We start from the raw sequence: 228,077 nt of genomic DNA, 5'->3' as shown, positions 1-228,077 counted from the left end.
TGGCTTATTACTATTGCGAGGAATGTTGCGATTGATTATATGCGAAAAATGAAACGACAATATGCTCTTGTCGATCATTTAAGAAGTATTTTCTTTGAAAAAAGTAAACTTCCACAAGATTGTCTGCTAGAGGACGAACGAAAACAAAACTTATATAAAGCGATCAATGAGCTGAAGACTTCTTATCGAGATGTTGTGATTCTAAGAGGGATTTTAGATTTTAGCCCTGAAGAAACTTCTCGGATTTTGAGTTGGAAAATAGACAAAGTGAATCTTACTTATTATCGCTCTGTTCAATCTTTAAAGAAAAAGATTACGTCTGAAAAGTGGAGTGATTATATTGACGCGATTAACCGATGAAGAAATAATTCTGGAACTTAAAAATTTTAAATCATATAAGATGGATAGCAATCAGAAACAATCGATAGAAAACGAGTTAAACCGGTTGTCTTCTGAAAAAAGATCATCTACTATTTTTCGTTTTTACAAACCACTCTTAAGCGTCATTGTTCTTTTTTTTCTTTTAGTAAGCGGAAGTTATTTCGCTATAAATCAAGCAGAAGAAAAAACTATGGAATATACAACTGGGTCCGGGATATTCTTGCATGGTGATGAATCTTTTCAAATGAAGAACAGTGATGATTTTATTATGAAAAAAAACAAAGATGGGTCTGTATTCTTTATGGCTGACGGAAAAAAAGTTGGAGGGATTGAGCCGTTAACAGAAGATGAAAAACTTAAAAGTATTCAGACTCAAAATACGTTTATCAGTCAAGATTTAGAAGGATTTCGGTACTCAGGAACATATGGTCTAGATCATCAAAAAACAATGGATGTTGTACAAATTCACCATTATTACTTTAAGTCACCACATAGTAAGTTGAATTATCATGTTTACTTTTACACACCATTCTTTAGTGAGGTTTCGGCTGCAGACTTTGCTCATTCATTTAAGATCTATCACGATGATAAATTGCTTCAAGGTAGTAACGAAGATTGGACATTATCAACCGAATTTGCAACCCCCACCTTCGAAGTTTTATTAGGTGAGAAAGATAAAATTGGAATAGCTGGCCCGCAGTTGATAGCAGGTAAAACAGATAAGTTTCTATGGCATTTTTTTGGAGGGACGAATGAAGTCAGCATCTTAACTAGCGGAGACTTCAAAGTTATAGCAACGAACAAGAAAAGCGGTGAACCTGAAAGAGCTCTTGTTCAAAATTCTGGGTTGGTTTGGTCGTATAAATTTCAAAAAAACAGTCCATTGAGTCCTGTAGAAGAGGTGGGATCCATTCATTCTATTCCGGTAAATATGAAGTTCAGTAAGTCTGGGATTTATCGACTTGACACTTTTTTTGGAGGAAAAAGGTTCGGAAGTATCGTGGTTGAAGTCAAATAAGTCAAACCTTTTAGTGAAAAAAGGTTGGTGTAACTCCTGAATCATTGTATACTGATATGAAAAACTAAAGGCAGGCGTTATCACAATCATGAAAGTTGCATACTTAGGTCCACAGGGAAGTTTCTCGGAAGAAGCTGCCTTTCGTTATTTTGCAGATCACGAAAATGAATGGCATAAATGTGATTCTATTGTTGATGTACTTGAAGCCGTAGAAGAGGGCATAGCTGATAAAGGGATCGTTCCAATCGAAAATTCGATTGAAGGCACGATCAATATTACGGCTGACGGATTGTTGAGACATGATCTTTTTGTAGAAGCTGAAATTATTTTCCCAGTCTCTCTGCACCTTCTTGCTCTAGAGGGAGCTCGTTTAGAAGAGATACAGGAAGTATGGTCAATCGTTCCTGCTTTGGCGCAGTGTCGAGATTTCATTCGAGAAGCAAGAGTAAAGAGTAAGCATTACGACAGCACTTCTGCGGCTGCACAAGCTGTTCACAATCAAGAAAGAAAAGATGTTGCAGCGATTGCATCCCGATATGCTGCCGAGGTCTTTGGTCTAGAGATCATAAAAAGTGGGATTCAAGATAACAACAATAATCATACGCGGTTTGTTGTGATCAGCAAGGAAAATACAGAAATGAATCCTAAAAATTCCAAAACGATGTTATTGATTTCTCCCACATCAGATTATTCAGGTGTTCTATCATCTATCTTGAACGTATTCACAGCGCTATCCATCAACTTAACGTGGATCGAATCAAGACCAACAAAAAAGCAGCTTGGGACATATCATTTTTTTGTAGAAGCTCAAAATGGCCTTCATGAAGAGAAAATGAACAAAGCCATTACGATTCTAGAAGCATTCGGACATGATATACGTGTGTTGGGGAGCTATCGAACGACAAAACTATAAAAGTAAAGAGCTCCGAAAAAAACGGAGCTCTTTTTATTTGGACTCTTATTTTGTTTTCAACAATAGTACGATGCAAAAAAGCATAGCAATGCCCACGATGAGCCAGGTGTATATCAACGAAAGACCGAGTCCTAGATGAGTGCCTATTTCCACTTGTTGATTATTCATTCCTGCAATTATAAGGGGCAGTGCGCCAATGAGATATAGGATTAGTGTCGTACAAACATTTTTTGAAGTGCGTTTTCTTAGAAAAAGAATAAGTACAAATGAGGTAAATAAAAACAGTTCGCTAACGATAACAACGCTTTCCATCTCGTATCCTCCTTTAACAAGTTAACGGTGCAAATATATGATGTTATACTTATTTGTAAATATATAGTATGACTGTTAGGGGGGATATTAGGTGTATCCATCACATCCTATTCTGAAAACGTGGAAGAAGTTCGATTCTTTTCCTATGGAAACCTTAACGAAGGCTTGGTACTTCCATAAAGGTACCTCAAAGAAACAAAGAGACGTCACGTTGATGAAAGAACATAGAATGGAATATGGGAATACGGGAAACTGTTTTGATCTTGCACTCTGGTTGTTGGACGAATTCAAAAATGATGGAATAACAGCCTTTCCAATCGGTTCTAAGTTTCATTCAGATGAAGCACATGTTGCAGTTGTGGCGTTAGATGAAAAGGGTAACCGGTATCTGTGTGATTTAGGTGATCAGTGGCTGCAACCCATCCTCGTTGAAGAAAATAATGAAGATTACACGAATGAAAAGGTAAAGGGATTCTTTCCTGCGGCTGAAATCCAAGTTCAAACAAGAGATCAAAATCATATTGAAATTCTGTACCATAGACCGAACGGCAAGGTTTCAAAACAGTTATTCGATCTAACCCCTATTGAGAGGGATGTTTTCCTACAAGGAGCCGAATACTCGCAGAATCACGTTTATCCAAAGCCGCTCTTTGAATGCAGAGTGCCATATAAGAATGAGATTGCACACTGGGAGTTCTTTCATTGGGAAAGCTTCTTAAGCACGAGTGAAGGCTTACATGAGGGTGATCAAACAGATTCAATCGAACATTGGGTGAACATGATCCATGAGAAAAGCGGCTACCAAAAAGAATTTATATATGAAGCTTTGAGCAAGTATAGATAAGTCGTTTTTCTGAAAGAAGTGAATATAAATGAAACTAAATTCATTATTCATAAATAAATCTGTTCTGTTCGTTTTAATTATCGTTACAGGGTTATATTGTGTCGCGGATATCCTATTTGATCTTTCTTTTAATTCCTTTATTGATCGTACGACTAACATCATAGAGGCTTTGTTTTTTCTTTTTTTATTGATCTACGTAACTGTTGATTCTAAGAAATGATAGAAAGTAGTTAATCTATCATCAACCTATCACCAATCGATCATGGGAATATCTTCTAATTCTTCTTATGATGGAGTAGGATATATTAACCTATTCAATCGGAGGTTTTAAAGATGATAATGCCAACTCATATTGTAGCAGTAGCAGGCTATGTGGAAGATGGAAATGGAAATGTATTATTAGTAAAAACGATACATAACGGCTGGGTCTTTCCTGGAGGTCAGGTGGAATCAGGAGAAAACTTAATTGACGCATTGGTTCGTGAAACAAAGGAAGAGAGCGGTATTGATATTACCGTTTCGCATCTATCTGGAGTATACTCGAACACTGCTCAATATAAGTGGCATGATGGAGTCACGAACGTTCCAACGAAAGTTATGTTTGATTTTGTTTGTAAGCCGATCGGTGGGGAACTAGCAGTGTCAGATGAAACGACAGATAGCCGCTGGGTGCCAAAAGAAGATGTATTAGGTATGTTAACGGGTGAAGCTTATCTGACTCGTTTTAGTGATTATTTAAAAAATGAAGGAAAAGTTATCTACAAGGAATATGTGACAAAACCAAGTTTTGAGTTAAAGGTAGAGAGAAGTGTTTAATTTCTTTCGTCCGGTTCAGCAGTAGAAAATTACAACTATTAAACGCAATTTAGGGTGATACATTAATGATAGGAATTAGTATAGCAACAAAGTGGGAATATGAAGCGACTTTAGAATTTTTCCGCATTAAAGAGAATGAACGCTTCGATTATCCGTTTGGCGAGTATTTCATAAGAAAAATGAACGATACCGAACTCGTTTTTTACAGTACAGGTGTAAGAAAAGTAAATGGTGTTGGTGGTAATCAGTATATGATTTCAAAATTTAACTTAACGAAGGTAATCGTAGCTGGAACATGTGCAGGAATAGATGATACGTTCAATAATTTAGATATCTTCGTACCCGATAAAGCCGTCCAATATGATTGTACAGTAAAAGAAGTCGAGCCTTTTATTAAACAATCTTTCATCGTTGATATGGATCTATCGAAATACGGAAATGATTATAATACTGGAACAATTGGCACCGCTGATAAAGCAGTCGTTATGTGGAAGGACTATTTAGAACTTAAAGAGAACGAGATAACAATAGCCGATACAGAAGCGAGTGCCATTGCTTATATCTGTAGAAAGAATGATGTCGAATGTATTATTATTAAAGGAATATCTGATTTTCCAACAGATGAGAGAAATTCTGATAAATTCGAATCAAACAAGGAACAAATGAATGTTTATTTAGAGAACACACCGAAAGTGATGAACAAAATATATGGCGAATATTTAATGAGGTTTATATAAAACAATTTTAAATTATTACTATAAAAAAACGCAGAGGATGATATGCCTCTGCGTTTTTTTTATATACGATCTGTTCCGTTATTTCTTAGGAATTTCACAGCCATCATCGTCACAGCTCATTCCATCTTCTTCATTATTTAGAAATGTGATTTTGTTTTCAGCTATAATCTTATTTAGTGCTTGAACAAAAACATCAGTCGGCTGTGCACCAGTAAGTGCATATTTTTGGTTGATGAGATAGAAGGGTACGCCTGTTACTCCATAAGCTTTAGCTGTTTCTTCATCAGATCTAACCTCATCTGCCATCTCATCACTTGAAAGCATCCGTAATACAGCTTCTCTATTTAAACCAACATCTTCGGCAAGATCTGCTAATGTTTCATGATTCCCAATATGTTTGGATTCTGTAAAGAAGGCGTATAAAATGCGCTCTGTCATCTCCTGCATTTTACCTTCTTTTTTAGCAAACATCGTTAAACGGTGAGCATCAAAGGTGTTGGTTAAAATCATCGTATCCATGTGATACTCTAGACCAGATTCCTTCGCCATTTGTATCACGTTTTGTGTGTTTGCTTTAGCAGCGTCTATACTCATGCCGTATTTTTTAGATAATTTTTCATAGATGTTTTCGTTAACGTCACGTTCCATTGTAGGATCCAGTTCAAAGCAGCGATACGTTACTTCAACAGGATGATTAATCTTTTTAATAGCGTCCTCCAGACGCTTTTTGCCAATATAGCAGAATGGTCAAGCAAAGTCTGTCCACATTTCAATGTGCAACATCGTAAATCCCTCCATTTGATTCATGTCTACCATAGTATAAAAGGAAACTGTATATTTTACACGTGGTTTGATTCGGTCTTGACAATATTTCCTTCAAAAACCCTAAACTCTTATTGAATCACTCATGATATTTTATATTTTGGTTATATAATAGGAGTGATATAAATTTATTTGTACTATTCGTTTATTGTTCAACAGGAGGAAGTCATGTCTATTAAGAAACGCCTTATCGCCTCTAATATTGCTATGATTGTTATTCCGATCGTTTTATTCCTATTGCTTGAAGTTGTAATCGCAACCCTTATTTTTTCGGGCGTGAATGGCGCACCTGTTAAAAAGGACTCACAATGGTTTATGAGCTTAAGATTTATTGGACTTCTTTTTATTCTAATCGTTACAAACGGAATTCTTACGTATATGGTTTCAAAAACGATACTAAAGCCGATTCGTATTCTTACAAAAGCGGCAGAAGAAATAAGCAATGGAAATTTAGATCATGAGATCTTATCTGTAAATAAAGATGAGTTGGGAAAACTATCTGAAACGTTTGAGAGCATGAGGATTCAGTTGAAAAAAGCAAGAGAGGAAAGAGAGCTGTACGAAAACAATCGAAAAGAATTTGTAGCAAGCATCTCACATGACTTGAAAACACCGCTCACATCGATAAAAGGTTACATACATGGGGTATTAGATGGAATCGCAGATAACCCAGAGACGAAACAAATGTATTTACAGACCGCGTATCAAAAAGCGGATGATATGGATCACCTGATCAATGAGCTTTTTCTGTATTCAAAGTTAGATTTGGAACAATTTCCATTCCAGTTTGAAACGGTTCAATTGGATAACTATTTAGAAGATTATCTCCAGGAGCTTCAATACGATGCTTCCTTTAAAGATGTAGCAATCACGTTTCGATCAGAGCCGAGTGAGAACTATTCCGTCATGGCTGATCGCTTAAGTTTAGGTCGGATCATCGATAATATTATTCAAAATAGCTTGAAGTATAGTGACAAAACAGAGAAAAAGATTTCCGTTTCCCTTCAGTCTAAATCCGATGCGGTCACTGTGAAATTTGCGGATAATGGGAAAGGGATACCTAAAGAATCTTTACCTCGCATTTTTGAAAGCTTTTACCGCGCGGATCCATCTCGGAACAAAACAACGGGTGGAAGTGGTTTAGGGCTGGCTATCGTGAAGAAAATCGTTGAGAGACATGGTGGAGAGATTTGGGCTGAAAGTGGAGAAGGAAAAGGTACTTCTATCTATTTCACCTTAAAAAAGCGAAAAGTAGGGGAAGGAAATGCCGAAGGTATTAATCATTGAAGACGAAACGAGCATCGCGAAGCTTGAACAGGATTACCTGAAGTTCAACGGAATCGATAGCGACATTGCCGAAACAAGTGATGAAGGATTACGAATGGCTCTTGAAGGCGTTTATGATCTAATCTTGCTTGATCTAATGCTGCCAGGTGTAGATGGGTTCGAACTCTGCAGCCAGTTACGTGAAAAGTTGGGGATTCCAATCTTAATGGTAACCGCAAGAAAAGCCGATATTGATAAAATGCGTGGCTTTGACCGAGGAGCAGATGACTATATCGTTAAGCCCTTTAACACCAATGAGCTGGTAGCAAGGGTAAAAGCTCACATCTCACGTTACAAGCGTCTCACCAAACTTGAAGTGAAACCGGACATCATCGTCATAAAGGGTCTGGAAATTCATTTGAATTCTCGACAGGTTTTTATTGATGGGATTGAGAAAAAATTAGCCGTTAAAGAATTCGACCTGCTAAAATTCCTAGCGACCAATCCAAACATCGTCTTTACTAAAGAGCACCTATTTGACCAAATATGGGGACTTGAATCGATGGGAGACACGTCGACGGTAACGGTTCATATAAGAAAGCTAAGAGAGAAAATTGAAGAAAATCCAGCCAAGCCACAATATATTGAGACGGTTTGGGGAGTGGGGTACCGATTTAAAAATAGCAAGTAGAAATGAAGGTATTTATGAACCTTCATTTTTTTTGCGAACTGATTTAAGAAATTCTTAAGAATTAGCTAAGAAATCCTTTAGTTTTCCTGATTATTATAACTCCAGTAAGAAGGTTGAAACACATATCATTTACTAAAAGGGGTTATCATTCATGAAGAAAAACATCACGTTTGTATCGATATTATCTCATCTTTGGGTGCAGTGGATCATGTTAGGAAGTATGCTCGTAAATACGTTCTTGTTATATCCTAATATCTTTTATGATGTACCAAAATCACTTAAAACGGCTATGGAATTTATGGAAGTAGCCAGTCCGCACACGTATTTTCCTCCAATCGGTATGGCAAGTATCTCAACAGGAATTCTGGCTTTGATTTTAGGATGGAAAGTGAAGTCTGCTCGGGTATGGATTTTTTGGAGCATGCTGATGATTGTGATTGAAGGTGCAATTTCGATTGTTTTTGAATGGCCACGTAACGAAATTATGTTTCTTGAAGGAACAGACGTTCATTCAATTGCTTTCCTAAAAGAAACGGCTAAAGAGTTTGTCATCATCCACAGTATTCGAGTTGGGACGAATATTCTAGGGTCTATATTAATATTTATTGGTTTTATGAAATATTATAAAAATTGTTTGATTCAGGAGAATAACAATTAAAAATAGAGCTCGGTTTTTTAGACCGAGCTCTTCAATAAAAGTATAAGTATGGGAGTTTCTTACTTATCCCTTAAGCTAAATAGTAAATTTTAGCTTTCATTACGATAGCTATATTTGGTCAGCCGGGTAAACCAAACCAACCTGTCTTCTAGCCTCATCCATTATTTTCATCACAGCGAGTGAGTTTGCATGTGAATTCACTCTAGACTCAAGTTCACCACGTTCGATCAACTCGATAAACTCCTTCGCTTCGTAATACATCTTCGGTTTATCTTGTTCAACCGTGATGTTCTCTGTACGACCATCTCGATATCGAATCTCGATGTTTGTCATGTCTTGTATATGATCGATTAGAATACTTCCGTTTTCACCTTGGATTTCTGATGGAACGAAAGAGTTAGAAATCTTAGAGTACATCACAACTGCTTCACTCTCTCCATAGTTTAAAAGGATGCTGCCTTCTCCATCGACACCAGACTCAAGTAAATAGGCGTTTGCTTTAATATCTTCAGGCTCACCAAAAAGAACGACCATTGGAAATAAACAATAGATGCCGATATCCATCAATGATCCGTTTGAAAACTCAGGTTTAAAAGCATTGAGAATCGTGCCTTCCTTATATTTATCATAACGAGATGAGTACTGACAGGAGTTCGCAAAATAACGGCGAACTTTACCGATCTTATGAAGGTTCTCTTGAATGCTTCTAAAGTTCGGCATCACGGTTGAACGCATGGCTTCCATGAGCAGTACCTTGTTTTCCTTAGCAACAGCTATCATTCTTTCTACTTCTCTAACATTAGATGCCATAGGCTTTTCACAGATTACATGCTTGCCATGGTTCATGAGTGTTATCGCATACTCTGCGTGAAATGAGTTTGGGCTAGCAATATACACAGCGTCAATTTCATTACTAGCAGCCATCATTTCTAAATCAGTAAACGTATGTATCGCACCATGCTTCTCAGCAAATTCTTTTGCTTTTTCTTCTGTACGTGAAAAGACAGCATTCAGTGTAAAACCATTTACTTCTCTTGCAGCAGCAATAAAGCTCTCTGTGATCCAATTCGTTCCAATAACTCCAAATTTCAAAATGATTCATCCTTTCACAATCGGTAGCATAGCCCGATGCTTTTCCTAGTATGTATTCTACTCCTATAGTCATGTTTTAGACAAATAATGAGGACTGTCGCACTATTTTTGTAAAAAAAGGTTTCTTGATATAACATCCAGGGTAAATAGAAGTTAAAACCTGGTAAGGAGGGATGAGTTATGCTTACTATGACCAATCATAACCAGCAAACGATAAAGCCTTTAGATATGCCAGTTTCACGATACGTGCTTAAAGAACAATCAATAGCAGATCAAGAGAAACGCAAGCCTGAATTTGAATTAACGTCGTTGAATCCAAAATAAAAGAAGTCATACATGAAGAAAGCGAAGATCTTAGGGAATCTTCGCTTTTTTGTGTTTAATTTTAAAATATTACGCTAAAACAGACAATGAGATTCCAATTCCGTTTACAATACCATGAATGATAATCGCTGGAATAATAGAGCCTGTCTTCTCATACACCCAGCAAAAAACCAGGCCAGAAGCAAAGTTTACAGGTAGCGTATTATACGTCGGGATATGAACGATCATGAAAATGAACGAGCTGAAAATCATTGCTTTTCTAACACCCCATCGTCTGAACCACGTATACAAAAAACCACGGTAAAAGATTTCTTCATAGATAGGGGAAACAACTGCTGCTGATAAAAAGCCGATCATAAATGTAAAAGGTGTAAGGTCAGATTTTAGACTCTCCGTCTTATTATTACTTGTTCCTATTGAGAGAACATCCATTACGACAACAATGGCGATACTTATGAAAATGAGAAATAGAGTCCATAGCATTATCGTTTTCCACATTTTTTTCCTAAGTGGAATAAGTCCAACTGCATGCCACCCTAACTGATTTGGTTGTAATGCGATCCAATACACACCTGTTGTAAATACGATCGCCATGAAAAAACCAGTTAATGTTCCCGCGTATAAGGTGTTATCAAACCATTGTATCAACTGATCATATAATACGTTCTCCAAAAGAATGGGTACACCAACTAAACAAAGAATTAATAATAATAGTAGTTCACGAATATTCCATTTTCTCTCTGTTGTAACGTTCATCGTATTGTTCCTCCTGATTAACTTGTTATAATATGTTAATTGTAAGTGGTGACGTAACGTAACCTGCAAGGGAAAAAGGAGAAATAAGAATGAGCTTATTTTCAACAGGAGAGGTTTCAAAGCAATATGGCGTTTCTGTAAGGACTCTGCGGTATTATGACCAAATTGGTCTATTATTACCGAGTATAAAGAGTGATAGCGGTACAAGAATGTATACGAAGGAAGATCTTCAATTATTAGAAAAGATTACACTCTTGAAATCTTTGTCTCTACCTTTAACAGAAATTAAAAAAATAATAGGTGAAGTAACGATAAAAGATATTCTTGTAGTTCAGAAGAAAGATGTTCAGACTCAGTTGGACCAACTTCAATCAGCGTCTGAAAAAATAAATACACTCCTACATATCCTAGAGCTTCAGGGAGAGTTGGATTGGGAGCATATCCTTTCTCTCGTTCAAGCAAATGAAGGCGCGAAGATTGCTGAGAAGAATCAAACCTGGGAGAAGCTTTTTTCTGATAACGAGAGAAAGACGTTACAAAATTCATTACCCAAGCTTGAGGATGCTAGTACTGCAAAATGGGTGAACATTATAAAACGAATTGAGATCTGTTTGAAAAACAAAAGTGAACCCTCATCCGAAGAAGGTCTTTTAATCGCTTCAGATGTATTACTCTTATCTCATGAAATGTTTCAAGGAGACGCCGAATTAGAGGAGAAATTCTGGAACGCTAGAAAATCTGAAACCTCCTCACGCTCAATGAATTTATATCCGGTTAGCAACGAAGTCTTAGAATTTTTGGATAGAGCGATTATCAGTTATCAGACAATCAACGCATGACCAAAGTTTTATAAAAATGTAAAACTTTGGTTTAGTACCTTGTGGATTTGGGGTATCAAGAAATAGACTCCAAAATTATTCATGAGGTGAAAAGAAGAAATGAAAAAGTTATTGGTATTTGTAGTAGCCATAAGTCTAATGGTTTTAGGTGGTTGTAACATGCTGATTGAAGATGATTTTAATGCGTATTTGGATGATCGCAATGATCTCATCGACAAAGAAACAAAGTTATTTGAACAAGCACAGACCGATTTTGCTAAGCTTATTGAAGATCCTAACGCAAAGGAACAAGTGCAAAAAACGATTGATAAGTATGAAGCATTAGTAAAGGAAGCTGAAGGAATTCGTTCCGAAAAGATAGATGACTTGAAAACGTCTCAAGATCATTTTGTAAAAGCGATTCAATCGAATGCAGAAGGAATGAAATTAAGTCTATCAGCTTTTGAAAAGCAAGATGTTGAGTTAGATCAAAAATCTCAAACAATGTTTGAAGAAGCACAAAAAGCCGGGAAAAAGAGTGAGAGTGAGTTAGAGAAGTTTGCAGAAGACAACGACTTTACATTAGAAGAAACAGAAAAAAAAGAATAATAGGATTGTAGAGGAGCTGAACATACTCAGCTCTTTTTTTATTGAAAAAAGTTTTGGAAATAAAAAGGGTATCACAGGTGGACTAGAGAAGTTGTAGGGTGGTCTTGATGGATTGTAAGGTGAGGAGCTGTAAAATGAACGTTCATCTAGTGTTTGGAGAATCTACGACTGGCGCTATGAAATGGTTGCTAAATAAAGAAAAACGCCAGGAACATGTAATTAGGTTTCCTTGCCAAAAAGGATCTTACATAAGAAACGGAGAGAATAGATGATGAATCAAAGTGTGGAAACGAATGTGAAATTAATAGGTGACAATATTTTTATCAGGTTAATAACTGTTGAGGATGCAGAGGATATGGTGAATCTTCAATTAGAGAACAGAAAATTCTTTAGTCAGTTTGCAATGGAACGCAGCGATGATTTTTACTCCCTTGAAAATCAGCAGAAACGAATTCAGATGTTAGTAGAGAATGCTAAACAAGATTTAGATTACTATTTTGGTATTTATACAAAAAATGAAGAGATTTTGATTGGAACAATCAATCTGTTCGCAGTCATGCGCGGATCGATTCAAAGTGCCTTTGTCGGTTACTTTTTAGATGAAAAGCACAATGGAAAAGGCTTTACGACAGAAGCTGTACGTTTGATCGTAAAATACGCATTTGATGAACTTAAACTTCATCGAGTAGAAGCGGGTGTGATGCCGCATAACATTGGTTCTATTCGAGTGTTAGAAAAAGCTGGTTTTGAGAAAGAAGGACTAGCACGTAAAAACGTGAAGATTAATGGAAAGTGGGAAGACCATCAACAAATGGCTATCATCAATCCTGCTGATTGATGAAGAGAATTCTAGCTGTGCTCCTTTTACTTATCATTCTAGTTGGATGTACTGAGGATGAAAAATTGGTTCGTGTTGATTATCAGCTGGCTGAGATGTCAGTGGATGATGATGGAATAGTAACGGATGAGGATCAAATACATTCACTTGGTGCGTTATTAGAAAAAATGCAATGGGAAAGCGGGAAAATGCAAGCATCGAGAAAAGAAGATATGATGTTAACCTTTTTCTATTTATATGATCCGAACATGCCTGAGAGATTAGAAGAATATAAAATTTGGTTTCATAACGATAGGTCAGCAGAGATTGCTGACTTAAATGAGCATAGGTACGGAAAGTTGAGTGGAGAAGATGTTAAACAGTTGAAAAAGCTGATTAAGTGATGAGAGAGTCTAGTTGATCAGATGTTATTATACAGAAAACCGGGAACGTCAGATTTGGACGTTCCCGTTCATATTCCGTCAATTAAAATACTACCAGTGCACTTGAAGTTTGTTACCATTTGGGTCATAAAAGTGGAAAAAGGCATGACCATTATCTTCTTTTATATCCTCGACCTTAACTTCATTATCCATTAAGTGTTGATGAAATTTAGATAACTCTGAACTTGTAAAGCCGATGCTAAATGCTTGTTCATTATTAATTGTAAAATGAGCAAATGTCTCATCTTGGGTAGGGACTAAGATCAGCAAGAAAGGTCCTTCATTTACTTTTAAAATGGCAAGTTCCTTCGTATGGTTCAGTAACTGAAGTCCTAATACATCTCTATACCAGTGTGCGGACAGTTCTAGATCTTTAACAGGGATTCTAATATAATGTACTTGTTCAATAAACGATTTACTCATAGCTCTCTCCTTTATTTAATTTGCTATATGGAATAGTTCCCTTTTTATATCCATTTCTCCTGTAGATTGTGAAAACTTTCCCTTTAACGAAATAAAACTTCTCATTTTGATATAGGGCTTAAAAACATCACATAATTTCATCTTCTCTCTATGTAACTATCCCCACCGCCGCTAATGTAGTATAATTCAAATTACTGCTTGAAATAAGCACAAGAACGGTCATGGAGTGATTAAAATGAGTAAAGCAAAAGGCAAGAAAAGCGGCGTAGGGCAAGGAACCGGGAAAAAGGGATGGAACCGTTGGAAATCCAGCAGTAAGAAAAAAGGTCCAAAGCCTTATGTGAGTAAAGGTAAGAATAAACCAGAGAACGAAAGTGGAACAGAAAACAATTAACAAAAATAGAACAGCCAAATGCTGTGAATGAGCCATCTACTACTAAAGCTAGATGGTTTTTATTTTGGAATAAATCGCTCAAATCTACCATAAGATGAATTATTCATTGGTAAATGGGAGGGACGAGCTTTGGCTACACAAAATACGAACTACGCCATTTCAGAAGACTTGATCATAAAATACAACAAGCTTAATGAGAAGAAGAAAGAGCTAGAAAAAGAATTAGACGAGCTAAAAAAAGTATTTCATATTTATTTTGATCAATTAGTCGGTCAAAACGAGAAAGGTGAAGTGACAGTAAACAACTACAAACTGCAGCGCCAGATCCGAAAATCTGAAAAGCTTCATGAAGAAAAGACTGTGGATCGACTTACTGAATTAAATATGACAGATCTCATTCTTCATGTGCCAAAACCGGATGAAGAAAAAGTAAAATCTGCCATCATGCTAGGCTTATTAAGTGAAAGTGATATGGAAGGGTGCTTGATTAAGAGTGCTTCTCAAGCAATTGTTGTTAAAACACTTAAAGCTTAAACTGTTAAAAAGCAGCTCCCAAAAGGGAACTGCTTTTCTTATTCTGCTTTCTGCAATACGCCTACAGCTTTTGAATTTTTGATTTTTTGTAGGATACCCTGAATAGAAGTGTACTCGTCATAAAGAAAGACGAGTGTATCACCAGGCTCTGAGCATTCCCATGCTTGAATCAAAGCTTCAGCTTCCTTAGGATAGACAGAAACGGATGTAATGCCTTCAGCTTCTTTTACACCCATATAGAGGTGATGAACCGTTTCACCTGGAATCCGTCCCCTTAGGTTCACATCTTCTTTAATGATAAAAATGTCAGAGTGAGATCCGAAGATTCGGCCCATCTCTTGTATCGTTTGGTCCTGTCTATCTCCAGCTGCTGATCCAACTGTAATTACTCGTCCACTCTTTAGATGATCTACAGTTTCAAATAGTGCCTTCAAGCCAGCAGGGTTATGCGCATAGTCCACTACAATCGTACGATCATGAATGTTTAATACATTAAAGCGTCCTCTGTTTTGATTTTCAGATGAAAGAAAAGTAATCACTTTGCTTCGTAACTCAGACAAAGGTCTTCCTAATGAATGAGCAGCTGCAAGAGCACCAAGGACATTCGCGATATTGTGTCGGGCAGCGCCATTAATCGTGATCGGAATATGAGATACAGGAAGGAACCTTTCTGCTTTACCGTTCTCGCTGAATACAACCCAATCATCTTCTAGATACCAAACTTTTAATCCTTGCTTCAACTGATCTTGAATGACAGGGTTCATTACCGATAAGGAGAAGAAGATTACTTCGCCATTGGTATGATTCGCCATATCCACACATCGTGAATCGTCAGCGTTCAATACACATGTACCTTCAGGAAGAACAACTTCAGCAACCGTTTGCTTTAACTTTTTTAAATCATCTAATGTTTCTACGCCATTCAACCCAAGGTGATCTTCACTAACGTTGGTTACGATTCCGACGTCACAATAGCGAAATGCAAGGCCTTCACGTAACATTCCCCCGCGAGCAGTCTCTAACACGGCGATATCAACTGAAGGATGAGCGAGTACTTTACGCGCACTTCTTGGTCCGCTGCAATCACCAGCGTCAAGTTGTTGATCTCCAACCCAAACACCATCGGAGCATGTAAATCCTACCGTTATGTTTTCCTTTTGCAAAAGGTGTGATACAAGACGAGTGGTTGTCGTTTTTCCGTTTGTTCCAGTTACTGCAACAACGGGAACGGCAGCTTCTTCACGAGAAGCAAACAGATAGTCGACGATAGCTCCACCTGCATCTCTGCTTTTCCCTTGTGAAGGATGGAGGTGCATACGTATGCCAGGAGCTGCATTTACTTCTAGAATGGCAGCTTCACCTTCAATAAAAGGAACCGTTACATCCGCTGACAAAATATCAATTCCTGCAATATCAAGACCCACTGCAGCTGCAGCTTCAATAGCCATGTTACGATAATCAGGGTGAACATCATCTGTCACATCGATCGCAGAACCGCCAGTAGACAGGTTTGCGTTTCCTAAAACTTCTACAGATTCTCCTTTGCTTAATACAGATTGGAGGGAGTAGCCACTCTTTTCAAGATGAACGACCGTACGTTCATCCAAAGGAATCTTGCTCATCGCTTTTTCATGACCATCACCGCGTAATGGATCTAAGTTTTCTTCTTCAATAAGTTCAGCAATTGTTTTATAGCCATCACCAATTACAAATGGCGGGAGACGAAGACTTGCTGCAACTAGCTCGTTATTCACGACGAATAAACGGTAATCATTTCCTGCATAATATCGCTCAAGAATATATGAAGTACCTTCACTGAACACACAGCGGAAAGCAGCAATTAAGTCTGTATCATTCTGAATATTCGTTATGATGTTCTGTCCTTGTCTTCCGTTTAATGGTTTAATGACAAGCGGGTAACCAATTTTCTCAGCAGACTGAAGCAGCTCATATTCATTGGAAACCACATCCCCATTAGGAACAGGGAGGCCAGCACCTCTTACTAATGTTTTAGTCATGTCTTTATCACAAGAATTTTCTACTGCTAAATAAGACGTTTGTGAAGAGATAGTCGCTTGGACGGATTTTTGCTTCTTACCCGTTCCGATTCTTAAGTAGCTGTTTGTTCCGATACGTTCTACGGGAATCTTCCGTTTTCGTGCAGCTTCATAAATGGCTTCCGTACTCGGACCTAGTTTATGTAGGTGGTAAAGGTCAGAGGTGTGCCTGATGTATGAATCAGCGCTAATTTCGTTTCCTTCTAAGATAGCGGTTACAATTTCGAGAGCTGCTTCAAATGCGTATAAGCCTGATTTTGGTTCTGCATAATCATAGGTTACAAAGTAAATTCCTTTTCGTTCGCTTGTAATCGTTTTGCCACGTTTTACCGAGATACCAGCGAGATGTTGAATCTCAAGGGCAATATGCTCTAAAATATGGCCGATCCACGTTCCTTCATGAAGGCGTTCTACGAATCCGCCTGCATAACCCCTTGAACATGTATGTGTGTGAAGGGAAGGGATGACTTTTAACAATGAATCTACAAATCCTGGTAAAGTGTTAGAGGGTTTCTCTTCAAATTCTTCTATATCAAGCTCAATCCATATAGTAGGTTTAAAGCTGTAAAGGTTCGGTCCCGTTAAGTAATTGACGCGGTTGATTTTCATTAAGACGCTCTCTCCTTAAGTGATGATTAATTCTCGTTTGTATAAGTCAAATACAGCACCCGCTCCAAGTGTGTGGAAACGGATATCGGAAATTGTCATATTTCCTTTATTCTCAGCAATATCTACATATGTCGATGTTTTGCCATCAAATATGCTCACGTTGTATTCACCGATCACCTCAAACTGCTTGCCGTCGTTATGAACCCATATTGCCGTGTTTTCATCGATACCGATGCCAATGATCTGAGGGTTTAACGCGATAGCACGCATGAGACGACTAAACCGATCACGCTGAGAAAAGTGCTGATCAATAATTACGTCTTCTAAAAATCCAAAGCCTGAACCTAACTCGAGTATGGAAACATCCTCTTTTTCAAACAGCTTTGATGAGATGATCATCAATCTGCTCATAACAGCAGCACCGGCACTCGTTCCACCGATGATTAAACCGTCTTGCCATTCTTGAAAGAGGTGTTTATAAAAGGATGTTCCACCTAAAATACTTGTTAGTCTTAATTGGTCGCCCCCTGTCATGAAAAGACCAGACAGAGAAGAAAGCTGTTCGGGTAATTCAGGGTCTTCCGCTTTTTCACGGGAATCTAAATGGAAAAGCAGTGGCTTAGTACCATGTAAGGTTTGAAACAGTTGATAATATTCACTGCCTACTTCTTCCGGAAAGCCGGATGCTGTTGTCAGGATTCCTATTGGACCTTGACGATTTTTACATAGTGCAGAGAATCTGGATAAGATTATTTTCTTTTCACTCTTGTCCTCATTGCCACCAATGATCAGCAGATCACCTTTTGCCATCTTTCATCAGCCTCTAATTCATTAAGTAGTAGGAAAAACAGGTCGAAATAATCGTCCATTTCGCCCTGTTATGTATTCCACGATTCGCTAGTATTCAAACCTTTTTGAGGAATTATTTTACTGTTTATTTAAATAGTTAAAATTTTTGTAAAATTTTATAGATTCTTGTCAAAACAATTAGTATAATTTACCTATTGGGAGTATTTTACTTTCTATTTTTCTAAGGGGAGGAGTTAAGGGTCATTTAACAATATAAAGGGAGGATGTATAAATGGAAAAAACATTACTTCTTCGATCCTACGAAATTAACACGAGCACAATGGCACTCTTACCGTTTTACAACGAATATGGAGAGGTTCAAACCGAAATTTTAGAAAGCGAAAAAAACGAAAGAGTTGCACTCAGCCCCATTAAGATTATTAATGAAAGCTGTTTGTTTTTTGGATCTAGCTATGAAGGCAGGCGTGAAGCAGTTCGTCGGTCTATGGGCTATGTGAGTTTATCCCCGATCATGATTAACCTCGAACTAGGCATTTTCTTTTTTCCTGTAGAATCTCCTAAGAATGAAACGTGCATCTGGTTATCCCAATCACATGTTCAACGAATAGATTCCATTGATTCTGACACGTGCAGTGTCCACTTTAAAAACACCGCTAATTTAATCTTACCCCAATCTAAATATGCATTAGAGGCCAAATTGTTCCGTACCGCACAATACAGATATATCCTGAGTGAGCGAGTTAATGAAAGAATGATGAGATATTGAAAATAATAGAATAATAGTACGAACACGCCCGATGCAAACTTGTACGGGCGTGTTTTGATTGGTTAAATGTTCCTTGAAAATTTGGAACTTTCCTCCTAATTATTCGTATAACATTTTGAGGAGGAGATATAATGAAACATTTTATTAGCTGTATCGTTACCGTTTTCTTATTATTAGTCATCAACTTTGTGGTGGCAAATCTATTAGGAGTGGCGTTTATTGATACTTCATTATTTGTTGGTTTGATATTTGCTCTCACGATTCGATTTTTCACTTCGAAAGGTGGACTTTCATCAAACATGGTTCGCATGCAGGCGCAAGCTATGACCGGAATCAAGGTTGAAGAAGAAAAAGCAACGTTCAAACCGAGTTATCCTTATTATACCGCAGTTATTTATACCCTCGTTTCATTCATCTCCATATTCGTTTATTACAAAGATTATTTTATTTAGTATATAGTTGATTTTTGAAGGTAAAATGGCAACAATGGATATTGAACTTCTTTTGAAAAATTTAAACAGGAGTGTGTCCATACATTGAACCTTCGTTTTGGTCGTTTATCATTATGGTTTTGTATTGCTGGAATACTACTTGCTGGCTGGCCGTTCATCGTTCGAGATGATGTAGCTCAACAAGTTGCTATCTTTCTTTTTAGTGGAATCATGTTGTATTTTATCGGTGTCATCTTTAGCGTTATAGCTATTGTGAAGAAAGAAGCTGGAAAAGCTAAGTTTTTTGGACTGTTTTTTATCTTGTTCATGGCTCTGATCTCTATATTCGGTCTGCTGTTGTTATCGTTTGGGATCGGTGGAAAATAAGTTTATGTATTTACTAAAAAAGCCTTTCCCAGGTGGGAGAGGCTTTTTTCCATTTATGCTTGTTTTCTTCCCTCTTCTTCAAGTACAACATCTTCATCGAACGGAGTATCAAATTCCGTAGAAATAGGTGCAGAGAATAAGGAGATTCCTATTATACTAACCAGTCCAGCTGACATTCCATAAAGAATAGGGTTCGTTGCTGTGAGGCCTTCGATAAAGAGTCCTGCTAGGACAACAACTGTAGAAATTAAAATGGCATAGAATCCTGAGTTAGGAGTCGCTCGTTTCCAAAAGAACGTCATAACGAGCGGGATGAAGATCGCTCCAGATAGAATCGCATAAGCTACATCAAGTGCAACGAGTACATCTTGAATCCATATGGAAAAAGTAATCGCGATTAAGCCGATCACAAGTGTTGTGAGTCTTGATGCTGTAATCATTTGTTTGTCAGTAGGAGACTTCATAAAATATTGTTTTAAGATGTCGTTCGTAATCAGAGTAGAAGACGCTAGTAAAGAACCAGATGCTGTTGACATAAGTGCTGAACACACACTTGCAAGCACAAGCCCTAAGATACCCGTTGGTAAAATGGTAAGAGCCATCTCAGCAAACGTATTCTGCGGGTTATCTAATGAAGGCAGCACGATGAATGCACACATACCGATAATGCTTCCTGCAATCGCGTATGCAAAACTATAAACTCCTGCAAAGATCGATCCATTTCTAGCTATCTTACTAGATTTTGCTGTGAAGACACGTTGCCAGATGTCTTGTGATACGACCATACCGAGTGCAAACAACAAAAAGTATTGGAAGATCTGCTGATAACCGATTCCTGTGAAATCTAGGTGAGATTCAGGAAGTTTTGTTAATAGATTTCCTAAACCATCTACCTTTGAAAGACTCATAGGAACCATAATGAAGAAGATACCAACCGTCATTACGATGAATTGAATAATATCCGTGACTGTAACACTCCACATTCCACCTAGTATTGTATAGAAGAGGACGATACCTCCTCCAACTAACATGGAAGTCGTTAAGCTCCACCCTAAGAGTACATTGATGATCGTTCCCATCCCGATCACTTGGGTAACTGCGATCATCAAAGTATATATAGAAGCCACGATGGCACTTAAAAGTCGTGTTTCCGATTTGTATCGTTTTCCTAAAAGTTCACTGATCGTTGTAACTTTTAATGAATCGATCTTTTTAATAAATATCGTACCTAAAAGAATAATACCTAAACCAATCATTGATACAAACCAGATGCCAGAGATTCCGAACTGATATCCTAGCTTTGTTGTTCCGATCGTCGCTGCTCCACCTAAAATAACGGCAGATAAACAACCAAGATACATAAACATGCCAAGGTTGCGTCCTGCTAATGTGAAATCTTCAGAAGTCTTTGCTTTAGTTGAGCCAATAATTCCTGCACCAATCAATACGGCAAAATATAAAAGAATAATAACTGTATCAAAAGTTTGCATAATAAAAAACCTCCTTTTTAGTGTAATGCTTTAACCGTGTCATTTAAGCGTTTTGATAGTTTTCCGACAGTTGAGCATGAACTTCATCCAAATATTCTTCAAGTGACTCTTGAAGGACAGCAAGACCTTGATCAATTTGTTCTTGATTAATAGTAAGAGGAGGAATCATTCTGATGACTTCACCATGATTTCCACAAAGATAAAAGAGAACGCCTTTCTCTAAACACTTGTCTAGAATATTCATCAGTGCTTGACCGTCTGGTTTACCTGTAAAAGGATCGATAATTTCAATTCCAATCATAAGTCCTACTGCACGAATACTCCCGATCAAAGGAGTCTTTTCTTGAAGTTCTTTCAATCTTGCAACTGCATAATTCCCCATGTTTTTTGAGTTTTCTATGAGATTTTCTTTTGTTAAAACATCTATTGTAGCGAGCGCTGCTTCACAAGCGATTGGGTTTCCACCAAATGTTGTCCCGTGACTGCCAAGTGGCCATTGCTGCATGAGTTCTTTAGAAGCAACTGTTGCACTTAGTGGCAATCCTGAAGCAATACCTTTTGCGATAGCCATGATGTCGGGCGTAACTCCGAACGTTTGAGCAGCGAACCATTCACCTGTTCTTCCGAATCCCGTCTGAACTTCATCGAAAATCAGCAAGATGCCATGTCTGTCACAAACTTCTCTAATTTTCTTCAGCCAGCCACTCGGTGGAACGATGTAGCCTCCTTCACCTAGAACAGGTTCTACAATCATACAGGCGACTTCTTCTGGTGTTACTTGATGGTTGAACAATGTTTCAAAATCTTTCTCAAGCTTCTCGATGACATACGTTTCTGGATCTTCACCAGCTGGAGCACTTTTTACATCGGCATAGGGAACTTGATAGGCAAGACCGTTCGGTTGTAGAAACTTGCGGTATTTACTTTTGGAAGTTGTCACGCTCAACGCACCTAGTGATCGACCATGAAAGCATCCGGTAAAAGAAATAACGTAAGGTCTTTTAGTCACGTGCTTAGCGAGTTTCAGAGCACCTTCTATGGCTTCGGTTCCACTGTTGGCAAAAAAGAAACAGTCCAAATCACCTGGTAGAACATGAGCTAGTTCTTTAGAAAGTTTCAGGATCGATTCATACATGATGACTCCAGATGGTCCGTGCATGAGGTGATCTGCTGCATCTTTGATCGCTTGGACCACTTTTGGATGACGATGGCCAGTATTTGCCGTTGCAATACCAGAAGTGAAATCAAGATACTGCTTTCCATCCAGCCCATAATAATAGCAGCCCTCTGCTTTTACGACAGGTAGGTTCGGATGATCTTTTGCCATACTTGGTGCTAGTAGGTTAGGCATTTCGTTTACAAGGTTGCTCCAGTTGTTCATTGACACGTATATTACCTCCTAGATATTCCATACTCATGTTGTATAAATAATTCCTATATAGAATATCCATGCAAGGATCATGCCAAAAAACTAAATTATCTGATATTTTTTCATTTTTCTTACGATTGATGGCTGGCTAGTGCCGAGTGCTTCTGCCATCCGTATGGTCGTTCTATATTTCTTTCTAGCTGCTAATAAGATCTGTTTCTCTCTATCATCCAACATCTGTTTAAGTGTTTGTTCGGTATGAATCGATGGAGAGGGGATTGATGCACCTTCTTTTACATGATCCGGAAGGTGCTCATCCGTAATAAGAGTGGTGGGAGAGAGTACCACCAATCGTTCCATGATGTTGATCAGTTCTCGTACATTTCCTCTCCATTCATAATGCAGAAGATGATGAATGACAGCTTCATCTAATCTTTTCTTCTTGTTATATTTTTCTTCGAATTGCTGTAAGAGCATATGTATAAGTGGTACGATATCTTCGGTTCTCTTCCTGAGTGGGGGAATCGTTACAGGTACAACGTTTAAACGAAAATAGAGATCTTCGCGAAACTGTTTCTCATGGATCGCCTTCTGCAGATCTTTGTTCGTAGCTGAGATCAAACGGAAATCTACTTTGATTGGTTTCGTTCCTCCAACACGATAAAACTGTTTTTCTTGTATGACTTTTAAAACTTTAACTTGGTGCTGAGGGGGAAGTTCACCGATCTCATCTAAGAAAAGTGTGCCTCCGTTCGATAGTTCAATAAGGCCGACTTTGCCTTTTTGATGCGCACCTGTAAAAGCCCCAGGTTCATAGCCGAATAGCTCTGCTTCAAATAAAGAATCTGGAATAGCGCCACAGTTAACCTCAATAAATGGACCTTTTGAACGATGACTTCGATTGTGGATAAATTTAGCTAACAATGATTTCCCGACACCAGATTCTCCTAAGATGAGTGCATTCACATCGACTTCAGACAACTGAAGTGCTGTTGAAACTGCTTTTTTCATATCTTCACTTTTAGCGATGATTCCAGCATCATGAAGCTGTTTGCTTCTTAATAGACCTAGCTCTGTTTTTACTCGCTGCATCTCTTCTTCCATAGCAAACAAAAACTCTTTATATTGAGCGAGTTCTGTAATGTCGTGTGAATAGCTCACAATTCTATATAGTTCCCCTTGTTCGTTATATACAGGAATCCCTGTCACAAGCAGTTTTTTTCCTTTATTTGTTGTTTGTACAAACGTGATTTTTTTATTTTCTTTTACAACCATTGGTGTGAGAATCGGTGTGAATAACCCTTGAGCTTCTAAATCATAGACAGATTTTCCGATCAAGCTGTCTGATTCAACTCCGTAAATCTTTCCGGTAGCCTCACTCACTTTAAGGATGATGCCATCCACATTCGTAACTAATATATCGTCTTTTAAAGAATGAAGAATCTGTTCATTTTCATTCCAATCTTTTGATTGACTCACGTTCATCAGTCCTTTGGCAACAGAATAAGCTATTCAATTCTGAATAATTATTTATTTATGAATAATTATACGACTACTTATTTTGATTAGATATAGGAACAAAGAATTTTTTTAAAAGAAATTAGGAGGGTAACACGCTCCTAAGAAGTGAAAAGGAGGAAGAAGGGAGGATACAAATAAAAAAAGGGCCAATACGAATGGCCCTTTTATTCTTTCATTATAAAAGTTCAGTTTTTAATTCAACGTCAATGTTGCCGCTTGTTGCTTTAGAATAAGGACAAACACCGTGAGCAGTCTTTACTAATTCCTCAGCTTCTTCTTGTGATACTCCATTAACCCCAACGTTTAGAACAACAGCAAGCTTAAACCCGCCATCGGTATCTTTCCCTATAGAAACTTCAGCTGTCACTTTTGATTCAATTCGTTTTTTGCTTTGACGTGCAACTAAGTTTAGTGCTGAATCAAAGCAAGCGGCATATCCTGCTGCAAATAGTTGCTCAGGGTTTGTAGCGTTCTCGCTTCCTGATCCACCAAGCGCTTTTGGCATAGCTAATTCATGATTTAAAACACCGTTATCACTCTTAACCGTACCTGCTCTTCCACCTTCAGCTGTTGCTTTTGCTGTGTATAATGCTTCCATTCCAAACACTCCTTTGTTTGTGTAAAATTAAATTGTGTACAACTTAATAACTCGTAATCATCATAACGTATCCTTTTTGTAGAGTCAAACAATTTAATTGTGTAAAACTAAATTGTGTTATAATGCAAGTACCCTTTACAAAAAGAAAGGAAACATCATGAAAAATGAAACCTTAAAATTAGAAAACCAAATATGTTTTAAAATTTATACAGCAGAACGTGAAATCACAAAGCTTTATAGAGAGTTGTTAAAAGAACTCAACGTGACTTATCCACAATATTTAGTATTGCTTCTTTTATGGGAAAAACATTCATTAACTGTAAAAGAATTAGGGCAAAGGTTATTTTTAGATTCAGGGACCCTTACTCCCATGTTAAAGCGTATGGAGATGAATGGTCTCGTTGAAAGAAAAAGATCAGAACAAGATGAGCGAAGTGTGATCGTGTCTGTAACGGAAAAAGGAAATGCCTTAAAAGAAAAAGCAGAGTGTATTCCAAATCAGCTTGTTGATAATATTCCGATGGGAAAAGAGGAACTCTCAACATTGAATGAAACGTTGACAAGTATGTTAGAGCAGTTGCAGAACCAAACGAAATGATAGAGAAAAAGACGCTAAGAACAAGTTCTCGGCGTCTTTTTGTTTTTTTTTATCCTAGCTCAAACCAAACCAAAACCCTAGTTCGACGTGTTGCGCACACGACATGTACAAATAAAAAAATACCTTGGCTAAATAAGCCAAGGTATTACGGTTTAATGATTGTTGTTCGCTTCATCATCACGCATCAGCCAGCCCTCAAAGTGGCGCTTGACGTAATTTTCAGCCTCTTGATAGCTTGAAAATGTTTCATCAACTGGATGAGTCTTATGTGTGATCAGCCATGTTTGATTATCTTCAGAATAAATCTTTGATACTTCACGATGGTTGTTCACATACAAGCTGCCATCAGGATTTTCCTTCACGTTGTGTTCGTTCTTCGGTGCATCGATTCGTCGAGGCTGTTCATGGAATGCAGCAACAACAAACTTTTCAAACGCTTCAGAAGTCATGTTTCCGCCAGAAGCTTTCGGATGTCCGCCTCCACCATATTGTTTCGCGTAGATCGAGCAATCCACTTCATCATGAATGGTGCGTAATCCAATACGCTTATTGGCAATGTTTAAAATCACAATCAAGTCTAAGTGAGGATTTTCACGATTGATCTCGTTCCCGAGCTCGGAATGATAGCGTTCCGCATGTAGGATTCCAATCTTATACGTTTTCTCTTCAGATCCTTCGCCTAAAGACCAAGTATCCCAGATCTCGACCATCTGACGCTGTTTCTTTTTGATGTAATCTGCAATATTTTCTTCTTCTAAATCGAGAATCGTTGTTTCTGTTTCTGAGAACTGAAAAGAATCACCTTTTAAACGATTCATGATCTGGTCCTCAAATTTATCAGGAGGTAGGATAAAGAATAAGTCGTTTAAACGCTTAGCTTCAACCTTCTGGTCAAACCATTCCCACGTATCATATAAACGTACAAGCTCTACATATTCGTCGAGTGCGCCGGTTCGTTTAAGTTTACCGTTATCGATCAAATATTCGTAGAAAAGGGAAGTGGCACATGTTAAACGTTCATCATCATAACGAACTTGAACGTGCCCCCAATCAAACCCATTGAAATGAAGCGCTGTTGCATGGTGATCGATCAGCTTCACTTTTCCTCCTGCATTCGAGCGTTCATCAAGTCGCATCATTAATTCTTCGTTGACCGCAATATCGGTAATAATAATTTCTGTTTTTCTCTCTTTCGGATTATCGAGCAGCATCTCAACTCGGTCGTTAATCGTTCCATGTGAACAATACGATATCTTACAATTGTCTCCAAATGCTAGTTGTGCTAAATAACCGCACGATTTTCCGTCTAAATCATTGTGTGAAAATAAATGAATCATGTCAGTATCCTCTCTATTATGCTCTCTGTCTAGAGTATCGTCATAAAGCATAAAGTTCAACCTTTAAAAAAATTTACTATATAGGCTTACTGCCTTTATGAATAGACCGAGCTGTTGCATTCTTATATATAGGAGAGAATATGCACAATTCTTCTTACGAGACACGAGAAAAATACATTTACAATGGATGGAATTAGGTGGAAAATGATTAGGTGGGTAATTATGTAAATTGGGGGTTTTGATGTGCAGGAATTTCTGAAAGTGTTTCAGAATAAAAACTTCAGAAAGTTGTTTTTTGCTGGTTTTACTTCAATGATGGGAAGTATTATCGGCGTTACAGCTTTTATGTTTTATTTGCTAGATAAGTTCGGTGAACAGCCTTTTTATGCAACCCTTGCCGAATTGATGTATTCTCTACCAACACTAGCTGTATTCTTTCTTGTAGGGGTGTTAGCTGATCGTATGGATCGTCAAAAGATCGCTCTCTATTGCGACTGGATCTGTGCAGGCCTATGCCTCCTATTAATGGGTGCAATTTGGCTAGATTGGATGCCTCTCATTTTTGTGATCCTGTTCTTAAGGAGTGCAGTGGGGAAATTCTTTCATCCAGCTGACCAAGCGATGGTACAAGGCGTACTATCGAAAGAGGAGTATGCCATTGCGGCTGGTTTAAATCAAATGGTAGGTAGTTTGTTTATGCTATTTGGAAATATGATCGCCATATTTATTTATTGGAGTGTAGGAATACAAGGAGCCATTGCATTTGATCTTCTTACATATGTTTTATCAGCCTTGTTCATTATGAGTATGAAAGTAAATGAAGATATTCGTCTACCGAACGGACAACAAAGGTTTAAAGATATCCGAGTAAAGATGGTATGGAAGGACTTTGTTTCAGGTTTTGTTTACATCAAACAATCTAAACTTCTGCTTTCTTTAATCTTTGGTTTTTTCTTGTTTGGTATAGTAAATGGTGGATTATCAGTTATGCCGGCATTTATCATGAAATACAAACTAGCACCTGACAATTATGAACAAATGATGATGTGGATGGGTATCCTATTCGGTGTATCCATACTCTCTGGCAGTGTATTATGTTCGATGCTCGCTAAAAAGATTAGACTCTCGTATGCCATTGTTCTCGGTCTGTTTGTTAGTGGCGTATCCCTTGGTTTGTGCGCGCTTGCGCCAAATGTATGGTCATTCTTTATTTTGACCGGATTGGCTGGGTTTAGCATACCATTAATCAATATTGGGATCGGAGGCTGGTTACCAAAAATCGTTGACCCGAAAATGATGGGGCGTGTCCAAGGGTGGATCTCACCGATCAATATGTTATCTCATACGATGACTCTCGGTTTAATCGCATTGTTTTTCCCGAAGATTTTAACAGTCGAGATGCTGTTTTGGGTGGTTGGAGGGTGTCTGATTGTTGTTGGACTCTTCTACATGTTAACTTTACCAAAGTATGATATCGATGATGAAGAAAACAAAAATGAGTTACATTTAGAAAAAGTACCAGTTTAAAGGTGGAGATTATGGCGAAGCCCTTTTATAATGAAGAGCGGAGGGGAAGTCATGGCATCATTTCAAAACATATTATTCTGGATCTTTTTAATCTTACCGATCATTCTTTTCTTTGTAGCAATCGCAAGAACTTCATGGGTTTTAATGCTTGTAAACATGTTTTTAGCTCTGCCGATCATTTGGTTTGTGAGCTGGGTTACAGAAAGTTATGGTGCTGTCTTTGTGATAATTGCAATCCATCTGTTCACAGGAGTATGGCTATGGACGAAAAGACAGAGATTGGATTTTAGATCTTTTTAAAAAAGCTGAGCAAAGTTTTATTTGCTCAGTTTTTTTATGAATTTTTTTCGATTTGGTATTAAAACTTTGCAAGTAACACTTTATTTAATTTTAATATTCTGACTATTATTTAATTTGAAAAACATCGTAAATAAAAGAAATTAATAGAAAATAGTTGATTTGTTTTGTTTACATGAAATAAAACAGCATATTTTGGTTATTTTCGTATGAATCCTTAAAATTTTGAAGTTTTTACTTCGTTTACAAGGAACAAAAGCAGGAGTAATATATTTCTTATCGTAAAACTTTAAAATTTTTCCATGACCGCTGAATCCAATTTTGGAACGGAGGAACCATCGGCAGTTCTTTACTGCCTGGGGTGAAACTTATTTAAGTCGGGCGACTTCTGCCGTCCGAACCCGTCAGCTAACTTCGTAAGCGTGGTAGGAGAGGGAAGGTGAACATAAAAAAAGCAATGACCAATTAAAAAATATGATATTTATATCATGCGTCTTTATCGCTTAATTCCTAAAACTTTAGGAAGCGGGGGAACCAACCGCAGTCCAACGTGACTGCATGGGGTGAATCTCGAGAGATCGAGTAGGGCTACTCTCAAGCCCGAATCCGTCAGCTAACTCCGTAAGCGTTCAGAGAGAGGCAACAAATTTCGTGTGTTTACACGCTTATTCAAGTATGTGTAGAAGCCGCGAGAAGAGTTCCTCTTCCGCAGGCTTCTTTTTTGTTGCCTTTTTTACCGAAATGGAGGATGTAACGATGGAGAAATCATCTAGGAACGTGCTCATAATGTTTCCTGATCAAGTTTCAGATGTGTTTATTTCAAAACTAAGATTATGTGACGACTATCAATCTATTGTTCTCTGTGTTCCTAACCGAGATGAAGCAGATAGACTCTCACAAGTTGGTTTTCAACATGTGTATGTCATGAATTATGGTGACAAGCGTAAATTCATCGGGATGGTAGGTCCTTTTGTTCAAAAGATCATTGTTGTTGAATCTGGATTTTTAGAATGCTGCCAAACGATTGAACTTATTCGCAGCATCTATAACATACCTGTTTATGTCATCAAATCAGACACACGGTATATTTCCAGAGTTTATAAGGAGTTAGGTGCCGATTACGTAATTTATAACAAAACCGGAAATATTCAATTCTTACTTTCTTCATAAAAAAAGAGCGGAGGAATTCATTTATGAGATTAAGTCCAAACGAAATTGAACAGATTTTGTTAAAAGCGAAAAGAGATCAGTTAAATGCTTATTATGCAAGTGTGATTCAACATAGTCTCTCCAAATGGGTCATTCAAGACACGCTTAGAAGCAAAGGATAAACCATTCTATAAGAGGGGACTCATCGTATGTGTTCCCTCTCTATTTCAGACCAATGATAGGCAGGGGAAAACATGGGAGCAGAGTCAGTTGTATTATTGCCAAAAAGATTGTCGATCGGACAGATCAATGAATTTGTCAATGCTGCTGGTTCTTTTGAAAGTGAGATTCTTTTCTTTTATCAAGGCATACAGATTAATGCGAAAGGCTTGCTCTCTGTTAATCTATTTTTTTTGTCGCATTATTCTAAAAATCTGGATGAACCGATCACCCTTAGAGTGGAAGGGTCTGACGCACAAGTTGCGCTTAAAGATTTGTCACACATGCTATCAAGTTTTTACGAGTAGTTTACTAGTTAGTTTAGGAGGAAATTGCATTGTTAGATCTATATATGGTTTTAACTCTAATCGTTTCATTTTTGGTGTATTTTAACTTTATTTACTGGTGTGATCGAGTTGTTGGAGGAGAGACGAAAAAATGATAATAACGATGGTTGCAACAGGTGGCGTGTTTTTGTACTTAGTATACGCATTGATTAATCCTGAAAAATTTTAACGTTAATGTTTAACATACACTTAAAGGTTCATATAGGAGGAACAAAGTAATGGGCGTTTTACAAATGGCAATCGTGATTCTTTTATTGCTTCTGATCGTTAAACCACTAGGAAGCTATATCTATCACGTATTTTCCAACAAATCTAACAAAACAGATAAAGTGTTTGCTGGAATTGAAAAGATCATTTATTCCATATCTGGAATAAAAGAAAGACCAGGCATGACATGGAAAAAGTATACGATGTCATTATTATTAACGAACATTGTTCTGGTCGCAGTCGGTTATGTCATTTTAAGACTTCAAAAGTGGCTTCCGTTAAACCCTAGCCAGATTGACAACATGGAATCGACATTATCCTTTAATACGATTGTCAGTTTTATGACGAATACAAACCTACAACACTACAGTGGAGAAACAGGACTCTCATACTTTTCTCAAATGTCGGTCATCATGATGATGATGTTTACATCTGCCGTGACAGGAATCATTGTAGCAATTGCATTTATTCGTGGTATTACAAGCAAAGGTGCAACGATTGGTAACTTCTTTGAAGACTTTATAAAAGGCCATACTCGGCTACTTATTCCAATGGCTGTTGTCGTCACCCTCGTCTTAGTTGGATTAAAAGTTCCACAAACGTTAGATGGTACGATTCAGATTACAACGTTAGAAGGAGAGAAGCAGGAAATCGCAACAGGGCCAGTCGCTTCACTCGTTTCTATTAAACACTTAGGTACGAACGGTGGGGGGTTCTTCGGAGTGAACTCAGCACATCCTTTTGAGAATCCTAGTCCGTTAACTAATGTGATCGAAATACTTTCAATGTGGTGTATACCTGCTGCATTAACATACACGTATGGACGTTTTGCTAAAAATCAAAAACAAGGCTGGGTTATTTTCGGTGCAATGGCCATTCTCTTTATTGCGTTCTTATCTTTAATCTATATTTCCGAAAGTAACGGAAATCCAGCAATGAATGCTATCGGTCTTAGTTCAGAACAAGGAAGCATGGAAGGAAAAGAAGTTCGTTTTGGAACGGCTCAATCTGCACTGTTTAGCACAGTAACGACAGCTGCTACAACAGGAACGGTCAATAACATGCATGATACCTTGACTCCGCTTGGTGGAATTACACCATTATCACTTATGATGTTAAATACAGTGTTTGGCGGAGATGGAGTAGGTTTAGTGAACATGCTCATGTATGCGATCATCGGAGTGTTCATCTGCGGTCTGATGGTTGGTCGTACACCAGAATTTTTAGGCCGTAAAATAGAGCCAAGAGAAATGAAACTTATAACGATAGCACTTCTTGCACACCCGTTGATTATATTGGGTCCGACTGCCTTAGCTTTTATGACAGAGCTTGGAAAAGGGGCGATAAGCAACCCGGGATTCCATGGTATTTCACAAGTTCTCTATGAGTATACTTCTGCTGCAGCAAATAACGGCTCAGGCTTTGAGGGTCTTGGAGACAATACGCCTTTTTGGAATATCTCAACTGGACTTGTCATGCTGCTTGGGAGGTACGTTTCCATCATCGCTTTGCTCGCTGTAGCAGGGTCTCTAGTAAAAAAACAACCTGTTCCTGAAACGATTGGTACGTTTAGAACAGACAACATCCTTTTTGTAGGTATTCTTGTTGGGGCAGTGCTTATTATTGGTGCGTTAACCTTCTTACCTGTAATGGCGCTTGGACCAATAGCTGAATACTTGTCGATCCGTTAATTTAGAGAGGTGCAGATAAAAATGAATCAATCCAAACAGAGTGTTCGTTCTGGCCTCATCAGCCGAGCGATGGTGGAAAGTATAGTGAAGTTAAATCCAATAACGATGATGAAAAATCCGGTTATGTTCGTAGTAGAGATCGGAACATTCCTTGTCTTGCTCATGATGATCATGCCTAAGCAGTTTGATGCTGAAGGTAGATTTGGTTATAACTTATCGGTTTTCTTAATCCTTTTATTCACCATTCTATTTGCAAACTTTGCAGAAGCCTTAGCAGAAGGTAGAGGAAAAGCGCAAGCCGATAGTTTAAAGAAAACGAAAAAAGGCACGATCGCAAAAAAAGTGGTTAAATCAGGAACGATCAAAGAAGTATCTTCAGAAGATCTTCGTAAAGGAGATATTGTTTTAATCGAGACAGGTGACATGGTTCCGGGTGACGGTGAGATTATCGAAGGGCTTGCGTCCATTGATGAATCTGCTATCACAGGAGAATCAGCACCAGTCATTAAAGAAGCAGGAGGAGATTTTAGTTCTGTAACAGGCGGCACAAAAGTGGTCAGTGACTTTATTAAAGTTAGGATTACAGCAGATCCAGGTGAGTCATTCTTAGATAAGATGATCTCCTTAGTAGAAGGAGCTAAACGTCAAAAGACACCGAACGAGATCGCACTTAACATTTTGCTTGTAACGTTGACGATCATCTTCTTGTTAGTAGTCGTAACGATTGTTCCAATAGCTGATTATGTAGGAGTAAATCTAGAAGTTTCAACACTAATAGCTCTACTCGTCTGTCTCATTCCAACAACGATTGGTGCGTTATTATCAGCGATTGGAATCGCTGGTATGGACCGTGTAACACGCTTTAACGTATTAGCGATGTCAGGAAAAGCAGTTGAAGCAGCAGGTGATATTAATACCATCATCCTAGATAAGACAGGGACGATTACATTTGGTAACCGTCTAGCTGCAGAATTTATTCCGGTAGGATGGTCTTCAAAGAAAGAGTTAACTGAAATGGCAGTGGTAACATCCTTATTTGATGAAACACCGGAAGGAAGATCAGTAGTAGAGTTGGCAAGGAAACAAGGGTTTACTTCGGATACCTCGAAGTATGAATCAGGCGACATTGTACCTTTTACAGCAGAAGAACGTATGAGTGGAATTAATTTGAATGGTTTTCATTATCGAAAGGGTGCTGTTGACTCCATCATTAAGTTTGTAGAGAAGCAAGCAGGAGAGATTCCAGAAGATCTGAAAAAGAAAAGTGATGAGATAGCGAAAAAAGGTGGCACTCCGCTTGCTGTTTGTATGAATGATAGAATCTATGGATTGATCTATTTAAAAGATACCGTTAAGCCGGGAATGCGTGAACGTTTTGATGAACTAAGAAAAATGGGGATCAAAACAATCATGTGTACAGGAGATAACCCCTTAACTGCTGCAACCATCGCAAAAGAAGCAGGGGTGGATGACTTTATTGCCGAATCAAAACCTGAAGATAAGATACGTGTGATCCGTGAAGAGCAGGAAAAAGGAAAACTAGTTGCTATGACAGGAGATGGAACGAACGACGCCCCAGCACTTGCTCAAGCAGATGTTGGACTCGCGATGAACTCGGGAACAATAGCAGCTAAGGAAGCGGCAAACATGGTTGATCTTGATTCAGACCCAACGAAAATCATTGAAGTGGTAGCGATTGGCAAACAGTTGCTCATGACTAGAGGATCTCTGACCACTTTTAGTATCGCGAATGATATTGCGAAGTATTTCGCCATTATACCTGCCATGTTTACAGCTGCTATACCAGAGATGCAGGCTCTCAATATTATGGGGTTACATTCTCCAACGAGTGCCATTATTTCAGCACTGATCTTTAACGCGATCATCATACCGCTCTTGATTCCACTTGCCATGAAGGGCGTTAAATACGTGCCGATGAGTGCAAACAAATTGTTGTATAAAAACATTGTTATCTATGGAGTGGGAGGAATTGTAGTCCCGTTTATAGGGATTAAGCTGATCGACATGATTGTAAAAGTATTCATGTAACAATGAACGGGAGGATTATGAGTGTGTTTAAAATAATTAGATTGTCACTATTATTGATCGTACTATGCGGTATCGTCTACCCGGTTGCTATGACAGGGCTAGCACACACGATCTTTCCGTCACAAGCAGATGGAAGTCTTGTGAAAAATAGCGATGGGAAGGTTGTTGGTTCAGAATTAATCGGTCAAAACTATAAGAGTCCACAATATTTCCAAGGTCGAGTTTCTTCTATAGAAAATAACGGAGCTGCTACAGGATCAAATAATTATGCTCCGTCTAATGAGGATATGCTGAAAAGAACAGAGGAATCTATTAAGGCATTGCAAAAAGAAAATCCAGAACTAGATAAAAAAGATATTCCATTAGACCTAATCACAAATTCAGGTTCAGGTCTTGATCCTCACATTTCTGTTCAAGCTGCTGAGTTTCAAGCAGAGCGTGTGAGTGAGGAAACTGGTATTAAAAAAGAAGAATTGCTAGCCATGATTAAAGATTCAACAACAAATAGAAGTTTAGGGATCTTCGGTGAACCGCATATAAACGTCTTGGAATTAAATATGAAAGTTCAAGATGTAATGGAATAGGTTGATAAACCTCGGTCTATAGAAGGCCGAGGTATTTACTCATGTAAGGGGGTATAAAGATTGTTTCCAGAATATAAACGAAAAACACCTGAAGAGATTTTACGAGAATTAGAGCAATTAAAAAGAGGTAAATTAAAAGTCTACATTGGTTCTGCTCCCGGAGTCGGGAAGACGTATCGGTTGCTTCAAGAAGCTCATGAACTGAAAGCGGAGGGGATTGATGTACTCGTTGGACTTGTTGAAACACATAATAGAAAAGAAACAAGTGATCTTATTCGAGATTTAGAGATTGTTCAAAAAAAGGAAGTTCAATATAAAGGAAGATTGCTAGAAGAGATGGATACACAAGCGATTATTGAACGAAACCCAGATGTAGTAATCGTGGACGAACTAGCACATACGAATGCTCCAACTTCACCGAACGAAAAAAGATACATGGATGTGGAGGAAATTCTACAAGCGGGTATTAATGTTATTTCCGCTGTAAACATTCAACACTTAGAAAGCTTGCATGATATTGTTGAGCAGATCACGGGTATAAAAGTAAGAGAACGAATTCCTGATCACGTTCTTCATGAAATGGCAAATGAAGTAATACTAGTAGACGTTACACCAGAGATTCTTCGTAAAAGATTATCTGAAGGTAAAATTTATGACAAAAGTAAAATTGAGCAGGCACTTACAAACTTTTTTACAGATAGCAATCTTGGCGCATTAAGAGAATTATCGTTGCGAGAGGTCGCTGATGATATTGATGAAAGAATCGGAAAAACAAGATTACAAAATGGCCTTCAGAGTCCTACCGGCGTACATGAAAAAATCATGGTCTGCGTTCAGTATGGTGGAAATGCCGAAAAATTAATTCGAAGAGGCTGGAGGATTGCGAGTAGGCTAAAGACTGATCTACTCATCCTACACGTTACAAACGAAGCATCTATGAACCGTTCACAGGAAGATCGAAAGAAAATTCAAAATTGGAAGAAGCTAGCTACTCAATTCAGTGCTACGTTTATTGTGGAACAAACCGATAAACGAACGATCTCAGAGACCATTCGTGATATTGCCGTTGAAAACGGTATAACTCAGATCATATTAGGTCAATCAGCAAGAAGTCGGTGGGAAGAGATTACAAAAGGATCAATTGTAAATAATATTATGAGGATTGCAACAGGTATTGATATTCATATTGTTGCTGATCAAAACGAGAATTAGAAAGGGAAGAAAATGAATATAGCATTTTTTCTTTTACCCAAAAGTGAAGTAGTTTGTATAAATGCTGCATCAACTGTCAGGCAAACTCTTGAAAAGATGGAACACCACCGATATACTGCAGTCCCTGTAATCGATGAAAATGGAAGATATATTAAAACGATCACAGAAGGTGATTTGTTATGGAGAATTAAGAATACAGAAGGTCTTACATTTCAAACGAGCAATCACCATTACATTAAAGATATGAAGGTAAATAGAGATTATCAGCCTGTACATATAGATGCTGAAATGGAAGATTTAATGACTCTGGTTGAAGTGCAAAACTTTGTGCCTGTTGTTGATGACAACGAGGTATTTATCGGCATTATTCGCAGAATGGATATTATTCAATACTTAAGAAAAATGACAACCTGATGATTAAAATAAGACCGGCAAGTCAGCCGGTCTCTAATAGGTGGGGAGGTTAGGCGTTGGAATATCTAACCTGAATTCATCATAACACGAACATTTGTTCTTGTAAATGTGTATTCCTTATTTTTTCCATTCTATTAAAAAAGTGCTTCCTTCAGAGGAGCTTTCTTTTAAAACTAGATCTGCACCTAAAGCTTTTGCCAGCATTTTGCTAAATGGAAGTCCGAGGCCAAGGCCGCGCGTATTTAACTTTTTCTCTTCACCGCGAAAAAACCGTTCAAAAATATAGGGCTGCTCATTTTCAGGAATACCAGTACCTGTATCTATCACTTCAATGGTGTTTTCGATTAAAACAACGCTGATCACTTTTTTATCTCCTAAAGATTGATAAGCATTGTTTAAGAGGTTAATGATGACCATATCCAAAGCCATTTCCTATTATCTCCCTTTTTTCTAAAGCAGGTTTTGAAGTTGAACTATTCTGATCTGCTGCAAGAGATGTAGTTGCATATCCTCCAACTAATAATGTGCCTGCGATTGTAAATCCGATTACTGTTTTTTCACCTGAAATCATCCTCCTAGGTTAAATGGTTGTTACGAATTAAATACATAAGGTTCGAACCTTGTACATTTAATGTAACCAGTGAAAATGTCAACATAACGTCAAGAGAAGCAGAGAATAAAAAAAATCCCAAAATCGTTTGCTACCACTCACAATGCTTACAACCCCCATTAATACAAGCCGTTTTATGACTAAATCTTACTCAATGAATGTGTCAGGAAGAAGTCAAAGGGGAAATATGGGACTAATACCTTGCCGGTTAATAGAGGAAAGACATACACTATAAACTAAACCATAGTGTTCTGATTTGTTAAGAAGGGATTGTCGTCGTGTGAATTATCTATATGAGACGTTTATTAAGACAAAAAAACAGCGAGAATGGTTCAATATAATTGATACGCTAGCAAGTGGATTTGCTAAAAGAGCGGACACATATGATCAAAAAAGTGAATTTCCATTTGAGAATGTAGAAGAATTAAAAAAAGCGGGTTACTTATCTTTAACTGTTCCCACTGAATTCGGAGGAGCAGGATTAAGTTTGTATGAATTTGTTCTATTACAAGAAAGAATTGCCACTGGCGATGCGGCTACAGCGTTGTGTCTCGGCTGGCACCTTGGATGTTTTTTAGAACTTGCAGAAGAACGAACTTGGGATGAAGAAACATTTAAGTTACTCTGTGAAAAAGTAGTGAATGATCAAGTGTTAGTAAATAGAGCAGCGACGGAGCCCGCAACAGGAAGTCCTACGCGTGGAGGAATGCCGCAAACAACAGCCATTAGAAAAGGTGACGAGTGGATCATCAATGGAAGGAAAACCTTCACTTCTATGGCACCTGCACTAGATTATGCGATTGTTTCAGCGCAGATTGGAGATACGGGTAAGAAAGGGAACTTCATGATCTCTATGAAATCCGAAGGTGTAACGATTGAAGAAACGTGGGATACAGTCGCAATGCGTGGAACCCGAAGTGATGATCTTATCATGAAGGATGCAGTAGTCGAGAACACTGCATTGGTCGAGCAAGATCGAGGCAAGAGCGAACTACCAAAAGCTTGGCTGCTTCACATACCAGCGTGTTACATCGGTGTTGCGGTCGCAGCTCGCAACGAAGCTGTTCAATTTGCAAAGACGTATAAACCAAATAGTCTGCCTGGACCGATCGGAGAAGTGCCGGAAGTGCAAAGAAAAGTTGGAGAGATGGAGCTAGAACTCTTACACGCAAGAGAAGTATTGTACAGTGTTGCACATAGATGGGTAAACGAACCGCATTCAAGAATGCAAATGGGTCCAGAATTAATGGCAGTAAAACACATCGTAACAAATGCAGCAGCCAGAGTGGTCGATCTAGCTATGAGGATTGTAGGAGCAAGAAGTTTAGCTATGTCGAACCCATTACAAAGGCATTATCGTGATGTTCGAGCAGGACTTCATAACCCACCGATGGATGATATGGTTATTAGTACGCTTGCAAAAAGAGCACTTGAATAAAGCATGAAAGACACCTGATGATTACCTACAGGTGTCTTTTTTGTATAGACTAAAGGGATTCGATCTTTTCTACAAAACAAAACTCGTTTCCGAACGGATCGCCTACTCTTACTTCTTTAAAGCCATGTGCCTCTTCTAGACCTGGTCTAGCAAACTTATATTTTTTTTCAGCTAAGAACTGATGGTAGGCTTCAATTCCTACAACATGAATCCTTAGTTTAATCCCAGGGGTCGAATCACCATGATGCTCGGACAGGTGTAATGAGCATTCCCCAAGTGAAACCTGCATATAGATTGGAAAATCTTCTTCATATCGATGTTCCCAATCTATCGAAAACCCAAGAAAATCTATGTAGAATTCCCTTGCCTTATTTTCATCAAATATTCGAAGAACAGGGATTGTATGTTTTAATTGATATTCATTCATGATGTATTCACTCTCCAGCGACTTTATTATTTTACTATTTCTCTTCCTTTAACTGAGTTTCCTTGTTTTTAAGGAGGATATTTCTTTTCCTAGAAGAAATTTTATATAAAATACTTCATTTTGATGAGGAGGGGTTTTCCTTGATTGAAACGTTAATTCGTGTGGGTACGACATACGTGCCTGTTAGGAATGTAGATCATTCTGCTAGATGGTACAGAGAAAAGCTCGGGGCAACGATCACTTATTGTGATGACGAAAAAGCCATACTTAATCTAGCAGACCAAAGTTTTTTTCTTGTTCGATCGTTAGTAGGTGAGACTTCAAACTTTACGGACTATAAAGGAAACATAAGGTTCTCATTAACGTTTGAAGTAGACGGAATGGAAGCATTGACCACCCTGCATGCTAAATTTAAACAGGAAGGTGTACAAACAGGAACTATTGAAGATCGTGGACATCCTGGTAGGAATTTTGTTTTTTCTGACCCGGATGGGAATGCATTTGATGTTTGGAGTATCTTGAGTCCTACGTATAAAGCTTTACGGAAAGAAGCTGTTTTAGAGAATGAAAGATGAGATGGACAGTAGGTATTTTATTTTCTTTGGTAGGTATCATCCTATTAACACATGGACTTAATCTAAGGGCAATAGCTGAAAATTCCGTTGACGGTGACGGCATCGGTGTGTACTTTTTAGGAATAGAAATAAATGAGAGTGTTCCTGCTGTAGATATACCATCCTACTCGAATGGGTTCATGGGATCCGGAATTATTTTTTTAATACTAGCTGTTTGTTTGTTCGTCATTCTATTAAGAGAACATAACACATTGTTGCCGATTGCGCAGGAAAAAAAGGCTTCAGAATGATAGAGTTTCGGGTAATGTTAATTGTGCACGAAACTGTGATGCTAGAGTGAAGGATAGGAGGTGAGAGTATGAAGAAAGTTAAGGTATTTGGCATCATCTTTTTATTTTTTGCTATTAGTCCTGCCGCTAAAGTGATGTCACCGACTACAACTGATTCTAATGTTCAACTTTCTCACTTTATCCCCGAACCCCAAATTCTAGTAGAATAAATATAAAAACAGAACCTGTTTCTTTAAAGAACAGGTTCTGTTTTTTCGTTATCGTTTTCCAGTAAGACCATACATGATAAACGATACGATCTGATCAATCTCTTTTTCGTCATTCCACTCTTTATCTGAAAAGAGAAGAAAACGTGGCAGGATGTAGCCGATGATACTAGATGCAGTCATGCGCATGATCGTTTCTGGAGGAAGAGAAACAATCTCTCCTTTTTCTTGGAAATGCTCGATGATCTTCTTGAATTTCTGATACACATGTTCAGTGAAAAGTTTTTGAAACGGTTCGCGCAATTCATCATGAAAAGCGATTTCTTGAATGAATATTTTTAAGACAGGAAACTGTTTGCGAACGAATTCCAGCCTGTTTTTAGCAATGACTCTAATAAAATCTTCATAGTGTTCATATTCGCTCTCGAAAACTTCTTTTGCAAAAGACTTGATGAAAAAGGGTGCCACGAATTTGGCGACTGTTGGTGTCACGATGGCGAGCAATAGTTCTTTCTTTGTTTTGAAATGACGAAAAATCGTGCCTTCCGCAACTCCAGCTTTTTTTGCGATCTCACTCGTAGAAGAAGCCGCAAATCCTTTTTCTGAGAAAGTATCGATGGCAGCTTCAAGAATCTTTCGCTGTTTATCGCTCATTGTGGGAGCATCGTGATCGTTAATAAGGTCATTGATCCACTCTGAATTGGACATGAAAGCTACTCCTTTTATAAACGTACATTTATTCCATTATAGTCATTATAGTCACTATTAATAGGCAGTACAAACGCTATAACTTATAGTTTGCGGTGTTTTTTTAATGCGAGTACGTTTAATAACATGAATAAAAGGGAGAAAACGAGGAGTACGAGTACATTCCCATAAACCATTCCTAAACCGTCGCCTTGAATCATAACATCCCGAATCGCTTTTCCTCCGTATGTTAATGGCATAATCATGCTTAAAGGCTGAAGCCAATCTGCCATCGTTTCAATAGAGAACAAACCTGAGAAAAACACTTGAGGCACAACGATAAGCGGAATGAACTGAATCATCTGCAATTCATTTTTTGCAAATGCAGAAAGCAGGGTTCCAAGTGAAAGTGCTGTAATCGCGAGCATCAGTGTAATTAAAGTAACTAACCAAATGGAACCGGCCATCTTGATATCAAGAACATAGATGGCAAACGAAACAATGATCGCCGATTGTAAAATGGTGAAAATGCCAAAACCTAAAACATATCCGACAACCATCTCCCATCGTCGCATCGGAGTAGCGAGCAGCCGCTCCAGTGTTCCACTCGTTCTTTCACGTAGAAAAGAAACACCTGAAATTAAGAAAACGAAAAAGAAAATGAAGAACCCTATTAAAAAAGGACCAATGTAATCAAAAGTCTCCATATCAGCAGAACCGTGCAAATAAATAATTTCTGAGTTGCCTTTTATTTTGTTCGTGTCTTGAGTCTGAATGGACTTTAATGCTTTTTCAATCGTTAAGATCGAAGCCTTATTTGCTGTTGGATTACTTCCTTCAAGTGTAATAGTAGTCGAAGGAAATGTAACTTCAATAACAGCATCAAGTTTTTCATCTGCTAAATCTTGATGAGCTTTCGATTTGTTTTGGTAAACGGTAAATGCTTGATCTGAGGATTTCAGCTGATCTACAACTTTTTGATCACTTATAACCCCGATCTTCGGTTCATAGTCATTGCTCGAAAAAACTAAGTTCACAAGGGTTAGGATAAAAAGAGGAGCAATAAACATCATGGCAAGTGTGCGTTTGTCACGTATGAACTGTCTGATGATCCGAATCACTAATGCTTTAATTCTCATGTTGAACACCTCCATAATAGAGAAATGCGTCTTCGATTGAAGCACTTGATGTAACATTCTTTAATTCTTGTGGTGTTCCAGAGGCGATGAGCTTTCCGTCCCGAAGCATTCCCAGTTGACCGCATTTTTCCGCTTCGTCCATTACATGAGTGGTAACTAAAATCGTTGTTCCGCTCTTGCTTAACTTATACAGTTCATCCCAAATAGATTGCCGGAGTACGGGGTCTATTCCTACAGTAGGTTCATCAAGAATGAGGATCTTTGGTTCATGTAAGAGTGCGGCTGCTAAAGATAATCTTCGCTTCATACCGCCTGAATACTGATTAACTGGTTTTTGTAGAAATTTTGAAAGGTTCACGAGTTCAGAAACCTGATGAATCCTTTCTTTTTGTTTTTGACCTTTTAAACCATAAATAGCTGAGAAGAATTCGAGATTTTCTCTCCCGCTTAGTTCTCCGTAAAGAGCATCAGATTGAGCCATAAATCCGATTTGCGACATGATATTAAGACTCGGCATCGATGAATGGAGAACGCTAATGCTGCCATTTGTGGGAGTTTCAATTCCTGCAATCATCTTAACCAATGTTGTTTTTCCTGCCCCTGAAGGACCCAACAATCCATAAATCTCATTGTTGTTCACTGTCAGATCAATGTTCTTTAGCACTTGATGTGATTGATAGTCCTTGGAAACATTCGTTACTTTTATGACAGGTTCCATAATACGCCTCCTTATTAAGTGAGTACTCACTCATTTATTATTATCATATGTAATGAAGTGATAAAGGTCAAGTGAGTACTCACTCATTTTTTGTGAAAAGCTGTGTTCGTATTTCGTGTTGCTTTTGTAAGTATTTGATTTCCGTTCTAGGGTATAAAATTCAAGAAATAAAATGGATATTGAAAAGATGTTGGGTTTTCTGAGGGTAAGGTCATCGCAGAATTTGAATGGGGTAAGGAACCTACGCATGCTAGACAAAGCTTTGTGATTAAAGCAATAAAAAAAGAAAGAACCATTCGCAATAAAAAGCGAATGGTCTTTTTGTTATTTTGAGTCTAAAGTTCTTTTATAACGATATTGCTGCCATCTGAACCTAATAAAGCAACCGATACAAAAGCCAAGTATAGCTACGATAGAAGCTGTTGCAACCATAATCGTAGCGATCCATGCGAGAGTTTCCCAACCAAGTACATAACTTAGAAAACCCACTGCTAGTAGCGATATAGCAATCAACTGATTAAACTGTTGCTGGTCTTTATCTTCTGGAATGTACGCAGAAGGATTCTTTTTTAAAAATAAGGTGGCAACTTTCATCACAGGATTGTAATCAAAAAACATTCCTAGAAGGCCGGCACCTAAAGGAAGTAATAAGAACCATGGTTGACCAAATAGCCAGGTAGCTAGTGTAGATAAAAAAATGAACCACTGATTTGTTCGAACTAAAGGTCTTGGAATGGAAATGGAAGAGTGAGACAAGTTAATCCGACCTTTCTTATATGTTTAGTTCCTTTATTGTAAATGTATTCGTACAGAATGTGAAGTGTTAATCCTTATATAGGTAAGAAGAGAAGGGGATAATCATTGAACCCAGAATGTCTTATAGTGAGGTGATAAATATGAAAACCATAAGAGATGATCGGGAAGTACATATTCAGTTTAGAGAGGAGATTAAGGAAAAGCTCCAAAATGACACTTTTGCAAAATGGTTAGGTATCGAATTATTAGAAGTCGGTCCCGGTACAGCAGAAGCACAGATGACAATCAATGAAAATATGTTAAATGCTCATGGAACAGCACATGGAGCTGCTTTATTTGCCATTGCAGATTTTGTCTTTGCTGTAGCATGTAATTCCTATGGAAAAACAGCAGTCGGACTTTCTGTTAATATTGGATATCTCGCTGCATGCCAAAATGGGGACAAGGTTACGGCAAGAGCTACAGAGATCAAACGGAATCATCGAACCTCTTGGTATGAGGTGAGAGTGGAAAACGATGAAGAACTTCTTGCTCATGTAAGTGCTCTATCTTATCGGAAGAACGAATATTTTGTAGGAACAGAGGATGATTAAGCGGAAGATTTCAACAAGCTAAATGTAAAAGACGACGAAATCAGGGCAACCCCTGACTTCGTCGTCTTTTTTATCTTAATGTTTTCTTAATATATTTGATTGTCTTTCTTAAATCTTCAGCAGTAGGCCTTCCAAATGGTCCAGTTTGAATATCAAAGTAGACAACTCGTTTTTGATCATCTACTAAAAATAATGCGGGTTCTCCATGCTCACCATGATCGTCATATAGTTTTCCGTTATGATATTGGACGCCGTACGGTTCTCCCGCAACACGGTCTACATCACTAAAAACCGGAAAAGAAAGGGAGTGTCTGTCCTTCATCTTCTTTAGGTTTTGCTCTTCATCAGTAGAAATCGCGATGATGTGGGTGTTCAATTCTTTGAACGTTTCACTATTTTGCTCTAACTCTTTCAGTTGATCGTTACATACGGGGCACCATTCTCCCCGGAAAAAGACGAGTAGGTGAAAACGGTCATCTTTTTCAAGGTGGCTGTGAAAGGAGAAAGATTCTCCACTTTCGGTTCTTAATGTAAAGTCAGGTGCTGTGTCTCCTGTTTGTAACATGAACATCCCTCCAATAATAAGTCTCTTCTCTAGCTATTCCTCTTGCAGAAAATTTTAAACTCTCTAGCTTTTAGATTCTAAAAAAATCACTCTTCATACTAGGTCATATCTACGTCTAGATGAGGAAAGAAGTAATAAAAAAAGAGGTGGATTGATGACTTTGTTCCTATTTTAAGTTAAAACTTTTAAAAATTAGTAGTTTATATTTGTTTTTGTTAGAATAGTAAAATTCTTCTTTATTTTCTGTAAAAAGGCCTCTATATTAGAAATTGTAGTTCAACACCAAATTAGAGGAGTGAAGTAAATGATTAAGAAGATTGCCACGATGGCAGCGGTTTTACCATTAGTAGTTTCTCTTGCAACTCCAGCGGCAGCTGCAAAAAGCACAGAGGTGAAAGCGAACGTTACACCTCAAGAAATTATCGTAAAATTTAAAGACAACGTGTCAGAGTCAAAAGTAAAGTCTTTAGCAGTAAAAGGGAAAGATGAAGTAAAAGAAAAAGGTCCTAAGTTTCATGTAATCAAAGTTAAAGATGGAAACGTAGATGCAGCCATTGCAGAATATGAAGCGAGTGGAGATGTAGAGTATGCAGAGCCAAACTATACATACCATGCGAGCTGGACTCCAAATGACACGTATTTCTCAAACGGAGTACAATATGCACCTCAAAAAGTAGGTGCTCAATCAGCTTGGGACATCACACGCGGTTCATCTACTACAAAAATTGCAATTATTGATACAGGGGTCGATTACAATCACCCTGATCTAGCTGGTAAAGTTATTAAAGGATATGATTATGTAAGTGATGATTGGGATCCAATGGATCAGAACGATCACGGGACACATGCTGCAGGTATCGCAGCAGCTGCAACAAATAACGCGAGAGGTATCGCAGGAATGGCACCAAACGTATCCATCTATGCTGTACGTGTATTAGATGCGAACGGAAGTGGATCTCTTGATGATGTTGCTAACGGAATCTATCATGCTGTAGATAACGGAGCAAAAGTAGTTTCACTTAGCCTTGGTGGACCTGGTTCTGCTACTTCATTACAAAACGCAGTAAACTATGCCGTTTCTAAAGGAGTAGTTGTAGTTGCCGCAGCTGGTAACGAAAACACTTCTGCACCGAGCTACCCAGCCTACTATTCTGGTGCGATCGCAGTAGCTGCAACTGACCGTAATGACGTTCGTGCTTCGTTCTCCAACTATGGATCTTGGGTTGATGTTGCTGCTCCTGGTGTAGACATCGCTTCTACTGTACGTAATGGAGGATATGCTTACATGTCTGGTACTTCAATGGCTTGTCCTCTAGTTGCGGGTGTAGCAGGGTTACTTGCTTCACAAGGAAGAAGTGCTGCTAACATCCGTGCTGCTATTGAGAACACGACTGATTATGTTTCTGGAACAGGATCATTGTATGCAAAAGGTCGTGTAAATGCATCTAAAGCTGTACGTTACTAATTCGTACACTTATTAATTTAAAAACTCCCAAGACGATCTCTAGTCTTGGGAGTTTTTATGGTCCATAGTTTAATAGGACTAACAAAAATTGTCGAGTGATGTTGGAATTTAAGGATAAGGACATATGTTCGTATTGCGTAAAATGTCGATGTAGACTTAATAGCTCATTTTTAAGACAGGACTTGTGGTAACTTTTAACAGTTTGGTAGAATAGTAATAAGTTCAACAACTAGAGTCTTCATTTCTTACAAGTCTTGCCACCTATTAGAAAGGAGGTTCACCATTTCTTTTGTCTTTTTCAAGAGTCACTTGTTTTACAAACATTCTTTTATAATTAAAGGAGGTAATGAAGATGAGTGAAGTCTGTTTGATCCCGTTCGTGTTAGAAGAAGTGATAGAAGAATCAAAAGAAGAGATTCCATACGGAGTCGAGATGATCAACGCTCCTGCGTTTTGGCGTGAAGGTGAAAGAGGACAGAGTGTAGTCGTTTCTGTACTAGATACTGGCTGTGATACTAGTCATCCCGAGCTAGCTGAACGAATCATCGATGGTCGGAATTTTGTTGATGGGAATGAAGATGATTATCAAGATGCGCATTATCATGGGACACATGTGGCAGGTACGATTGCAGCTACATTAAACAATGCGGGTGTAGCGGGTGTAGCGCCAGATGTGAAACTTTTAATCTGCAGAGTTCTTGGTAAAGATGGCGGTGGGTCGTACCAGGGAATCATCGATGCGATTGATTACTCGGTAAAATGGAGAGGAAAAAATGGCGAAAGAGTGCGTGTGATCTCTATGTCACTCGGTGGACCGACAGATGTACCTGAGTTACACGAAGCGATTCAACGAGCCGTATTGGAAGATGTGCTTGTTGTCTGTGCAGCAGGTAATGAAGGAGACAACAAAGAGGATACGAATGAGCATGCATATCCTGGGGCGTATAAAGAGGTAGTTCAAGTCGGGGCAGTCGATGCGAAAATGAAACTTGCTCCGTTTTCAAACACGAATGATGAGATTGATCTCGTTGCTCCTGGCGTTAATGTTGTTTCTACCTATCCAGGAAATAAATATGCTAAGCTGTCTGGAACTTCGATGGCGACACCTCATGTATCAGGAGCAGCAGCATTATTGATCGAACGAGAAGAAAAATTGTTTGGCCGTGAACTTTCTGAAGCTGAGGTTTACGCTCAATTAGTAAAAAATACGTTAAGTATCGGATTAACAAAGAAAGCAGAAGGAAATGGATTGCTAGTATTAAATGCACAAGAAAAGGCAGTTTGCGATCAGGAGAGTTTAAAGGTGATGAGAACTCCTATTGAAACGGCTGCAGCGAAAGAGTCAGAATCATAAAGTTTGCCCCGTTTCTTAGGAAGAAAGGGCGTGTATGGGGATGGCGTACAAGATTATGGCGTTGTTGATCAGCTTTGCAACTCTTTGTATTAGAATCTATGAAGAGATGAGCAGACGTGCAAAGAACCGAGCAAAAGAAGAAGAGCTACAAAAGAAAAAGAAAAGAAAGCGAAAGAAAGCTGTTCAGAAAAAGGAAAAGGATAGTGCTTAAATGAATAGATGGAATAAAAGCTGATTCTGTGAAATCTAGTATATTCACATGAATCAGCTTTTTTGTCGTTATTAGTACTAGTACTCTAAAAAAGCCCATCGATGCTCCTTAAAATAGTTGATTTCCACTCCAGGTCCCTCGCTGTTCATGGGGAACAAGTTTTCAATTCTTACTAGAAAGTTGCTTCTATGATTTGAAAAGGAGTAATATATGAGCATTACTGTAAAATAGAGAGGAACGTAACTATGCTTTTATTAGGCATTCTACTTGTAATCGTAATCGTTGTATTTTTATTTATGATGTTTCATCCGGTTTTTGGAAAAAAACCTTCAAAACATGATAGGAGCACCTATGAAGCATTTACACACTATCAAAAAGGTGTTTTTACTAATCAAATAGAAACAGTGATGACAACCGATCTACGCTCTATGCTCCCTGTATTAAAAGAGTTTTTAAAAGGAAATCCGAATCGTCAGCCTAAGAAAGCTATTCCTATAAATGCACTGCAATTAAATAAAAAAATAAGCGAAGAAACAAGGGTAACGTGGTTTGGGCATTCGGCTTTATTAATAGAAATGGACGGGAAACGCATCCTCATTGATCCGATGTTTGGTTCTGCACCATCACCCATTCCATGGTTCGGAAACAAACGTTACAGCAAAAAACTGCCGTTTAAAATTGAAAGCCTTCCCAAAGTGGATCTAGTGGTTCTATCACATGATCATTATGACCACCTTGATTATGGAACCATTAAACAACTAAAACAAAAAGTGAAACAATTTGCAGTTCCACTTGGTGTTGCTGGACATTTAAAGAGGTGGGGAGTGGAACCAGAACGTATAAAGGAATGTAACTGGTGGGATGAGATACAAACCGCAGGATTTTCATTAATCTGTACGCCAGCACGACATTTTTCAGGAAGAAGTTTAACGGATCGTAATACTACTCTTTGGAGTTCTTGGGTTATACGAGGAAAGAGTGACAAGATTTATTTTAGTGGTGATAGTGGGTATGGGCCACACTTTAAAGAGATTGGAGATCAATATGGACCGTTTGAACTTTCGTTGATGGAATGTGGGCAATATCATGAGAAGTGGGCTGCCATACATATGATGCCTGAAGAAACTGTACAAGCTCATATTGATGTAAGAGGCAAAGTCATGATTCCTATCCATTGGGGAGCATTTACACTATCCCTGCATGACTGGACAGATCCTGTTGAAAGAGCGGTAAATGCTGCAACAAAAATGAATGTTAAAATATGTACACCTCAGATTGGTGAGACAGTAACACTTGGCTCAGAGTTTTTATCGAGCTCGAAGTGGTGGAGGAAAAATACGAATATATAAAAAAGAGTGCTCTTCACTTTGGAGGGCACTCTCTGCATATATTCTTTAACTTTTCCACAGTTCCATCAGAGGACCATCACTTCCAAAAAGAGGATCTTTATCAGGTAAAGGTACGAGCATAATATCATCTAATACAGCTGGTCGATCATTAGGTTCCCCTTTTTTTAAGTTGTGCTCCATACCGTTCGGGTACGCTCCAGCTACTTTGAAATCCGTGCTGCTTCCGATGCATTTATGTCCAGTACCAGCAGGGAGAACGATGACATCACCTTTTGAAACAGTAACAGACACACCATCCTCTCCTCCAAGAAGAAGAACAGCCTCACCGCTTATAACACCGAGAACTTCATGTGTATTGCTATGATAATGATGATAATCAAAAACACCGTTCTTCCAACCATTTGTCCAGCCGTTTTGTTCAAAAACGTCTAATGCATCCTGTGGCTCTTTTAATTTACCTACGTAAAGCAAAACGGGCAAGGAAGGATGATTCGGAATCTTCCCATCGTCTGTGAAGAATAAAGTTTTGACATCTTCGCTAAGCATTTTCATACCATATAACCCCTCCCCTTGTTTTTGTATCCATTCCCTTATTTTTATGAAAAGAAACCCGTCTTCTTTCGAAAAAAATTATAGAAGAAAAAAGAAAATAAGAGCAATAATGCGAAATTCCTCAATAAATGACGAAAACTTATGTGTGAAAAAAAGTTTCTTTTTATGTGAAAAGAGGTATTAGTAAGATACGGTATGATAAATGTTAGTGAAAGGTGGAAATCAGTATGAAGTACAAAGCGAAGGACTGGCTCCGGTTAACGCCGAATGAGAGATACCTGCTTTTATTCGCTGTTTCCCAACTCCAGAAAAAGCTCAGAGCAGGTTAAAAGAACTAAAAAAATAAATGTAAGGCGTTTTCGTTGCCACAACTCCCCCTTGTTTGGTTAAAATAAGAATAGAAGATAAACAGGGAGGAACACAGGATGATGACTGACCTCAATACATGGTTTGATAAAGGCATGACGCGCTATGCATATATCCATTCAATGAAAACACACAAGGACAACTTGCTGACGATATATAATTCATTCGTGCTACCTGAACCTATGAAAGATGCGTTGCAAGGCATCCAAAAAAACCGGTTGAGAGCAATCGTGATTACCGAAGATTGGTGTGGCGATGCAATGTTGAATCTTCCTGTTTTTATGCGCATGGCAGATGAAGCACTTATTGATATTCGCTTTATCTTACGCGACCAGCATCCGGAATTAATGGATCGGTACTTAACAGCAAAAGCAAAATCAATTCCTATCATCATCTTCATTGATGAGAAGGGAAAAGAAGTTGTAAAGTGGGGACCGCGTGCGCCGAAATTGCAACAAATAGTCGAAGAGCGCAAAAAGAAGATACCTTCAAAAGAGGATCCACGTTACGAAAAAGCCTTCAAGTTATTTGCTGATCGAATCTCTAGTTTGTTTACGACTGACCATGCACTTTGGGAAGAAGTAAGCCTTGATATCATAAAAAAATTATTAGCTAAACTAAATGTTAACAGCCTGTAAAACGGCTGTTTTTTTGTTTGTGTTAAAATAGAGAAATTGATGAAATCTATAGAAATGAAGTTCGAGGTGTACGATGAAAAAGAAAGCGAATGTTATCATTCTAGCTGGGTTTTTAGGAAGCGGAAAAACAACGTTGCTCAAACAGCTGTTAGCCTATGAAAAAGAGCAGAATCATAAAACAGCTGTGTTAATGAATGAAATCGGGAAGGTTTCAATCGATTCTGATTCTGTTCCAGAAGATGTCCCACTTAAAGAACTTCTCAACGGCTGTATTTGCTGTTCATTATCTGATCAGCTTGAAAAACAGCTTTTTGGACTTTGTAAGGAAAATGAACTTGACACTTTGATCATTGAAGCAACAGGTGTAGCTCATCCGGTCGATGTTCTTGATGCTTGTTTGTCACCGTATCTAATCGACGACTTACAGGTATCAGGAATCATTTCAATCATGGACGCACCAAGGTGGCTGGACCGAGAAAGTATGAATGTTCAGGCTAGAATGCTCATGCTTGAGCAGGTTAAGCACGCAGATTATATCGTGTGGAATAAAACAAGCGGTTTGACGGAGAAAGAGAAGATGCTGCTTACGAATGACGCAATAAGATTGAACGAAGGAACTCCATTTGCGTTAACAGATTTTGCGAAGGTAGAACTGTCTCAACTTTTTACACTTTCTTTAAAAAAACGATCAGAACATCAATCTGTATCCACTGATAAACTTAAAGTGAAAACATTTATCTTTTCATTTAAAGGATCTATCAATAAAGAGTTGTTTGAAAGCTGGCTACGAAACGTACCTTCATCGATCTACAGAATTAAAGGGTACATTCAATTTGTAAATCAAATTTATCTTTTTCAATACTCATATGGTTTGCCTACTTATGAGAAAGAATTGATGAAGATGCCGCTAAGACTTGTATTTATTGGTGAAGATCTTGATCCTGATCAGTTAACAAGAGGGCTGAGTGAAGTTGAAACAAAAAGTAAAGAGAGAAAACACTTGTGACTTTTGGGTTGCAAGTGTTTTTTTGCTTCGTTTAAATGGTTTTGTGAGTAAAGAGAGGATGATCGCGACTCACTGTTTTGGACAAATTTGCTCTATGAATACATGTTGGTCCATCATTTTTACAATTCCAGGATCGCTTTCAGACATACGAATAAAGCTATCAACTATATGCTTTTCATGCGTTAATAGGACAGCTTCAAGATGATGGTTCCTACAGTTCCCTTTTAGCCGATATATATATTGTTCAAGAGTACCCTGTTCTAGATTATGAAAATAACATCCGCAAGTTGGTATGTATGCAGCGACTCAGAGTGAGTAGGAATCACAAATTCTTGCTTACGTGGAAAATAAAAGTCTGTTTTCCAGCCGTATTTTTCTATCCTTTCAATGTGTTTTTTCGGTGTCAGAGCCAACGAGTAAGTATTTAAAAGTATGAAGATAATCACAAAAGAAAGAAAAAACATTCCTAATCCTATAAACCTCTTTTTGTTCAATGTAATCTCTCCTTTGTAAAGAAAATTAGTTTATTTTATGCTATTCTTTAATTATCATTATTTTCCAATTCTTATAATGAAGGAGGTATCATGATGACAATAAAGTTAAGGACTCATGACCATCGAAACATTCATTCTGAGATCTATAAAATGAAACCGGGGCCTGTTGCAGTCCTTGAAATACCAGCTATGAAGTTTGTTTCGCAAGAGATGAACACTGCCTATCATATGGATTGGGCAGGAAGGCCTGAGCCAATTGATCAGCAATGGGTTGTTTGGAAAGTGGTAAATCAGCTTAAACATTTAACAAAAAATCAGTTGAGTTATAAATTTACTTTAATGCCACATGAGATTCTTTGGCACGATAAAAATGATAGTAAATCCATTGCAACACAAATGATGCAAGTCCCCGATTGTATAACCGACGAATTATTCAATGAAGCATGTTTTAATGTTGAAAAGAGACTAGGAAAGAAACTGCCATCATTGAAACTCATTTCTAATGAGTCGATTACTTGTGTGCAAAAGTTACATATTGGTCATTATCAAAACTCGATTGAGGCATTAAAGGAAATAATGAGTTTTGCTGATCAAGAGAGTCTTTCCCTGAAAACAAGTTATAAAGAAATCTATTTAACTCCTGCGATGAAGTGTCATAAACCTGAAACATGGCAAACAGTTGTGAGTGTGGAGACTAGGAATTCAGGAGCAAGAGATGCATCAAGACAGAATAGAATTTAAGTTAAATGTAAAAGAAGATAATAAGACAACTAGTTTTACAATACGTATGTTATTTGCGTTGTTGATCGTTAGTTCTATTATCTTTGTTTTTGTAGACGTCGATGATCATAACGTTGAAACCCAAGGGATTGCAAGGCAATGGGGAAAGGCTGAATTGGCTAATAATGAATCCATGAAATACATATTACTCACCGATTCAGAAAAAAAGAAATACGTGGATATTATTTCAGAAACGAATAAAGAAGAACAACCTACATACTCATTTAAAGAGTTAGATCAGTTTGAATATCGTATAAACAGTAAGGAATATATTTACAAACTTCACTACTACAAAATGGAATCCTGTGCAGATTGTCAAAAAGATGTATGGGTTCGTATACAGAAAGAGGATAAAGGCTGGTTTGTAACTCACATCAACTTTTCTGAATCCAAAGCAGAACCAAAAATTCGTAATGAGGAAAAAGAGCAAATTCCTACTTCAGAAAAACAAGAAAAAGAGTTGGAAGAAAAAAAGCCATTCATTATGAAATGGATAAATTAACTTTTTAAAACAAGGAGTGCTTATATTGAAATATCGATATTGGGGTATTACATTCGTAATGATAGGTGCACTAATCATGTTAAGTTCTTTTATGATAGATACTGAACATGATAGGCTTATTCGCATAGGTGGGGGTAGTTTATTCTTCATCGGTACTCTGTTAATACCGGATTATATAGTCAATCCTAGAAGCCATACGAAAGATAGCTAAGAGCTGCCTCATTTTGAGCGCAGCTCTCTTTCGTTCAACAGATCAAGAAGGGATGAAAATATATAATGAGGTGTAATCCCGAGAACATCTAACGGTAGATTTCCTCGATTGATCCATGCAGTCTTAAAACCATATGTTGCTGCACCCGTTATGTCCCAAAAGTTAGAGCTCATAAATAGAATTTCATCACGGTTTATACCAAGTGTATGATGAGCATACTGATATGCAGCGGGTGCAGGTTTATATTGTTTAACATCCTCAATGGATAATAAATCTAGAACATCAGTCAGTTCTCTCTTTTTAACTAGTGGCTCAAGCATCTGATATGTTCCGTTCGAAAAAATAACTTGTTTTACATTTTTCTTATGGATCTCATGAAGAGTGTTGTGAACTTCTTCATAGACTTGCAACTCTAAATAAGCTTCCAATAAGGAACCAAGTGCATCTTCTTTGCATTGCAGAGAGAATTTTTTTAAAGTATACAAAAGAGCATTGCGGGTGATTTCGGAAAAAGGAATGTATTGGCCAGTTAGCTGGTGAAGCATAAAGTACTCTACTTGTTTTTTTCGCCATTCTTCACTAATTGTTTTACCATGCCCTTTAAAATGACGCTCGGCTTTTTCAGTTACCGAATGTACATCGAAAAGTGTTCCGTATGCGTCATAAACAAAAGCTTTAATCGTCAATGAAGCACCTCCTCATAGTATAAGGATACCCGAAATCATAACTGCTTAACTTTCAGAAAAATTTCCGTAAAAATTTAGGTGGAATTCCCTTTCAATGAGGGAATAGATAAGAATGAGGTGATAATAATGAAAATGCAATTGTATCTGTTATTTGGTTTTATCTTCGCACTAATCATTGCAACATTCGCCGTTATTAACGTCGGTGACGTAGAGATCAACTACCTCTTTGGAACTGCCAACTGGCCATTAGTACTCGTCATTTTAGGATCAGCCGTAATCGGCGGCCTATCCGTCGGACTGTTTGGATTGATTAAAGTGATTCAGCTGCAGCGACAAGTGAAAAAGCTGCACCAGATTCATAATGAAAAAGAATCTTGGAAAGAAGAGCCTGTTGCTGAACGTACTTCTGAACCCGTAACTCCAACAGAAGAAGTTCCTCATGAAAAAGTAGAAGAAAACAAGTAGATGCAAAAGAAACCCTGAAAGTAGTCTTGAAAGATTACACGCAGGGTTTTTTGCATGCTATAAAACGAATACTGGAAAGCGATACCAAAAAGCGTTAAGATAACAACTAATCAGTTCCAAAACGTTTTGGAGGATAATGTATGGCCACAATAAGAGATGTTGCAAAAAAAGCAGGTGTATCCGTAACAACGGTTTCCAGAGCGTTGAACGGCTACTCGGATGTGAGCGAAAAAACAAGAGAAAAAATAAAGATGATCGCTAAGGAACTTAATTATAGTCCTAGTTTACTAGCACGAAGCCTTGTAATGAAAAAAACAAAAACCATTGGATTGCTCGTATCTGGCCTTCGGATTGAAGGAAGTAAAGATAATTTTACCTTTGAGGTACTTTGCGGAGTAAATGACTGTGCTGGTGAATTAGGATATGAACTGGTTTTGATCAGTACTGATTCTAAGAAACAGCAGGAAAAAACGTATAACCAGTTGTGCAAGGAAAGAAAAGTAGAAGGGGTGATCCTACAAGGAATCAAGACGGATGATCCGTATTTAGACGAAGTATTAAAAAGTGATATTCCTTGTATTCTTATAGATATTCCGATAGAGAGTGATTCGGTTGGCTATGTAACAACCGACAATAAAGGAGGCGCAGAAACAGCGGTAGAACATCTCCTGAATTTAGGTCATAAACATATTGCGATGATTAATGGGCATAGTCAAGCTTTTGTCAGCAGAGAACGGTTAGCTGGTTACCAAGCGGCTTTGAATTGTATTTCTTTCAATGAAAGTTATGTTGTAAACGGAGCTTTTTTGGAGGATACAGCAGAACGGGAAACCACCAAACTATTAAAAGCATATCCTGAGATTTCTGCATTATTTTGTGCAAGTGATCTTATGGCAATGGGGCAATAAGAGCAGCGAAAAAGATGGGTAAAACACTTCCTAAAGATCTATCTGTTGTCGGATTTGACAACATTATCTTATCTGCTTATTCAACTCCATCATTATCTACAATTGCACAAGATCGATATCAACTAGGGTTTGAAGCGACAAAACTTCTTACAAATCTGTTGGAAGGGAAAGAAGTAGAAAAGATAAAAGTACTGCAAACGACATTTATAAAGTGAGAATCAACAATTGAAAACCACAAATAGTGGTTTTTACTTAGAATAAGACCGAAAACGTTTTGGATTCATATTATACTAATAATATCAGGAGGATTGAACTCGTTCAAAGGCCAGTTTATCTCTTTTTGGAACTATATTATGGCCGCATCGATGGTCTTTACCTTACCGATTATCGTCCTGTACGCATTCTTTAATCGATATTTTGTTAAAGGAATCAAGTTTACGGGAGATAAATAAGATTATTGAAGTCAAACTGCTTGAGGACGTTGAATTCAGCATACCGATAGCCAGTTGTGTAATTGTAAAAAGGAGTAAACCATTCTAACCATTTAGAATGGTTTACTTTTTTGAATATATGTTAACTTTAAATTATTTTAAGTTGACGTATTTGCCATCCTTCGCTATTCTAAAAGCGTATACAGAACTTATATGTGGAGGTTTGTGAAGATGACAGCACAAAGAAATGGCTTGAAAACGATTGATATTACGTTAGTCGGTATGTTTGTAGCGTTAATGGCGATTGGTGCGAACATCACGACCATGTTTCCGTTCATGGTGGTTGGGGGAGTACCGATCACGCTGCAGACCTTTTTTTGTATTCTAGCAGGAGCATTGTTAGGAAGCAGATTAGGTGCAATCTCGATGAGTGTATACGTACTAGTCGGATTAGTTGGAGCACCTGTCTTCGCTCAATTTAAAGGTGGCTTTGCAACCGTGATCAGTCCGACCTTCGGGTTTTTATTATCGTATATTCTTGTTGCTTTTCTAACGGGATTAATCATTGAAAAGAATGGTGGAAAAGCTTCATATATCGTAGCGACCCTTGTTGGAACAGCGGTTAACTATATTGTAGGGACAAACCTCATGTTCATGGCGTATAAAATGTGGGCAGATGCACCAGAAGGTTTCACGTACTCTATGGCATGGGCGTGGATGATGGTTCCTCTACCTAAAGATATCATTCTAGCAATTTGTGCAGGTATGCTAGCTCCGAGAATAAATTTTGCGCGTAAAAAGGCAATTCCTCAACGAACAAAACATGCATCATAAAGGAGTGTAGTTCATAATGATTTGGAATGCTCTTGCAAAAAAAGTTTTGAGTGGAGAAAAGATTACGAATGAAGAAGCTTTTGATATCTTAAATTGTCCTGATGACGACCTATTATTATTGCTGCATGGCGCTTATCAGATCAGAAAGCATTATTATGGCAATCTTGTCAAACTCAATATGATTATAAATACAAAGTCAGGCGCGTGCCCAGAGAACTGTGGCTATTGCTCACAATCTATCGTTTCGACTGCACCCATCGAGACTTATCGAATGATGGATAGTGATGAGATCGTAAAAGGAGCCGAAGCAGCGTATAACTTAAACGTTGGAACGTATTGCATTGTTGCTAGTGGTCGTGGTCCGACTAATCGTGATGTGGATAAAGTGGTTGATGCTGTCAAAGAAATAAAGAATACATATGGCATAAAGGTGTGTGCTTGCTTAGGGATATTAAAACCAGAACAAGCAGAGCGTTTAAAGGAAGCGGGTGTTGATCGATACAACCATAATCTCAACACTTCCGCTCGAAATCACGAAAATATTACAACATCTCATTCATACGATGATCGAGTGAATACGGTCAACATCGTTAAGGGAAGCGGTATCTCTCCATGCTCAGGAGTGATTATAGGTATGAAAGAGACGAAACAAGATGTTATTGATATGGCAAGAAGCCTTAACGTACTTGACGCAGATTCTATACCAGTTAATTTCTTGCATGCCATTGATGGTACACCGTTAGAAGGTACAGATGAGCTAGATCCACGCTACTGTTTAAAAGTACTTGCATTATTTCGTTATATTAATCCTACGAAGGAGATTAGAATATCAGGTGGGCGTGAGGTGAATTTAAGAAGTCTTCAGCCACTCGGTCTGTATGCCGCGAACTCCATATTTGTAGGTGACTATCTAACGACGAGAGGACAAGAGTCAACAGCAGATTATAAGATGTTAGAAGATATGGGCTTCAAGATTGATCGTACGCCTGTTATGGCACCATAGTTTTTTGTAAATGATTGAAAAGCCACTCGAAGCTTTGTACAATAAGGAGTATTCTATTGTACATCGTGGGAGTGGTTTTTTTGGAAAAATGGCAAAAGTGGCTGGAAAAAATAAACTGGGCTGAGATTATGCTTGCGGCTGGTTTATGGGCAGTGAAGTTTCTATTGATCATCGTCATGTTCTTGGTGATTCGTTCGATCGGTAGACGTGTGATCAACCGAATGTTTGATAAGGCAGCAACACATAGAAAGATGTCTTCAGGAAGAATTATTACGTTGCAAAAGCTTGTGGTCAACCTGTTTTCATACGTATTGATCTTTGTTTTTGCTGGTATTATATTTAAGCAGTTCGGACTTGAAATAGGTACTCTTATAGCAGGGGCAGGGGTAGTTGGATTAGCTATAGGCTTTGGAGCGCAGGGACTCGTAAGTGATGTTGTAACAGGTTTCTTCATTCTTCTTGAAAAGCAGATGGAGGTCGGAGACTATGTTACGATTGGCGGGGTCGATGGTATTGTAGAAGAAGTGGGTCTGAGAACGACTCACATACGAGCATTTGATGGCACATTGAACTATATGCCGAACCGTGAGATCAGTACGATTGCGAACCATACACGGGGTAATATGCGTGCACTTGTTGATATAGGTATTGCCTATGAAGAAAATATAGACAAGGCCCTCGTCATACTACAAGATGCTTGTGACAAAGTAAAAGAAAAGAATCCGAGTATAATGGAAGGTCCAAATGTGTTGGGTGTTCAAATGTTAGGATCGTCTGATGTGGTGATTCGAATCATTTCTAAGACGATTAACGGAGAACAGTGGGCGGTCGAAAGAGAGTTGCGTAAAGCTTTAAAAGAAGCTTTGGATGCTAATGGCATCGAGATTCCATACCCTCATCAAGTACAGGTAGAAAAAGGTGCATAAGAAAAGCCGGGGAAGAGCTTCCCGGCTTTTTCTTTAGTTCTTTTCAATGTTTTGTTTGGATAAATAATCCGTTACACTCTTCAGTTTTGTTTTATGTGCCATGATGTAAAGAATATCGTGAGCGTGAATCTCTGTTCTCCCTGTTGGTGTGATCAATTCATCGCCTCGAATCATTGCACTTACAATAGATTCTTTTGGTAAGGAAATTTCCTCAAGTGTCTGTCCGATGATTTTTGCATGATCGGGTACAAAGAATTCTACGATTTCTGCATTGGCTTTACCCATTGAAACAAGTTCTAAAACATGTGGGGATGTCGGTCTTTCTTTTTCCGTTAATTTTAATTTCTGAGCTACCCAAGGAATGGTTGATCCTTGGATGAGTGCTGATGTAAGAACAACGAAGAAAACCAGATTAAAGAGCAACTGGCTGTTCTCAACACCTTCAATGAGTGGGAACGTAGCGAGAACAATAGGAACAGCACCACGAAGACCAGACCACGAGATAAATATTTTTTCGTTTATTGAGAAAGCAGAAGTTGGCATACTTAGGAAAACACCAATTGGACGTGCGATAACAATAAGCACGAAAGAGATCATCAAGCCTTTCAGCATAATATCGATATGAAACAGCTCACTCGGAAAAACAAGTAAACCTAAGATCGCAAACATTAAAATCTGCATCATCCAAGCGAAACCCTCGTTAAACCTTACGATTGAATTTCTGTATGTAAGATGACTATTCCCCATAAACACAGCTGCAACATATACAGCAAGCAGTCCACTTGCTCCAGCAAGCATCGTAATCCCATATGTTAGGATAGCAAAAGAAAGAGCGAAAACCGGATAGAGTCCACTGGATTCAAGCCTAATACGGTTGATCGCATAAACGGTAAGCTTACCAAATATATAGCCAAATACAGCTCCCATACCCATCTGCCAAAAGAATGAGAAGACAAGTCCTATAATGGAAGTTGAGTCTTTTGTAAGCAGTTCAATAAAGGTAATCGTTAAAAATACTGCCATTGGATCATTGGAACCAGATTCTGCTTCTAATGTTGAAGAAAGCTTCTCTTTCACATTTTTTCCGGCCAAAACCGAGAAAACTGCAGCTGCATCTGTAGAGCCAACAATCGAACCGAACAAAAATGCTTCTAGCCAATTAACATCCAATAATAACTTAACAGACACCGCAACAACAGCTGTTGTAAGGAATACACCAAATGTTGCGAGTGACAGTGAAGTGGGTAGGACAGGTTTTACGCTCGTCCATTTTGTCTGAAGACCACCCTCAAATAAAATAATAATAAGAGCAATTACACCGACCAGCTGACTTAAGTGTGGATCATCAAAATATATAAAATTAAGTCCATCACTTCCTACAAGCATCCCTATTCCAATAAAAAGCACAAGGGCAGGTACACCAAAGCGTGAAGAGAACTTCGTAGTAATTACGCCTAGTAAGAGTAGAATGGCAAGTAAAAGTATAAAATAATCTATGTTTAAACCACCTTCAAACATAACAACTCTCCTTTTTCTATATAGGTCTGATGAGAAATTTAGCACACCATTTTCTTAGCAAATTTTTTACAGTATCGACGCCAAATATTGTCTTGAAACAATTGACAATTTAACCAAAAGCGGGTAACCTTGACGGAAGATAATGGTTAAAAAATACAACACCTTCGTCGTTTTTTTTACATAAACTATGAATGGAAGTTTTTTCTCCATCATTTCAGGGTAAGTAAAATGTTGAAGAGATTTACAGGAGGGATTGAACGTGTCAGCGGACCATCTAAAAAGAGAGAATTTAATTGCTGATCTATTGTTACATAATATCTATAAGACAGCAGATGGACGTCATTTATACGAACTTTCTTTGCAGGATCTTGAACAACAATTGAAGAATTTACTTTCCCCGCCTGCAGAGGAAAATGCAACTTAAAATAGGTTGAGTGATAAATGGTAATTATAAATGGGCTAACCATTGCCAGTTTATTGATTTGCTAGCAAATCTTCGTCAATTTTAAACTAACATAAATGAAAGAAGACTTCACTCCGGAAGTCTTCTTTCATTTTTTATTTATTTCTCTGTAGAAACTTCATCCCAAGCTTCTGTGTTTTTTAGTCCGATACTAGACGGTCGGAAAACGGGATCTTTACCTTCTTTCTTTTGTTTCAGGTAGTCCCCAAGTGCATCAAAAGCAATTTTCCCAAGCAATGCAATAGCGATTAAGTTGATGATCGCCATAAGTCCCATGAACATGTCAGCTAAACTCCAAACAAAATCAAGCGATGCAATTGCACCGTATCCAACCATAGCTACAACGGCTAAACGGTAGATAAACAACCACGTTTTGTTCGTACTGATAAACTCAATGTTAGATTCACCGTAATAATAATTTCCTACTACTGAACTAAATGCGAACAACATGACGATAATGGCTAAGAATGGGCCACCCCAAGATCCAAGTAAAGTGTTTAAAGCTTCCTGCGTTAAGATTATTCCATCCGCTTCCTTGGAGTCGTACATCCCTGATAATAGAATGATAAAAGCGGTAGATGAACAAATCAAAAGTGTGTCTACAAAAACACCTAGAGACTGAATCAATCCTTGTTTAACTGGATGACTCACATCTGCTGTAGCTGCTGCGTTCGGTGCACTACCCATACCTGCTTCATTGGAGAATAGACCACGCTTGATACCATTCATCATCGCTGCGCCCAATGCTCCTCCCGCTACTTCTTCTACACCAAAAGCTCCTTCAAAGATCATGCTAAAAACGGCAGGAAGTTCTGTAAGATTTGTAACCATCACAAACAGAGCTACAAGAATATAAAGTCCAGCCATGATCGGAACGATGATCTCTGATACTTTAGCGATTCGTTTGATTCCACCAAAAATGATAATTGCAGTTACAACCGCTAAGAAAATACTTACATAAACAGGTTTTATATCAAAAGATTGTCCAAATGCACTTGCAATCGTATTCGATTGAACAGAGTTAAAGGCAAGTCCGAACGTAATAGAAATTAAAATGGCAAAAATGACACCCATCCAACGAGCATTCAATGCTTTTTCCATGTAGTATGCAGGTCCACCACGGAAAGCGACTCCATCTCGAACTTTGTAGATTTGAGCCAACGTACTCTCTACGAATGCAGATGCAGAACCGATTAATGCGATGAGCCACATCCAGAAAACAGCTCCAGGTCCACCTGCCGTAATGGCAAGTGCTACACCAGCTAAGTTACCTGTACCTACGCGTGAAGCGGTACTGATACAGAAAGCTTGAAACGAAGAAACGCCTTTCTTATCAGCTTTTGCACCTTCACCCAAAAGCCTGATCATCTCTCCAAACATGCGGAACTGAACAAACTTTGTTCGAACCGTAAAATAAAGTCCTAACCCAATTAACATAACAATTAGGATATACGACCATAAATATGTGTTAACACTTCCTATGAAATTGTTGATCCAATCCATACATACACCTCATTTAATCTTTTGTCTATCTCAGCTGTACAACATTTTTTAATGTAACAAAACCTTACATAATAATCAATTATAATTTTTACCACTTTTGAATTACAGAAAAAAAGTGAAAAACTGCCGAGTTGTCGAATGTGCTACACATAAATATTCCCTGAAGTATGACTGAACAAACGAAATAAGTGGAAAAAGATTTCAAGCATTCCTTATTTTCTCACCAACAAAAGTTTACTGAATATACTAGATAAAATTGATTGTAATAATCGGAATTAGAGTAGGTGTTGAGGGTGGAAGGTGGAACCCCATTATTTATACAAAAGTTTTTTCAATCACCAAAACAAGTCGGGAGTCTTTTTCCAAGCTCTCTCAGCTTAGCTAAGAAGATGACCACTCAACTTTGCTGGGATCATATTGACATCGCTGCTGAATTAGGAGCAGGTACAGGAGTTATAACAAAACAAATTTTACGCAATATGAAGTCTAACTCAGAGCTTTATATATTTGAAAAAGATGATGAGATGAGAAAAAAACTTAAACTCTATTTTCCTGAAAGTACTGTCTGTGAAGATGCCCGTCACATTCTAACAAGCAGTGGAAAAGAGGAAGAATCATTGGATGCGATTTTCTCAGGACTTCCTTTTGCTAATTTCACTCGTGACTTGCAAAGAGAAATCGTTGAAGAAGTATATCGCGCGCTTCGACCAGGAGGAGTTTTCGTAGCATTTCAGTATTCTACTCAGATGAAAAGAACGTTTCTAGAGGTTTTTCGTACCGTTGAAATTGCGTTTGTACCCAAAAACTTCCCTCCTGCATTCGTATATACATGTGAAAAATAGCTAAAAACAGTAAAAGTGATTCGTTCGAATAAGAACGAATCACTTTTTTGTTTTATCGATATGAGTGATCCATGTGGTCAGAGATCAAATGCTTGTGAACCATTGCCTCCATGCATGTTACCAAGATGGCTACAAGGAACGATCCCCACAATGAGATGGTTACTCCAGGCAATACTAGCCCTAGTAGATAGACGAGTACAAAACTTGTAGCAAAATCAACGGTTAATTGTTTGCTATAAGTGATACGAGGAACCATTATATACTCTAGTAGTACACCAAGAGGAGCTAGTATAACAGTAATCCAAATGAATGGTTGAACAAACTCGAAATCAACACTTTTAAATAAAAAATTGGCTAATACAAGGGCGAGTGGAATACCTAAAATTTTTATCATCAAACTTTGCATGTTCATTTACTCCTTATCCTACTATATTTGAATAGTGAGGTAGTTCTTTTCTAATATGACTCAATCTTGCTAAGAGAACGTTTAAAACAATCTATAACAGAATGAACGTTCCAGCGAGGTTTTATACCTTGTTTAAAAAGTTATAAATGGGAGTGTCATAAAATAGCAAGAGAGTGGGTATTACTTCTGTAAGAAAGTAATGAACAAGGAGGCTAAGAGAAGTGGAATATTCACTCTATAAGAAGGACGGAAAGTTCCCATGTGATGTAACCGTTGATTATGACAATATGGTCTTTACAGTAAGAGATAGTGATACAACAGGTGAAGTATTTAACAGTGCGAGTGAAGTTGCTCAATGGATCAAACAGCATTGGTCTGTGGATCAGTTCCAAAGACCAGATGACTATTTTGATCTAATGAAGCATCTTGAAAGTTCGTTAGAGGATGAAACGAAATAAATACATTCAATAAGACCGAGGTTTGTTAACTTGGTCTTTTTTTGTAGCTGTATTTAGAAAATAATGTAAGAATGATAGAAATGATAAGTGTGGGGGATACCATGATGAAAACGAGTGATTTCGAAAAATTAATGCCAGAACTATTTGGAAGTTGGCTGCAGGAATTTGAAAACGAGGGAGAATATAGTTTTACACATAAACTCGAGAAAAAGATTAACGTAATCGCATATGCAACAAATTTAACACCAGAGACTGTAGAGAAAGCTCATAGAAGCGGGGCGGACCTCTTGATCACCCATCATGACGCTTGGGATTTTGTGTATGGAATGAAAGATGTTTGCGTAGATAGATTAAGAAAATATCACATTTCTCATTATTTCACTCATTATCCTCTTGATTTTGTAGAATTTGGAACGAGTACAGCACTATTCGAGCGCATTCATATTGATGAGATTACGACTGTATCCACATTTAAGGATAACCAAGAGTTTCCGGGTATCGGTGTTTTTCATACACCACTCTCTTTTATTGAACTAAAAGAACGTCTCGAACGTGTGATGGATGAGCCCATTAAAGCATGGGAGAATCATGATCGGTCCATAAAAAAGGTTGGTATTCTTACTGGGGCAGGAAACCAAACTTCACTCATAAAATATGCAAAGAATCACAATTGCGATGCATATATTACAGGAGAACAATCATTATATTCTGTACAATATGCGAAATTTGCAGGCATCCACTTTTATGTGGGAAGTCACACGTTTACCGAAATTTTTGGAGTAGAGAACTTAGTGGTTCGAATTCAGGAATTCTTTCCAGATGTAAAAGCGGTAAAGATTCAAGAAGATCATATGGAATCCTGCTAAGTTGAAAACCTTCTCTTTTAGGAGGTTTTTTCTTTTGGAAAAAGTAAAGATTAATAAAGGCTGAAAGTTGAGCATATGTTTTTAATGTTACATAACCCTTTGATATAATAGTATTAAGTAACATCATATAAGGTGGATATTCAGATGGAATATGTTGAAGCTTTAAGAGATATTAAAGAGATCAATGCGATTAAACGTTATTTAAAGAAAAACTCTGTACGTGATTATGTACTATTTGTTCTAGGCATCAACACGGGTTTGAAAATTACTGAACTGCTATGCATGCAAGTAAAAGATTTATTATCGGAAGATTTTATCGTTCATGATTTTTATTCTGTTCCTAATAAAGAAGGGAATAAAGAAGTTTTCTTAAACGAAACAGTGAAGAAGATTATTACTCAGTACGTTGAATGTGCAGATCTAAAGCGAGATGATTTTTTATTTTTATCTAAAAAAACAAAGTTGCCGATCACTCGACAGCAAGCATATCGAGTTATTCACCAAGCTGCAGAACATGCAGGGATAAAAGGTAAAATCGGTACAAACTCACTTCGGAAAACATTTGGCTACCATGCCTATAAAAGAGGAGTAGCCATATCTCTATTGCAAAGGCATTTCAACCATTCTAGTCCTTCTGAAACACTAAAATATTTAGGGATCTCTAGGGAAGATCTCATTAAAACACAGATTGACGTAAGATTATAAGGGAAAGCGTGGAGGTACACTTATGACAGGAGAAGCGATTACAAATACGCAAGCCATGGAACAGATTAAGAAACAACACCGAAAGCTAACGAAAGGGAAACTAGCGACAAGGGCCATCCTCATTACTTTCGGAGCCATCTTGATGGCAGTCGGACTAGAGATTTTTCTAGTACCCAACAATGTTATTGATGGGGGGATAGCGGGTATCTCAATCATGCTATCACACATTACAGGGTTGAAATTAGGTATCTTTCTATTCGCCTTAAACTTACCATTTATTTTTATTGGTTATAAGCAGATCGGAAAAACATTTGCTTTCTCAACATTATATGGAATTATCGTTCTTTCAATCGCCACAACACTATTGCATCCAGTTCCACCATTTACAGACGATTTACTTTTAGCAACTGTTTTTGGAGGTATCTTTATCGGAGTCGGGATCGGAATGGTAATACGAAGTGGTGGATCATTAGATGGTACAGAAATCTTAGCTATACTTTCAAATAACAAACTGCCTTTTTCTGTTGGTGAAATTATTATGTTCTTTAATATCTTTATTCTCGGTGCGGCAGGTTTTGTTTTCACATGGGATAGAGCTATGTATTCTTTGATTGCTTACTTTATCGCTTTTAAAACGATTGACTTAACGATTACAGGTCTTGAGGAATCAAAGTCGGCTTGGATCATCAGTGATAACCATAAAGAAATCGGAGACGCTATTCTTCATCGCTTAGGACGTGGGGTTACATACCTGAAAGGGGAAGGCGCGTATACGGGTGACGAAAAAGGTGTTGTCTTCTGTGTGATCACTCGTTTAGAAGAGGCAAAGCTCAAAGATATTGTCGATGAGTTTGATACAAGTGCCTTTTTAGCGATTGCAGATATCGCTGAAGTAAAAGGTGGTAGATTTAAGAAAAAAGGAATTCACTAAAGTACGAGGAGAGGTTTATATGTTTCGCAAGTTGAAAATTGCTATTTCTGCAGTCGTCTTATTACTTGCGGCCTATAGCATAACTACAGGAAATCTTGATATTACTCCTTTTACTTCTCTAGCACTAGCTTTATTATTACTTGTTATGGGATTTGAAGAACGGCATAAAAAGAAAAAGTGGATCAGCTATCTCTGTTTTTTTGCATTTGCAGTCAACTTTTATGTTTTTGTACAATCCTTTCTTATTTAATAGTAAAACGCCTCGATTTTTTCGAGGCGTTTTTTTTACTTATTTTACCTGCTGATTGCATTCGTATGCTCAAACAGCCATGTCATTCCTTCTTTTAAAGTTGCAGAGACATGATCAGGTTGAAAAATAGAAGAGGTGTGATTTTGATCCCATGATGCTTTGCCAGAACCAGTTAGTACTAATATGGCCTTGCATCCAGCAGTTTTGGCAGCTACAATGTCTGTCCATCGGTCACCAAACACGACACACTTTGACAGATTCAGATGATGTTCTCTTGCCGCCTTTTTTAACATACCAGTAGAAGGTTTCCTGCATTCGCAACCTTCTGAATGGTGGTGCGGACATAAGTACACATCATCAAATCCAAACGCTTTTAATTCAATGAAAAAATCTGTTTCGGCTGCAACACCACGACTGATTCCAGGTTGATTCGTGAATGAAAAAACAGGAATATTTCTGGATTTAAAGATTTGAATCACTTCTTTTGTATAATGAAAAAGTTTAAAATCCCCAGGATATTCAATATGATCTGAACCGCCGATCGTTCCATCACGATCTAAAAAAACAGCTTGATAGGTTTCATTCATCAATAGCAGCTCCTAATCATATTTGATTGTTGCATTTGGACATCTCTCACTTAATTTTTGTAAAAATTCATCTCGATTTTTTGGAGAGATAAGAGCCAATCCAAACTGGTACGTAATATTGATTCGTTTTAAAGAGAGTGCGGGACTAGATATGGGATTCAGCGTCTTATGTGCAGATGAGATTTCACGATATGGAATTCTTTTTTTGATCGGACCACTTCTAATAATTAGTTCATTTTCATCTAAGACATAATAGGTTGTAAACCAAAGCCAACTGATGAAGCCGATTAAGGCAAGATTAATGATGACCGTAATCAATATTCCTAGAAGGTTTGTCTTTTCTGTTATTAAGGCAAATGTACTGATGTAAGCGCCATAAGCAACAGCGCCCCAGAGGATCAATCCAAGCCACCAATCTTTTTTTGATGAGTATTTCATCGTGTAACAACTCCTATAAAGTGAATAATGGACATCGTTAAAAGATAAAGAATCTACAAGAATAGCAACGTAATGATCGCTGCATTTTTCTCTTGCAACTTTAAAAAATGAATCACTATAAGAAGCATAAGGATATCAAGAAGAAGTTGGATAGGAGCTCTTGTCCCTTCAGGTAGGTAGTTAGTAATTAAAACTTTACGAGGTTAGGGGACGCTATAACGACTATTAAAGAATAGCTTTACAACCTAAACCTAAAGGACAAATCCCTCACATCCTTTTTATTCCATTATAAAGTAAAAATAAAACAGAAGGTCGTTTATTTCTAAGTTTTTCTCATCAAAAAATTTGTTATGGAACTTTTTACATATTTAATCGTATTGGTTAATAGGGTTAAGAAGTAAATGTTAAAAAAGGGGATAGTTTATGAACATCTTGTTATTTTCCATCATTGTTGGGCTTGCTGCAGCATTGGTAATCTTTCCGATCTCTCGCAACAAAAAGCCTGTAAAAAAAGAAAAGAAAAACAATCTTACAGGTGCCATGATTGGTATGGTTATATGTACCATTCCTGTTATATTTGTTTTTTATTATATAACGAATCTTGATCGTAATTTTTCTTCCATTTGGATATTAGCAATCATCGTGACTGCGATTGGTGCGTTTTTTGCTACAGGTAAAGAAAGAATGATCAAGTTAGTCTTATTTCTTATCAGCTTGATTGTAGGTATCTATTTTCTGTCTGCCGGATTGTTTAACGCTGACGAAAAATATCAATCATCCAAAATGACTGAAAAGACAGAGATTGAGTCTTTTGATGAGGCGGAAACTCCGGCAAGTGTGCCCCCTAAGTTTGCAAGAAATAAAATGAGGAAGTCATTTGGTCAAGTACCAAACACGAGCTTTTATGAATTAGGAAATCTACAGATACAAAAAGTGGATGGTAAATATGTATATATTGCACCCGTAGAGTTCTCTGGACTTTTTAAGTGGTGGAACGGTGATGTGACACCAGGGTACTTTACATTAAGCGCGACTGATTCATCAGCCAATCCAAAGTTTATTAAATCTGAGATGAGCTATACACCATCTTCGTATTTTAATAAGAACGTTGAACGTCACATGCGTTCAAGTTTTCCAGAATACATTTTCTACGGAGATCCACAACTAGAGATCAATGATGATGGAAAGCCGTTCTACATTCGGTCCTATGGAGAGTTCATCTCAGCTCGTAACGGCTTTAAAGTAGAGGGTATTGTTGTAACAGATCCTGAGAATGGAAATACAAAGAACTATTTGATCAAGGATATTCCAGCCTTTATCGATGGGGCTGTATCTCCAGAAACAGTCAGCCTTCAAAACAGCTATTTTGGTAACTATGTACATGGATTTTGGAACAGCAAATTTGGTAAAAAGGATGTAAAACTACCATCTGATGAAGGAACGGAGGCTAATGTAAGTCCAATCTTTGATGAGAATGGAGATATGTTTTACTTTACCGACTTCACAAGTCCGAAAGAGGGAGTCGACTCTATGCTCGGTTATTCTTTAACAGATGCAAGAACGGGGAAGGCAACCTATTACACTGGTAATCTTGAAGAATCTTATATGGATTCTGAAGGAGCTTTAGAGATCATTGAAAAGAAATTTATCGAGAAAAAATGGGACGGTGAGATGCCTGTACTCTACAACTTTTATGGAGAAGCAAGTTGGCTGACCCCAGTTCTAGATTCGAATGGATTCTTACAAAACTATTTTATCGTTTCTGCTGCAAATCCAGAGATCTCTGTATATGCCAATACACCGAATGCTGCAATAAAACAATATAAAACAGCATTACAACGAGGCGGAGGATCTGTGGACGGAACTTCGAATGCTGAAGAAAAACAAATATCAGGAAACGTCCTGCGTGTTTATAAAGAAAAAGTTGGAGATTATACGATCGTATCCTTCTTATTAAATAACCGTAAGAGCTATATCGTATCTTCAGAAAACAATCCTCTAGCTATCTATTTAAAAGAACAAGATAAAGTTAACGTTACTTATCAAGATACGGGTGAAGCATTTTTACCTGTAACGGATATAGAAATAGATGGTTTAGAATAATAGGAGATAACGAGAAAAAAGGCAGGGCACATTTGATTGTGCCCTGCCTTTTGTTATGGTTGTGGAATATATCGTCTTGCGCCTGAGAACTCTACTGCATATGCAGGTGTTGAGATCGGGTCGAGTCTTACAGTAGAAGCAGTGTTTGGAGAGTGAATCATCATACCGTTTCCTGCGTACATGGCAACATGATGAACGCGTCCTTTTCCTTCATTATAAGCAAAGAACATTAAATCACCAGGCTGTAGTTGATCTTTATCAACGGTCAGCCCTTCTTTAGACTGTGGTCCAGAGTCTCGTGGAATGGTAATGCCGTTTGCTTTATGAAGGGTGTGAGTAAATCCAGAGCAATCAAATCCAAATCCTGATGCACCAGCCCATAAATAGGGAAGACCGAGAAATTTCTTAGCTTCTTCTACAAGAGCTTCTCCAGTTGGTACAGGAATGTCACGTTCACTTTTGTATACTTTTGCGTCTTTGGCATCAAGCCAGCGCACTTTTCCTTCAGGTGTTAGAACAGCAATTGTTTTTGATAATTTTTTAATGACAGGTAACTTTGTGTTATAGCTTATTTCAAGATCTTTTTTGTGTCCGAATGGTCCTTTAGAAAGCCACGCCGTAGGACTCGTAATCAATGCAAAATGTTTTCCTTCGGATTTTTTGAAATGGTCAGAATAGGTTAATTGTGCAAGGGGCATCCATCCTGGATAGCCGAGCTCGTTTCTCGGAGTAGGCTGGCCGTATACCGCTACTTTTACCCAATCATCTTGTTGCTCTAAAATATGTACTTTTTGACCGTATAATGCTTGTGTTTCAAGTTCACCAACTAACCAAAGCTTTTCTTCATAGGTCATACTTGTTGTCCAGCTTCGTAAGTCAACAGGTTGGGAAACGGATGCCTGATCTACAGGTCTTGCTGCATCTGGTCCTACCCAAAGGGTGGCTGCAGCAACATTCACATACATGTCACTTCCTACAATATCTTGGGCTGATGTTCCTTTTTCAGCTGAAGCTGTGTTTGAAAATATACCAAAAATAACAGCGAGTGAAAATAGGACTTTAAGAAATTTTTGCATCGTGATCTTCGCTCCTTTTTCTCTTTTTCTACACCATTCGTGTTATGGGTTAGACATTCCTTTTATCTATCAGAAAGATAAGTCGAAAAGCCCTCTGTATGTTTTGGATATCTAAAGCCAATGTACTATAAATAAAATCGTGCAGGTAAAAAGAAGGGTATAAAAAAACACCTCTATATAAGAGGTGCAAAGTAATCTAGCTGATTAAGAAGCGGTTTGCATCCATAAGTTGATTTCCATAAACAACAAATGCGGATAACACTCCTGCTAATAGCAGATACATGATCAATACGATGACTTTTGTTTTTGTGTTTGATACGTAATAGTTTTTCGTTTGTTCAAATTGTTTTTCCGTTTTAGCTTTTTCAGCTAACAAACTTTGTTCATATGCTTCAAATAGGTTGCTGTGGCTAAAGTTTGGAAGCTCTGGTATGGTTGCCATCTCTTGTGGATCAGCTTCTTGATACATGTTATGAATATACTCTCTCTGACGTTGATTGCTCTCATATTCTTTTAAGAGTGTTTGTAAGAAACGTTCACGATTGTTTAAAATTTCGATCTCCACTAATGTACGATGTTTACGAATCTTCTTCTTATCCTGAAGAACGGGGAACGAATACCCAGTTGGCATATTGCGTTTCAGTCTATCTTTAGCAACGCGCACATCTTCTAAGTACGTACCGATGATATAACCAAAGTTCGGCATGTCCTTATACTCATCCATCTCTTGATTGATCACTGTGAGTTTGTCTTGTTCGGATTGAAATAACGTAAGTGTTTCTTTTAGTTTGTTTTGTTCAAAGTCTTCACGAACTCGTTTCCACCAAGTCAAGATACCAAAGATAAAGATTAAGAAAATAATTGGGTCTGGTGAGATGAACAAATACGGGATCACTAGCAATAAACCGATGAACCAGATCTTGGTAGATAGAACTCCAACGATTCTTCCACCATCGAGTGGTGAGACAGGAAACAAGTTAAATAGATTGATCATCGCTCCTAAGAAGATGACCAAGCCCCAAAATGGTTCTTTAGTCGTTTCATACAAAAACACAGCAGGTAAGAAAGACAATAAACCGAATAACGGCCCTGCGTAAGCAATATAGGCTTCATCTTTAGCATTTTTAGGCATCTCTTTCATACCAATTGCTGCACCCATAAAAGGGATAAAAATCGCCGGAGATGTTTTAATCCCTTTTTGTTTAGCAGCAACTAAATGGCCCATCTCATGCACAAAAATTAAATAAACGATGGCTACAGCGAATTTCCAGCCATAAAAAGCCGCGTATGCTCCAAGGGATATAAACATGGAGATGAGTGTAGCGAATTTTCCTAATTTCAGCAGGCTGAATACCCACTTTAACTTACTTAGTAAAAACAAACCGATGCCCGCAATGATGGTCCATATACGGGATTGGTTTTGTTTTTCAGCTTTTTGAGCCATAAATGAATCCCCCAACTCTAGTTTCTTATTTCTATCTTAAAGGAAATACGTAGAAAGGGGAAATAAGTTTCTTCTTTAAGAATTTCCTTAATAGACGGTTTTTTGACTGAAAAATCGGGGTATACGACAATTAAGTACCCCTCTATTAATAGGAAAGTGTTGCGAATGCTGTTATAGATGAGAAGGAGTGATGAGTTTGGCTTTGCATGACCATCCATATATTAATGAAGCATTTATTCTGAACAAAGATGAAGTGATCAAAGCAGTGGAAGCCTATTTATTACGTGAAGGTTATGAAACGGGAGATAGCATGAAGGCAGATGGTATAGATCTGATGGCAACGAATGAATATCATACTCTTCTGATCGCAGCTCAAGGAAATGTGTCAGAACTGACTGCTTATCAGAAACAAGATGATTTTTCCATGCAACTTGTGAATCTACTAAAAAGTCATGAAAAGAACCCTGCTAAAACCCTTGTGCTCGCTCATCCAGACACCCCCAGTTATCGAGAAAAAGCGAATACGATCAAGCATGCGTTGGATGATCTAGGCATGGTAAGATTATGGGTCAAAGGAGACGGGACGATCGAGTGGGAATAAACGAAAGAAAAAGGCACCGGAGAAGAATTCCGGTGCTATTTTACTTTTTCAATTGTGTCATGGCTTGCCTCATACAATTCAGGTAGAACCTTCATCTCTTCGATTTCGCGCTTCGTCTTTTCGGTTCCTAATAGGTAGAGATATCTGAATAGTTCGTAAACCAATTTGCTGTCTTTTCCTCGATGATATTCAGCGTGTGATTCAGAAAAATGTCTTTTCGGTGAAAAAATATCCAAGCCTTCTTGTTTATTGTTAGCGTGCATTTGGGCAAATAGATGCTCTAATTGTTGCTTTTCATCATAAGACGCTTGAATCTCAAAATAATGAAGGTGATCGTCAGTAGGAAGAGGCTCCAAATCACCTTTAGCGGTTACATAAAACGTTCCTTTTTGTTCCATTCTCAAATACCTCCTTTTCCCTTTTCATTCCTCTAGTAAGTTAGTTTGAAACATATTATGAATAAAATAAAAAACAAGAAGCTAGATGCTCTTAGCTTCTTGTTCGTATAGATCGGCATTCTTTTTTAGTAGGGAATAGATATACATATCATAATAATGATCACCAACTCTTTGATGTTCGCGTAATAATGCTTCTTCATGAAACCCAAGCTTAGTTACTAATGAACGGGAAGACTTGTTTTCTGGTCGAATCACAGCTGCTATTCGGTTAAATTCCATCCCGTTAAATCCATAATGAAGAATGGCTCGCAGCGCTTCAGTCATGAATCCGTTATACCAATGAGCACGTTTTAGTTCATAGCCTAGCTCTGTTCTTCGATCTGATTTACTCCAATTGTGAAATCCACACGTTCCGATTAGCTTATCTTGTTCTTTTAAAATGATTCCCCAACGTATGGAGCTTCCTGCGGAGAAGCCTTTTTTAAATGCTTGAATGAGCTCATAAGCCTCTTCTTCCGTCTTTAAAGGCTCCATTCCATAAAATTGTAATGCATCAGCATCAGAGAACGCTTCATATATTTCTTTTACATCTGATTCAATTACAGGCCTTAATCTAAGCCTATCTGTTTCAATAACTGGAAAATGATCGTATGTATTCAAAAATGACCTCCTGGTTCAAGAAATAGATTTTAATGACATCTCTTCAATGAAAAGTTGTGCTAAATATGGATCCCATTGTGTACCTTTTCCTTCTTCTAATATCGCCAATGCTTTTTCGTGAGTCATTCCTTTTCGGTAAGGTCTATCAGAGGTCATCGCATCGTACGCATCGGCAACTGCGATGATCCTTCCGAAAATAGGGATATTTTCTCCAGCCAGTTGTTCAGGGTAGCCCTTACCATCATAACGTTCATGATGATAACGAACACCTGGAAGCAGCGGTTGCATAGCATCAAAAGGCTGCACTTGCGCAAGGATGTCTGCTCCTATAACTGGATGCTTTTTAATTTGTTCAAACTCCTCTGAAGTTAATTTGGCCTCTTTTAGTAAAACAACATCAGGGATTCCAATCTTTCCAATGTCGTGCAAAAGTGCTGCTTTTCGAAGTTGGACCAATTGTTGAAACGGCAATCCCGCCATTTGACCAATCTTCATCGCATAATCGGCAACTCGTAAGCTATGTCCAGCTGTATAAGGATCACGTGCATCTAGGGTAGCGGCCATCGTCGCAAAAAAACTTTCGAGCAGCTGTTTATTTTCATGCTCTCGAGATTGTATCGCTTGCGCCATATGGTTAAAACCTTTTATGAGTTTAGAAAATTCATCTGAATACAAATCATTGACTTTTGCGTTTGAATTACCGGTACGTACTTCATACATGCCTGCTTGAAGCTCGTTCATAGGCTGTTGAATATCTTTAAACAACAAATATGCTCCATAGATCGCAAAAGAAATCCCGATTAATAAGATGAAGAAAGCCCAGCTCCAATACGATCCATTTACAGGCGCTGATAAATGGTATAAACGCACTTGATTTGCAAGTGCGAACAAAAGAAGTGGAAACGTTCCAATAAATAAAGTACTCCACTGAATCTTTCGTTGAATAGATATATGTTTTGAGGTTGCTAAAGAAAGTATTTTTCCGTGGTCTTTCAGTGTTCGTTCTTGGATGGAACGAAGCACAGGCTGAACGGCTTTCGTCGTTAAAAAGAACTCAATAATGGCATGCATCCCTGCAACTAAGATCGCCCCAAGTGATGCAAGATACATGTAATAGTAGGGAAGTGATAAATAATCTAGTGAGATCGCTATAGCTGTCAAAGATAGTGCTGGTATGGATAGTCCTAACAGGTGCGGACCAAGAATTCGTTTTACCGTTCTGATCGGAAAGTGATGTGCGTGAAAATACGTTTTTTCAGCAAGTTGAATGGTAGGTTTTTGTTTGGAAAAGTAATTCTTAAATACTGCCGTATGCATACGAAAAAACACATATTCAAGTGAAAACATAACGAAGCAAGAAGTGAGAAGAATACCACACAATATCGAAAATTCCAACGTTGATAAGCGGAGTGTAGTAAAAACAAAAACCCCTCCTACTCCTAAAACAGCAGCGGTTGAACCAATAACATAATTTCTTAATAACCGTTTTTCAAAATTCTCATAGATTTTCAAGTTCCCCCGCCTTTCTTACTATTACTTTTTAGAAGATATTATTAGCATACCTTACAAAAAGTTGGAAAAAAAGCAATTTTTCAACACTTTAGAACATTTTTTGCTAAAAAATAGGTATTTCGATTTATAGGTTAGAAATAGAAAAAGAGAAATGGAGAGATTTGAAAATCGGAAGTGCTAACGAATTGTTGTTAAGTATAGCATGTATGATTATGGTGCAAAATACACAGGATGGATAATTATTCGGAATAAAGGGTATGAAATGGTATATCGAAGTAGGAAGGGAGATTGAATCATGGCATTATCTACACAAGAAATGGACCATTTTAAACAAATCTTATTATCACGAAAAGAAGAGATAAAAGGAATGAGAGAAAGAAACGACTCTTTTGGTAATGATTCAGAATTTCCGAAAGAATCAACGGGTGAACTATCTAATTATGATAATCATCCGGGTGATCTTGGCACAGAACTATTTGAAAAAGAAAAAGATATTGCTTTAAACGATTTACATGAAAAAGAGCTAGAAGATATTGAAACAGCTTTAAAAAGTATTGATAAAGGTGAATATGGAGTTTGTAAAACGTGCGGCGAGGACATTCTGAAAGAACGCTTAGAAGTTGTTCCTTTTACATTGTATTGTAAAGAGCATAGCCCTGCACAACATTCATCTGATGATCGTCCGATCGAAGAAGAGGTAATTGGTCCAGATTATAAGACCAGAAGCAATGACAATAAGGATGCGAATTTTTTTGATGGAGAAGATACATGGCAGTCCGTTGCCAAGTATGGGACGAGTGAAACTCCGTCTGACTTTACTGATCCTGATAAGAGAGACTATAACGAGATGTATGAAGATTCGGATGATGATGACGGCTTTGTAGAAGACTATGAAAGTTTTGTTGCAACTGACATTACAGGAAATGAGAGAAAAGTTGTCCCGAACAGAAACCATGAGGAATATGAAGAAGAGTTAGATAGGGAAGAAGAGAAGGAATCCAATCGAGAAAAATATGATAAGTAAAACAGAAGGCGCTGCGATTTTCATGCAGCGCCTTTGTTTATTAAATTAACGAATATAATCGATAAGCAAGGAAACTAGAAAAACAGATCAGACCGATTCCAGCTAATCTGGTTAGCCACCTTATTGTTAACTCATTGATCAGCGAACGAAAAAAATGAACGGTAAAGGCTACATTTAGGTTCCACAGGACAATTCCTGCAATTATACAAAGACTTAACCCTATTCTTATGAGTTCACTTGTTGCAGAAGGCAAGCTTTGAAGTGAACCACCATAAACTCCGAACCAGAACATAAAATTATAGGGGTTCATAAGAGCGATGACAAAACCTGTCCAAAAAGGTCTTTTCTGTTCAATATCTTTCTCTATTAATAACGGTAAGGGTGCAACTGTATTTTTTATGGTTGATATTCCTAAGTAACTTAGTAAAACTATGCCGATTAGCAGCATGCAGATTGTTATCCATTTCTCTTGTAAAAAAGGTGAAAGTCCTAGAAATATAAAAGACATAAACAAAAAATCTGCACAAACTGCCCCAAGCCCAACGAGCCAAGATGGCCAAAATCCCCCATATAATCCGTGTTTAATCATCTCAAGTTTAATAGGGCCGATTGGAATAGCTAAGCTGATACCAAGCATAACAAAATGAATACTCAATATCATGATCTCGTTCAAAACTGCTCCCCCTATTCATGTAACTTGTCTAAGTTACTTCCAAAATATGAAAGGTTAATCTGAAATAGTACGGAAGGAAAAATTAAATTCAAAGCGAAAAAGTTATGTAATGATTAAGATTTACATTCTGAATACAAGGAGATCGTAATGTGAAAAAAGCATGTTTGCTTATTATTGATGTCCAAAAAGGATTTGATGATACTAATTTCTGGGGAGAACGAAATAATGGAAATGCTGAAGAGAATATGTTTCTATTACTTGTTGCATTTCGAGAGGTTGGTTTACCGATCTTTCATGTGCAGCACCAATCAGAAAACGAGAACTCACCATTGCACCCTTCAAAATTAGGTTATCAGTTGAAAACAGGATTTGAACCTAAGACAGATGAACCTTTGTTTATTAAGAATGTTAATAGTGCTTTTATCGGAACCAATCTTAAGGAAACGTTAGAAAAAGAGATGATTAAACACATTGTGATTATTGGTCTAACGACGAACCATTGTGTCTCTACAACTACAAGAATGGCGGCTAATTATGGTTTTAGTGTATCATTAGTTCATGATGCTACTGCTGCATTTAAAATCAAATCTTATAATGGAACCGTGTTTTCGGCTCAAGATGTACATGAGTCTGCTCTTGCTCATCTTCATCAAGAATTTGCAGAAATAATAAGTACAGATGAAGCTTTGTCACGGTGGGGAAGTATTTCTTCATACATGCAATAGCAGACATAGACAATATTCCCCAGGAAATGTCGGATGTTGCTAATGGTTTAGAGGGTTTTATTTAGGGTAAAAATGTATATAAATAAATTTAAACTGAGAGTAATCTAGAGGTGTCTTACAGATGAATAGTGATCAAATCGAACAATTGATGAATAATCCTGAACAAGAATTAGAGTTTTGGAGAGAAGAAGATCAACAGCCTGAACTTGTGAGAATGAGATATGTTCCTCAGGGTGAAAGTGGTTATTTCCAAGTTACTTTTTTAGATGAGGAAGAAGGAATCATCGGATCACAAGTTTTAGATGAAGTAGAAGATGCTTTGCGTTTTTTAGAAAAGAATAAGAATGTTAATAAATAGATGAAACCAGAGGGGAATGTCCCTCTGGTTTTTTTAGAATCTATCGTTTATCTGAGAACCTTTTTTCTTGCGTCCATTCTGCAGCGTGCTCCATGCATGTTTCAAGTTGTTCGAACTTTCCTTGTTTATGCATCGAAATGATTTTCTTTGCTGTTTCATGAGCAAGATTCATTTGATCTTTATTAATATCTCCTTTTTTGAAAGCTTCCATCAACTCATTGTCATCTAGAAGAAAGAGCTCTTTGTCTGGAAGAATAACAATATCTAAATAGAGGTCATCAAACCAAGGAACTCCATTTTCATCCACGCCATGGTCGTTACACATATCAATGTAAAATTGAACTACGTTGCCTGTATGATCGAGTACCGTTGTGATCGTGTATTTTTCTCCCTCAGGAAAATGTTGCATCCACGTATAACCGGAATCGGCGATACATACCTCATGTTGTTTATAGGTAACAACTAACGGTTCAGATACTTGCTTTAAATGAATGACTGTAACATTCCCTTTGAAACAAGAAGTTACCTTATGCGTGACTTCAAAATGTTTGTCTGTTACTCTTTTCCAATTTGGTCGATCTGCCGTTTTATGTTCCATCATCAAACCTCCATATTATGGTAACTTTATATCCTTTCATTTTAGATTATAAAAAGGGATATGTAAAATTGTGGAGAAGTATGTAGAGGGATAGGTGTAGAATGGGAGGATTGTCAGATATGAAAAGAATACATAAAGAGTTAGAGGAATTTCAATTGCAAAAAGGTTGGGAGATCAGTCAAGAAAGTGCTGAAAAAAGCACCGAATCTCTCTTGCTCAATCATTTACTATTAACAACTGAAATAGCAGAGATTGCTGAAGAGTTAAGAAGAATGTTAAATAGAGCTTACGATATGAAAGAAGAAGGGGTGGAAGGAGAAAGGGCATTTCAACTCGCTAAGGAAGAAGTTGCTGAAGACATTGGAAAAGAAATTGCTGATAGTATCGCCTATCTCTTCAAATTTGCTACGTTCTTTCAAAGAGACATAGAAGGTGATATTAAAAATAAATTGAACGAGATCAACGCTCGTACAAAACCAAATCTTCAAAAGCGTATAAAAGAGGAGGTAAAGTAAATGGAGATTCTGTTTGAAGAACACAAGATACGTTCTCATGATGGCACTGAGCTTTCGGGTTATGATTATGGAGGTTCTGGAGATTCGTTGATATTAATTCATTACCTTAATGGAATAGCTAAAGCTTGGCATCCCGTCATTCCCTTTCTCAAAGATCATTATAGAATAGTAGCCTATGACCTACGTGGACATGGAAAATCTGATCAACCCGATTTCGGGTATACATTCGAAGACACGGCGAATGATTTAGAGTGTGTCATGAACCACTTTGGGATTAAAAAAGCTCATCTCGTAGGAAGCTCATACGGTTGTATGGTTGGGTTATATTTTACAGCGATGAGGCAGGATAGAGTTTTGTCACTTGCTAATATTGATGGTGCGATCATAAATGATTCTGGTGAGCACGGTCTTTATGATGAGACTTTAGAAGAGCATCTCGCTAAATTTGAAGGACAATTAGATCCCGATTACGAGTCTGTAGAAGAATATCAACAGATTTATCAAGAGCAATGGTTACCATGGAACAAGGAACGAGCAAATTATATCGCTGACTATGAACCGCGTTTGAAAGAAAACGGAAAAGTAGGTAGCATTACTACCGGTGAAACGATGATGAAGATCATTTCCGAAATCTATTATATTGATTTCTTAACTTGGTATAAAAAGGTTCGATCACCTGTCTTATTTCTACCTGCTGAAAAAGAAGATCATTTTCAAAAATCTTTAAAGTTTATTGATTTGGCAAAGAAAGGATTACCTTACAGTCAGACCGTCGTTATTCCAAGTTCGACACATTTAATGATGTTTGATCATGGAAAAGAATTAGCGGAAGCGATCGTAAAATTTCATTCAGAAATACCGATCTCACAAAAAAATTTATGATGATTCGAATAGAAGGGCTCCCTACATTGAGGGAGCCCTTCTGTGTTACACACTTTAGCCTTCTTTCTCGACATTAACGTGTGAATTTCTACGCTTATAAAACTGTTCAAGAATCATACATGTGAGCATACCCATGATCAGTCCATTACTTAAAAGAGTTACAATAATATTTGGCCATTCTTTTAATGCGGCAGCAGGAATAAAGAGACTTCCGAATCCAACCATTAAGGATGTACTAATAATAAAGAGATTATTTTCCGATTTCAACTCTGATTTATATTCTTTGAATGCTAGACCGATCATACTTGAAAAAGGAAGAAATATCGTTGCATATCCTACCGGAGCAGGAATACCTGCAAAGAAAAAAGTAAGTGGTGGAAGAAAACTAATCAAGATAATAAGAGCGTTACCAATGATGAATGCTAGTTTGCTGAACATTTTTGTCGTTAAGATGAACCCAGCGGCACCTGAGATCGGTACACTTGCAACCGCTGAAAATAGACCTGCTATCCATGTGTTTATCCCCATCATAATGGATGAACGATTGTAATTAATAGGCTCGTAATCTTTTTTTTCAGTTTCATAGGCTTTTTCAACGACGTTAATACTAGCTACCATATTAGTAAGTAAGAGCATCCCTACAAATAGGGAAGTTATGATCGTTCCGGAAGATAGTTCTGGCATTCCCCAAGCTAGCATTTCTGGAAAAGCAAAAGTTGTATGACTATGCATCGTTTCTTTTGTTAAATTAAAGAGTTTAAAAAGTCCCCAACCTAGCAACAAAGAGATCAAGATGGAATAGCTTCTTAACCATTTCACACGGGATTTGCCAAGCACGATGGACAAAACTAAGATGAAGAGTGATGTGAGAGCAACTTTGCTATCTGCACCTTCCTGTAGATAGCCAATACCGAGCATACCTTTAATAAAAGAACCGCTCAATTGTGAGACGAGAAGGATCAAGTACGTGCCGGTCACTAAAGGCGTAAAGAGAGCTCTTACTGAACTTATGATGCGAAACATGCCGAGCAGTAAAAAAAGAACGCCACTGATCAGCATTCCAGCTGTAAGTTGCTGTAGCCCATCAGCAACGGTTAGTGCCCCAGAAGCTACAATTCCTGCATATACGGTAAAAACACCCCACCATAAACCAGCAGGTCCTTCATTGATCGGAAGCTTATGACCGAACAATGCTTGCAAGATCGCAGACACACCAATGATTAGAAATGACCGCTGTAATAGATCGGCCGTTTCTGCTTGTGTCATTCCAAACGCATCACCGATAGCGATGGGAGCTACTAAACTACCAGCAAGGATGAACACCATCCATTGAAGAGAAGAAAACGTTAATTTCATGTAAACACCTTCTGTTATGTATTTCGTTACTTCTTATTATAGACCTTTCGTTTGTTTCGTAGAAAGGAAAGAGGTTTATACATGTAGATATAGCGGGTAAATTTCACTATACCAAGATCGTATAACGAGCGAACATTAAAAAAAATTGCTTCGTATACCCTCAAAAAAGAGAAAGTCGCCGAAACGTATAGATACAGGTTAAGACGACCACAAACAAAGGACGATTCTAATGATGCATAAACTTACACATGATGATGTCATTCAATGGTTAGAGAAACATCTATTAGACTTTGAACAGTTTACGCCTTACTTGTTTACTTCACAGTGGATTCATTCTTTTTGTAAGGATAAAGAGAACGGAAATGAGTTTGAAGTAAAATGGGATACATCAGGACAAGAATTGTTCTTCAGACTGTTGGACAACTTGGATTATGATGATCAATGGAAATGGCTAGGCACATTTCAATATACAGAAGAGGTGAAATCATGAGAATTGATGGACAACAACCCGTTCAGAGAAAATATGATGTGAATAAAGTGTATCAGCAGCCTTCTGTAAAGCCGCCATCATTTGCTAAAGACGAATTATACATATCTAACGAAGCAAAAGTGCTGCATGAAAATGCTCAATTAAATATAAGGGAACAAAAATTATTAGATATTAAAAAACGCATTGATGCTGGTGAATACCAGATCGATGCGCAAGCGATCGCAAAAAAGATCTCACAATTTTATTCGAATTAAAGATTACTTATTCTGATTGTCGTTTTTCTGTCTTAACAGAGAAACGGCATTTTTTATGAACTCAGGAATGGGAACGTTCATTCTTCCTGCATTCTCAATGATTGATAACAATTCATTAGATAAATAAAAAAAGATAGTAGCGGAATGAATGTAATTACCACCGAGCAATTGGTCGAGAGAATGCGCCGCTGCGACGATCGCGAATATAATCATTTTTTTAAGTATCCCTCTAAAACCTTCTTTGCTGTTCAATCTACCTTCGTAAGCTGAAGCTGCCATACCTGTTAAATAGTCTAATATCACAAATAAGATAAGCGTCTTAAACAACATCCCGGGTGTACCAAATAAGAAGCTAGCCACTGCTCCTAATGATACGACAGTCATATTGTATAGCATGGACCATTTTTCCACTTCTTTTTCCCCCTTAAAAAACTACAATTTCTATAGTATATGATTGTCCGAGATAACTCGTTTTGGCGATTACCTACTACTTGTCCCCTAATTTTTAGAAGCTTTATTTCAAATGTGTTAAATAGTCAAAAAATTTAAAAAATAAAGAGTCAGACATGCACTATATCTGTTACAATGAAACAAATCCGGAAAGGGAGGAAAGAAATGCAATGAATAAAATTACGTTAGGCTTGCCTCCACATTGCCACAAAGTAACTTGTGACGGAAGAATGATTAAAATCAAAGACTCTGGTAACAACAAATGGGCGTTCCCGCTCTCAGGGACTGAAAATGCAGTTGTTGATCAAGTGAACGATGAGACAGGATTATTAACTATCCATGGTAAGGATAAGATTCTTGCGACACTTGAGATGCCCATTCGTTTTTGTGAAGTAGGCAGAGGCTGGTTGCTTGATAAACTCCCAAAAAAGAAACGTGTGAAAATAAAAAAATAAACATTGAGAATAGGCGCACAGCAGGTCATCTTGCTGTGCGTTTTACATTTTATATGTGTTCCATCATTTATAAAAAGAGCCATGATAAAGAAATAATTAAGAAATCAAATGGGAAGAAGGGAAAAAATGTTATAATGATTTTTGATACGTGTAGATGAGGTGAATGTATTGGGGAAAAAACACCTGCCTGCACACTTAAATCACATCGCCTGGAATCGAAAAATATTAAATGTATTTTGGGTTGTCATCTTTGTGTCAGTGTGTGTAGAGGTCATTAATAGTTGTTTTACATCTAGACCATTAGAAGAATTTATTGAAATGTACATTGTTCTACCAACTATCCTTTTAATCTTTATGGTGAGTTTTGCTGAATGGAGTTTTAAAAAGAAAATAAAATACATTGATACCATCATTATTTGGACAGCAAGTATGTTCTCCGCTATCTTGATCAGTGTTCATTATGAAATGTATGTTTTGTATACGAGCCTGTTCTTTCCTATGTTAATTTCAACGATTTATTTTAAAAAGAAAAAAGTGTGGCTGTCTTTTGCTCTTAACACACTGACCTATCTCTTGCTTTCAACTTTCCATCCGGTCTTAAAGACGATGAATGATCTGATGGATCAGATCTCCATGATCTGCATTCTCTTAACCTCAACAGCGATCTGTATTGGAATCATGAGTAGAGGGTATGAGATGGTAAAAGAACTTAACAAAGCGCAGGCAGATCATCAAGATTTAATGGTTAAATCAACAATAATGGAGAAGCAAGTGAAAACAGATGCATTAACAGGTTTGTATAATCACATGGCCTTTTATGAATATATGGATGTGCTGTTGCTTCAAGCCGAAACGTACCATTATCCGGTTCATCTAGCGGTAATGGACATAGACAATTTTAAGAAAATTAATGATACTTATGGTCATGGTATTGGTGATATCGTTTTAAAACGAATCGCGAAGGCTATAAAAGATAATGTGACTACAGATGATTTCGTCGCACGATACGGAGGAGAAGAGTTTGTAGTGATCTTAAATGATATAAGTGAAGAAGAAGCATTTACGTTATTAGAGAAGGTACGATTGGTCATACAGAGGTTAGAACACCCGGAAGTGAAGGAAGAACACATAACGATCAGTACGGGGTTACAAACGTACAGAAGAGGCATGCATAAACAAGCATTCTTTGAGGGTGCCGATAATAGCTTGTACGTCGCAAAAAGGCAAGGAAAGAATAGGGTCATTACCGAAGGATACAGTGAAGCCATACATATTTAATAATTAATCTATCGCAGCAAGAGAAATCTTGCTGCTTTTTCTTTTTCTTCTAAAATCCTTGTCCATGCATATGTTTGTAAAAGATATGGCCATGGAGGTGAGGGCATGAGTAGTCGATTGAAACAAATATTGCAGATAGCCGCCACTTACATCGGCACTGTTGTAGGTGCTGGATTCGCTACCGGAAGAGAAATTGTTGAATTTTTTACTAGATACGGAACAGCTGGTTTTGTGGGAATCCTGATCAGTGGTTTTCTTTTTATCGTGATTGGTACAAAACTTATGATTATGGCAAAGCGGCTAGGTGCAACCTCATTTGATGAGATGAATCAATATTTGTTTGGAGGGATTGCATCAAGAATCGTCAACGTATTAATGTTGATCATGCTCTTCGGAGTAACTGGAGTGATGTTATCAGGAGCTGGAGCCTTGTTTTGGGAACAGCTGCATCTTCCTCTTCAATTAGGAATCCTATTAACGTTACTCGTAACCTATTTCGTTATGAAAAAAGGGATAGAGGGAATTCTTTGGACAAACTCCTTGATCGTACCCATCATGATACTCTTTTCTATTGTATTGTCGGTATCGATGTTCGATCCTTCTGCAGGAAGGCAGTTAATTGTCGAACGTGACTTTGTTGGTGATTGGAGATGGATCGTAAGTCCGTTTGCTTATGCAGCGTTTAATTTAACTTTGGCGCAAGCCGTTCTTGTTCCACTATCAAGAGAAGCTAAAGATGAATCCGTTATCAAATGGGGCGGTTTTTTAGGAGGGCTAGGATTGACTTTTATTCTATTAAATAGCCAGTATGTGCTCTATTCTGTTCCACGTGTGATGAGTTATGAGATTCCAATCGCTGAAATAGTTGGCGGTCTTGGTGTAGTGGTCCATTATATTTTTGTCTTCGTCATCTACGGTGAGATCTTCTCAACACTTATCGGAAATCTCTTTGGGCTTGCAGGAGCGTTGCAAAGGAATGTTAGATTATCCAATCAAGTCATTTTGATCGCTTTGATGACAGGGAGTTACTTGTTAAGTCAAGTAGGCTATTCTGAACTTCTTCATTACTTATATCCGGTATTTGGTTTGATCGCCATCATATTTTTAGGAGTTGTTTCTGCTAAAAAACTAACTTGATGCATATCGTTTTATATAAGAATGTTTTTTTTGAGGTGCTGTGAAATTGCTGGAAGGGAAAAAAGCCAATGGCGTATTACAATAAATTAGTGAGAGACAAGATACCAGAACTGCTCGAACAGGCGGGGAAGAAGGGAACTTTTCGAATTCTTGGAAATCAAGAGTTCGAAAGTGAACTTAAGAAAAAGCTTGCCGAAGGTGTAAAAGAGTATCGTGAAGCCAAAAGTGAGATACATGCAGCAGAAGAGCTGGCAGAGCTGTTTGAAATCTTAATAGCGTTAACGAAGGTGCATGAACTTACGCTCAGAGAACTGGATGAGATCAGGCAGGAAAAGGCTCGAAAACACGGCCGTTTCCACGAGCGCCTCTTCTTGATTAAAGTTGAAGACTAGGGAAGACTAGGGGTCTGACCCCTGACAAATACAAATTTTACGAATTTGTATTTGTCAGAAGTACAAACTCGAATACTTTTCTTTAGAAAATCTATTCACCTACAAATTCTGGCTAAAACAAGCTACAGTTATGCTTGTTTTAGCTTTTTTTATTTTAAAACAGGAAAAAACATGCAAAAAATGATTGACGAACTAGCATGAAACAGCATATGATTAGTGTACCACGTGGAAATAAGAGGTAACGGAGGAGATAATTATGTTTTCTGAAGAAAGAAGGGAAAAGATTTTAGAAGTGCTTAAGAACGAAGGAAGAGTACTTGCAAAAGAATTATCAGATGCCCTCCAAGTTTCGATTGATTCTATCCGCCGAGACTTATCATCTCTCGAGGATAACGGGCTGCTTAAACGAACTCATGGTGGTGCGATTCCTGTAACAGAAGTAAACAAAAGACCTTCATCAAACGAAGTTCGTTTTGGAGAAGGATCCAAGTATGAGAGAGCCATTGCGAAGGAAGCTGTAAAGTACATCAAAGAGAACGATACCATTTTTCTAAGTGGAGGAGGCATGCATCATGAAATTGTAAAGAACTTGCCTCAGTACCGTTTAACGGTTGTGACCAACTCACTCGTAACAGCAGATGCACTTCGCGAGAAAGAAAACATCGATCTTTATGTGGTCGGTGGAAAAGTAAAGAGATCAGGTAATATGACAGACGCTTTAGTAACCAATCTCATCAGTCAGTATTCTTTTGATGTTTCATTTGCTACAGGTGGTGGTATCTCTGAAAGAGGAATAAGTACGGCAACACCAGAAGTAGCTGCTTTTATGAGTGCTGTTGGAAAAGTCTCTCGAAAAGTCATTGGTGTATTTCCTCATTACAAAATAGGAGTTAACGCTTTTGCAAAAGTGGGTCCTGTTACGAATGTAGATGTTGTTATTACAGATGATGATGCATCGAGAGATCATCTGTCAGCCATTGAACAACAAGGAGTTTCTGTCGTTATTGCTCATTCAGATTTTAGCCATAAGCGGCCAGCTTCAAAAACAGAATAATTTCCTTAAACAATAAAAAGACCTCGGGTGTGGAGGTCTTTTTATCATTCGTTCATCTTTAGGGCGAGACTCTCCGACTTCTGAAGATAAAAACACGAGAGGTCCACCAGTTTCTATTGATCCATTCTTTAATCCTAGTAAGTTGAACTCAAGCTTAGATTTGGTGTTTTTTAAAAAAAGGCAAATACCTATAAAATAGTGTCAGATTATATGACACATCAAATGTTCTAGTGGTCAGATTATCTTATCCTTAAGACAGAGGGTGGTTCAGAGAATCAATTTCGAAATGAGGTGAACATGATGCTGCATTCTTCTCATTTTTCATCAGAAGAAAAGCTTATGATTCGTGAACTGAAGAAGAAGATAAGGAAAGAATCAAATGTAAAAGAAAAAAAGGAGCTTGAACGCCAGCTCAATCGTCTTATTGAAAAAGCTTTTATAAACAAACAGTTATTACGAAGAAAGGAACTATAAACTGTATCAATCTGTAGAAACACGTTTTAAAAAACTGGATTAACTGTCTTTTTTTCATAGGAGTGACATTCTATTTATGTATATGTCAAAGTGACAATAGTCTTTTCCAGATGGACGTATCTATTTGTTATTTTTGCGATCCTAGGCTCTTTGTATATTGTAGTCTTAACGATAATCAATGATCCTCTGGATTGTTTTACAGCAATTTTTATAACAATTGCGGGACTTCCCGTATATTATTGGCTAGAGCGTAATCATAGACAAGACTCCTTTTAGAGAGGGTCTTGTTTTTTATATAGAAAACCCACCTGAGGCAGCAGGCGGGTTAGTGGAAAAAACGTTTATACGCTTAATAATTCTTTCATCTCACGATATCGTGAGGATAGACTAGCAGGTGAAACACCATATTTTTTAGCTGTTTCTGCTTGAGTAGAAGCGATTCCTCTAATATCTTTTGACACGAGATAGTCAAGGGCAGCCGCGTAAATTTCTTCTTTACGAATTGCAGGTTTGCTTTCTGTTACGTACTCACTCCAAAGCTTTTCTGCTTCTTCTACAACTTCTGTCTCGGCATTCGCTTTAACAAGTTCAGTTACAGCATTGTATTTTTCGTCTTTTAAATCTGTTGCTTCTGCTGCTTTTTCTACTTTAGTAGAAGTAGTGTCTGTTGCCTTCTTCTCTGGTTGAGATTGAGGAACACCAGCACTAATATCAATCAAAGCGAGCTGAAGAACAGCAGGGAATTCGTTCTTGAACGTTTCTTTCGGATCTTGTTGAGGCTTGATCTTTTCTATCGCTGCTTTTAACGGCGGAAGTTCAGTCATCGGCATCTCTACGTATCCAACATAAAACTCATGGTTGATTCCGTTTGAAACGAGTGTTCCAAGTAAAGCACTTTCAGTTTTTGGCTTTTCAGCAGCATTGATCGTTACATCATACACGGCTTCAGTCCAAATATCCTGTACGGTAAAGATGAATCCAGTTTTTTGCTCTAAAACTTTATAAAGCGATGGTGCAGCTTTTGTCCAGCCAGCTAGAATTTCCGCTACTTCTGGTTTAACAGAATCCTTCACTTTTTCTACATAAAGTTGAACAGGCGTCTTATTATCCTTAATCTCTGAGCAGAAAATCTCCCAACAAACCGCAATGTTTGCGTATGTTTGTTCTTGCTCTTTAGCAACCGGGTGCTTTTTCACATACTTAGAAGTACGTGCAGCTAAATCCTGTTGATAGTTCTCTAGGGCATATTTGATGAGTCCTTCTTGATGAAAGGATACTTCACGTGTTTGCTCTTCTTTATGTAAGCAACATTTTTTATATTTTTTTCCGCTGCCACAATAGCACGGATCATTTCTTCCTATCATTGACATGCTATTCCTCCAGTAAACCACTTACTTATCCTGTACATACTAGCATAAATCGGTTTTTTTTCAAACTACAAATCATCAGACACTATTTTATCATAAAAATGTCGCAGAAAAAATCATTCAATAGGTTGGTTTTTTTTAGGAACTGAAACCTTTTACTTATAAAAAACGTCTAAGCGAAAAAAGGGGGAATTACGTTATGTGGAAGAGATGGAAATTATGGGTATTTATTGTTGTGCTTTTATTAAGTGCATGCAGCAGTGACAGCAGTTCAAAAAGTGATAAAGCTGTAGACCGAGATAGTGGCAGCAAGTCAGAAGAAAAAATGGACACCTCTACAGAAGAAAGTCAGAGTGCTGAATCAGAAAAAGGCAAAGAAGAGTTACAAATGAAGAACGAAAGAAAAGTGATCTATCACGCTGATATAGAGATTACAGTGGATACATTACAAACTTCGATGGAATCCGTTCGGAAAAAAGTAGAGACTTTGGGCGGATATCTGGTTGAATCGAATACCAGTACAGGAGAGAAAGATTATCAAACTGGTATGATGGTTGTTCGTGTTCCTATGAAAAGTTTTCGCCCTTTCTTAGCTGATATTAGAACCTTAAGTAAAGGTACTCCACAGGAAAATATTCGCGGGGAAGATGTTACAGAAGAATACGTAGATTTATCTTCACGTTTAAAAGCCAAACAACAAGTAAGAGAGCGGCTAGAAACTTTTATGAAGAATGCACAAAAAACAGAAGATTTGTTAAACATATCTGAAGACTTATCTACAGTGCAGGAAGACATTGAACAGGTAGAAGGACGTTTGAACTTTTTAAAAAACCAAAGTGACTATTCTACAATTACGATTCAATTTGGAGTAAAACGTTTAAAGGCAGAAGAACTTCAAACAGAAGGCTTAAATACATGGGCAAAAACGAAGGTCCTTTTTATGGATACGATGAACTTCTTAATGTCTGCTATATCTTTTGTTGTAGTGAGTTTATTGGGCCTCGCGCCAATCTGGGTGATCGTAGCCATTGTGATTTATGTGTGGTGGTTAAAGCGGAAAAAAGAGCAAAAGAAAAAGCCGGAATCACCGACAACTTTGACTTAAAAAGACGTTTTAACTTGTCAGTAGCGGGGACGTCAGAAACACCCTCTGCAGCACGGATGATTCCTCCGTTGGCTGAAAGGGTGTTTTGGCTTTTACGGCACCTTTTTAAGGACTGTGCCGCCTAAAAGCACTAACTGAGAAACGCTTTGTACTCTGCGCTTAATCTCATAAATCGTTCTTTATCTTTTGTATCCAAGGCAATGTCGATTTCTCTTTCGTAATACTCTTTGTAATAATTGTGAAGGGCCTCATCTAGTACCATTTGGGCAATAAGGCTGAAGGCAAATGGGTCTCTTTTTTGTTGTTTGTATTGCACCATCTCATTTTGGTTCTTGTTAAAAGAAGCGTTTTTGTCTTTCATCCTGTTTCCCTCCTTATATTATCTCCCTATCCAATTAACCTTTTATGTTTCTAGGTTTCTACTAGTATACTGAGCAAGATGCCTAATGACAACCATTTTGTTTGAAAATTCAGAAAAAATTTCTTTATTGCTTCTAAAGTACCTTTTTTTCACCACCTTATGGAAAAAATGTTAATGATTTGTAATTTCTATTTCTGGGTTACATCTTTTTGTTACAATTGTTTAATTTCTATGTTTTTTATGTTGTAATCGTGTGTTAGTTATTATTTCCCCGTATTTAAAGAGGATTAAACTTTTTGAAACCGACAACTCTAAAAAATATTGACATTCTTGTTTATGTATGAGTAGGATTGTGTTAACTCAATATTGTCATTTCGCTAGGGGTGCTTATTTTAAGCTGAGAGAAAGTTATGCTTTCGACCCTTTGAACCTGATCCAGTTCATACTGGCGTAGGGAAGCGGTGTGGATCTATTACAGTTTCCTATATGATATGAAATGTAAAGCCACCCGCTCATTAGCGGGTGGCTTTTTTTGCATAGGATCCTAGGAGGTACATGAATATGGGAAAACTGATTAAGGTAAGTAAAGCCCTTACGATCGCTGGGTCAGACAGTGGCGGTGGTGCTGGCATTCAGGCTGATTTAAAAACGTTTCAGGAATTAGGTGTGTACGGGATGTCGGTTCTTACGGCGGTCACTGCTCAGAATACGACAGGTGTCCAAGGAATATTTCCAGTCCCAATAGAAGGTTTAGAAGCTCAGTTAGCATCAATAGGGGCTGATCTAACACCTGATGCGATAAAGACTGGAATGCTTTTTTCAAGCGAGTATATCGAGAGAACCGCATATATGATAAAGAAGTTCCAATGGGAAAACGTCGTGGTCGATCCAGTGATGATTGCAAAAGGAGGGGCTACCCTGTTAGGTGAGGATGCACTTCAGGCGATGAAAACATATATGCTGCCACTCGCAAAGATTGTCACACCTAACATTCCTGAAGCCGAAGCGCTCACAGGAATAAAGATAGACAGCAGTGAAGCAAGAGAAGAAGCGGCGAGAGTTTTGTATGAAGCTGGTGCTGATCATGTGGTAGTTAAGGGTGGACACTTTGGAAATGGTGAATATGTATCAGACCTGGTCTTTAATGGAATCGAAATGGTTGAACTTACAGAAAAGCGAATTCAAACGAAAAATACACATGGTACGGGCTGTACCTTTTCAGCGGCTTTAGCGGCAGAGCTTGCTTCTGGTAAAAAAACAGAGAATACGATAGTGAGTGCAAAAAAATATATACAAACCGCTATCGAACACGGAATCGATGTTGGTTCAGGTCATGGACCGGTCAATCATTTTGCATATAGGAGAGTTCCACATGAACAATACTAGAATACAAGAATGGAAAACGTTCGTTTCACAGATTAGAGAAGAAAAGCCACTCATCCATCATATAACGAATAACGTGACAATGAACTTTCTAGCCAATGGTGTCCTCTCAGCCGGAGGAAGTCCGATGATGGTGCACGATGCACGAGAAGTGGAAGAAGCAGTAGGGGCTGCAGATGCGTTAGTGTTGAACATCGGTACATTGGATGGAGCTACAGCGGAATCTATGATACTCGCTCTTCGTAAAGCGATGCTTGCAGAAGTACCGGTAGTCCTCGATCCCGTAGGAGTAGGCTTAACAGCTTTCAGGCAAGAACTTGTAAAGAAACTATTATTAGAATATTCAGAATTTAAGGGGGTCAGACCCCAAACAATTCTGACAATTTGCGGAAACGCTGCTGAGATGCAGTTTTTGGCTGAGGGTGCATGGGAAGGAAAAGGGGCAGATGGTGAATTGGCTACCTCTGAAGACGATTTGATCAAGCTTGCATCTGCAGCAGCGAAGCAAACGGGTTGTCTTATTGCAATGACAGGAAGTAAGGACGTTATTTCAGATGGCGATAGGGCTATCGTGCTTTCTCATGGAGATCCTATGCTTTCCTATGTTACAGGTACTGGATGTTTTGCTACCTCAATGGTAGCTCTTTACCAAGCGAATCAGAAACAAGAACTCATAAGTGAAAAAGTTGACCTGCCAGTTTTAGAAAGAACGGCTCTCGCCATTTTGATGCTTACTAAAGCGGCTGAAGAGGCGGTGAAAACGGCCAAGGGACCTGGAAGCTTTCAACAAAATCTACTTGACCAGCTTTATTGTTTAGAATCTACTCATGAGATATTTCATGAATCCATTCAGTGGAAAGATCATGTGCTGAAAGAAGGAGTGAATCGATGAATACGCAAGAGATGTCACGCTTACAACAAGATTTATCGCTCTATTTTGTAGCAGGAACGATGAACTGCCATTCCCCAGAAGAATTTTACCGTATTCTGAAGCAAGCGGTTCAAGGAGGAATTACCGCCTTTCAGTTTCGTGAAAAAGGTGTTAACTCATTAAGTGGTCAGAAACAGTTAGAGATGGCAAAACGTGCAAAGGAAGTTTGCCACAAACATGATGTGCTATTTATCGTGAATGATGATCTAGATTTGATGAAAGCTGTTGGTGCAGATGGTCTTCATGTTGGCCAAACAGATGGTAATCTAAGAGATATTCGTAGAGAAACAGAAGGCAAACTTCTAGGTGTTTCCGCTCATACCCTTGCTGAGGCAAAGGATGCCATCGTACACGGGGCAGACTATATTGGTGTAGGACCAATCTATCAAACGCGTACAAAATCTGATGCGAAGAAACCTGTAGGTGTAGATTTAATCCTAGAACTTCGCAGCAATCATATAAACGTTCCACTTGTTGGAATCGGGGGGATTACGCTCCAAAACGCCGGTGAAGTGATTAAAGCGGGTGCAGATGGTGTGGCTATTATTTCTGCGATAAGTGGGGCAGTTGATCCTTCTTCCGCTTCAAGTAACCTGCTTCAAATTATTTATACGGCGAAAAGAGAATCGTAAATGAAGATTTCTGTACAAACACTTACTCTCATGGCTATGTTGGTCGCGATCGGGACAATCTGTTCCCATTTGTTTTATATTCCTGCTGGAGTAGCAAAAGCGTTTCCTGTTCAGCACGCGATTAACGTAATGGCTGGTGTGATGTTCGGCCCCATCCCCGCGGTAATTGTAGCATTTAGTATCGGCTTGCTGCGTAACTTATTTGGAATCGGCTCACTGCTGGCGTTTCCAGGAGGAATGATCGGTGCATTTTTAGCGGGTTACCTTTATCAAAAAGGAAGAAAATATACGTTCGCAATAATAGGAGAATGGGTTGGAACAGGAATCATAGGAGCGACTATAGCGGTGCCGATTGCTTCTATTTTCTTAGGATCAAAAACCGGTGCATTCTTTTTTATAACTCCTTTTTTAGTCAGTTCATTAGTGGGTGGAGTGATCGGATGGGTGGTTCTCCGTATTCTTCATAAAAATGCTGCAGCAAAAAACTGGCTAGGATCGAACGAAGAAAAATCTCTGTGAAAATATGCACCGGATAGGCTCTCACGCCGTACACTGTACGATCAACCAGTGAATTGGGGGGCCGATATGATGAAAAAACGTCCAAAACCCTGGGTGTATACAGAGATGGTGCTTATGTTTTTTGGATTACTTCTTGCTATTTATAACGGAAAGACATGGGAAAATCCCACCCTGTTATTTTCCATCTTAATGGTGATCTTTATCTTTCGTGCGGTTGAACGGAAAATTTTCAATCAAAAAACCGAGTTTTGGTTGAACACAGGGATGGCTATGGTCTTTTTTATTCTTGGAATCGTACCGTTCGTATAAACTGAATAATGAGCTAAAGCAGGCTGAACTGACAATCAGTCTGTTTTTTATTTTTAGGCAAACGTATATTTTTTTCAAATCTTTGACAAAATGATGTTTAACGTAATAAAATAATTTTACGTAAAGTTATATTTTTACGTGGAGGCCATACACTATCGTAAAGTGAGGTGATGAGAGTGAAGAGGGATCAAAGCATGCCAGAGACGTTTATTGTCACAGAACCAGAACAAGCAGCTGCACTTTTACATCCAGTAAGATCTGAACTCATAAGTCTGTTAAAAGAGCCGCGTTCTGCGACGGAGCTATCAAAAAGAATGAACGATTCCGCTCAAAAAATTAATTATCATCTTAAAGCACTGGAAAAAGTGGGGCTTGTGGTACGCGCAGGTACAAGGAATGTTCGAAACCTTGTAGAAGTTCTATATGTAAGTGCCGGCCGATCTTTTTTATTGTCAGATTCACTAGGTCTATCTGCTGACACCGTCAAAAAGCTTCAGGATCAAACCGCTCTTGCTCATGTATTATCCCTTACAGAGAAGATCAAGCGAGATGCGATTTCTTTAATGGAGCAATCGGAGGAAGAAGAGATACCCAGCGCTGTAATGGAAATGGAACTTGCCCTTTCTGACAGGGATCACCGCAATGCTTTTTTGCAGGAATATGCAGATATGCTCACCACTCTCATACAAAAACACCACAGACCGAACAAAGAGAATGCGAGAGTGTATCACGTTTCGATGGCGATGTACCCAAAACCTGAAGGAGGCGGCCAACGTGAATAAGAAGAGCAAAGGTACTGTTTTCCCAATCAATCCTGAATCGACAAATGAGGATACAAACATCATTCCTATGAAAACGGAAGTACAGGTTCAAGAAACAGAAACGGTGGAGGAGCCAGCTAAGATTATTTTTATCACATCAGGATTTGGAAAAATACATGTTTCACCAAAAACCAATACAAACCCAATGGCAATTGCAGCCTAACGAGGAGGAAAAACAGATGAATCTAATCCCTATGGTAGTAGAGTCTACAAACCGTGGAGAGCGTTCTTATGATATTTATTCACGTTTGTTAAAAGATCGAATCATCATGCTTGGAAGTGCGATCGATGATAACGTAGCGAATTCTATCGTTGCTCAGTTACTCTTCTTGGCAGCAGAAGATCCGGATAAAGATATCTCCATCTATATCAACTCACCAGGAGGTTCTGTTACGGCAGGGCTCGCGATCTACGACACGATGCAATTCATTAAACCAGATGTTTCAACGATCTGTATCGGCATGGCAGCGTCTATGGGAGCTGTCCTCATGGTAGCGGGTGCAAAAGGTAAACGATACGCGCTACCGAATGCAGAAGTGATGATCCACCAGCCTTTAGGAGGAACACAAGGGCAGGCATCAGATATGGCGATACACGCGAAACGCATCTTGCAAACTCGTGAGTTGCTGAATAAAATCATCTCTGACCGTTCGGGCCAGCCGATCGAGAAAGTTGAAAAAGACACAGATCGTGATTATTTCATGTCTGCAGAAGAAGCATTAAAATACGGGATCATTGATAAAGTGATCGAGAAGATCTAATAGAAGACAAGAGAGAAGTGCGAGGAGGCCAGCCGTTTTTTAACGGCTGGCTTTCTTATGTGCTTATGGTGTTTATAGGGGTCAGTCCCCAAACTATTTATTTCCCGTGTTGTTTTACGTTTTCTCCACGGGTGTTTGCGTCATTTTGAACACCGAACGAATGCCATCTCGTTTCTTTAAAGTGAAATATGGTAATCTATTGTAAGTTACATAGATGAAAAGTGTGTATGAGCTTGTAATGATAAACGAAAGAAGGAATGAGGCATGTCAGCTCCAACAGGTAAGATAACAGATACTTCTATCCAACAACAAAAAACGATCTATTCAATTCTTTTCGCCATAAGTTTTGTCCATTTATTAAATGACTCTATGCAGGCTGTTATTCCGGCTATCTTTCCGATATTAGAGAAATCAATGAATCTTTCTTTTACTCAACTTGGATGGATCGCCTTTACTTTAAACATTACATCTTCTATCATGCAGCCAGTGATCGGTTGGTATACGGATAGAACGACATCACCTTACATACTTCCGGTAGGTATGATGGCGAGTTTAATCGGTATGCTTGGGATTGCATTTGCAGATTCTTTTTACCTGATCATCCTTTCAGTTATCGGAATCGGTTTAGGCTCTGCTGTGTTCCATCCTGAGGGGTCTAGAGTCGCATATATGGCAGCTGGAAACCGTCGAGGGTTAGCTCAATCCATCTATCAAGTTGGAGGGAATACGGGCAGTTCTCTTGCTCCTGTGATGACGGCACTCGTCTTCGTGCCTCTCGGACAGTTTGGAGCTGTATGGTTTACTTCGCTAGCGGCTATCGCTATTTTTGTATTGTTTTATGTTTCAGGCTGGTATGCTAGACAACTCGTGCATTTTCCACGTGTTCAAAAGCAAACTGGGGAAAAGAAGAAGATCGATAGAAAACGAAAAAAACAAGTTGTTGGTGCGATGGCATTACTTGTCTTTTTAGTGTTTGCTCGTTCATGGTACTTTTCTGGAATCGGAAACTATTATCAATTTTATTTGATCGATGATTATGGGTTAACGATCAGACAAGCTCAAGTTTATTTATTTGTTTTTATGGCCTCCGGTGTACTTGGAACATTCTTTGGAGGACCGATCGCAGACCGGTTAGGAAAACGGAACATGATCTTTTGGTCGATGGTGGGTACAGCTCCACTCGCTCTCCTTCTTCCACACGTAGGACTGTGGGCGGTTATTCCTTTGTTCTTCTTGATCGGTTTCATCTTGAATACGAGTTTTTCGGTGACAGTCGTGTATGCTCAAGAACTAGTACCAGGCAGAATAGGCATGGTATCAGGTTTGATCGTAGGACTTGCCTTTGGTATGGGCGCGCTCGGATCGGTAGTGCTCGGTAAGGTGGCTGACGTTACAAGCATCTCAAACACGATGTTCTTGATCAGTTTCTTACCGTTAGTCGGACTGTTAACGGTCATGTTGCCAACAGATAAAACGCTTGAGAAATGGTCTTCTGGGGTCTGACCCGGGTCAGACCCCCAAAAAAGACATCATCACCATTATGTCTTTTCCACAAACACAAAGGCCCCGGTCTCTTTAGAGACCGGGGCCTTTGTTCAGTTATTCAATCGGCGATACCGGGCACTTGCGAACATGAATATCCCATACGCAATAAAGCCTAGCGATACGATGGCGAGTAGTAAGGGACCAAACGGCTGTGCTGCAAGTTCTAAGAGTGCACCATCCAATCCGCGTGTCTCTTTTGGATCAGCTAGTATCGCCGTGCGAACGAGAAAGAACGCAATAATCATAAAAACGATTCCCCTGGCTGCCATTCCGAATGTTCCAATATAACCGCTCCAACGCCACTCTTTTTTGTTCATTTCATTTTTCTTTAAATCGCGCTTAAAGCGGTGTGTGAACGCTCGGAACATGAAGACGATGCCTGTAATCGCAAAAATAATACCACCGATCGCGACCAATAGCTGACCGAATGGCTGTGAGAGCATCTGTGCGGAAAGCGTTTGGTACGTCTCATCAGAAGACTTTGCTCTGGCACGAAATAAGATGCGTAGGGAGCTTATACACATTGCGATATAGATTCCTGCTATGATTAAATAATTTAACCGATTAAACCACCTTTTCCAATGGTGGTTGACACATTCAGGATCGAATAGCGCTTTTACGATCTGCCAAAAAGCAAATGCACTCAAGCCTAAAGAAAGGGCTATTAAAAGGATAGGACCAAAAGGCTGTTGAGCGATTGTATAGAGTGCACCGTTTGAACTCGCTTCATTTGGGTGCTTACCTATCGACATGATTAGCGCGAGAATGCCGATGATGATGTACACGATACCTTTTGATAGATAACCGATACGAGCCGAACGGTGCACCCAAGGGCGATAGGATTCGAAATGACTTTTCATTTTATCTTTAAAAGTTGGTTCTTTTACAAAAGGCTGTTTCACGATAAGCACGTTTCTCCTTTCAGAGTAAATTACTTCTAGTCTCAGGTGGGTTATATAGCAAGTAAATTCGATAAACGTTACTGATAATCGTTTTTAAAACAGCATAAGTAGGAATAGCTAATAATAGACCTATGAATCCAAAAGCTGCGCCAGCCATGAGTACGACTAGAATGATGGTGAGCGGATGGATACGAAGCTGTTTTCCCATGATTTGAGGAGACAGTACATTTCCTTCTACTTGTTGTACAACGAGTGTGACGATGGCAACTTTTACTGCCATAAAAGGGTCTTGGATCAAAGCTACTAAAAGAGCAGGGAATACCCCGATGAACGGTCCTAAAAAAGGAATGACATTCGTTAGGACGGCAAACAGAGCAAGTACTAGAGCAAACTTTAATCCGATCAAGAGATAACCGGCATACATGAAGATACCGACAAAACATGCTACAAGAACTTGACCTTTTATGTAGGAGGACAAGGTAGAGTCTATATCTCGTAAAATCGCGGCAACTTCATACTCCATGTGATGAGGGGAAAACCTTAAGAAATATTTAAAAAATTTCTTATCATCAAGCAACAAATAAAAAAGAATAAAAGGGACCACTAACAATACAAGAGCAATATTCGTTAATGTTGCTACAAGGGCAATCACATCTTTTGAGACGGTACTTGTAAACTTTTCTAATCGTTGTGTGGCAAGTTTTGTTATCTGTGTGCTATCGATGAACGATTTTTTGCTGCCCGTAATCATCGTTCCTGTTTTTTCAGTAGCTTCACCTATCTTTTTCGGGAAATCGTCGGTGATATTCGTAAGCTGATCTGCTACAACGGGGACGGCTAACGTGGCAATACCTGAAACGGCTAGGATCAATCCGACCATCACCACCAGTATGGCTACAAATTTAGGAACTTTTTTCTCTATCAAAAAACGTATGACTGGTCTCAGCAAATAATAAAGCAGCCCTGAGATAAACAAAGGGAAAAAAACACTCGATATTACGAGATAGAGGAAGTCAAGCAGATAATCGATCTTTCCTAGTAGATAAAGGATCGTTAACAGTAAGACGGAACCTGCTGCGTATTTGAAGAATGAATGATGATACCACATTAAATCTGACCTCCATTTCATATTAGTAGTCTTTTCCCTTTTTAATAATCTGTAATCTTATTTTGATAATAAATTAATTGACATTTTCTAAGAGCGCTGATAGATTGTAAGTGTAAATGTAAACGTTTACGTAACAAGAAAGCAGGGAGATGTTTTGAATCCGACAATAAAAGATGTGGCCAAACATGCAAACGTTTCAATCGCTACTGTTTCTCGGATTGTGAACGGGTTGCCTGGTTATTCGGAGGAAACGAAGAAAAAAGTGCAGCAATCCATCGAAGCACTCGGCTATCAGCCTAACGCGATCGCACGTGGACTCATCAACAAGCGCACACAGACGATTGGGGTTCTGTTTCCCGACGTTTCCGGAATGCTTTCATCAGAAGTACTTGAAGGAGTAGAGAATGCAGCACATGACGGAGGATTCAGCGTTATCGTCTGCAACACCACTTCTAGTGGGAAGAGAACTGTGAAGTATTTGAGGCTTCTGCAAGAAAAACGAGTAGATGGCATCATCTTTGCTTCAGAAGATGTAAAAGAAGAGTATTATAAAATCTTTCAAGAGATGAAGGTCCCTGTTGTTCTCGTGTCTACCGCGTCAGCCAAGTACGATCTTCCATTTGTTCGAGTGAATGATTTTGATGGAGCGTTTCAAGCTACAGAGTACTTAATCCATAAAGGGCATAAAGTGATTGGCATGATTGGTGGCAGCGAGGAGGATCCTATAGCAGGAGTACCGAGGATGCAAGGGTTTCAAAAAGCTCTAGAAAGCAATGGTCTTACGTATACTAAGTATCACATTACAAAAAATGAAGGCTATCGTTTTCAAAACGGAAAAGAATCATTGCCACAACTGCTGAAAGAACTACCTAACATGACCGCGCTATTCGCAGCAAGTGATGAGATGGCTATTGGCGCTATGTCAGCAGCACATCAGTTAGGAATAAGGGTGCCGGAGGAATTATCGATCATCGGATATGATAATCTGAAGATTGCTGAGATGTGTTACCCACCATTAACGACCGTTTCTCAGCCGTTAAAGGACATGGGACAGACATCATGTGAAATGTTAGTCAGTATGATTAAAGGTGAAAAACAAGAAGCAAAAAGCCGTTATATGCCTTTTACAATCGTGGAGAGGCAATCAGTCAGTGATTTACATGACAAGTAAAAACGGGTTAAAACAAAGCTTCATTTTTATTTGAGAATTACGTAAACGTTTACGTAGAACGCTTACACCTATATAGGAGGATATTATCAATGATTAAAGTAATAGTATGGAATGAGAACCGCCATGAGCAAAAGAATCCGGTAGTTAAAGACATCTATCCAAAAGGCATTCATGGTGCCATTCAGGAATTCCTTGAAAAAGCAGGACATGATGTGAATACAGCAACACTTGATGAAGTTCAACATGGTCTTACTGAAGAAGTTTTAAACAACACGGATGTATTAGTGTGGTGGGGGCACTTAGCTCATGATGAAGTAGAAGATGAGATCGTAAATAAAGTATATCAACGCGTTCTTGATGGAATGGGTCTGCTCGTTCTTCACTCTGGTCATTTCTCTAAAATCTTTAAAAAATTGATGGGCACTTCATGTGACTTAAAGTGGCGTGAAGCTGATGAAAAAGAACGGATCTGGATCGTTAACCCAAGTCATCCAATAGCAAACGGACTTGGTGAATACATCGAGCTTGATAAAGAAGAGATGTATGGAGAGCATTTTGATATTCCTGCTCCAGATGACCTTGTATTCGTTAGCTGGTTTGAAGGAGGAGAAGTGTTCCGATCAGGTGCTGCTTACAATCGTGGCAAAGGAAAAGTTTTCTACTTCCGTCCGGGGCATGAGACGTATCCAACGTATTATAACGAAGATGTGCAAAAAGTGATCACGAATGCTGTATCATTCTTAGCTCCTTCAGGCAGTGAAGCTCCAAAATACGGAAATGCAAAACCACTTGAAGCAATCGGAGCAAAATAAAAATAAAAGCCTTTTTTTAAAAAACTATGAAGTTATTGAGTGGTTGATTTCCGCTGGGCAGGCGGTGAGCAACATTTGTACGTTTCACGTTAATAAGAGTTAAAAATAAAAGGAGGAACTAAATATGACAATCAAAGTTGGTATCATCGGTTGCGGCAGTATCGCACAACATCGTCATCTTCCAGAATATGCCGCGAATCAGGACGTGGAGATCGTTGCTGTTTGTGACATCGTAAAAGAACGTGCTGAATCAACACAAGCGGTTTATGGAGGAAAGATCTTTACGGATTATAATGAGCTTCTTGCGCTTAAAGAAGTAGATGCAGTGAGTGTTTGTACGCCTAACTATCTACATGCACCGATCTCCATCGCAGCACTAAACGCGGGAAAGCATGTACTATGTGAAAAACCGATGGCAACGTCGCTTCAAGAAGCAGAAGAAATGATCGCTGCAGCAGAAAAGAGTGGTAAGACGTTAATGATCGGACATAATCAGCGTTTTGTTCCTGCTCACCAAAAAGCGCGTGAGCTTATCGCATCTGGTGATATCGGAAAAGTTTACAGCTTCCGAACGGCTTTTGGGCACCCTGGACCAGAAGGATGGAGTGTGGATGGTGCAAGCAGTTGGTTCTTTAAAAAGGATGAAGCGTTTATCGGAGCTATGGGAGACCTCGGCGTTCATAAAACTGACTTGATTCGATATATCCTTGGAGAAGAGATCGCTGAAGTAGGTGCTTTTGTTGAGACGAGTGCGAAAGAGTTTGCTTCAGTTGATGATACGGCCGTTTGTGTGTTGAAAACGGAGAGCGGAACCATCGGAACATTGGCTGCTAGTTGGTCATACACGGCAAAAGAAGATAACTCTACGATCATCTATGGTGAAAAAGGTATCCTTCGCTTAGAAGATGATCCAAAGTATTCTTTAGTTGCACAATATACGAATGGAAATGTTGTGCGCTATGAGATGGGCGCGATCCAAACGAATGATAACCAGTCTAACTCAAATGTGGTAGATCATTTTATTGAATCGCTTGAAGCGGGTAAAGCTCCATTGATCACGGGCGAAGAAGGTAAGCGCTCATTGGCTGTTATCTTAGCTGCGTTAGAATCAAACGAGAAGAAGACGATTGAAAAAGTTAAAACAGGAGTTCACGCATGAAACTAAGAATTGGGATCATCGGGGCAGGCGGTATTGCACAAGGCCGTCATATCCCCGCTTTTCAAAGTTTAGGTGAAAAATCAGAAGTTACTGCCATCAGTGATGTAAACGTGGATGTTGCAAAAAGTGTTGCTGAAAAATTTCACGTACCGAACTATTTTACGAGTTATGTAGAGATGTGGCCACATGTAGATGCGGTTGTGATCTGTACGCCTAACAAGTTTCATAGAGAGATCACAGTTGCAGCATTGGATGCTGGTAAACATGTTCTATGTGAGAAACCGATGGCAATGACCGTTGAAGAATGTGCTGAAATGGTTGAAGCTGAAAAACGATCAGGAAAAGTTCTATCTATCGCTTATCACTATCGTTACATGAAAGAGTCGCAAGCTGCAAAACGAATCATGCAGTCAGGAGAAGTGGGTAATCCTCTTGTTGTTCGTGTTCAAGCGCTCAGAAGAAGAAAAGTTCCAGGCTGGGGCGTATTCACAAATAAAGAACTTCAAGGTGGAGGCAGCTTGATCGACTATGGCTGTCATCTGCTGGATCTAACACTTTGGCTTCTAGATAACCCGGTTGTAAGTGAAGTGTCTGGTCAAACGTATAACACGGTCAGTCGTGAAGCTGAACAAGTGAACCAATGGGGTTCGTTTGATGCAGAAACATTTGAAGTCGATGACCATGTGACAGCGTATATCCGCCTCGCGAACGGTGGTACGATTCTGTTTGAAACATCGTGGGCTGCAAATATTCCAGATGATGCCGAACTGCTTCGTATTTCGGGTGATAAAGGCGGACTAGATGTATTCCCGTTTGCAGTGAACAAAGCAGTAAACGGCATGATGACGACAACTAAAGCAGATTGGATCCTTGGAGAAGATGATCCTGGCCTTCCTCAAGCTGAGAACTTTGTGGACAGCTGTTTAGGTAAAGCTGAACCTCTTGTAAGAGCTGAGGAAGCTATGAATACTTCACGGGTGATTGAAGCGATCTATGCGAGCAGTCTTATGGGAAAAGGCATTCAATTTGGAAATGAAAAAGGAGTGAAATAGCATGAAATTAGGTGTGTTTACGGTTTTGTTCTCGCAAAAATCATTTACAGACATGCTTGACTATGTGAAAGAAGCAGGCGTACAAGCAGTAGAAATCGGAACAGGTAACTATCCAGGAAACGCTCACTGTCCGCTTGATGAACTACTTCAGAGTGAAGAGAAGCGTTCCAAGTACCTTCATGAAGTAGAAAAGCGCGGTTTAACGATCTCAGCCTTCAGTTGTCACGGGAACCCGTTATCTCCGGACGAAGCTTTTGCAAAAGAATCACATGATACTTTTGTCAAGACTGTTGAACTGGCTAACTTGATGAACGTACCTGTCGTAAACTGCTTCTCAGGTGTACCGGGTGACTCAGAGAATGCAAAATATCCGAACTGGCCTGTTTCACCATGGCCAAACGAATACAGCGATGTGTTGAAGTGGCAGTGGGAAGAAAAATTGATTCCATATTGGCGCACGTGGGGTCAATTTGCAAAAGAACATGGCGTGAAGATCGGCTTAGAGCTTCATGGTGGATTCTTAGTGCACACTCCATATACGTTACTGAAGCTGCGTGAAGAAACATGTGACGCGATCGGTGCAAACCTTGATCCATCACATCTATGGTGGCAAGGAATCGATCCTGTTGCAGCAATCAAGATACTTGGAAAAGCGGGAGCCATCCACCACTTCCATGCAAAAGACACATACTTAGATCAAGACAACATCAACATGTATGGATTGACAGACATGCAGCCATATGGTGCGGTTCAAAACCGCGCATGGAGCTTCCGCTCTGTAGGGTGTGGGCACTCTGTTCAAGATTGGTCCGACATGATGAGTGCACTTCGTACGTATGGTTATGACTACGTAGTAAGCATAGAGCATGAAGATCCGATCATGTCGATCGATGAAGGGTTCAATCGCGCGGTGAAGAACCTTCAGTCGATCCTCATCGCCGAGCAGCCAGCGGAGATGTGGTGGGTTTAGGGGTCTGACCCCAAACAAATACAAATCTACTAAATTTGTATTTGTGGAGCGAACACTTCTTTAGCGTCAATCAACTCGTGGCCTTATAGCTCGTAAAAAAACCTGATTTCCATTTAGAGGAAATCAGGTTTTTTTTGATCACAAATATCATTCACTTCATCCATTTGAAAAAAGATTTGACAGTTCATCCCAATATCACATATAATTTCAAAAACATATGAAGTAGAAAACGAATAAGAGGATTAGTAGATTGATTCTGTCTTTTTAGAGAGGGAGCTGTATGGCTGAAAGGCTTCTACTGACAAACGATTGAACCTGCCTCTGAGTTCTGTGTCTTATTTTGAGATATTCAGCGGTTAAATACCGTTATCATGAAAGAGTGTAAAGCGATGCTTTGAATTAGGGTGGTACCGCCAAGAAATTGGTCCCTAATGAGAAGTGTGGCTTTTTTTATTTTCTAATAAAAGCGTGGAGTGCAACCAATGGCAAAGGAATTTGTTAAGAATGTAACGAGTATGCAAGATGATTTTGCTCAATGGTATACAGATGTTGTAACAAAAGCGGAACTAATCGATTATTCAAGTGTTCGCGGCTCTATGATCCTTAGACCTTATGGGTACGCAATATGGGAAAACATTCAAAAGCAACTTGATAAGAAAATCAAAGCGACAGGTCATGAGAATGTGTATATGCCACTTTTTATTCCAGAAAGTTTGCTTCAAAAAGAGAAAGACCACATTGAAGGATTTGCACCTGAGGTAGCATGGGTCACACACGGTGGAGAAGAAAAGCTGACAGAACGCCTTTGTGTACGCCCAACATCAGAAGTTCTATTTGCCGAGCATTTTAAAAACATCATCCATTCTCATCGTGATCTTCCAAAACTTTATAACCAATGGTCGAACGTTGTGAGATGGGAAAAGACAACAAGGCCATTCCTTCGTACACTCGAGTTTCTTTGGCAAGAAGGACATACTTGCCATGAAACAGATGAAGAAGCTCATGACGAAACGGTAAGGATGCTTAACGTCTACGCTAATCTCTGTGAGGAATTCCTTGCAATACCAGTCGTGAAGGGGCAGAAAACAGAAAAAGAAAAATTTGCTGGAGCAAAATATACCTTTACGATAGAAAGTCTTATGCATGATGGAAAAGCGTTGCAGTCTGGAACTTCTCATCATTTAGGAGATGGATTCGCCAAAGCTTTCGGTATTGAATTTACGAACAGAGAAGGTAAACTACAAACTGTTCAGCAAACATCCTGGGGCTTTACGACTCGTATTATCGGGGCGATGATCATGGTACATGGTGATGACCGTGGGCTCGTTGTACCGCCAAAGATTGCACCAACTCAACTCATGATCGTTCCGATTGCTCAGCATAAAGAAGGGGTTCTCGACTTTGCATACGATTTAAAAGAGAAGCTATCACAGACCATTCGAACAGGAATTGATGCCAGTGATAAGAAGCCAGGATGGAAATTTAATGAGTATGAGATGAAAGGAATCCCGCTTCGTTTAGAGGTAGGGCCGCGTGACATCGAACAGGGTCAAGTGATAGTAGTACGACGTGATACAGGAGAAAAAGAAACAGTATCTCTTCAAGGTTTAGAAATACACATTCAACATATATTAAGTGATATTCAAAGTAACTTGTTCAAAAAAGCTAAGACTCATCGAGAAAATCAAACAACCACAGTCACCTCATTCGATGAATTCAAAGCTAAGCTTTCCGAAAAAGGTGGATTCATGAAAGCGATGTGGTGTGGGGATGAAGCCTGTGAAAGCTTTATAAAAGACGAAACAGGGGCAACTTCACGATGTATACCGTTTGAACAAGAGAGACTTGCAGAAAAGTGCATTTGCTGTGAACAAGAAGCCCAACACCTCGTCTACTGGGCGAAAGCATATTAAGGAAAAAGAAAAAGGGTCAGACCCGGGGTCTGACCCCTTTTCTTTTTTAAAAATATAATATTTCACACTATATTAGGAACTTTACATTACTGTACGTCATACACTATACGATAATCGAGGTGATTGCATGAGCGAATTAATTTTCTCTCTAAAGACAGAACTGCGAAGAGGAACGTTAACTTTAGCAGTCTTAAGCCAGCTCCAAACACCGCAATACGGGTATTCACTCGCGCAACGGTTAGAAGAGAACAACGTATCGATTGATCAAAGCACCCTGTATCCACTTCTTCGAAGGCTTGAAAAGCAAGAACTGCTTACGAGTGAATGGGATACAACAGAGAACCGACCTAGAAAATATTATCTTCTGAGCGAGTTTGGTCAAGAAGTGTTCAAGCAACTGAAAGAAGAATGGCATAACACGTCCATGCAATTAAATTCGATGTTATAAGGAGGAATTCCAAATGAATTTGATTGAAACATATATCAGTGAAGTGACACAAAGACTTCCCGAAAAAATACGGAATGACATCGCGATGGAGCTAAGGTCAACGATTGAAGATATGCTTCCAGACCAACATACAGACAAAGAGGTTGAAGACGTTCTAATGAAGCTCGGAGATCCTGTTAAACTTGCTAGCGAATACAACAACAAACCCCGCTATATAATAGGTCCAATGTTTTATGAAAGTTATATTAATGTGTTGATCGTGGCAGCTATCATTTCTGTAGTGGCCAGTAGCCTCATCCTCTTTGTGAACGGTATGATCACGTTTGAAGGTGATAAATCTCTATTTACTCTAATGGCTTTTATCGGTCAACTTTGTTTAAAGATGTTCTTATCTAGCTTGACTGTTTTGTTTCAAGTATTCTTCTGGGTAACGATTGTTTTTATCATGCTAGAACGATCAGGAGTTTCAAAGGGTGATATTTATACTCGAAAAAAGAAAACATGGTCTCCATCCGATCTATATCAACTTAAAAAACTAGTACCGAAAAGACAGATTCCAAAAGCAGAAGTTTTCTTTAGTTTATTCTGGACAGCAATTTGGGCCATAATCCTATTTAACTCGTCTGAAATGATTGGCTGGTATGAACAAAGTGGAAAAGGATTAGAAGGACTTACACTCAAAGCACCACTATTTAATGAAGAAGTTTTGTTCTCGTATGCTCCTTTTATCGTTCTTCTGATTCTCATTGAGGTGGGTTTGGCCATCTATAAATTCTTCATTGGAAGATGGACGTACCTACTTGCTTCATTGAACTTGATCTATCATTTTATCTCGGTAGGATTATTTTGTTTTATGCTAACGGACGAAACACTTTATAATAAGTTATTTCTTGAAAAGTTATATATCACAGTCCCGAACGTTCCCGCCTTTTGGTTTGTATCTACAATAGCCACAATCGTAGCTGTTTTTTCAATCATCGAAATCATTTCTGGTTTCAATAAAGCAAATAAGTCAAACACAGTAATGAATCAATGGATGAAGAATGGATAAGCAAAAGACTTCTATCATGAAGTCTTTTGTATTTTTTGGAATGGAGCAATATGTTACTTTTTAAAAAGTAGAAATGGAGAATACCTTGATTACACTCGTAAAAGCAGGTTCTTCAAAAGATAGGTTTTGTTATCCAAAAAGAACGAATCCATATAAAAATAGAACTTTCAATAGAAACAATGGTTAGAAAATAGTACTATTTTTGTTTCCCCTCTATGAAAAATATTTTTTCCGTATAAAATAGATAGAGTGTTTATGATTCTATTTAAGGGGAGAATGTTTTATGAAAAATACTTGGAAAGCATATCGCTCACCGATTATCTTGTTACTGGCGATCATTGCTGGTAGTATTATCGGTTCGACGATGGGTAAGGACGCTGCTGTTCTTAAACCGTTCGGCGATCTGTTTCTAAACGTAATGTTCATGATCGTTGTTCCACTCGTGTTCTTTTCGATTTCCTCGAGTGTAGCAAGCATGGCTGGCACAAAGCGTTTCGGTAAAATCATCAGCTCTATGTTAATCGTGTTTTTATTCACCGGAACAGTTGCAGCTATTATCAGTATGGCAGGAATTAAGATCTTTCCGCCTTCCGAAGGTGTGAAGATCGATTTAGTCAAACCTGATACAACAGGTGAAGAAGTATCGATTGGTGATCAGCTAGTAAGTACAGTTACGGTTCCTGATTTTGTCGATCTATTGAGTCGTGCCAATATGTTAGCACTTATTCTCTTTTCTGTGTTGTTAGGCCTTGCAACATCTAAAGTGGGAGAGAAAGCCAAGCCGCTCGCAAACTTCCTTTCAGCGGGAAGTGAAGTTACCCTTCAGATGGTAAAATACGTGATGTATTATGCTCCGATCGGTTTAGGAGCGTATTTTGCAGCACTTGTTGGTGAATTCGGTCCAACGTTGCTCGGTTCCTATTTTAAAGCGGTTTTATTCTACTATCCGTTTTCCATTCTTTATTTCTTTGGCTTCTTTACGCTTTACGCATTCATGGCTCATGGAAAACTGGGTATACGTGTGTTTTGGAAAAATATGCTCTCACCATCTGTAACAAGTCTTGCAACGTGTAGTTCTGCAGCAAGTATCCCAGTAAACTTAGAAGCTACTAAGAAAATGGGAGTGCCTGATGATATTAGTGAAACAACGATTCCTCTTGGTGCAACCCTGCATAAAGACGGGTCTGTTATTGGTGGGGTATTAAAGATCACGTTCCTTTTTGGAATATTTGGTATGGATTTCTCAGGCATCAACACGTATCTTTTAGTTGGTGGAGTAGCGCTTTTAGTGGGTATGGTGATGGGTGCGATCCCTCAAGGTGGACTGATAGCAGAAATGCTTATTCTATCATTGTTCGGTTTTCCTCCAGAGGCACTGCCGATCATCGCAGCGATCTCTGCCATTATTGATCCACCAGCTACACTGCTGAACGCGACTGGTGATAATGTTGCAAGTATGTTGACGGCGCGTTTAGTTGAAGGTAAGAACTGGCTCTTGAAAAAGACAGGTTCGTTAACAGAACAAAAAGGCGCATAAGCGTGACCATCTCTAACTCATCTTATCTTGAGTTAGAGATTTTTTTATAAAAATATAAAAGTTCCTCATCCTCAAATCATTTTGTACATGGTACTCTTAACGTAACAAGAATGAACAATGTGTGGTTGATAAAGGAAGTGTACAGATGAATTCTTCATTACAAGCTGACTGTTCTCGTTGTTTTGGCCTTTGCTGTGTGGCGCTACCATACGCAAAATCAGCAGATTTTGCTTTTGATAAAGACAGTGGAACGCCTTGTAGAAACTTACAAGACGATTTCCGTTGCGGGATTCACCAACATCTAAGAGATCAAGGGTTTAAAGGTTGTACGGTGTATGAATGTTTCGGTGCAGGACAAAAAGTCTCACAAAACACTTTTTCAGGAATGGATTGGGAGACAAATCCAGAGCTAGCGAAAGATATGTTTGATGTTTTTCCAATCATGCAACAACTTCACGAGATGTTGTATTACCTAACAGAAGCGTTGACCCTCAACGAAACAAAACCTATACATCATGAGATAGAAGTGGCGATAGGTGAAATAGAACATCTCACACAACGCAGAGCGTCGGAAATCATACTGTTTAACGTATCCAACATCCGTATGAAAATCAACGAGTTGCTGATTCGTACGAGTGAACGAGTAAGAGCAGAATTTATTCACAAAAAATATCAAATAAAAGGGAAGGTTAGTAATTTTATCGGTGCTAAGCTTCGAAAAGCAGATCTTCGTGGCGCAAATTTACGTGGCGCTCTGCTCATAGCGGCAGATTTAAAATATGCGGACTTAAGAAAATCAGATTTAATAGGAGCGGATTTACGTGATGCTGATTTAAGTGGTGCAGACTTAAGAGGGAGTATCTTTTTGACACAAGCTCAAGTAAATTCGGCTAAAGGAAATGCTGAAACAAAACTCCCTGATAGATTAACTCATCCGAATCACTGGCAAAAAGTAAAACAAAACAAAAAAGCCTTCCGTTAACGAATAACGGAAGGCTTAACTTTATCTAAAAGATTAAGTTTAATACGAGGTAAGATAGGGCCGCTAAAGTTGCAGAGATCGGAAGGGTGATGAACCAAGTGATGACCATCGTCTTAGCTGTTCCCCATTTGACCCCTTTTAATCGGTGAGACGCACCAACTCCTAAGATAGAAGAAGTGATAACGTGCGTTGTACTGACAGGAATACCTAAGAATGAAGCACCAAAGATAACAGATGCTCCTGTTAAATCAGCAGATACCCCGTTAACAGGGCGAATCTTCATGATCTTTCCGCCAACCGTCTTGATAATTTTCCAACCACCTACAGATGTACCAAGACCCATAGCAAGTGCACAGGAAATCTGTACCCATAGCTGAATGTCAGTGCTATCTGTGTAGCCGTTCGCGATTAATGCCATCGTGATGATCCCCATCGCTTTTTGCGCATCGTTCGTGCCGTGTGAATAAGCTTGAAGAGCGGCTGTAGCTACCTGCACTTTACGAAAACCGTTATTTGTTTTCGTTAGATTCGTATTCTTAAATATCATCTTGATAACATTATAAAATATAAAACCTACGATAAATGCTAGAATCGGAGAAAGAAGCAAACCGTAAATAATTTTTAGAAATCCAGAATAATGAAGGGCTTCAAATCCAGCAGCTGCAATGGCAGCACCCGCAATAGAACCAATAATCGCATGTGAAGATGAACTTGGAATACCATAGTACCAAGTGATCAAGTTCCAAGCGATAGCTGCAACAAGAGCAGCAAGAATAACGACTGACCCGTTAGGAAGTGTAAATGGGTCAACGATATCTTTTGTGATCGTTTTTGCAACACCAGTGAACGTCATGGCTCCGACAAAGTTCATGACTGCAGCTAAAATAATAGCTCTTCTTGGCGTTAAAGCTTTTGTTGAAACAGATGTTGCAATCGCGTTCGCTGTATCATGAAATCCATTAATAAAATCAAAGGCAAGCGCACCGATAACAACAAGAATGGTAATGAGTAATACTGTATCCATACCAGCCACCCGTTACGCGTTTTTCATAATGATAGATTCTAATGTGTTCGCAACGTTCTGGCAGCTGTCGGCAATGCCTTCAAGCACTTCGTACATCTCTTTATACTTGATAACTTTGATCGGATCTGCTTGGGTTGCGAACAATTCGCGTTGTGCTTCGCGGTAAAGATCGTCACATTTTGATTCATAATCTTTAATCTTGATTGCATGTTCACGCATATCAAGAAGTTTTTTCTCTGATAACAAGTTAACAGTAAGAAGAATTTCTTCCGCACTTAACTTGATGTATTCTACAAATTTAACCATGTATTGATCTGGGTTTGTGATTGCGTAAATGTCAAACAAAGCAGAAGATTGCTCGATACCATCTAAAATATCATCCATGCTCATAGCAAGTGATAAGATGTCTTCTCTTTCAATAGGTGTAATAAACACTTTGTTCAGTTCCATGATAACGGTATGAACATAAGAATCACCTTTAGATTCAAGTTCTTTTAAATGGTCTGCAAATTCGCGAAGATCATTTTCGTTATTAATTTTGAAATCGTGGAAATAACCAGCAGAGTCCTTCAAGTTGCTAGCAATATCCGTTAGCATGACCATGAACTTATCCTTTTTCTTTGTAAACATAGTACCCTCCAAAAGAAATGTCTTTTATCCTTTTTCTTTTACGTTTTTTGTGGTAGTTATTTTTTTTTCTTTTTTAACCACCCAACACATTATACAAAAAAATAAGAGTTTTTGTCGAAAAAGAATGAATTGTAATCAATAATTTACAAAAGCTTTACAAAGTTAAGCTTTCTTTTAACGTTCAACTAACATGGGATTAACAAATGTTTAGAAATGAAATATAAACTCTACATTTCTTTCATCATTCCCTAAACGAACTATTTGGAATCTTTGGGCAGTGAAAGCCCATAGAAAAACATTTGAAAAATATCTGTTGCGAGTTTTTGTCCATTCTCGCCTGTTATCATGGAAATGAGCGTATTGTTATTAAATAGCTGAATATATACCATGATCGACTCCATGGAAAGATCAGGATTGACCTCCCCGTTGTTTTGAGCATTCTTGATTAGGTCAACGATTAATGGAATGGCATACTTAGTTTGAAAGTCAGCTAGGAATAATTTTAACTCTTCATCGTTTAACATCATCTCTTCTATAACTTCAGGATGAATGTTTAGTACATTATTTGTTTTATGAAGAATGCTTGTAGTTATTTTTTCTCTAAAAGAGAGATCTTTTTGAAAGAGCTCTTTATGAAATTCGTACTCATCTGCAACGAACTCTTTAATCACTTCACGGAACAATGCTTCTTTGCTTCCAAAATGGTTATAGATGGTTACTTGAGATACCCCCGCATGTTTTGCTAGATCCTCTATCTTGATTTCTTTTATGCCCTGTTTTTGAAACAGAGAGAAAGCAGCTTGCTTAATATCTTTTTTCTTTTGTTCCTTTCGACGTTCGTATCCGTTCAAAAGTCTTCACCTCTTTACTAGGATAAAACACTTTTTGAAAAATAACAAATCACATATTTCAAAAAGTATTGCTTAGTGTGAGGAAAAGATTTATGATTATTTTGAAATATACATTGATTAATATTTCAATAAGGCTGGTGAGAACATGATACATGTAAAGGGACTATCAAAGCATTTTTCTAAAGGAAAAGGTTTATTCGATCTGAACTTTGAGGTGAAGAAGGGGGAAGTGTTTGGATATATTGGACCAAATGGAGCAGGCAAATCGACAACGATTCGTCACTTAATGGGTTTTATGAAACCAGATCGTGGTCATTCTTCCATTAATGGTATGGACTGTTGGAACAACGCCGCGCGTATTCAAGACCAAACAGGATACTTACCGGGAGAGATTGTTTTTTTAGAGGGAATGAGTGGGCTTGGATTTTTGTCACTACTTCAAAAAATGAGAAAGCAAGAAACTACAAAGCGGAGAGACGAGTTAATTGAAAGATTTCAGTTAGATGTAAAAACACCAATAAGAAAGATGTCTAAAGGTATGAAACAAAAAGTAGGAATCATTGCAGCGTTTATGCATGACCCACAAGTTCTTATCTTAGACGAACCTACATCTGGGCTAGATCCTCTCATGCAACGGGTCTTTATCGATCTTATCTTGGAAGAAAAACAAAATAACAAAACGATACTTATGTCATCTCACAGTTTTCAAGAGATTGAGCGAACGTGTGACTCGGCTGGTATCATAAAAGATGGAAAGCTAGTGGCCTTAGAAGATATGTATTTGTTGAGAAGCGTACAACGACGAGTATTTGAAGTGAAAGTGAAATCTGAGAATGATATGGAACACATCCTTCGATCATCACTCGATATAGAAGTGAAAGGCGCGAGAACTGTTCATGTTACGGTACAAGGGAACGATCAGGAATTTGTTCAGTTGTTAAGTCGTTGTGAAGTTCAGCATATTGATACACGGCCTCAGGATTTAGAAGATATATTCATGCATTATTATGACAGAAGGGAAGTGGAGAAATGAGCTTGCCTTTATATCTTGCGATGATGAAAAGTCACGGAAAGATGTTAGGGGGATTCATTTACGGTGCTTCAGCTTATATTGTACTGATCATTTGGATCTATCCCTCTATTGCTGATATGCAAGGATTTAATGATATGATTGGTGCACTGCCAGAAAGTATGCGGAAGCTTATCGGGATGGAAAACGGCATAAACTCCTTATCAGATTATGTAGCGGGTGAATTTTACGGCATGTTGTTTCTGATCATCTTGATGGTTTATGTGATTTTGACTTCGACACGAGTGATGGCACGGCTGGTCGATCAAGGATCTATGGCCTACTTGCTTGCCACACCCCATTCAAGAGTAAAGATAGCCATTACACAAGCAGCAGTCTTGCTTACCGGACTCGCCTTAATTGTAGGTTTTACAACATTTAGTGGTATTGCTGCAAGCGAGTGGCTGATCGAAGGTTATCAATTAGATGTTGCTTCTTTTATTGCATTGAACATACTCACTTTTTTAACCTTCTCTTCAATTGCCGGATATTGCTTCCTGATCTCTTCTATAAGTAATGATGAGAAGAAAGCACTCGGAATCTCTGCAGGAATTACGCTTTTATTTTATATTTTAAATATGGCGGGCAAATTAAGTGAGAAAACAGAGTGGATGTTAAACTTTTCAATCTTTAAATGGTATGATCCGATCAAGATGATAAATAATGAAACAGATGCGTTTTGGATCGGATGTTCACTAAGTATCTCAACTTTTTTATTATTTATGATTAGCTTGATCGTGTTCAAGAAAAGAAATCTTCCTTTATAAATATTCTAAATCTTTTGATTAACATGTATAATAAAATAAATAATGAAGTAACCAAAAGGATAATTCCACATACAATATTAGTGCTAGGAACCGAATATTGGAAAGTTTTCAGGCTGCTGTCGTAAAAGACGGCAGCATTTCTGCTTTTTAAGGGTACTTGAGGATGATAGTTATTATCAAATACGCAGGAGGGGAAGTCCATTGGAACTCTCTGCACGTACACAACTGTTGATGGCAACAACGTCTGGTCTTTTCATACTAACGGCTTGGATGATGGAAAAACATTCAGATTCTCCTTATTATGTTCTTTTTTATCTATTAGCTTTTATCGTAGGTGGCTATGCAAAAGCAATCGAAGGCATTCAGGAAAGCATAAAAGATCGACAATTGAACGTTGAACTTCTAATGATGTTTGCCGCGATCGGATCTGCCGCGATCGGTTATTGGGGTGAGGGAGCTGTATTGATTCTAATCTTTGCTTATTCTGGCGCTCTAGAAATGTATACCTTACAAAAAAGCGATAAAGAGATTAAAGCGCTAATTTCCTTGCAGCCTGAAGAAGCTTGGCTTTTATTGGAGAATAAGGAACTGAGAGTGGAAGCTTCCTCATTAGAACCTGGTAATCGTATAAAGGTTAGACCAGGAGAGCGAGTACCGGCAGACGGTATCATCGTAAAAGGAAACTCATTTATCAATGAATCCGCCTTAACAGGAGAACCTCTCGCTCGAGAAGTTCATACGTCATCAGAAGTATTAGCCGGAACTTTGAACCAATCTGGATTGTTAGAGATTTCTGTTACAAAACACATGAAAGACTCAGTATTTCAAAGAATGATAGATCTTGTGAACAACGCACAGAATGATGCTCCGCCTGTTCAAAGAAAGATAGAAGAGTTTGAAACCAAATATGTTCTTTTTGTTTTACTGGCAGCGGCATTAACCTTTTTAGTTCCTAGTTCGATAGGGATTTGGAGTTATTCAGAATCTCTATACCGCGCTTGCGTTCTGTTAGTTGTCGCTTCTCCTTGCGCACTCGTAGCCTCTACCATGCCTGCATTATTGGCTTCTTTATCTAACGCGGCTAAGCATGGAATTCTATTTAAAAGCGGTGTCTTTTTAGAAAAGCTGAGTTTAGTAAATGTGATCGCTTTTGATAAAACGGGTACTTTAACAAAAGGCCAGCCTTCAGTAAAACACGTAGAATTTCTGCATTCATCGTGGAATAAAGAAGAGTTAGCCTCGATCATCTATGAGATTGAAAAAAATAGCATACATCCACTTGCAAAGGCCATAAATGAACATCTTAAAGTTATTCCGGAGGAGTACACACCTATAGAACTGACCATGTTTGAAGATGTTCCTGGAAAAGGGGTTAAAGCGAACATTCAAAGTATCATCTGGAAAATAGGGAGCCGTGAGTGGGCGAACATCACTGAAAAGCAAGAGTTTGAACTTTTGGAGAAACTAGATGATTCTGCAAATACAGGACACACGGTTGTGTATGTTACAGCTGACGATGAACTAGTGGCTTACTTTCTTTTAGGAGATACAGTAAGGGAAGAGACCGTTAACGCGATAAAAGATTTGCAAACCAAACAAATCTTAACGATTATGCTTACTGGAGACTCTAAGCGTGGGGCAGAGATGATCGGAAGGATAGCAAAGGTCGACGAAATTGGTTACTCATGCATGCCGGAAGATAAAGTGAACACCGTGAAAAAATGGAGAGAAAAAGATGCGGTTGTAGCGATGATCGGAGATGGTGTGAATGATGCACCTGCACTCGCTATAGCAGATGTGGGTGTTGCGATGGGGATGGGAAGCGACGCTGCCATAGAAACAGCGGATGTCGTACTCGTTAAAAATGATTTGAGTAAGCTGCTTTATGGAATGAACCTCTCTGAAAGACTCTCAAAAGTGATTAAACAAAATATCATTTTTTCAATTAGTGTTATATTACTCTTATTATGTGCGAACTATTTACAGTTTCTCACCTTGCCATTTGGGGTGATCGGACATGAAGGAAGCACAATATTAGTCATTTTAAATGGGTTACGTTTGTTAAAATAACTAAAGAAAAAGCCGGACACATCGTCTCGGCTTTTTCTCATTGTTACGATTAATAAGATTTGTTATTTACATCACTTTACTTTTTCTCGTACGTGGAATCTGTTCCTGTTTTTTGTTGTGTGTCTGTTGAAGATAGGGTACGTGGTGTTACAACAGCTTTTGTCTGAGTGTTGGCATTTGATTGGTACTCGTCTTGTTTCGCCTCTTGTTTTGCTTCATCAATCGCAGTTTTTGTTTCACTTTTAACTTCGCTCGCTGTATTCTTAGCTTCTTGCAGCTTTTGACGAGCAGATAGAGAAAGGTTTCCTGATTTTTCTTTAATGGAAGCAACTGTATCTTTAGCATCCATTTTTCCAAGCTTCGCTTTTAGCATGGTTTCGTCTTTCATCTGTTGCGTGCGCTCTTTCAATTTAATTGACGAATCACGAAGATCGTTTCTAAATTCATTACCGTTTTTAGGTGCATATAATAGAGCTGCGGCAGCTCCCACAAGACCTCCCACTACTAATCCTGTAGCGAAACCAGAGGCATTACTTTTCTTGCTAACATTCGTATCAGCAGTATCTCGAGTTTGAAAATCAGAATGTGTAAAAACGGGTTCTGCAGTAGTCGTTGGTGTATTTGTATAGTTAGGCATAGTATTAAATCCTCCTTTTAGTCTGTATAAAACCCTACCCGGAACCCATTGATGATAAACATGAGGTAATAAAACGGGATTAGTGTAAGGACACAAACCTTTTTGAATGGCGGGAGAGATCGAATGTTTCAAGTAGTAACGAGGAAAAAAACAGAGGTTTTTAGAGAATAGAAAAAGCCGGGCAACGAGCACCCGGCCGATTTCTATTTATTTCATTAACTTTTCAGTTCTGGAAGCATACGAACTTCTTCATTCATTGCAGATTTGCAAATGGGGCATTGCGGTTCTTTTTGCAAAGAATAGTCAGCGCGCATCCAGCATGAGCATCCATCACTCGTACATGCCCAAACCTTCGTTTCTACGTCTGGAATCGGCTCTGCAGGTTGTTTTGAAAAAAAAGCCATAGATATCCCCCTTTTCTGTTCTACTTATAGTATACGCCTAAAAGAGGAAAAATATGTATCAATTTGATTACATATTTAAAATAACTTCATAATGAGTAGAGATTTCCCTCGCCCAACGTGCATGGAACTCTTTGATTTCTATAGGAGATTGTATAGAGATGCTCGTCTTGAGCGGCCACAAATACTCAGCCGTTTTCTCAACATAGGTTGCCAGAATGGTTCCAGAAAGGCCATGTAGACCATTCTCTTTCGCTCGTAAAAATTGTCGTAGAAAAGGATGAGACTCACAATAGTTCAATCCTTCTTGTGAAATATCTGCTTCAAGTCTAAAATAGTTTCTAGGTTTGATCTGGGATGCCCAATTATGAATAGTCACCTCAGTTAGATCTTTCACTTCTATCGGTTCGTAGTTTATAACAGCATGTTTAATATCTGAAAGCTTGAAAATATGATAATCCATAAGCGAATAACAATATGCGGGGCAGTACCATTCACCATTTTCGCTAAAAAGACCGATCAGTTGAATGTTGCAATACAATTTTTGTTCTTTCATCGTATAAAGAATGGTAACCATCTTTTGTTTGATTGCAGCCTCAAGGATGATTGGTGCTAATGAATTCTTCGGAGGCAGTGGAAGCTGAACAAAAAGTCGTTTTTGAATCTGAGTCCAATTATCTTTAGCATCTTCAGGCATAAATTGATGAAGTTTATTCACAATAGATTTACTTTGCGTTTGAAATGGAAAACTCGTTTCAGTATACGTTTGTAAACTAAAAAGAATAGAGGAAGCTTCCATTTCAGTAAATCCGATAGGAGGGAGGATCCGGTCATTTTCAATTCGATATCCACCGTGTGGACCGAATTCGGAAACGATAGGAAGACCCATCTCAATAAGATTTAGAAGATCTCGTTGAATCGTTCTAGTAGATACTCCGAATTCATCGGATAATTCCTTTAAAGTAAAATGCTTTTTTGAGTTTATGGAAAGCAGTAGCCGTTCCAGTCTTTTTATCTTTGACATGTTAGACCCCTAATTGACATATTCATGTATTAAAACTTTTGTACTAGTTTATGTATGTTATATCGTACAAATATGATGAAATGTTAGGGCTTATCCAAATAAAGTAAGAATAAATTTAAAAACACGTTATTCCTCTGGATAACGTGTTGATTCGTAGTATGAAAGGTAGGAAAACTAATCTGCGGTCATTGTTATAAGCAGTTTTTTAGAATCAGTTCTTTACTATTGAAGAAAGGTGCTCAATACATTGAACCATATCCGCAAGCTGTTTATCAGTGAGCTGTGACATGTACTTGATCAGTACACCGTTTCTTTTTTCTTGAATTGCATGAAAGGCTAATAAACCGGTTTCATTTAATTGCACGTATACAATTCTTCGATCGAGGTCAGAGCGATAACGATCTACTAGTCCTCTTTTAACGAGTCGGTCGATGATAACGGTAGTAGCACTTGCACGTACTTTCATTGCGTCCGCAATTTCAGAAACCGTCCATTTTTCACGTGATGATAAAGTCTTTAATATCTGGAATTGAGTAGAAGTTATCTCTTCTTCTTCCCAAATCTCAGGCTTTATCACGTCCATGATTTCGTTGAACGCTTTCTCTATACGCTCTACTTCCATTAATACATTTCTACTATCTGTCACCACTTTCACAGTACTGCCTCCTTAGCTTACATTACTCCTATTTTAATATAAATTTCCGATAAGTTCCATTAAAGAGTAGTATAAAGTATCTAGTTTTCAATGTGTATCTCTGTGCTAGTATTTAAACTATTGAAATATAGGTTTAATTTAGAAATAAAAATATATTCTTTGACAATAGAGGATTTCTCTTATCCTTATCTAATAAAAAATAGAGAGACAAAGGGGGATGTGCAACATGGCACGTATTGCATGGATTACAGATAGTACAAGCTGCATCACGCAGGAAGAAGCGAAGCAATTAGGCATTCATATCATTCCTGTTTCTATCATAATGGAAGATAAAATCTATAAAGATGGTGTAGATATTACACCGGATGAATTTTATACAAAACTTGAAAGTGTGTCTGAACTCCCAAAAACGAGCCAACCAACAGTGGGGGAATTCTCAGACTTCTATGAAGTTCTTAAGCATAGGTATGATTGTGGAATCGCGATCCATGTTTCTGAAAAATTCAGCGGTACGATTAACGGATCTAGACTTGGGGCAGACATGGCAGACTTTCCTGTCCATATTGTAGATTCAAAGATAACATCTGAATCCATGAAACAACTATTGTTAAAAGGAAAGAAGCTTGAAGAGGATGGCTTAGAAGCACAGGAAATAGCAGCGATGCTCCGTGAAACGGCAGACCATGTTAAAGGGTATGTATGCATCGGAAGTCTTGAACAGTTAAGAAAAGGTGGTCGATTATCTGGCGCAAGCTTCCTTGTTGGAAATCTTCTGCAGATCAAACCGATCCTTACCTTTGACGATGGATCACTCGTACCCTTTGAAAAGATCAGGACATTAAAAAAGGCAGAATCGCGCGTTCTCGCATTATTTGAGGAAGCTGCTCAGAATAAAGGTGCATACGGTGTGAGTGTCGTATACAGCGGCCCATCAGAGAAAGCGGAGGATTGGCTTCATCTTTTAAAAGAGAAGTATCCTCATATTTCATTTAATCTTGGGCAGTTGAGTCCAGCTATCGGTGTTCACGTCGGCGCAGGCACCCTCGGCATCCTCTGGTTCGAGGAATAGGGGTCTGACCCCGCACAATTACAAACAGCCAGAATGTCCATCCTGGATGGACATTCTGGCAGTTTTGCATTTAACGATCTATGCTAGTTTCTGTTTATTACACTCTCTTTCTAACGGCAAAGACGATCAAAACACCCCAAAGAATAAGGAAGGGCACCAAAGCGGACACTTCTGTAAACAAATCTACAGAAAAAAATTCGTTCAAAATGGTTCTTAAGTTCGTTATGATGATTAAGCCTCCAGCTAGGACACCTAATAGTGCTGGCTTTAGCTTTTGCACGAGCCATGCTGCAAAAGGAGCGGCAATGACCCCACCTAACATCATCGCGACAACGACCTGCCAAAGTAGAGTCTCCCAACCGATAAACAAAAAGAAACCGATAGAAGCTGATAATGAGACTGCAAATTCACTGAAGTTTACAGAGCCGATTGCCTTACTAGGAGTAAGGTTCTTTTGTGTAAGCAGAATTGGAGTTGTTATGGGTCCCCATCCGCCCCCTCCTGTTGCATCCATAAAACCAGCGATGAGCCCCAATGGTCGATACATCCTTTTTTTAGCACTGCTCTCAGTAGAATCAGTTTCTATATTTACGTTCACTTTGATCCATAAGAAACGAAACAATACGTAAAAGCCAAGTCCTAATAGAAATAAAGAGATATACGGTTTAATCAAGGTGGAAGGAATATAACTTAAAAAAGCAGCTCCTAAAAATGCGCCGATAGCCCCTGGAATGACAAGCTTCTTCACCGTTTTCTTATCGACGTTTCCGAATTTAAGATGCGAGTAGCCTGAGACAGCTGAAGTCACAACTTCAGATAAGTGAACGGAAGCAGAAGCTAATGCAGGTGAGAAACCAGCAACTAACAAAAGAGTCGTAGAAGTAACTCCATATGCCATACCAAGAGAGCCGTCGATGAGTTGCGCCATGAGTCCGATCAGAGCAAGCATTACAATTTTTTTCATAGAAGGTCCTCCAATTAAAGAGATTCTATAGATTATGTGGACAAATTGAGAATGCTACAGGTCAAATGGTCAAGATTAAAAATTTTTTCTTTGTTATTTCATACAAAAAGAACTGAAATAATTGTTTTTTTTCTCATTTTTAGATACTCTAATAGACAGTGTTGCAAGTAGAGGTTAATCCCCTTTATTTTGTGGAATAATACAAAACAGACTTAAATACATAAATTGGAGTGATATGTACAATGGAAATCGGTTTAATCGGCCTTGGAAAAATGGGCTTCAATATGGCACTGAATATGAATGATAAAGGAAATACGGTTTTCGCTACAGATGTAAACAAAGATACAGTGAAAGAGATCTCAGCAGAAGGTGTTAAAGGTGTTGACTCGATCGAAGAACTTGCTAATTCTTTTACAGGAAGAAAAGCGGTTATTCTTTTAGTTCCAGCTGGAGAAATTGTTGACCAAGTTATCGAACAACTGAAGCCACATCTAACAGAAGGCGATATCATCGTTGATGCTGGTAACTCCATGTACAAGCACACTCTTCGCCGCTATGAAGAACTAAAAGCAACAGGCATCCATCTTGTAGATGTTGGTACGAGTGGTGGAACTGATGGAGCTCGTTACGGTCTTTGTGCAATGATGGGTGGAGATGACGATGCTGTTAACTACCTTGCTCCTCTATACGAAAAAATCTGTGTAGAAAAAGGATTTATGATCACTGGCCGTGCAGGTTCTGGTCATTTCTTGAAAATGGTTCATAACGGAATCGAGTACGGGATGATGCAAGCGATCGGAGAAGGATTTGAGATCTTAGATAAAAGTGACTTCGATTACGACTATGAAGCGGTTTCTAGAGTATGGAACAATGGATCAGTTATTCGTAGCTGGCTGATCGAACTGATGGAGAACGCATTCAGCAAACAACCTAAACTTGAAGACATCCGCGGAGTGATGAATTCTTCAGGTGAAGGAATCTGGACAGTTGAAGCTGCACTTGACTACCAAGCGTCAGCTCCAGTTATTGCATTGTCCCAATTCATGCGTTTCCGTTCATTAGAAGATGACACGTTCCACGGTAAAGTCGTTGCAGCGCTTCGTAACGAATTTGGTGGACATGCAGTCGTAAAAAAATAAGCATACTTTGATGGAGACCTCTAAGCTTGCACGGACAAGCGGAGGTCTTTCATTATATTTTTACAAGTTAACATATACTATAGATGAAGAGACAAGAATAGGAGTTTTGATTATGGAAGAAAAGTTTGTGCGCGAATCTCGTACGGTTAAATCCTCTGTAGTCCTGCCGCCCGATACAAATAATCACGGTACACTGTTCGGAGGAAAATTGATGGCTTATATTGATGATGTTGCCGCTATCTCTGCAATCCGACACGCACGAAAAAATGTAGTCACGGCATCAACGGATTCGGTTGATTTTTTACAGCCGATTAAAGAAGGTCATTCCGTTTGTTTAGAATCATTTGTGACGTGGACAAAAACAACGTCAATGGAAGTTTTCGTAAAGGTGATCTCAGAGAATTTATTGTCTGGTGAACGAAAAGTTTGCGCAGTTTCCTTTCTCACGTTTGTCGCATTAGATGAAGAGGGTAAACCAACGCCAGTGCCAAAAGTCATACCAGAAACAGAAGAAGAAAAATGGCTCCACGAGCATGCTTCAGAACGAGCGGTAGCAAGGAAAAAACGTAGAGAAGAAAGTAAGAAATTAGCGAAAGAGTTCGGAGTAAAAAAACCGTGGGATCCCATGTGAGTATAAAGATATATTTTTAGCATTTTGCAGTTCATAAGATTCGCATTTTGAAAATAAGATGCTATAATTAAGTTACCTTTTTCCAGCCAGGGATACAGAACCCTGGCATTTATACTGTTAATTGTTAAAGCCCCAGACCGTTTGTGAATGAAAACGATCTGGGGCTTTTTTGTGTGCAATAAAAGCATGAACGTATGATACCTATCAAAAGGTTAGAGCGGCATGGGAATATTACATAACCAAAGCATGTTGTGCAAATGCTAAGAAAAGTTTGGTAAAAAAGGGGGATGGTTATGCGAAATAGAAGAAAACGTCCAATCATTAAAACTCATAAAAAGTTAACAGATATGTTGGCAGATAAAAAGCTTGATGATCCTTCTTCTCTTCGGTCAAAAATCATTTCTATGGAAACCTCAAGTAAGCAGGTAATAACAAAAAAGGTTGCCGGAGAGCTTAGTCCAGTTCTGCATGTAATGGTTGACAGGGTAAAGAACCTATTAGGTGAGCCTATGGATTTAATTGTTCGTGAGTTTGAGTTCGAGTTAGAACATAAGGTTACGGCAACCTTATTATTCTTAGAAGAAATGAACGATCCTCAAATTTTAAATGAGTTCATTCTAGCACCATTGATGTCTCTGTCATCACACAAGCAATCTTCTCCAGTGCCAGTTGACCATGCATTACACTACATTAAACAAAATGCATTAGCATTAGGAAGAGTTCTGGATGTTGAAACAGAAGATGAACTAGTTGAAGGTCTTCTTGCTGGGTTCAGTGTTCTATTGGTTGAAGGGAATACAAAGGGACTTAAACTAGGAACGACCGGTGGGAAGGTTAGGGGAATAGAAGAGCCTTCTTCTGAGGTCGTTATTCGTGGACCTAAAGATTCGTTCACAGAGTCAATTAAAACAAATATCTCTTTAATAAGACGTAGGGTACGCTCTAAAGATATTAGAGTGGAAAAATTTATAATAGGAGAGGTCACACATACGGATGTGGCGATTGTTTATCTAGAGAATATCGCAAATCCTCTATTGATTAATGAAATTAAAGAAAGAATAGAAGAAGTAAAGACAGACGGCTTGTTAGAATCCGGTCAACTTGAAGAGTTTATCCAAGATGAGACCGTTACGGTGTTTCCGCAATTTTTGAATACAGAACGGCCGGATGTGGTGATTGGAAATCTGCTCGAGGGCCGCGTAGGGATCATTATTAATGGAACACCGTTCGTACTCATCGCACCTGCACAATTTATACAGTTCTTTCAATCATCCGAAGACTATTATATGAGATATGACATCAGCACTTTTCTTCGTTTGTTGAGATTTTCAGTCTTTATTATTTCCTTGATCGCTCCATCCATCTATATTGCACTTACCACTTTTCATCAAGCAATGATTCCAACGACTCTCTTGTTTGGGATCGCTGCTCAGCGTGAAGGTGTCCCTTTTCCGGCAATAGCAGAAGCATTAGTAATGGAGATTACTTTTGAAATATTACGAGAAGCAGGCATTAGGATGCCACGTGCCGTAGGCGTAGCTGTTTCAATTGTGGGGGCTCTCGTTTTGGGACAAGCAGCAGTGCAAGCAGGTCTTGTATCCCCTGCTATGGTTATCGTTGTAGGAATTACAGCTGTGGCCAGCTTTGCGATTCCATCTTTCGCAGTTGCCACATCCGCTCGATTATTACGCTTTCCGTTGATGTTGATCTCTTCTATCTTTGGCTTCTATGGGCTTACACTTGCTTTAATCGTGATTATCGCGCATTTAACAAGTTTAAGATCTTTTGGATATCCTTATTTGAGTCCTTTTGCTCCTATTCAAACAGAAGACCTAAAGGATAGTTTGTTTCGATTTCCAATAAAGAAGTTATTCAAAAGACCAGAGAAGCTTTCGAAACGTAACCAAACACGCACTCGCCCTTATTCTGTGAAGAAGAAAAGGGAGGAGGAAACAACACGTTGAAACTGTTAAAAAGTTGCCTATCCTTCAGTATCTGTCTTCTATTTCTCACAGGATGCTGGGATCAGAATGAACTGGATGAGCTTTCAATCGTAATGGGAATCGGAATTAACATCGATAAAAAAGGAGATCTGATCGTGACTTATCAAGTGGTCAATCCCACCGAAGTCGCACCAGGGATAACAGGGGCAGGAGGAGGAAAACAACCTGTTTTCACGGTTTATGAAACAAAGGGAAGAAACTTGATGGAAGCGACGAGAAAAGCAAGTAAACAAACTTCACGACGTTTGTTTTTTGCTCATGCAAGAATGCTTGTTTTCAGTGAGAAAATTGCAAAAGACAGCATATATCAAGCGGTCGATATGATCTCACGTGACCCGGAAGTTCGTTCGACGATTCAAGTTGTTGTTGCGAGAGGTACTACGCCATCGAAACTGTTAAGAACGTTTACCGCCATCGATAAAGTTACGTCTGATGAAGTGGCTACGATATTAAAGATCTCAGAGAAAAATTGGGGAGAAAACATGCAACAAGATATTAATGAAGTGCTTCAATCCATTATTGATGAAGGCGGAGAACCGATTATCAATGGTATTAAAATTACGGGTGACAAAAAGTTGGCTGTAACAGCACAAAACTATGAAGTAGGTGACCCTGCGCGAGTACAGCTATCAGGTATGGGGGTTTTCAGAGATGGCAAGCTCAAAGGCTGGCTGGATGGTCCTGAAGCGAGAGGTGTTCTTTGGATAAAGGGGAAGCTTGTTAGTTCTGCGATCACCGTACCTTGTATGGGTAATGATAACGGCTATTCTATCGAGATTGTCCGTTCTAATACTGAGCTATCTGCAGATACTAAAGGGAAGATACCTTCTTTAGCGATTGAAGTATTTCCTGAAGCGAACATTGCTGAAGCGAACTGTGCAGTGAATCTAGAAAAACCTTCTGAGATTTTTAAAATCGAAAAGAAGTTAAACGGAGTCATTGAAAAAGAAATTGAAAATACGATAACAGCTGCACAAGATTTTAATAGCGATGTTCTTGGTTTTGGTGAATTGTTGTATCGAGAGAATCCGAAAAAATGGCGTAATGAATATAAACAGCACTACAAAGAAATCTTTCCACAGTTAAAAGTGGAGGTGAACGTTGATTCTCGTATTAGACGATCAGGTATTCGAACTTCACCGTTCTTATTTGAAGAAAAGAAAAAGAAAGAGGCTCCCTAATGAAGACCATCAAGATTGATGTTCAACAATACTTTATCATTATCGTTCTATTTGAACTTGGAAGTGCGATCCTTGTTGGTCTAGGAATGGATGCCGGCAGAGATGCATGGATCGCGATACTATTAGGGATGATTTGCGGTATGTTTCTTTTTCTAGGTTATTATTTTCTTTATAAGCAGTTTCCTGAGCAATCTTTAACACAATATGTAGAGATCTTGTTCGGCAAGTATGTTGGAAAGCTATTTGCTTTTTTATATCTCATGTACTTCATGTATCTAGCTGCTCGTGTTTTACGCGATTTTGGAAGCCTTCTGCTATCAGCTGTTTTTGTTCAAACACCGATTATTGTTGTAAATGCGCTTATGATTGCTACGATCGTCTATGTTCTCAAATTAGGTTTTGAAGTGCTAGTCCGAACAGGAGAGATCATATTCTCATTAGTCGTTCTATTAGGAGTTATTCTTGCTGTACTCGTACTATCAGCTGACTTAATGAAATACAATTACCTTCTTCCCGTATTAGGTCAGGGATTCTTACCGGTCTTGAAGGCAGCGTTCCCAGTAACGCCTACTTTTCCTTTTGGAGAGATGGTGGTTTTTACGATGCTGTTTCCTTATCTAAAAACAACAAAGCAAACGAAAGCACTCACAGTTGGTTTAATTGCGATATTACTGAGTGGTGTGATCTTAAGTGTAACAGTAGCGATGGACATTGCGATTTTAGGGGGACATGTTGCCACTCATGTCTACTTCCCATTACTTGCAGCAGTTGCGAAGATTAATTTAGGAGAATTTATACAACGATTAGATGCGCTAGTGGTGTTCACCTTAATTATAGGAGGATTCTTCAAAATCTCTGTATTGTTCTATGTTGCCGTTAAAGCTACACAAGACATCTTCGGAGTAAAAGACGAAAAAAAGCTTATCGGTCCGATCGGTATTGTATTAATCCTTTCATCCATTGTCATTGCAGCTAACTATGTAGAACATATTACGGAAGGTTTGAAGATCGTTCCACATTTTATCCATATTCCGTTTCAAGTTGTTTTACCGAGTCTGTTCATTATTGTATGCTTGATGAGAAGAAAGAAACTTAAACATTTTGTTTCTTCTCCATCCACATCGAGAGAATAAATGTCAGGATAGGTAACAGTATCAGAGCGATAACTAGGAAATATTCCACCTTGTCCACATAGTGAAAGAATGACATAAATGATCTTTTTAGCACGGTAGCAGGCGCAATTCCTAAGAACCAATCGATCGTGATGAGTATTGAGAACATACTGAATAATAAAATGAGATAAATAAGTACAGGATTTTTCATTGTGTACACCTCCTGTTATTAGTTTTAACACGATTGACTTCCTTATCCATTCCCTGAAGTTGAGGTGATGAGTTTTGTGTGGGCGATATATGCTTTACTACGACAAAGATGTGATCATTGATGCCTTTAATCTAGAAAATGATTTTGATTACGATGAACGCTTCAATATTGCACCGAGCCAGCAAGTCCTCTCTGTAATAAAAGCTAGTACTGGTAATAGGGCTGGATACATGAAATGGGGACTTGTCCCAGGTTGGGCGAAAGATCCGAAAATAGGAAATAAGTTAATGAATGCCAGAAGCGAGACCGTTTCTGATAAACCAAGCTTTAAAGATTCATTTCATCAAAAAAGGTGTTTGATTCCTGCAAGCGGGTTCTACGAATGGGTGGCAGAAGACGATAGCACTAAAAAGTATCCATTGCAATTTAGCTTGAAAGATAAAAAACCGTTTGCATTTGCAGGCATTTGGTCAAGGTGGATCGGGGAAGTCAACGGTCAACAAGAAGAAAGAATAACCTGTTCGATCTTGACGAAAGCGTCAAATGCATCGATGATAAAATATCATCATCGGATGCCGGTGATGTTAGAGCCGATGGCTGGAGAAGAATGGCTGAATCGCTCAGCAGGGAAGGATAAATTACTTGCTATCCTAAAAGACAACGATCCTGAACTATTTGCTGAGCAAGTGACTTTAAATTTAAGCGTTCATAGAACGAACTGACTGTTTTTTGATCAAAGTTTGATCGGAAGAACGGTCTTTTTTTATATGCGGCATAATCCATGAGTCCTATATTGTAAATTCTTTGTAAGTCTTTCTAACTGTTTTAATATAAAACTAACAATTGAATCGACAAAATTGTGTTATATTTTTCATGGATTTACTATGTTTTACATACTATTAGTGGGGCAGGTGGAACGATATGTTCATGAAAATGACGAAAAGGGTTACAAATATAAGTATCATGCTAGTAATGGTGCTTAGCATGGTTTTGCCACTGCAACAAACAGCTTCTGCAGCTGACGTTCTAACAGTTAGCGAAGCATTGATTAAGCAGGATAAATCAATACAGACAGTTGAAGGGTATATCGTAGGAACTGTTAAAGGAGGAAGTGGGTCTTCTATCTCATTCACACATGAAGGACCATTTACAGCGAATACAAATTTAGCTCTTGCCGATTCGCCAAGTGAAACAGATAAAACGAAGATTTTGACTGTTCAGTTGCCTAACACTCCTCTTAGAAGTGCATTGAATCTCGTTGAGCATCCTGAGAACTTAGGGAAGAAAGTTCAACTCAAAGGAACGCTTGAGGCGTATTTTAGTGTGCCCGGCCTTAAAAATGTAAACGAGTATCAATTTGTTGATGGAACTCCTTCTGAACCACAAGTCGAAGAAGTGAAATCATCCGTAGAGGGACAAGTTGTTTCTAAAGGGACTTCTGTCGTACTATCTACTGAAACAGCGGACGCTGCCATATATTACACGCTAGACGGACAAGACCCGACTACAGAGAGCACACGTTATAGTTCTCCTATAACAGTAAATGAAGATGTAACGATTAAAGCTGTTGCTGTTAAAGAAGGGTTAAAGAATAGTACCATTTCAGAGTTTAACTACCAAGTTGCTCTATCTGGACTTCGTATCCATGATGTTCAAGGAGCAGGTCATCAATCTCCTGTTGCAAACAAAGCGGTAGAAGGCGTAGAAGGTATTGTAACAAAAGTGGTGGATAACAATAATTTTTATATGCAAGACGTAAAGCCGGATGAAGACTACAGAACATCTGAAGGTATCTTGGTCTATCAAAAAAATCACGGACAAGCTAAAGGAAATCTAGTATCCGTTGATGGGGTAGTAAAAGAATGGGTACTTGAAGGGTATTCAGATAAATTAAAAACAGATCTAGCTGTTACAGAGATTAATGCAAGTCGCATCACAAAACTGCAAGAAGGACAAAAACTTCCAAAATCAACGATTATCGGCTTGTTTGGTCTTCAACAGCCTACAAAAGTAATCGATAATGATAACTTTGGAGTGTTTGATCCAAAAGAAGACGGCATTGATTTTTATGAAAGTTTAGAAGGGATGCTTGTAGAAGTGAAGAACCCTGGTGTTCTTGCACCTCAAAAGTATGGAGAACTCGTTGTAGTTCCTGATTTTTGGAAGCAAAAAGAATTTAATTCATCAGGTGGTCTGAACATCACAGAGATTGATTATAACCCTGAACGAATCTTTATTGATATGAACGATGAATCGTTTGTGGCAAAAACCGGAGATTTCTTCTTAGGCTCTATTACAGGTGTTGTGAGTTACGGATTTGGTAACTATAAAGTGTTAGCTGATCGCGAGGAACTTCCAACATTTGTTGAAGGAAAAACTAAACCGGAAGTTACAAAGATTCATGAAAAACATAAAGAGTTAACGATTGCCAGCTTTAATGTTGAGAACTTCTCTGCACTAAAAGAAGGACGTGACAGTACGAGTGATGAAAAAGTATCACGTATCGCAAAATCGATCGTACGTAACTTAAACGCACCAGATATCGTTGGACTTGTTGAGATGCAAGATGGAAATGGTCCAACAAATGATGGTACGACAGATGCAAAAGCAAGTGCTGACCGATTAATTGCAGAGATTACAGCGCAAGGCGGTCCAAGCTATGTGTATACAGATATCGCTCCAGTTGATGGAAAAGATGGTGGGATTCCTGGTGGTAACATTCGTGTAGGATTCATCTACAATCCTGAACGTGTTTCCCTTGCAAAAGGAACAAAAGGAACAGCAACAGAAGCAGTAGGTTACAAAGATGGAAAGCTTACAATAAACCCTGGACGAATCGATCCAACAAACCCAGCATTTGCTAACAGTCGTAAGCCTGTCGCAGCACAGTTCATGTTTAATGGTGAAAGCGTAATTGTAGTTGCCAATCATTTTAACTCAAAGGGTGGAGATCAGCCGCTGTTTGGGAAAAATCAGCCTCCTTTCTTAGGAAGTGAAGCGCAACGTTTAGAGATCGCAGGGATTGTGAATCAGTTTGTTAAAGATGTAACGAATGAAGATAAGGATGCAAAGGTAGTCTTGTTGGGAGATTTCAATGATTTCGAGTTTACGAAAACTCTGAAGAAAGTAAAAGGCAATGAGTTGACGAACATGATTGAAGAAGTTCCATTCAAAGAAAGATACACGTATTCTTATCAAGGAAACGCTCAAGTTCTAGATCATATTTTAGTAACGAATAATATGGCGAAGAAAACAAAAGTGGACATCGTTCATATCAATTCGCAGTTTATGGAAGAACACGGTCGAGCAAGTGATCATGATCCTGTATTGATTCAGGTCAAACTAGATAAAGTCAGATAAATAAACAGGCTGTTTTCTAAAGGATTTTTACTTTTAAATCTTTGTATTACTTCTTTGACAGTTGATTGGAGCGGAAGGTGCGAGACTCCTACGGGACAGGCGGGCAGTCCTCAAAATGTAAGTGGCTCGTTTAGCCCCGACAAGCAAAAGGTGAATGGACTATGAAGGCGCACTTTGCCTTCTTGGCCGTTTAACTTTTGACCTCGAGGGGCTAGCCACTGCAACTAGACAGGTGAGACACTTAAAAGTGAAACGTACGAATGTGGCTCACCGCCTGCCCCGTGGAAAGCGAGCAACCTGGAACGGAAATCAACACGGCCAAAAGCAACTAAGTTTAAGAAAACAGTCAATAAACAAAAGTCATCCGCATGATGTGGATGACTTTTTCAAATTGAAATCGGTCTAGCGACGGTATCCGCCACCTAGCTGTTGTTCTGCCATTTGAACAAGACGTTTAGTGATTTCACCACCAACAGATCCATTCGCACGGGATGTTGTGTCTGGTCCGAGTTGAACACCAAACTCAGAAGCGATTTCATACTTCATTTGATCCAAAGCTGCTTGTGCACCAGCTACTACTAATTCGTTAGAGTTATTGTTACGTGCCATATGTATCACCTCCTTGTACTACTAGTTTGTATATATTTAACAAATTTATACAACGTGTGAATATGCTCAATAGGTATTCGCATATTTTTGCTTTAACCGACACCAAACTCTGTAAATTTCGTATGATACATCATCCCCCTATTTTATTTTCTAGATAAGCGCTGAGCTGGTTTTTTGCTCAGTGCTTTCTATTTTCGTGGCCTTTGATAAAAAAATAAACTACGTTTTAAATTTCAGCTGTTTGATACATAACAAACTAAACTTGTAGAAATTAGAATAAAGAAAATGTATTTGAATTTAACGGATTCGTTCTATAATAAATGAAGGATGTACAATTATGTGTGATATAAATAAGCATTGAACGAAAATTGAACGTTGCAATGGGAAGTGGGTGTAAGATGGGGAATCAAATAAAAAATTCTCGGTGGAAAGGGATAGGACTAGCATTAGCGGGAGCTTCACTTTGGGGATTCTCAGGAAATGCGGCAGAGTGGATCTTTTCACATTCAGCAATGACTGCCACTTGGTTAGTATCTGTCCGTATGGTGATGGCTGGAGTGCTGCTTTTATTTCTTATCTCTTTTCAGCAGAATATATTTGGAGTTTGGAGAAATAAAAAAGACCGATTTGATTTGGTAGTATTTTCTTTAACGGGTATGCTTGGCGCACAGCTCACGTTCTTTTTGAGTATAGAGGCGGGGAATGCTCCAACAGCTACATTGCTTCAGTTTTTAGGACCGGTCTTTATTACAATTTACTTTGCGTTAAAATTATTAAAATGGCCAAAAAGAAAAGAATGGATTGCGGTTCTAATGGCGCTTTCGGGTACCTTTTTGCTATTAACGAATGGAAGTTTACAAGAGATCACGGTTTCTGAAAAAGCTATCTTCTGGGGAGTTTTGTCAGGTGTTTCTGTTGCGGTATATACCGTCTATCCTGTAAGACTCTTAAAGCAATATGCATCTGCTACGATTGTTGGCTGGGCGATGTTGCTTGGAGGATCTGCTGTTTCCATTTTTACTCAGCCATGGCAGCCGAATGAGATCAATTGGTCATTCTCCCTATTCGGGATGCTATCATTTGTTGTTATATTCGGTACCTTATTACCTTTTTATCTTTACTTAGATAGTTTGAAGTATATAAGTTCGACTGAAACGAGTTTACTTGGAAGTGCTGAACCTTTAGTAGCGACGATCGTATCCGTTATTTGGTTAGGTACTGCGTTTGGAAGTTTTCAAACAGCGGGTGGCATGCTTATTATTTTGACAGTATTCTTGTTGTCTATGCCAGAAAAGGGATGGATTCAAGTAAATCAATCTCTAAAAAAGTAATGAGAAGCGCTTGATTTGACATTTATACGGAATCGTACCACTATTGTAAGATAGAACATTCAACAGGAGACGATACGAGATGAACGACAAGATAGTATTTTTTGATATAGATGGAACGTTAGTAAACGATGAGAAAAAAATTCCTGACAGCACGAAAGAGAGTATTGCACAATTAAAAAAGAATGGTGTACATGTTGCGATTGCAACTGGACGAGGTCCGTTTATGTTTGAACCGATTCGAGAAGAACTAGAGGTTGATTCGTTTGTAAGCTATAACGGCTCTTATGTTGTTTTTAAAGATGAAGTAATCCACAAAACACCGTTATCGAGAGAAGCAATACTGAAAATAGAAGAAGAAGCAGATAAGGCTGGTCATCCTCTTGTATACCTTGATCATGAGAGAGCAACTAGCAACGCAGATAATCACGAAATCATTAAGAATTGTACGTTTAATCTCATGCCAAGTTATCCCGTTTTCCACCCAGGATTTTATAAGGAGAACGAGGTTTATCAAGTATTATTATTCTGCCAAGAACAGCACGAACATGTCTATCGAGATGGATACAAAGGTACGTTCGATTTTATCCGCTGGCATGAAAATGCATTAGACATATTACCTACTGGTGGTTCAAAAGCAAAAGGAATTCAAGCGTTTATGAACCAGATGAACATGAAGCCGGAGAACGTATACGCTTTTGGTGATGCATTAAACGATATCGAGATGCTGACAGCAGCAGGAACAGGAATTGCGATGGGTAACGGATTAAAAGAAGCAAAAGACGCCGCAGACTACGTAACTAAATCAGTAGATGAAGATGGTATCTATCACGGACTTAAGCATTTTGGATTGATCTAATAAGTAACACCCTAGTTAACCACAACTAGGGTGTTTTTTGTTCGCAAAAATGCAGTGAGAAAGGTCAAGAAAGCCTCTTAATTGACGATATAACTCGTACAGCAAGTATAGAACTTTTTGAATAGGAGTTGTATCGTGTGAGATCGAATGTAAAGATGATGTATTTCTTTCTAATCACTGTCTTATTAATCGCAAACTTTCCATGTATACCTGTTTCTGCAGCAACTAAAACGGCTACAGTAAACGCTACAAGCTTAAATGTACGCACTGAACCTTCCTCTTCATCTAAACAGATCGGTTCATTAAAAAAAGGATCAATCGTTACCGTGTTCAACGTGGAAAAAGGATGGGCTAACATTTCTTTTAAAGATAGAAAAGCTTGGGTTAGTTCCGCATACATTAAAGTGAATGCAACCAATAGTCCCACTACATCATCTCAAAAAGAAGTAAAACCTACGAAAACAGCAAAAGTAACAGCAACATCGCTAAACGTGCGAGATGGTGCAGGAGCACAGTATAAAGCGATAGGATCGCTTAAGAATGGAACTGTCGTTTCTATCGTTAAAGAAGAAGGCAGTTGGACTTCTATTTCCTATGGATCCATGAAGGGATGGGTAAGTAGTGCATATCTTTTGAACCAAACAGGTACCGCTCCGACTACTCCTAAGCCTTCTGCGACTAATCCTGTAAATAGTGGAAAGTGGGGAAGGGTAACAGCAACGTTTTTAAACTTTCGATCTGCTGGTAATCTATCTTCACCTATTCTTGGTTCACTCAAATATGACACTTCGGTTCAGATTGTGTCAGAATCAGGAAGTTGGCTTTACATTCAAACTTTGGATGGAAAGAAGGGTTGGGTATCTAGTCAATACATATCCATACAAACGGGAGGATCTCCAATCGTAACAAATCCTAAGCCTGCAACGAAGCCTCCAGTTGTCCCACCTTCTTCTGTTTCTAAAAAAGTTGTCATCATGTCAGATGGTGTAAATGTTAGGCAAGGTCCTTCTACAAGCTATTTAATCGTAGGAAATGCAAATCAAGGGGACGAATTTGCTTATCTACAATCGAAGAACGACTGGGTACAAATCAAGATGCCAAATGGTAAAAGTGCTTGGGTGGCAGGATGGCTTGTGGTTGTACAACAATCCCCTTCTTCTAACAATCCATCAAGTCCTAAACCATCCTACTCAGGATTAAAAGGAAAAAGAATTGTGATAGATCCTGGTCATGGTGGAAATGATCCAGGTGCATCTGGTAAATCATCCGGTACACAAGAAGCTAGTATGACGTTGATGAGTGCGAGATTATTAGCTACACAGCTTAGTAATGCAGGAGCTAAAGTGATCTTAACCCGAAGTGATAATACGTATATTTCTCTTAATAAACGAGTGGAGATCAGTCATTATCATTTTGCTGATGCGTTCGTAAGCTTGCACTATAATTCAGCTACAGATAAAAGTGCTACAGGACTCTTAACCTTTTACTACGGTCAAAAGGATCTGAATTTGGCAAACTCGGTAAACGCGGGATTGGTTCAAGCCAATACGGGATTAAAAAGTGGTAATGTGAGGTATGGAAATTTTCACGTTCTACGTGAGAACAAACAACCAGCTGTTCTAGTAGAACTTGGCTTTTTATCGAATCCATTTGATGAATTAACAGTTAAGAGTAATTCGTTTCAAAATAAAGCCGCATCGGGTATTACAGCAGGTTTGGCTCAATATTTTCAATAAAGATTATTAGCGGCATCTCAAGTGGTTAAACCCTAGGAGATGCCGTTTTTTTGAACAAAAAAATTCATTGGAATAATAGTCATGCCGTTACATTGAACGTTACATAAGCTCTTTTCTATCTTTATAAACCGATTTACTGGATTTGAGGCGTCGTTTATTCATATAATTAAAAGCATAAATAATAAATGTAGTTAACAATAGGTGGTGCCAAACTTGGAGAACTCTGGACTTATTCTTGAAGGTGGCGGAATGCGCGGTGTTTATACGGCAGGAGTACTTGATGTTTTTATGGAGAACGATCTTTATTTTCCTTATGTGATCGGGGCATCTGCTGGTGCGTGTAATGCTGTATCATACCTTTCACGTCAGCACGGAAGGAATCGCACGGTGAATCTAGAATACAGCTCTCATCCTGAATATATTTCATATAAGAACTGGTTGTTTAAGAAAAAGGGATTGTTCGGCATGGACTTCATATTTGACGAACTTCCAAATCGATTAGTTCCCTTCGATTATGCCGCATTTAAAGAATCGAAAGAAAGATTTGTTGTTGTTGTAACAGACGTAAGAACGGGCCAACCCGTTTACTTAAATAAAGAAGATTACGAAGAGATGGAGATCTCAAATGTCTTACGCGCATCGTCATCCATTCCATTTATCGCACCAGTTGTAGAGCTTGCAGGAGGACAGATGATGGATGGGGGAATTGCAGATCCTATTCCTGTTCATAAAGCTTTAAAAGATGGTGTTCGAAAAGGAGTTGTTGTACTGACTCAGAACGAGGGGTACCGCAAGAAAAAGCCTAAAATGACATGGGTAACAAAAAGATTCTATCCTGAGTACACAGGACTCGACGAAAGTTTGCGTGGACGCTATATCAAGTATAATGAAACACTCGATTTTATAGAGAAAGAAGAAAAAAATGGTAATCTATTCGTACTCCGTCCCGTAGAGAAGATGCAGGTGAAACGAATAGAACGCGATCCAAAACGACTCGGAGTTCTTTATGAACAAGGAAGAGTTGATGCTCTGAACCAATTGGATAACTTAAGAAGTTGGCTCGCAGACTAAATGTTTTATACGAAATAAATAGGAAAAGCTTGCTATACAAGTCACAAAAGATCTCTATAGCAAGCTTTTTCTGGTTAATATATCTTTTGAATCACTTGCTCAATATCCGGTTCTTTCATTTGAATATCGACCGGTTCACCCCATTGTGTGACTTTTTGAAGTAAAAGAGGTGAAGAGAGAAGAGAGCGATCATAATCTATGATTAACTTCTCGCCTTCCCATGTCATCCTTTCAATGCCTTCTACTTGAATGTCAGGGGTGTTTGGTTTTATTCGATACTGAATCTCCATGACGCTTGGTAATCCAATATTCTTCCTTAAATCTGCGAGCGTCCCATCTAATACAATTTGTCCATGATTAATCACAATCACGCGACTACATAACAGTTCGATATCATCCATATCATGTGTGGTTAACAGGATAGTTTTCTTCTCATTTTGGTTCAGTTCCTTTAAGAAGGCTCGTATACTCGTTTTTGCATTCACATCTAATCCGATTGTAGGTTCATCTAAAAAAAGGATGTCAGGATCATGAATCATAGCTGCAGCTAGATCTCCACGCATACGTTGTCCTAAAGAAAGTTTTCGGACTGGAGTGTCCATAAACTTTCCGATCTGAAGCATATCATCATATAACCTCAAAAACTGTCGATACTTTTCGTCAGATACTTTATACATCTCTTTTAAGATATCAAAAGAATCACGTAACGGGAGATCCCACCATAGTTGTGTACGTTGTCCAAATACAATGCCGATCTTTTTGGCTACTTCTTTTCTTTTTTTCTGAGGGCTCAATCCTCCCACTTTGATTTCGCCGCTTGTCGGATGCAGAATACCTGATAACATTTTAATCGTAGTGGATTTTCCAGCTCCGTTCGGGCCGATATAACCAACGAATTCACCCTCTTCAACAGAAAAAGATAGATCATCTACTGCCTTTACCACATGATGCTTTGTAGAAAGAAGAGAAGTAAACGAACCGATAAAGCCTTTCTTTGTTTCATAGATCTTAAAGTGTTTATTTAATTGTTGAGCTTGAATCATATATAGCCCTCCTCAACTTCCTGTACTATGATAATGTCGGATTCCAAACTTCCAAAATCGTAACGCTATGAAAAGAAAAATGATTGATACGAGTGGTGGTAATGCTAGGTTCCAAGTGTCACCACCTTTATTTAATAGAAACAGAACAGGTGTATAGTTCATAAATCCTACAGGGATGACTGTGAAAAAAATGATTTTGAGCCAGCCGGGATAGATATTCATCGGATAGTTGGCTGCATTAAAAGGAGCATAAAGAGTAAAGGTTTGGAAATCTTTTATCCTCTGTGTCCAAAAGGCAATGGTAGCTGTGATCAACCCTAGAGAAAAACAAATAAGCACTCCCGAAAAAATAGTTACAGGTAAATAAATTAACAAAAGAAATAATTCAACGTTATTAAGTTTTAAACCGATAATAGAAATAACAAGGATTAAAATACCTTGTATCGTTCCACCTATTCGGGATAGGTCTAAGTTCTTAGTTAAAAGCAAAGATAACGGAGAGACAGGTCGAATTAAAAGACTATCGAATTCACCTTCGATCATGTATCGTTCAAAATTATGTACCTCTACACAAAATACTCTGTACAGAGTTATAGCGACAGAAGAGATTCCATAGAGCAATCCCACTTCATAAAGATTCCAGCCCTTTACATCATCAAAACGTTGCAGTATGGCTGCGAGCAGTACAAAGTCCACTGCCATGATCAAACCGTATGATAAGGAGGATACAAGGAAGTTCATCTTATACTGCATACGCGAACGTAAACTACCTGATAATAGTTTCAGATAAAGGTTCATTATTTTATCCTCCTTGAATTTCTAACTTATGACGAGCTTTCTCAGTTATCCATAGATTGAAGCTTGTTAACACCATGACCCAAACTAGCTGAATAAGAATAACATCACTTGAAGCTTTCTCAAGAAATATCATGACAGGATAATAGATGGCCCCAGCAAAAGGTAAATAAGGTGTGATAGAAGACAGGGGAGCTGGGAGCAGGTCGATAGGTACGAGTTGTCCACCTAGACCAACTAATAAAGTAAAGTTCACAAAATGTGCCCAGTTGATCTCAGTCGTCCAGCAAGCACTTACTCCAACTAGATAGTGCAGATTGATTGAAATAATCATGGCAAACAAAATGGAAATACATAAGAAAAAATAGGTCGGTATGTGTTGAGGTATATAAAAGCCTACCGTAAAGAAAAAAACAAGCCCGATAGGAAGAGAGCGAAAGAACAAATTATACAATAATCGTCCAGCTTCTTGAGAGGTAACATAGAGAAAAAAGTTTGTTGGTCTTGCGAGTTCCAAAGAGATTGCACCGTTTCGTACTCCGTTTTGAATGTTGAGTCCTGCCGTTAGAAATCCGGATAACCAGAGGATGCATTGTACAGCCGCAATATAATAGGTCATATCTAGGGCACTGTAGGGACTTTCATTTTCTTTTCCTTGGAGTACACCGATCCAAATAGCGATAAAAACAAATCCGAAGATTGCGCTTGCTGCATTGTTAATCAGATGTGCCACCTTGTATTGCATGTTACGCATAAAGCTCTTTTGTAATAGAATCCAATAAACCATAAGTCCCCCTTTATGAAGTTTTCATTTTTTAGCGCAGAATTATAAAATAGCAAATTTTACAAAAGTTTGCAATTCTTTTTTGGAGGTTATTCTATGTCATGTTCACAGTGTCGCCCAACAGGAGATTTTCCGGAGAGTGGCTTTATTCATATCCGTACCGATCATCCCGTACTTGTGCAAAGCTTGATGAGTTTATTCAAAGAAAACGGGCTGGAAGGCATCCTTTCTGGAAATATTGCATCAGCAAAATACAGCAATCTAATAGAATTGCAAGACGTGATGACAAAGTCACTTGAAACATTCAACAACATTGCTGTGGAATCGTATTATTGTTCAGTTACATCTACAATGGAAGCAGTGAGTGTCTTCACTCCATGGATTCCATTTCAACACTTTTTTGAAAGAATGAAGCAAATTGATTTGTATGAAATTATTCAACAGCAGCTTTTTACTACACATTCTCAGCCAATAATTTCTTTACAGAGCAAAGATATTTATGGATATGAATTCTTACTTCGACCATCATCTGAGGAATATGAATTTAAACCATATGAACTTTTTCAGTATGCTGAACGAACGGGTCTACAGGCATTATTAGACGGAAATGCTAGGATGACTTCTATTCGAAACAGCGCTGGAGCTGTTGCGCCAGGGGTGAAACGATTTATTAATTTTCTTCCGTCATCGATCTATGACCCTAAGCATTGTCTGGCTACAACATTTAAAGCTGCTGCTGAGGCAGGAGTAGACCCAAACGACCTCGTCTTTGAAGTAGTGGAGACTGAAGAAATCGCAGACATCAATCATTTGAAAAGCATCCTTCATGCATATCAAGAGCAAGGAATGAAAGTGGCACTAGATGACTTGGGTGCTGGCCATTCAACACTTTCTGTATTAAAAGAGTTAAAACCAGACTATGTGAAGATTGATCGTAAAATCATTTCTTTCTGTGATGAAGATGCATCTAAAGAAGATATGATTCAGAAAATCGTAGAGGTCGCTAAAGAAATAGGCGCAGTTGTACTTGCTGAAGGAATCGAGAGAAAAGAAGAAGCAGAGATCGCTTTGAAATGCGGAGTAGAGCTTGCTCAAGGCTATTATTTTGGCCGTCCTGTTCCGACAGAATCATTAGCTGCGACCGTTCAATAAATGTCCGAAAACCTTATCAAAAAAAGATAAGGTTTTTTTTAGCGAATCACTTGGAATAGTAGCCAACATCTAGTAATCTATAGATAGATGCTTTTGTAATATAATTGTAAAATTAACGGGAATATTTCCAAAAGGAGCGGAATGATGGTAACGAAAGCGGATCCGGAAAAAAAGAAGAAAAAGTCGCAAGTGCCCTTTCGTTTAAATGTCTTGTTTTTGGTCGTCTTTTTTCTATTCTCTGTCCTTATTTTAAGGCTAGGTGTTCTCCAGATCGTAAATGGAGAGGAAAAACGACTAGAGTCTGAAGCAGTTGAAGAAGTTATTGCAAGGAAAGAAGCACCAAGAGGAAAGCTGTTAGACAGCAACTTTCGTGAGGTTGTAGGAAATGAACCTTTCTTTTCTTTAACATATACGAAAACAGTAGATACAAAAGCAAAAGACACGATGCGGATTGCAGAATGGCTAGCTGATCGCCTTGGTGTTACAGAGGATCAGATTAAAAAGATCACAGAACGCGATAAAAAAGACTATTTTATCGCAAAACAAGATGTGACAAAGATGATAGAAGAGCGTCTTAGCAAGAAGGAAAAGAAACTAAGTGATAAAGATCAATATATCGCACTCGTCAATAAGATTACAGAAGAAGAAATCAAGAGTCTAACTGACAAAGATATTAAGATTCTCGCTTATAAACGTGCGATGGATACAGGCTATGCATATTCAGCACAACGAATTAAAACGAACTTAAACAACGAAGAAGTTTCCGTGATCTCTGAGAATCTAGGTGACCTTCCTGGGGTAGATATTATGGCGGATTCAGAGAGAATCTATCCTTATGGGAAATCAGCAATTTTTGGAGCTGTTAAACAAATTCCAAAGTCACGAATGGATTATTTCATGACTAGGGGATATGACAGAAGTGATCAAGTAGGTATAAGTGGACTTGAGGTTCAATATGAACAGGTTTTAAGAGGTACAAAAGAAAAATCAGTATATCTAACGAATCCTAAAACGGGAGAAACTATTGGTGAGCCTAAAACAATAGCTGGCCAAAGAGGAAAAGATATCGTACTTACTCTAGATATGGAATTGCAATTCCAGTTAGAGCGAATTTTAGAAGAGGAAATTTTAAAGGCAAAACCTTTGCCAGGAAATGACTTATTAAATTCAGCTTATATTGTAATGATGAATCCAAAAACGGGAGAAATCAAAGGGATAGCTGGTAAGAAATATGAAGATGGAAAATTTACTAATCAGGAATATGGAGCATTATTCAATTCATATGAGATGGGTTCAACGGTTAAAGGAGCAACAGTCTTAGCAGGACTACATGAGAAAGTAATCTCAAGAGGGACTGTCCTACATGACACACCTTTTCAAATAGCAGGTGGTAAACCAAAATCCTCTTGGAAAAACATGGGTTTTATTAATGATCTAGATGCTCTGAGGATGTCTTCTAACGTTTATATGTTTAATATTATGGATCGAATGATTGGACCCGAACATTGGACCGAAACATATGATGAAGCTCGTTATATGTTTAGCCAATTCGGCTTAGGTGTTGAAACAGGTATAGATTTTCCAGACGAAGCAACGGGATATAGAGGTACTCCAATAGAAGGTCAATCCGGGACATTGTATGACTTAGGTATTGGTCAATTTGATACGTATACAACCCTTCAGCTTGTACAATATGTATCAACGATTGCCAACGGTGGATATCGAGTAAAACCTCAATTAGTAAGAGAAATTAGAGAACCTGTTGATTCATCAGAAAATGGTGGAAAACTTTTAAAGAGGTTTGAGCCCGAGATTTTAAATAGGCTTGAAATGTCAGAGGAGAATATAGAAAGAGTTCAACAAGGTTTTTGGCAAGTCATGCATAAACAAGGTGGGACTGCAAAAAGTTATTTTGATGATGAAGCAAAGTATCATAATCCTGCTGGTAAGACAGGGACAGCTCAACGTATTCTAAAACATCCAAGAACTGGACAAATTGTAGAGAAACATAACCTTACATTAGTAGGATATGCTCCTTTTGAAAATCCTGAGATTGCATTCGCTGTCGTTGTGCCAGAAGGAACTCCTCAAGGTAGTTTCCAGAAGATCAACAAATACATCGGACAACGTGCACTCGAAGCGTATTGGAACTTAAAAGAAGAATACGGTGAGAATGCAGCAACAGTTACCGGTAATTTAGAAAAAGATAGTGAAGAAGACTCAGCAGAATGATGCTGAGTTTTTCTTTTTGTATTCGTTTTGAATTTTTTAAAAGGCTCTTTTCTAAAAGATTGTTACTTTTAAATCTTTTTTATTTACGTCTATGACAGTTGATTGGAGCATAAGGTGCGAGACTCTAGGCTAGGACAGGCTGGCAGTATTAAATGTGGAAGTGGCTCGTTCAGCCCCGACAAGCAAAAGTTGCTTAGACAAGGAAGGTGCTCTTTGCCTTCATGGCCGACTTAACTTTTGACGTCGGTGGGCTAGCCACTGCAACTGGGCAGCTGAGACACTTAAGAGTGAAACGAACAAATGTGGCTCACCGCCTGCCCCGCGGAAAGCGAGCGACCTGGAGCGGAAATCAACTAGCTCCAACACTAACAATTTATACGAAAACAGCTTTTATAAAATAGAAAAAAACCGGCCGAAGCCGGTTTTCTCCCTTCACACTATTCATGATTAGCAGAAGCAAGCTGCCCCAACAATAATCAATAGAATAAATAACACTACTACCAATGCGAAAGAATTGCCATAAGAATAACCCATCGATTTTTCCTCCTTTAATTCTTGCAATTGTTAATTCCATATATCCTATGCCTGTTTTCATAATTGAAGTGGGCAGGAGCCTAGATTCCATTAAAATAGGCTGTAAATGTATGTTTGACCATGAAAGTGTCAACGATTTGTAAAGACTGGATACTTGTGAAGAACATATATTCTTTGTTTTAATGAAAGTAGAAAGAAAATACGTGACAGGGAGTCAGCTTATGAAAAAGATACTTTTACCGTTCTTCTTATTATTTACGATTGTATTCCAACTGCCTTTATCAGCATCTGCTCATTCTGAACTTGAAACTTCTACTCCAGCCGAAGGAGAGAAAGTTACAACAGATCTTGAAGCAGTGGTGTTAACTTTTTCTACGAAGATTGAATCGTTAAGTACGATGACGTTAAAAAATGGAGACAAAGAAATTCCTCTTCAGATTAGTATAGAAGATGATCAAATGACTGGCGCGATTACCAATCCACTTGAAAATGGAACCTACACGGTTGCTTATAAGATCATTGGTGCAGATAGTCATGTAATCGAAGGGAACTATTCGTTTTCTGTTGATCGTCCTACTCAAGAAGAATCACCTGAACAAGGAACTACAGATGAAGGTACACAAGAAAAAGAAAACAACGGTGAAAAAGCATTGAACGACCAAGAAAAAAACGACAAGCCGAATAACCCCACTTACTTTGCTCCCTTAACGATTGGTTTAGTAATTGTGATCGCTGTTGTGTCATTCTTTGCTTTTAGAAGAAAACGTTAAAGGAAAAGCCTCGAATATATCGGGGCTTTTTTTCGTACTATAGGAAAGGTAACAAAGTGAACTATTTATTTGGTTTTTAGTAAAGAATATGAGCAAATAGATAGTTTTTTCTAACTATTCTGTTATATGATGTATATTGTCTTTTCAATTTAAAAGGGGGAAGGTGATGGGTTTGGAAACATTTAAGAGATTAAAAGATTTTTATTGGCCGTACAAAAAGTACTTTTACTGGTCGATCTTGACATTGATTCTAGTGTCTGGAATCACCGTTATTTATCCGATGGTCTTACAATTTACCATTGATGAAATCATTATCAAAGGGGAATATTCAACCGTACCCTATGTTGCAATAGGCTTTATTCTTTTGATGGTAATAAAAGGGGCAGCTACATACACTCATCAGTTTTATGGAGATCTGTTCGGTATTCGGTCTGTTTATGAACTTCGTGAATCCCTGTATGAAAAGCTTCAGTTTCTGCCTTTCGATTATTATGACAATGCAAAGACTGGAGATTTGATGTCGAGGTTAACCGCTGATGTTGAAGGGTTTCGTTTTTTTCTTTCTTTTGGATTCTCACAGCTCATCAATTTTGTATTAATCATTGGTTTCAGTCTCTCCGTCATGTTCTTCTACTCCGTTCCGTTAGCGCTCATCACACTGTGTATGATGCCATTCCTCGCAATCGTTGTTTACAAGTTTGATAAAGAAGTTCATCCCGCTTTCCGTGGAATTCGTAAGTCTATGGCGAATCTCAATACGAAAGTACAGGAAAATATTAGCGGAATAAATACTGTTAAATCGTTATCACGAGAAGATTTCGAGATTAATAAGTTCGATACGTCTAATGAAGATTATAAATCTCAATATTTAACCACTTCTCATATTTGGGCTAAATATTTCCCGGTTATGGAATTGATCGGAAATCTTTCTGTCGTCTTGTTACTTGCATATGGAGGTTATCTCGTTATACAAGGAAACCTTACAGCAGGAGAGCTCGTCGCCTTTTTTAGCCTTGTATGGTACATCATGGGACCCATCATGAACCTAGGGTTTATCATGAATACATTTTCTCAATCTAAAGCGTCAGGAGAACGTCTGTTAGAAGTGTTAGACGAACAATTTGAGATGGAAGGAAAGGATCGTGAACTTGAGACGGTTCGCTTTCATGGAGAAGTGAAGTTTAAAAATGTGACACATCGTTACAAGAACGAGAAAAAGGAAGCACTTAAAGATATTTCGTTTATAGCAAAGCCTGGTCAGACGATTGGATTGATCGGTGCTACGGGTTCTGGAAAAACCTCCATTACACAACTTCTATCGCGATTTTATAATCCGGAATCAGGAAAGATCAAAATAGATGGTAAACCACTTGAAGACTACTCATTACGAACGATTCGGAAAAATATCGGTACTGTTCTTCAGGAGTCGTTTTTGTTTTCGTCAACGATTAAAGACAATATCTCATATGGAAATCCGTATGCGGAAATGGATGATATTATCAATGCGGCGAAAAGGGCTCAAGCACACGACTTTATCATGGAGCTTCCGGATGGTTACGACACGATTCTCGGAGAGAGAGGGCTTGGGCTATCTGGAGGGCAAAAGCAGAGGATCTCAATAGCTAGAGCGATTCTTATCGATCCAACCATTTTAATTCTTGATGATGCGACCAGTGCTGTAGATATGGAAACAGAATTTAGAATTCAGAAAGCGCTAAAAGAAGTGATGAGTGACAGAACGACATTTATTATTGCTCATCGCATCTCTTCATTAAAACATGCTGATGAGATTCTTGTTCTATCAAATGGGAAAGTGATTGAACGGGGTACACATGAAGAACTGATTCATCAGGAATCTGGAGCGTATCGCAAAATTTATGATATTCAATATCAAGACAAAGATAAAGTGTTTCAAATGAACGGGCAGGGGGTGTAGGGAAGATGCAAAACGATCAACAGACGAAGAAGACGCCTCGTTTTAAATATTCTTCAGAGCAAGTAATCGATAAACCGTTCAACTGGGGGCAGATTATTCGATTGTTTCAATACATGAAGCCTTATAGCAAAAACTTGTTGCCAAAAGCGATTATTGCGATGATGGTTTCTACGGCGGTAAGACTTGTAGTTCCTATTTTTATAGGTGTTCTGACGTTTGATCATGCGATTAAAAACAAAGATACAAACCTTCTCGTTACATTAATCGTTGCGATAGCGGGACTCTATCTCTTATCCTGGGGAGCCAATACATTACGGATCAAATGGATGAACTATCTCGGACAATATGTGATCTATGACATACGTCAGCATCTGTTCAAGCATATTCAACGCTTATCGCACCGCTTTTTTGACCAGCGTTCTGCAGGTTCTATTCTAGTTCGTATCATTAATGACGTAAACTCGTTACAAGATTTGTTCACGAACGGCGTCATCAACGTATTGATGGATGTCATCCTCTTGTTTGGGATCATTGTCATCATGTTCATCTACAGCCCAGAACTAACACTTGCGATCATGGTCATCTTGCCGCTGATGTTCTTCATCTCAACAAGTCTTCGAAAAAAAATCAGACGCTCTTGGCAAGTGGTCCGTATTAAGCAAGCTAAGCTTAACTCGCATCTGAATGAAAGTATACAAGGGATACGCGTGACTAAATCGTACACGCAAGAAGAAGAGAACATGGACTTCTTTAATGGTGTGAACAATGAAACGTATGATAGCTGGAAAACAGCTACACAACAGAACGCATTGTTCAGGCCGTTTGTTGAAATGTCGAATGCGATTGGAACAGTCATTCTATTGTGGTTTGGCTCTTACTTGATACAAGGTGGAGCACTTGATATTGGGGTGTTTGTTACGTTTGCTTTTTATCTGGGTATGTTTTGGGAGCCGATCTCGCGACTCGGTCAAGTTTACAATCAGCTTTTAGTAGGGATGGCTTCCTCTGAAAGAATCTTTGAATTTTTGGATGAAAAACCAAACGTTCATGAAAAAGATAACGCGTATTCCTTTTCAACCATTAAAGGGGAAATTGAGTTCAAGAACGTTGAGTTTTCCTACAACGCTGACCGAAAAGCGCTAAAAGGCATCGATTTAACGATTCAAGGTGGGCAGACTGTCGCACTAGTCGGTCATACAGGATCAGGTAAGACGACGATCGCGAACTTAGTCAGCCGATTTTATGACCCAACATCTGGTGCAGTGGAGATAGATGGCAAAGATTTAAAAGATGTTAATCTAGCGAGCCTACGTGAAAAAGTAAGTGTCGTTCTTCAAGATACTTTCATCTTTTCAGGAACGATTAAAGAGAACATTCGCTTTGGAAGACCAAGTGCTTCCGATGAAGAGGTTCAGAACGCTGCAAAAGCAGTCGGAGCACATGCTTTTATCGAGAGACTGTCGAATGGCTATGAAACAGAAGTAGAAGAAAGAGGAAATGTTTTATCAGTCGGTGAGAGACAGCTTCTTTCCTTTGCCAGAGCACTTCTTGCAGATCCTGATATTTTAATTCTGGATGAAGCGACCGCAAGTATCGACACGGAATCTGAACAAAAGATTCAACGAGCCCTAAAGACGCTGTTAAATGGAAGAACAGCGATTATCATTGCCCATCGTCTTTCTACGATCAGAGAAGCAGATAATATCGTTGTTCTCGATCATGGTGAGATTATGGAACAAGGAAGTCATGCTGAACTTATGGAAGCAGAAGGCATCTATTATCATCTAGTCGTCTCTCAGTTTAAGATGCTTGATGCGATATAAAAACGCCTGGGAATAATGTTCCCAGGCGTTTTCGTTCTACTGTAATGCTTTTGAAAGTGTGTCAATGTTTTGATTCATGATGGATAGATAGTCTCGCTCTTTTTTAATGTCGTCTTTCGTTAATGTCTCTAAGTTATGAAGCGTTAATGTTTCTGCTCCAACTTCTTTTTTGATCATCGCTGCTACTTTGTTATTCACGTTCTCTTCAAATAAAATATAGTTTGTCTTTTCTTTTTTTGCATTTTCAATAATCTTCTCGATCTGATGCTGACTCGGTTCATGTGATGGTGAAAGACCGCTGATTGCAATCTGTTCGAGTCCATAGCGTTCTGCCCAATAGCCATAAGCCGCATGAGAGACGATGAACGAATCCTTTGGTGCGTTTTCTACTTTTGTTTTAAACGAAGAATCTAATTCTTTTAAATCGGCTATGAGTGCTTCATGGTTCTTTTTAAAGTCATCTTTTGCATCAGGGTTTAATTTTACAAGTCCGTTATAAATGTTATCTGCAATCTGCTGGGCGAGAACAGGATCAAGCCAAATATGAGGATCTAGTGAACCGTGATCGTGATGTTCTTCTTCCTCATGGGAATGTTCCTCTTCAGCAGCATGATCTTCACCTTCATGCTCTTTTGATTCATGGTAGGAAATTCCTTTAGCACCATCTATAATAGGCATATCTTCTTCTTTTAATGTATCTGCAACAGAAGATGAGAATTCATCCGATTCAAGTTTGTTGTAAACAAATGCATTACCTTCAGTCATTTCTACCATCTTTTTTGTAGATGGCTCATAGGTGTGTGCATCAGCTCCAGGAGGTATAATAGAAGATACGTCTACATGCTCTCCACCTATTCTTTCAGTGAAATATTGTAAAGGATACATGGTAGTGTAAATCTTCAATGTACCTTCTTTTTTATCAGTTGTGCTATTATTACCGCATGCTGCTGTTAGAATCAGCATGAACGTTATACAAAGTAAGCTTATTATTCGCATTTCCCTTTCTCTCCTTTCAAACAATCCTTACTCATTATAAACGTAATGATTACGATTTGTAAAATATTATTTGTATCTTTGAAAGTTTTTTCAATAGATGTGAAAATATCGTCTAAAATGATTCACTAAAGGGTAGTGATTTATACAGCAGATGGACATCCTTTTTGGTATAATAAAGAAGGTGTTTTTTATTTAAGCGTTTAAATAAGCGTGAATCAGGCTTAAAAAGGAGAGCGCGTACTAACATGAATATTGCTTTTTATTTGTTGCCTAAAGATGAAGTGAAGTATTTGAACCCAGAAGCAACGATGAGACAGGCACTTGAAAAGTTATCCTACCACAAGTACACCTCTGTGCCTCTCGTCTCGGAAGAAGGTCGTTACATAGGAACGTTAACAGAAGGCGATCTTTTATGGAAACTTAGAGAAGCCTTCGACAAAGGGTATGATGAAGTATTAAAGACAAAGTTAGTGAATGTTCCTCAGCGTATAAATAATATATCGGTTTCCATTAACTCTAATATGGAAGATCTTATTACTTTGTCTACTGACCAAAATTTTATACCTGTTACAGATGATGACGGCCATTTTATCGGAATTATAAGAAGACGAGACATTATCAAGTATTGTGCAAATTTAATCTGGAATAAGGAAGTTACGAAAGATTAAGGCTGAATGTCTTAATCTTTTTGTACATACAGGAGGATTAATTTAAGTGAAGATACTTGCCGTAGCATGGGGTGGAATCGTTGGAGCTTTGCTTCGTTTTTGGTGTGGGCTGTTTCTTTTTAACCCAGAATCGTCATTTCCATTTCCTACTTTTTTTGTGAACGTAGTAGGAAGTTTTGTTCTAGGCTGGTTTGTTATCTATAGTGTGAAAAAGATTAAGAATAACAACATCATACTGGCTCTTCAGACAGGTGTAATCGGTTCGTTTACAACGTTTTCTACATTCAACACAGAAATCGTCTTATTGATCGAGGAGCAGCATTACAAGACGGCAATTATGTATTTTACGACTAGTGCCATTACTGGTGTAATTGCAATATATCTTGGAATGAAGATCGGCTCAATCACACGCAGTAAAGCGGGTGCAGAACAATGATTGAACAAACGATAGCAGTAGCTGCAGGTGGAGCGCTTGGTGCAATTATTCGTTTCGTAGTGAGTCAAAGAATGAACAGGAATTTCCCATGGGGGACTTTTGCTGTTAACATAGCAGGATCTTTTCTGTTAGGATGGTATGTAGCAGTAGAGGGAGATAGTTTGTTGAGTTCGCTTTATGCGACTGGCTTCTTAGGCGCACTTACCACGTTTTCTACCTTGCAATTTGAAGCTGTTACTCTATTAAGAAATCAAGCTAAAAAAGGTCTAACGTATTTGTTGCTTACATATATATTAGGGTTATTAGCAGCTTGGACTGGCTTTATTATCTGAATAAAATAAAAAGACTTCTTGAGGCTGTTTTCTAAAAGGTTTTTGCTATTTAATGAATCCTGTGCACTTCTTATGCAAGTTGACTGAAACGGAAGGTTGCCGACTCCTATGGGACGAGCGGTCAGGTGGAGACTCCTAATGGCGCAAAGCGGCAGGAGGCTCACCGTACGCCCCATGGAAAGCGAGCAAGCTGGAGTGGAAGTCAACTACTTTCATCAATCAGAATCGAATACGTAAACAGCCAATGAAAACATTAAAGGAGATACAATGAAAGATTTAGTGATTTCTTTATTAGAATGGATTATGAGCTTAGGACACCTAGGAATCGCACTTGGTTTGATGGTTGAAGTAATCCCAAGTGAACTGGTGTTATCTTATGGAGGGTATATGGTGTCTCAGGGACACTTGAACTTCACATTGAGTGTAATTGCTGGTACGATCGGAGGAACACTAGCACAGCTCTTTTTATATTGGATGGGCTATTATGGAGGTCGTCCGTTTCTTGAGAAGTATGGAAAGTATGTATTAATCTCTAAAAAACAGATCGACTTATCAGAAAGATGGTTCAATAAATATGGAACAGGCGTCATCTTTTTTGCACGTTTTATTCCGGTCGTAAGACATGCAATCAGTATTCCAGCAGGAATCGCGAAAATGTCATTCGCAAAGTTTACCCTGTTCACAACATTAGCTGTTGTACCTTGGTCCATTTTCTTTATCGAATTAGGTAGCCGCCTAGGTTCTAACTGGGAAGATATAAAAACAATCGCAGCTCCCTATACACGCGGCATCATGATTATTGCAGTTGTAGTTATTTTCTTGTTCATTCTTTATAAAGTGAAGAAGAAATAGTTATCATCTATACCTTTTCCACGTTAAAGCCTGGTGTTTATGCATCAGGCTTTTTTCCTATTCTTTTTGGTAATAACGTAGACAAATTCTAATGAGGGATGTACACAGCATATATATGTCTACCGCAACATGAACGAAAGGAGTGGATAGTAGATGGATACATTTATAAAGAGTTATCATGAAACATACAATGCAGCTAAAGTGAATGAGTTGCTTCTGCGGATCAAAGAACACCAAGGAAAAGAAAATATGGCTGCAAAAGTATCGGAAGCAATGGAAATCTGCGGATTCTCCCCTAAAGATATCGAGCAAGTGCTGAAACAACTGCGTGGGGGGGACAGTCCCTAGACAATTACATTTTCATCCATACTTTTGTACTTATACCATGAATAGATGAAGCCCTTTCTTAGACGATGACCTCACTTTTACGTTATACTTCTAGTAAGAGGTGATGGTTATGGATATAACATTAAGCGCAAAGAAGTATATAGAAGAAGTGCTTGAAATGAACAACGCCAATGGAATAAGAGTTTACTTCTCAGGTATGGGCTGAGGCGGTCCTAAGCTTGGCCTGGCTCTGGATGAGCCTGAAAACACAGATATCATCGAAGAAATCAATGGCATACGAGTGGCGTTTGATCCAAGAATTAAGGAACAGACTTCCACATTAAAACTAGACTTTGAAGATTCTAAATATGGATCTGGTCTCGTGATGCTCGGACAAGAAGATTGCTGTTAAGAAAATAAACCGCTAGTGACTTTGTTAAGAGCCACTAGCGGTTTTTCATTGCTTAGATTTTCTGAAACCAGAAGCGACCGCTTCTTTTTCTGTGCAGAACCATTTTTCTGGTTTAGTTATTTTATAATACCTTCCACTTTCAAGATGATAAATTTTATCTCCAGAAGAATTAATATTACCCTTGATTGTGCATGCTTGATTTGCCGTATTTTCAGGCTGTTTTGTATCCTCAGAAACATAACCCTCTTCTTGAACATAGTTCTCTACGCTCCAAATGCCGACACCCTCTTTTTGGGCTTGTATTTGAATACGTTCGTACTGATCAACATACTTTGTATTCGGCTCAAATACATACGCTACACGGGCTAACCCTTTCTTTAGCAAGTTTTCCTGAACACTTTGTCCATCAGCATAAACGTAAGCGAGAAGTCGACCGTACTTATCTCTTTCTCCTATTCCGAGTTCTAACTCGACATTAGCATCTTCTAGCATTCGTAATGTGTATGTACTAGCTTCTTTGCTGAATGGCTGAACAGGTTTGGAAGGGTGAACGCTTTCTGGTGTATCGACTAGCAGGAAGCGTACAGTCTCTAATCTTCCATCAACTCGAACTTTAATCGTATCACCGTCAACAACCTTTTCAACTTTTACAGGAATTCTTTTATCGTCGCTTGAGTTTAGATAGCTACACCCAGATATAAGGAGTATGGCACTAAAAAAAGAGACTAGCAATTTTGGTTTTAACATAGAAACATCCTTTATTTTGTATTTGATTTCTTTTATATGCTCTACCACTTCCTATTATATAAAAGATAAGGCAAAGAGGTTATAGATTGCCACATATAATAGCTTTAGAATTTTCCGTAAGGAGATTAGCATGAAAAGTTACATAGAAAACTCAGTATTTGTTTAGCCATCGTTCTTATGCCCGTGGCTGCTGGATGTGAAAACGATGCAAAAATAAAAGAGAACCAAAATGGTGGACCTGTGGTGTTTTTTTATCTGACAAACCATCACTCATTTTTTTTATTACAACAACTGGTTAAACTGAACGAAAACATAAATGAAATTAAAGATAGGATGTAAATATCTATGTGGTAAGCTCAGATACGGTCGAGCATCTGTCTTTCCTCCATCTAGAGATGCAACCTGGATATCAGATCCGGAATTTAAGCTCATTGATCACCTAAATATGAAAGGGGACAGTGTAGCTAAACGTGGGTACGCACTGATCGATAACAAAGGAAAGGTTATCGTGACTAAAGTGAATGATCATTGGGGAGAAGAGGTCGATCAAACGTCTAAACAGATCCATGAAGAATATAGAAAGTTAGAAAAATAAGTCCGGCAACTAACGGACTATTTTTTCGCAAATGATATCTGTCACAGTTTCTCCATACTAGTTGTTATAAAATGGGGTTATAATGAGAGTAGAAAGACTCTAGGAGGGATTTTCCATGCTTAAAAAATCGTTATGGCTTGCAGCGATCGCAGTTCTTGCTATAGGTATACTAGCAGCTTGCGGTGGAGGAAAAGACAAAGAAAAAAGCACAAAGAGTGCTGAAGAAACGATTACCATTGAAGCTAGTAATTTTAAATTCGATAAAAAAGAGTATGAAATTCCAGCAAATAAAGACGTAGCTCTTAAACTTGAAAACGTTGATGGCAACCACGCGGTTATGATCGAGGGAGAAGATGTGAACGTAACGGGTGGTTCTTCTGATGTTGTGAATTTAAAGCCTGGGGAATATACACTTCGCTGCAGCGTTCCTTGTGGAAACGGTCATGCAAATATGGTATCAAAACTCGTAGTCAAATAAAAAAAGTTGCCTCTAGCTTACTAGCTAGAGGCTTTTTATAACTCTTTCATCTGTACAAGCTCATTATTGTAAGGAAATTCATTTCCAGTAGAAGCCCACAGATTCCCTAATAATCTTGGCATCATCTGGTCTGAGGGAATCGAACCATCGTGATGTAGAAAGTGTTCGAAATACAAGAGATACAGCCATGAAGAGGTAGGCAAAAGAATATTTTGAGCAAATTCGTCACTTTCCGTAATCGTTGCAAAAGAATGAGATTCCCAGCCTGAAATAAATCGGGTGTGTTTTCCGTTCAGCTTAGATTCTATGTAATGAAGAGCGTGTGCAACTTGCGGATCGTCATCTCCATCAGCATGTGCTAGTCTGGATTGAAATTCTAATGAAACAGAATCTATATCCTCTACTTCAGCGATAACATGGCAAAGTGCTTTATCATAATGAGCGTGTAAAGGTGTCCAATGATTGCGCTTTAATAACTCTACAAAAGGTAGTTGTTCCATAGGAATATCCGTATAAGGTGGTGCAAAAAGCTGTCTGCCATATTTGATCTCATGAAGCGTTTTTCTTTCAAAAGAAGCACACACGTACCACGTATCTTTTTCGTCCTTAATCAACCGTTCACCAGACTCCAAGGAATAGACGGTGTACAACCCTTTTTTTGAGATCTCATAAGAGGGCAATTCCTCCTCGTGCAATTCACTCAATGTTTCCACATCAGGCTGTTCGATGGCAGCCATCACAAATATTGTAATCCGCATGGTTATACGTTTCCTTTAGTTTTTTATTTTCTTAAAGGTATCTTTTAAATCTGTGAATCCTTCTTTAACAGCTACAAAGCTATTCTTCTTTTGGTAAATGTCATATCTTAAGTAATCTTTCTTTTCTTGAAGAAGTTGCTGTTGAGTCTTCACATCATTCATACGAGCGGTAATGCTGTCACCTGTGCTCTTCATCTGTTGAACGGTACCCATTGATTCTTTCATCGCTTTAATTCCTGGAATTAAAATAAAAAGAGCTGCTGCTGCGCATACAGCTAAGAAAATCCATAACCACATCATTCAATCGCCTCCATTCAATCTATCTATACTAAATTACCCGAAATCATTCAAGAAAAAACAAAAAATCGAGGGATGAAAGCCTCGATTTTTTATCGCTTTGGACATGTTGAACAGCAAGTTCCATTTTCTGTTTTGTAATAAAGACAGCATGTCTTACGGGTCTTAGTCGGCCCGCAGCCGATCGGAGCAGCAAAACGATGGAACGGGTTTTTGGTTAACCCAAAATGAAAGGCAGGTGCATCCATAAAGAATGCATAATCTTCTTGAATTCTTTGTTTAACTTCTGCTGGATGTTCTTCATTTAACCAAGTTTCATAAACCCAGCGTATGTAAATCCATGCGTTCTCCCAAAGAGTCGCTTTTGAGATGCGTGCCGTGCTTGCAACATGATTCAACATCACAGACATGTTTTCTTTAAAAAGTGTTTCGATAACAGAAGAGCGCCAATCTGCTCTATTTTCGTCAGCGATGCGAGCAGATGCATCTTTCAGTGTGAATGATGGAAGCCACATGCTGTCTGAGTTGTGATCGATAAGATAGACATTTTTTATATTCATATCGAATGACTTATTAAGAATGGTCATTCCATATAAACAGGAAGTTAAACTGCAATACGCATAGCGTTTAAAGAATAGAGATGCCGTTACAGGGCGTTTGTTCGAACCAATACGCGGTCCTGTTTGATCCAAAAATTGAAGCAGTTGATCAGAATTCAACAGCTGTTCGGCAGAAACGACAACTTCATTCTCATATGGTGCTTGAAAAGAGAAGCGATAGTTTGAACTGATATGATTTTTTTCTTCTGCTGTCCAACCGTTTGACTTAGGCGTACTGAGGAGTATTGACATGTCGAACGACTCGCCCCTTCCCATAAGGAATACACATTGGTGTGCCGAAAACAGGATCAGGAATCACGGTACTCGACATCTGGAATACATCTGCTACTAATTGTTCGTTCATAATTTCTTCAGGTGCACCCTCTGCGTAGACGGTTTTATCTTGAATCGCAACAATATGATGAGCATATCGGCAAGCAAGATTCAAATCATGAAGCACCATAACGATTGTTCGCTTTTCTTTTTCATTTAACTCAAACAGCAGATCGAGAATCTCTATTTGATGTGTCATGTCTAAGTAAGTAGTAGGTTCATCCAGTAGAATCGTCTCTGTTCCTTGAGCGAGTGTCATCGCGATCCACGCTCTTTGCCGCTGACCACCTGACAGGGAATCTACCGGTGTTTCCATAAAAGGAATAAGATTTGTCGCACGAAGCGCGTTCATCACGGCTTTTTCGTCTTCTTGTGACCACTGTTGTAGCCATGATTGATAAGGAAAGCGACCTTGCTTAACAAGTTGAAGGACAGTTAATCCTTCTGGAGCGATTGGTCCTTGCGGCAAGATCGCCAGTTCTTTTGCTACTTGTTTTGTAGAACGTTTTGCTACATCTTTGCCGTTTAGCAAAACATGCCCATCTTTAGGCGTTAATAGTCTTGCCATAGAGCGTAACAGAGTGGATTTTCCGCAACCATTGCTTCCGATTAAGACGGTGATTTTGCCTTTTGGGATCTGTAGGTTCAAGTCATCAATAATCGGTTCTTTTCCATAAGCTAAAGTTAGGTTAGAGGTTGTTAATACAGCCATCTGTCATCCACTCCTGTTATTGGTTTTTAAATAATAGATAAATAAAGTAGGGAGCACCGATCGCCGCTGTAAAAACACCGGCAGGCACTTCTAGAGGTGAGAATAATGTACGTCCGGCAAGGTCTGCCAAAACGACCATGATACCACCGATTAAAGCCGAAGCTGGGAGCAAGCCGCCGAACGACGAGCCTGAAATTCTTCTAGCGATATGTGGTCCGATAAGTCCAACAAACCCCATTGCTCCTGCAAACGCGACTGCTGAACCAGCTAAAGCTGTACAGACCATTAAAAGTAAGAATCGTTCACGGTGAACCGAGATTCCAGCTCCTTTTGTTAAATCATCACCAAAACCTTGAATGTTCAATCGGCGGACGAGTAGTACTAAGATAGGTAATATTCCTAAAAACCATGGAAGCAATGCTTTTACTTCGTTCCAGGAAGTACCGTATACCGTTCCGGTAAGCCAAATAGTCGCTTGACTAGCTCTATAAATCGGTCCTATGAGCATCATGAGCGTTGTTAACGCCTGCAATAAAGCCATGAGTCCGATTCCGATCAAGATGAGACGAATTGGTGTAACACCGTCTTTCCAAGCTAATGCATAAATCAGGAATGCTACAATTGTCGCTCCACCAAAAGCAAACAGTGGTAAATAGTTAATGCTTAATAAGAGGTTGTTAGAATCATCACTGAACATCGTTAGGAAAGCGACAGCTGCAAAACCTGCTCCACCTGTTATTCCGATCATATCGGGAGACGCTAAAGGGTTACGTATGATCCCTTGCAGAATTGCACCTGAGAGAGCAAGTGAAGATCCTGCAATAAATGCGACCAATACCCTTGGGAGTCTGAATTCAGTAATGATGAGCTGATTAATATCAAGCCCTGTTCCCATTAATGCTTGAAATACATCCCACGGTGCAATATACATATCACCGACACCGATACTGATTAGCATGGCAACTATTGCCGCAAATGTTAGGGCAATGATGCTAACAGTGGTTTTTTTATCAATTAAAAAAGAAAATGATTTACGCTGTAGGACCCAGTACTTTCTCATTTTTGAAATATTCCTTTTCGAACAATATATATGAAGAATGGTGTACCAATCAGAGCAGTTACAACTCCAACAGGTGCTTCTTCAGGCATGATGATATATCGTGCACCAATATCTGCCATAACGAGCATGATACCACCGATGACCGCAGAGTATGGCACGATCCAGCGGTGATCATTTCCTACTAAATATCTAGCAAAGTGAGGAACAACGATCCCTATGAAACTGATAGGTCCAGCTATCGCAACTGATCCTCCAGCTAGTATGATAACCATGAGAGCCGCGGCTAGTTTAAACACTACTGTTTTTTGACCTAAGCTGATGGCAACATCTTCACCGAGTGCAAAGGCGTTTAATTGCCTTGATAATAAGAGTGATATGACCCAGGCGATAACGAGTGCAGGTAAGACAGCGGCAAGCATAGAAAGTTTTCTTCCTTCAACAGAACCCGCAAGCCAGAATAAAACCTCATCTAGCGCCTTTTCATTGGTCACGAGCATACCTTGCGTGAGGGATGCAAAAAGAGCGGCCATAACAGCTCCTGCCAATGTTAGTTTGACGGGTGTAAGCCCACCTTGTCCGGCAGAGCCTAATGCATAAGCCAATCCTGCAGCAACAGCAGCGCCTAGGAATCCAATCCACATAAATTGCTGTATAGATGAAATTCCAAGAAAAGTAACACCAAAAACAATAAAGAATCCAGCTCCTGCATTCACACCGAAGATATCTGGAGAGGCAATTGGATTTCGAGTTAGCGCTTGCATGAGGACGCCTGCGATTCCTAAAGAAATTCCGACTGCCATACCAACGAGTGAGCGTGGTACTCGAGAAAGTTGAATGATTAAATGTTCGTTCGAGCCGTTAAAAGCCGTATATGCTTCAATGGCTTGTTTTAGTGAAGTGTTCGTATACCCTAGTACAACACTTAGCACCATAATAATAAGTGCAATCAATAGCCCTGCGATAAGTCCAGCTGCTTTAATTTTATTTCCGTATAATATTCCGTTCATTAGAGCCTCTTTTATTAATGAAAGTTATTCTCATTTATCAGTTTAAAAGTAAAGTAGGTATCTGTCAATGACTTTGAAAATCATTATCATTTAGTTGTTGACAACGTATTCATATCAGTTTATGATACGAATTGTAATTGATTCTCATTATCATTTACAAGATAAAAAGAGGAGAGAAAATCGAATGAAGAAAATTACATACAAATGGCTTGCGTTCGCAGCGGTATTGACGTTAATGCTTGCATTAGCAGCTTGCGGAGGAAAAGATAAAGAACAAGAAGAAAAGTCAGAAGGATCTTCTGCTTCTTATAAAGTAGAACATGCGATGGGTACAACAGAAGTTAAGAAAAACAAACGAGTAGTTGTACTAACTAATGAAGGTACTGAAGCCGTACTTGCTCTTGGCGTAAAACCGGTTGGAGCCGTTAAATCTTGGTTAGGTGATCCTTGGTATGATCACATTAAGGATGACATGAAAGATGTAGAAGTTGTAGGTGACGAGAGTACGGTAAACGTTGAGAAAATCGCAGCTTTAAAGCCGGACTTAATCATCGGAAACAAACAGCGTCAAGAAAAACAATATGATGAATTAAACAAAATTGCACCAACTGTATTTTCTGAAGAACTTCGTGGTGATTGGAAGATCAACTTCGAACTATACGCAAAAGCGCTAGATAAAGAAGAAAAAGGGAAAGAAGTTTTGGCTGCATTCGACAAGCGTATTGAAGATATGAAGAAAGAGGCAGCAGATCAGTTAAAAACTGAAGTTTCAGTTGTTCGTTTCCTACCTGGAACTTCTCGTATCTATCATAAAGATTCTTTTTCTGGTGTGATTCTAGATCAGATTGGATTTGCTCGCCCTGGTGATCAAAACAAGGATGATTTTATGGAAGAAGTTACACAAGAACGCATTCCAGATATGAATGGTGACATTCTATTCTACTTCACTTATGAAGAAGGTGACGGAAAAGCGACAGATACAGAAAAAGAGTGGACAAGTAATCCGCTTTGGAAGAACCTCGAAGTTGTAAAAGCGGATAAAGCTTATAAAGTAAGTGATGCCATCTGGAATACAGCTGGTGGAGTAAAAGCTGCTAACTTAATGCTAGATGATCTTGAAAAGTATTTCTTAGAAAAATAAGAGAATATAGAAAGGGAGCGAGAAATTCGCTTCCTTTTTGTTTTCAAAGAACTGCATTAAGGCGTTCTTAATTTGTACACAATTTCGCAATAAATCTGCCATAAGTTTTCCAAGGGAATAGGAATAATAAACATAATGTATAAATATAGAATAAATTTATTCCTGGAGGTTTTTGTAATGAATAAAAAACCATCGCTTGAAAAGGAACTGCAGCAACGTGAAATCTTAATGAAAGACGAGCAAACCAATGCTTGGTATTACGAAGACCACATTACAGCCATCGTTAACCGCGCCCGAAAAGAAGGTGCATTTGATGATCTCGAAGGATTAGGCAAGCCACTTAATCTAGATGAAGATCTTACGTATAATCCCGAGAAGCGTCTTCATAAAGTAATGAAAGATAATAACATTCTCCCGAGTTGGGTGAAACTTGGTCAGGAGATAGACGTACTTAAAGAAGAACTAAAAACGTATACCGTAGAATTCAACATCAAAAAGACCGTAGAGACCATTAACAAAAAAGTCTTTCAGTATAACTTAACTTGTCCACCTAGTGCACAACGGATGAAGATCAATCTGGAGGACGTTTTGAATAAATAATTGGAGGCTGTATGGCAAAGAAAAGTGCGTTAAATGCAGAACATTACCAATGGGGAGATGCATGTGATGGCTGGCACCTTGTAAAGCAAGAGAACCTAAGCATCATACAAGAAAGAATGCCTCCTCAAACAGCTGAGGTGAGACATTATCATGTTTTTTCCCATCAATTTTTCTTTGTTTTAAACGGAGAACTGTTGATCGAAAAAGATGGTGAAGAATTTATCCTTAGCGCGCATCAAGGATTAGATATACCTGCAGGGACAACCCATCAAGTTCGAAACGAATCAAGTTTGCCTGTTGAGTTTCTTTTAACTTCTCATCCCCCTGCACAAGGAGATAGAGTGGTTGTGAAAAAAGTAAAAAGTATTAGTACAGTGACCCTTTAAACATAAAGGGTTATTTTTTTGTCATGTGAATCTGAACTTATGGGAAAGATAGAGAAAAAGGATGCCAGGAGTTCATGAGATGTTAATGTATAAAGAGGTAACAAATCAAACCGAACGAATTGAACACTTTGTAATGCCAAAAGAGAAAGAAACGATCTGGATGTTTTATCAATCTCTTGAAGAAATGAATCAAGATGGTGTGTTAGAGCAATTCGATCTTCATCCGTTAGCTAAGAATGCTTTCTTACATTTTTCTGAACATCCACAACTTAATGTTTATGCTAATCATGCTGTGGTATCAACGTTTTATTTAGGGTCAGAAGATTATGAACCGGTCAGGCTTAACCTGTTAATGGGTGAAAGATATTTAATCGTAATGAGTGAACGTGAAATTTCCTTTCGGGAACAGCTTGTTCAGGATTTCACTAACAATCCTGAACATATGAAGCATGTAAGCTATATGTTGTACTATCTGATGAAAGATATTGTGAGTTCCTATCTTGAAGTTGTGGATCAACTTTCAGATGAGTTTTTAGAGCTTGAAAAAAGTGTGTTCATCGATCCACAAAAACGAGAAATCGGACGCGATGTGTATCGCTGGAAGACTCGGTTGCATAAGCTCAGACAATATGTGGAAGCTGAAGAGAGCATCATACAGAAAATGGGTCATGAGGACTTCGAATACGCCAATGAAGAGTCAGGATTTTATTTTAAAGATTTACTATCCTCTTTTTCAAGGGTAACCGCTGCTTTTGACAGTTTTAAAGAAAATTTAAAAGGTATTTTAGATCTGCAAATGTCTTTAAAATCTGATCACATGAATAGAATCATGAAAACGTTGACGCTCGTTAGTGCAGTATTCATTCCCTTAACATTTATCGCAGGTCTTTATGGCATGAATTTCGAATACATACCTGAATTAAAATGGCGATATGGCTATTTTTACGTTTTAACTCTTTGTTTAGTGCTGCCTGTTGTGATCATGAGTTATTTTAAAAAGAAAAGATGGTGGTGACCTTTACATAAAAACGTATGTGCTGAGGAAAATAAAGAAAAAGGAGGACGTGAAGCATGGAAAAAAGACCGTATTACATCAATGTTGAGACCGGTGAGATCCTTCCGATTAAAACCGCTTCTACTTTTCAGTTTGAAATATCTGCTTCTGATGAAGACGTAAGGCATCTCGAACGAAAATTTAGTGAATTAGACAGTACTGCAAATGATACGTTTGTAAGGTCTCATTTACCATATGTACCTTATTCAAATGACTCAGACAATGATAGATATGATCAGAAACTAAGAGAAGCCTATCAGATGATTCATGATCTTGGTCAAGAGGAGACAAGACAATTTATTGAAAGTATGAGTTTTTGGAATCCTGAAAAACCACAAGATTTAGAAAAAAGACCAAAAGACTAGATGTCTTTTGGTCTTTACGTTGTTAATAAATAAAATAGGCAATGTAGATGATGAGACCGATCACGATTGTAAAGCCGGCTAGTGCAATGAAGACGGGATTCAACAATGCAGTATGTCTGGAGACTGCAGGATTCACCTCATCTTCTGTGTACACTTTTTGTTTTTTTGCGATTTTCATCGTCCACCAGAGACCTACAGCTGCTACAAGGACAGATAACAAAATAAAGAACAGTGTAAACATGAGTTCACTCCTTAAACCTTGTTTGTCCTAATAGTGTTTGTGGATTTAACGGCTTTCATGCATAAGTAAAGTAGGTTGCTTTAAGGAATGAAGGCGCGCCAGTTCATTCTGTACGAGTGTAAGGATTTTTTCCTGATCGTCTTTATCAAAAATGTTATATTGATCACTTTCGATTAACAATACTGGCGTTTTATCATAGGCTTTAATCCATTCCTTGTATTTAGCATGAAGCGTTTTATAATAGGCAAAAAGTTCAGGGTTTTCTTCAACTTGCTCGTATGAGCGCCCTCTTTGACGGATACGATTTAAAACCGTCTCAAAATCACTATCCAAATAGACAAGTAAATCAGGACGAGACTTCGGGGTCTTGTCGATTTCGTTCATCATCGTTTCGAGAAGGTCTTTATAGGTATCAAATTCAAGCTGCGTCATGTTTCCTGAATCAAAATTTAGTTCTGCAAAAATTAAATCTTCATAAAGGCTTCGATCCAGAACGTTATCTGGACTCGTGCGAGCTTCCCGTATCGTCTTAAAACGTGTATTTAAAAAATAAATCTGAAGCGGGAAAGCCCATCGCTTCGGGTTTTTGTAATAATCGGGTAAAATAGGGTTGTCAACGACGCTTTCATAAAAGATGGAGCTTCCAAGCTGCTCGCTCAAAAATTCAGCATATGTAGACTTGCCAGTACCGATCATACCTGCCATTAAAATCACGGTATATCCTCCTAAATGGTGCTTCATCGGCGCTAAAGCCAGTGATGCGAGACTAGTTTAAAACATATGTATTCACAAGTTTAAAATCAATATATGGTATGTAAGGTATAAAGCCTTTCTAAATATATCATGTAATACAAAAGGTGAACAGAGATTGTTTTCATGAATCGTTTACACCTACTTAGGAATTTCTGATCGAACGCCCTACCATAAACGAGGCATCCTATATATATGGTAGGGAACTAAGTCATATTACTTGAACAAGTATCCATTTAAAAATATCATAGGCGTCACACGTGAAAACAGTAAAACGTAGAACGTATGCTGTGAAAAAGGGGATATGAACATGACCATTCAAATAAAAGTATATTCTGATTTTGTTTGTCCATATTGTTATTTAGCTGAATCGCCATTAATAAAAGCGACGGAAGATAAAGATGTTGAGATTGAGTGGATGCCATACGAACTCCGACCATTTCCTCAAGAAACATTGCGTCCTGAAGGAGACTATCTACAACGGTCATGGCAGGAGACAGTCCAGCCTTTATCAAAAAAAATGGGGGTTCATATGATCTTGCCAGGTGTATCTCCTCAACCCCATACTTTCTTTGCTCATGAAGGATTATTGTTTGCCAAGAAACACGATAAGGAAAGAGAGTATGCACATCTCGTTTTCAAAGCTTTCTATCAAAACGGAGAAGATATCGGGAAGATTGAAGTTCTTCAAAACATTGCTGAGGAAATTGGTCTCGATGGTAAGGCATTTCAACAAGCATTGGAATTCCGTGAGTTTAAGCAAGAAAGAGAAATGATTCTAAAAGAGGCAACAGAAGATTTGAACATTACGGCTGTTCCAACTATCATTATTGGTGAGAGAGTATTAAAAGGTCTGCATCCGCAAGCTAATATTGAACGTGCTCTTAGAGGCGCGATCAGGGATGCTAAATTCGAATTTTGTGACGGCGACGAATGTGAGTAAAATTAAAAAATATTGAAAAAAGAGCGCTTAGAAGGACTTCCTTCTTGGCGCTCTCTTTCGTTCTTAACAATGAAAAAAGGGGGTTGTTGATAGGGATGTCTATAATATAGCAAGGTCACATTAAAAATGGCCGAATGTGTGATTTTTTTGATAAACGTTATTACTTTGTGACAAAGTCGCGCTGACGGACTAAAGAGCAGCGGATTAAAATGAAAAAAGCCCTAATTAGGGGAGGGCTTTTTTCGGGAAAGGGGGGTACACCTATATAAGACGAAGGAAAAATAGAAAAGTTTCAAAATTTTTAAAAATTCTTTTTCTAGCTCTTCAAAAAGTGATAGAGTAAGTAACAGAAGAGAAGAGAGAAGGATATGGGATGAGAAATTTACTTAAAAAGTGGCATCCAGCAGTTGTTGTTATTGTAGCAGGAACATTGTTTACTCGAGCAGCATTTTTTATGACGATGCCATTCTTGGCTATTTATTTGTACAATGAAAAGGGAATCGATCCTGCTATGGTTGGATTGATTATTGGAGTTAGTGCTCTAACAGGTACGTTCGGTGGTTTCTTTGGGGGCTATCTGTCTGATCGAATAGGAAGGGTTCCTGTGATGACGGTTGCTATCTTCATTTGGAGTGCTGTGTTTGTTGGATTCGCGGTAGCAGACCAAGTATGGCATTTCTTTTTATTAAACATGTTAAACGGACTGTGCCGCTCATGGTTTGAACCTATATCAAGAGCACTGCTTGCTGATGTAACGACAAAAGAAAACCGGCTGACTGTTTTCAATGCTCGATATTTTGCAATCAATGTTGGTGCTGCAGTTGGTCCGGTTGTAGGAACACAGCTAGGAACATCGAATTCAACACAAGCTTTTTACATAACCGCGGTCGCCTACCTAATTTATGCGCTATTGATTGTTTTCACTTTAAGAGGCTACTCTAAAGAATTACAGGGTGGAGAAGAAAGAAAGTTCTCTATCAAGTCTGCCATAGGAGTACTTTCAAGAGATAGAGTGCTTGCTTTTTTTCTGATCGGAAATACGATTGTAATGATGGCACAGTCACAAATGGATACCACACTCGCGCAATATATAGGGAACGCACCTCAGTTTGAAAATGGCGTTAAGCTTTTTGCCTATCTTGTTGTTACAAACGCAATAACGGTTTTGTTACTTCAGTTTCCGGTAACAAACTATGTAAGGAGATTTCAGCCGATGAATGCACTCCGTTTCGGGAGTATTGCGTTCAGTCTTGCATTGCTTGGATTTGGACTTTCAACAAATTGGATTTTTCTTGTCATAAGCATGGTGTTTTTAACAGTGGGAGAAATTATCGTGTTCGTTATGAGTGATGTTCTTTTAGATGATTTAGCGCCTGAGCATATGAGAGGTACATATTTTGGGGCGATGTCGTTTCGATCGATTGGGTTCAGTGCGGGGCCATGGATCGGCGGTTTACTATTAAGTACGTTTGGCTTCGAACAGGGATTTTATGTGTTTGGTATTCTAACGCTGATCTCATTGCTTTCCTTGCCATTCTTTCAGTACGGAGAAGGTATCCGCAAAACGCTCCTAGAACAACAATCTGCTTCAACTTAGAAAGGGGAAAATCAGCATGATTACTGGAATTGAACATACTGGAATTATGGTTTCTAACATGGAGAACTCTATCAAGTTTTATACTGAGGTACTTGGTTTAGATTTAATAGATCGTTTCGATCATACAAGCGTACCCGTTGAGTTAGCATTCTTAGGGGTAGAAGGAAAAGTACTTGTTGAGTTGATCGCTGGTTATACAGGGCCGGTAACGAATGAAGGGAAGGTCCATCACATTGCATTTTCTGTACGGAATATTGAAGAGCAGTATGAGCTTTTGCGGAAAAAGGATGTTGTCATGAAAGATAAAGAAATTACAGAGCTTCCAAATGGAAAATACTTTTTCTTTTTTGGACCAGATGAAGAATCACTCGAATTTTTTGAGAGTAAATAGAAATGAAGACTGCATAATTGCAGTCTTTTTTTGTTTCTTTGTAAAGAGTCGTCATCCGGAGAAGGTGATGAGACTAAAGTCAAGAAGTCTATGATTGAGAATTAAATGCCTGGCAGCGTTTCTTTTAAATATTGGTTTGAACAGTATTCAACACCATACTTGTAGCGACTTTCTCTAACATTTCTAGCTTTATTCGGATCAATATGAATTCGTTTGATCTCTGGGTATGTTTCCATGATCTTTAAAGCGATCTTGTCGCCAGGTTCATCTGGATCAGTTAATACATATACTTCATCACAAAGAATCAATGCTTCTTCAATCGCTCTTCGTTCTTTATGCCGAAAGGAAATTCCATTTAAAATGACAAAATGGGCGTGAGGATGAACACTCTGTACTCTCAGTTGATCACTTTTGCCTTCAACAATGTATCCGGTCATAGCGCCTCCTGTAAAACTAAGATTCATTATCATTTTATGGAGGGCATATCGATAATAGTACGACTTCTAAAAAATATTGGACAAAGGAAGTGCATACCTTGAAGAAGCTAATTATCCTTACAAAAACGTTTTTCCTTAGCTTCTTCTCCTGTATTTGTATTTATGGGTTGTATTTGTTGCTAGGCGATATTGAAGGGTTATTTATCGGAGTGTTCATTCTCTTAGTATGCTTTTTCATATTCAGCATCCGATTCATTGGATGGATAATAGGGAGAAGGAAAACTCTTGCAATGAAAAGATTTCAACCGAATCTCATTATCATTATTCTTATTGCATTCTCTACAGCCTTATTATCTGTAAACAATTATGCGCTCGAAAGCTCATTACCTCACTCTTTATCTCCTAGAATAAAAAATCAATTTTATCTGGAAGCGATGGTAGTAGAAAAAGATAGGATTTTTGAACGAGTATCCTTTTTAAAGACACTAGAAAATGTCAATGAAAAAAGCGCTTCGGTTTTCTATGAACCCCAAGATCGGGAGTTAGCAGTCTCTGCGATTCGTCACATTCGTAAAATGCAGTCTTATCACAATGAATGGATTGATGTTCATGATGCTCTTCCTGTTACGGTCATTCTGTATCGAAATCCTTTAATCTTTCAGCAACATCTGCCGATTCATGCTTATGAAAACCTGCAAGCATTATACGTTCCTGCTCAAGAGACGATTCATCTGCTTGTTACTAAGGACATGGATGAAAATACTAAACGATTTTTGGAGTTGGTCGGACATGAATACACACATCATTGGATTAATAGTTACTTATTAAATAATAAATTGGATAATCGGCATCTGCCGAGATGGTTTGAAGAAGGGCTTGCAGAATATGCAGGAAAACAGAGCGTGAGAGAAGTGCCAGACTTTGTACCTTTAAATTTTATTCCCTTCACGAGACTTCACTCAGTAAAGGAGTGGGCTTATGAAAATCGGAGAAGATCTAGTCACCGCCCCTACCGACAAAGCTACTATGCCATCGATCAATTGGTGAGAGACGGAAATGATGCTAAGATCAAATCTTTATTGCTTAATAAACAGAAAAATTTTTACCGCTTGTTTGAAGAAGAGACGGGTGAATCCCTGATCGAGTTCGAGGTACGTTTTTTAAGAGAAGAGCTAATGAACATGAAGCGCTAAAAACCTTATTGTTCATTTATTCATAGCAGGAGTAAAGCACTTTAAAAGCAAAAAAGAACTCCTTACGAATAAGGAGCTCTATAATTATCTGCTTTTTAATTTTCTTTTAATGATAGGTAGTAACCTTTTTTTACCTTGTTTAATTAAAAAAGCAACTGCCATTCCTTTAATCCCTTGTTTAATGCGTCCCATTTTCATCCTCCTATAAAAATCATAGTTGTTTCAAGTAATATACCCGAAATCAGCATGAAGCAATCCTTTTATAGTAATACGGGTTACTTGTCTATACGTTTCATCACGATATGAATAATATGAACCGAATACAATTTTATAGGAGTTGAACGTATTGAGCATGTATAGAAGTTTTCCACCTTTTCCGGGTCAAGGCGGCGGTCAAGGCGGAGGGCAAGGATTTGGCCCACCAGGTGGCCCTCCAGGCGGACCTCCAGGAGGCGGTGGTGGTGGCGGAATGGCACCAACATCAGCACCTCCATCCTTTACACCATCTCAAGCACAAGGTTTTAGCTTGCAAGGTGGAGGCGGCGGAGGAAGTCAGCCAGGAGTCTATGCTGTTGATCCAGGCGCGATCAGACCTTGTTTGTACCAATATGTCTATATCTGGCCAACATGGGGTCCGGGATTTTGGGCATGGCTTACTTTTGCAGGACGTAGATCGGTTGCAGGATTTCGCTGGACCGGCAATAGATGGATCTATTTTGGCATGGATACACGCCAAATCAGTTCCTTCTACTGTTACTAAAAACAGCCGCCTCTGGGCGGTTGTTTTTTTATCCTATAGGATATAATGGTACGTTTTGAACTTGCCATGAATGATATATTTTCATTTCAGACGGAATATGTTTGGTTAGAGCATAGTGAACGGCTTCCCAAACAAGAGGAGAGCACCACTCCATTACTAGATCATCCGTGTGGATCCACCTTGTTCCTCTTGAATCTTGATCTGGAATGTCTGCTATATCCGTTTGTGAATGAATAACTATCATACAGTCAAAGAAAACCGCTGAATGTTGGGATCGCGTCCACTCTTTATAGTTCCATGGAAGTTCATAACAGCGTTCGCCTAGTTTTATACCATTTAGCACCCTGTACCCAGTCTCTTCTAAAACTTCACGAAAAACCGTTTCATATTCTGGTTCACCGTCGTTAGGTGTGCCACCAGGAAGGTCGAATCGATTTTTATAAGGACCACCGGTCTTTTCAATGACGAGCAGTTCTCCAGACTCGTTCAAACAAATACAATAGATTCCCCTGTGTTTATGCATTTCGTAAGCCCCCTCAAAAAAATACCTTTTCATGTTCGATGAAAAGGTATTGTATCATTCTTATTCTTTTACCAGTTCATTAAGTTCTGATGTTAAAGCTTCAAACTTGTTGAAACTATCGACTACTTCTTCTACACATCTATGTTGCTCTTCTACAGATGCAAGAACTTCTTCAACAGAACCACTTGATGTTTCTGCTATTCCAGAAACCGAATGAATCTCTCCTACAATGTATCCGGTAGATTCATACAGTTGATTGATCAATTCTTGCACTTCAGAAGACTGTGTAGCAACTTGATTGGTGTTCATTAAAATTTGACTGAAATTCTCTGCCGTTTTCTCTGTTGCTTCTAGACTGGATGTGACGACCCCTTGCGACCCATTTACAAATTGGGCGGCTTGTTGGGCTTTGTTGCGGATTTCACTTAATATAGATCCAATCTGCTTAGTTGAATGTTGAGAATCTTCAGCAAGGCGCCGAACTTCGTCTGCAACAACAGCAAATCCTCTACCTTGATCTCCAGCTCGTGCAGCTTCAATCGCCGCATTCAATGCAAGGAGATTCGTTTGAGAAGAGATGTCTTCTATTGTCGTTAAGATCCCTTCAATCGATTCACTTTGCTCATTTAATTCATACATAAGAGTGTTCGTTTGCTGCATCAGCTCACTCACTTCTTTCATCTTAGAAGAAAGTTCTAATACTTGATTTTCTCCTGCATTTGTAACAATTACCGTTTGCTCTGAAAGTTTTTTCATATCATTCGAGTGTTGAAAAAGACCTTTTGCTACATCGTTGGTGCTTGTGACAGACTGACTCATTCCACCAACACTGACAGCCTGAGACTCTACACCTTTTGCTACTTCTGTAAAAGCATACGTAATGTTACTTGATATTTCTCCTGTTCGTGTAACGTTCTCCTTCACAGACTGACTAAAATGATGCAGGTTCTCTGATGCATCTTTTATTTTACTCAACAATTGTTCCAATTTCCTCTTAGCCTGCTCTGATTGTTTTTCAGCGCTTAAAATATTTTCATGCATACGCTGACCGATTCTTGCTTGTGCTACTAATGCAGCAGTAATGACAGTTAAGAAGACGTTTAATGAGATAATAATCTTAGGATCTTGTCCAGCAAACATCGTTTCTTTATATTGAAAGAAGAAGAAATTAGTTAACAATAATCCACTAATACCCGATAGTAAGATGGAAAGGTAGTTATGATATAACGTGATGACTGCTAAGCATACATAAGTCATCAGGTAAGTAGAAATCTTCGGATTCGAGTCTGCCATGATAACGGTTAGTACCGTTAATCCGAGAACAACAAAATATTGAACTGCGAAGGGAGCCCACTTTCGGTACGTCCAAATCGAGAGTGATAATAAGATTAGAAGGCCAGCTATACCATAAAAAAAGACACTGTCTATGGTTTTCGTACTCGCATATGTGCTTACTAGACCGAGAACATACATACCCCATAACATTTTTGTAACCAGTTTATTCGTTTGTGAATTTGAGGCAAATGATGGATTCAAATTTCGTCATCTCCGTTTTAAAATGTAAAAGTACTGCTTTTATATCGGTAGATTTCTCTTTGCATTTAAGGCGTTTACCAAATTTTGTTTTAGTTGTTTCTGTATTTATTGTAATCGTGAACATTTTCCATAATAACTGAATAGTAGATGAGACCTTTTGCTTTTAAACTTATCATTCGAGGTGATTAACGATGAAAAAAAAGACTTGGATATTTGCTATCATTCTGTTGCTTGCAGCTTGTAGCAGCGAATCAAAAAACACAAATACAAAAGAAGAATCAGCTCCGAAAACGACCGAACCTTCACCACCTGAAAAGAAGAATGAAGAGGTTAAAGAAGAGCCTGTTACCGAAGAAGTAACTTCCATTGAAGAAGAAGGAACGTACATTGGTCAGATTGACAATAATTCTATTGAAGTAGAGGCAGCAGGTGAGACATTAGTTCTTCGTCTAACGGATGAAGTTAGAGGTGCCGTCGAGAGTATGAAGGATGGTGCCAAAGTGAAAATTGTTTATAAGAAGAATGATGAGGGGCAATGGGTCTTAGAGCAAATTAATGAAGTAAGTACGCCACAGGCACCTACATCAAAAAAGCTTACGTACATAGTGGATGGGACTTCAGTGGAAGAAGACGCTGTATTAACAGAGAGTGAGCTTGAATACTATTTCTACAAACTTCCAGATTTTGAATTTACAGCAGAAGAGCCAAGAAAAGACTTATTGTTTGCAACAAAATTTGCAGAGACGTTTGTCAGAATAGAGCCGTTGTCAGAAGAGGCGTCCATCGATGATCTAAAAGAATGGGCAAAGGATGAACTGGAAGCAATCGGGGAAGTAAACGAAGTGAATGGAGTAGAGGTCGCTGGACCGGCATTTGAAAAGACTTCGTTATTTATTACAGCATCAAAAGAGTCTTACAAAAAATACATCGTTATTCAAGAGTTAAGTAATGGAGATCAAGTTAAATATACAGTGAATCTGCCAGAACATAAGGATGCGGCTAAATGGGAACAAGCTATTTGGGCCATGCTTTCTACTCTTCAAACGAAATAGTAATGTAAAGCGTATCTTTAGATGCGCTTTTTTATTTGAATCTACAGGAAAGAAGAATAAATGATTATCATAAATTTAGCATATGGCATATAATATTTACAAAGGTTTAAAAAGTTTCCCTAAGGAAAGATAGGTGAATGTTATGTGGTATAAAGAAAGCTCTTTGTTTAAGCTGCAACAATACACGATTATCCTACACAAACTCGGAATCTTTTCGCAGGAAGACAAGGTAGATATTTTAGGTAAAATACAAAAGTATAAGATGAAAGTTGGTTTAAAAGATTAGGCTGCCTAAGTAGGGAGCCTCTTCAAATGGTCCTATTTCTTTACATAGAAAAGACCCGGCAGCAACTGCCGGGTCTTTATATATAGGCTGAACTTATTTTTTAGTTACGTTAGCTGCTTGTGGTCCGCGAGCTCCGTCAACAATTTCAAATTCTACTTCTTGACCTTCGTCAAGTGATTTGAATCCTTCTGATTGAATTGCAGAGAAGTGTACGAATACGTCGTCTCCACCTTCAACTTCGATAAATCCGAAACCTTTTTCAGCGTTAAACCATTTTACTTTACCTGTTTGCATGTGAATGCCTCCTAGAACGTTTGCACTTTTGTGCTCTGTAATTACCAAACCACTTTCAAACTCTTAAGTTAAGATGTAATCCAGTACTGAATGGTTGTCACAAATATATCATAAGAAAAAAGCTCTCGCAAGGAACTTTTCTGAAAAATAGGAATAAAGAGTCAGGATATTTTCTCGAATACAATTTTCAACTGAACCTTATGGGTTAATGTGAAGGTTTTTCAATATTTATTGTGGATAAACATAGCAAAAATAAAAAACCATCTGCCTTCTATTCCCTAGTAGGAGATGGTTTCAAATCATGTGATGGCCGAGTTGCTACGATACCTGTCGCTTTTACAATCTGATTTAAGATGTTAACTCTGGATTGATCGTCAAAATTTTGAGCTTTGACAAAAGCGTATCCATCTTCATTGGAAACATAACGAGGTGGCAAGTTGTTCAGTGTGATCGCAAAGACATCAGCTTTACAAATCTCGCATTTGCAAGGAAGCTGAAGCTGTCCCCAATAATTCTTTAATGCTTCTTCTACTAGAATCTCCATGGCGTTTTTTACATTCATGGGCTTTTTACCCCTTTATACACAATCTATATGAATAGAATAGCTTATTCTTACTACATATGTAAACTTTTACTGTGACTAACAAGACTATTTAACTATAGTTTTTTTTATTGTTTTTCTCCTATCATACTTTGTTCCTAAATTAACAATAATATATGATTTTTCTGAAAATTAGCTTGAAATCATATATGATTTGAGATTAACATAGGATTATGAAGACTACACATAAAACAAACAAACAGCAGTATGCTTATCAAGTCATTCGTTCCCGTATCTTAGATGGCAGGTATCCGCCGGGTCACAAACTTGTTATTGACCAACTTGCTAGAGAGCTCAAAACAAGTGCAATTCCCGTTCGTGAAGCGATCAGGCTGCTAGAAGCGGATTCTTTAATCTCGTTCAAGCCTTACTCAGGAGCGATTGTTACCCCCTTTGATGAACAAGCATATTTAGAAACTTTATCCGTTCTAGCCGTATTAGAAGGTTTTGCGACTGCAGAATCATCAATACACTTTCCTCACGAAAAACTTGAAGGTTTAAGAGTGTACACAAAGCTTATGGAAGATGCACTTGAACAACTTGATTATTCTCTTTTCTCCAACTACAACAAAGAATTTCATAAACTCACATACAAATATTGCACCAATCAATTTCTGTTAGAACAGATTCATACAACTTGGGAAAGGCTCGGGACTGTTCGTCAACAGGGATCAACCATGAAACCTGTTCGAATGAAGCGATCAGTTATAGAACACTATCAACTAATCGAGATGATGGAAAAAAGAGAAGACCCCAAAATTATAGAGACATTTGCAAGAAACCATAAATTGAATACACTAAAAGCTTTTCTTGAGGATTCGCAACAAAATTCTATTTGAGGAGATGAAAGTATGAAAGTAGAAGAAGTTAAGAAATCTTTAAGAGGTTCAATTGCTCCCGTCATCACCCCTTTTCATGAAGATGAATCGTTAGATCTCAAGACACTTAAAAGTTTGATAGACTGGCATATCCAGTCTGGAAGTCATGGCATCTCAGTTACTGGTACGACAGGAGAACCTTCATCGCTGACATTAAAAGAACGCGAGCTTGTAATGGAAACAGCGATCAAAGCGGTAAATAAGCGCGTGCCTATCGTTCCTGGAACTGGATCGACCAATCACCAAGAGTCTCTTCATCTAACGAAATTAGCTCAAGAAATGGGAGCAGATGCCGCTATGGTTATCGTTCCTTACTACAATAAGCCCTCACAACATGCACTTTACAAACATTTTAAGCTCATCGCAGACTCAGTAGACATCCCACTTATCATTTATAACATCCCAGGAAGAACCGCTGTGAATCTGGAAGTAAAGACGCTAGCGCGACTTAATGAAGACTGTCCAAACATTATTGGAGTGAAAGAATCAAATAAAGACTTTGAACACATAAACCGAGTGCTTTTACATTGTGGACGTGACTTTTTGCTTTATTCAGGTATAGAGTTGCTTTGCTATCCGATGCTAGCCATCGGTGGGGCAGGATACATATCTGCAACAGCAAACGTACTTCCTTCCAAAGTCGCAGAAGTTTACAACGCATGGGATTCTGGAAATGTAGAAGAAGCATTAAAGCTTCATTATGATTTGATGCCTTTAAATGATGTTCTTTTTAAAGATACGAATCCAGCACCGTTGAAAGCTGCACTTGGAATGATGGGCAGAATCAATCCGACATTAAGAATGCCAATGGATCTGCCAACTGAATCTCTGCAAAAAGAAATCAGAGCCGTACTGGCTGATTACGGGTTAGTAGAAAAAATAGGGAGTGAAGTTTAAATGAAACACGCACGCGTTATTTTTGAAGGAAGAGAACAAAGAGGAACGGTAATAGATGATGTGATCACTTTTTCATCAGGAAAATCAGCAAAGGTGAGCGAGATCAAAACGTGGCTTCCACCTTTTACGCCAAACAAAATGATAGGGTTAGCGCTGAATTATGCCGATCATGCAGATGAGCTAGGGCTAGAAAAACCGGCAGAACCTGTCCTTTTTATTAAGCCGAATTCCTCATTAGTAGGTCATAAAGGCCAAGTGTTCTATCCAGACGGTGCAACATACATGCACTACGAAAATGAACTTGCCGTTGTCATCGGTAAAGAGGGAAGAAACATTAAAGCTGAAGACGCGATGGAATTTGTAAGCGGTTACACCATAGCGAACGATGTTACCGTCCGTGACTTTGTGAACAACTGGTACCGTCCGCCTGTCCGAGCAAAAGGACACGACACTTTTGGTCCGATGGGTCCTTATTATGTAGATGCATCTGACATTCCCGATGTGACAAACCTTGAACTTCGCACATATGTAAACGGTGAATTAAGACAGCAAGGAAATACAAAGGATTTAATGTATTCGATCCCGGAAATCATTGAATTTGTATCGTCATTCATGACGCTTGAAAGGAATGACGTGATCTGGACAGGTACGCCAAAAGGTATCTCTCACGTTCACCCTGGCGATGTGGTAAGGCTAGAGATCGATTATCTAGGAGTCCTTGAAAATACGATTGTTGATGGACGAACGGAAAAAGTGCCAACGGGAGGGAAGGATCATGAAACCGGAAATTAAAGAAGAGGTTCAGCACTATATTAACGGACAGTTTGTTTCAGGGCATAAAGGAGACTTTTTCGTTAATATCAATCCCTATACGAACGAAAAGATCAATAAGGTAAGTGAAGGAACGAAAGAAGACATTAATGCAGCAGCAAAAGCGGCAAAGGATGCTTTTAAACAAGGTCCATGGGGAAAGATGAAGCAGGAAAAGCGTCTCCAATATATCTATAAGATTGCTGAACTCATTGATCGAGATGTAGAAGAGATTGCGTTGTTAGAGTCTTATGACACGGGACTTCCTATTGCTCAAACGAGAAAGATGGTAGGACGTGCTGCAGATAACTTTAGATTTTATGCAGAAATGGTAAAGAACCGTATGTCTGGTGAAGCTTATCATGTGGATGATGAGTTCATGAACTATACGATTCAAAAGCCGGTCGGCGTTGCAGGGTTGATCACACCATGGAATGCCCCGTTCATGCTTGAGACATGGAAGATCGCACCTGCACTTTCAACGGGAAACACGGTCATTTTGAAACCAGCTGAATGGTCACCGTTAACAGCTAATAAACTAGCTGAACTTGTAGATGAAGCAGGATTGCCAGCCGGCGTTTTCAACGTTGTTCATGGTTTTGGTGAGACAGCGGGAGCATCACTTGTAGCACATGAAGATGTACAGCTCATCTCGTTTACAGGTGAGACGAAGACGGGTTCAGAAATTATGAGAAACGGTGCTGCTTCTTTAAAGCGTTTCTCCATGGAACTTGGTGGGAAGTCACCGATCATCGTATTTGATGATTGTGACTTTGAACGTGCTCTTGATGCTTGTGTATGGGGAATCTTCTCTTTTAACGGAGAAAGGTGTACGGCGAATTCTCGCTTGTTCATTCAAGAATCGATTAAAGATGAGTTCGTCGCTCGTTTAAAGGAGAGGGTGGATAACATTATCGTTGGCGATCCATCTGATCCAGATACTGAAGTTGGTCCTCTTATTCATACAGAACACTATGAAAATGTGAAACGATATTTAAAGATTGCCAAAGACGAGGGTGCTGAAGTTTACACCCAAGCACTATCTGAATCTCACAAAAAAGGAAACTTTGTCGCTCCGACACTTTTATTAAATGTGAAAAATGATATGACGGTGGCACAAGAAGAAATCTTCGGTCCAGTTTTGTCTGTGATGACATTTATGGATGAAGCGGAAGTGATTGAATACGCAAATGATATTAAGTACGGTCTCGCAGGCTATGTGTGGACGAACGATATGAAAAAAGGTCTTCGCGTTGCAAACGCCGTTGAAGCCGGAATGCTGTGGGTGAATTCACAGAACGTACGTGATCTTCGTATTCCGTTTGGCGGTTCTAAAAATTCAGGAATTGGCCGTGAAGGCGGACACTACGCGTTTGAGTTTTACACAGAGATGAAGGTGGTGCATGTTGCACTAGCTGACCATCACATTCAGCAGTTTGGAAAGAAAAAACAGTCGCTTCAAACTGAAGCGAAACATTAGGAGGGATTTCTTTGCCTGCACGCACGGGGGAACAATATATTCAAGGGATTTCAAAGGCTAAGAATAACGTTTGGATTCATGGTGAGAAAGTAGATGATGTTCCTTCTCATCCAGCATTTCGAAACATTGTAAGATCCATTGCTAATCTGTATGACCTCCAGCATGAAAAAGCAGACAAGATGCTCTATACCTCTGAACAGACAGGAGATAAAGTTGGTCTTTCCTTTATTGCACCTAAAACTGTGGATGATTTAATTAGACGACGTGAGATGATTTCTGAATGGGCAGGATACACAGGTGGGATGATGGGGCGTACGCCGGATTATTTAAATACGAGTGTTATGGCTTTCGGTACGTCAGGCAACTTTTTTGCACAAAACGATCCGATGTTCGCAGAAAATGCCAGAAAGTATTACGACTATTGCCGTGAAAATGATATCAGCCTAACACATACGCTCATCCACCCGCAAACGAACCGATCAAAAAAGCAGTCTGAGCAAAAAGATCCGTACTTATCTGCTCGTATCGTGGAAAAGAACAAAGACGGGATTGTAGTAAAAGGGGCTAGACTGCTAGCAACACTAGGTGGGGTAACGGATGAAATCGTTGTGTTCCCATCTACACTCAATAAAGCTTCATCTGAAGACGATCCGTATGCGATGGCTTTTGCTATCCCGAATAATACAGAAGGATTAAAGTTCTTATGCCGTGAATCGTTTGATACCGGTCGAAGTCAATGGGATCATCCGCTTAGCTCTCGATTTGAAGAAAGTGATGCGATCGTTGTTTTTGATAATGTACTAGTACCGTGGGACCGCGTTTTCGTAAGCGGTAGCTCCGATATATGTAACCGAACGTACGTGGAGACAAATGCGATCGTTCATATGGCGCATCAAGTAATCGCGAAGAATACGGTGAAAACTGAATTTGTGCTCGGTGTTATCTTAAATATGATGGAATCGATTGGCATCGATGTGTTTCCACATGTAAAAGAAAAAGCATCAGAAGTTATGCTGATTCTTGAAACGATGCGTTCTCACCTCTACCGTGCTGAGCACAACGCTTCAATCGATAAGTATGGAAACATGACACCGGACTTTGCACCGCTGAACGCTGCGCGTAACTGGTACCCGAAAATGTATCAGCGCATTGTTGAGATCGTGAAGATTCTTGGTGCATCAGGTTTGATGGGAATTCCGACAGAAGCGGATTTTAACGCGGATGACATCGGCGAACTCGTTCATCGTTATACGCAAGGAGCAAACATTGATGGATACGAGCGTACTCAACTATTCCGTTTAGCATGGGATATCTCTATCAGCACGTTCGGCGGACGCCAAGCTCTTTATGAGTATTATTTCTTTGGAGACCCAGCTCGTATGTCGAACATCTATTACGATCAATTTAACAAAGAGCCTTACAAAGCGATGGTAAAAGATTTTCTGCAGCGCGTGAATTCCAAAAGCCATAATTACAGTAGTGTCTAGGAGGAGTCGACATGGATTTTAACATTATACGAATCGCGCGTGTTGTTATGAACGTTACCGACCTCCATGCTTCCCGTGATTTTTATGTGAACGCCTTAGGTTTCATCGAAACGGCTGCTACTTCAGAATGGATGGCCTTACGCGGACTAGAAGAACACTCGCATCATAGCCTTTTGTTAAAAAAGGCAGATAAACCTGGCGTTCATGTCGTGAGCTACAAAGTGTGGGAAGACAGCCACTTGAATGAGCTTGAAACCTTCTTTAAAGGAAAGGGAGCTAGAGTGCTGTGGAAAGATGCAGACTCTGCCGTTGGAATCGGGAAAACACTATGTGTAGAAGATCCTTCAGGCATTCCGCTCGAATTTTTTGTGGAGATGGAGAGTGTTGAGCGCTGTATCCAAAAATATGATCTTTACCGTGGCGCCCGTGTTCAACGTATTGATCACATCAACTGCATGGTTCCTGATGTGGAAGCGGCTGTTCAGTTCTATACAGATGAACTCGGATTTAGAGTTTCAGAATATACGGCAACAGAAGACGATCGAACATGGGCAGCATGGCTGCACCGCAAACCGACTGTTCATGATGTAGCGTTTATGAACGGAGAAGGTCCTCGTCTTCATCACGTAGGCTTTTGGCTATCTGATCCGATGAGTTTAATACATTGCTGTGATGTGATGGCTAGCATGGGGTACGCAGATAACATCGAGCGTGGGCCAGGACGTCATGGCTTATCGAATGCATTCTTTTTATATGTTCGGGATCCGGATGGTAACAGAATTGAACTATACAATGGGGATTACCTGACGAGTGATCCAGACTTCAAGCCGATCAAATGGGATATTAACGACCCGAGACGCCAGACGTTTTGGGGACATAAAGCTCCTGACAGCTGGTTTAACGAGGCAACTTCGTTCTTGAGTTTGGAAAAAGGTGAGCCTGTCGAGCTAAAAAGTCCAACACTAGCGCAGCGTAAGCCTGATTTTGTGACTTGATGATTGGGTTTAGTATAGATAAAATAAAACAATTGAAGCCGGTCCTGCTTGTAATTTGCAGGAGCCGGCTTTTTTGAAGGTTTTCAAAGATGCATAGGACCAATCTAGCTCATCCAGCAGTATGAAATGCATGCTGGATGAGCGATTATCAAGATTTATGAGCGATTATCAAGATTTATGAGCGATTATCAAGATTTATGAGCGATTATCAAGATTTATGAGCGATTATCAAGATTTATGAGCGATTATCAAGATTTATGAGCGATTATCAAGATTTATGAGCGATTATCAAGATTTATGAGCGATTATCAAGATTTATGAGCGATTATCAAGATTTATGAGCGATTATCAAGATTTATGAGCGATTCTCAAGATTTATGAGCGATTCTCAAGTTTTATGAGCGATTCTCAAGATTAATTATCTTTCAAATTCATTCTTAATATAGATTAGTCCGTTTTCAGTCAATCTAGTTCCTCTTCGACCTTTGCTTTTCACGACAAACCCTTTTTGCTCCAAAAGGTCTAATCGTAATCTGACTTGAGCTTCTGAGAGCTTAACGCTTTGTGCTTCCAAGTCCAGCAGTAAGCTCTTTCGGCTGGATGCTTTACCAGAAAGATGGTTACGATAGATGCAGCTCATAATCGCAGCTTCTTCATGTGGTGCTATAAGCGGAATTTCCTCAGAGGTGGCTGCAACCTCTTTAAATGTCTCTGACGAATAAACCCTTTCATCACTATTAATCTTCATCGCTTCCTGAGGCAGATCTTTAACAGTGATCTTCTCGTTTTCAGAAACGGCAAGCATATAGTCAATAGCGTTCTTTAGTTCTCTAATATTACCGGTCCAAGTGCGGTTTATCAGAAGACCAAGTACGTCGTTTTCGACTTTCATTCTTTTAGAGGTACGAATGGCCAAAAAATGATTCAGTAAAAGGGGGATATCCTCTTTTCTTTCACGGAGAGCTGGAATTTTTAAGTATAAAACATTTAATCTATGATACAGATCTTCTCGGAACAGTCCTTTTTTTATGTCAGATGCCAAGTCTTTGTTCGTTGCAGAAATAACCCTTACGTCAATAGGGAGCACACGAGTTCCGCCGACTCGCCTTAATTCTTTTTCTTGCAGAACACGCAAGAGACGCGTTTGAAGTTTTACGCTAATATCACCAATTTCATCGAGAAAAATGGTGCCACCTTCTGCTTGTTCAAAGAGACCTTGTTTTCCGCCTTTTTTTGCACCTGTAAATGCACCTTCTTCATATCCGAATAGTTCACTTTCTAATAGATCCTCTGAAAGGGCAGAACAGTTTACTGCGAGAAAGGGGCCGTTTCTTCTGCGTGATTCGTTATGGATGGCACTTGCAAAGAGTTCTTTACCCGTGCCGCTCTCGCCTTGTAAAAGGAGGGAAAGATCTGTTACAGCCAGTTTTTTTGCAATGTTTTTTGTTTGAACGATTGCCTCGGAGTTACCGACGATATCACTAAAGTAATATTTTCCGAGATAGCCTTTTCGTTTGAGTTCATATCGTGCGGCTTTTTCCATTGAGATTGTAGTACTCGTGTTTTTAAATGTTGCAATCATCGTGTTTTCAACTGGTAATGAAAATCTGTGAACCATAAAATTTATATCATTAATCGTAAAAAATTGATCATATGGTTCACTTGCCGTATCTGTTAGAAAGTGAAGCAACTCTTTATCTTTAATGATCTGTTTAATATGTTTTCCCACAGCTTGCTTTGAGTCGGTTAGAAATATATTCTTCAGTTCTTCATTAAATACGGTGATCTTTCCCGTATGATCAAATGATAGAATACCATCATTAACGCCATTTAATACTTTGTCCAAGTGTTCGTTGAGTTGAAGGGCCTTTTGATTAGCATGTGCAAGTTTCTTCGACAACTGAATAATTTTTTCTGTAAATCGTTCAGATATGCCTGTTGCGCGGTCATCTAAGACACCAAGTTCTCCCAAGATCTCTGTTATGGTAGTAATGTCGATCAGACGTACGCCAATATTAATAATTCTCTTAACCTCTTTTGGTACTAGATGCATCTCACCGGGTGTAACAGCGATATCTGCATGTTGGTAGTGAGGAATGCCCGGATAGTAAGGAAGGTAATTTAAGTGATTGATTCCTAGATGCATGAGAGTTTGTATGGACTGTTCTACCGTTTGAGGAAAATCGTTCACATACATAACATCTGTCCCCTCTGGCAACTGTAAAAGCTGATCCATATATTCGTAGTTGACGGTGCGTCTTGCCGTAATCACTCTACAAGATTCACTTAAACAGTGAGCTACCTCACGTTTTATCAGATAAGAAGAGAGAATTACAATTTCACTCTCTAATCGTGTAGGAAGCATCTCTTCAGAAGAATAGCTCCGAATTTGAAAATAATCACCCAATATGGATTGAAGTTGATGGGTTAGTGCTATCCGTGTTTCCTTTGTACCTGCCAATAGAACAATCTGTTTTTTTGTCTCCATCATTTACACCTTCTTTAATGGTCTTTTTAAGGATGTTTTTTGGTTACGAAGCTATTATCTTATAACTAGCCAATTAATAAAACAAAATATTTAAAAACCTTTAATAAAAGGAACGGAATGTTGGCACAATTCTTGCAAATAATACAAGTTGAATTTTAGAAAAGGGGGAAGAAACGTGGATAAAAAGAAAAGAAAGTTTGAGATGCCGGATACGTTTGTTATCGTATTCTTTGTTGTAGCATTAATGGCTCTATTAACGTATATCATTCCGGCAGGTCAATTTGAAACGAAAGAAACGACCTATATACAAGGCGGGGAAGAGCAGACAAAAACAGTTCTTGTTCCAGACAGTTTCTCGTATGTAAAAGGGGAAGACGGTGAGCCTGCAACTAAAGGTGTCAGCCTTTTTGAAGAAGGCGGCGGTGCCGGATTCTTAAACTATATCTTTGAAGGATTAGTTACTGGGGATAAGTGGGGATCTGCTGTTGGGGTTGTTGCGTTTATCCTTATTATCGGTGGCGCATTCGGAATCATTATGAAGACGCGTGCGATTGAAGATAGTATTTTAAAGATGATTGATCGTACCAAAGGAAAAGAAGTTCTTATTATTCCGATTATGTTCTTGTTATTCTCTTTAGGTGGAGCTGTTTTTGGAATGGGTGAAGAGGCCATTGCATTTGCGATGATTCTGGTACCAGTCGTAATAGCTCTTGGTTATGATGCGATTACAGCGGTGATGATTACGTATGTTGCCACCCAGATTGGATTTGCAACATCATGGATGAATCCGTTTGGTGTAGCAATCGCACAAGGAATTGCGGGAGTTCCCGTATTATCTGGCGCACCTTTTCGTATTGGGATGTGGGCATTCTTTACATTAATAGGTATCGTTTATACTTGGATCTATGCTTCTAGAATTAGAAAAGATCCTAAACGTTCATTATCATATGAGTCCGATGCATACTTCCGGGAAGATTTTAAACAATCGGATATCAAAGCGAATTTTGGAACGGGACATATCCTTATACTTTTAACAATAGTAGCAGGGGTAATCTGGATAGTATGGGGCGTTGTAAAAAGAGCATACTACATTCCTGAAATTGCAACTCAATTTTTCACAATCGGTTTAGTTGCGGGTATAATTGGAGTAATCTTTAAATTAAATAACATGACAGTAAACGGTATTTCTGATGGATTCAAACAAGGAGCTAGAGATATTCTTCCTGCGGCCCTCATTGTTGGTATGGCAAAAGGAGTTATCATCATGTTAGGTGGAGACAACCCGGCTGAACCTTCCGTATTAAACACAATGCTGAATGCAGCAGGCGGACTTGTTTCAGATGTACCTGTAGCTGTTTCTGCTTGGATCATGTATGTCTTCCAAGCCGTGTTCAACTTCTTTATCGTTTCAGGTTCTGGCCAAGCTGCTCTTACTATGCCGTTAATGTCTCCGCTTGCTGACATGGCAGGCGTTACTCGACAAGTGGCAGTACTTGCATTTCAGCTTGGTGACGGATTTACTAACATGATCGTTCCGACTTCCGGAGCATTGATGGGAACATTGGGTGCGGCACGTATCGAGTGGTCTAAATGGTTCAAATTCCAGATTAAGTTTCAGCTATTGTTGTTTATTTTAGCTTCTATTGTAATTGTTACTGCAGTACTTATTGGTTTTAAATAATCTATCTTTGAAAAAATAAAGGAATGATTCACATGTTTACACTTATAAAAGGCGGTGAGGTATACGCACCTCATTATCTCGGTAAAAAGGATATTTTACTAGCTGCTGGGAAGATCGCCAGCATCTCAGAAAATATTGATTGGCCTGCACCAGCACTTGATATCCATGTTATTGATGCAACAGGAAAAATGGTGGCACCAGGTTTTATCGATGGACATGTTCATATTACTGGCGGTGGAGGAGAAGGCGGATATAAAACGAGGACTCCTGAGATCTATTTGTCAGATGTAACTAAAGCAGGTGTGACAACGATTGTTGGTGTGATCGGTACGGACGGAACAGCGCGTACGATGACCAACTTAATCGCAAAAGCAAAAGCGCTTAAAGAAGAGGGGATCTCATGCTTTGTGCATACTGGTTCTTATCAGGTTCCTGTTAAAACGCTAACAGGAAATATCGAAACAGACATTATGATGGTTGATGAGATTATCGGTGTAGGTGAAATTGCGATTTCTGATCATCGTTCCAGCCAGCCGATCGCTCATGAACTGGCTAGGCTTGCTTCACAAGCAAGAGTCGGAGGCATGCTTTCAGGAAAAGCAGGTGTTGTGAACATCCATCTTGGCGACAGCAAACGCATGTTATCTTTGATTGAAGAAGTTGTAGAAACAACAGATCTGCCTCTTTCTCAATTTTATCCGACGCATATTAACCGGAATTCTTATTTGTTTGAAGCGGGGATTCATTACGCGAAAAAAGGCGGTATTGTAGATTTTACAACAAGTACGACGAAGAAATTTTTAGAAGAAGGCGAAGTCAAATGCTCTGTTGGACTCAAAAGGATGCTTGATGCCGGTGTTGCGATTGAGCAAATCACGTTTACATCAGACGCACAAGGAAGTTTGCCTGCGTTTAATGAATTTGGAGAATTTACTGGCCTTCGTATCGGCAAAGTGAACTCACTTTACAGTGAAGTGCGGGATGCTGTCCAAACAGAGGGTGTTCCTCTTCAACAAGCATTGCAAACAATTACTTCTAATCCTGCTCGCGTTTTAAAGCTTAAACAAAAAGGGAGACTGCAAGAAGGTCTAGATGCAGATCTTGTTCTGCTTAATGCTGACCTTAGCATTGATTCTGTCATTGCGCTGGGACAGGTGATGGTTCGTGGTGGAGAAGTAGTTATAAAGGGAACATTTGAAGACTAAAGGAAGCGAGGTAAACGCTTCCTTTTTCACTTTCAACCTATGAAATATATGGTAAAATAGAGAACATACATAATTTTCTTAAAAGGTGGCGATCATGTGGCAAAACAAGAAATTCCAACAACGTTAAGTCCTGAATTGTTTGAACACCTGCAAGGCGAACAGCTTGTCCTCTTAGGGACCGTTGACGTGGAAACAACAGCTCCATCTGTTAACGCGATTTCATGGGTAAAGAGTTTGTCAAAAGAGAAGATACGTTTTACAGTGACGAACAATTCACGCATTGTAACAAACATTAAAGAAAATCCACATGTAGTTCTCACGGTAGTAGGACTTGAAACGGTGTATTCGATTAATGGAAAAGCGAACATACTGCAAGAAACCATGGAAGGTGTACCCTTAAAGCTTGCGAAGATCGAAGTGGATATCGATAAAGTGTTTGAAAGTATGTTCTGGGGTGCAAAGATCGTTCAAGAACCGGTATATGAAAAAACGTATAACGAAAAGAAGGCAAAAGAGTTAGATGTACAAGTGTATGATGCTTTAATGAAATAACGCTGACTTTTTAACAACTAGAAGAAACGTACAAACCGTCAAAACATTATGTTGTGGCGGTTTTTTGTCTATTTAATTTGTACCATTTAAAGATAGCGTCATATGAAAAGGGGGAAATCATAAATGCCTATTCTATACCGACTGTTTCTCTTATCGGGGCTTATCTCAATATTGGTCGGGATCCTGCAGATCACGAGCCTTTTGGAAACGAAAGTAGATGGTTTGAGTGTTTGGGGCTATTTTCTTTTATTATGGGGGATTGTTGCATTTCTGTGTGCGTTAAACCGTTTTAAGATCACGTGGATAAATTACATAATAGCTACAGTGGGAGCAGTCATACATGGAGCGGTGGTTATGTACAGTCTCTTATTCCCATTCGAAGCTGAGACTAAAGGAATGCAGATTATTAGTTTCTTGTATCCATTCATGTCTTTCTTCTCAGTATGTTGCTGTACGGTAATTCTAGGACTAAAAAGTGATAAAACACATTCAAAAACGATCAGCAAATAGTGAACTTTTTTACTTTGTGATAAAATTAGATGATTAACTCCTTGTAAGTTGGTTTTAAACAAGGTAACTGTGGCTACGATGAGGGTATGAGGAAGAAAAGGAGAACGATTGATGGACTGGCGAAACTGGGAACGCTATTTTACTGAAAAAAACATATTAGAGCTACTCGATCAATACAAAGATCTAGGTTTCTTGCCAGGGATATTGCTACCTATGCTCGAATCATTTTTGCCGATCCTTCCACTTTTTATTTTTGTAGCGGGAAATGCAGCGGCATACGGATTTTGGTTAGGCTTTCTTTATTCGTGGATTGGGGTATGTGTAGGATCAATCATTGTGTTTCTACTAGTACGACGATTTGGACAGAAGCGATTTCTGAACTTTTTAAACAGACATACAAACACAACGCGGATGCTTGGATGGGTTGAGAGGCACGGCTTCGGTATGCTTTTTCTTATTTATTGTTTTCCGTTTACTCCATCTGCTCTTGTAAACGTAGTAGGCGGATTATCACGAATTAATACGAAAACATTCCTGCTAGCGTTGACTCTCGGAAAATTGGTGATGATCGCGATCGTTTCATTTATCGGATATGACTTTGTTGATGTGTTGAAGAGTCCTTTAAAACTTGGAATGATTGCTTTCGGTATATTTGTATTGTGGCTAGGTGGAAAAATTGTTGAATCAAGACTTAAAGAATCAGAGCATCGGGCGTGATAAAAGCGCTAGGTGCTTTTTTGCTTTCACGAAGATCTTTTTCCTTGAATATAGATAAAAAAGAGGAAGGGAGACTTTGTATTGATTAAGATCAAGTCACAAAAGCAGATTGAAAAGATGTATGAAGCAGGAAGGCTGCTCGCTTCGTGTCACAGAGAATTGCGTAAGCTTGTTATGCCAGGAACAACAACATTGAAACTTGATCAATTTGTTGAAACTTTTTTAACAGCTCACGGGGCAAAAGCTGCTCAAAAAGGATACATGGGCTACCCTTTTGCAACTTGTGCTTCTGTAAATGATGAAGTATGCCACGGGCTTCCTAATAAAAGAGCGTTAAAAGACGGAGATATCGTAACGATTGATTTTGTTGTGAACTTAAACGGATGGTTGGCCGATTCTGCATGGTCGTATGCAGTTGGTAGCGTTTCTAGAAAATCTCAAGACTTGATGGATGCAACCAAGAAAGCACTATATAAAGGGATAGAACAAGCTCAAGTTGGTAATCGTATAGGTGATATTGGTCATGCGATCCAAATCTATGCGGAGAGTAAGGGATATTCAATCGTTCGAGAGTTTATTGGGCATGGTATTGGTCGTTCTATACATGAAGAGCCTCAAGTTCACCATGTTGGAGAGCGTAATACGGGAATCACTTTAAAAGAGGGTATGGTCATAACCATCGAACCTATACTCAATGCAGGGAAACCGCATGTTAGTTTGACGCAGGATGGTTGGACAGCTGTGACGTACGACGGAAGTCTTTCAGCGCAATATGAACATACCGTTGCCATTACGAAAGATGGACCAATTATTTTAACAGAACAAGCTTAAAATAAACATTGCCGCATATTCTTTAAAGAGAAGAGCGGTAATTTTTTTTGCTCTTAAGGTTATTTTTTTAAAGTAACTTGACATAGACAAGTTACTCATTGTAATATACTAACATAAAGTAAGTTAAAATAATGAGAAGAAAGAGGGGATTATGGATGGTATCATTAGGATTACTTATTATTCGATTAGTTGTAGGGCTTGCGTTAGCAGCACATGGAGCGCAAAAGTTGTTTGGATGGTTTGGAGGCTATGGCCTAAAAGGAACAGGGGGCTGGATGGAATCCATCGGTATTAAACCAGGCTACACGATGGCTCTATTAGCAGGTCTTGCTGAATTTGTAGGAGGACTTTTGTTTGCTGCAGGTTTATTTACCGAAATTGGTGCTGTGCTGATCGCAGGAACGATGCTTGTGGCTGCGGTTAAAGTACACTTGCAGAACGGTTTTTGGGTAACGGCGAACGGTTATGAGTTTAACCTAGTCTTAATCGCTGTAGTCATAGGAGTTGCATTAATAGGTGGAGGAGATTATTCTCTTGATTACCTTTGGTTAAAATAAAAATGGAATACAGAAGTAATTGATCAAACCACTTTATCCTAAGTGGTTTTTCTTTTGCCAAAAATGCTGAGGATCAGATGAAAAGTTTCAATGCGATACCATAGTCACAGTTAGAAAAATCACTTATAATGGTGAAGTACTTTTATAAGGAGGTGACGTTCCTTGTTTAAAGAGATGTCAGAAAACCAGATATTATTATATGTCATTAAAAATTTAAAAGAGTTACGGAAAAAAGAGTTCCAGCTTTTAATCGATGAACTTCACCCGTATGATATCGCAAATGTGTATAAAAACTTGCCTGAGAAACACAGACATAAGTTTGTTACGTTTTTAACCACAAGACAGATTGCTTCTTTGATTCAAGAGTTAGAAAGTGATCTTCAGATGGAAATCCTGAACAAGCTTGGCATTGAGCGCTCATCTCATATCATGAACTTGATGGAGAATGATGACTTAGCCGATCTTCTTGGTAACTTGGAAGTGAATGAGATCCAAGATTTTCTGTCTTCCATGAAAGCAGATGAATCCAAAACCGTTCAAAGCCTGATGCAATATGATTCAGATACTGCTGGTGGTATCATGACCAACCGGTTTGTTTGGATCCCACAAGTTTATACCGTTAGAGATGCGGTTGAAAAGCTAAAAACATTCGCCGGTTTTGCAGAGAATATTTATTACTTATATGTCATTGATGATGATAGAAAGCTTGTTGGTGTAGTCTCTTATCGTGATCTATTATTAGCAGAGATGGATGAGAAGATAGAGGAAATCATGTACAGCAGGGTTATCTCCGTACCCGCAGAGACTGATCAAGAAGAAGTAGCGCGTACCATTGAGCGCTATGACTTTATAGCTGTTCCTGTAACGGATGAAAACGATCGTTTGATCGGGATAGTTACAGTCGATGATGTTCTCGATGTATTAATTGAAGAAGCGAATGAAGACATCGAGAAGTTATCAGCAACGGGGAAATCCATTGATTTTCAGACGAGTGCCCTTGTAGCCTCCTATCGAAGACTACCCTGGCTTATTTTACTTTTGTTTATCGGGATTCTATCGGGAAGTATTATTAGCACGTTTGAAGGAACGATCGAACGCGCGGTTGCACTTACGTACTTTATGCCAATGATTGCAGGTATGACAGGGAATACGGGCACACAATCTCTTGCGGTTGTCGTTCGTGGACTTGTATCTCATGACATCGATCGGCCAACTATAATGAAATTAATACTTCGGGAATTTGGTGTTGGTTTTATTATCGGGATTACATGTGGAATTCTCATTTCAATCGTAGCTTATCTTTGGAAAGGGAATCTAATACTGGGGCTAGTTGTTGGTAGCTCTTTGTTCTTTACATTGATAATCGGTACGCTTGCAGGAACACTTATTCCGTTATTACTCTACAGATTTAAGATTGACCCAGCTGTAGCTTCTGGGCCACTTATTACAACACTGAATGATATTTTTTCACTCTTGGTATACTTTGGTACAGCAACAATGTTTTTGTCTCATCTACTATAAAAATATTAGTGAAGTCAAGTTAAGTCTTAATTATGAGTGAATAAAAAATCAGTCTTCTGACTGGTTTTTTATTTTTAAAAAAATGTTGCATTTTTCCAATTCGCGGATACAATTAAACAAAATAAGGAGGTAAAGAGATGATAGTTAAGTTGGATCAAACGTGGCACGAAAAAGTTATGGCCTATTTGAGTGAAGAACCTGCGCTAAACTTATTTATTATTGCTGATATTGAGAATTTTGGTTATGAAACAGATTCTCAAGACATCTGGGCAGATGTTGAGGAGAACGGAACGATCACAGGCATCCTTCTTCGTTATAAAGGAAACTACCTTCCTTATGCAAAAGGGGAGATTAATGCAAAAGCCTTTTCGGAAATTATTAAGAAAGACATAAATTATGAGATGCTTTCGGGTAAAAAGGAAATCACGGAACAGTTTACTCCTTATTTAAATTTTGAACGAACCAAAGAACTATATTTTGCTGAACTAAAAGATGCAAAATCCATAAAGAAAAATATAGCAAGAGAAAGCATCTTACAAGCAGAGCTTAAAGATGTTGATAGCATCATGGAATTGAAATATTTGATCAAAGAATTCTCAATTGGAAAAACAGCAAAAGAAAGCTTGGAACAAGCATTAATGACAAAAACAGGTCGGACCTATTATATAAAGGAAGAGGATACCATTGTTTCATGTGCTTCTTCTACTGCAGAAAATTCATTGTCCGCAATGATTGTCGGTGTTTGTTCACACCCTGAAAAAAGAAACAAAGGGTATGCTTCACTTTGTATGGAAGCACTATGCTATGATATTTTAGCTGAAGGGAAAACGCTTTGTCTTTTCTATGATAATCCAAAAGCAGGTTCCATCTATAAGCGTTTAGGTTTTAAAGATATTGGATTTTGGAGTATGAACTATGCTGTTCAAACAACAGATACACCAAAAAACCAAGTAGTAGTGAAATAAGGATTAAAACAAGTGAAGTCTGTTAAAGTAATCGTCTTTTTTCAAAGTTTATTGTTTTTGTAGCTCACCGCCTGCCCCGTGGAAAGCGAGCAGCCTGGAACGGAAATCAACACTACCAAAAGCAACGAAGTTTACGAAAAGTTACTTAAAAAAAATAAAAAAGACGGCAGAATCGATATCTATCGATTCCGCCGTCTTTCTCTTTTGTTAACCAAGCTTCCGTTCTGAAGCTTGTTCATGTGAAGTATTCTTTTCTTCATTAGATGTTCTTAGTGGGATTTCTTGTAAGAAGAAAAAGGTTAGTATGAAGGCAGTGCCAATAACGATTGCACCCGTTAAGAAAACACCGTTTAATGCATAACTCAAAGATTCCCGCAGTATGCCAAGCACTTGTTTAATCATATTTAATGATTCAGGAGGTAAAGCACTAAATTTTTCTAAAACAGCTGTCTGGTTCAGCAACACTTGAGGGTTTGCAAGCTCTTTAATCTGCGCACCCATCTCAGGTGTAACACTAGGAGAAGATGCAACTAGCTTTTGAGACTCTTTATTGAAGTGTTCTGCTAGAGAGTTATTCATCACACTTCCCATAATTGAAACACCAATCGTACCACCAAGCTGTCTGAACAGCTGAACAGAAGAGGTCGCAACACCTAAATACTTGTGCTCAATCGCGTTCTGTACGGTTAAGGTGAAGATCGGAAAAGCGATTCCTAGTCCTGAACCAACAAGAATCATATTAAGGATTGCTGTCGTATTCGTCGTTTGTGTATCCATAAAATGCATGCTCGTCATACCACTAACCATGATGAACAATCCAAGCATAGCTAATTTCTTGTACTTTCCTGTCTTCGTTATCATCTGCCCGCTAATCGTGCTTCCTGCAACCATAGCAAGTGTTAATGGCATCATGACAAAACCGGATTTGGTGGCGGATGTTCCCATCACCCCTTGTATGAAGAAAGGCATATACATGATAGACCCAAACATACCAGCTCCTAGGAAGAATCCAATTATGTTAGAAACGGTGAACACTTTATTTTTGAACATATCAAGTGGAAGTACGGGGCTCGAAACACGTTTTTCAGTTGCAACAAATAAAAAGAAAGCTACGATCGTTACCGTGAAAAGGCCGATGATCTCTGGAGAAACCCAATCATATTGATTTCCTGCCCATGTGAATGAAAGAAGGAGAGGAACCATGGTTAACGTTAGTAACAGAGAACCCGTGTAATCAATGGATTCTTTCTCTTTTCTTTGTACAGAAGGAAATAAAAAGGATATAGCAGCAAAAGCGACAAGACCAAAAGGAAGAAAGATCCAGAATACCCAGTGCCAATGAAAGTGATCGACGATGTATCCTCCTAAAGTTGGGCCAAACACACTTGCTAAGCCGAAAACACTGCTCATGATCCCTTGCCATCTACCGCGTTCTCGTGGTGGAAATAGATCACCGACTGCTGTGAAAGCCGTCGACATGATCATACCGCCTCCAAAGCCTTGAACCCCTCTAAATAAGACGAGTTCAAGGATGCTTCCTGATATACCGCATAAAAGTGAACCTGCTGTAAATACACCGATCCCCAATAAGATAAATGGCTTTCTTCCATAAATGTCTGATAGTTTTCCAACTAATATGGCTGTAATGCTTGAAGTGAGCATGAAAATCGTAAAAACCCAGCTATAGTATTCGATTCCTCCAAGATCAGCAATGATTTTTGGTAAAGACGTACCAACGATGGTTTGGTTTAACGCTGCAAAAAGCATAGCAGACATGATAGAAAGCATAATAATTACTTTTCGCCGCATTTCTAGATGTTCCATGCATCACCCTCCTATTCATGTTGTAAATATTTCACAATGTGAATTATTATTGAAAAGGAAAACTGCTTCACTAATCAAGCAGTTTTATTGAAGAATCTATCATTCGCTTTATGTCTTCATCTGTTAATGCAGCAAATTTTTTTTCCAGGTAGTTATTCTTAATGTTATCCATTTTTCGTGCGATTTCTCTACCATCATCAGTAATTTCCAAATAGACGATCCGACGGTCTGAATCTGATCGTACACGCTGAATGTAATTCTTGCCAACAAGCCGATCAGTAACCGCAGTAATATGACTTGAGGATACTTTTAATTCGTTTGCAATTTCTGATGCCATTAAAGGACTTTGGATAAACAAAGTCTGAAGAACAGCAAACTCATTGCTTGGAATATAATCTGAGTATACTTCGTTTAAACCTTTTCTTAACGTACGAAAAAGTCTGCGTAAACTCATTTCCAATTCACGTTCTAAATCATTTCTTAATGGGGTTTGTTCTCTATTTTCCATTTTAACACCCTTGCTTTTTGTTTCTTCTTCTACTAGTATATGATAATTTATATTTAATAAGAAAGAAAGCAAAAGGTTTGGGGAGACACGGATTATGAAAAATTCAACATTATTTTTTGTGTTATTAGGTTTTGGATTTTTAATCGGAGCAGCTTATTGGGTTTGGGCGATCACAACACAATCACAACCAGGGGGAATGTAAAAAGGGCCGTAATGGCTCTTTTTTTGTTTTATCATACACTTCTAAATTAAATAAATGGGAGGTGTATGAATGAAAGAAAAATACCAGATCACCAATCAATTTATAAAAAAAGAATGGAAGCAACGGCCAGGAGGTAATCGTAGACCACGCTTTGCGGTCGCCCACGATACCGGAAACCCCAACTCGACGGCGCAACAAAACTATGATTATTTTAACAGCAGGCATCTAGAAGCATCTGCGCACGTCTTCATAGATGATAAGCAAATATTAGAGGTTATTCCATTAGATGAAAAAGCATGGCACGTTCGATCCGATGTATCAGATGCCAATGAATGGGGAATCGGAGTAGAGTTGTGTTATGGGCCATCTATTGATTTTAATAAAGCTTATAGCCGTTATGTATGGTTTTTTGCGTATTTATGTGAGATGTACCAATGGGATCCTGCCCGGAACATAAAAGGTCACTTTCAACTAGACCCAAAAAGAAGAACAGATCCTTTAAATTGTTTTCATCAATATGGTAAGACATTTCCATTCTTTATTGAAGATGTTAAATATGAGTTAAAAAAGTTTGTTGTTAATCAAAAGGAATTTAACGAGCAAGTAACTGGAGAAGGAAAGCTTTATAAAGTGCAGATAGGAGCGTTCTCATCTAGGGAAAATGCAGAGAAACTTTCTCGAAAAGCTAAAGCTGCAGGATTTGCTGTTCATATTGATTTCTCATAATCCTAGGATTTTTCGTCTTTATTGTTCCTTTAAACAACTGACTCTCATTTCGGGTTTTACCACTTACTCCTTGTCAGGAGAGAACAAACCCATTTTTTCATGAAATAGGTTTTAAGTACACAAGTTAATGGTAAATAAAGTGGAGGTATGCCATATTTTTGTGTACATAGGGGGAAATAACTAAAAATGGAGCATCAATTGAGGGAATTAGGTAAAAAGATCATTGAACATAAGTATGATCTATCAAAGAAAATTGATGAGGTGCGTTTATCGCTTGGTGAGCAACCAGTGGAACTTTCAGAATTCGTGCTGAACCTAAGGGGAGAACTATTTTCATATTTTGGACAAGCACTTTATGAAGATAAAAAAACTTCACAAGATCATTTTATCAAATGGGGAAGAAAAAATGGTGAGCTGGCTGTTCAACACGAAGTTCCTCTAGACAAAGCATTAAGTAGTACGAGATACTATCGAATGGTGCTATGGGATTTTATTCGTAACGAAGTCAACAATGAGAAATTTACCGTTCAAACTGTTATGAAAGCTGCATCAATCATCGACCCTTTATTGGATGAAACAGTCCATGCTTTTAGTGTGGCATATGTTGAAAATAATAATCGTGTACTCGGATTGGCTCGAGAGGCAATTGAAGAACTATCTGTACCTGTTGTAAGACTGACAAGAGCGGTTGCGGTTCTTCCGCTTGTAGGTACGATTGATACGCATCGCTCTAAATTGATCATGGAAACTTCTCTTCAAAAATGCATGGAATTACAGATTGAACATCTTTTTATCGATCTATCTGGTGTAGCAGTGATTGATACGATGGTGGCTCATAATTTATTTAAGGTGATCAATTCACTCAAGCTTTTAGGTGTAAATGTAACCTTAAGCGGTATGCGACCTGAGCTTGCTCAGACGGTTGTTTCGCTAGGAATCAGTTTTGACGGATTTTCTATTGCTGGAAACTTGTATCAGGAGCTTGAGGCTATGGGGATTCGACCTCAAAACAGTAAATAATCTATGAATGCTTACCTTCTTAAAAAAGGGTAGGTATTTTTTTCTAGTATAAAAAGAACGTTTGTTCGCATATAATATAAAAAAGGAGGTTGCTTCATGACTAACTTATTAATGAGATGTATAGAAGAACGAGTTGGAATAGAAATGATCTACCTCTCACAAAAAGGTGACATCTCGCACCGTATTGTCATTCCATACTCATTTGACGGTCATATCATCAAAGGATATTGTTCAACAAGAAAACAGATTCGAAGTTTTCACATAAGAAATATATTATCTGTTCATTCACGTTTGTCTTCATAAGATTGGAGGGTTTGTCGTGCAATATGGAAGCGAAGAAGAGCGTTCGCTTATTGAAAAATTTGTGATGTATCCGATTTTACTTACTGTGTTTAATCGTGATCTGCAGATTATTAACGGCTCTCCTTTTAAATTGAAACAGCCATACAGAGCGCTAGTAGAACAAATTATGAATCAAATCAGCAAAGATCTATATGATGTTAGAATCGAATTAAGAAAACGAAGAATTAAAGTGATGGATGCACAACGTGAAGATGATGTTACTGAATATGAGATCTTTATTAGAGGTTATCGTGAAATTATGAGATTTCCAAACATTCATCTGAAGAATAAAGCCGAGACACTTATGCTTTCTTATCTAAAAGTAAACCTTGAATAATGGATAAAGCGTTCAAGTTTCATTTTTTATAACAACTGTATACAATGAACGTATAGCAGAATCATAAGTTGATGATAAGGATTAGAAATTGAATTGAGGAACGTTATGGAACACTTTATCCGGCTAGCCAGACAATTGAACGATGAGATCTTGATTGAAAGTCGTAGCCCTTTTGATCCGGTTTGCCCTGTGAATACCCCACATCCTTGGAAGATGCTCGGCTGTGGAAACTATGCAGCCGTTTTTTCACATCCTGATCATCCTGAATATGTAGTAAAGATCTACGGCAGGGATGAGCATGGTCTAGTAGAAGAAAAGAAAGTATATGATCGATTAGGCAAACATCCAGGATTTTCTGTTTGCTATCATTCGGAACAGCGTTTTTTAATCTTAAAACGCATTGAAGGCATGACTCTATTTGACTGTGTGCATAAAGGGGTAAAAATCCATGAGAGTGTAATCTACGATATTGATGAAGCAGTCAGGCATGCGAGAGACAAAGGGTTGTTTCCGAATGATGTGCATGGGAAAAATGTGATGATATCTAATAATAGAGGAATTATTGTGGACGTTTCTGATTTTAGTCGATACGAAACGTGCAGAAAATGGAAAGATCTTCGAAAGGCTTATTTCACCATTTACAAAAAAACTCTCTTTCATTTTCCGATTAAGATACCTTATTTTGTTTTGAACGGAGTAAGGATAGGGTATAGGTACTATAGGAAGTTAAAAATATCCAAAAAAAAAGGTAGTAAATAATAGGTCTAATGACTCATTAAAATGATTGGCACAAACTACCTAAGTAGGATATAATAACTATAAATCAATAGAAACCTTTGTTATTAAGGGCAAACCAGTTGAAAAGCTGGGACGCAAAGCTATGGGCCTAAAGTATGTTGAACATGCAATGGTAGCCGGTTGCCAAAGGGAAACGGACTCTTGTTTAGACACAACCGTTTCTATGAAGCTTTTTCGATTGTGTGAAAGAGGATTGATCACACGTTAGTAATGAAGCAGTCATAGAGAGTATAGTGTCTCGAACATCAATAGAAGCCATTCCCTTTATTAGGTGATGGCTTTTTGTATGTAATTTTTGAGGAATTTGAGGGGTTGTAGAATGGAAAACTTCCAACTAGACTTACGCGCACTCAAAAAAAACTTGTTGCCAGAATTTATGAAGTCTATTCCTGCTATGATACATACACACAAAGAGCATCTACGAAAAAATGAAGACTTTCATACGTTTCTAAACGGGTTTGTTGAGCAATACGAAAAGATATTAGAGAAATTTTTACGGGCAATCGTGCATGCTGTGTTTCTAGAAGAAGAACGATTTGAGTCTTTTTTAAAGCAAGGAGAACAAAAAGCGTTTCGATCAGGCATTCATTTTTTAAGACATCAACGAATTCCTCATCAAGCATTAGCATGTTTTACAACGAGTATCAGTGAATCTGTTTTACTTGAAGTAAAAAAAGCAACAAAAAATGAACCGTTAGTGATACAGTTGTTTATGTTAGATCGTTGGAACCGAATATCTCACCGAGCTGTAACCGGCTTCTTAAGTGGTTTCTCCTCTCAACAATTCAAAGATCTTAAGGAGATTAGCATTCGGGATCCACTAACGAATCTGTATAATCGCAGATACTTTTATGATTGCTTAGAAAAAGAACTCAAAAAAGCGCACAGCTTAAAACTTCCTCTTACACTTGTCATGTTTGATATCAATAACTTTAAATTGATTAATGACGAGCTAGGACACCACGCGGGTGATGAAATCCTTCAGCAGATTGCAGAACTTTCTAAACGGTTAAAATTGTTCTCTGGATTTAGATTTGGAGGAGATGAATTTGTTTTTCTTTTGCCAGGGATAACAGAAGATGAAGCATACATCCTAATTGAAAAGTTAGAGAGTCAGCTCATCGTATGGAATGAATCCATTTCATTAGCATATGGCACAATAGAATTACTTGCAGATGCATGTGAGAACATAGATTATTACCTTCAACTTGTAGATGAGCGAATGTATACCAATAAAAGATCAAGAAGTGAGAATAAATCATTCATTTGAACAATATGAAACAAGGGCCTTTCTGTGTTTCACAGATCGTATTATGCAAAGGAAGATGACTCGCATGAAAGATTCATTTACGATTACTGAGCACCGTTCTGAAACGATATCTTCTTTATTACGGTGGTTCTTTTTAGTACTTTGTTTACCTGTTTTTTATTATCCACCTATTTCGAGCGTGCTTAAATTCGAAACAGATACATTTCCGATCCTCTTCCTAATAGGGATCGTATATATGACCTCCACGCAAATTGTTTTACATCGAATGCCTGAAACGTCACTGTATTACCGCGTTTTTACTAGAGGTGGAATTATTTTTGATTGCCTCGCTTATGCGTGGTTGATGCAGCTAACTGGCGGAGCTGACAGCCCGTTTGTTTCTGTAGGATATTTAATCGTTATTCATGCCGCTCTATATTGGAGGTTAAGAGGCGCCCTTATAGTAGGAACAGCGAGTTTTATCATCCTTACTTACTTTTTCATAAGAGATAGTGGGTACATGAACACTCTTTCTTCTTTTGAATTTTTCATGAAAAGCATCTTCTTATGGTTGATCGCTTTTTATGGAGGAGTGATCGCTTCTAAAGAACGACAATATTATTTTGAGAAGAATATGTATCAGCTTCAATCTGAACAAGACTATTTGACGGGTTTATTGAATCACCGGAAATTTCAAGAAGACGTCTTAGAAAAAACAAAACAAGGTAAGCCTTTTACACTTGTGTTATGTGATATTGATCGATTTAAAAAGTTCAACGATCTTCACGGTCATCTGATAGGTGATGAAGTGCTTAAGCTTGTTGGAGCTACGTTTAAACGTTTTATCTCTCTAAAAGAAGGAGAAAGTTATCGATATGGAGGAGAAGAGTTTGCCTGGATTCTCCATACGACATGCCGTACAGAAGTAAAAAATACGATCGAAAAAATCAATAAACATTTAGAGACCTATCCTTATATGTCAAGTGATGGAGCGTTACCTGTCACACTTAGCTACGGGATTGCGAGTTATGTAGAAGGTGAAAAGCCTTCACAGATTATCCAAAGAGCTGATGTATTATTATATGAAGCAAAAGCAGCAGGAAGAAATGCATGTGAACTGGATATCGTCAGAGAACAGGAAAATCAGCTAACGATGTAGCGGTTTTCCTTTTTCTTTTCTATATGGTATCTATCATGTAGGTAAGGTGTAACTTTTATTCGAGAATGCTCCGTTTTCAATATCTATCCTATAACTACCAGGGAGAAGTGCTTGTTTTTCAGGGGAGGAGCCTTTGATGTCCTAATAGATTATGAGATAATAGAGTTAGAATTCAAGTGCGGAACAGGGGATGAACAAAAAATGAGTTTGCAATTTATTTTGGGACGATCCGGCAGCGGAAAGTCCCACTCTGTATTTAAGGAGATTCAAAAAGAACTTACAGAATGTCCTTCAGGCAATCCGATCATCTATCTTGTACCCGATCAGATGACTTTTCAATCGGAGTATAAGCTAGCTTCAACACCTGGTCTTTCCGGAATGATGCGTGCACAAGTGTTTAGTTTCTCAAGGCTTGCTTGGCGTATTCTTGGTGAGACTGGTGGTCTGACAAGAATGCACATCAGTTCTACCGGAATAAGAATGATGCTGCGAAAAATTGTTGAGCATAAAAAAGAGGACCTTAAAATCTTCCGAAAAGCTTCAGAACAAAGCGGTTTTTACGAGCTGCTCGAGTTAATGACTACAGAACTTAAACGGTATTGTGTTTCTGCAGACGACCTTTCGTGGAATGCCGAAACACTGCTTTCTCTTGGACAAAAAGAAAATAACAAAAAAGTGCTTAAGGACAAACTATCAGATCTGAGTGTCCTTTCAAGTGCCTTAGACGAAGCACTAATTGGAAAGTATATTGATTCAGAAGATTACTTACGTCTGCTCCAAGCAAAGATTCCTTTATCAGAGAGCATCAAGGAAAGTGAAATTTACATAGATGGATTTCATTCTTTTACTCCTCAAGAACTAGAAGTTGCGGCTGGATTAATGGCACATGCCAAAAAAGTAACCATTGCACTTACGACAGATGAATTCTTTAATTCAGGCTCAGAACCTCATGAATTAGATTTGTTTAATATGACTAAAAAAACGATAAAGTCACTAACAACACTGGCGAAAGAACTCGGTGTGTTCGTTGAGGAGCCGATCTATCTTCATGAGAAGCCAAAGTTTCATTCAAGTGCTATCGCTCACATCGAAGAACAGTATGATCAAAGACCTGCTATACCTTCTCACAATCATGAAGGTGTTGGAGTAGCGGCTGCAGTTAATATTCGTTCTGAAGTTGAGGGAGCAGCAAGGAAAATCACAGAACTCGTTCGTGACAAAGGATATCGATATCGCGATATCGCTGTCACCGTACGTAATTCGGGTAGTTATCAAACACTGATCGAAACGGTGTTTACAGATTATGAGATACCTGTTTTTCTGGATCAAAAAAAATCTATGCTTCACCATCCTTTGATCGAGCTCATACGTTCATCATTAGATATTGTCTTAAAGAATTGGCGCTATGAATCTGTTTTTCGAGCGGTTAAAACAGATATGCTCTATCCGCTTGACGAGATAAGAAAAACAACTTCTGAGATGAGACGTTGTATGGATGAACTCGAAAATTATGTGTTAGCACTCGGTATTCAAGGAAACAGGTGGACAGATCCTAAACCTTGGAAATATAAAAGGTTTAGAGGGTTCGAATCAGAAGATTTTGGAAAGACAACCCGTGATGATGAAAAGGAACAATTGATAAACGATATGCGAGATATCATTGTATCCCCATTGAGTCGTCTTTCTAAAAACCTATCAAACAGTAAAAGCATCATTCAATATTGTAAAAGTCTTTATCAGTTTCTTGAAGACCTCAATGTGCCGATGAAACTTGAACGCTTAAGAATTCATGCCGAATCCGCAGGGAAACTACGAGCAGCATCTGAACATGGACAAGTTTGGAATGCGGTGTTAGGGCTTTTAGATGAAATGGTAGAGTTGACTGGTGAGGAAGAACTTTCAAAAGAAACGTGGATGCAAATGCTTGAAACAGGGCTTGAAAGTCTTAAGTTCGCTCTTGTTCCTCCTTCTCTCGATCAAGTGTTAGTAGGAACGATGGAAAGGTCTCGTTTCACGGACGTAAAGGTAAATTTTGTTCTCGGTGTAAACGATGGAATTATTCCGTTAAAACCAAAAGACGATGGATTACTTTCAGAAGATGAAAGGGAAGCTCTTGAAAGAAACGGTGTAGTGCTAGCACCGACTGCTCGCAGAAAGCTGCTAGATGAACAGTTTATGATCTATCTCGCACTAACGAATGGAAGTGACCATTTGTTTGTTTCGTATGCACTAGCAGATGAGGAAGGAAAAACGTTGCAGCCTTCCATGGTCATACAGAGATTGCATGACCTTTTCCCTGATTTGAAGGAAGAGCTTTATCAAAACGAACCCGCTTCACAAAATGATAAGGATTTTGTACAGCATCCGATAAAAAGTATCTCTTTTTTAAGTGCTCAGCTCCGCGAATGGAAAAAGGGATATCCGATCTCCTCTATCTGGTGGGATGTATACAATTGGATGATTGAAGACAACGAGTATGATCTCTATGCAAAGCGAGCTCTTTCTTCTCTTTTTTATTACAATCGAGAAGCACCACTCAGCTCATCTGTATCCAAAGAACTTTATGGCGATAAGATCTTAACGAGCATCTCGAGGATGGAGCTTTTTCAGTCATGTCCATTCTCTCAGTTCATGTCCTACGGGCTTAAGCTAAAAGAACGACAAACGTACAAGCTAGAAGCTCCTGATATCGGACAACTTTTTCATGCTGCGTTAAAACAGATGAATGATTCATTACAACAAAGAAGCGTGGCCTGGAGTGATCTTTCTAAGGGAGATTGTTATCGTTTAGCAGGAGATATTGTTGAACTTTTGGCACCACAGCTTCAGCATGAAATTCTGTTAAGTTCCAACAGACATCTTTATATTAAGAAGAAGTTAAAAGAAGTAGTTGGAAAGGCTTCACACATATTAAGTCAGCACGCAAAGGCAAGCGGGTTCTCACCTGCAGGTCTTGAATTAGCATTTGCTTCTGGTGCAACATTGCCACCATTAACCTATACATTACCGAACGGCACGACGATGGAAGTCATCGGACGTATCGATCGTGTGGATACAGCCAAAAGTTCAAAAGGACTTCTCATGCGCGTGATTGACTATAAATCCAGCTCAACTGGACTCAACTTGGCAGAGTTATATCACGGCATTGCTCTGCAGATGCTGACCTATCTAGATGTTGCGGTCACACATTCACAAAGCTGGTTAGGTGAAGAGTCCGTTCCGGCAGGGGTTCTGTACTTTCATGTTCACAACCCGCTTTTAAATCAAAAGAAACTGCTTAGTGTGGAAGAAATCGAAAAAGAAGTGTTAAAGAAATTTAAGATGAAAGGTTTAGTTCTTGCAGAAGAAGAAGCCGTTCAACTTATGGATAGTACCATGGAAAAGCGTTCTTCTATCATTCCTGTCGCTCTAACTCAAAAAGGATTTCATAAGTCACATTCCTCAATCGCCTCAAGTGAGCAGTTTAACACGATGCGTAATCATGTTCGAAAGATGGCTGTAAGGAGTGGAGAAGGAATTACAAACGGAGTGATCGATATCTCTCCATATGAGATGAAGAAAAAAACACCATGTACGTTCTGTTCGTATAAACCTGTTTGTCAGTTTGATCAAACCCTTGAAGAGAACCAATACCGTCAACTTCGTTCTGAGAAAGATGATGTTATTCTAGAGAAAATGCATGAGGAAGGAGGAAAGGTCAATTGAAGACTTTAATCCCAAAACCAGAAGGTGCAACATGGACAGACGAGCAGTGGCAAGCTATTCAGGCCAGAGGAGAAAATGTTCTCGTTGCTGCAGCAGCTGGATCAGGTAAAACAGCTGTCCTTGTCGAGCGGATCATCACGATGATTCGTGAAAAGATTGCGGATGTAGACCGTTTGCTTATCGTTACATTCACAAATGCTGCAGCTGCTGAAATGAGAAAAAGGATAGGAGAAGCGATTGAAAAAGAGCTGTCTTTAAATCCTTCATCTCTTCACTTAAGAAGACAGCTTAACTTGTTAAACAAAGCATCGATCTCTACTCTTCATTCTTTTTGTATAGAGGTGCTTCGTAAACATTATTTTGAAACGGACCTCGATCCAGGATTTCGTGTGGCAGAAGAAACTGAAGCAGAACTTATTCGCCAAGAAGTGATAGAAGATTTATTTGAAGAAGAGTACAGCAAGGGAGAAGACCATATTTTTTACCAAGTGGTCGATGCTTATAGTTCTGACCGAAATGATATGGAACTTCAAAAACTCATCTTATCTCTCTATGATTTTTCTCGAAGTCATCCTGATCCGAACGGCTGGCTAGATCAGATGGCAGAAACGTATCAGGTCCAAGCTGCAACCATTGACGATCTTCCTTGGACGAAAGAGCTTTTGTTCGATATATCAATACAGATAGAAGGCGTTCGTTCGTTGGCTTTACGAGCAATCGAGCTGAGTGAGCATCCAGGAGGACCTCTTGCATACGCAGAAACACTTCATGAAGATCTCGTCTTTATCGAACGATTACTTCGTGCGAAGAATAGCTGGAGTGAGCTTTATGAGGAATTTCAAGCCTATGAGCCGCCGAAGTTAAAAGCAATTCGTGGCAAAGATGTAGATGAAGAATTGAAAAATAAAGTAAAAGCCATGAGAGACAACATTAAAAAACGGACAGGTGCATTAAAAGAAGAGTATTTTGAAAGACATCCTGATTCGTATATCGTTCATATCGAAGAGATGGCTCCTGTTGTTAAGGAACTTTCTTCCTTAGTGAAAAAATTTGGGGAACGCTATCTAGCAGCCAAACAAGAAAAATCTCTTGTTGATTTTGGAGATCTTGAACATTATTGCCTTGGAGTTTTGAAAGGTGAAGGGTCAACGATGGATGTGCCCGTTCCATCAGATGCGGCGTTAGAGTACCGTGAAAGATTTGTAGAGGTGCTAGTTGACGAATATCAAGATACGAATTTTGTTCAAGAATCCATTGTTCGCTTAGTTTCTAAGGATGGGGAAGCAGGAAACATGTTCATGGTAGGTGATGTAAAGCAATCCATCTACCGATTCAGACTTGCAGAACCACTTCTTTTTCTATCTAAGTACAAACAGTTTACGAAAGAAGGCGGCAAGGGGTTACGAATTGACCTTGCCAAAAACTTTAGAAGTCGAAACGGAATCTTGCAAGCTACAAACTATTTGTTCAGACAGATCATGAACGAAACAGTAGGTGAAATTGAGTACAGCGATGATGCTGAACTAAAGCTTGGTGCCACTTATTATCCTGAGCAAGAGGGAAATGAACCAGAACTTCTTCTTATTAATAAAAGTCAGCCTGTAACAGATGAAGAAGGTCTTGAGAATGGAGAAGTAGAAAAATCTGAGCTTGAAACCGTCCAGTTAGAGGCAAGAGTTATAGCTGAAAAAATAAAACAAATCGTTGGAACAACGGGGAATTCTCCTCATCTCGTTCTTGATAAGCATACGAAAAAATTGCGTCCTGCAAAATACAAAGACATCGTCATGTTGTTCCGGGCAACCTCCGTATGGGCACCGGTCATATTAGAAGAGTTTAAACAGCAAGGGATACCAGCGTATGCTGAACTCTCAACTGGTTATTTTGATGCGACGGAGATTCATGTCATGATGTCACTGTTAAAAGTGATCGATAATCCACTGCAAGACATACCGCTTGCGGCTGTTCTACGTTCGCCGCTAGTCGGGATGACAGGTGAAGAACTTGCAGTGATCAGATTGAAACAAAAACAAGATCATTATTTGGGAGCCGTAGAACTGTATCGTACAGAAGGAGAAAACGCTCGGATTCAAGAGAAGGTCTCTATGTTTTTAGAGCAGCTGGAAAAGTGGCGTCATCAAGCACGTCAAGGTTCTCTTTCTGATCTGATCTGGGACATCTACCGAGAAACTGGATATTTTGATTATGTAGGCGGATTAACTGGTGGAAAACAGCGGCAAGCAAACTTAAGAGCACTATATGATCGTGCGAAAATGTATGAAAGTACATCTTTTCGAGGGCTTTTCCGTTTTCTTCGATTTATTGAAAGAATGCAGGAGCGTGGAAAAGATTTAGGAGCTGCAAGAGCTTTAGGTGAACAAGAAGATGTTGTTCGTGTTATGACGATTCATAAAAGTAAAGGTCTAGAATTTCCTATCGTATTCGTTGGAGGTATTAACAAACAGTTCAATACAAGAGATTTAAACGAAAAAGTGTTGCTTCATAAAGAGCTTGGACTGGGGACTCAATATATAAATCCAGAATACCGCGTTGCCTATCCGACACTGCCGAAGCTTGCGATCGCCGGAAGAAAGAAAATGGAATTAATCGCAGAAGAGATGCGAGTACTATATGTCGCGCTTACACGTGCTAAAGAAAAACTGTATTTAGTCGGCACAGTTAATGACATTGAAAAATCTGTGGATGCGTGGAGGGATTCTCTTTATGAAGAAAACTGGATTCTACCAGACTTTGAAAGAGCTGGAGTAAAGAGTTATCTTGATTGGATCGGAAGAGCTGTCATCCGGCATAAGAATGCAGCGCCTCTTTTATCGCTACTCGGAACAGGTGAAAGAGGAAGAGGTGAAGTCTATATAGATGAAACAGACTGGAAGATTGAGGTTCTTCCAGCGAGTCAATATGAAGAGTTAGAAGTGGAAGAGAAAGATAAGCAAGAAGAATTGCTGAAACAGTTAGAGAACTTTGAAAGAGTGAATGTTGCTTCAGATGACTTTGATGAAGTGAAACGTCGTCTAGAATGGTGTTATACACATAAACAATCCACATATACCCGTTCCAAACAGTCAGTTACAGAGATCAAAAAACAATATCAAGCAGATGAGTACAGTTCTACCGAATTAGTTAAAGCTGCCCAACAAGTTATACATGAGCGGCCGAAATTTATGCAAGAAGAGCAGTTGAATGCAGCTGAAGTGGGTACAGCCATGCATATGGTCATGCAGCATGTTGATTTTAGAAAACCAAGTACAATTGAATCTCTACAGGATCAGCTTGCAGAAATGGAAACGAAAGAGTTACTTACAAGAGAACAAGCTCAATATATAGAGCTTCCTCAAGTTCAGAAGTTCATGGAAGGGCCACTCGGCAAGAGAATGAAGACCGAGAACTTGAAAAGAGAAATGCCGTTTAGTATGGCACTCCCGATATCAGAGATTCAAAGAGATTGGTCAGGCGAAGATGAACATGTTCTTGTACAAGGTGTTATTGACTGTCTGATCGAAGAGGAAGACGGATTTATATTGATAGATTATAAAACAGACAAAATCACGCACCGCTTTACAAACGGTTATACAGGAGCAAAGGATATCCTGTACAAACGATACGAACTTCAGCTGAATTTGTACGCTAAAGCTATTGAAAGAATATTAAAGAAGCCTGTTAAAGAAAGTTATCTTTACTTTTTTGATGGGGGACACATTCTTCATGTGAGATAAGGAGGGATACGATGCGACTACTTCATACAGCCGACTGGCATCTTGGGCGTTCATTAGAAGGACGCAGCAGACTTCATGAACAACAAGAATTTTTGGACGAACTTGTTGAAATCGTACGACGGGAAAAAATAGATGCTGTTCTGATGGCAGGAGATGTATTTGATACGGTAAACCCTCCAGCTGCGGCAGAGCAAATGTTTTATGATGCACTGTCACGAATTAATAGAAACGGAGAATGTCCGTTCATCGCGATTGCTGGGAATCATGATCATCCTGAAAGGCTAGCAGCCTCTTTTCCCCTTTTAAGAGAGCTAGGCATCACGCTTGTAGGACTGCCAACGCTTGAACTTCAGCGTGTTCCGATTAAGAGAACGGGAGAGATCTTAGAAATCGCTGCTCTGCCGTATCCTTCTGAATCAAGACTAAAAGTACTCTTGAGTGAATCTGCTGAAGAATTAGATGTTAGAACTCAATATGATGATTGGGTGAACTCGTATTTTAAGCAGATCACCTCTCACTTTACGCCAGGAAACGTGCATGTTGCGATGAGTCATCTTTATGTTGCAGGAAGCAAGGAAACCGATTCTGAACGACCTGTTCACATTGGTGGTGCGTATACGGTAGCTGCAGAAAGTCTTCCGAGTGCAGCTCAATACGTTGCATTAGGTCATCTGCATCGTCCGCAAAAAATTAAACGAGCCAAAACAGATGCAAGATATTCAGGTTCTCCTCTATCCTATAGTTTTTCAGAAAGTGGACAAGCAAAATCTGTGTTCATCATTGACGTTGAACCAAACGGAACTGCAGAAGTTGAAGAGGTGTATTTACGTTCCGGAAAGCCACTAGTAGCATGGGAAGCAAAAGATGGAGTCCAGGAGGTCATTCATGGAATTCAAGATGGTTTGCATCAGAATTGCTGGATTGATCTATCCATACATGTACAAGATGCACTGTCTATGGAACAAATTCAGCAGCTCAGAAAAGCACATGATGGAATTGTTCATATCAAACCTGTATTTCAAGAAAAGTCTGGAGACCAAGTCACTGTATCTGCACAAAAACTACCTGTTGATGAACTGTTTACAACGTTTTATAAGCGACAGACTGGGGGAGCGGTTCCAGACGAAGAGTTGATCTCGTTATTTCTTGATCTTGTTGGAGAAGAGGGAACAGAAGGAGAGGAACGAGAATGAGACCTATAGCATTAACCGTTTCAGGTTTGCAAAGTTTTCGAGAAGCGCAATCCGTTCCTTTTCATGAGCTTTGCTCTGGTGGTGTCTTCGGTATATTTGGACCGACTGGAAGCGGGAAATCCACGATTCTAGACGCTGTGACACTCGCTTTATACGGAAAGGTAGAACGAGCGGCTGGTGGAACACATGGAATCATGAATCAGGCAGAAGATAAACTGTCTGTTTCGTTTACTTTTCAAATAGGTGAAGGTACTCAGCAAAAAGAATACAGCGTGGAACGAATCTTTAAACGAAGTGGCGAACATTCCATCCGGACAAGTACTTGTCGATTAATTGAAGTGGTAGATCATGAATCTATCGTTCATGCCGACAAAGAACGGGATGTCACTCGTCATGTTCAAGAGCTGATCGGACTAACAATTGATGATTTTACGCGGGCAGTCGTACTGCCTCAGGGTAAGTTTGCTGAATTTTTATCTCTTAAAGGTGCTGATCGAAGGCAGATGCTGCAACGTCTGTTTCAACTAGAAAAGTACGGAGATCAATTAAATCAAAAGCTAAAGAAGCGGTCAGATGAACAAAAAAACCGTCTGAACGAAATTACAGCAGAGCAAACAGGATTAGGTGAAGCTTCTTTAGAAACATTGGAACAGGCATCTGTTCACTTAAAAGAAAATGAAAAAAAGTTAGAGCTTCTATCAAAACAATACAAAGAAGAAGAAGAGAATCTCAAAATCCTTGAGGTGTTCTGGGATGCTCAAGTTCAAAATGAAAGGCTAATCGAAGAAAGAAACGAACTGCAAAAACAAGAAACTTCTATGGAACGTCTTCAAGGGGATTTAAGAAAAGCTATTTTTGCAGATAAGATTTATCCTTACGCGAACGAATGGAAGCAGTCACTCACAGAAGAGAAAAAAATCCGCGAAGAGCAAGAGCAATTAAAGAAACAAACTGTACAGCTTAAAACCATTCTTGACGAGCTTGAGGAGAAATATGAAATAGCCAAGAAAGCGATCAATCAAGAAGAACCTGTTCTTATTGAAAAAAGAAGTGGCTTAAAAGAAGCGGTTCTATGGGAAAAAGATCTGGATAAAAAAAATCAGATTTTGCAAACCGAAATGGAAAGACATAAACAGTTAATCACATCGTACGAAGAATGCGAAAAAGCAGAGTTTGAAGCAGCGCAAATACTTAAACGCGGGAAAGATAAACAATCTGCCCTAAAGAAAGAATTATCTCAAATTGAAATCACTCAAAAAGATCGCAATCTGTTTCAAAAAGCGATCTTACTGAATCAACGCTTAGAAGATGTTCAAGAAGAAGAGAAAGAGATTCAAAAAGAAATCTCTAAATCAGAGACTGAGATGAATGCTGAAGAAATAATAAGAAAACAGATCAGTTCAAGAGTATCTGACACTTTTGATGCAGGAAAAAAACTGCAGCACCATATTCAACAAATGTATGAAGAAGTTTCTGATGCGCTGCGCTCAAATGAAAAGATCTCAAAGGCTCTATTGGATAAACGGATTGAATGGAAAAACGAACAAGAAAAAATAAGGATCAACCAATTGGCAGCACAGCTTTCTGCAGAATTAAAAGAGAACGAACCGTGCTCGGTTTGTGGTTCAACTACCCATCCTTCACCGAACACAACGCATGAAACGATTGAACATGAAAGCGGGCGTATTCAAGAACTAGAAGAAGATCATGAACGTTTGAAAGAACACTATCATGTGCTCAAACATCTTAGTGAAGGACTTGAAAAGGATTCCCAAAGGCTTTGGGAAAAACTAAATCTCGCTGAAGCTGAAATCGCAGCATCAGATCAAAGTACGATTACAGTGGAGAAAGAAACAATCAGCTCGTTCTCTCTGGACCAACTTAACGACCATATAACGAGAGTAAAAGGTATACAACAAGATAAGCTCCTTATTGAAGAGCAAATGCAAAATTTATTGTCAAAATTAGAGGAAGATCAAAAACAATTTGAACGAATATCAATTTCTGTTGAAAATAAGGAAGAGACAACGAATAAGTTAAAACAACAGCTTGGTTTGATAACAAAAAAAATGGATCAAATTCATTTGGAATGGAAGCAAGGGGAAATCCCTTTTTCGCAAGAGGAAATAAGTGAGAAGCTAGAACTTTTTCAACAAAAAGAAAGTCGCCAAGCTGAAATCGTAAAAAGTTTAACGATTGCAGAAGAATTTCTAGAAACACAAACGAAAAAAATGGATTCGGCCAAAGAGCAAAAATCTGATTTGAAAATGAAAATATCGGTCTCTTCTAACCAGCTAGAAATGCTTCAAAAAGAAATTCAAAGTTTAAAAGAAAAGCTGTACGACAGAGTAGGCGATGAAAAGGTTCAACGAGTTCTTGAAGAAGTTCAAGATGAGTTGCAGAAGATGAAGACAGCATTCGTTCGCTCAGAACGGGAGTATGAAGATGCTAAAAAGCAGTATGTCGAAAGTGATAAAGTATATCATGCTGCTGTTCAACGAATGAACGATGCTGAAGCAAGGTTAGAAAAAGCAAAACAAGAATGGAACAAACGGTTGAGTAAGTCTGATTTCCAATCATACGAAGACTTTGAAAGCTGTTTAAAAGATGAGAACGTGCAGTTGGAATGGGAAAAGCAGTTAGTGGATTACCATGATCGGTGTAAATCAAATGCTATGGCTTTAGAAGCGATAAAAGAAAAGCTTCCTAAGGAGATTCTTTCAGATCAACATGTTGAATCTGCCAAAAACCAGCTGAGAAGTCTCAAGCAAGATATGAATCATACGCATGAGGCTGTTGGAGAAGCGCGACAAAGGTATATGATGATCGAGAAAAATCACACACGTTACAACGAACTGGAGAAGGAACGAAATAAAGTTTCAAACGTACTAGAGAAACTAGGTAAACTTCAGGCTGTATTCCGTGGTAATGCTTTTGTTGAATTTATGGCAGAAGAACAGCTTCATCTTGTAACACGTGATGCGTCAGGGAGGCTCGCTAAACTTACTCGTGGACGTTATGCGATCGAAGTCGATTCAGCAGGTGGATTTGTTATACGGGATGATGCAAACGGTGGAATCAAACGTCCCGTCACCTCTTTATCTGGTGGAGAGACATTCTTAACATCACTTGCACTCGCTCTCTCGCTTTCTGCTCAAATCCAGCTAAGAGGGAGATTTCCTCTTCAGTTTTTTTTCCTAGACGAAGGATTCGGCACACTGGATCAAGAGTTGTTAGATACAGTTGTAACCGCACTTGAAAAAGTCAGAATGGAAAACTTTTCAATCGGCGTAATATCCCACGTACCAGAATTAAAAGCAAGATTAACGAAACGATTGATCGTAGAACCAGCGGAGCACTCAGGCAGAGGAACTCGTGTCAGATTAGATCAGTTGTAAAAAAAGATGCAAGGCAATTACGCCTTGCATCTTTTTTTATTCGATAATACCATGACCAATAACTTTCACATTCACTGAAGCGGTATAATCAATATTCGGATACTCTTTGTTCCAATCTAACTTTTTCCACGTTGGATTATGAAACGCGATTAATTTTCTACCTACACCAAAAGCGTCGCTGTTCATGTCTTGCAAATCATGGAGGATGGTATTTGCATCCTTTGTCAGTCTCTTCGATAATGCTTTTTCAATGTTTTGGATTTTCTTTTTCGTAGTAAGGTTATCCCTTGGGTATTCAGTAATTACAACTTTCATATCTAGTTTAATGTGAGCAGATATTTTATCATCTGGAGAAACATTCACGTTGAACGTTCGTTTGTTCTTTTTCACTTTTATTGAAACATAATTTAAAATTCTGTCTTTGTGTTTGTCTGTGATTTTTTTCGTTAATGACATGGATAGATGCTTTTGTTTTCCTGTTAGCAATGTATACATGACCCCTTGAGCCCCATAAATCTTGCCGACCATCTTATAACCATGAAAAATGGCAATCCCATTAACAGATACATCATTCTTTTCTGGAACGAGATAAGGCAGACCAAAATCTTGACCGGGATCAAACATGACAGGACAAATCGTTTGAATATTTTCTGTTGGAACAATAGAAGCCTTCTCTGCTGACCTCACAGATTCATTTAGATATTGACCTATACCAACCGTTGTTTCTGTTTCCTCAAATTTGGAACTGATCACATCAGATGCTTTCCCTTTTGCTACGGCGATTCGTGCGTTAAGAGCGGATTTAGGGTCACGATAGAAAACATCTAAAATATGATAGATGTCGTGTTCAGCAGCATTTTCTCCTAAAATGACAATTAAATTTTTGGAAGCATCCACTTGCTCAGATATTTTTCGGTCAAGTTTAATTCTACTTTGTCGAGCCGTGTTGCCTACAGCGTAGAAAACCTGATTATTCACTTGTCCTACTCCTCCTGCTTCAGTATTGATAGATTGAGGAACAGATGCTGTGTTTTTTATTTTTCCGTTCTTTATATAATCGAATCCTGCCGCTCTGACTAGTTTTGTTTCATTTAGCTGTGTTTGATCCCAACATCCACTTAATAAGAAAAGGCTAGAAAAAAGAGAAAGTAATGTAGCTTTCCTCATGTGGAAACCGCTCCTTTTTCTTTCTTCTTTCGGATTACGGCAATCAGCAACAAGAAGATGGGAAAGAGTGCAGAACAGCACAATGCTGACATCCCGATCAGTTTTGACCACAGTTGAACATCTATTTTACTTGCTGGAATTGAAGCGATCAATGCACAAATAACTCCTACATAAGGTGCAGCTGTTTTATGATGTTTTAGTTTAAATAGCGACTGTACGCCTTTTGCCGTAAAGAACAGATAACTAATAAGAGATGTTGTAACAAACACGATCCATATGGATAAGAAGATAAGGTCTGTTCTCTCCAGGATTTTGAATGAAAAAGCTTTTAACATATAAAGCACTGGCTCTGGGACAATTACAATTTCAACAGGATTAAAAAAAATATATGTTGTGAATGTCACAAAGCAATAAAAAAGGGTGACACATAGTGAAGCATACGATATGACTTTCAATTTACTGTTTGATTTTCCTTGCGTATAAGCTAAAAATACAAGTGCTGTATCAAAACCTAGTAAAGAGATTAATGCATCTGTAGACCCTGAAAGGATGGTTTTGATGCCCGTTGCTCCAACTGGAAAAGCATAAAGAAGATGAACATCCGTATAGGCATAGGCAACAAAGATAAACAGCACAAGAAGTAAAGGTGATACTAACATCAAAAACCTGGCGATCTCTCGAGCCGTACATGTAATACAATAGACGCACGTAAAAGCTAATATGGATATTACGACTAAACGTGGAGTCTGAAAGAAAATCCATTTAGATACAATGCTGTTATACAGGATGAGAAGTACTACACAAACAGAGAACAAGTGAAGAACGAATAACGTATTTAGAATGACTCCTAATTTTGTTCCAACAATCTTAGGCATAAAATCAAAGATCGTCTGCTTAGGATACATCTCACAAAGCTTCCAAATCGCAAGTATGGAGATCTGAATAAAGAGTCCTGCTAATAATAGTGACATCCAACCGTCTGTTTTGGCTTTTGCAAATAACGTATAAGGAAGAGACAGGACACCAACTCCAATTTGGGATTGAACGATAATAAAGAACAGCTGTCTATGAGTAATCGTGTGGCTGTTATTCATGACTTATCCCACTTTCTTGTATGATTATCTTCATCTTTTTTAATTGGCGTGATATCACTCGGTCGAGAGTTCATCTTGAAAAAAGGTAATCGAATGATCGTATCTTTTAAATCTCCAATTTTAAACGGTGCAAGCGGTGCAAAATAGGGTGTGCCAAATGAATATAAACGGCAGAGATGAAAGAACATGAGAATCAATCCGAATACGATTCCTAAGAAACCGAATGTCGCAGCAGCTACCATGAATGGAAAACGCAATAAACGAACTGCCAAACTCATCTCATTAGAAGGTACTGTATAAGCAGCAATCGCTGTCGTCGCAACAACGATGATCATTAGGTTTGAAATGAGTCCTGCTTTTACAACCGCATCTCCGATTACCAAACCACCAACGATAGCGATCGTGGAACCGATTCTAGTAGGTAAACGAATAGCGGCTTCACGGATTAACTCGATCGTAAGTTCCATCACTAATGCCTCAAAAAGTGGAGGGTATGGAATATTTTCAAGTGAACTTTTCATCAAGAGTATGAGAGCGGATGGGATAACCTCGAAATGAAAAGAAACGATTGCAATATAAAAAGCTGGCAGACCAATCGCAATGTAGAAGCTAAACAACCTGATCATTCTATAAAAGCTACCTAACATCCAACGTTTGTTGTAATCATCTGGTGTTTGATAGAACACAAAAAAGTTGACGGGTGCTAGGTTTACGGTAGGTGAGCTGTCGTATAATAGTGCTACTCTTCCTTCCATCAGGTTAGCAGCTACACGGTCAGGTCGTTCTGTACTCAACGTTTGCGGAAATAGACTAAATGTTTTATCTTCAATACTCTCCTCGATATTACCTGGAGTCATAACAGAATCTGCTTCAATAGCTTTTATTCTCCTTTCAACTTCATGAAGTACATCTGGGTTAGCAATATCTGACATGTAAAGCATCGCAACATTTGTGTGAGTCTCTTTACCAACTTGTAAATACTTTACAACTAGCTTAGGACTTTTGAGTCGCTTTCGAATGAGCGCTATATTCGTTGACATGCTCTCAATAAATCCTTCATGAGATCCACGAATAACGGCCTCGTTATCCGGTTCTTTAATATCGCGTTCTGTTTTAACAGGAGTGAATACTGAATAATAACAGGTTGTGTCTTTCGTAAAGATCAATGTATAAGATTGTAAGATTAACTCTTGAATCTTTGAAAAATCTGTTTGCTGTTTAAAGTCAATATTGATGACTTTTTCGAAAGTATGAAGATCAATATCTTTGTCCAGTTCAAATAGAGGATTCAAGATCAAATCCTGAAGTTTCTGTTTATCAATAATAGAGTTTAAGAAAATCAATGCCACTCTGCTTTTATCAGCAGGCATTTCAATCCAATGAGTCATCAAATCTTCTGAAGAAGAAAAGCTTTTTTCAATGTCTTTTAGCAGATCATCGATCGATTGATTTTGTTTACTATTCGCATCCTGCAGAGAGTGAGAGGTATTAACAGAATCTGTTTGAGAGGATGGACTAGACTCTTGGATTTTATCTTCATTACTGGTGTTTTTTTGTTCTAGCAATTTTCTTGGCTTTTTAAAGAAAGTCATGATGAACATCATCCCGATTCGCAATAATTTGGTTTAGTTTTCGCTACCTCAACGTATTTATGCGGATAAGGTACTATTTTTCAAAAATGAGTCAGAAATTGTCATTATGAGTAAAAAATTGTGATAACATAGACAGAGATAAAGAGAGAAGGGGGCGGCACCATGACAGGAAGAGCACAATTTATTCCTGCTTTAACAAAGCCGAATACATACTTTGCGTTTTATAATGAGTGGAAAGATAAAGAGGGTTTTTGGATTCGCTTTTTTGCTATTTTAATCACAAGTGGATTGTTGCATGCACTTTCATTTTTTGCAGCGTTTCCCTCATTCAAAACGATTTCTTTTGTAGAGGCAGCAAAACTAAGTGGAACGGAACTTGAGTTGTTACGATATCTCATCGCTTTAGTAGGCGGTGCTTGGGGAATGATTGTCCCGTTCTTAGTGGTAAATTCAGGAGCACTTTTTTTATATGTTTTCTTCCGTGATATTGGATATAAAGCACTCTTTTATGTAATGACAACGGTATATCTCCTATTTATTCTCGGATTACTTTTTGAACTTCCGGTTCAGTTTGTAACAGGTGCTGAAGAAGTTGTTCAGCCGTTAGGATTCGGTTTTGCGGGTGTGTTGTTCTTTAAGCATGGCTTTTGGCAAGAACTATTAAACAGCATCAATATATTTACGATTTGGGGTTCAATTGTTTTGTATTATGCACTTCGACAACTATCGTTTAAGGAAAAGAAATACTGCCTCGTTGTTACGATTGGATTTGTTGTGATGTTCATTTTATTATCTTCACTATACGCTGCATTAGCTAGTGGACAGCTGGTTTAAGGAGGAGACACGATTATGAATAAACTGAAATGGGTTGCTGCAGCTATTATGGTTGTCCTCCTGCTTGTAATGAACATCGTGATTTTTGATAAACAAGAATCTGCCGCTGTTGAAGCGCCAAGAGTTAAAACCGGTCTATCTTTACAGAAAGATTTTATTAGGAAACACAAAACAACGGGTGTCGCTCAATCAAAAAACACCTTTGAAATTTATGAAAATGCATCACTTGGATCAATAAAGGAAGTAATGGTTTCGAAGGGTGATACGGTTACTTCTGGTCAAACGTTAATTACATATGAAAACGAAGAGATCGAAAAAGAACTTCGCGATTTGAAGCGAGACAAAGAATCAGCTGATGTTCGAAGTAGTCATTATTCCGGACAAATAAGTGAATGGAAAAGTGAACTTTCAGATTCTGATGAAGAAAAAGACAGCAAAGATGCTAAAGTGCTTCTTCAAGAAAAATTAGCTGAAGCTGAGTTGCAAAGTGATTTGGCTGAAAACGAAAGTTCTGTCTTATCAGATGAAATATCGGAACTAGAAAGAAAACTCGATGACCTTAGTGTAAAAAGTCCAGCTGACGGTGTCGTATCAGAATTAAATGGAGTTGGCGATGAAGATTCGCTTATGACTATTGTAGGACAAGGAAACTTTGAACTAGTTAGTAATATCGACCAAAAAATGGCTTCACTCGTGAAAACTGGGGACCAAGTTCAAATCAAATCCACAGGTAAGAAATCATTGAAAGGAACCGTACAAACGATTTTGCCAACTGAACAGAATACCTTTACGTTAACTGTTCTTGTCGAAGATGAAGCGGCTTGGGTTGAAGGACAATCCGCTACGATCATCCTAACAGAAAAAATGGCAGAAAAAGCGACTAGCGTCCCTAAGAAAGCCATCTTAAAAGACGATGGGGAAACGTATGTGCTCACGATTGTTAAAAACAAATTGTATAAACATAACGTTTCCACGGGTCTAGAGCAAAAGGGGAACGTGCAGATTACAAAAGGACTCAAAAAAGGTCAGGTAGTCGTGCTGAATCCTTCGTCTGTATTTGTTTCAGGGCAACCGGTTTTAAAGAAGTAGTTCTTTACCTTTTACCTATAAAAATGCCAGTGGGATTACACTAATTTGACGTTTTTTTAAGAAGAAAAAGGGTTTCGCATGTATATTACTTGCGAAACCCTTGTTTTTTTACTTAGCTTTTTTTAGTTAGTGTCTTTACTCTTTTTCGTGCTAACTTTTAGGGGTTGGAGCGGCAGGGGGCTCACCGCCCGCCCCGCGGAAAGCATGTACCCTGGAACGGAAATCCCCGCTTTAACGAATTTAAGAATTTTTTGTTAGCAATGACTTTTTAGATGTTGTGAACACTTTTGTTGATTGTTGCTTAGGATCAAACAACGCGATGAGTAAGAAATCTTTCTCACTTTGTGGCTCTAATTGATCGGATAGTGGATCGATCGCTGTATCCGTGACAAACGCGTGCTTGTGCATATCTTTTTCAGAAAGAGCCGGAAACCCATCAATCATTTCAGGATATTGTGCGAGCAGTGAGAGTACTTTTGATGTTTCTTCTTTGTTTTGTGTGTTCTCCCACCATGGCTTACGCGGTTTGAACTGTTGTCTTTCTAAATAATCAAGTTTCATCAAGCTTTCTGCAACTGGAAGTGAGTGTGGTGCAGCTTCTGTTAAGAATGCGATCAAGCGCGTATACAAATCTTCTAACTGATGACCGATTCTTGACCATCCACGTGTTTCCCAATAAGTCCCGAATTCTTGGAAGAAGTCAAAAGGCGATTGGAATACATGATGTATCAAATATTTAACGGTATGATCCATGCGATGATCGTTCCAATATTTTTCTAATACGTCTTCAACTTGTTTGATACGGATAATTTCATCAAACGTTAGAACGTTGTTTCCTAAAATTTCATATGGAGAATGATCCATATACACATAGTCATGTTTTTCAGCTGTTAATCGTAGCCCTGTACCTCTTAACATCTTCAAGAAACCTAACTGAACTTCTTCAATGCCAAAAGCGAAAACGTCATTGAACGTCTTTCTAAACGAATTGTAATCTTCCTCAGGTAAGCCTGCGATTAAGTCTAGATGCTGAACGATCTTCCCGCCATCTCTAACAGTTGTTACGGTACGTGTGAGCTTTTCAAAATTCTGTCGGCGTTGTACCAATTCGTTCACAGCGTCATTAGTCGACTGCACACCAATCTCAAAACGGAACAAACCTTTTGGTGCATGTTCATTTAAATAATCAATGACTTCGGGTCTCATGATATCTGCTGTGATCTCAAACTGAAATACAACCCCTGGTCTTCTGTTTTCAATAAGGAATGAGAACATATCGAGTGCATAATCTCTGCGAATGTTAAACGTTCTGTCTACAAACTTAATTATCTTAGCCCCGTTATCCATTAAGAAGATCAAATCGTCTTTAACGAGTTTTGGATCAAAATATCGAACCCCAACTTCAATAGAAGATAAGCAGAACGCACATGAATAGGGGCAGCCGCGGCTTGTCTCAAAATACGTGATCCGTTTTGATAAAGACTGGATATCTTCTTCGAAGCGGAATGGAGATGGTACTGTTTTTAAGTCCAGTTTCTCTCGTGGCCCGTTAATTTTAGGATTGCCATCTTTTCGATATGCCAGCCCGGCAACAGAATCGAAGCCACCATCATTCTGAATCTGAGTGAGTAGATGTTTAAACGTTTCCTCACCTTCGTTCACAACTATAAAGTCTACTTCTGGAATGTGTTCGAGCCAATGCGCTACATCATAAGATACTTCAGGACCACCTAAGACGATCTTCGTTTCCGGTTTGATCTTTTTAAACATCTGGATTACTTTAATCGTCTCTTCAATGTTCCAAATATAGCAGCTGAATCCAAGAACATCAGGTTCTTGGCTATAAAGGTCGGTTACGATATTTAAAGAAGGATCTTTGATCGTGAACTCTCGAATCGTTACAGGAAAGTCAGGTTCGCTGTAAGCTTTTAAATAGCGTAACGCAAGACATGTGTGTATATATTTAGCATTTAACGTACTTAGTACAGTTTTCATAATTTTGATTACCTCATTATTGTTACCCTAAGAAAGGGCGTTTTAGATGACAAACTATTTTACCATATTTTAAAAAGAATCAAAAACGAGTATTGTCTATTTACACAGCAAATTTCTTTACGGTACAAAGTCAGAACCGATATAGTAGTAATCATTAAGATGTAAGCGTTACTTAAAGGAGGATTCAGGTTATTGTGAAATGGGTTACAGCTGTTAAAAATGACAAGTGCTTCATAGGCATCGTACGAGAAGAAAAGATTATAAATGTATCAGAGCTCGCGGAAAAAAGCGAGATGGAATTTCCTTCAACCCTACTAGAGGCGATTTCTCTTGGTGACGAATTTTTAGAAAAGGTAGAGAGCTTAATTCACTCTGATCTAGTACCCAACCATACATACGAACTCAATGAGATTCAATTAAAAGCACCAATTCCCCGGCCAAGTAAAAATGTATTCTGCATCGGGAAGAATTACAGAGACCATGCGATAGAAATGGGAAGCGAAGCAGACATTCCGGAAGATATCATGGTGTTCTCAAAAGCTCCTACGTCTGTAATCGGTCATGATGAAGGGATTCCTAGTCATTCTACCATAACCAATCAACTAGATTATGAAGGTGAGTTAGCTATAATTATTGGCAAAACGGGTACGAGTATAAAGAAGGAAGAAGCGATGGATCACATTTTTGGTTTTACGATCATCAACGATATTACCGCTCGTGACCTGCAACAGAAGCACAAGCAATTTTTACTCGGAAAAAGTCTCAACGGAACTTGCCCGATGGGGCCATGGATCGTCCATCACTCTGAGGTACCAAATCCAAGTCGCCTATCAATTGTCACAAAAGTGAACGGAGAAGTGAGACAGAAAGGAAACACATCTGATCTTATCTTCGACATACCCACGATGATTAATGAGCTTTCAAAAGGTATGACGTTAGAAGCTGGAGATATCATCGCGACAGGTACACCTGCTGGAGTAGGTAAAGGGATGAAGCCTCCTGTTTTTTTAAAGCCTGGAGACTCAATCGAAATTACAATTGAAGGAATCGGGACACTTCGTAATGAAATAGTAGAATGAAGTCGAATTAACTAGTTACATAGAGGAGGAATTCATTTGGAAAAACTGCTTTATATTAACGGTTCATGGACAGGAGATTCTCTTGAAAAAATAGAGGTGTATAATCCTGCTAACGGTGAAGTGGTAGGGACTGTAGCATCTTGTGGAAAAGAAGAAACAGATGCTGCGATTGATGCAGCGCACGAAGCGTTTCCGAGCTGGTCAAAGTTAACGGCTTATGAGCGCGCTGACTATCTGATGAAACTGCATGACTTAATGATCGAACAAAAAGAAGAATTAGCAGAACTAATGACGCTTGAGATGGGAAAACCATTAAAAGAATCTGTAGGTGAAGTGATGTATGCTGCTTCTTTTATTAAGTGGTATGCCGAAGAAGGTAAGCGCATCTACGGCCGTACGATTCCTTCTAGTGCCGAAAATAAGAGAATGCAAGTATTACGCCAGCCTGTTGGGGTCGTTGCAGCCATCACACCGTGGAACTTCCCGGCAGCAATGATCACAAGAAAGCTTGGTCCAGCGCTTGCAGCTGGCTGTACCTTTATTGTGAAGCCACCAAAAGAAACGCCACTAACAGCGATTAAGTTAGTCGAATTAGCCGATCAAGCAGGCTTTCCAAAAGGTGTCATCAATCTTGTAACAGGATCTTCTTCTGTAATCGGCAAAGCCATTATGGATTCTGAGAAAGTTAGAAAAGTTACCTTTACTGGCTCTACAGAGATCGGTAAGAAATTGATCGAGCAAAGTGCCGCAACTGTAAAGAACGTTTCTATGGAACTAGGCGGACATGCTCCAGCTGTTGTTCTTGAGGATGCCGACTTAAATAAAGCAGTCGCTGGAATCGTAGCTTCTAAGTTTCGTAACGCAGGTCAAACGTGCATCTGTATTAACCGAGTATACGTACAAGAAAGTGTTTATGAAGAGTTTGTAGAACGAGTGGCTGCTGAAGCTAAGAAATTAAAAGTAGGAAACGGTATGGAAGAAGGTACAGATATCGGTCCAATCATTAACAAAGACGGGTATGAAAAGATCTCCGAACACGTGGAAAATGCGGTTTCAAATGGTGCAGAGTGTGTAACAGGAGGAAAAGGAAGAGCAGATAACGGTGGGTATTATTACGAGCCGACGGTCCTGAAAAATGTTTCACAAGATATGCTGATCATGAATGAAGAAACGTTCGGTCCAGTCATTCCAATTCACAAGATCAGCAGTGTTGAAGAAGGGATCCGCCTTGCAAACACGAGTCCGTTTGGTTTAGCGGCATATGTTTATACAGAGAGTATGTCCAAAGGAACTCAAGTGGTTGAAGGTTTAGATTACGGAATCATAGGCTGGAACGATGGTGTTCCTTCTGCTGCACAAGCACCGTTCGGAGGTATGAAAGAGAGCGGTCTTGGCCGTGAAGGTGGAGTAGAAGGTATGGAAGCTTATCTTGAAACGAAATACGTAAGTTTCGTATTATAAAATCTTTCTAAGAAACCAGGTGAATGTGATATGGATTTAGGGCTAAAAGGAAAAAATGTACTTGTCCTTGCTTCAAGTAAAGGACTTGGAAAAGCTTGCGCACTTGAATTTGCACGAGAAGGTGCGAACGTGATGCTAACCAGCCGTGATGAAGAGCAGCTTTCTTTGACAGCGGAAGAGATAAAGCGGGAAACAGGCGCAGTGGTTACTTATAAAAAATGTGACATCACACAGCGCAATGAAATCGATGAGCTTGTAGCAACAGTAGTTGAGAAGTTTGGGAGTGTGGACGTGCTCGTAAACAATGCAGGAGGTCCTCCAGCTGGTACGTTCAATGATTTTGAAGATGAGCATTGGCAAGGTGCTTTTGAGTTAACGTTACTGAGTCTTGTGCGTTCCGTTCGAGCCGTTACGCCTAACATGATTAAAAACGGTGGAGGACGCATCGTGAATATCGCTTCTTCGTCCTTTAAACAGCCGATCGACGGACTCATCTTATCTAACACTTTCCGAACAGCCATTAACGGATTATCTAAGAGTCTTTCACAAGAGTTAGGGAAAGACGGCATTTTGATCAATACGATCGGGCCGGGACGAATTGGAACTGATCGAGTAGGTGAATTAGATCAAATGGTGGCTGAGAAAAAAGGAGTTTCTGCAGAAGAGGTCAGAACTTCCATGGAAAGTGGAATTCCGCTTGGTCGTTACGGTGAACCTGCAGAGTTTGCTAAGATGGTCGTGTTCCTTTGCTCTGATGCAAACACTTATATAACGGGGCAGTCACTGCTGATCGATGGCGGTATGGTGAAAGCACTATAATTGGAAGAAGCAGCTCACTCTGGCTGCTTCTTTTTTGAGTTAAGTGTGGGGTATAAGTTTCAGTGTAGATGTCAATTTTTGTAGACTCGTGGATAAACAGTGAAAACTTTTGGATTGGGAGCTAAAACTTCTGGATAAAATGCTAAAATTTTTGGATTGATCCATAAAAGTTGTGGATTCATCTATCAAACTGAGGATAAATCCCCTAGTGCGTATATGAAACTGAGCTCAATGATAGCCCCCAAAAAAAGCTGACTCCAAAAAGAGTCAGCCTCAGTCGATGATTTAAACAGAAAGTACTTTTTTAATGCGTTCGATCGCCCAATCTAGATCTTCATCAGAAATGATTAAAGGTGGCGCGAAACGAATAACGTTTTCGTGTGTTTCTTTACATAACAGGCCTTGTTCTTTTAAGCGCTCACAATATGGACGAGCGGGTTCGTTCAATTCAACACCTATAAAGAGACCTTTACCACGAACTTCTTTTATTACTGGATTATCGATCTTCTTTAGCTCGCCTAAGAAATATTCACCAAGTTTGAGTGAACGCTCAACTAAGTTTTCTTCTACAAGCACGTCTACAGAAGCTACAGATACCGCACAAGAAAGCGGGTTTCCACCGAATGTTGATCCGTGAGATCCAGGATTGAACACGCCGAGAATTTCGCGATTAGCTGCTACACATGAGATCGGCATTACACCACCGCCAAGTGCTTTTCCTAAGATGTACATGTCTGGCTCGATTTCTTCCCAGTCACAAGCAAACATTTTGCCAGAACGTCCAAGTCCAGATTGGATTTCATCCGCTACAAAAAGTACATTTTCGGACTTACAAACATCAAGAGCTTCCTTCAAGAAACCTTCGCGTGGAATAACGATTCCTGCTTCACCTTGGATCGGCTCTAGAATGAATGCAGCTGTATTAGGTGTAATGGCTGCTTTTAACGCGTCTAAGTCACCATAAGGAATTACTTTGATTCCCGGGAGCATCGGACCGAATCCACGTTGGTAATCAGGATCAGATGACATCGATACGGCTGTCATCGTACGTCCATGGAAGTTTCCTTCACAAACGATGATCTCAGCTTGATTATCCGCAACACCTTTTACATCATATGCCCAACGGCGAACAGCTTTAATAGCCGTCTCAACCGCTTCAGCACCTGTGTTCATCGGTAATACCATATCTTTCTTCGTTAGACTTGATACTTTTTCATAAAAGTCTCCAAGTTGGTCGTTATGGAATGCACGTGATGTTAGTGTTACTTTGTCTGCTTGGTCTTTTAGTGCTTGAATGATTTTAGGGTGGCGGTGCCCTTGGTTTACCGCAGAGTATGCACTTAGCATGTCCATGTAGCGGTTACCTTCTGGATCTGTTACCCATACACCTTCGGCTACCGAGATAACGATAGGAAGTGGATGATAGTTTTGTGCACCATATTGTTCCGTTTTTGAAATTACAGTTTCTGTATTTTTCGTTTCTGTCTGTTTCAAAGGAAACACCTCAATTCTGCAAGATTTCTCACATTGCTATTATAGCAATGAAAGTGCTTACTTTACAGAGGGAACTCATTTCATTGCCTAGTTTATAACAGTTCATGGTATAGTTATATGGAGAATTATACATAGGAGGATATATTTATGATTCATGCTCACGTAACATCTTGGTTCCTGGCGTTAATTTTGTTTTTTGTAACGTATATGCTATACAAAAAAAATGCCGGAAAAAAATCAAAAATTTTGCATATGATTCTTCGCGTTTTGTACTTAGCGATCCTTGCAACAGGAGGCCATATGCTTGCTGGTTATCTAACGGACCCTGGTATCGTTAATCAAGGACCGATTATCATCAAAGGAACTTTAGGAGTTGTTCTCATCGGTTTGATGGAGATCATCCTTGTACAAAGAAAACGTGGTGAAAGTCGCCTGCTGAACTGGGTGTTTTTCTGGATCACTTTATTATTAGTGTTATTCTACGGTTATTCCGTTCTTGGTTAATACTTTTAAAAGTCGCTCTTTACGGAGCGACTTTTTTATTTGTATAAAATAACCATCTATTGTTTTGTTAACAATGCCTCCTGTGCACCGATATAAATGATAGAAACGTATCACTATATTAATGGGGTTCATTGGACAGATGAGGTGTAAGAATGAAAGAGATGGATGAATATTTAGCGCTATCTCATTTAATCAAGATGAATACGAAAGAGATGGAAGAGCTTAATGATAACTTAATTGAATCTGAACAACGCTATAAGTCGTTGTTCGATCATAATCCAGATATGATCTATTCTATGGATTTAAAAGGGTATATAACGAGTGTAAATCATGCACTCGTTCAGTCCTTAGAGTATTCAGAAGAAGAGTTGCTCTCGACCCATGCACTGCAATTTGTATGTGAGGAAGATCATAAACGGGTCGTTGAACACTTTAGGCTTGCCATACATGATAAACCGCAAAATTTTGTGGCGAGTATTAAGAAAAAAGATGGCGGCCACATTTTAAACAGCATCACGAACATTCCCATTGTTGTGAACGATCAAGTTGTTGGTGTATATGGGATCGGAAAGAACATCACGTGGCAGAAGAAAGCGGAAGAAGAGATCGAACAACTTGCATTCCACGACTCGTTAACAGGTCTGCCAAATCGAAGTTTATTCGAAAAGAGGTTAAGAGAACTCGTCTCTGAAAGTGATCATTCAAACCAATTATTAGCTGTAATGTTTGTGGATATTGATCATTTCAAAATTATTAATGAGAGTTTAGGCCACCATATCGGAGACGTTGTGTTAAGGCATGTAAGCAATCAACTTAGACAGGTGATTCATAGTCAAGACTTACTATGCCGATTTGCTGGGGATTTATTTACATTAATCTTAACGATTGAAAAACCAGCTGATGTAATCGATACAGCAGATCGGATAGAAGAAGCGCTTCAATTGCCGATCTATCTTGATGGCCAAGAGTATACCGTTAGTACGTCGATTGGGGTCAGCATCTATCCAAATGATAGTACGAGTGCCGATGTTCTCATCAAGAATGCTGACACCGCTCTCCATAAAGCGAAAGAAAAGGGCAGAGGAAAGCGTGAATTCTTTACCGGTGATATGAACGCATTCACACTTGAACGGTTAAAGCTAGAAGGCTTTTTACGTAAGGCGGTTCAAAAGGGTGAGCTAGAACCTTACTTTCAGCCTCAATATTGTTTGAAAACGGAAAGAATTATTGGATTTGAAGCACTTGTAAGATGGAATCATCCTGAATTGGGACTAATTTCTCCAATGCAATTCATTCCTTTAGCTGAAGAAATCGGGCTTATTGATGAAATCGGGCGGTTTGTTCTATTCGAATCTTGTAAGCAACTTAAGAGATGGCATGATAATGGAGCTCCTACTCTTTCTGTTTCTGTTAATGTATCTGGTAGACAGTTTCAGAGGTTATCATTTGTCTATGAAGTAAAAGAAGCGATAGAAACGGCCGGAATATCCGCAGAATATCTACATCTCGAGTTAACAGAGAGTACGATGATTCAAAATGTACAATACAGTATCAGCATCATGCAAGAATTAAGAGAGCTAGGTGTTCGTTTATCGATCGACGATTTTGGTACGGGTTACAGTTCTCTGAGTTATTTAAAAGATTTCCCGGTCGATTATTTAAAAATCGATCAAAGCTTTATCAGACATCTTAGCGATGACTTCTTTAACACGAGTGATGCAGCGATCATTAAAGCAATCATTATGATGTGTGAAGGACTCTCTCTATCAACAGTGGCAGAAGGTGTTGAAACACATGAACAGATGAAATTACTACAAGAGTATGGCTGTCACACTGCTCAAGGATATATAATCAGCAAGCCTATGCCTGCTTGTGAGGCGAATGAGTTCTTAAGAAATTTCTTATCGGCAAAAAACAGCACAACTCCTTAAAGGGTGTGCTGTTTTTTGATTGATTCTATTAGAATTTTTGCTTTTTATTGTTTTGTATGTCTTTACCTTCATTGCTTGGTTGATTGAAGTGGAAGATGTGAGACTCCTACAGGACGAGCGGACAAGTGGAGACTCCTAATGGCGCATTATTTTTTCTTTTCATAATACATAAACGCCAGGGCACCGATCAGAATCGAACCTTTTACGATATCTTGTGCATAGTAAGGCACGTTCAGCATCGTTAAACCATTTAGAAGTATACCGATCAAAACAGCACCTACAAAAGTGCCGATCACATTCGGTTTTCCAGCACCAAATACAGAAAAGCCAATAAACGCAGCGGCAACACCATCCATCAATAGAGGAGCACCAGCGGAAACTTGGCCGGTTCCAATTCGTGCTGCTAACAGAATACCTGCAAGAGTGGCAAAGAATGCAGATAAAAGATAAGCATACATCTTGTAGCGCTGAACAGGGACACCAGATAGACGAGCAGCTTCTTCATTTCCTCCTGTAATGTATAATAATCTGCCGAAGCGAGTCTGCTGTAGAATGATATGAACAACAATAACCGCGATCAGCATGATGATGACAGGTACCGGAACAGACCATATTTCACCTTGACCAATATACAAGAAAGAAGGAAGGAAAACCCCAGGAGCTGTTCCACCTTCTGATAAAGGCATATTGTTGTAGATCGAAAATCCTTTTGTGAACGTAAGATGCAATCCATTGATGATATACATTACCGCTAATGTGGCGAGTAGATCTGGAAGCCTTACTTTTACAACGAAGAACGAGTTTAATAGACCTACTAATAGACCGATTGCTATCGGAATAAGAATGGCGACGATCGTTTCTTGGCGATATAGAACGAGAGCTGCTGCACTTGTAACCGTTGCAAGGCTCGCAGTGGATCCAACAGAAAGGTCAAAGCCCCCAACGATCAAGGATATGGTTACACCAATCGCAAGCAACGTAATGATAGAAACGGAGCGTAGGATATCCGTAAAGTTTTGATAGCTTAAGAACTTGTCGTTTGCAAGACTAAATCCAATAACGGTTAATAATATGACAAGAAGGGTACCGTATCGGTAAAGAAAAGGAAAGATCTTTTCTTGAAGTGAGAGTTTAGAAGTGTTTAGATCGTTCTCAACGTGTTCTTTATGAACGTACTGTGCCATAATGACCTCCAGTTGCATAGTGCATAATTTTTTCAGTGGTAGCTTCGTGTTTGTTTAATTCTCCGGCAATTTTCCCATCGTACATGACAAGGATTCGGTCACAAAAAGCGAGCAATTCTTGTATCTCACTCGTAAAATAGAGGACGCCCTTTTTATTAGCAGCTAAGTTCTTGATGCATTGAAACACATCTTGCTTAGCCCCAACATCAATCCCTTTAGTCGGTTCGTCAAAAATAAACACATCTCCGTCAGTAAGAAGCCATTTGCCGATCGATGCTTTCTGTTGATTTCCTCCGCTTAGATGGTTCAGCAAGAGTGAGGATTTTTGTGTCTTGATACCAAGCTGTTTAATCCATTTTTCCGCTTCTGTTTTTTCTTGTTTTCTTTGGATAAAACCAAACTTAGTAAACTGTTTTAAGACAGGCAAGGTTAAGTTTTCAACCACATTGTAATCAACAAGAATTCCTTCTTTACGTCGTTCTTCTGGGACGAACCCGATACCGGCCGAAATCGCTTTTTGAGGATTCGATACCCTTATTTTTTTCCCTTTCATGTAAAGAGAATCTTTAGATGGGTCTGCACCAAACAATGCTCTTGCCGTTTCTGTCTTACCTGCACCCACTAATCCGGCAACGCCAACAATTTCTCCTTCTCGAACAGATAGGGATACGGATTCACCTGTAGAAGGAATTCTGAACTGCTTCGCTTCTAAAAGGGTATCGCCTAGCATTCTATCTTCTTCATCATTCAATAGTTCAACCAATTCGTTGCCTAGCATCGCACGAACGATCTCTTCAGAAGAACAGTGAGATGTTTCTTTTGATAGAGTCACGTATCCATCTTTTAAGACCGTTACTCTTGTCGACAGTTCCATAATTTCAGGTAAGCGGTGTGAAATATAGATGATGCCCACGTCTTGCTTCTGAAGTTCACGAAGAACAGTAAACAGATGTTGAGCTTCTTTCGTGCTAAGTGCGGCTGTAGGTTCATCTAAAATAATAAATGAGATGTCTTCAGAAATTGCTTTTGCGATGAGTACCAACTGTTTCTCTGCTAAAGAACATCGAGAGAGGGGGATGGCTGGATCAAGTTTTAAGCCAACTCTGTTCAATAGTTCTTGAGCCACTCTGTATCTTTTTTTCCAAGAAAAAAAGGCAGGACCTTTGATAAAAGTATTCATCGTTACGTTTTCTGCGATACTTAATGAAGAGACGAGGGCAGTATCTACTTCTTGAACGACCATCTCAATGCCAGCTGCTTTTGCATGAGCCGGTGTGTTAATCGTCAGTTCTTTTTCATTCAAAGTGATGACACCGCCATCGCGTTCATAATCGCCTGAGAGTATCTTCATGAGTGTACTCTTACCAGCACCATTGGCTCCTAAAAGAGCATGGACCTCACCGCTTTTTACGGTAAAGTCCACTCCTTTTAATACAATCTGTTCACCAAATGATTTTTGTATAGAAGTTAATGAGAGTATCGTCATTGTTTATTATCCTTACTTAAGTTTTCCATCCACGGTGATGTTCCGGCATCAGATTTGCCCCAGCCTTCCACATACTTACCGATCTCATCCATAGATACTTTGGACTTAGGTAG

244 protein-coding genes, 3 pseudogenes, 4 riboswitches and 1 other annotated feature (2 of these 252 only partly in view) are annotated in these 228,077 nt (G+C 38.8%); of the genes and pseudogenes, 167 read left to right on the top strand and 80 right to left on the bottom strand.

Annotated features, from left to right (window positions below; genetic code table 11):
* The 3 genes from ACFS5O_RS18150 to pheA form a co-directional block, all read left to right on the top strand.
* Positions 1 to 360, top strand: partial view of an RNA polymerase sigma factor gene (locus tag ACFS5O_RS18150; RefSeq protein WP_205725707.1) — the 3' portion only. It extends 171 nt beyond the left edge of the window; only the last 360 of its 531 coding nucleotides appear in the window; the start codon falls outside the window, past its left edge; its stop codon occupies positions 358 to 360.
* The gene (locus ACFS5O_RS18145) at positions 341 to 1,399 is read left to right on the top strand and encodes a hypothetical protein (protein WP_205725708.1); all 1,059 of its coding nucleotides are present in this window, start codon (positions 341 to 343) and stop codon (positions 1,397 to 1,399) included. Before ACFS5O_RS18150 ends, ACFS5O_RS18145 begins: the two co-directional genes overlap by 20 nt.
* An 88-nt stretch (positions 1,400 to 1,487) precedes the next feature.
* A complete protein-coding gene (gene pheA, locus ACFS5O_RS18140; RefSeq protein WP_205725709.1) occupies positions 1,488 to 2,312 on the top strand; it encodes a prephenate dehydratase in 825 nt (274 codons plus the stop codon).
* A 45-nt stretch (positions 2,313 to 2,357) separates the two neighbouring features.
* On the opposite strand, the gene ACFS5O_RS18135 is transcribed toward pheA, so the two are convergent.
* A complete protein-coding gene (locus ACFS5O_RS18135) occupies positions 2,358 to 2,624 on the bottom strand; it encodes a hypothetical protein (protein WP_205725710.1) in 267 nt (88 codons plus the stop codon).
* 91 nt (positions 2,625 to 2,715) lie between these two features.
* Between ACFS5O_RS18135 and ACFS5O_RS18130 the strand changes: the two genes are divergently transcribed.
* The 3 genes from ACFS5O_RS18130 to ACFS5O_RS18120 all read left to right on the top strand — a co-directional run bounded on the left by ACFS5O_RS18130 (position 2,716) and on the right by ACFS5O_RS18120 (position 5,021).
* Positions 2,716 to 3,468: a hypothetical protein gene (locus tag ACFS5O_RS18130; protein WP_379839536.1), complete on the top strand. Its 753-nt coding sequence runs from the start codon at positions 2,716 to 2,718 to the stop codon at positions 3,466 to 3,468.
* Positions 3,469 to 3,801: 333 nt separating this feature from the next.
* Positions 3,802 to 4,284 carry an NUDIX hydrolase gene (locus ACFS5O_RS18125; RefSeq protein WP_205725712.1) on the top strand — a complete coding sequence of 161 codons (483 nt, stop codon included), beginning with the start codon at positions 3,802 to 3,804 and terminating at the stop codon, positions 4,282 to 4,284.
* A 65-nt stretch (positions 4,285 to 4,349) separates the two neighbouring features.
* Positions 4,350 to 5,021 carry a 5'-methylthioadenosine/S-adenosylhomocysteine nucleosidase family protein gene (locus ACFS5O_RS18120; protein ID WP_205725713.1) on the top strand — a complete coding sequence of 224 codons (672 nt, stop codon included), beginning with the start codon at positions 4,350 to 4,352 and terminating at the stop codon, positions 5,019 to 5,021.
* A gap of 78 nt (positions 5,022 to 5,099) precedes the next feature.
* On the opposite strand, the gene ACFS5O_RS18115 is transcribed toward ACFS5O_RS18120, so the two are convergent.
* A complete protein-coding gene (locus ACFS5O_RS18115) occupies positions 5,100 to 5,756 on the bottom strand; it encodes a DsbA family oxidoreductase (protein WP_318300270.1) in 657 nt (218 codons plus the stop codon).
* Positions 5,757 to 6,011: 255 nt separating this feature from the next.
* Between ACFS5O_RS18115 and ACFS5O_RS18110 the strand changes: the two genes are divergently transcribed.
* The 3 genes from ACFS5O_RS18110 (at position 6,012) to ACFS5O_RS18100 (ending at position 8,458) form a co-directional block, all read left to right on the top strand.
* Positions 6,012 to 7,130, top strand: coding sequence for a sensor histidine kinase (locus tag ACFS5O_RS18110; RefSeq protein ID WP_205725714.1), 1,119 nt, complete (start codon positions 6,012 to 6,014; stop codon positions 7,128 to 7,130).
* A complete protein-coding gene (locus ACFS5O_RS18105) occupies positions 7,108 to 7,800 on the top strand; it encodes a response regulator transcription factor (RefSeq protein WP_205725715.1) in 693 nt (230 codons plus the stop codon). The genes ACFS5O_RS18110 and ACFS5O_RS18105 overlap by 23 nt, the downstream gene beginning before the upstream one ends.
* A gap of 151 nt (positions 7,801 to 7,951) precedes the next feature.
* On the top strand, positions 7,952 to 8,458 hold the full coding sequence (locus ACFS5O_RS18100; RefSeq protein ID WP_205725716.1) for a hypothetical protein: 507 nt from the start codon (positions 7,952 to 7,954) through the stop codon (positions 8,456 to 8,458).
* A gap of 108 nt (positions 8,459 to 8,566) precedes the next feature.
* On the opposite strand, the gene ACFS5O_RS18095 is transcribed toward ACFS5O_RS18100, so the two are convergent.
* Positions 8,567 to 9,553, bottom strand: coding sequence for a Gfo/Idh/MocA family protein (locus ACFS5O_RS18095; protein WP_205727228.1), 987 nt, complete (start codon positions 9,551 to 9,553; stop codon positions 8,567 to 8,569).
* A gap of 177 nt (positions 9,554 to 9,730) precedes the next feature.
* On the opposite strand from ACFS5O_RS18095, the gene ACFS5O_RS18090 reads away from it, so the two are divergent.
* Positions 9,731 to 9,874 (top strand): hypothetical protein, encoded by a 144-nt coding sequence (locus tag ACFS5O_RS18090; protein WP_205725717.1) that lies wholly within the window; start codon positions 9,731 to 9,733, stop codon positions 9,872 to 9,874.
* A 69-nt stretch (positions 9,875 to 9,943) separates the two neighbouring features.
* Here the strand turns inward: ACFS5O_RS18090 and ACFS5O_RS18085 are convergent, their stop codons facing one another.
* Positions 9,944 to 10,630: a CPBP family intramembrane glutamic endopeptidase gene (locus ACFS5O_RS18085; protein ID WP_205725718.1), complete on the bottom strand. Its 687-nt coding sequence runs from the start codon at positions 10,628 to 10,630 to the stop codon at positions 9,944 to 9,946.
* Positions 10,631 to 10,719: 89 nt separating this feature from the next.
* On the opposite strand from ACFS5O_RS18085, the gene ACFS5O_RS18080 reads away from it, so the two are divergent.
* From ACFS5O_RS18080 to ACFS5O_RS18060, 5 genes are all read left to right on the top strand, one after another.
* Positions 10,720 to 11,469, top strand: a complete 750-nt coding sequence (locus ACFS5O_RS18080; RefSeq protein WP_205725719.1) for a MerR family transcriptional regulator — start codon at positions 10,720 to 10,722, stop codon at positions 11,467 to 11,469.
* Positions 11,470 to 11,568: 99 nt separating this feature from the next.
* Positions 11,569 to 12,057 carry a hypothetical protein gene (locus tag ACFS5O_RS18075; protein WP_205725720.1) on the top strand — a complete coding sequence of 163 codons (489 nt, stop codon included), beginning with the start codon at positions 11,569 to 11,571 and terminating at the stop codon, positions 12,055 to 12,057.
* Positions 12,058 to 12,191: 134 nt separating this feature from the next.
* Positions 12,192 to 12,329 carry a hypothetical protein gene (locus tag ACFS5O_RS18070; protein WP_205725721.1) on the top strand — a complete coding sequence of 46 codons (138 nt, stop codon included), beginning with the start codon at positions 12,192 to 12,194 and terminating at the stop codon, positions 12,327 to 12,329.
* A complete protein-coding gene (locus ACFS5O_RS18065) occupies positions 12,326 to 12,895 on the top strand; it encodes a GNAT family N-acetyltransferase (RefSeq protein WP_318300174.1) in 570 nt (189 codons plus the stop codon). Before ACFS5O_RS18070 ends, ACFS5O_RS18065 begins: the two co-directional genes overlap by 4 nt.
* Before the next feature lie 17 nt (positions 12,896 to 12,912).
* Positions 12,913 to 13,278, top strand: a complete 366-nt coding sequence (locus ACFS5O_RS18060) for a hypothetical protein (protein WP_205725722.1) — start codon at positions 12,913 to 12,915, stop codon at positions 13,276 to 13,278.
* Between the two features lie 90 nt (positions 13,279 to 13,368).
* Here ACFS5O_RS18060 and ACFS5O_RS18055 read toward each other — a convergent pair whose 3' ends face one another.
* On the bottom strand, positions 13,369 to 13,740 hold the full coding sequence (locus ACFS5O_RS18055) for a VOC family protein (protein WP_205725723.1): 372 nt from the start codon (positions 13,738 to 13,740) through the stop codon (positions 13,369 to 13,371).
* A 235-nt stretch (positions 13,741 to 13,975) separates the two neighbouring features.
* Here ACFS5O_RS18055 and ACFS5O_RS18050 point away from each other — a divergent pair, with 235 nt between their 5' ends.
* Both ACFS5O_RS18050 and ACFS5O_RS18045 read left to right on the top strand, forming a co-directional pair.
* On the top strand, positions 13,976 to 14,134 hold the full coding sequence (locus ACFS5O_RS18050; protein ID WP_082861310.1) for a DUF3934 family protein: 159 nt from the start codon (positions 13,976 to 13,978) through the stop codon (positions 14,132 to 14,134).
* A gap of 129 nt (positions 14,135 to 14,263) precedes the next feature.
* The gene (locus tag ACFS5O_RS18045; protein ID WP_318300175.1) at positions 14,264 to 14,668 is read left to right on the top strand and encodes a hypothetical protein; all 405 of its coding nucleotides are present in this window, start codon (positions 14,264 to 14,266) and stop codon (positions 14,666 to 14,668) included.
* A gap of 38 nt (positions 14,669 to 14,706) precedes the next feature.
* On the opposite strand, the gene cphA is transcribed toward ACFS5O_RS18045, so the two are convergent.
* On the bottom strand, positions 14,707 to 17,334 hold the full coding sequence (gene cphA / locus ACFS5O_RS18040; RefSeq protein ID WP_205725724.1) for a cyanophycin synthetase: 2,628 nt from the start codon (positions 17,332 to 17,334) through the stop codon (positions 14,707 to 14,709).
* A 15-nt stretch (positions 17,335 to 17,349) separates the two neighbouring features.
* Entirely contained in the window at positions 17,350 to 18,144 is a 795-nt protein-coding gene (locus tag ACFS5O_RS18035) for a cyanophycinase (protein ID WP_205725725.1), read from the bottom strand.
* A gap of 271 nt (positions 18,145 to 18,415) precedes the next feature.
* On the opposite strand from ACFS5O_RS18035, the gene ACFS5O_RS18030 reads away from it, so the two are divergent.
* The 3 genes from ACFS5O_RS18030 to ACFS5O_RS18020 all read left to right on the top strand — a co-directional run bounded on the left by ACFS5O_RS18030 (position 18,416) and on the right by ACFS5O_RS18020 (position 19,728).
* A complete protein-coding gene (locus tag ACFS5O_RS18030; RefSeq protein ID WP_066392449.1) occupies positions 18,416 to 18,910 on the top strand; it encodes a competence protein ComK in 495 nt (164 codons plus the stop codon).
* 131 nt (positions 18,911 to 19,041) lie between these two features.
* Positions 19,042 to 19,362: a hypothetical protein gene (locus ACFS5O_RS18025; protein WP_066392451.1), complete on the top strand. Its 321-nt coding sequence runs from the start codon at positions 19,042 to 19,044 to the stop codon at positions 19,360 to 19,362.
* Positions 19,363 to 19,446: 84 nt separating this feature from the next.
* A complete protein-coding gene (locus tag ACFS5O_RS18020; RefSeq protein WP_066392454.1) occupies positions 19,447 to 19,728 on the top strand; it encodes a hypothetical protein in 282 nt (93 codons plus the stop codon).
* A gap of 53 nt (positions 19,729 to 19,781) precedes the next feature.
* Here the strand turns inward: ACFS5O_RS18020 and ACFS5O_RS18015 are convergent, their stop codons facing one another.
* From ACFS5O_RS18015 to ACFS5O_RS18000, 4 genes are all read right to left on the bottom strand, one after another.
* The gene (locus ACFS5O_RS18015; protein WP_066392459.1) at positions 19,782 to 21,218 is read right to left on the bottom strand and encodes a sodium:solute symporter family protein; all 1,437 of its coding nucleotides are present in this window, start codon (positions 21,216 to 21,218) and stop codon (positions 19,782 to 19,784) included.
* 43 nt (positions 21,219 to 21,261) lie between these two features.
* On the bottom strand, positions 21,262 to 22,599 hold the full coding sequence (locus ACFS5O_RS18010) for an aspartate aminotransferase family protein (protein ID WP_066399830.1): 1,338 nt from the start codon (positions 22,597 to 22,599) through the stop codon (positions 21,262 to 21,264).
* Between the two features lie 90 nt (positions 22,600 to 22,689).
* On the bottom strand, positions 22,690 to 24,066 hold the full coding sequence (locus ACFS5O_RS18005) for a sigma-54 interaction domain-containing protein (RefSeq protein WP_379839528.1): 1,377 nt from the start codon (positions 24,064 to 24,066) through the stop codon (positions 22,690 to 22,692).
* Between the two features lie 217 nt (positions 24,067 to 24,283).
* Positions 24,284 to 24,706, bottom strand: coding sequence for an organic hydroperoxide resistance protein (locus ACFS5O_RS18000; RefSeq protein ID WP_137790096.1), 423 nt, complete (start codon positions 24,704 to 24,706; stop codon positions 24,284 to 24,286).
* A gap of 157 nt (positions 24,707 to 24,863) precedes the next feature.
* On the opposite strand from ACFS5O_RS18000, the gene ACFS5O_RS17995 reads away from it, so the two are divergent.
* Positions 24,864 to 25,304: a MarR family winged helix-turn-helix transcriptional regulator gene (locus ACFS5O_RS17995; protein ID WP_205725727.1), complete on the top strand. Its 441-nt coding sequence runs from the start codon at positions 24,864 to 24,866 to the stop codon at positions 25,302 to 25,304.
* A 152-nt stretch (positions 25,305 to 25,456) separates the two neighbouring features.
* Here ACFS5O_RS17995 and ACFS5O_RS17990 read toward each other — a convergent pair whose 3' ends face one another.
* Positions 25,457 to 26,641 (bottom strand): DHH family phosphoesterase, encoded by a 1,185-nt coding sequence (locus ACFS5O_RS17990; RefSeq protein ID WP_205725728.1) that lies wholly within the window; start codon positions 26,639 to 26,641, stop codon positions 25,457 to 25,459.
* A 243-nt stretch (positions 26,642 to 26,884) separates the two neighbouring features.
* Here ACFS5O_RS17990 and ACFS5O_RS17985 point away from each other — a divergent pair, with 243 nt between their 5' ends.
* The 11 genes from ACFS5O_RS17985 to ACFS5O_RS17935 all read left to right on the top strand — a co-directional run bounded on the left by ACFS5O_RS17985 (position 26,885) and on the right by ACFS5O_RS17935 (position 36,337).
* Positions 26,885 to 28,168, top strand: a complete 1,284-nt coding sequence (locus ACFS5O_RS17985; RefSeq protein ID WP_205725729.1) for an MFS transporter — start codon at positions 26,885 to 26,887, stop codon at positions 28,166 to 28,168.
* 51 nt (positions 28,169 to 28,219) lie between these two features.
* The gene (locus ACFS5O_RS17980) at positions 28,220 to 28,468 is read left to right on the top strand and encodes a hypothetical protein (RefSeq protein ID WP_205725730.1); all 249 of its coding nucleotides are present in this window, start codon (positions 28,220 to 28,222) and stop codon (positions 28,466 to 28,468) included.
* 294 nt (positions 28,469 to 28,762) lie between these two features.
* Positions 28,763 to 28,904: riboswitch (cyclic di-AMP (ydaO/yuaA leader) on the top strand.
* 51 nt (positions 28,905 to 28,955) lie between these two features.
* Positions 28,956 to 29,109, top strand: a riboswitch (cyclic di-AMP (ydaO/yuaA leader).
* Positions 29,110 to 29,221: 112 nt separating this feature from the next.
* Complete coding sequence (locus ACFS5O_RS17975; RefSeq protein WP_205725731.1) at positions 29,222 to 29,635, top strand: hypothetical protein; 414 nt, start codon at positions 29,222 to 29,224, stop codon at positions 29,633 to 29,635.
* 23 nt (positions 29,636 to 29,658) lie between these two features.
* Positions 29,659 to 29,796, top strand: a complete 138-nt coding sequence (locus ACFS5O_RS17970) for a hypothetical protein (protein WP_205725732.1) — start codon at positions 29,659 to 29,661, stop codon at positions 29,794 to 29,796.
* A gap of 72 nt (positions 29,797 to 29,868) precedes the next feature.
* Positions 29,869 to 30,141 carry an HPr family phosphocarrier protein gene (locus ACFS5O_RS17965; protein ID WP_205725733.1) on the top strand — a complete coding sequence of 91 codons (273 nt, stop codon included), beginning with the start codon at positions 29,869 to 29,871 and terminating at the stop codon, positions 30,139 to 30,141.
* A gap of 130 nt (positions 30,142 to 30,271) precedes the next feature.
* Entirely contained in the window at positions 30,272 to 30,349 is a 78-nt protein-coding gene (gene kdpF, locus ACFS5O_RS17960) for a K(+)-transporting ATPase subunit F (protein WP_153239377.1), read from the top strand.
* A gap of 49 nt (positions 30,350 to 30,398) precedes the next feature.
* Complete coding sequence (gene kdpA, locus ACFS5O_RS17955) at positions 30,399 to 32,078, top strand: potassium-transporting ATPase subunit KdpA (RefSeq protein WP_205725734.1); 1,680 nt, start codon at positions 30,399 to 30,401, stop codon at positions 32,076 to 32,078.
* 21 nt (positions 32,079 to 32,099) lie between these two features.
* Complete coding sequence (kdpB, locus tag ACFS5O_RS17950; RefSeq protein WP_205725735.1) at positions 32,100 to 34,127, top strand: potassium-transporting ATPase subunit KdpB; 2,028 nt, start codon at positions 32,100 to 32,102, stop codon at positions 34,125 to 34,127.
* Between the two features lie 17 nt (positions 34,128 to 34,144).
* Entirely contained in the window at positions 34,145 to 34,711 is a 567-nt protein-coding gene (gene kdpC, locus ACFS5O_RS17945; RefSeq protein ID WP_318300176.1) for a potassium-transporting ATPase subunit KdpC, read from the top strand.
* Positions 34,712 to 34,771: 60 nt separating this feature from the next.
* The gene (kdpDN, locus tag ACFS5O_RS17940; RefSeq protein ID WP_205725737.1) at positions 34,772 to 35,923 is read left to right on the top strand and encodes a KdpD-like non-kinase potassium sensor; all 1,152 of its coding nucleotides are present in this window, start codon (positions 34,772 to 34,774) and stop codon (positions 35,921 to 35,923) included.
* Between the two features lie 12 nt (positions 35,924 to 35,935).
* Positions 35,936 to 36,337 (top strand): CBS domain-containing protein, encoded by a 402-nt coding sequence (locus ACFS5O_RS17935; RefSeq protein WP_205725738.1) that lies wholly within the window; start codon positions 35,936 to 35,938, stop codon positions 36,335 to 36,337.
* A 117-nt stretch (positions 36,338 to 36,454) separates the two neighbouring features.
* On the opposite strand, the gene ACFS5O_RS17930 is transcribed toward ACFS5O_RS17935, so the two are convergent.
* Together ACFS5O_RS17930 and ACFS5O_RS17925 are read right to left on the bottom strand one after the other, a co-directional pair.
* A complete protein-coding gene (locus ACFS5O_RS17930; RefSeq protein WP_205725739.1) occupies positions 36,455 to 36,766 on the bottom strand; it encodes an ATP-binding protein in 312 nt (103 codons plus the stop codon).
* Entirely contained in the window at positions 36,741 to 36,908 is a 168-nt protein-coding gene (locus ACFS5O_RS17925; protein ID WP_205725740.1) for a hypothetical protein, read from the bottom strand. Before ACFS5O_RS17925 ends, ACFS5O_RS17930 begins: the two co-directional genes overlap by 26 nt.
* Before the next feature lie 319 nt (positions 36,909 to 37,227).
* Between ACFS5O_RS17925 and ACFS5O_RS17920 the strand changes: the two genes are divergently transcribed.
* Positions 37,228 to 38,385: an acyl-CoA dehydrogenase family protein gene (locus tag ACFS5O_RS17920; RefSeq protein WP_205725741.1), complete on the top strand. Its 1,158-nt coding sequence runs from the start codon at positions 37,228 to 37,230 to the stop codon at positions 38,383 to 38,385.
* A gap of 49 nt (positions 38,386 to 38,434) precedes the next feature.
* On the opposite strand, the gene ACFS5O_RS17915 is transcribed toward ACFS5O_RS17920, so the two are convergent.
* Entirely contained in the window at positions 38,435 to 38,812 is a 378-nt protein-coding gene (locus ACFS5O_RS17915; RefSeq protein WP_205725742.1) for a glyoxalase superfamily protein, read from the bottom strand.
* Positions 38,813 to 38,952: 140 nt separating this feature from the next.
* Between ACFS5O_RS17915 and ACFS5O_RS17910 the strand changes: the two genes are divergently transcribed.
* The 3 genes from ACFS5O_RS17910 (at position 38,953) to ACFS5O_RS17900 (ending at position 39,886) form a co-directional block, all read left to right on the top strand.
* Entirely contained in the window at positions 38,953 to 39,387 is a 435-nt protein-coding gene (locus ACFS5O_RS17910) for a VOC family protein (RefSeq protein ID WP_205725743.1), read from the top strand.
* Positions 39,384 to 39,677, top strand: a complete 294-nt coding sequence (locus ACFS5O_RS17905; RefSeq protein WP_205725744.1) for a hypothetical protein — start codon at positions 39,384 to 39,386, stop codon at positions 39,675 to 39,677. Before ACFS5O_RS17910 ends, ACFS5O_RS17905 begins: the two co-directional genes overlap by 4 nt.
* Before the next feature lie 68 nt (positions 39,678 to 39,745).
* Positions 39,746 to 39,886 (top strand): hypothetical protein, encoded by a 141-nt coding sequence (locus ACFS5O_RS17900; protein ID WP_205725745.1) that lies wholly within the window; start codon positions 39,746 to 39,748, stop codon positions 39,884 to 39,886.
* A 48-nt stretch (positions 39,887 to 39,934) separates the two neighbouring features.
* Here ACFS5O_RS17900 and ACFS5O_RS17895 read toward each other — a convergent pair whose 3' ends face one another.
* The 4 genes from ACFS5O_RS17895 to ACFS5O_RS17880 all read right to left on the bottom strand — a co-directional run bounded on the left by ACFS5O_RS17895 (position 39,935) and on the right by ACFS5O_RS17880 (position 43,183).
* On the bottom strand, positions 39,935 to 40,591 hold the full coding sequence (locus ACFS5O_RS17895) for a TetR/AcrR family transcriptional regulator (RefSeq protein ID WP_205725746.1): 657 nt from the start codon (positions 40,589 to 40,591) through the stop codon (positions 39,935 to 39,937).
* A gap of 83 nt (positions 40,592 to 40,674) precedes the next feature.
* The gene (locus tag ACFS5O_RS17890) at positions 40,675 to 41,709 is read right to left on the bottom strand and encodes an ABC transporter permease (protein WP_205725747.1); all 1,035 of its coding nucleotides are present in this window, start codon (positions 41,707 to 41,709) and stop codon (positions 40,675 to 40,677) included.
* On the bottom strand, positions 41,699 to 42,427 hold the full coding sequence (locus tag ACFS5O_RS17885) for an ABC transporter ATP-binding protein (protein ID WP_205725748.1): 729 nt from the start codon (positions 42,425 to 42,427) through the stop codon (positions 41,699 to 41,701). The genes ACFS5O_RS17890 and ACFS5O_RS17885 overlap by 11 nt, the downstream gene beginning before the upstream one ends.
* Positions 42,428 to 42,751: 324 nt before the next feature.
* Positions 42,752 to 43,183, bottom strand: coding sequence for a DUF4395 domain-containing protein (locus ACFS5O_RS17880; protein WP_205725749.1), 432 nt, complete (start codon positions 43,181 to 43,183; stop codon positions 42,752 to 42,754).
* A gap of 140 nt (positions 43,184 to 43,323) precedes the next feature.
* Here ACFS5O_RS17880 and ACFS5O_RS17875 point away from each other — a divergent pair, with 140 nt between their 5' ends.
* Complete coding sequence (locus ACFS5O_RS17875) at positions 43,324 to 43,776, top strand: PaaI family thioesterase (RefSeq protein ID WP_318300177.1); 453 nt, start codon at positions 43,324 to 43,326, stop codon at positions 43,774 to 43,776.
* Positions 43,777 to 43,846: 70 nt separating this feature from the next.
* Here the strand turns inward: ACFS5O_RS17875 and ACFS5O_RS17870 are convergent, their stop codons facing one another.
* Positions 43,847 to 44,341, bottom strand: a complete 495-nt coding sequence (locus tag ACFS5O_RS17870) for a peroxiredoxin family protein (protein WP_205725750.1) — start codon at positions 44,339 to 44,341, stop codon at positions 43,847 to 43,849.
* Between the two features lie 304 nt (positions 44,342 to 44,645).
* On the opposite strand from ACFS5O_RS17870, the gene ACFS5O_RS17865 reads away from it, so the two are divergent.
* The 4 genes from ACFS5O_RS17865 to ACFS5O_RS17850 all read left to right on the top strand — a co-directional run bounded on the left by ACFS5O_RS17865 (position 44,646) and on the right by ACFS5O_RS17850 (position 48,720).
* On the top strand, positions 44,646 to 45,806 hold the full coding sequence (locus tag ACFS5O_RS17865) for a S8 family peptidase (RefSeq protein WP_205725751.1): 1,161 nt from the start codon (positions 44,646 to 44,648) through the stop codon (positions 45,804 to 45,806).
* 352 nt (positions 45,807 to 46,158) lie between these two features.
* On the top strand, positions 46,159 to 47,160 hold the full coding sequence (locus tag ACFS5O_RS17860; RefSeq protein WP_205725752.1) for a S8 family peptidase: 1,002 nt from the start codon (positions 46,159 to 46,161) through the stop codon (positions 47,158 to 47,160).
* Between the two features lie 40 nt (positions 47,161 to 47,200).
* Positions 47,201 to 47,371 carry a hypothetical protein gene (locus ACFS5O_RS17855; protein WP_205725753.1) on the top strand — a complete coding sequence of 57 codons (171 nt, stop codon included), beginning with the start codon at positions 47,201 to 47,203 and terminating at the stop codon, positions 47,369 to 47,371.
* Between the two features lie 245 nt (positions 47,372 to 47,616).
* Positions 47,617 to 48,720: an MBL fold metallo-hydrolase gene (locus tag ACFS5O_RS17850; protein ID WP_205725754.1), complete on the top strand. Its 1,104-nt coding sequence runs from the start codon at positions 47,617 to 47,619 to the stop codon at positions 48,718 to 48,720.
* A 45-nt stretch (positions 48,721 to 48,765) separates the two neighbouring features.
* Here the strand turns inward: ACFS5O_RS17850 and ACFS5O_RS17845 are convergent, their stop codons facing one another.
* Positions 48,766 to 49,272 carry a cupin domain-containing protein gene (locus ACFS5O_RS17845; protein WP_318300178.1) on the bottom strand — a complete coding sequence of 169 codons (507 nt, stop codon included), beginning with the start codon at positions 49,270 to 49,272 and terminating at the stop codon, positions 48,766 to 48,768.
* A gap of 425 nt (positions 49,273 to 49,697) precedes the next feature.
* Here ACFS5O_RS17845 and ACFS5O_RS17840 point away from each other — a divergent pair, with 425 nt between their 5' ends.
* The 4 genes from ACFS5O_RS17840 to ACFS5O_RS17825 all read left to right on the top strand — a co-directional run bounded on the left by ACFS5O_RS17840 (position 49,698) and on the right by ACFS5O_RS17825 (position 53,058).
* A complete protein-coding gene (locus ACFS5O_RS17840) occupies positions 49,698 to 50,276 on the top strand; it encodes a thioredoxin family protein (RefSeq protein WP_318300179.1) in 579 nt (192 codons plus the stop codon).
* Positions 50,277 to 50,349: 73 nt separating this feature from the next.
* The gene (locus ACFS5O_RS17835) at positions 50,350 to 51,282 is read left to right on the top strand and encodes a CobW family GTP-binding protein (protein WP_205725755.1); all 933 of its coding nucleotides are present in this window, start codon (positions 50,350 to 50,352) and stop codon (positions 51,280 to 51,282) included.
* Positions 51,283 to 51,866: 584 nt separating this feature from the next.
* On the top strand, positions 51,867 to 52,517 hold the full coding sequence (locus ACFS5O_RS17830) for a hypothetical protein (RefSeq protein WP_379839516.1): 651 nt from the start codon (positions 51,867 to 51,869) through the stop codon (positions 52,515 to 52,517).
* Complete coding sequence (locus tag ACFS5O_RS17825) at positions 52,492 to 53,058, top strand: hypothetical protein (protein ID WP_205725757.1); 567 nt, start codon at positions 52,492 to 52,494, stop codon at positions 53,056 to 53,058. The genes ACFS5O_RS17830 and ACFS5O_RS17825 overlap by 26 nt, the downstream gene beginning before the upstream one ends.
* 219 nt (positions 53,059 to 53,277) lie before the next feature.
* Here ACFS5O_RS17825 and ACFS5O_RS17820 read toward each other — a convergent pair whose 3' ends face one another.
* Positions 53,278 to 53,955 (bottom strand): haloacid dehalogenase type II, encoded by a 678-nt coding sequence (locus ACFS5O_RS17820; protein WP_205725758.1) that lies wholly within the window; start codon positions 53,953 to 53,955, stop codon positions 53,278 to 53,280.
* Between the two features lie 126 nt (positions 53,956 to 54,081).
* On the opposite strand from ACFS5O_RS17820, the gene ACFS5O_RS17815 reads away from it, so the two are divergent.
* The 6 genes and pseudogenes from ACFS5O_RS17815 to ACFS5O_RS17790 all read left to right on the top strand — a co-directional run bounded on the left by ACFS5O_RS17815 (position 54,082) and on the right by ACFS5O_RS17790 (position 58,522).
* The gene (locus ACFS5O_RS17815; RefSeq protein ID WP_205725759.1) at positions 54,082 to 54,420 is read left to right on the top strand and encodes a LapA family protein; all 339 of its coding nucleotides are present in this window, start codon (positions 54,082 to 54,084) and stop codon (positions 54,418 to 54,420) included.
* A 140-nt stretch (positions 54,421 to 54,560) separates the two neighbouring features.
* Positions 54,561 to 55,543, top strand: a pseudogene (locus ACFS5O_RS17810) (LacI family DNA-binding transcriptional regulator).
* Positions 55,544 to 55,633: 90 nt separating this feature from the next.
* Positions 55,634 to 55,780: pseudogene (locus ACFS5O_RS17805) on the top strand (carbohydrate ABC transporter permease); the annotation flags it as partial.
* 210 nt (positions 55,781 to 55,990) lie between these two features.
* A complete protein-coding gene (locus tag ACFS5O_RS17800; protein ID WP_205725760.1) occupies positions 55,991 to 56,593 on the top strand; it encodes a biotin transporter BioY in 603 nt (200 codons plus the stop codon).
* 16 nt (positions 56,594 to 56,609) lie between these two features.
* A complete protein-coding gene (gene bioB, locus ACFS5O_RS17795; protein WP_205725761.1) occupies positions 56,610 to 57,596 on the top strand; it encodes a biotin synthase BioB in 987 nt (328 codons plus the stop codon).
* 128 nt (positions 57,597 to 57,724) lie between these two features.
* A complete protein-coding gene (locus ACFS5O_RS17790; RefSeq protein ID WP_205727234.1) occupies positions 57,725 to 58,522 on the top strand; it encodes a mechanosensitive ion channel family protein in 798 nt (265 codons plus the stop codon).
* Between the two features lie 33 nt (positions 58,523 to 58,555).
* On the opposite strand, the gene ACFS5O_RS17785 is transcribed toward ACFS5O_RS17790, so the two are convergent.
* Entirely contained in the window at positions 58,556 to 60,040 is a 1,485-nt protein-coding gene (locus ACFS5O_RS17785) for a potassium/proton antiporter (protein WP_205725762.1), read from the bottom strand.
* 259 nt (positions 60,041 to 60,299) lie between these two features.
* Here ACFS5O_RS17785 and ACFS5O_RS17780 point away from each other — a divergent pair, with 259 nt between their 5' ends.
* Positions 60,300 to 60,464: a Fur-regulated basic protein FbpA gene (locus tag ACFS5O_RS17780; protein ID WP_318300180.1), complete on the top strand. Its 165-nt coding sequence runs from the start codon at positions 60,300 to 60,302 to the stop codon at positions 60,462 to 60,464.
* Between the two features lie 138 nt (positions 60,465 to 60,602).
* Here the strand turns inward: ACFS5O_RS17780 and ACFS5O_RS17775 are convergent, their stop codons facing one another.
* The gene (locus ACFS5O_RS17775) at positions 60,603 to 62,006 is read right to left on the bottom strand and encodes an alanine/glycine:cation symporter family protein (RefSeq protein WP_205725764.1); all 1,404 of its coding nucleotides are present in this window, start codon (positions 62,004 to 62,006) and stop codon (positions 60,603 to 60,605) included.
* 293 nt (positions 62,007 to 62,299) lie between these two features.
* Here ACFS5O_RS17775 and ACFS5O_RS17770 point away from each other — a divergent pair, with 293 nt between their 5' ends.
* Positions 62,300 to 62,848: a class I SAM-dependent methyltransferase gene (locus ACFS5O_RS17770; RefSeq protein ID WP_318300181.1), complete on the top strand. Its 549-nt coding sequence runs from the start codon at positions 62,300 to 62,302 to the stop codon at positions 62,846 to 62,848.
* A 52-nt stretch (positions 62,849 to 62,900) separates the two neighbouring features.
* Here the strand turns inward: ACFS5O_RS17770 and ACFS5O_RS17765 are convergent, their stop codons facing one another.
* Positions 62,901 to 63,254 (bottom strand): DUF2512 family protein, encoded by a 354-nt coding sequence (locus ACFS5O_RS17765; protein ID WP_205725765.1) that lies wholly within the window; start codon positions 63,252 to 63,254, stop codon positions 62,901 to 62,903.
* 221 nt (positions 63,255 to 63,475) lie between these two features.
* Here ACFS5O_RS17765 and ACFS5O_RS17760 point away from each other — a divergent pair, with 221 nt between their 5' ends.
* The 5 genes from ACFS5O_RS17760 to ACFS5O_RS17740 all read left to right on the top strand — a co-directional run bounded on the left by ACFS5O_RS17760 (position 63,476) and on the right by ACFS5O_RS17740 (position 66,464).
* Positions 63,476 to 63,712, top strand: a complete 237-nt coding sequence (locus tag ACFS5O_RS17760; RefSeq protein ID WP_205725766.1) for a hypothetical protein — start codon at positions 63,476 to 63,478, stop codon at positions 63,710 to 63,712.
* A gap of 101 nt (positions 63,713 to 63,813) precedes the next feature.
* A complete protein-coding gene (locus ACFS5O_RS17755) occupies positions 63,814 to 64,578 on the top strand; it encodes a Nif3-like dinuclear metal center hexameric protein (RefSeq protein WP_379839511.1) in 765 nt (254 codons plus the stop codon).
* 144 nt (positions 64,579 to 64,722) lie between these two features.
* Positions 64,723 to 65,283, top strand: a complete 561-nt coding sequence (locus tag ACFS5O_RS17750) for a tyrosine-type recombinase/integrase (RefSeq protein ID WP_205725768.1) — start codon at positions 64,723 to 64,725, stop codon at positions 65,281 to 65,283.
* A 22-nt stretch (positions 65,284 to 65,305) separates the two neighbouring features.
* On the top strand, positions 65,306 to 66,214 hold the full coding sequence (locus ACFS5O_RS17745) for a YitT family protein (RefSeq protein ID WP_379839509.1): 909 nt from the start codon (positions 65,306 to 65,308) through the stop codon (positions 66,212 to 66,214).
* A gap of 19 nt (positions 66,215 to 66,233) precedes the next feature.
* Positions 66,234 to 66,464: a hypothetical protein gene (locus ACFS5O_RS17740; RefSeq protein ID WP_205725769.1), complete on the top strand. Its 231-nt coding sequence runs from the start codon at positions 66,234 to 66,236 to the stop codon at positions 66,462 to 66,464.
* Between the two features lie 44 nt (positions 66,465 to 66,508).
* On the opposite strand, the gene ACFS5O_RS17735 is transcribed toward ACFS5O_RS17740, so the two are convergent.
* On the bottom strand, positions 66,509 to 67,051 hold the full coding sequence (locus ACFS5O_RS17735; protein ID WP_205725770.1) for an HAD-IIIA family hydrolase: 543 nt from the start codon (positions 67,049 to 67,051) through the stop codon (positions 66,509 to 66,511).
* A gap of 12 nt (positions 67,052 to 67,063) precedes the next feature.
* The gene (locus tag ACFS5O_RS17730; protein ID WP_205725771.1) at positions 67,064 to 67,489 is read right to left on the bottom strand and encodes a PH domain-containing protein; all 426 of its coding nucleotides are present in this window, start codon (positions 67,487 to 67,489) and stop codon (positions 67,064 to 67,066) included.
* A 423-nt stretch (positions 67,490 to 67,912) separates the two neighbouring features.
* On the opposite strand from ACFS5O_RS17730, the gene ACFS5O_RS17725 reads away from it, so the two are divergent.
* A complete protein-coding gene (locus ACFS5O_RS17725; RefSeq protein ID WP_205725772.1) occupies positions 67,913 to 69,592 on the top strand; it encodes a hypothetical protein in 1,680 nt (559 codons plus the stop codon).
* A gap of 53 nt (positions 69,593 to 69,645) precedes the next feature.
* Here the strand turns inward: ACFS5O_RS17725 and ACFS5O_RS17720 are convergent, their stop codons facing one another.
* Together ACFS5O_RS17720 and ACFS5O_RS17715 are read right to left on the bottom strand one after the other, a co-directional pair.
* A complete protein-coding gene (locus ACFS5O_RS17720) occupies positions 69,646 to 70,668 on the bottom strand; it encodes a C40 family peptidase (RefSeq protein WP_205725773.1) in 1,023 nt (340 codons plus the stop codon).
* Between the two features lie 891 nt (positions 70,669 to 71,559).
* Positions 71,560 to 72,112, bottom strand: a pseudogene (locus tag ACFS5O_RS17715) (site-2 protease family protein); the annotation flags it as partial.
* A 196-nt stretch (positions 72,113 to 72,308) separates the two neighbouring features.
* Between ACFS5O_RS17715 and ACFS5O_RS17710 the strand changes: the two are divergent.
* Positions 72,309 to 72,713, top strand: coding sequence for a hypothetical protein (locus ACFS5O_RS17710; protein WP_205725775.1), 405 nt, complete (start codon positions 72,309 to 72,311; stop codon positions 72,711 to 72,713).
* Positions 72,714 to 72,748: 35 nt separating this feature from the next.
* On the opposite strand, the gene ACFS5O_RS17705 is transcribed toward ACFS5O_RS17710, so the two are convergent.
* The 3 genes from ACFS5O_RS17705 to ACFS5O_RS17695 form a co-directional block, all read right to left on the bottom strand.
* Positions 72,749 to 73,111: a hypothetical protein gene (locus ACFS5O_RS17705; protein ID WP_205725776.1), complete on the bottom strand. Its 363-nt coding sequence runs from the start codon at positions 73,109 to 73,111 to the stop codon at positions 72,749 to 72,751.
* A gap of 81 nt (positions 73,112 to 73,192) precedes the next feature.
* Positions 73,193 to 73,771 (bottom strand): GNAT family N-acetyltransferase, encoded by a 579-nt coding sequence (locus ACFS5O_RS17700; protein ID WP_205725777.1) that lies wholly within the window; start codon positions 73,769 to 73,771, stop codon positions 73,193 to 73,195.
* 15 nt (positions 73,772 to 73,786) lie between these two features.
* Entirely contained in the window at positions 73,787 to 75,283 is a 1,497-nt protein-coding gene (locus tag ACFS5O_RS17695; protein WP_205725778.1) for an HD domain-containing phosphohydrolase, read from the bottom strand.
* A 295-nt stretch (positions 75,284 to 75,578) separates the two neighbouring features.
* Here ACFS5O_RS17695 and ACFS5O_RS17690 point away from each other — a divergent pair, with 295 nt between their 5' ends.
* Entirely contained in the window at positions 75,579 to 76,307 is a 729-nt protein-coding gene (locus tag ACFS5O_RS17690; protein ID WP_205725779.1) for a TraR/DksA C4-type zinc finger protein, read from the top strand.
* A 40-nt stretch (positions 76,308 to 76,347) separates the two neighbouring features.
* On the opposite strand, the gene ACFS5O_RS17685 is transcribed toward ACFS5O_RS17690, so the two are convergent.
* Complete coding sequence (locus ACFS5O_RS17685; RefSeq protein ID WP_205725780.1) at positions 76,348 to 76,980, bottom strand: LysE family translocator; 633 nt, start codon at positions 76,978 to 76,980, stop codon at positions 76,348 to 76,350.
* Between the two features lie 149 nt (positions 76,981 to 77,129).
* On the opposite strand from ACFS5O_RS17685, the gene ACFS5O_RS17680 reads away from it, so the two are divergent.
* Entirely contained in the window at positions 77,130 to 77,705 is a 576-nt protein-coding gene (locus ACFS5O_RS17680) for a cysteine hydrolase family protein (protein ID WP_205725781.1), read from the top strand.
* 121 nt (positions 77,706 to 77,826) lie between these two features.
* Positions 77,827 to 78,063 carry a hypothetical protein gene (locus ACFS5O_RS17675; RefSeq protein ID WP_205725782.1) on the top strand — a complete coding sequence of 79 codons (237 nt, stop codon included), beginning with the start codon at positions 77,827 to 77,829 and terminating at the stop codon, positions 78,061 to 78,063.
* Positions 78,064 to 78,103: 40 nt separating this feature from the next.
* On the opposite strand, the gene ACFS5O_RS17670 is transcribed toward ACFS5O_RS17675, so the two are convergent.
* Complete coding sequence (locus ACFS5O_RS17670; RefSeq protein WP_379839503.1) at positions 78,104 to 78,664, bottom strand: ribonuclease FAU-1 family protein; 561 nt, start codon at positions 78,662 to 78,664, stop codon at positions 78,104 to 78,106.
* 107 nt (positions 78,665 to 78,771) lie between these two features.
* Here ACFS5O_RS17670 and ACFS5O_RS17665 point away from each other — a divergent pair, with 107 nt between their 5' ends.
* Together ACFS5O_RS17665 and ACFS5O_RS17660 are read left to right on the top strand one after the other, a co-directional pair.
* Positions 78,772 to 79,176: a hypothetical protein gene (locus ACFS5O_RS17665; RefSeq protein WP_205725784.1), complete on the top strand. Its 405-nt coding sequence runs from the start codon at positions 78,772 to 78,774 to the stop codon at positions 79,174 to 79,176.
* Entirely contained in the window at positions 79,177 to 80,058 is an 882-nt protein-coding gene (locus ACFS5O_RS17660; RefSeq protein ID WP_205725785.1) for an alpha/beta fold hydrolase, read from the top strand.
* Between the two features lie 54 nt (positions 80,059 to 80,112).
* On the opposite strand, the gene ACFS5O_RS17655 is transcribed toward ACFS5O_RS17660, so the two are convergent.
* Complete coding sequence (locus ACFS5O_RS17655) at positions 80,113 to 81,414, bottom strand: purine/pyrimidine permease (RefSeq protein ID WP_205725786.1); 1,302 nt, start codon at positions 81,412 to 81,414, stop codon at positions 80,113 to 80,115.
* 229 nt (positions 81,415 to 81,643) lie between these two features.
* Here ACFS5O_RS17655 and ACFS5O_RS17650 point away from each other — a divergent pair, with 229 nt between their 5' ends.
* On the top strand, positions 81,644 to 81,904 hold the full coding sequence (locus tag ACFS5O_RS17650) for a hypothetical protein (RefSeq protein WP_205725787.1): 261 nt from the start codon (positions 81,644 to 81,646) through the stop codon (positions 81,902 to 81,904).
* Entirely contained in the window at positions 81,901 to 82,158 is a 258-nt protein-coding gene (locus ACFS5O_RS17645) for a flagellar biosynthesis anti-sigma factor FlgM (RefSeq protein ID WP_066392646.1), read from the top strand. The genes ACFS5O_RS17650 and ACFS5O_RS17645 overlap by 4 nt, the downstream gene beginning before the upstream one ends.
* A 3-nt stretch (positions 82,159 to 82,161) precedes the next feature.
* On the opposite strand, the gene ACFS5O_RS17640 is transcribed toward ACFS5O_RS17645, so the two are convergent.
* Entirely contained in the window at positions 82,162 to 82,569 is a 408-nt protein-coding gene (locus ACFS5O_RS17640; RefSeq protein ID WP_318300182.1) for a phage holin family protein, read from the bottom strand.
* 209 nt (positions 82,570 to 82,778) lie between these two features.
* Between ACFS5O_RS17640 and ACFS5O_RS17635 the strand changes: the two genes are divergently transcribed.
* From ACFS5O_RS17635 to ACFS5O_RS17610, 6 genes are all read left to right on the top strand, one after another.
* The gene (locus ACFS5O_RS17635; RefSeq protein ID WP_205725788.1) at positions 82,779 to 83,063 is read left to right on the top strand and encodes a hypothetical protein; all 285 of its coding nucleotides are present in this window, start codon (positions 82,779 to 82,781) and stop codon (positions 83,061 to 83,063) included.
* A 168-nt stretch (positions 83,064 to 83,231) separates the two neighbouring features.
* On the top strand, positions 83,232 to 84,341 hold the full coding sequence (locus tag ACFS5O_RS17630; protein WP_205725789.1) for a GGDEF domain-containing protein: 1,110 nt from the start codon (positions 83,232 to 83,234) through the stop codon (positions 84,339 to 84,341).
* A gap of 105 nt (positions 84,342 to 84,446) precedes the next feature.
* Positions 84,447 to 85,478, top strand: coding sequence for a YkvI family membrane protein (locus ACFS5O_RS17625; RefSeq protein WP_205725790.1), 1,032 nt, complete (start codon positions 84,447 to 84,449; stop codon positions 85,476 to 85,478).
* 68 nt (positions 85,479 to 85,546) lie between these two features.
* The gene (locus tag ACFS5O_RS17620) at positions 85,547 to 85,870 is read left to right on the top strand and encodes a nucleoside triphosphate pyrophosphohydrolase (RefSeq protein WP_205725791.1); all 324 of its coding nucleotides are present in this window, start codon (positions 85,547 to 85,549) and stop codon (positions 85,868 to 85,870) included.
* A gap of 256 nt (positions 85,871 to 86,126) precedes the next feature.
* Positions 86,127 to 86,924 carry a DeoR/GlpR family DNA-binding transcription regulator gene (locus ACFS5O_RS17615; RefSeq protein WP_205725792.1) on the top strand — a complete coding sequence of 266 codons (798 nt, stop codon included), beginning with the start codon at positions 86,127 to 86,129 and terminating at the stop codon, positions 86,922 to 86,924.
* Positions 86,925 to 87,221: 297 nt separating this feature from the next.
* Positions 87,222 to 87,398 (top strand): hypothetical protein, encoded by a 177-nt coding sequence (locus ACFS5O_RS17610; protein ID WP_205725793.1) that lies wholly within the window; start codon positions 87,222 to 87,224, stop codon positions 87,396 to 87,398.
* 341 nt (positions 87,399 to 87,739) lie between these two features.
* Here the strand turns inward: ACFS5O_RS17610 and ACFS5O_RS17605 are convergent, their stop codons facing one another.
* The gene (locus ACFS5O_RS17605; RefSeq protein ID WP_205725794.1) at positions 87,740 to 88,768 is read right to left on the bottom strand and encodes a YecA family protein; all 1,029 of its coding nucleotides are present in this window, start codon (positions 88,766 to 88,768) and stop codon (positions 87,740 to 87,742) included.
* Between the two features lie 196 nt (positions 88,769 to 88,964).
* Here ACFS5O_RS17605 and ACFS5O_RS17600 point away from each other — a divergent pair, with 196 nt between their 5' ends.
* Positions 88,965 to 89,870, top strand: coding sequence for a DUF4349 domain-containing protein (locus ACFS5O_RS17600; RefSeq protein ID WP_205725795.1), 906 nt, complete (start codon positions 88,965 to 88,967; stop codon positions 89,868 to 89,870).
* 130 nt (positions 89,871 to 90,000) lie between these two features.
* Here the strand turns inward: ACFS5O_RS17600 and ACFS5O_RS17595 are convergent, their stop codons facing one another.
* Complete coding sequence (locus tag ACFS5O_RS17595; protein WP_233096397.1) at positions 90,001 to 90,231, bottom strand: IDEAL domain-containing protein; 231 nt, start codon at positions 90,229 to 90,231, stop codon at positions 90,001 to 90,003.
* A 369-nt stretch (positions 90,232 to 90,600) separates the two neighbouring features.
* Positions 90,601 to 90,705, top strand: a riboswitch (TPP riboswitch).
* 87 nt (positions 90,706 to 90,792) lie between these two features.
* Here ACFS5O_RS17595 and thiD point away from each other — a divergent pair.
* The 9 genes from thiD to ACFS5O_RS17550 all read left to right on the top strand — a co-directional run bounded on the left by thiD (position 90,793) and on the right by ACFS5O_RS17550 (position 97,090).
* Complete coding sequence (gene thiD / locus ACFS5O_RS17590; protein WP_205725796.1) at positions 90,793 to 91,617, top strand: bifunctional hydroxymethylpyrimidine kinase/phosphomethylpyrimidine kinase; 825 nt, start codon at positions 90,793 to 90,795, stop codon at positions 91,615 to 91,617.
* A complete protein-coding gene (gene thiM / locus ACFS5O_RS17585) occupies positions 91,604 to 92,506 on the top strand; it encodes a hydroxyethylthiazole kinase (RefSeq protein WP_318300183.1) in 903 nt (300 codons plus the stop codon). The genes thiD and thiM overlap by 14 nt, the downstream gene beginning before the upstream one ends.
* Positions 92,503 to 93,177 (top strand): thiamine phosphate synthase, encoded by a 675-nt coding sequence (gene thiE, locus ACFS5O_RS17580; RefSeq protein WP_205725797.1) that lies wholly within the window; start codon positions 92,503 to 92,505, stop codon positions 93,175 to 93,177. The genes thiM and thiE overlap by 4 nt, the downstream gene beginning before the upstream one ends.
* The gene (gene thiW, locus ACFS5O_RS17575; protein WP_318300184.1) at positions 93,178 to 93,696 is read left to right on the top strand and encodes an energy coupling factor transporter S component ThiW; all 519 of its coding nucleotides are present in this window, start codon (positions 93,178 to 93,180) and stop codon (positions 93,694 to 93,696) included.
* 66 nt (positions 93,697 to 93,762) lie between these two features.
* A complete protein-coding gene (locus tag ACFS5O_RS17570; protein ID WP_379839495.1) occupies positions 93,763 to 94,005 on the top strand; it encodes a hypothetical protein in 243 nt (80 codons plus the stop codon).
* A gap of 194 nt (positions 94,006 to 94,199) precedes the next feature.
* Positions 94,200 to 94,787 (top strand): winged helix-turn-helix domain-containing protein, encoded by a 588-nt coding sequence (locus ACFS5O_RS17565; RefSeq protein WP_205725799.1) that lies wholly within the window; start codon positions 94,200 to 94,202, stop codon positions 94,785 to 94,787.
* Positions 94,780 to 94,989 (top strand): hypothetical protein, encoded by a 210-nt coding sequence (locus ACFS5O_RS17560; protein WP_205725800.1) that lies wholly within the window; start codon positions 94,780 to 94,782, stop codon positions 94,987 to 94,989. The genes ACFS5O_RS17565 and ACFS5O_RS17560 overlap by 8 nt, the downstream gene beginning before the upstream one ends.
* Positions 94,943 to 95,587: an ATP-dependent Clp endopeptidase proteolytic subunit ClpP gene (gene clpP, locus ACFS5O_RS17555; RefSeq protein ID WP_205725801.1), complete on the top strand. Its 645-nt coding sequence runs from the start codon at positions 94,943 to 94,945 to the stop codon at positions 95,585 to 95,587. The genes ACFS5O_RS17560 and clpP overlap by 47 nt, the downstream gene beginning before the upstream one ends.
* Before the next feature lie 264 nt (positions 95,588 to 95,851).
* A complete protein-coding gene (locus ACFS5O_RS17550) occupies positions 95,852 to 97,090 on the top strand; it encodes an MFS transporter (RefSeq protein WP_205725802.1) in 1,239 nt (412 codons plus the stop codon).
* 92 nt (positions 97,091 to 97,182) lie between these two features.
* Here ACFS5O_RS17550 and ACFS5O_RS17545 read toward each other — a convergent pair whose 3' ends face one another.
* Both ACFS5O_RS17545 and ACFS5O_RS17540 read right to left on the bottom strand, forming a co-directional pair.
* Positions 97,183 to 98,034: a DUF1206 domain-containing protein gene (locus ACFS5O_RS17545; protein WP_318300185.1), complete on the bottom strand. Its 852-nt coding sequence runs from the start codon at positions 98,032 to 98,034 to the stop codon at positions 97,183 to 97,185.
* Between the two features lie 19 nt (positions 98,035 to 98,053).
* The gene (locus ACFS5O_RS17540; RefSeq protein ID WP_205725803.1) at positions 98,054 to 99,142 is read right to left on the bottom strand and encodes an AI-2E family transporter; all 1,089 of its coding nucleotides are present in this window, start codon (positions 99,140 to 99,142) and stop codon (positions 98,054 to 98,056) included.
* Positions 99,143 to 99,296: 154 nt separating this feature from the next.
* Here ACFS5O_RS17540 and ACFS5O_RS17535 point away from each other — a divergent pair, with 154 nt between their 5' ends.
* The 10 genes from ACFS5O_RS17535 to ACFS5O_RS17490 all read left to right on the top strand — a co-directional run bounded on the left by ACFS5O_RS17535 (position 99,297) and on the right by ACFS5O_RS17490 (position 110,237).
* Complete coding sequence (locus ACFS5O_RS17535) at positions 99,297 to 100,313, top strand: LacI family DNA-binding transcriptional regulator (protein ID WP_205725804.1); 1,017 nt, start codon at positions 99,297 to 99,299, stop codon at positions 100,311 to 100,313.
* An 89-nt stretch (positions 100,314 to 100,402) separates the two neighbouring features.
* Positions 100,403 to 101,125 carry a ThuA domain-containing protein gene (locus tag ACFS5O_RS17530; protein WP_205725805.1) on the top strand — a complete coding sequence of 241 codons (723 nt, stop codon included), beginning with the start codon at positions 100,403 to 100,405 and terminating at the stop codon, positions 101,123 to 101,125.
* A gap of 124 nt (positions 101,126 to 101,249) precedes the next feature.
* Positions 101,250 to 102,284: a Gfo/Idh/MocA family protein gene (locus tag ACFS5O_RS17525; protein ID WP_205725806.1), complete on the top strand. Its 1,035-nt coding sequence runs from the start codon at positions 101,250 to 101,252 to the stop codon at positions 102,282 to 102,284.
* On the top strand, positions 102,281 to 103,336 hold the full coding sequence (locus ACFS5O_RS17520) for a Gfo/Idh/MocA family protein (protein ID WP_205725807.1): 1,056 nt from the start codon (positions 102,281 to 102,283) through the stop codon (positions 103,334 to 103,336). The genes ACFS5O_RS17525 and ACFS5O_RS17520 overlap by 4 nt, the downstream gene beginning before the upstream one ends.
* A gap of 1 nt (position 103,337) precedes the next feature.
* A complete protein-coding gene (locus tag ACFS5O_RS17515) occupies positions 103,338 to 104,306 on the top strand; it encodes a sugar phosphate isomerase/epimerase family protein (RefSeq protein WP_066392693.1) in 969 nt (322 codons plus the stop codon).
* A 223-nt stretch (positions 104,307 to 104,529) separates the two neighbouring features.
* Positions 104,530 to 104,739 (top strand) — a binding site (T-box leader).
* Between the two features lie 49 nt (positions 104,740 to 104,788).
* Positions 104,789 to 106,219: a proline--tRNA ligase gene (gene proS / locus ACFS5O_RS17510; protein ID WP_205725808.1), complete on the top strand. Its 1,431-nt coding sequence runs from the start codon at positions 104,789 to 104,791 to the stop codon at positions 106,217 to 106,219.
* Between the two features lie 127 nt (positions 106,220 to 106,346).
* Positions 106,347 to 106,667 (top strand): PadR family transcriptional regulator, encoded by a 321-nt coding sequence (locus tag ACFS5O_RS17505; RefSeq protein WP_066392702.1) that lies wholly within the window; start codon positions 106,347 to 106,349, stop codon positions 106,665 to 106,667.
* Positions 106,668 to 106,680: 13 nt separating this feature from the next.
* Positions 106,681 to 107,718, top strand: coding sequence for an HAAS signaling domain-containing protein (locus ACFS5O_RS17500; protein ID WP_205725809.1), 1,038 nt, complete (start codon positions 106,681 to 106,683; stop codon positions 107,716 to 107,718).
* A 283-nt stretch (positions 107,719 to 108,001) separates the two neighbouring features.
* A complete protein-coding gene (locus ACFS5O_RS17495; protein WP_205725810.1) occupies positions 108,002 to 109,255 on the top strand; it encodes a dicarboxylate/amino acid:cation symporter in 1,254 nt (417 codons plus the stop codon).
* 145 nt (positions 109,256 to 109,400) lie between these two features.
* A complete protein-coding gene (locus tag ACFS5O_RS17490) occupies positions 109,401 to 110,237 on the top strand; it encodes a pentapeptide repeat-containing protein (protein WP_205725811.1) in 837 nt (278 codons plus the stop codon).
* 25 nt (positions 110,238 to 110,262) lie between these two features.
* Here the strand turns inward: ACFS5O_RS17490 and ACFS5O_RS17485 are convergent, their stop codons facing one another.
* From ACFS5O_RS17485 to ACFS5O_RS17475, 3 genes are all read right to left on the bottom strand, one after another.
* On the bottom strand, positions 110,263 to 111,261 hold the full coding sequence (locus ACFS5O_RS17485; protein ID WP_205725812.1) for an inorganic phosphate transporter: 999 nt from the start codon (positions 111,259 to 111,261) through the stop codon (positions 110,263 to 110,265).
* Between the two features lie 12 nt (positions 111,262 to 111,273).
* The gene (locus ACFS5O_RS17480; RefSeq protein ID WP_205725813.1) at positions 111,274 to 111,891 is read right to left on the bottom strand and encodes a DUF47 domain-containing protein; all 618 of its coding nucleotides are present in this window, start codon (positions 111,889 to 111,891) and stop codon (positions 111,274 to 111,276) included.
* Positions 111,892 to 112,148: 257 nt separating this feature from the next.
* A complete protein-coding gene (locus ACFS5O_RS17475; RefSeq protein ID WP_205725814.1) occupies positions 112,149 to 112,742 on the bottom strand; it encodes a TetR/AcrR family transcriptional regulator in 594 nt (197 codons plus the stop codon).
* 145 nt (positions 112,743 to 112,887) lie between these two features.
* On the opposite strand from ACFS5O_RS17475, the gene ACFS5O_RS17470 reads away from it, so the two are divergent.
* The 3 genes from ACFS5O_RS17470 (at position 112,888) to ACFS5O_RS17460 (ending at position 116,648) form a co-directional block, all read left to right on the top strand.
* The gene (locus tag ACFS5O_RS17470; protein WP_205725815.1) at positions 112,888 to 113,775 is read left to right on the top strand and encodes an ABC transporter ATP-binding protein; all 888 of its coding nucleotides are present in this window, start codon (positions 112,888 to 112,890) and stop codon (positions 113,773 to 113,775) included.
* On the top strand, positions 113,772 to 114,578 hold the full coding sequence (locus ACFS5O_RS17465; protein ID WP_205725816.1) for an ABC transporter permease: 807 nt from the start codon (positions 113,772 to 113,774) through the stop codon (positions 114,576 to 114,578). The genes ACFS5O_RS17470 and ACFS5O_RS17465 overlap by 4 nt, the downstream gene beginning before the upstream one ends.
* Positions 114,579 to 114,779: 201 nt before the next feature.
* A complete protein-coding gene (locus ACFS5O_RS17460; RefSeq protein WP_318300186.1) occupies positions 114,780 to 116,648 on the top strand; it encodes a heavy metal translocating P-type ATPase in 1,869 nt (622 codons plus the stop codon).
* 76 nt (positions 116,649 to 116,724) lie between these two features.
* On the opposite strand, the gene ACFS5O_RS17455 is transcribed toward ACFS5O_RS17460, so the two are convergent.
* The 4 genes from ACFS5O_RS17455 to ACFS5O_RS17440 form a co-directional block, all read right to left on the bottom strand.
* On the bottom strand, positions 116,725 to 117,285 hold the full coding sequence (locus ACFS5O_RS17455; protein WP_205725817.1) for a YtxH domain-containing protein: 561 nt from the start codon (positions 117,283 to 117,285) through the stop codon (positions 116,725 to 116,727).
* 215 nt (positions 117,286 to 117,500) lie between these two features.
* A complete protein-coding gene (locus ACFS5O_RS17450; RefSeq protein WP_066392730.1) occupies positions 117,501 to 117,689 on the bottom strand; it encodes a cold-shock protein in 189 nt (62 codons plus the stop codon).
* Between the two features lie 67 nt (positions 117,690 to 117,756).
* The gene (locus ACFS5O_RS17445) at positions 117,757 to 118,710 is read right to left on the bottom strand and encodes a helix-turn-helix transcriptional regulator (RefSeq protein ID WP_205725818.1); all 954 of its coding nucleotides are present in this window, start codon (positions 118,708 to 118,710) and stop codon (positions 117,757 to 117,759) included.
* A gap of 211 nt (positions 118,711 to 118,921) precedes the next feature.
* Positions 118,922 to 119,365 (bottom strand): MarR family winged helix-turn-helix transcriptional regulator, encoded by a 444-nt coding sequence (locus ACFS5O_RS17440; RefSeq protein ID WP_205725819.1) that lies wholly within the window; start codon positions 119,363 to 119,365, stop codon positions 118,922 to 118,924.
* 226 nt (positions 119,366 to 119,591) lie between these two features.
* On the opposite strand from ACFS5O_RS17440, the gene ACFS5O_RS17435 reads away from it, so the two are divergent.
* Positions 119,592 to 120,434, top strand: a complete 843-nt coding sequence (locus tag ACFS5O_RS17435) for a DegV family protein (protein WP_205725820.1) — start codon at positions 119,592 to 119,594, stop codon at positions 120,432 to 120,434.
* 97 nt (positions 120,435 to 120,531) lie between these two features.
* Here ACFS5O_RS17435 and ACFS5O_RS17430 read toward each other — a convergent pair whose 3' ends face one another.
* Positions 120,532 to 121,398: a sulfite exporter TauE/SafE family protein gene (locus ACFS5O_RS17430; RefSeq protein ID WP_205725821.1), complete on the bottom strand. Its 867-nt coding sequence runs from the start codon at positions 121,396 to 121,398 to the stop codon at positions 120,532 to 120,534.
* 242 nt (positions 121,399 to 121,640) lie between these two features.
* On the opposite strand from ACFS5O_RS17430, the gene gnd reads away from it, so the two are divergent.
* From gnd to ACFS5O_RS17405, 5 genes are all read left to right on the top strand, one after another.
* On the top strand, positions 121,641 to 122,537 hold the full coding sequence (gnd, locus tag ACFS5O_RS17425; RefSeq protein WP_205725822.1) for a phosphogluconate dehydrogenase (NAD(+)-dependent, decarboxylating): 897 nt from the start codon (positions 121,641 to 121,643) through the stop codon (positions 122,535 to 122,537).
* A 112-nt stretch (positions 122,538 to 122,649) separates the two neighbouring features.
* Positions 122,650 to 123,168 carry an acyl-CoA thioesterase gene (locus tag ACFS5O_RS17420; RefSeq protein WP_066392740.1) on the top strand — a complete coding sequence of 173 codons (519 nt, stop codon included), beginning with the start codon at positions 122,650 to 122,652 and terminating at the stop codon, positions 123,166 to 123,168.
* A 293-nt stretch (positions 123,169 to 123,461) separates the two neighbouring features.
* On the top strand, positions 123,462 to 125,132 hold the full coding sequence (locus ACFS5O_RS17415) for a spore germination protein (protein ID WP_205725823.1): 1,671 nt from the start codon (positions 123,462 to 123,464) through the stop codon (positions 125,130 to 125,132).
* Positions 125,129 to 126,352 carry a Ger(x)C family spore germination protein gene (locus tag ACFS5O_RS17410; RefSeq protein ID WP_205725824.1) on the top strand — a complete coding sequence of 408 codons (1,224 nt, stop codon included), beginning with the start codon at positions 125,129 to 125,131 and terminating at the stop codon, positions 126,350 to 126,352. The genes ACFS5O_RS17415 and ACFS5O_RS17410 overlap by 4 nt, the downstream gene beginning before the upstream one ends.
* Positions 126,352 to 127,485, top strand: a complete 1,134-nt coding sequence (locus tag ACFS5O_RS17405; RefSeq protein ID WP_205725825.1) for a GerAB/ArcD/ProY family transporter — start codon at positions 126,352 to 126,354, stop codon at positions 127,483 to 127,485. Before ACFS5O_RS17410 ends, ACFS5O_RS17405 begins: the two co-directional genes overlap by 1 nt.
* Here ACFS5O_RS17405 and ACFS5O_RS17400 read toward each other — a convergent pair.
* On the bottom strand, positions 127,445 to 127,675 hold the full coding sequence (locus ACFS5O_RS17400; protein WP_205725826.1) for a YczF family membrane protein: 231 nt from the start codon (positions 127,673 to 127,675) through the stop codon (positions 127,445 to 127,447). The genes ACFS5O_RS17405 and ACFS5O_RS17400 overlap by 41 nt on opposite strands.
* A gap of 74 nt (positions 127,676 to 127,749) precedes the next feature.
* On the opposite strand from ACFS5O_RS17400, the gene ACFS5O_RS17395 reads away from it, so the two are divergent.
* Both ACFS5O_RS17395 and ACFS5O_RS17390 read left to right on the top strand, forming a co-directional pair.
* The gene (locus ACFS5O_RS17395; protein ID WP_318300187.1) at positions 127,750 to 128,397 is read left to right on the top strand and encodes an SOS response-associated peptidase; all 648 of its coding nucleotides are present in this window, start codon (positions 127,750 to 127,752) and stop codon (positions 128,395 to 128,397) included.
* 205 nt (positions 128,398 to 128,602) lie between these two features.
* The gene (locus tag ACFS5O_RS17390; RefSeq protein WP_318300188.1) at positions 128,603 to 131,035 is read left to right on the top strand and encodes a DUF6359 domain-containing protein; all 2,433 of its coding nucleotides are present in this window, start codon (positions 128,603 to 128,605) and stop codon (positions 131,033 to 131,035) included.
* Between the two features lie 402 nt (positions 131,036 to 131,437).
* Here the strand turns inward: ACFS5O_RS17390 and ACFS5O_RS17385 are convergent, their stop codons facing one another.
* A complete protein-coding gene (locus ACFS5O_RS17385) occupies positions 131,438 to 131,644 on the bottom strand; it encodes an alpha/beta-type small acid-soluble spore protein (protein ID WP_066288466.1) in 207 nt (68 codons plus the stop codon).
* Positions 131,645 to 132,042: 398 nt separating this feature from the next.
* Here ACFS5O_RS17385 and ACFS5O_RS17380 point away from each other — a divergent pair, with 398 nt between their 5' ends.
* From ACFS5O_RS17380 to ACFS5O_RS17365, 4 genes are all read left to right on the top strand, one after another.
* Positions 132,043 to 132,975 (top strand): DMT family transporter, encoded by a 933-nt coding sequence (locus ACFS5O_RS17380; RefSeq protein WP_205725829.1) that lies wholly within the window; start codon positions 132,043 to 132,045, stop codon positions 132,973 to 132,975.
* A gap of 79 nt (positions 132,976 to 133,054) precedes the next feature.
* Positions 133,055 to 133,831 (top strand): Cof-type HAD-IIB family hydrolase, encoded by a 777-nt coding sequence (locus ACFS5O_RS17375; RefSeq protein ID WP_205725830.1) that lies wholly within the window; start codon positions 133,055 to 133,057, stop codon positions 133,829 to 133,831.
* A gap of 137 nt (positions 133,832 to 133,968) precedes the next feature.
* Positions 133,969 to 135,567 carry an N-acetylmuramoyl-L-alanine amidase family protein gene (locus ACFS5O_RS17370; RefSeq protein WP_205725831.1) on the top strand — a complete coding sequence of 533 codons (1,599 nt, stop codon included), beginning with the start codon at positions 133,969 to 133,971 and terminating at the stop codon, positions 135,565 to 135,567.
* Positions 135,568 to 135,780: 213 nt separating this feature from the next.
* Positions 135,781 to 136,638, top strand: a complete 858-nt coding sequence (locus tag ACFS5O_RS17365; protein WP_205725832.1) for a patatin-like phospholipase family protein — start codon at positions 135,781 to 135,783, stop codon at positions 136,636 to 136,638.
* Between the two features lie 74 nt (positions 136,639 to 136,712).
* Here the strand turns inward: ACFS5O_RS17365 and ACFS5O_RS17360 are convergent, their stop codons facing one another.
* Genes ACFS5O_RS17360 through ACFS5O_RS17350 form a run of 3 tightly spaced genes read right to left on the bottom strand, consistent with a single transcriptional unit; the run spans position 136,713 to position 139,263 of the window.
* On the bottom strand, positions 136,713 to 137,681 hold the full coding sequence (locus ACFS5O_RS17360; RefSeq protein ID WP_205725833.1) for an ABC transporter ATP-binding protein: 969 nt from the start codon (positions 137,679 to 137,681) through the stop codon (positions 136,713 to 136,715).
* A 12-nt stretch (positions 137,682 to 137,693) separates the two neighbouring features.
* The gene (locus tag ACFS5O_RS17355; protein WP_318300189.1) at positions 137,694 to 138,479 is read right to left on the bottom strand and encodes an ABC transporter permease; all 786 of its coding nucleotides are present in this window, start codon (positions 138,477 to 138,479) and stop codon (positions 137,694 to 137,696) included.
* 4 nt (positions 138,480 to 138,483) lie between these two features.
* Positions 138,484 to 139,263 carry an ABC transporter permease gene (locus ACFS5O_RS17350; protein ID WP_205725834.1) on the bottom strand — a complete coding sequence of 260 codons (780 nt, stop codon included), beginning with the start codon at positions 139,261 to 139,263 and terminating at the stop codon, positions 138,484 to 138,486.
* Between the two features lie 93 nt (positions 139,264 to 139,356).
* On the opposite strand from ACFS5O_RS17350, the gene ACFS5O_RS17345 reads away from it, so the two are divergent.
* The 3 genes from ACFS5O_RS17345 (at position 139,357) to ACFS5O_RS17335 (ending at position 143,045) form a co-directional block, all read left to right on the top strand.
* On the top strand, positions 139,357 to 140,412 hold the full coding sequence (locus tag ACFS5O_RS17345; RefSeq protein WP_205725835.1) for an EAL domain-containing protein: 1,056 nt from the start codon (positions 139,357 to 139,359) through the stop codon (positions 140,410 to 140,412).
* A 144-nt stretch (positions 140,413 to 140,556) separates the two neighbouring features.
* The gene (locus ACFS5O_RS17340; RefSeq protein ID WP_205725836.1) at positions 140,557 to 142,644 is read left to right on the top strand and encodes a peptidoglycan D,D-transpeptidase FtsI family protein; all 2,088 of its coding nucleotides are present in this window, start codon (positions 140,557 to 140,559) and stop codon (positions 142,642 to 142,644) included.
* A 221-nt stretch (positions 142,645 to 142,865) separates the two neighbouring features.
* Positions 142,866 to 143,045, top strand: a complete 180-nt coding sequence (locus tag ACFS5O_RS17335) for a hypothetical protein (protein WP_205725837.1) — start codon at positions 142,866 to 142,868, stop codon at positions 143,043 to 143,045.
* A gap of 46 nt (positions 143,046 to 143,091) precedes the next feature.
* Here the strand turns inward: ACFS5O_RS17335 and ACFS5O_RS17330 are convergent, their stop codons facing one another.
* A complete protein-coding gene (locus tag ACFS5O_RS17330; RefSeq protein WP_082820548.1) occupies positions 143,092 to 143,178 on the bottom strand; it encodes a YjcZ family sporulation protein in 87 nt (28 codons plus the stop codon).
* 221 nt (positions 143,179 to 143,399) lie between these two features.
* Here ACFS5O_RS17330 and ACFS5O_RS17325 point away from each other — a divergent pair, with 221 nt between their 5' ends.
* The 3 genes from ACFS5O_RS17325 (at position 143,400) to ACFS5O_RS17315 (ending at position 147,707) form a co-directional block, all read left to right on the top strand.
* Positions 143,400 to 143,948: a copper resistance CopC family protein gene (locus ACFS5O_RS17325; protein WP_205725838.1), complete on the top strand. Its 549-nt coding sequence runs from the start codon at positions 143,400 to 143,402 to the stop codon at positions 143,946 to 143,948.
* A gap of 172 nt (positions 143,949 to 144,120) precedes the next feature.
* A complete protein-coding gene (locus tag ACFS5O_RS17320; RefSeq protein WP_205727243.1) occupies positions 144,121 to 145,884 on the top strand; it encodes an ABC transporter ATP-binding protein in 1,764 nt (587 codons plus the stop codon).
* 5 nt (positions 145,885 to 145,889) lie between these two features.
* Positions 145,890 to 147,707: an ABC transporter ATP-binding protein gene (locus ACFS5O_RS17315; RefSeq protein WP_205725839.1), complete on the top strand. Its 1,818-nt coding sequence runs from the start codon at positions 145,890 to 145,892 to the stop codon at positions 147,705 to 147,707.
* Positions 147,708 to 147,743: 36 nt separating this feature from the next.
* Here the strand turns inward: ACFS5O_RS17315 and ACFS5O_RS17310 are convergent, their stop codons facing one another.
* On the bottom strand, positions 147,744 to 148,703 hold the full coding sequence (locus ACFS5O_RS17310; RefSeq protein WP_205725840.1) for a metal ABC transporter solute-binding protein, Zn/Mn family: 960 nt from the start codon (positions 148,701 to 148,703) through the stop codon (positions 147,744 to 147,746).
* A gap of 245 nt (positions 148,704 to 148,948) precedes the next feature.
* Between ACFS5O_RS17310 and ACFS5O_RS17305 the strand changes: the two genes are divergently transcribed.
* From ACFS5O_RS17305 to ACFS5O_RS17280, 6 genes are all read left to right on the top strand, one after another.
* Positions 148,949 to 149,371 carry a CBS domain-containing protein gene (locus ACFS5O_RS17305; protein WP_066392775.1) on the top strand — a complete coding sequence of 141 codons (423 nt, stop codon included), beginning with the start codon at positions 148,949 to 148,951 and terminating at the stop codon, positions 149,369 to 149,371.
* Positions 149,372 to 149,417: 46 nt separating this feature from the next.
* On the top strand, positions 149,418 to 149,807 hold the full coding sequence (crcB, locus tag ACFS5O_RS17300) for a fluoride efflux transporter CrcB (protein ID WP_205725841.1): 390 nt from the start codon (positions 149,418 to 149,420) through the stop codon (positions 149,805 to 149,807).
* On the top strand, positions 149,804 to 150,139 hold the full coding sequence (locus ACFS5O_RS17295; protein ID WP_205725842.1) for a fluoride efflux transporter FluC: 336 nt from the start codon (positions 149,804 to 149,806) through the stop codon (positions 150,137 to 150,139). Before crcB ends, ACFS5O_RS17295 begins: the two co-directional genes overlap by 4 nt.
* Before the next feature lie 267 nt (positions 150,140 to 150,406).
* Complete coding sequence (gene uptA, locus ACFS5O_RS17290) at positions 150,407 to 150,991, top strand: undecaprenyl phosphate transporter UptA (protein WP_205725843.1); 585 nt, start codon at positions 150,407 to 150,409, stop codon at positions 150,989 to 150,991.
* A 153-nt stretch (positions 150,992 to 151,144) separates the two neighbouring features.
* Positions 151,145 to 151,339: a hypothetical protein gene (locus tag ACFS5O_RS17285; protein WP_205725844.1), complete on the top strand. Its 195-nt coding sequence runs from the start codon at positions 151,145 to 151,147 to the stop codon at positions 151,337 to 151,339.
* Positions 151,340 to 151,448: 109 nt separating this feature from the next.
* On the top strand, positions 151,449 to 151,730 hold the full coding sequence (locus tag ACFS5O_RS17280; RefSeq protein WP_205725845.1) for an adhesin: 282 nt from the start codon (positions 151,449 to 151,451) through the stop codon (positions 151,728 to 151,730).
* 45 nt (positions 151,731 to 151,775) lie between these two features.
* Here ACFS5O_RS17280 and ACFS5O_RS17275 read toward each other — a convergent pair whose 3' ends face one another.
* Entirely contained in the window at positions 151,776 to 152,477 is a 702-nt protein-coding gene (locus ACFS5O_RS17275) for a thermonuclease family protein (RefSeq protein WP_205725846.1), read from the bottom strand.
* A gap of 316 nt (positions 152,478 to 152,793) precedes the next feature.
* On the opposite strand from ACFS5O_RS17275, the gene ACFS5O_RS17270 reads away from it, so the two are divergent.
* Together ACFS5O_RS17270 and ACFS5O_RS17265 are read left to right on the top strand one after the other, a co-directional pair.
* Positions 152,794 to 153,072, top strand: a complete 279-nt coding sequence (locus ACFS5O_RS17270; protein WP_205725847.1) for a hypothetical protein — start codon at positions 152,794 to 152,796, stop codon at positions 153,070 to 153,072.
* Positions 153,073 to 153,187: 115 nt separating this feature from the next.
* Positions 153,188 to 153,550, top strand: a complete 363-nt coding sequence (locus tag ACFS5O_RS17265; RefSeq protein ID WP_205725848.1) for a cupredoxin domain-containing protein — start codon at positions 153,188 to 153,190, stop codon at positions 153,548 to 153,550.
* A 35-nt stretch (positions 153,551 to 153,585) separates the two neighbouring features.
* On the opposite strand, the gene ACFS5O_RS17260 is transcribed toward ACFS5O_RS17265, so the two are convergent.
* The 6 genes from ACFS5O_RS17260 to ACFS5O_RS17235 form a co-directional block, all read right to left on the bottom strand.
* Complete coding sequence (locus ACFS5O_RS17260) at positions 153,586 to 154,308, bottom strand: hypothetical protein (protein ID WP_205725849.1); 723 nt, start codon at positions 154,306 to 154,308, stop codon at positions 153,586 to 153,588.
* Between the two features lie 15 nt (positions 154,309 to 154,323).
* Positions 154,324 to 154,608, bottom strand: coding sequence for a hypothetical protein (locus ACFS5O_RS17255; protein ID WP_066392800.1), 285 nt, complete (start codon positions 154,606 to 154,608; stop codon positions 154,324 to 154,326).
* 89 nt (positions 154,609 to 154,697) lie between these two features.
* The gene (locus tag ACFS5O_RS17250; protein WP_205725850.1) at positions 154,698 to 155,456 is read right to left on the bottom strand and encodes an IucA/IucC family C-terminal-domain containing protein; all 759 of its coding nucleotides are present in this window, start codon (positions 155,454 to 155,456) and stop codon (positions 154,698 to 154,700) included.
* Positions 155,431 to 156,249, bottom strand: coding sequence for an ABC transporter ATP-binding protein (locus ACFS5O_RS17245; RefSeq protein ID WP_205725851.1), 819 nt, complete (start codon positions 156,247 to 156,249; stop codon positions 155,431 to 155,433). The genes ACFS5O_RS17250 and ACFS5O_RS17245 overlap by 26 nt, the downstream gene beginning before the upstream one ends.
* A 16-nt stretch (positions 156,250 to 156,265) precedes the next feature.
* Positions 156,266 to 157,309, bottom strand: coding sequence for a FecCD family ABC transporter permease (locus tag ACFS5O_RS17240; protein WP_205725852.1), 1,044 nt, complete (start codon positions 157,307 to 157,309; stop codon positions 156,266 to 156,268).
* Positions 157,306 to 158,307, bottom strand: coding sequence for a FecCD family ABC transporter permease (locus tag ACFS5O_RS17235; protein ID WP_205727244.1), 1,002 nt, complete (start codon positions 158,305 to 158,307; stop codon positions 157,306 to 157,308). Before ACFS5O_RS17235 ends, ACFS5O_RS17240 begins: the two co-directional genes overlap by 4 nt.
* Before the next feature lie 193 nt (positions 158,308 to 158,500).
* Here ACFS5O_RS17235 and ACFS5O_RS17230 point away from each other — a divergent pair, with 193 nt between their 5' ends.
* The 5 genes from ACFS5O_RS17230 (at position 158,501) to ACFS5O_RS17210 (ending at position 161,862) form a co-directional block, all read left to right on the top strand.
* Complete coding sequence (locus tag ACFS5O_RS17230; RefSeq protein WP_205725853.1) at positions 158,501 to 159,457, top strand: ABC transporter substrate-binding protein; 957 nt, start codon at positions 158,501 to 158,503, stop codon at positions 159,455 to 159,457.
* Positions 159,458 to 159,634: 177 nt separating this feature from the next.
* Positions 159,635 to 160,057, top strand: coding sequence for a DnaJ family domain-containing protein (locus ACFS5O_RS17225; protein WP_205725854.1), 423 nt, complete (start codon positions 159,635 to 159,637; stop codon positions 160,055 to 160,057).
* Positions 160,058 to 160,068: 11 nt separating this feature from the next.
* Positions 160,069 to 160,443: a cupin domain-containing protein gene (locus ACFS5O_RS17220; RefSeq protein WP_205725855.1), complete on the top strand. Its 375-nt coding sequence runs from the start codon at positions 160,069 to 160,071 to the stop codon at positions 160,441 to 160,443.
* A gap of 79 nt (positions 160,444 to 160,522) precedes the next feature.
* Complete coding sequence (locus ACFS5O_RS17215; RefSeq protein WP_205725856.1) at positions 160,523 to 161,458, top strand: magnesium transporter CorA family protein; 936 nt, start codon at positions 160,523 to 160,525, stop codon at positions 161,456 to 161,458.
* 56 nt (positions 161,459 to 161,514) lie between these two features.
* Positions 161,515 to 161,862, top strand: coding sequence for a hydrolase (locus tag ACFS5O_RS17210; RefSeq protein WP_198766771.1), 348 nt, complete (start codon positions 161,515 to 161,517; stop codon positions 161,860 to 161,862).
* A gap of 22 nt (positions 161,863 to 161,884) precedes the next feature.
* Here the strand turns inward: ACFS5O_RS17210 and ACFS5O_RS17205 are convergent, their stop codons facing one another.
* Positions 161,885 to 162,103 (bottom strand): hypothetical protein, encoded by a 219-nt coding sequence (locus ACFS5O_RS17205; protein ID WP_205725857.1) that lies wholly within the window; start codon positions 162,101 to 162,103, stop codon positions 161,885 to 161,887.
* A 45-nt stretch (positions 162,104 to 162,148) separates the two neighbouring features.
* Positions 162,149 to 162,808, bottom strand: a complete 660-nt coding sequence (locus ACFS5O_RS17200) for a deoxynucleoside kinase (RefSeq protein ID WP_318300271.1) — start codon at positions 162,806 to 162,808, stop codon at positions 162,149 to 162,151.
* 355 nt (positions 162,809 to 163,163) lie between these two features.
* Between ACFS5O_RS17200 and ACFS5O_RS17195 the strand changes: the two genes are divergently transcribed.
* The 3 genes from ACFS5O_RS17195 (at position 163,164) to ACFS5O_RS17185 (ending at position 165,784) form a co-directional block, all read left to right on the top strand.
* A complete protein-coding gene (locus tag ACFS5O_RS17195; protein ID WP_205725859.1) occupies positions 163,164 to 163,796 on the top strand; it encodes a DsbA family oxidoreductase in 633 nt (210 codons plus the stop codon).
* Positions 163,797 to 164,169: 373 nt separating this feature from the next.
* The gene (locus ACFS5O_RS17190; RefSeq protein WP_205725860.1) at positions 164,170 to 165,393 is read left to right on the top strand and encodes an MDR family MFS transporter; all 1,224 of its coding nucleotides are present in this window, start codon (positions 164,170 to 164,172) and stop codon (positions 165,391 to 165,393) included.
* Between the two features lie 16 nt (positions 165,394 to 165,409).
* Positions 165,410 to 165,784 (top strand): VOC family protein, encoded by a 375-nt coding sequence (locus ACFS5O_RS17185; protein ID WP_205725861.1) that lies wholly within the window; start codon positions 165,410 to 165,412, stop codon positions 165,782 to 165,784.
* Positions 165,785 to 165,885: 101 nt separating this feature from the next.
* Here the strand turns inward: ACFS5O_RS17185 and ACFS5O_RS17180 are convergent, their stop codons facing one another.
* Entirely contained in the window at positions 165,886 to 166,221 is a 336-nt protein-coding gene (locus ACFS5O_RS17180; protein ID WP_205725862.1) for a ribonuclease M5, read from the bottom strand.
* 290 nt (positions 166,222 to 166,511) lie between these two features.
* Between ACFS5O_RS17180 and ACFS5O_RS17175 the strand changes: the two genes are divergently transcribed.
* Positions 166,512 to 167,414, top strand: a complete 903-nt coding sequence (locus ACFS5O_RS17175; RefSeq protein WP_205725863.1) for a hypothetical protein — start codon at positions 166,512 to 166,514, stop codon at positions 167,412 to 167,414.
* A 352-nt stretch (positions 167,415 to 167,766) separates the two neighbouring features.
* Positions 167,767 to 168,174, top strand: coding sequence for a hypothetical protein (locus ACFS5O_RS17170; protein ID WP_066399872.1), 408 nt, complete (start codon positions 167,767 to 167,769; stop codon positions 168,172 to 168,174).
* Between the two features lie 28 nt (positions 168,175 to 168,202).
* Here the strand turns inward: ACFS5O_RS17170 and ACFS5O_RS17165 are convergent, their stop codons facing one another.
* Positions 168,203 to 168,697: an NUDIX domain-containing protein gene (locus ACFS5O_RS17165; protein WP_205725864.1), complete on the bottom strand. Its 495-nt coding sequence runs from the start codon at positions 168,695 to 168,697 to the stop codon at positions 168,203 to 168,205.
* 60 nt (positions 168,698 to 168,757) lie between these two features.
* A complete protein-coding gene (locus ACFS5O_RS17160; RefSeq protein ID WP_205725865.1) occupies positions 168,758 to 170,233 on the bottom strand; it encodes a methyl-accepting chemotaxis protein in 1,476 nt (491 codons plus the stop codon).
* Between the two features lie 191 nt (positions 170,234 to 170,424).
* Here ACFS5O_RS17160 and ACFS5O_RS17155 point away from each other — a divergent pair, with 191 nt between their 5' ends.
* Both ACFS5O_RS17155 and ACFS5O_RS17150 read left to right on the top strand, forming a co-directional pair.
* Positions 170,425 to 171,285: a hypothetical protein gene (locus ACFS5O_RS17155; protein ID WP_205725866.1), complete on the top strand. Its 861-nt coding sequence runs from the start codon at positions 170,425 to 170,427 to the stop codon at positions 171,283 to 171,285.
* Between the two features lie 142 nt (positions 171,286 to 171,427).
* Entirely contained in the window at positions 171,428 to 171,571 is a 144-nt protein-coding gene (locus ACFS5O_RS17150) for a hypothetical protein (protein WP_156499137.1), read from the top strand.
* A 93-nt stretch (positions 171,572 to 171,664) separates the two neighbouring features.
* On the opposite strand, the gene cspD is transcribed toward ACFS5O_RS17150, so the two are convergent.
* Together cspD and ACFS5O_RS17140 are read right to left on the bottom strand one after the other, a co-directional pair.
* Entirely contained in the window at positions 171,665 to 171,865 is a 201-nt protein-coding gene (gene cspD / locus ACFS5O_RS17145) for a cold-shock protein CspD (RefSeq protein ID WP_066237152.1), read from the bottom strand.
* 271 nt (positions 171,866 to 172,136) lie between these two features.
* On the bottom strand, positions 172,137 to 172,427 hold the full coding sequence (locus ACFS5O_RS17140) for a late competence development ComFB family protein (RefSeq protein WP_205725867.1): 291 nt from the start codon (positions 172,425 to 172,427) through the stop codon (positions 172,137 to 172,139).
* A 212-nt stretch (positions 172,428 to 172,639) separates the two neighbouring features.
* Between ACFS5O_RS17140 and ACFS5O_RS17135 the strand changes: the two genes are divergently transcribed.
* From ACFS5O_RS17135 to hpaD, 6 genes are read left to right on the top strand one after another with little or no spacing between them, the layout of a single operon-like run.
* A complete protein-coding gene (locus ACFS5O_RS17135) occupies positions 172,640 to 173,305 on the top strand; it encodes a GntR family transcriptional regulator (RefSeq protein WP_205725868.1) in 666 nt (221 codons plus the stop codon).
* A 12-nt stretch (positions 173,306 to 173,317) separates the two neighbouring features.
* Positions 173,318 to 174,241: a 2,4-dihydroxyhept-2-ene-1,7-dioic acid aldolase gene (gene hpaI / locus ACFS5O_RS17130; RefSeq protein ID WP_205725869.1), complete on the top strand. Its 924-nt coding sequence runs from the start codon at positions 173,318 to 173,320 to the stop codon at positions 174,239 to 174,241.
* Positions 174,242 to 175,033 carry a fumarylacetoacetate hydrolase family protein gene (locus tag ACFS5O_RS17125; RefSeq protein WP_205725870.1) on the top strand — a complete coding sequence of 264 codons (792 nt, stop codon included), beginning with the start codon at positions 174,242 to 174,244 and terminating at the stop codon, positions 175,031 to 175,033.
* Positions 175,017 to 176,531, top strand: a complete 1,515-nt coding sequence (gene hpaE, locus ACFS5O_RS17120) for a 5-carboxymethyl-2-hydroxymuconate semialdehyde dehydrogenase (protein ID WP_205725871.1) — start codon at positions 175,017 to 175,019, stop codon at positions 176,529 to 176,531. Before ACFS5O_RS17125 ends, hpaE begins: the two co-directional genes overlap by 17 nt.
* 11 nt (positions 176,532 to 176,542) lie before the next feature.
* A complete protein-coding gene (hpaB, locus tag ACFS5O_RS17115) occupies positions 176,543 to 178,018 on the top strand; it encodes a 4-hydroxyphenylacetate 3-monooxygenase, oxygenase component (protein WP_205725872.1) in 1,476 nt (491 codons plus the stop codon).
* Positions 178,019 to 178,029: 11 nt separating this feature from the next.
* On the top strand, positions 178,030 to 179,013 hold the full coding sequence (gene hpaD, locus ACFS5O_RS17110; RefSeq protein WP_205725873.1) for a 3,4-dihydroxyphenylacetate 2,3-dioxygenase: 984 nt from the start codon (positions 178,030 to 178,032) through the stop codon (positions 179,011 to 179,013).
* A 418-nt stretch (positions 179,014 to 179,431) separates the two neighbouring features.
* Here hpaD and ACFS5O_RS17105 read toward each other — a convergent pair whose 3' ends face one another.
* On the bottom strand, positions 179,432 to 181,504 hold the full coding sequence (locus ACFS5O_RS17105; RefSeq protein ID WP_379839465.1) for a sigma-54 interaction domain-containing protein: 2,073 nt from the start codon (positions 181,502 to 181,504) through the stop codon (positions 179,432 to 179,434).
* Positions 181,505 to 181,676: 172 nt separating this feature from the next.
* Here ACFS5O_RS17105 and yfcC point away from each other — a divergent pair, with 172 nt between their 5' ends.
* The 9 genes from yfcC (at position 181,677) to ACFS5O_RS17060 (ending at position 190,040) form a co-directional block, all read left to right on the top strand.
* A complete protein-coding gene (gene yfcC / locus ACFS5O_RS17100; protein ID WP_205725875.1) occupies positions 181,677 to 183,182 on the top strand; it encodes a putative basic amino acid antiporter YfcC in 1,506 nt (501 codons plus the stop codon).
* 32 nt (positions 183,183 to 183,214) lie between these two features.
* Positions 183,215 to 184,387 (top strand): beta-aspartyl-peptidase, encoded by a 1,173-nt coding sequence (gene iadA, locus ACFS5O_RS17095; protein WP_205725876.1) that lies wholly within the window; start codon positions 183,215 to 183,217, stop codon positions 184,385 to 184,387.
* Between the two features lie 96 nt (positions 184,388 to 184,483).
* The gene (locus ACFS5O_RS17090) at positions 184,484 to 184,939 is read left to right on the top strand and encodes a pyridoxamine 5'-phosphate oxidase family protein (RefSeq protein WP_318300190.1); all 456 of its coding nucleotides are present in this window, start codon (positions 184,484 to 184,486) and stop codon (positions 184,937 to 184,939) included.
* Positions 184,940 to 185,062: 123 nt separating this feature from the next.
* On the top strand, positions 185,063 to 185,449 hold the full coding sequence (locus tag ACFS5O_RS17085; protein WP_205725877.1) for a hypothetical protein: 387 nt from the start codon (positions 185,063 to 185,065) through the stop codon (positions 185,447 to 185,449).
* Positions 185,450 to 185,560: 111 nt separating this feature from the next.
* The gene (locus tag ACFS5O_RS17080; protein WP_066392894.1) at positions 185,561 to 186,166 is read left to right on the top strand and encodes a TVP38/TMEM64 family protein; all 606 of its coding nucleotides are present in this window, start codon (positions 185,561 to 185,563) and stop codon (positions 186,164 to 186,166) included.
* A gap of 81 nt (positions 186,167 to 186,247) precedes the next feature.
* Positions 186,248 to 186,997 carry a type I methionyl aminopeptidase gene (map, locus tag ACFS5O_RS17075; protein ID WP_205725878.1) on the top strand — a complete coding sequence of 250 codons (750 nt, stop codon included), beginning with the start codon at positions 186,248 to 186,250 and terminating at the stop codon, positions 186,995 to 186,997.
* A gap of 155 nt (positions 186,998 to 187,152) precedes the next feature.
* Complete coding sequence (locus ACFS5O_RS17070; protein ID WP_205725879.1) at positions 187,153 to 187,554, top strand: DoxX family protein; 402 nt, start codon at positions 187,153 to 187,155, stop codon at positions 187,552 to 187,554.
* Between the two features lie 162 nt (positions 187,555 to 187,716).
* The gene (mgtE, locus tag ACFS5O_RS17065; RefSeq protein ID WP_205725880.1) at positions 187,717 to 189,075 is read left to right on the top strand and encodes a magnesium transporter; all 1,359 of its coding nucleotides are present in this window, start codon (positions 187,717 to 187,719) and stop codon (positions 189,073 to 189,075) included.
* A 137-nt stretch (positions 189,076 to 189,212) separates the two neighbouring features.
* A complete protein-coding gene (locus ACFS5O_RS17060; protein ID WP_205725881.1) occupies positions 189,213 to 190,040 on the top strand; it encodes a GNAT family N-acetyltransferase in 828 nt (275 codons plus the stop codon).
* 207 nt (positions 190,041 to 190,247) lie between these two features.
* Here the strand turns inward: ACFS5O_RS17060 and ACFS5O_RS17055 are convergent, their stop codons facing one another.
* Complete coding sequence (locus ACFS5O_RS17055) at positions 190,248 to 191,864, bottom strand: MDR family MFS transporter (RefSeq protein WP_205725882.1); 1,617 nt, start codon at positions 191,862 to 191,864, stop codon at positions 190,248 to 190,250.
* A gap of 70 nt (positions 191,865 to 191,934) precedes the next feature.
* Entirely contained in the window at positions 191,935 to 192,318 is a 384-nt protein-coding gene (locus tag ACFS5O_RS17050) for a MarR family winged helix-turn-helix transcriptional regulator (RefSeq protein ID WP_205725883.1), read from the bottom strand.
* A 325-nt stretch (positions 192,319 to 192,643) separates the two neighbouring features.
* Here ACFS5O_RS17050 and ACFS5O_RS17045 point away from each other — a divergent pair, with 325 nt between their 5' ends.
* The 11 genes from ACFS5O_RS17045 to ACFS5O_RS16995 all read left to right on the top strand — a co-directional run bounded on the left by ACFS5O_RS17045 (position 192,644) and on the right by ACFS5O_RS16995 (position 210,235).
* Positions 192,644 to 193,300, top strand: a complete 657-nt coding sequence (locus tag ACFS5O_RS17045; protein WP_318300191.1) for an N-acetylmuramoyl-L-alanine amidase — start codon at positions 192,644 to 192,646, stop codon at positions 193,298 to 193,300.
* A 186-nt stretch (positions 193,301 to 193,486) separates the two neighbouring features.
* Complete coding sequence (locus ACFS5O_RS17040) at positions 193,487 to 194,320, top strand: STAS domain-containing protein (RefSeq protein WP_205725884.1); 834 nt, start codon at positions 193,487 to 193,489, stop codon at positions 194,318 to 194,320.
* A 96-nt stretch (positions 194,321 to 194,416) separates the two neighbouring features.
* On the top strand, positions 194,417 to 194,623 hold the full coding sequence (locus ACFS5O_RS17035; protein WP_205725885.1) for a hypothetical protein: 207 nt from the start codon (positions 194,417 to 194,419) through the stop codon (positions 194,621 to 194,623).
* Between the two features lie 16 nt (positions 194,624 to 194,639).
* A complete protein-coding gene (locus ACFS5O_RS17030) occupies positions 194,640 to 194,999 on the top strand; it encodes a YhjD family protein (protein WP_205725886.1) in 360 nt (119 codons plus the stop codon).
* A 105-nt stretch (positions 195,000 to 195,104) separates the two neighbouring features.
* Positions 195,105 to 195,758 (top strand): serine/threonine protein kinase, encoded by a 654-nt coding sequence (locus ACFS5O_RS17025; protein ID WP_205725887.1) that lies wholly within the window; start codon positions 195,105 to 195,107, stop codon positions 195,756 to 195,758.
* A 78-nt stretch (positions 195,759 to 195,836) separates the two neighbouring features.
* Positions 195,837 to 195,925, top strand: a riboswitch (cyclic di-GMP riboswitch).
* A gap of 191 nt (positions 195,926 to 196,116) precedes the next feature.
* Positions 196,117 to 197,067, top strand: coding sequence for a GGDEF domain-containing protein (locus ACFS5O_RS17020; RefSeq protein ID WP_205725888.1), 951 nt, complete (start codon positions 196,117 to 196,119; stop codon positions 197,065 to 197,067).
* Between the two features lie 64 nt (positions 197,068 to 197,131).
* Positions 197,132 to 198,205 (top strand): GGDEF domain-containing protein, encoded by a 1,074-nt coding sequence (locus ACFS5O_RS17015; RefSeq protein ID WP_205725889.1) that lies wholly within the window; start codon positions 197,132 to 197,134, stop codon positions 198,203 to 198,205.
* A gap of 201 nt (positions 198,206 to 198,406) precedes the next feature.
* Positions 198,407 to 201,910, top strand: a complete 3,504-nt coding sequence (addB, locus tag ACFS5O_RS17010) for a helicase-exonuclease AddAB subunit AddB (RefSeq protein ID WP_205725890.1) — start codon at positions 198,407 to 198,409, stop codon at positions 201,908 to 201,910.
* A complete protein-coding gene (gene addA, locus ACFS5O_RS17005) occupies positions 201,907 to 205,644 on the top strand; it encodes a helicase-exonuclease AddAB subunit AddA (RefSeq protein ID WP_205725891.1) in 3,738 nt (1,245 codons plus the stop codon). Before addB ends, addA begins: the two co-directional genes overlap by 4 nt.
* An 11-nt stretch (positions 205,645 to 205,655) precedes the next feature.
* Positions 205,656 to 206,837, top strand: a complete 1,182-nt coding sequence (locus tag ACFS5O_RS17000) for a metallophosphoesterase family protein (RefSeq protein WP_205725892.1) — start codon at positions 205,656 to 205,658, stop codon at positions 206,835 to 206,837.
* On the top strand, positions 206,834 to 210,235 hold the full coding sequence (locus tag ACFS5O_RS16995) for an AAA family ATPase (protein ID WP_205725893.1): 3,402 nt from the start codon (positions 206,834 to 206,836) through the stop codon (positions 210,233 to 210,235). Before ACFS5O_RS17000 ends, ACFS5O_RS16995 begins: the two co-directional genes overlap by 4 nt.
* Positions 210,236 to 210,271: 36 nt before the next feature.
* Here the strand turns inward: ACFS5O_RS16995 and ACFS5O_RS16990 are convergent, their stop codons facing one another.
* From ACFS5O_RS16990 to ACFS5O_RS16980, 3 genes are read right to left on the bottom strand one after another with little or no spacing between them, the layout of a single operon-like run.
* Positions 210,272 to 211,402, bottom strand: coding sequence for a Ger(x)C family spore germination protein (locus ACFS5O_RS16990; protein WP_205725894.1), 1,131 nt, complete (start codon positions 211,400 to 211,402; stop codon positions 210,272 to 210,274).
* Positions 211,399 to 212,496 carry a GerAB/ArcD/ProY family transporter gene (locus tag ACFS5O_RS16985; protein ID WP_205725895.1) on the bottom strand — a complete coding sequence of 366 codons (1,098 nt, stop codon included), beginning with the start codon at positions 212,494 to 212,496 and terminating at the stop codon, positions 211,399 to 211,401. The genes ACFS5O_RS16990 and ACFS5O_RS16985 overlap by 4 nt, the downstream gene beginning before the upstream one ends.
* Positions 212,493 to 214,088, bottom strand: a complete 1,596-nt coding sequence (locus tag ACFS5O_RS16980; RefSeq protein ID WP_205725896.1) for a spore germination protein — start codon at positions 214,086 to 214,088, stop codon at positions 212,493 to 212,495. Before ACFS5O_RS16980 ends, ACFS5O_RS16985 begins: the two co-directional genes overlap by 4 nt.
* A gap of 162 nt (positions 214,089 to 214,250) precedes the next feature.
* Between ACFS5O_RS16980 and ACFS5O_RS16975 the strand changes: the two genes are divergently transcribed.
* A complete protein-coding gene (locus tag ACFS5O_RS16975; protein WP_205725897.1) occupies positions 214,251 to 214,922 on the top strand; it encodes a hypothetical protein in 672 nt (223 codons plus the stop codon).
* A gap of 15 nt (positions 214,923 to 214,937) precedes the next feature.
* Complete coding sequence (locus ACFS5O_RS16970) at positions 214,938 to 216,011, top strand: efflux RND transporter periplasmic adaptor subunit (protein WP_205725898.1); 1,074 nt, start codon at positions 214,938 to 214,940, stop codon at positions 216,009 to 216,011.
* Positions 216,012 to 216,251: 240 nt separating this feature from the next.
* On the opposite strand, the gene ACFS5O_RS16965 is transcribed toward ACFS5O_RS16970, so the two are convergent.
* Positions 216,252 to 218,006 (bottom strand): B12-binding domain-containing radical SAM protein, encoded by a 1,755-nt coding sequence (locus ACFS5O_RS16965; protein WP_205725899.1) that lies wholly within the window; start codon positions 218,004 to 218,006, stop codon positions 216,252 to 216,254.
* A gap of 194 nt (positions 218,007 to 218,200) precedes the next feature.
* Between ACFS5O_RS16965 and ACFS5O_RS16960 the strand changes: the two genes are divergently transcribed.
* Genes ACFS5O_RS16960 through ACFS5O_RS16950 form a run of 3 tightly spaced genes read left to right on the top strand, consistent with a single transcriptional unit; the run spans position 218,201 to position 221,365 of the window.
* Positions 218,201 to 219,085, top strand: coding sequence for a fumarylacetoacetate hydrolase family protein (locus ACFS5O_RS16960; RefSeq protein WP_205725900.1), 885 nt, complete (start codon positions 218,201 to 218,203; stop codon positions 219,083 to 219,085).
* Between the two features lie 36 nt (positions 219,086 to 219,121).
* Positions 219,122 to 220,546: an NAD-dependent succinate-semialdehyde dehydrogenase gene (locus ACFS5O_RS16955; protein ID WP_205725901.1), complete on the top strand. Its 1,425-nt coding sequence runs from the start codon at positions 219,122 to 219,124 to the stop codon at positions 220,544 to 220,546.
* 30 nt (positions 220,547 to 220,576) lie between these two features.
* Positions 220,577 to 221,365, top strand: coding sequence for an SDR family oxidoreductase (locus ACFS5O_RS16950; RefSeq protein WP_205725902.1), 789 nt, complete (start codon positions 220,577 to 220,579; stop codon positions 221,363 to 221,365).
* A gap of 285 nt (positions 221,366 to 221,650) precedes the next feature.
* On the opposite strand, the gene ACFS5O_RS16945 is transcribed toward ACFS5O_RS16950, so the two are convergent.
* Positions 221,651 to 222,859: an ornithine--oxo-acid transaminase gene (locus tag ACFS5O_RS16945; protein WP_066392954.1), complete on the bottom strand. Its 1,209-nt coding sequence runs from the start codon at positions 222,857 to 222,859 to the stop codon at positions 221,651 to 221,653.
* Positions 222,860 to 223,006: 147 nt separating this feature from the next.
* Between ACFS5O_RS16945 and ACFS5O_RS16940 the strand changes: the two genes are divergently transcribed.
* Both ACFS5O_RS16940 and ACFS5O_RS16935 read left to right on the top strand, forming a co-directional pair.
* A complete protein-coding gene (locus ACFS5O_RS16940; protein WP_066392958.1) occupies positions 223,007 to 223,363 on the top strand; it encodes a DUF1516 family protein in 357 nt (118 codons plus the stop codon).
* Between the two features lie 152 nt (positions 223,364 to 223,515).
* Positions 223,516 to 225,294, top strand: a complete 1,779-nt coding sequence (locus ACFS5O_RS16935; RefSeq protein WP_205725903.1) for a sensor domain-containing protein — start codon at positions 223,516 to 223,518, stop codon at positions 225,292 to 225,294.
* A gap of 146 nt (positions 225,295 to 225,440) precedes the next feature.
* On the opposite strand, the gene ACFS5O_RS16930 is transcribed toward ACFS5O_RS16935, so the two are convergent.
* The 3 genes in view from ACFS5O_RS16930 to ACFS5O_RS16920 are tightly spaced (each overlapping or abutting the next) and all read right to left on the bottom strand, a layout consistent with a single transcriptional unit that may run on beyond the window.
* Entirely contained in the window at positions 225,441 to 226,478 is a 1,038-nt protein-coding gene (locus ACFS5O_RS16930; protein ID WP_205725904.1) for an ABC transporter permease, read from the bottom strand.
* Positions 226,459 to 227,964 (bottom strand): sugar ABC transporter ATP-binding protein, encoded by a 1,506-nt coding sequence (locus ACFS5O_RS16925; protein WP_205725905.1) that lies wholly within the window; start codon positions 227,962 to 227,964, stop codon positions 226,459 to 226,461. The genes ACFS5O_RS16930 and ACFS5O_RS16925 overlap by 20 nt, the downstream gene beginning before the upstream one ends.
* A protein-coding gene (locus ACFS5O_RS16920) for a sugar ABC transporter substrate-binding protein (protein WP_205725906.1) crosses the window boundary here: on the bottom strand, positions 227,961 to 228,077 show its 3' portion. 1,029 nt of this gene lie beyond the right edge of the window; 117 of the gene's 1,146 nt are visible here — the last part of the coding sequence; its start codon lies beyond the right edge, outside the window; the stop codon is at positions 227,961 to 227,963. Before ACFS5O_RS16920 ends, ACFS5O_RS16925 begins: the two co-directional genes overlap by 4 nt.

Origin of the sequence: Fictibacillus nanhaiensis, assembly GCF_042686385.1 — a bacterium.
GTDB lineage: Bacteria > Bacillota > Bacilli > Bacillales > Fictibacillaceae > Fictibacillus > Fictibacillus nanhaiensis.
This window is presented reverse-complemented; position numbering and strand designations above follow the sequence as displayed.

Excerpts from the sequence above, each read along its gene's own strand:
- ACFS5O_RS17310 (WP_205725840.1), bottom strand. The coding sequence starts at position 148,703 with ATGCGAATAATAAGCTTACTTTGTATAACGTTCATGCTGATTCTAACA.
- ACFS5O_RS17050 (WP_205725883.1), bottom strand. The coding sequence starts at position 192,318 with ATGAGTTTACGCAGACTTTTTCGTACGTTAAGAAAAGGTTTAAACGAA.
- ACFS5O_RS17885 (WP_205725748.1), bottom strand. The coding sequence starts at position 42,427 with ATGGAACCTGTCATAAAAGTAACGAATGTTTCCAAGGACTATCAATCA.
- ACFS5O_RS17855 (WP_205725753.1), top strand. The coding sequence starts at position 47,201 with ATGGCGTACAAGATTATGGCGTTGTTGATCAGCTTTGCAACTCTTTGT.
- ACFS5O_RS17420 (WP_066392740.1), top strand. The coding sequence starts at position 122,650 with ATGGAAGAAAAGTTTGTGCGCGAATCTCGTACGGTTAAATCCTCTGTA.
- ACFS5O_RS17845 (WP_318300178.1), bottom strand. The coding sequence starts at position 49,272 with ATGAAAATGCTTAGCGAAGATGTCAAAACTTTATTCTTCACAGACGAT.
- kdpF (WP_153239377.1), top strand. The coding sequence starts at position 30,272 with ATGATAATAACGATGGTTGCAACAGGTGGCGTGTTTTTGTACTTAGTA.
- ACFS5O_RS17485 (WP_205725812.1), bottom strand. The coding sequence starts at position 111,261 with ATGGATACAGTATTACTCATTACCATTCTTGTTGTTATCGGTGCGCTT.
- ACFS5O_RS17540 (WP_205725803.1), bottom strand. The coding sequence starts at position 99,142 with ATGTGGTATCATCATTCATTCTTCAAATACGCAGCAGGTTCCGTCTTA.
- ACFS5O_RS17055 (WP_205725882.1), bottom strand. The coding sequence starts at position 191,864 with ATGGAACATCTAGAAATGCGGCGAAAAGTAATTATTATGCTTTCTATC.
- ACFS5O_RS17210 (WP_198766771.1), top strand. The coding sequence starts at position 161,515 with ATGGAAAAAAGACCGTATTACATCAATGTTGAGACCGGTGAGATCCTT.
- ACFS5O_RS17405 (WP_205725825.1), top strand. The coding sequence starts at position 126,352 with ATGAAGACCATCAAGATTGATGTTCAACAATACTTTATCATTATCGTT.
- pheA (WP_205725709.1), top strand. The coding sequence starts at position 1,488 with ATGAAAGTTGCATACTTAGGTCCACAGGGAAGTTTCTCGGAAGAAGCT.
- ACFS5O_RS17250 (WP_205725850.1), bottom strand. The coding sequence starts at position 155,456 with ATGTCAATACTCCTCAGTACGCCTAAGTCAAACGGTTGGACAGCAGAA.
- ACFS5O_RS17390 (WP_318300188.1), top strand. The coding sequence starts at position 128,603 with ATGAAAATGACGAAAAGGGTTACAAATATAAGTATCATGCTAGTAATG.
- ACFS5O_RS17650 (WP_205725787.1), top strand. The coding sequence starts at position 81,644 with ATGATGCATAAACTTACACATGATGATGTCATTCAATGGTTAGAGAAA.
- thiE (WP_205725797.1), top strand. The coding sequence starts at position 92,503 with ATGAATACGCAAGAGATGTCACGCTTACAACAAGATTTATCGCTCTAT.
- ACFS5O_RS17400 (WP_205725826.1), bottom strand. The coding sequence starts at position 127,675 with ATGAAAAATCCTGTACTTATTTATCTCATTTTATTATTCAGTATGTTC.
- ACFS5O_RS17500 (WP_205725809.1), top strand. The coding sequence starts at position 106,681 with ATGAATTTGATTGAAACATATATCAGTGAAGTGACACAAAGACTTCCC.
- ACFS5O_RS17720 (WP_205725773.1), bottom strand. The coding sequence starts at position 70,668 with ATGCAAAAATTTCTTAAAGTCCTATTTTCACTCGCTGTTATTTTTGGT.
- ACFS5O_RS17350 (WP_205725834.1), bottom strand. The coding sequence starts at position 139,263 with ATGGTTTATTGGATTCTATTACAAAAGAGCTTTATGCGTAACATGCAA.
- ACFS5O_RS17735 (WP_205725770.1), bottom strand. The coding sequence starts at position 67,051 with ATGAATGAAACCTATCAAGCTGTTTTTTTAGATCGTGATGGAACGATC.
- ACFS5O_RS17505 (WP_066392702.1), top strand. The coding sequence starts at position 106,347 with ATGAGCGAATTAATTTTCTCTCTAAAGACAGAACTGCGAAGAGGAACG.
- ACFS5O_RS17195 (WP_205725859.1), top strand. The coding sequence starts at position 163,164 with ATGACCATTCAAATAAAAGTATATTCTGATTTTGTTTGTCCATATTGT.
- ACFS5O_RS17465 (WP_205725816.1), top strand. The coding sequence starts at position 113,772 with ATGAGCTTGCCTTTATATCTTGCGATGATGAAAAGTCACGGAAAGATG.
- ACFS5O_RS17980 (WP_205725730.1), top strand. The coding sequence starts at position 28,220 with ATGGCATCATTTCAAAACATATTATTCTGGATCTTTTTAATCTTACCG.
- ACFS5O_RS18070 (WP_205725721.1), top strand. The coding sequence starts at position 12,192 with ATGAACGTTCATCTAGTGTTTGGAGAATCTACGACTGGCGCTATGAAA.
- ACFS5O_RS18010 (WP_066399830.1), bottom strand. The coding sequence starts at position 22,599 with ATGAACAACTGGAGCAACCTTGTAAACGAAATGCCTAACCTACTAGCA.
- ACFS5O_RS18075 (WP_205725720.1), top strand. The coding sequence starts at position 11,569 with ATGAAAAAGTTATTGGTATTTGTAGTAGCCATAAGTCTAATGGTTTTA.
- ACFS5O_RS17435 (WP_205725820.1), top strand. The coding sequence starts at position 119,592 with ATGGCACGTATTGCATGGATTACAGATAGTACAAGCTGCATCACGCAG.
- ACFS5O_RS17415 (WP_205725823.1), top strand. The coding sequence starts at position 123,462 with ATGCGAAATAGAAGAAAACGTCCAATCATTAAAACTCATAAAAAGTTA.
- addB (WP_205725890.1), top strand. The coding sequence starts at position 198,407 with ATGAGTTTGCAATTTATTTTGGGACGATCCGGCAGCGGAAAGTCCCAC.
- ACFS5O_RS17430 (WP_205725821.1), bottom strand. The coding sequence starts at position 121,398 with ATGAAAAAAATTGTAATGCTTGCTCTGATCGGACTCATGGCGCAACTC.
- ACFS5O_RS17035 (WP_205725885.1), top strand. The coding sequence starts at position 194,417 with ATGACTAACTTATTAATGAGATGTATAGAAGAACGAGTTGGAATAGAA.
- ACFS5O_RS17995 (WP_205725727.1), top strand. The coding sequence starts at position 24,864 with ATGAAAAATGAAACCTTAAAATTAGAAAACCAAATATGTTTTAAAATT.
- ACFS5O_RS18030 (WP_066392449.1), top strand. The coding sequence starts at position 18,416 with ATGGAAAAAACATTACTTCTTCGATCCTACGAAATTAACACGAGCACA.
- ACFS5O_RS16995 (WP_205725893.1), top strand. The coding sequence starts at position 206,834 with ATGAGACCTATAGCATTAACCGTTTCAGGTTTGCAAAGTTTTCGAGAA.
- ACFS5O_RS17905 (WP_205725744.1), top strand. The coding sequence starts at position 39,384 with ATGAGATGGACAGTAGGTATTTTATTTTCTTTGGTAGGTATCATCCTA.
- ACFS5O_RS17315 (WP_205725839.1), top strand. The coding sequence starts at position 145,890 with ATGCAAAACGATCAACAGACGAAGAAGACGCCTCGTTTTAAATATTCT.
- thiW (WP_318300184.1), top strand. The coding sequence starts at position 93,178 with ATGAAGATTTCTGTACAAACACTTACTCTCATGGCTATGTTGGTCGCG.
- ACFS5O_RS18105 (WP_205725715.1), top strand. The coding sequence starts at position 7,108 with ATGCCGAAGGTATTAATCATTGAAGACGAAACGAGCATCGCGAAGCTT.
- ACFS5O_RS16940 (WP_066392958.1), top strand. The coding sequence starts at position 223,007 with ATGATTCATGCTCACGTAACATCTTGGTTCCTGGCGTTAATTTTGTTT.
- ACFS5O_RS17925 (WP_205725740.1), bottom strand. The coding sequence starts at position 36,908 with ATGATTTCAGGTGAAAAAACAGTAATCGGATTTACAATCGCAGGCACA.
- ACFS5O_RS18035 (WP_205725725.1), bottom strand. The coding sequence starts at position 18,144 with ATGGCAAAAGGTGATCTGCTGATCATTGGTGGCAATGAGGACAAGAGT.
- ACFS5O_RS17125 (WP_205725870.1), top strand. The coding sequence starts at position 174,242 with ATGAAACACGCACGCGTTATTTTTGAAGGAAGAGAACAAAGAGGAACG.
- ACFS5O_RS17170 (WP_066399872.1), top strand. The coding sequence starts at position 167,767 with ATGTATAGAAGTTTTCCACCTTTTCCGGGTCAAGGCGGCGGTCAAGGC.
- ACFS5O_RS17070 (WP_205725879.1), top strand. The coding sequence starts at position 187,153 with ATGGTATCATTAGGATTACTTATTATTCGATTAGTTGTAGGGCTTGCG.
- ACFS5O_RS17375 (WP_205725830.1), top strand. The coding sequence starts at position 133,055 with ATGAACGACAAGATAGTATTTTTTGATATAGATGGAACGTTAGTAAAC.
- ACFS5O_RS17530 (WP_205725805.1), top strand. The coding sequence starts at position 100,403 with ATGATTAAAGTAATAGTATGGAATGAGAACCGCCATGAGCAAAAGAAT.
- ACFS5O_RS17850 (WP_205725754.1), top strand. The coding sequence starts at position 47,617 with ATGCTTTTATTAGGCATTCTACTTGTAATCGTAATCGTTGTATTTTTA.
- gnd (WP_205725822.1), top strand. The coding sequence starts at position 121,641 with ATGGAAATCGGTTTAATCGGCCTTGGAAAAATGGGCTTCAATATGGCA.
- ACFS5O_RS17150 (WP_156499137.1), top strand. The coding sequence starts at position 171,428 with ATGTGGTATAAAGAAAGCTCTTTGTTTAAGCTGCAACAATACACGATT.
- ACFS5O_RS17060 (WP_205725881.1), top strand. The coding sequence starts at position 189,213 with ATGATAGTTAAGTTGGATCAAACGTGGCACGAAAAAGTTATGGCCTAT.
- ACFS5O_RS18065 (WP_318300174.1), top strand. The coding sequence starts at position 12,326 with ATGATGAATCAAAGTGTGGAAACGAATGTGAAATTAATAGGTGACAAT.
- ACFS5O_RS17255 (WP_066392800.1), bottom strand. The coding sequence starts at position 154,608 with ATGATGTGGTTATGGATTTTCTTAGCTGTATGCGCAGCAGCAGCTCTT.
- ACFS5O_RS17550 (WP_205725802.1), top strand. The coding sequence starts at position 95,852 with ATGTCAGCTCCAACAGGTAAGATAACAGATACTTCTATCCAACAACAA.
- ACFS5O_RS17875 (WP_318300177.1), top strand. The coding sequence starts at position 43,324 with ATGAAAACCATAAGAGATGATCGGGAAGTACATATTCAGTTTAGAGAG.
- cspD (WP_066237152.1), bottom strand. The coding sequence starts at position 171,865 with ATGCAAACAGGTAAAGTAAAATGGTTTAACGCTGAAAAAGGTTTCGGA.
- ACFS5O_RS17620 (WP_205725791.1), top strand. The coding sequence starts at position 85,547 with ATGGCGTATTACAATAAATTAGTGAGAGACAAGATACCAGAACTGCTC.
- kdpC (WP_318300176.1), top strand. The coding sequence starts at position 34,145 with ATGAGTGTGTTTAAAATAATTAGATTGTCACTATTATTGATCGTACTA.
- ACFS5O_RS17345 (WP_205725835.1), top strand. The coding sequence starts at position 139,357 with ATGTCATGTTCACAGTGTCGCCCAACAGGAGATTTTCCGGAGAGTGGC.
- ACFS5O_RS17225 (WP_205725854.1), top strand. The coding sequence starts at position 159,635 with ATGAATAAAAAACCATCGCTTGAAAAGGAACTGCAGCAACGTGAAATC.
- hpaI (WP_205725869.1), top strand. The coding sequence starts at position 173,318 with ATGAAAGTAGAAGAAGTTAAGAAATCTTTAAGAGGTTCAATTGCTCCC.
- ACFS5O_RS17525 (WP_205725806.1), top strand. The coding sequence starts at position 101,250 with ATGACAATCAAAGTTGGTATCATCGGTTGCGGCAGTATCGCACAACAT.
- ACFS5O_RS17335 (WP_205725837.1), top strand. The coding sequence starts at position 142,866 with ATGGCCGACTTAACTTTTGACGTCGGTGGGCTAGCCACTGCAACTGGG.
- ACFS5O_RS17890 (WP_205725747.1), bottom strand. The coding sequence starts at position 41,709 with ATGAGAATTAAAGCATTAGTGATTCGGATCATCAGACAGTTCATACGT.
- ACFS5O_RS17750 (WP_205725768.1), top strand. The coding sequence starts at position 64,723 with ATGGAATATGTTGAAGCTTTAAGAGATATTAAAGAGATCAATGCGATT.
- ACFS5O_RS17595 (WP_233096397.1), bottom strand. The coding sequence starts at position 90,231 with ATGAAAGACAAAAACGCTTCTTTTAACAAGAACCAAAATGAGATGGTG.
- ACFS5O_RS17190 (WP_205725860.1), top strand. The coding sequence starts at position 164,170 with ATGAGAAATTTACTTAAAAAGTGGCATCCAGCAGTTGTTGTTATTGTA.
- ACFS5O_RS17240 (WP_205725852.1), bottom strand. The coding sequence starts at position 157,309 with ATGAGAAAGTACTGGGTCCTACAGCGTAAATCATTTTCTTTTTTAATT.
- ACFS5O_RS16925 (WP_205725905.1), bottom strand. The coding sequence starts at position 227,964 with ATGACGATACTCTCATTAACTTCTATACAAAAATCATTTGGTGAACAG.
- ACFS5O_RS18080 (WP_205725719.1), top strand. The coding sequence starts at position 10,720 with ATGAGCTTATTTTCAACAGGAGAGGTTTCAAAGCAATATGGCGTTTCT.
- ACFS5O_RS16950 (WP_205725902.1), top strand. The coding sequence starts at position 220,577 with ATGGATTTAGGGCTAAAAGGAAAAAATGTACTTGTCCTTGCTTCAAGT.
- ACFS5O_RS18000 (WP_137790096.1), bottom strand. The coding sequence starts at position 24,706 with ATGGAAGCATTATACACAGCAAAAGCAACAGCTGAAGGTGGAAGAGCA.
- ACFS5O_RS16975 (WP_205725897.1), top strand. The coding sequence starts at position 214,251 with ATGACAGGAAGAGCACAATTTATTCCTGCTTTAACAAAGCCGAATACA.
- ACFS5O_RS17000 (WP_205725892.1), top strand. The coding sequence starts at position 205,656 with ATGCGACTACTTCATACAGCCGACTGGCATCTTGGGCGTTCATTAGAA.
- ACFS5O_RS17570 (WP_379839495.1), top strand. The coding sequence starts at position 93,763 with ATGATGAAAAAACGTCCAAAACCCTGGGTGTATACAGAGATGGTGCTT.
- ACFS5O_RS17495 (WP_205725810.1), top strand. The coding sequence starts at position 108,002 with ATGAAAAATACTTGGAAAGCATATCGCTCACCGATTATCTTGTTACTG.
- ACFS5O_RS17740 (WP_205725769.1), top strand. The coding sequence starts at position 66,234 with ATGTTTCGCAAGTTGAAAATTGCTATTTCTGCAGTCGTCTTATTACTT.
- ACFS5O_RS17215 (WP_205725856.1), top strand. The coding sequence starts at position 160,523 with ATGTTAATGTATAAAGAGGTAACAAATCAAACCGAACGAATTGAACAC.
- ACFS5O_RS17625 (WP_205725790.1), top strand. The coding sequence starts at position 84,447 with ATGAGTAGTCGATTGAAACAAATATTGCAGATAGCCGCCACTTACATC.
- iadA (WP_205725876.1), top strand. The coding sequence starts at position 183,215 with ATGTTTACACTTATAAAAGGCGGTGAGGTATACGCACCTCATTATCTC.
- ACFS5O_RS17860 (WP_205725752.1), top strand. The coding sequence starts at position 46,159 with ATGAGTGAAGTCTGTTTGATCCCGTTCGTGTTAGAAGAAGTGATAGAA.
- ACFS5O_RS18135 (WP_205725710.1), bottom strand. The coding sequence starts at position 2,624 with ATGGAAAGCGTTGTTATCGTTAGCGAACTGTTTTTATTTACCTCATTT.
- ACFS5O_RS17900 (WP_205725745.1), top strand. The coding sequence starts at position 39,746 with ATGAAGAAAGTTAAGGTATTTGGCATCATCTTTTTATTTTTTGCTATT.
- ACFS5O_RS17480 (WP_205725813.1), bottom strand. The coding sequence starts at position 111,891 with ATGTTTACAAAGAAAAAGGATAAGTTCATGGTCATGCTAACGGATATT.
- ACFS5O_RS17325 (WP_205725838.1), top strand. The coding sequence starts at position 143,400 with ATGAAAAAGATACTTTTACCGTTCTTCTTATTATTTACGATTGTATTC.
- ACFS5O_RS17450 (WP_066392730.1), bottom strand. The coding sequence starts at position 117,689 with ATGGCTTTTTTTTCAAAACAACCTGCAGAGCCGATTCCAGACGTAGAA.
- ACFS5O_RS17975 (WP_205725731.1), top strand. The coding sequence starts at position 29,222 with ATGGAGAAATCATCTAGGAACGTGCTCATAATGTTTCCTGATCAAGTT.
- thiM (WP_318300183.1), top strand. The coding sequence starts at position 91,604 with ATGAACAATACTAGAATACAAGAATGGAAAACGTTCGTTTCACAGATT.
- ACFS5O_RS17360 (WP_205725833.1), bottom strand. The coding sequence starts at position 137,681 with ATGATTCAAGCTCAACAATTAAATAAACACTTTAAGATCTATGAAACA.
- ACFS5O_RS17655 (WP_205725786.1), bottom strand. The coding sequence starts at position 81,414 with ATGAAATTAACGTTTTCTTCTCTTCAATGGATGGTGTTCATCCTTGCT.
- ACFS5O_RS17180 (WP_205725862.1), bottom strand. The coding sequence starts at position 166,221 with ATGACCGGATACATTGTTGAAGGCAAAAGTGATCAACTGAGAGTACAG.
- ACFS5O_RS17175 (WP_205725863.1), top strand. The coding sequence starts at position 166,512 with ATGAAAAGATTTCAACCGAATCTCATTATCATTATTCTTATTGCATTC.
- ACFS5O_RS17200 (WP_318300271.1), bottom strand. The coding sequence starts at position 162,808 with ATGGCAGGTATGATCGGTACTGGCAAGTCTACATATGCTGAATTTTTG.
- ACFS5O_RS17340 (WP_205725836.1), top strand. The coding sequence starts at position 140,557 with ATGGTAACGAAAGCGGATCCGGAAAAAAAGAAGAAAAAGTCGCAAGTG.
- ACFS5O_RS17915 (WP_205725742.1), bottom strand. The coding sequence starts at position 38,812 with ATGAATGAATATCAATTAAAACATACAATCCCTGTTCTTCGAATATTT.
- clpP (WP_205725801.1), top strand. The coding sequence starts at position 94,943 with ATGTTTCACCAAAAACCAATACAAACCCAATGGCAATTGCAGCCTAAC.
- ACFS5O_RS17660 (WP_205725785.1), top strand. The coding sequence starts at position 79,177 with ATGGAGATTCTGTTTGAAGAACACAAGATACGTTCTCATGATGGCACT.
- ACFS5O_RS18015 (WP_066392459.1), bottom strand. The coding sequence starts at position 21,218 with ATGCAAACTTTTGATACAGTTATTATTCTTTTATATTTTGCCGTATTG.
- ACFS5O_RS17840 (WP_318300179.1), top strand. The coding sequence starts at position 49,698 with ATGATGACTGACCTCAATACATGGTTTGATAAAGGCATGACGCGCTAT.
- proS (WP_205725808.1), top strand. The coding sequence starts at position 104,789 with ATGGCAAAGGAATTTGTTAAGAATGTAACGAGTATGCAAGATGATTTT.
- uptA (WP_205725843.1), top strand. The coding sequence starts at position 150,407 with ATGAAAGATTTAGTGATTTCTTTATTAGAATGGATTATGAGCTTAGGA.
- ACFS5O_RS18120 (WP_205725713.1), top strand. The coding sequence starts at position 4,350 with ATGATAGGAATTAGTATAGCAACAAAGTGGGAATATGAAGCGACTTTA.
- ACFS5O_RS16965 (WP_205725899.1), bottom strand. The coding sequence starts at position 218,006 with ATGAAAACTGTACTAAGTACGTTAAATGCTAAATATATACACACATGT.
- ACFS5O_RS18110 (WP_205725714.1), top strand. The coding sequence starts at position 6,012 with ATGTCTATTAAGAAACGCCTTATCGCCTCTAATATTGCTATGATTGTT.
- hpaE (WP_205725871.1), top strand. The coding sequence starts at position 175,017 with ATGAAACCGGAAATTAAAGAAGAGGTTCAGCACTATATTAACGGACAG.
- ACFS5O_RS17085 (WP_205725877.1), top strand. The coding sequence starts at position 185,063 with ATGCCTATTCTATACCGACTGTTTCTCTTATCGGGGCTTATCTCAATA.
- ACFS5O_RS18090 (WP_205725717.1), top strand. The coding sequence starts at position 9,731 with ATGCTTACTATGACCAATCATAACCAGCAAACGATAAAGCCTTTAGAT.
- ACFS5O_RS17870 (WP_205725750.1), bottom strand. The coding sequence starts at position 44,341 with ATGTTACAAACAGGAGACACAGCACCTGACTTTACATTAAGAACCGAA.
- ACFS5O_RS17765 (WP_205725765.1), bottom strand. The coding sequence starts at position 63,254 with ATGCAAAGTTTGATGATAAAAATTTTAGGTATTCCACTCGCCCTTGTA.
- ACFS5O_RS17025 (WP_205725887.1), top strand. The coding sequence starts at position 195,105 with ATGGAACACTTTATCCGGCTAGCCAGACAATTGAACGATGAGATCTTG.
- ACFS5O_RS17725 (WP_205725772.1), top strand. The coding sequence starts at position 67,913 with ATGAACATCTTGTTATTTTCCATCATTGTTGGGCTTGCTGCAGCATTG.
- ACFS5O_RS16970 (WP_205725898.1), top strand. The coding sequence starts at position 214,938 with ATGAATAAACTGAAATGGGTTGCTGCAGCTATTATGGTTGTCCTCCTG.
- hpaD (WP_205725873.1), top strand. The coding sequence starts at position 178,030 with ATGGATTTTAACATTATACGAATCGCGCGTGTTGTTATGAACGTTACC.
- ACFS5O_RS17970 (WP_205725732.1), top strand. The coding sequence starts at position 29,659 with ATGAGATTAAGTCCAAACGAAATTGAACAGATTTTGTTAAAAGCGAAA.
- ACFS5O_RS17755 (WP_379839511.1), top strand. The coding sequence starts at position 63,814 with ATGATGAAAACGAGTGATTTCGAAAAATTAATGCCAGAACTATTTGGA.
- ACFS5O_RS17830 (WP_379839516.1), top strand. The coding sequence starts at position 51,867 with ATGATGACAATAAAGTTAAGGACTCATGACCATCGAAACATTCATTCT.
- bioB (WP_205725761.1), top strand. The coding sequence starts at position 56,610 with ATGATTTGGAATGCTCTTGCAAAAAAAGTTTTGAGTGGAGAAAAGATT.
- ACFS5O_RS17635 (WP_205725788.1), top strand. The coding sequence starts at position 82,779 with ATGAATAAAATTACGTTAGGCTTGCCTCCACATTGCCACAAAGTAACT.
- ACFS5O_RS17155 (WP_205725866.1), top strand. The coding sequence starts at position 170,425 with ATGAAAAAAAAGACTTGGATATTTGCTATCATTCTGTTGCTTGCAGCT.
- ACFS5O_RS17020 (WP_205725888.1), top strand. The coding sequence starts at position 196,117 with ATGGAAAACTTCCAACTAGACTTACGCGCACTCAAAAAAAACTTGTTG.
- ACFS5O_RS18125 (WP_205725712.1), top strand. The coding sequence starts at position 3,802 with ATGATAATGCCAACTCATATTGTAGCAGTAGCAGGCTATGTGGAAGAT.
- ACFS5O_RS18085 (WP_205725718.1), bottom strand. The coding sequence starts at position 10,630 with ATGAACGTTACAACAGAGAGAAAATGGAATATTCGTGAACTACTATTA.
- ACFS5O_RS17705 (WP_205725776.1), bottom strand. The coding sequence starts at position 73,111 with ATGGAACAAAAAGGAACGTTTTATGTAACCGCTAAAGGTGATTTGGAG.
- kdpA (WP_205725734.1), top strand. The coding sequence starts at position 30,399 with ATGGGCGTTTTACAAATGGCAATCGTGATTCTTTTATTGCTTCTGATC.
- ACFS5O_RS17135 (WP_205725868.1), top strand. The coding sequence starts at position 172,640 with ATGAAGACTACACATAAAACAAACAAACAGCAGTATGCTTATCAAGTC.
- ACFS5O_RS17935 (WP_205725738.1), top strand. The coding sequence starts at position 35,936 with ATGAATATAGCATTTTTTCTTTTACCCAAAAGTGAAGTAGTTTGTATA.
- ACFS5O_RS17330 (WP_082820548.1), bottom strand. The coding sequence starts at position 143,178 with ATGGGTTATTCTTATGGCAATTCTTTCGCATTGGTAGTAGTGTTATTT.
- ACFS5O_RS17455 (WP_205725817.1), bottom strand. The coding sequence starts at position 117,285 with ATGCCTAACTATACAAATACACCAACGACTACTGCAGAACCCGTTTTT.
- ACFS5O_RS17790 (WP_205727234.1), top strand. The coding sequence starts at position 57,725 with ATGCTTGCGGCTGGTTTATGGGCAGTGAAGTTTCTATTGATCATCGTC.
- ACFS5O_RS17775 (WP_205725764.1), bottom strand. The coding sequence starts at position 62,006 with ATGGATTGGATCAACAATTTCATAGGAAGTGTTAACACATATTTATGG.
- ACFS5O_RS17930 (WP_205725739.1), bottom strand. The coding sequence starts at position 36,766 with ATGGCTTTGGATATGGTCATCATTAACCTCTTAAACAATGCTTATCAA.
- cphA (WP_205725724.1), bottom strand. The coding sequence starts at position 17,334 with ATGAAAATCAACCGCGTCAATTACTTAACGGGACCGAACCTTTACAGC.
- ACFS5O_RS17990 (WP_205725728.1), bottom strand. The coding sequence starts at position 26,641 with ATGATTCATTTATTTTCACACAATGATTTAGACGGAAAATCGTGCGGT.
- ACFS5O_RS17045 (WP_318300191.1), top strand. The coding sequence starts at position 192,644 with ATGAAAGAAAAATACCAGATCACCAATCAATTTATAAAAAAAGAATGG.
- ACFS5O_RS17690 (WP_205725779.1), top strand. The coding sequence starts at position 75,579 with ATGGCATTATCTACACAAGAAATGGACCATTTTAAACAAATCTTATTA.
- ACFS5O_RS16985 (WP_205725895.1), bottom strand. The coding sequence starts at position 212,496 with ATGAATAACAGCCACACGATTACTCATAGACAGCTGTTCTTTATTATC.
- ACFS5O_RS16935 (WP_205725903.1), top strand. The coding sequence starts at position 223,516 with ATGAAAGAGATGGATGAATATTTAGCGCTATCTCATTTAATCAAGATG.
- ACFS5O_RS17380 (WP_205725829.1), top strand. The coding sequence starts at position 132,043 with ATGGGGAATCAAATAAAAAATTCTCGGTGGAAAGGGATAGGACTAGCA.
- ACFS5O_RS16990 (WP_205725894.1), bottom strand. The coding sequence starts at position 211,402 with ATGAGGAAAGCTACATTACTTTCTCTTTTTTCTAGCCTTTTCTTATTA.
- ACFS5O_RS17965 (WP_205725733.1), top strand. The coding sequence starts at position 29,869 with ATGGGAGCAGAGTCAGTTGTATTATTGCCAAAAAGATTGTCGATCGGA.
- ACFS5O_RS17205 (WP_205725857.1), bottom strand. The coding sequence starts at position 162,103 with ATGTTTACACTGTTCTTTATTTTGTTATCTGTCCTTGTAGCAGCTGTA.
- ACFS5O_RS17470 (WP_205725815.1), top strand. The coding sequence starts at position 112,888 with ATGATACATGTAAAGGGACTATCAAAGCATTTTTCTAAAGGAAAAGGT.
- ACFS5O_RS18050 (WP_082861310.1), top strand. The coding sequence starts at position 13,976 with ATGAGTAAAGCAAAAGGCAAGAAAAGCGGCGTAGGGCAAGGAACCGGG.
- ACFS5O_RS17615 (WP_205725792.1), top strand. The coding sequence starts at position 86,127 with ATGTTTTCTGAAGAAAGAAGGGAAAAGATTTTAGAAGTGCTTAAGAAC.
- ACFS5O_RS17285 (WP_205725844.1), top strand. The coding sequence starts at position 151,145 with ATGGATACATTTATAAAGAGTTATCATGAAACATACAATGCAGCTAAA.
- ACFS5O_RS17605 (WP_205725794.1), bottom strand. The coding sequence starts at position 88,768 with ATGTCAATGATAGGAAGAAATGATCCGTGCTATTGTGGCAGCGGAAAA.
- ACFS5O_RS17645 (WP_066392646.1), top strand. The coding sequence starts at position 81,901 with ATGAGAATTGATGGACAACAACCCGTTCAGAGAAAATATGATGTGAAT.
- ACFS5O_RS17140 (WP_205725867.1), bottom strand. The coding sequence starts at position 172,427 with ATGAATGTAAAAAACGCCATGGAGATTCTAGTAGAAGAAGCATTAAAG.
- ACFS5O_RS17835 (WP_205725755.1), top strand. The coding sequence starts at position 50,350 with ATGAAAAAGAAAGCGAATGTTATCATTCTAGCTGGGTTTTTAGGAAGC.
- ACFS5O_RS17295 (WP_205725842.1), top strand. The coding sequence starts at position 149,804 with ATGATTGAACAAACGATAGCAGTAGCTGCAGGTGGAGCGCTTGGTGCA.
- ACFS5O_RS17825 (WP_205725757.1), top strand. The coding sequence starts at position 52,492 with ATGCATCAAGACAGAATAGAATTTAAGTTAAATGTAAAAGAAGATAAT.
- ACFS5O_RS17015 (WP_205725889.1), top strand. The coding sequence starts at position 197,132 with ATGAAAGATTCATTTACGATTACTGAGCACCGTTCTGAAACGATATCT.
- ACFS5O_RS17895 (WP_205725746.1), bottom strand. The coding sequence starts at position 40,591 with ATGTCCAATTCAGAGTGGATCAATGACCTTATTAACGATCACGATGCT.
- ACFS5O_RS17730 (WP_205725771.1), bottom strand. The coding sequence starts at position 67,489 with ATGAAATACTCATCAAAAAAAGATTGGTGGCTTGGATTGATCCTCTGG.
- ACFS5O_RS17445 (WP_205725818.1), bottom strand. The coding sequence starts at position 118,710 with ATGTCAAAGATAAAAAGACTGGAACGGCTACTGCTTTCCATAAACTCA.
- ACFS5O_RS17610 (WP_205725793.1), top strand. The coding sequence starts at position 87,222 with ATGATGCTGCATTCTTCTCATTTTTCATCAGAAGAAAAGCTTATGATT.
- ACFS5O_RS17260 (WP_205725849.1), bottom strand. The coding sequence starts at position 154,308 with ATGCGGATTACAATATTTGTGATGGCTGCCATCGAACAGCCTGATGTG.
- ACFS5O_RS18055 (WP_205725723.1), bottom strand. The coding sequence starts at position 13,740 with ATGAGTAAATCGTTTATTGAACAAGTACATTATATTAGAATCCCTGTT.
- ACFS5O_RS17565 (WP_205725799.1), top strand. The coding sequence starts at position 94,200 with ATGCCAGAGACGTTTATTGTCACAGAACCAGAACAAGCAGCTGCACTT.
- ACFS5O_RS17745 (WP_379839509.1), top strand. The coding sequence starts at position 65,306 with ATGACAGGAGAAGCGATTACAAATACGCAAGCCATGGAACAGATTAAG.
- kdpB (WP_205725735.1), top strand. The coding sequence starts at position 32,100 with ATGAATCAATCCAAACAGAGTGTTCGTTCTGGCCTCATCAGCCGAGCG.
- ACFS5O_RS18025 (WP_066392451.1), top strand. The coding sequence starts at position 19,042 with ATGAAACATTTTATTAGCTGTATCGTTACCGTTTTCTTATTATTAGTC.
- ACFS5O_RS17245 (WP_205725851.1), bottom strand. The coding sequence starts at position 156,249 with ATGGCTGTATTAACAACCTCTAACCTAACTTTAGCTTATGGAAAAGAA.
- ACFS5O_RS16980 (WP_205725896.1), bottom strand. The coding sequence starts at position 214,088 with ATGACTTTCTTTAAAAAGCCAAGAAAATTGCTAGAACAAAAAAACACC.
- ACFS5O_RS17670 (WP_379839503.1), bottom strand. The coding sequence starts at position 78,664 with ATGATGGAACATAAAACGGCAGATCGACCAAATTGGAAAAGAGTAACA.
- ACFS5O_RS17800 (WP_205725760.1), top strand. The coding sequence starts at position 55,991 with ATGACAGCACAAAGAAATGGCTTGAAAACGATTGATATTACGTTAGTC.
- ACFS5O_RS17230 (WP_205725853.1), top strand. The coding sequence starts at position 158,501 with ATGAAGAAAATTACATACAAATGGCTTGCGTTCGCAGCGGTATTGACG.
- ACFS5O_RS17105 (WP_379839465.1), bottom strand. The coding sequence starts at position 181,504 with ATGATGGAGACAAAAAAACAGATTGTTCTATTGGCAGGTACAAAGGAA.
- ACFS5O_RS17865 (WP_205725751.1), top strand. The coding sequence starts at position 44,646 with ATGATTAAGAAGATTGCCACGATGGCAGCGGTTTTACCATTAGTAGTT.
- ACFS5O_RS17785 (WP_205725762.1), bottom strand. The coding sequence starts at position 60,040 with ATGTTTGAAGGTGGTTTAAACATAGATTATTTTATACTTTTACTTGCC.
- ACFS5O_RS17385 (WP_066288466.1), bottom strand. The coding sequence starts at position 131,644 with ATGGCACGTAACAATAACTCTAACGAATTAGTAGTAGCTGGTGCACAA.
- ACFS5O_RS17040 (WP_205725884.1), top strand. The coding sequence starts at position 193,487 with ATGGAGCATCAATTGAGGGAATTAGGTAAAAAGATCATTGAACATAAG.
- ACFS5O_RS17520 (WP_205725807.1), top strand. The coding sequence starts at position 102,281 with ATGAAACTAAGAATTGGGATCATCGGGGCAGGCGGTATTGCACAAGGC.
- ACFS5O_RS17600 (WP_205725795.1), top strand. The coding sequence starts at position 88,965 with ATGTGGAAGAGATGGAAATTATGGGTATTTATTGTTGTGCTTTTATTA.
- ACFS5O_RS17515 (WP_066392693.1), top strand. The coding sequence starts at position 103,338 with ATGAAATTAGGTGTGTTTACGGTTTTGTTCTCGCAAAAATCATTTACA.
- ACFS5O_RS17080 (WP_066392894.1), top strand. The coding sequence starts at position 185,561 with ATGGACTGGCGAAACTGGGAACGCTATTTTACTGAAAAAAACATATTA.
- ACFS5O_RS17220 (WP_205725855.1), top strand. The coding sequence starts at position 160,069 with ATGGCAAAGAAAAGTGCGTTAAATGCAGAACATTACCAATGGGGAGAT.
- ACFS5O_RS17675 (WP_205725782.1), top strand. The coding sequence starts at position 77,827 with ATGAATAGTGATCAAATCGAACAATTGATGAATAATCCTGAACAAGAA.
- ACFS5O_RS17490 (WP_205725811.1), top strand. The coding sequence starts at position 109,401 with ATGAATTCTTCATTACAAGCTGACTGTTCTCGTTGTTTTGGCCTTTGC.
- ACFS5O_RS17355 (WP_318300189.1), bottom strand. The coding sequence starts at position 138,479 with ATGAACCTTTATCTGAAACTATTATCAGGTAGTTTACGTTCGCGTATG.
- ACFS5O_RS18100 (WP_205725716.1), top strand. The coding sequence starts at position 7,952 with ATGAAGAAAAACATCACGTTTGTATCGATATTATCTCATCTTTGGGTG.
- ACFS5O_RS17305 (WP_066392775.1), top strand. The coding sequence starts at position 148,949 with ATGAATATTGCTTTTTATTTGTTGCCTAAAGATGAAGTGAAGTATTTG.
- ACFS5O_RS17270 (WP_205725847.1), top strand. The coding sequence starts at position 152,794 with ATGAAATTAAAGATAGGATGTAAATATCTATGTGGTAAGCTCAGATAC.
- ACFS5O_RS17275 (WP_205725846.1), bottom strand. The coding sequence starts at position 152,477 with ATGTTAAAACCAAAATTGCTAGTCTCTTTTTTTAGTGCCATACTCCTT.
- ACFS5O_RS17165 (WP_205725864.1), bottom strand. The coding sequence starts at position 168,697 with ATGCATAAACACAGGGGAATCTATTGTATTTGTTTGAACGAGTCTGGA.
- ACFS5O_RS17185 (WP_205725861.1), top strand. The coding sequence starts at position 165,410 with ATGATTACTGGAATTGAACATACTGGAATTATGGTTTCTAACATGGAG.
- ACFS5O_RS17815 (WP_205725759.1), top strand. The coding sequence starts at position 54,082 with ATGAAAATGCAATTGTATCTGTTATTTGGTTTTATCTTCGCACTAATC.
- ACFS5O_RS16930 (WP_205725904.1), bottom strand. The coding sequence starts at position 226,478 with ATGGCACAGTACGTTCATAAAGAACACGTTGAGAACGATCTAAACACT.
- ACFS5O_RS17265 (WP_205725848.1), top strand. The coding sequence starts at position 153,188 with ATGCTTAAAAAATCGTTATGGCTTGCAGCGATCGCAGTTCTTGCTATA.
- thiD (WP_205725796.1), top strand. The coding sequence starts at position 90,793 with ATGGGAAAACTGATTAAGGTAAGTAAAGCCCTTACGATCGCTGGGTCA.